The 230,686-nt window shown below is 52.9% G+C and carries 209 protein-coding genes, 12 pseudogenes, 1 CRISPR repeat array and 1 riboswitch (2 of these 223 running past the window's edge); of the genes and pseudogenes, 126 read left to right on the top strand and 95 right to left on the bottom strand.

Annotated elements, in window-relative coordinates:
- Positions 1-575, top strand: partial view of a glycosyltransferase family 25 protein gene (locus tag AC3RPL_RS17785; RefSeq protein WP_490741015.1) — the 3' portion only. 97 nt of this gene lie to the left of the window's left edge; only the last 575 of its 672 coding nucleotides appear in the window; its start codon lies off the left edge, out of view; it ends in the stop codon at positions 573-575.
- 111 nt (positions 576-686) lie between these two features.
- Here the strand turns inward: AC3RPL_RS17785 and hpxZ are convergent, their stop codons facing one another.
- Genes hpxZ through AC3RPL_RS17765 form a run of 4 tightly spaced genes read right to left on the bottom strand, consistent with a single transcriptional unit; the run spans position 687 to position 4,254 of the window.
- A complete protein-coding gene (gene hpxZ / locus AC3RPL_RS17780) occupies positions 687-1,070 on the bottom strand; it encodes an oxalurate catabolism protein HpxZ (RefSeq protein ID WP_490741014.1) in 384 nt (127 codons plus the stop codon).
- Between the two features lie 2 nt (positions 1,071-1,072).
- Positions 1,073-2,470: an AtzE family amidohydrolase gene (locus AC3RPL_RS17775; protein WP_490741013.1), complete on the bottom strand. Its 1,398-nt coding sequence runs from the start codon at positions 2,468-2,470 to the stop codon at positions 1,073-1,075.
- On the bottom strand, positions 2,467-2,655 hold the full coding sequence (hpxX, locus tag AC3RPL_RS17770; protein WP_034933917.1) for an oxalurate catabolism protein HpxX: 189 nt from the start codon (positions 2,653-2,655) through the stop codon (positions 2,467-2,469). Before hpxX ends, AC3RPL_RS17775 begins: the two co-directional genes overlap by 4 nt.
- 12 nt (positions 2,656-2,667) lie before the next feature.
- On the bottom strand, positions 2,668-4,254 hold the full coding sequence (locus AC3RPL_RS17765) for a gamma-glutamyltransferase family protein (protein WP_490741012.1): 1,587 nt from the start codon (positions 4,252-4,254) through the stop codon (positions 2,668-2,670).
- 208 nt (positions 4,255-4,462) lie between these two features.
- On the opposite strand from AC3RPL_RS17765, the gene hpxU reads away from it, so the two are divergent.
- From hpxU to uraH, 10 genes are all read left to right on the top strand, one after another.
- Entirely contained in the window at positions 4,463-5,302 is an 840-nt protein-coding gene (hpxU, locus tag AC3RPL_RS17760; RefSeq protein WP_490741011.1) for a MurR/RpiR family transcriptional regulator HpxU, read from the top strand.
- Entirely contained in the window at positions 5,302-5,436 is a 135-nt protein-coding gene (locus AC3RPL_RS17755; RefSeq protein WP_490741010.1) for a hypothetical protein, read from the top strand. Before hpxU ends, AC3RPL_RS17755 begins: the two co-directional genes overlap by 1 nt.
- 174 nt (positions 5,437-5,610) lie before the next feature.
- Positions 5,611-6,396 carry a transporter substrate-binding domain-containing protein gene (locus AC3RPL_RS17750; protein ID WP_034933913.1) on the top strand — a complete coding sequence of 262 codons (786 nt, stop codon included), beginning with the start codon at positions 5,611-5,613 and terminating at the stop codon, positions 6,394-6,396.
- A 9-nt stretch (positions 6,397-6,405) separates the two neighbouring features.
- Complete coding sequence (locus tag AC3RPL_RS17745) at positions 6,406-7,074, top strand: amino acid ABC transporter permease (protein ID WP_490741009.1); 669 nt, start codon at positions 6,406-6,408, stop codon at positions 7,072-7,074.
- A complete protein-coding gene (locus AC3RPL_RS17740; protein WP_490741008.1) occupies positions 7,071-7,727 on the top strand; it encodes an amino acid ABC transporter permease in 657 nt (218 codons plus the stop codon). Before AC3RPL_RS17745 ends, AC3RPL_RS17740 begins: the two co-directional genes overlap by 4 nt.
- Positions 7,708-8,445, top strand: a complete 738-nt coding sequence (locus AC3RPL_RS17735; RefSeq protein ID WP_034933907.1) for an amino acid ABC transporter ATP-binding protein — start codon at positions 7,708-7,710, stop codon at positions 8,443-8,445. Before AC3RPL_RS17740 ends, AC3RPL_RS17735 begins: the two co-directional genes overlap by 20 nt.
- Positions 8,446-8,597: 152 nt before the next feature.
- Positions 8,598-9,836: a pyridoxal-phosphate-dependent aminotransferase family protein gene (locus AC3RPL_RS17730; RefSeq protein WP_490741007.1), complete on the top strand. Its 1,239-nt coding sequence runs from the start codon at positions 8,598-8,600 to the stop codon at positions 9,834-9,836.
- A complete protein-coding gene (hpxK, locus tag AC3RPL_RS17725; protein WP_490741006.1) occupies positions 9,836-11,104 on the top strand; it encodes an allantoate amidohydrolase in 1,269 nt (422 codons plus the stop codon). Before AC3RPL_RS17730 ends, hpxK begins: the two co-directional genes overlap by 1 nt.
- A 62-nt stretch (positions 11,105-11,166) precedes the next feature.
- Positions 11,167-11,661: a 2-oxo-4-hydroxy-4-carboxy-5-ureidoimidazoline decarboxylase gene (uraD, locus tag AC3RPL_RS17720; protein ID WP_490741005.1), complete on the top strand. Its 495-nt coding sequence runs from the start codon at positions 11,167-11,169 to the stop codon at positions 11,659-11,661.
- Positions 11,658-11,993, top strand: coding sequence for a hydroxyisourate hydrolase (gene uraH, locus AC3RPL_RS17715; protein WP_490741004.1), 336 nt, complete (start codon positions 11,658-11,660; stop codon positions 11,991-11,993). The genes uraD and uraH overlap by 4 nt, the downstream gene beginning before the upstream one ends.
- A gap of 129 nt (positions 11,994-12,122) precedes the next feature.
- Here the strand turns inward: uraH and AC3RPL_RS17710 are convergent, their stop codons facing one another.
- From AC3RPL_RS17710 to AC3RPL_RS17665, 10 genes and pseudogenes are all read right to left on the bottom strand, one after another.
- Complete coding sequence (locus tag AC3RPL_RS17710; RefSeq protein ID WP_490741003.1) at positions 12,123-12,452, bottom strand: DMT family transporter; 330 nt, start codon at positions 12,450-12,452, stop codon at positions 12,123-12,125.
- A gap of 143 nt (positions 12,453-12,595) precedes the next feature.
- Positions 12,596-13,003, bottom strand: coding sequence for a DMT family transporter (locus AC3RPL_RS17705; RefSeq protein ID WP_490741002.1), 408 nt, complete (start codon positions 13,001-13,003; stop codon positions 12,596-12,598).
- A gap of 144 nt (positions 13,004-13,147) precedes the next feature.
- Entirely contained in the window at positions 13,148-13,828 is a 681-nt protein-coding gene (locus tag AC3RPL_RS17700) for a hypothetical protein (RefSeq protein WP_490741001.1), read from the bottom strand.
- A 12-nt stretch (positions 13,829-13,840) separates the two neighbouring features.
- Positions 13,841-14,464, bottom strand: coding sequence for a phosphate propanoyltransferase (locus tag AC3RPL_RS17695; RefSeq protein WP_490741000.1), 624 nt, complete (start codon positions 14,462-14,464; stop codon positions 13,841-13,843).
- 179 nt (positions 14,465-14,643) lie between these two features.
- Positions 14,644-14,979 (bottom strand): annotated as a pseudogene (locus AC3RPL_RS17690) (BMC domain-containing protein); the annotation flags it as partial.
- A gap of 12 nt (positions 14,980-14,991) precedes the next feature.
- Positions 14,992-15,938: pseudogene (gene cutD / locus AC3RPL_RS17685) on the bottom strand (choline TMA-lyase-activating enzyme).
- A 130-nt stretch (positions 15,939-16,068) separates the two neighbouring features.
- On the bottom strand, positions 16,069-19,458 hold the full coding sequence (gene cutC, locus AC3RPL_RS17680; RefSeq protein WP_490740999.1) for a choline trimethylamine-lyase: 3,390 nt from the start codon (positions 19,456-19,458) through the stop codon (positions 16,069-16,071).
- Between the two features lie 25 nt (positions 19,459-19,483).
- Positions 19,484-20,632 (bottom strand): 1-propanol dehydrogenase PduQ, encoded by a 1,149-nt coding sequence (locus AC3RPL_RS17675; RefSeq protein WP_490740998.1) that lies wholly within the window; start codon positions 20,630-20,632, stop codon positions 19,484-19,486.
- Between the two features lie 13 nt (positions 20,633-20,645).
- On the bottom strand, positions 20,646-20,903 hold the full coding sequence (locus tag AC3RPL_RS17670; protein ID WP_034933891.1) for a EutN/CcmL family microcompartment protein: 258 nt from the start codon (positions 20,901-20,903) through the stop codon (positions 20,646-20,648).
- 25 nt (positions 20,904-20,928) lie between these two features.
- Positions 20,929-22,260, bottom strand: a pseudogene (locus tag AC3RPL_RS17665) (aldehyde dehydrogenase family protein); the annotation flags it as partial.
- A gap of 161 nt (positions 22,261-22,421) precedes the next feature.
- Here AC3RPL_RS17665 and AC3RPL_RS17660 point away from each other — a divergent pair.
- From AC3RPL_RS17660 to AC3RPL_RS17645, 4 genes and pseudogenes are all read left to right on the top strand, one after another.
- Positions 22,422-23,651, top strand: coding sequence for a tyrosine-type recombinase/integrase (locus tag AC3RPL_RS17660; protein ID WP_490740997.1), 1,230 nt, complete (start codon positions 22,422-22,424; stop codon positions 23,649-23,651).
- On the top strand, positions 23,644-24,417 hold the full coding sequence (locus tag AC3RPL_RS17655; protein ID WP_490740996.1) for a hypothetical protein: 774 nt from the start codon (positions 23,644-23,646) through the stop codon (positions 24,415-24,417). Before AC3RPL_RS17660 ends, AC3RPL_RS17655 begins: the two co-directional genes overlap by 8 nt.
- A gap of 196 nt (positions 24,418-24,613) precedes the next feature.
- The gene (locus AC3RPL_RS17650; protein ID WP_490742080.1) at positions 24,614-24,883 is read left to right on the top strand and encodes a helix-turn-helix transcriptional regulator; all 270 of its coding nucleotides are present in this window, start codon (positions 24,614-24,616) and stop codon (positions 24,881-24,883) included.
- 27 nt (positions 24,884-24,910) lie between these two features.
- Positions 24,911-25,654, top strand: a pseudogene (locus AC3RPL_RS17645) (phage antirepressor KilAC domain-containing protein); the annotation flags it as partial.
- 330 nt (positions 25,655-25,984) lie between these two features.
- Here the strand turns inward: AC3RPL_RS17645 and AC3RPL_RS17640 are convergent.
- A complete protein-coding gene (locus AC3RPL_RS17640; protein WP_490740995.1) occupies positions 25,985-26,167 on the bottom strand; it encodes a DUF3950 domain-containing protein in 183 nt (60 codons plus the stop codon).
- Positions 26,168-26,312: 145 nt separating this feature from the next.
- On the opposite strand from AC3RPL_RS17640, the gene AC3RPL_RS17635 reads away from it, so the two are divergent.
- The 21 genes and pseudogenes from AC3RPL_RS17635 (at position 26,313) to hldE (ending at position 40,414) form a co-directional block, all read left to right on the top strand.
- Positions 26,313-26,516: a host cell division inhibitor Icd-like protein gene (locus tag AC3RPL_RS17635; protein WP_490738512.1), complete on the top strand. Its 204-nt coding sequence runs from the start codon at positions 26,313-26,315 to the stop codon at positions 26,514-26,516.
- Positions 26,509-26,721, top strand: a complete 213-nt coding sequence (locus tag AC3RPL_RS17630; protein WP_490738513.1) for a hypothetical protein — start codon at positions 26,509-26,511, stop codon at positions 26,719-26,721. The genes AC3RPL_RS17635 and AC3RPL_RS17630 overlap by 8 nt, the downstream gene beginning before the upstream one ends.
- Positions 26,714-27,022: a hypothetical protein gene (locus AC3RPL_RS17625; protein WP_490738514.1), complete on the top strand. Its 309-nt coding sequence runs from the start codon at positions 26,714-26,716 to the stop codon at positions 27,020-27,022. Before AC3RPL_RS17630 ends, AC3RPL_RS17625 begins: the two co-directional genes overlap by 8 nt.
- Complete coding sequence (locus tag AC3RPL_RS17620; RefSeq protein WP_490738515.1) at positions 27,019-27,387, top strand: hypothetical protein; 369 nt, start codon at positions 27,019-27,021, stop codon at positions 27,385-27,387. The genes AC3RPL_RS17625 and AC3RPL_RS17620 overlap by 4 nt, the downstream gene beginning before the upstream one ends.
- Positions 27,384-29,156 carry a DNA primase family protein gene (locus AC3RPL_RS17615; RefSeq protein ID WP_490738516.1) on the top strand — a complete coding sequence of 591 codons (1,773 nt, stop codon included), beginning with the start codon at positions 27,384-27,386 and terminating at the stop codon, positions 29,154-29,156. Before AC3RPL_RS17620 ends, AC3RPL_RS17615 begins: the two co-directional genes overlap by 4 nt.
- Before the next feature lie 379 nt (positions 29,157-29,535).
- On the top strand, positions 29,536-29,778 hold the full coding sequence (locus tag AC3RPL_RS17610) for a hypothetical protein (RefSeq protein WP_490738517.1): 243 nt from the start codon (positions 29,536-29,538) through the stop codon (positions 29,776-29,778).
- Positions 29,779-29,862: 84 nt separating this feature from the next.
- Positions 29,863-30,309 (top strand): STM2901 family protein, encoded by a 447-nt coding sequence (locus AC3RPL_RS17605; RefSeq protein ID WP_490738518.1) that lies wholly within the window; start codon positions 29,863-29,865, stop codon positions 30,307-30,309.
- On the top strand, positions 30,303-30,629 hold the full coding sequence (locus tag AC3RPL_RS17600; RefSeq protein WP_490738519.1) for a DUF1493 family protein: 327 nt from the start codon (positions 30,303-30,305) through the stop codon (positions 30,627-30,629). The genes AC3RPL_RS17605 and AC3RPL_RS17600 overlap by 7 nt, the downstream gene beginning before the upstream one ends.
- A 250-nt stretch (positions 30,630-30,879) precedes the next feature.
- A complete protein-coding gene (locus tag AC3RPL_RS17595; protein ID WP_490738520.1) occupies positions 30,880-32,052 on the top strand; it encodes a phage major capsid protein in 1,173 nt (390 codons plus the stop codon).
- A gap of 51 nt (positions 32,053-32,103) precedes the next feature.
- Positions 32,104-32,667: an HK97 family phage prohead protease gene (locus tag AC3RPL_RS17590; RefSeq protein WP_490738521.1), complete on the top strand. Its 564-nt coding sequence runs from the start codon at positions 32,104-32,106 to the stop codon at positions 32,665-32,667.
- A 1-nt stretch (position 32,668) separates the two neighbouring features.
- On the top strand, positions 32,669-33,883 hold the full coding sequence (locus tag AC3RPL_RS17585) for a phage portal protein (protein ID WP_490740994.1): 1,215 nt from the start codon (positions 32,669-32,671) through the stop codon (positions 33,881-33,883).
- Positions 33,880-34,215 (top strand): phage head closure protein, encoded by a 336-nt coding sequence (locus AC3RPL_RS17580; RefSeq protein WP_490738523.1) that lies wholly within the window; start codon positions 33,880-33,882, stop codon positions 34,213-34,215. Before AC3RPL_RS17585 ends, AC3RPL_RS17580 begins: the two co-directional genes overlap by 4 nt.
- Positions 34,212-34,514, top strand: coding sequence for a head-tail connector protein (locus tag AC3RPL_RS17575; RefSeq protein ID WP_490738524.1), 303 nt, complete (start codon positions 34,212-34,214; stop codon positions 34,512-34,514). The genes AC3RPL_RS17580 and AC3RPL_RS17575 overlap by 4 nt, the downstream gene beginning before the upstream one ends.
- Positions 34,514-34,951, top strand: coding sequence for an HNH endonuclease (locus AC3RPL_RS17570; RefSeq protein WP_490738525.1), 438 nt, complete (start codon positions 34,514-34,516; stop codon positions 34,949-34,951). The genes AC3RPL_RS17575 and AC3RPL_RS17570 overlap by 1 nt, the downstream gene beginning before the upstream one ends.
- A gap of 7 nt (positions 34,952-34,958) precedes the next feature.
- Positions 34,959-35,084, top strand: a complete 126-nt coding sequence (locus tag AC3RPL_RS17565) for a hypothetical protein (protein ID WP_490738526.1) — start codon at positions 34,959-34,961, stop codon at positions 35,082-35,084.
- A 175-nt stretch (positions 35,085-35,259) separates the two neighbouring features.
- The gene (locus AC3RPL_RS17560; RefSeq protein WP_490738527.1) at positions 35,260-35,616 is read left to right on the top strand and encodes a phage terminase small subunit P27 family; all 357 of its coding nucleotides are present in this window, start codon (positions 35,260-35,262) and stop codon (positions 35,614-35,616) included.
- Complete coding sequence (locus tag AC3RPL_RS17555) at positions 35,594-37,261, top strand: terminase large subunit (RefSeq protein ID WP_490738528.1); 1,668 nt, start codon at positions 35,594-35,596, stop codon at positions 37,259-37,261. Before AC3RPL_RS17560 ends, AC3RPL_RS17555 begins: the two co-directional genes overlap by 23 nt.
- Positions 37,262-37,270: 9 nt before the next feature.
- Complete coding sequence (locus AC3RPL_RS17550; RefSeq protein ID WP_490738529.1) at positions 37,271-37,465, top strand: hypothetical protein; 195 nt, start codon at positions 37,271-37,273, stop codon at positions 37,463-37,465.
- A gap of 65 nt (positions 37,466-37,530) precedes the next feature.
- Complete coding sequence (locus AC3RPL_RS17545) at positions 37,531-37,836, top strand: DUF1889 family protein (protein ID WP_490738530.1); 306 nt, start codon at positions 37,531-37,533, stop codon at positions 37,834-37,836.
- Between the two features lie 238 nt (positions 37,837-38,074).
- Positions 38,075-38,869: pseudogene (locus AC3RPL_RS17540) on the top strand ([protein-PII] uridylyltransferase family protein); the annotation flags it as partial.
- Between the two features lie 117 nt (positions 38,870-38,986).
- Positions 38,987-40,414 carry a bifunctional D-glycero-beta-D-manno-heptose-7-phosphate kinase/D-glycero-beta-D-manno-heptose 1-phosphate adenylyltransferase HldE gene (gene hldE, locus AC3RPL_RS17535; RefSeq protein WP_034936923.1) on the top strand — a complete coding sequence of 476 codons (1,428 nt, stop codon included), beginning with the start codon at positions 38,987-38,989 and terminating at the stop codon, positions 40,412-40,414.
- Between the two features lie 190 nt (positions 40,415-40,604).
- Here the strand turns inward: hldE and ubiK are convergent, their stop codons facing one another.
- Positions 40,605-40,889 carry a ubiquinone biosynthesis accessory factor UbiK gene (ubiK, locus tag AC3RPL_RS17530; RefSeq protein WP_490740993.1) on the bottom strand — a complete coding sequence of 95 codons (285 nt, stop codon included), beginning with the start codon at positions 40,887-40,889 and terminating at the stop codon, positions 40,605-40,607.
- A gap of 147 nt (positions 40,890-41,036) precedes the next feature.
- Positions 41,037-41,188, top strand: a riboswitch (FMN riboswitch).
- Between the two features lie 104 nt (positions 41,189-41,292).
- On the opposite strand from ubiK, the gene ribB reads away from it, so the two are divergent.
- Both ribB and ygiD read left to right on the top strand, forming a co-directional pair.
- Positions 41,293-41,949: a 3,4-dihydroxy-2-butanone-4-phosphate synthase gene (gene ribB / locus AC3RPL_RS17525; RefSeq protein WP_490740992.1), complete on the top strand. Its 657-nt coding sequence runs from the start codon at positions 41,293-41,295 to the stop codon at positions 41,947-41,949.
- 962 nt (positions 41,950-42,911) lie between these two features.
- On the top strand, positions 42,912-43,694 hold the full coding sequence (gene ygiD, locus AC3RPL_RS17520; RefSeq protein WP_490740991.1) for a 4,5-DOPA-extradiol-dioxygenase: 783 nt from the start codon (positions 42,912-42,914) through the stop codon (positions 43,692-43,694).
- 33 nt (positions 43,695-43,727) lie between these two features.
- Here ygiD and AC3RPL_RS17515 read toward each other — a convergent pair whose 3' ends face one another.
- From AC3RPL_RS17515 to tolC, 3 genes are all read right to left on the bottom strand, one after another.
- Complete coding sequence (locus tag AC3RPL_RS17515; protein ID WP_490740990.1) at positions 43,728-44,888, bottom strand: glutathionylspermidine synthase family protein; 1,161 nt, start codon at positions 44,886-44,888, stop codon at positions 43,728-43,730.
- Between the two features lie 6 nt (positions 44,889-44,894).
- A complete protein-coding gene (locus tag AC3RPL_RS17510) occupies positions 44,895-45,566 on the bottom strand; it encodes a DUF1190 family protein (RefSeq protein ID WP_261642273.1) in 672 nt (223 codons plus the stop codon).
- Between the two features lie 140 nt (positions 45,567-45,706).
- Positions 45,707-47,173: an outer membrane channel protein TolC gene (tolC, locus tag AC3RPL_RS17505; protein WP_490740989.1), complete on the bottom strand. Its 1,467-nt coding sequence runs from the start codon at positions 47,171-47,173 to the stop codon at positions 45,707-45,709.
- 216 nt (positions 47,174-47,389) lie between these two features.
- Between tolC and nudF the strand changes: the two genes are divergently transcribed.
- From nudF to parE, 5 genes are read left to right on the top strand one after another with little or no spacing between them, the layout of a single operon-like run.
- Entirely contained in the window at positions 47,390-48,025 is a 636-nt protein-coding gene (gene nudF / locus AC3RPL_RS17500) for an ADP-ribose diphosphatase (protein ID WP_034936932.1), read from the top strand.
- Positions 48,022-48,450, top strand: coding sequence for a DUF1249 family protein (locus AC3RPL_RS17495; protein ID WP_261642210.1), 429 nt, complete (start codon positions 48,022-48,024; stop codon positions 48,448-48,450). Before nudF ends, AC3RPL_RS17495 begins: the two co-directional genes overlap by 4 nt.
- Before the next feature lie 47 nt (positions 48,451-48,497).
- Positions 48,498-49,325 (top strand): 3',5'-cyclic-AMP phosphodiesterase, encoded by an 828-nt coding sequence (gene cpdA, locus AC3RPL_RS17490; RefSeq protein WP_034936935.1) that lies wholly within the window; start codon positions 48,498-48,500, stop codon positions 49,323-49,325.
- Between the two features lie 3 nt (positions 49,326-49,328).
- The gene (gene yqiA, locus AC3RPL_RS17485) at positions 49,329-49,910 is read left to right on the top strand and encodes an esterase YqiA (RefSeq protein ID WP_490740988.1); all 582 of its coding nucleotides are present in this window, start codon (positions 49,329-49,331) and stop codon (positions 49,908-49,910) included.
- Between the two features lie 54 nt (positions 49,911-49,964).
- A complete protein-coding gene (parE, locus tag AC3RPL_RS17480; RefSeq protein WP_034936938.1) occupies positions 49,965-51,860 on the top strand; it encodes a DNA topoisomerase IV subunit B in 1,896 nt (631 codons plus the stop codon).
- A 147-nt stretch (positions 51,861-52,007) separates the two neighbouring features.
- Here the strand turns inward: parE and AC3RPL_RS17475 are convergent, their stop codons facing one another.
- The gene (locus AC3RPL_RS17475) at positions 52,008-52,655 is read right to left on the bottom strand and encodes a TetR/AcrR family transcriptional regulator (protein WP_490740987.1); all 648 of its coding nucleotides are present in this window, start codon (positions 52,653-52,655) and stop codon (positions 52,008-52,010) included.
- A gap of 118 nt (positions 52,656-52,773) precedes the next feature.
- Between AC3RPL_RS17475 and AC3RPL_RS17470 the strand changes: the two genes are divergently transcribed.
- Together AC3RPL_RS17470 and AC3RPL_RS17465 are read left to right on the top strand one after the other, a co-directional pair.
- Complete coding sequence (locus AC3RPL_RS17470; RefSeq protein ID WP_490740986.1) at positions 52,774-53,427, top strand: O-methyltransferase; 654 nt, start codon at positions 52,774-52,776, stop codon at positions 53,425-53,427.
- A 236-nt stretch (positions 53,428-53,663) separates the two neighbouring features.
- A complete protein-coding gene (locus tag AC3RPL_RS17465; protein ID WP_490740985.1) occupies positions 53,664-55,133 on the top strand; it encodes a prolyl oligopeptidase family serine peptidase in 1,470 nt (489 codons plus the stop codon).
- Positions 55,134-55,163: 30 nt separating this feature from the next.
- Here the strand turns inward: AC3RPL_RS17465 and AC3RPL_RS17460 are convergent, their stop codons facing one another.
- Complete coding sequence (locus AC3RPL_RS17460) at positions 55,164-55,742, bottom strand: helix-turn-helix domain-containing protein (protein WP_490740984.1); 579 nt, start codon at positions 55,740-55,742, stop codon at positions 55,164-55,166.
- Positions 55,743-55,804: 62 nt separating this feature from the next.
- Between AC3RPL_RS17460 and AC3RPL_RS17455 the strand changes: the two are divergent.
- Positions 55,805-56,317: pseudogene (locus AC3RPL_RS17455) on the top strand (GNAT family N-acetyltransferase).
- Between the two features lie 61 nt (positions 56,318-56,378).
- On the opposite strand, the gene AC3RPL_RS17450 reads toward AC3RPL_RS17455, so the two are convergent.
- Together AC3RPL_RS17450 and AC3RPL_RS17445 are read right to left on the bottom strand one after the other, a co-directional pair.
- A complete protein-coding gene (locus tag AC3RPL_RS17450; RefSeq protein WP_490740983.1) occupies positions 56,379-57,308 on the bottom strand; it encodes a nucleoside hydrolase in 930 nt (309 codons plus the stop codon).
- 70 nt (positions 57,309-57,378) lie between these two features.
- A complete protein-coding gene (locus tag AC3RPL_RS17445; RefSeq protein WP_034936951.1) occupies positions 57,379-57,687 on the bottom strand; it encodes a putative quinol monooxygenase in 309 nt (102 codons plus the stop codon).
- Between the two features lie 840 nt (positions 57,688-58,527).
- Between AC3RPL_RS17445 and AC3RPL_RS17440 the strand changes: the two genes are divergently transcribed.
- From AC3RPL_RS17440 to ftsP, 10 genes are all read left to right on the top strand, one after another.
- Positions 58,528-59,307 (top strand): SDR family oxidoreductase, encoded by a 780-nt coding sequence (locus AC3RPL_RS17440; RefSeq protein ID WP_490740982.1) that lies wholly within the window; start codon positions 58,528-58,530, stop codon positions 59,305-59,307.
- Positions 59,308-59,459: 152 nt separating this feature from the next.
- Positions 59,460-60,275: a TauD/TfdA family dioxygenase gene (locus AC3RPL_RS17435; RefSeq protein ID WP_490740981.1), complete on the top strand. Its 816-nt coding sequence runs from the start codon at positions 59,460-59,462 to the stop codon at positions 60,273-60,275.
- 12 nt (positions 60,276-60,287) lie between these two features.
- Positions 60,288-61,322: a sulfotransferase family protein gene (locus AC3RPL_RS17430; protein WP_490740980.1), complete on the top strand. Its 1,035-nt coding sequence runs from the start codon at positions 60,288-60,290 to the stop codon at positions 61,320-61,322.
- Positions 61,306-62,553: a class-III pyridoxal-phosphate-dependent aminotransferase gene (locus tag AC3RPL_RS17425; RefSeq protein WP_490740979.1), complete on the top strand. Its 1,248-nt coding sequence runs from the start codon at positions 61,306-61,308 to the stop codon at positions 62,551-62,553. Before AC3RPL_RS17430 ends, AC3RPL_RS17425 begins: the two co-directional genes overlap by 17 nt.
- A gap of 49 nt (positions 62,554-62,602) precedes the next feature.
- Positions 62,603-63,256: a 2OG-Fe(II) oxygenase gene (locus AC3RPL_RS17420; RefSeq protein ID WP_490740978.1), complete on the top strand. Its 654-nt coding sequence runs from the start codon at positions 62,603-62,605 to the stop codon at positions 63,254-63,256.
- Positions 63,256-63,798 (top strand): P-loop nucleotide/nucleoside kinase family protein, encoded by a 543-nt coding sequence (locus tag AC3RPL_RS17415; protein ID WP_490740977.1) that lies wholly within the window; start codon positions 63,256-63,258, stop codon positions 63,796-63,798. Before AC3RPL_RS17420 ends, AC3RPL_RS17415 begins: the two co-directional genes overlap by 1 nt.
- A gap of 159 nt (positions 63,799-63,957) precedes the next feature.
- The gene (locus AC3RPL_RS17410; RefSeq protein WP_490742079.1) at positions 63,958-64,728 is read left to right on the top strand and encodes a transporter substrate-binding domain-containing protein; all 771 of its coding nucleotides are present in this window, start codon (positions 63,958-63,960) and stop codon (positions 64,726-64,728) included.
- A 148-nt stretch (positions 64,729-64,876) separates the two neighbouring features.
- Positions 64,877-67,150: a DNA topoisomerase IV subunit A gene (gene parC, locus AC3RPL_RS17405; protein ID WP_490740976.1), complete on the top strand. Its 2,274-nt coding sequence runs from the start codon at positions 64,877-64,879 to the stop codon at positions 67,148-67,150.
- Positions 67,151-67,251: 101 nt separating this feature from the next.
- Entirely contained in the window at positions 67,252-67,989 is a 738-nt protein-coding gene (locus AC3RPL_RS17400; RefSeq protein ID WP_490740975.1) for a 1-acylglycerol-3-phosphate O-acyltransferase, read from the top strand.
- A 93-nt stretch (positions 67,990-68,082) separates the two neighbouring features.
- Positions 68,083-69,498, top strand: coding sequence for a cell division protein FtsP (gene ftsP, locus AC3RPL_RS17395; protein WP_034936972.1), 1,416 nt, complete (start codon positions 68,083-68,085; stop codon positions 69,496-69,498).
- Between the two features lie 362 nt (positions 69,499-69,860).
- Here the strand turns inward: ftsP and AC3RPL_RS17390 are convergent, their stop codons facing one another.
- Positions 69,861-70,139, bottom strand: a complete 279-nt coding sequence (locus AC3RPL_RS17390) for a YdgH/BhsA/McbA family protein (protein ID WP_490740974.1) — start codon at positions 70,137-70,139, stop codon at positions 69,861-69,863.
- Positions 70,140-70,572: 433 nt separating this feature from the next.
- Complete coding sequence (gene dkgA / locus AC3RPL_RS17385) at positions 70,573-71,397, bottom strand: 2,5-didehydrogluconate reductase DkgA (protein WP_490740973.1); 825 nt, start codon at positions 71,395-71,397, stop codon at positions 70,573-70,575.
- A 234-nt stretch (positions 71,398-71,631) separates the two neighbouring features.
- Here dkgA and AC3RPL_RS17380 point away from each other — a divergent pair, with 234 nt between their 5' ends.
- The 4 genes from AC3RPL_RS17380 (at position 71,632) to AC3RPL_RS17365 (ending at position 75,222) form a co-directional block, all read left to right on the top strand.
- A complete protein-coding gene (locus tag AC3RPL_RS17380) occupies positions 71,632-72,537 on the top strand; it encodes an AraC family transcriptional regulator (protein WP_490742078.1) in 906 nt (301 codons plus the stop codon).
- A 444-nt stretch (positions 72,538-72,981) separates the two neighbouring features.
- Complete coding sequence (locus tag AC3RPL_RS17375) at positions 72,982-73,872, top strand: metallophosphoesterase family protein (protein ID WP_490740972.1); 891 nt, start codon at positions 72,982-72,984, stop codon at positions 73,870-73,872.
- 21 nt (positions 73,873-73,893) lie between these two features.
- The gene (locus AC3RPL_RS17370; protein ID WP_490740971.1) at positions 73,894-74,586 is read left to right on the top strand and encodes a ricin-type beta-trefoil lectin domain protein; all 693 of its coding nucleotides are present in this window, start codon (positions 73,894-73,896) and stop codon (positions 74,584-74,586) included.
- A gap of 3 nt (positions 74,587-74,589) precedes the next feature.
- On the top strand, positions 74,590-75,222 hold the full coding sequence (locus AC3RPL_RS17365; protein WP_490740970.1) for a ricin-type beta-trefoil lectin domain protein: 633 nt from the start codon (positions 74,590-74,592) through the stop codon (positions 75,220-75,222).
- A gap of 238 nt (positions 75,223-75,460) precedes the next feature.
- Here the strand turns inward: AC3RPL_RS17365 and AC3RPL_RS17360 are convergent, their stop codons facing one another.
- A complete protein-coding gene (locus AC3RPL_RS17360; protein WP_490740969.1) occupies positions 75,461-76,111 on the bottom strand; it encodes a DedA family protein in 651 nt (216 codons plus the stop codon).
- Between the two features lie 101 nt (positions 76,112-76,212).
- Positions 76,213-77,412: a cystathionine beta-lyase gene (gene metC / locus AC3RPL_RS17355; protein WP_490740968.1), complete on the bottom strand. Its 1,200-nt coding sequence runs from the start codon at positions 77,410-77,412 to the stop codon at positions 76,213-76,215.
- A 247-nt stretch (positions 77,413-77,659) separates the two neighbouring features.
- Here metC and exbB point away from each other — a divergent pair, with 247 nt between their 5' ends.
- From exbB to AC3RPL_RS17340, 3 genes are all read left to right on the top strand, one after another.
- Complete coding sequence (gene exbB, locus AC3RPL_RS17350; protein WP_490740967.1) at positions 77,660-78,394, top strand: tol-pal system-associated acyl-CoA thioesterase; 735 nt, start codon at positions 77,660-77,662, stop codon at positions 78,392-78,394.
- A 5-nt stretch (positions 78,395-78,399) separates the two neighbouring features.
- A complete protein-coding gene (gene exbD / locus AC3RPL_RS17345; protein WP_034936987.1) occupies positions 78,400-78,822 on the top strand; it encodes a TonB system transport protein ExbD in 423 nt (140 codons plus the stop codon).
- 399 nt (positions 78,823-79,221) lie between these two features.
- Positions 79,222-80,316, top strand: coding sequence for a mechanosensitive ion channel family protein (locus AC3RPL_RS17340; protein ID WP_490740966.1), 1,095 nt, complete (start codon positions 79,222-79,224; stop codon positions 80,314-80,316).
- A 118-nt stretch (positions 80,317-80,434) separates the two neighbouring features.
- Here AC3RPL_RS17340 and AC3RPL_RS17335 read toward each other — a convergent pair whose 3' ends face one another.
- A complete protein-coding gene (locus AC3RPL_RS17335) occupies positions 80,435-81,754 on the bottom strand; it encodes an MFS transporter (protein WP_034936990.1) in 1,320 nt (439 codons plus the stop codon).
- A 325-nt stretch (positions 81,755-82,079) separates the two neighbouring features.
- On the opposite strand from AC3RPL_RS17335, the gene AC3RPL_RS17330 reads away from it, so the two are divergent.
- From AC3RPL_RS17330 to AC3RPL_RS17320, 3 genes are all read left to right on the top strand, one after another.
- Positions 82,080-82,973, top strand: coding sequence for an SDR family oxidoreductase (locus AC3RPL_RS17330; RefSeq protein WP_367167010.1), 894 nt, complete (start codon positions 82,080-82,082; stop codon positions 82,971-82,973).
- Positions 82,974-83,472: 499 nt separating this feature from the next.
- Positions 83,473-85,542 (top strand): putative bifunctional diguanylate cyclase/phosphodiesterase, encoded by a 2,070-nt coding sequence (locus AC3RPL_RS17325; RefSeq protein WP_490740965.1) that lies wholly within the window; start codon positions 83,473-83,475, stop codon positions 85,540-85,542.
- Between the two features lie 90 nt (positions 85,543-85,632).
- Positions 85,633-87,051, top strand: coding sequence for an aminotransferase-like domain-containing protein (locus AC3RPL_RS17320; protein WP_490740964.1), 1,419 nt, complete (start codon positions 85,633-85,635; stop codon positions 87,049-87,051).
- A gap of 22 nt (positions 87,052-87,073) precedes the next feature.
- On the opposite strand, the gene AC3RPL_RS17315 is transcribed toward AC3RPL_RS17320, so the two are convergent.
- On the bottom strand, positions 87,074-87,556 hold the full coding sequence (locus AC3RPL_RS17315; protein WP_034936999.1) for a YlaC family protein: 483 nt from the start codon (positions 87,554-87,556) through the stop codon (positions 87,074-87,076).
- Positions 87,557-87,721: 165 nt separating this feature from the next.
- On the opposite strand from AC3RPL_RS17315, the gene AC3RPL_RS17310 reads away from it, so the two are divergent.
- On the top strand, positions 87,722-88,702 hold the full coding sequence (locus tag AC3RPL_RS17310; RefSeq protein ID WP_490740963.1) for a lysozyme inhibitor LprI family protein: 981 nt from the start codon (positions 87,722-87,724) through the stop codon (positions 88,700-88,702).
- Positions 88,703-88,812: 110 nt separating this feature from the next.
- Here AC3RPL_RS17310 and AC3RPL_RS17305 read toward each other — a convergent pair whose 3' ends face one another.
- Positions 88,813-89,469, bottom strand: coding sequence for an EscU/YscU/HrcU family type III secretion system export apparatus switch protein (locus tag AC3RPL_RS17305; RefSeq protein ID WP_490740962.1), 657 nt, complete (start codon positions 89,467-89,469; stop codon positions 88,813-88,815).
- Between the two features lie 568 nt (positions 89,470-90,037).
- Here AC3RPL_RS17305 and AC3RPL_RS17300 point away from each other — a divergent pair.
- On the top strand, positions 90,038-91,033 hold the full coding sequence (locus AC3RPL_RS17300; protein WP_490740961.1) for a sigma-54 interaction domain-containing protein: 996 nt from the start codon (positions 90,038-90,040) through the stop codon (positions 91,031-91,033).
- Positions 91,034-91,162: 129 nt separating this feature from the next.
- On the opposite strand, the gene AC3RPL_RS17295 is transcribed toward AC3RPL_RS17300, so the two are convergent.
- The 3 genes from AC3RPL_RS17295 to AC3RPL_RS17285 form a co-directional block, all read right to left on the bottom strand.
- Positions 91,163-91,426 (bottom strand): flagellar biosynthesis anti-sigma factor FlgM, encoded by a 264-nt coding sequence (locus AC3RPL_RS17295; protein ID WP_490740960.1) that lies wholly within the window; start codon positions 91,424-91,426, stop codon positions 91,163-91,165.
- 181 nt (positions 91,427-91,607) lie between these two features.
- The gene (locus AC3RPL_RS17290; RefSeq protein WP_490740959.1) at positions 91,608-92,006 is read right to left on the bottom strand and encodes a hypothetical protein; all 399 of its coding nucleotides are present in this window, start codon (positions 92,004-92,006) and stop codon (positions 91,608-91,610) included.
- Positions 91,957-92,982 (bottom strand): winged helix-turn-helix domain-containing protein, encoded by a 1,026-nt coding sequence (locus AC3RPL_RS17285; RefSeq protein WP_490740958.1) that lies wholly within the window; start codon positions 92,980-92,982, stop codon positions 91,957-91,959. The genes AC3RPL_RS17290 and AC3RPL_RS17285 overlap by 50 nt, the downstream gene beginning before the upstream one ends.
- A gap of 777 nt (positions 92,983-93,759) precedes the next feature.
- Here AC3RPL_RS17285 and AC3RPL_RS17280 point away from each other — a divergent pair.
- The 10 genes from AC3RPL_RS17280 (at position 93,760) to AC3RPL_RS17235 (ending at position 103,229) form a co-directional block, all read left to right on the top strand.
- Complete coding sequence (locus AC3RPL_RS17280) at positions 93,760-94,227, top strand: flagellar basal body-associated FliL family protein (protein WP_490740957.1); 468 nt, start codon at positions 93,760-93,762, stop codon at positions 94,225-94,227.
- Positions 94,228-94,241: 14 nt separating this feature from the next.
- The gene (locus AC3RPL_RS17275; RefSeq protein ID WP_490740956.1) at positions 94,242-94,925 is read left to right on the top strand and encodes a FliA/WhiG family RNA polymerase sigma factor; all 684 of its coding nucleotides are present in this window, start codon (positions 94,242-94,244) and stop codon (positions 94,923-94,925) included.
- Between the two features lie 437 nt (positions 94,926-95,362).
- Positions 95,363-95,950 (top strand): cupin domain-containing protein, encoded by a 588-nt coding sequence (locus tag AC3RPL_RS17270; RefSeq protein ID WP_490740955.1) that lies wholly within the window; start codon positions 95,363-95,365, stop codon positions 95,948-95,950.
- Positions 95,951-96,132: 182 nt separating this feature from the next.
- Complete coding sequence (locus AC3RPL_RS17265) at positions 96,133-97,569, top strand: circularly permuted type 2 ATP-grasp protein (RefSeq protein ID WP_490740954.1); 1,437 nt, start codon at positions 96,133-96,135, stop codon at positions 97,567-97,569.
- Complete coding sequence (locus AC3RPL_RS17260) at positions 97,563-98,492, top strand: alpha-E domain-containing protein (protein ID WP_261642151.1); 930 nt, start codon at positions 97,563-97,565, stop codon at positions 98,490-98,492. Before AC3RPL_RS17265 ends, AC3RPL_RS17260 begins: the two co-directional genes overlap by 7 nt.
- On the top strand, positions 98,489-99,289 hold the full coding sequence (locus AC3RPL_RS17255; protein WP_490740953.1) for a transglutaminase family protein: 801 nt from the start codon (positions 98,489-98,491) through the stop codon (positions 99,287-99,289). Before AC3RPL_RS17260 ends, AC3RPL_RS17255 begins: the two co-directional genes overlap by 4 nt.
- A gap of 161 nt (positions 99,290-99,450) precedes the next feature.
- Positions 99,451-100,161: a proteasome-type protease gene (locus AC3RPL_RS17250; RefSeq protein WP_034937017.1), complete on the top strand. Its 711-nt coding sequence runs from the start codon at positions 99,451-99,453 to the stop codon at positions 100,159-100,161.
- 49 nt (positions 100,162-100,210) lie between these two features.
- Entirely contained in the window at positions 100,211-100,543 is a 333-nt protein-coding gene (locus AC3RPL_RS17245) for a hypothetical protein (protein ID WP_490740952.1), read from the top strand.
- Between the two features lie 283 nt (positions 100,544-100,826).
- Positions 100,827-102,977, top strand: a complete 2,151-nt coding sequence (locus AC3RPL_RS17240) for a carbon starvation CstA family protein (RefSeq protein WP_490740951.1) — start codon at positions 100,827-100,829, stop codon at positions 102,975-102,977.
- A gap of 48 nt (positions 102,978-103,025) precedes the next feature.
- Positions 103,026-103,229, top strand: a complete 204-nt coding sequence (locus AC3RPL_RS17235; protein WP_034937023.1) for a YbdD/YjiX family protein — start codon at positions 103,026-103,028, stop codon at positions 103,227-103,229.
- A 57-nt stretch (positions 103,230-103,286) separates the two neighbouring features.
- Here AC3RPL_RS17235 and btsR read toward each other — a convergent pair whose 3' ends face one another.
- A complete protein-coding gene (gene btsR, locus AC3RPL_RS17230) occupies positions 103,287-104,006 on the bottom strand; it encodes a two-component system response regulator BtsR (RefSeq protein ID WP_490740950.1) in 720 nt (239 codons plus the stop codon).
- Positions 104,000-105,685: a LytS/YhcK type 5TM receptor domain-containing protein gene (locus AC3RPL_RS17225; RefSeq protein WP_490740949.1), complete on the bottom strand. Its 1,686-nt coding sequence runs from the start codon at positions 105,683-105,685 to the stop codon at positions 104,000-104,002. Before AC3RPL_RS17225 ends, btsR begins: the two co-directional genes overlap by 7 nt.
- A gap of 341 nt (positions 105,686-106,026) precedes the next feature.
- On the opposite strand from AC3RPL_RS17225, the gene AC3RPL_RS17220 reads away from it, so the two are divergent.
- The 4 genes and pseudogenes from AC3RPL_RS17220 to AC3RPL_RS17205 all read left to right on the top strand — a co-directional run bounded on the left by AC3RPL_RS17220 (position 106,027) and on the right by AC3RPL_RS17205 (position 110,368).
- The gene (locus AC3RPL_RS17220; protein WP_490740948.1) at positions 106,027-106,263 is read left to right on the top strand and encodes a hypothetical protein; all 237 of its coding nucleotides are present in this window, start codon (positions 106,027-106,029) and stop codon (positions 106,261-106,263) included.
- Between the two features lie 75 nt (positions 106,264-106,338).
- The gene (locus tag AC3RPL_RS17215; RefSeq protein ID WP_490740947.1) at positions 106,339-106,917 is read left to right on the top strand and encodes a helix-turn-helix transcriptional regulator; all 579 of its coding nucleotides are present in this window, start codon (positions 106,339-106,341) and stop codon (positions 106,915-106,917) included.
- An 83-nt stretch (positions 106,918-107,000) separates the two neighbouring features.
- Positions 107,001-108,752 (top strand): bifunctional ornithine lipid synthase OlsF, encoded by a 1,752-nt coding sequence (olsF, locus tag AC3RPL_RS17210; protein ID WP_490740946.1) that lies wholly within the window; start codon positions 107,001-107,003, stop codon positions 108,750-108,752.
- A gap of 340 nt (positions 108,753-109,092) precedes the next feature.
- A pseudogene (locus tag AC3RPL_RS17205) lies at positions 109,093-110,368 on the top strand (acid phosphatase).
- 32 nt (positions 110,369-110,400) lie between these two features.
- Here the strand turns inward: AC3RPL_RS17205 and abgT are convergent.
- The 3 genes from abgT to AC3RPL_RS17190 form a co-directional block, all read right to left on the bottom strand.
- Positions 110,401-111,927: a p-aminobenzoyl-glutamate transporter gene (abgT, locus tag AC3RPL_RS17200; RefSeq protein WP_490740945.1), complete on the bottom strand. Its 1,527-nt coding sequence runs from the start codon at positions 111,925-111,927 to the stop codon at positions 110,401-110,403.
- Between the two features lie 87 nt (positions 111,928-112,014).
- Positions 112,015-113,463, bottom strand: a complete 1,449-nt coding sequence (locus AC3RPL_RS17195; protein ID WP_490740944.1) for a M20 family metallopeptidase — start codon at positions 113,461-113,463, stop codon at positions 112,015-112,017.
- Positions 113,463-114,776: a M20 family metallo-hydrolase gene (locus AC3RPL_RS17190; RefSeq protein ID WP_490740943.1), complete on the bottom strand. Its 1,314-nt coding sequence runs from the start codon at positions 114,774-114,776 to the stop codon at positions 113,463-113,465. The genes AC3RPL_RS17195 and AC3RPL_RS17190 overlap by 1 nt, the downstream gene beginning before the upstream one ends.
- A gap of 128 nt (positions 114,777-114,904) precedes the next feature.
- On the opposite strand from AC3RPL_RS17190, the gene AC3RPL_RS17185 reads away from it, so the two are divergent.
- From AC3RPL_RS17185 to AC3RPL_RS17175, 3 genes are all read left to right on the top strand, one after another.
- Entirely contained in the window at positions 114,905-115,849 is a 945-nt protein-coding gene (locus AC3RPL_RS17185) for a LysR family transcriptional regulator (protein ID WP_367167027.1), read from the top strand.
- A gap of 106 nt (positions 115,850-115,955) precedes the next feature.
- Complete coding sequence (locus AC3RPL_RS17180) at positions 115,956-116,456, top strand: GNAT family N-acetyltransferase (RefSeq protein WP_034937040.1); 501 nt, start codon at positions 115,956-115,958, stop codon at positions 116,454-116,456.
- A gap of 848 nt (positions 116,457-117,304) precedes the next feature.
- Positions 117,305-117,475, top strand: a complete 171-nt coding sequence (locus AC3RPL_RS17175) for a hypothetical protein (protein WP_490740942.1) — start codon at positions 117,305-117,307, stop codon at positions 117,473-117,475.
- Between the two features lie 188 nt (positions 117,476-117,663).
- On the opposite strand, the gene ftnA is transcribed toward AC3RPL_RS17175, so the two are convergent.
- Together ftnA and AC3RPL_RS17165 are read right to left on the bottom strand one after the other, a co-directional pair.
- Positions 117,664-118,173, bottom strand: coding sequence for a non-heme ferritin (ftnA, locus tag AC3RPL_RS17170; protein ID WP_490740940.1), 510 nt, complete (start codon positions 118,171-118,173; stop codon positions 117,664-117,666).
- 519 nt (positions 118,174-118,692) lie between these two features.
- Positions 118,693-119,913 (bottom strand): MFS transporter, encoded by a 1,221-nt coding sequence (locus AC3RPL_RS17165; RefSeq protein WP_490740939.1) that lies wholly within the window; start codon positions 119,911-119,913, stop codon positions 118,693-118,695.
- 101 nt (positions 119,914-120,014) lie between these two features.
- Between AC3RPL_RS17165 and AC3RPL_RS17160 the strand changes: the two genes are divergently transcribed.
- Complete coding sequence (locus AC3RPL_RS17160; RefSeq protein WP_490740938.1) at positions 120,015-120,950, top strand: LysR family transcriptional regulator; 936 nt, start codon at positions 120,015-120,017, stop codon at positions 120,948-120,950.
- 151 nt (positions 120,951-121,101) lie between these two features.
- Here the strand turns inward: AC3RPL_RS17160 and AC3RPL_RS17155 are convergent, their stop codons facing one another.
- The 8 genes and pseudogenes from AC3RPL_RS17155 to AC3RPL_RS17120 all read right to left on the bottom strand — a co-directional run bounded on the left by AC3RPL_RS17155 (position 121,102) and on the right by AC3RPL_RS17120 (position 129,814).
- A complete protein-coding gene (locus tag AC3RPL_RS17155; RefSeq protein ID WP_490740937.1) occupies positions 121,102-122,781 on the bottom strand; it encodes a methyl-accepting chemotaxis protein in 1,680 nt (559 codons plus the stop codon).
- Between the two features lie 116 nt (positions 122,782-122,897).
- Positions 122,898-125,378 carry a pyrroloquinoline quinone biosynthesis protein PqqF gene (gene pqqF, locus AC3RPL_RS17150; RefSeq protein ID WP_490740936.1) on the bottom strand — a complete coding sequence of 827 codons (2,481 nt, stop codon included), beginning with the start codon at positions 125,376-125,378 and terminating at the stop codon, positions 122,898-122,900.
- Positions 125,375-126,508, bottom strand: a complete 1,134-nt coding sequence (pqqE, locus tag AC3RPL_RS17145) for a pyrroloquinoline quinone biosynthesis protein PqqE (protein WP_490740935.1) — start codon at positions 126,506-126,508, stop codon at positions 125,375-125,377. Before pqqE ends, pqqF begins: the two co-directional genes overlap by 4 nt.
- Entirely contained in the window at positions 126,495-126,779 is a 285-nt protein-coding gene (pqqD, locus tag AC3RPL_RS17140) for a pyrroloquinoline quinone biosynthesis peptide chaperone PqqD (RefSeq protein ID WP_490740934.1), read from the bottom strand. Before pqqD ends, pqqE begins: the two co-directional genes overlap by 14 nt.
- A complete protein-coding gene (gene pqqC / locus AC3RPL_RS17135; RefSeq protein WP_490742077.1) occupies positions 126,779-127,531 on the bottom strand; it encodes a pyrroloquinoline-quinone synthase PqqC in 753 nt (250 codons plus the stop codon). Before pqqC ends, pqqD begins: the two co-directional genes overlap by 1 nt.
- 25 nt (positions 127,532-127,556) lie before the next feature.
- Positions 127,557-128,468, bottom strand: a pseudogene (gene pqqB / locus AC3RPL_RS17130) (pyrroloquinoline quinone biosynthesis protein PqqB).
- Positions 128,469-128,520: 52 nt separating this feature from the next.
- Complete coding sequence (pqqA, locus tag AC3RPL_RS17125) at positions 128,521-128,595, bottom strand: pyrroloquinoline quinone precursor peptide PqqA (protein WP_071995007.1); 75 nt, start codon at positions 128,593-128,595, stop codon at positions 128,521-128,523.
- 172 nt (positions 128,596-128,767) lie between these two features.
- Complete coding sequence (locus AC3RPL_RS17120; protein ID WP_490740933.1) at positions 128,768-129,814, bottom strand: dipeptidase; 1,047 nt, start codon at positions 129,812-129,814, stop codon at positions 128,768-128,770.
- A 123-nt stretch (positions 129,815-129,937) separates the two neighbouring features.
- On the opposite strand from AC3RPL_RS17120, the gene yghX reads away from it, so the two are divergent.
- The 4 genes from yghX to AC3RPL_RS17100 all read left to right on the top strand — a co-directional run bounded on the left by yghX (position 129,938) and on the right by AC3RPL_RS17100 (position 134,404).
- Positions 129,938-130,825, top strand: a complete 888-nt coding sequence (yghX, locus tag AC3RPL_RS17115) for a YghX family hydrolase (protein ID WP_490740932.1) — start codon at positions 129,938-129,940, stop codon at positions 130,823-130,825.
- A 136-nt stretch (positions 130,826-130,961) separates the two neighbouring features.
- Positions 130,962-131,900, top strand: a complete 939-nt coding sequence (locus AC3RPL_RS17110) for an extracellular solute-binding protein (RefSeq protein ID WP_034937076.1) — start codon at positions 130,962-130,964, stop codon at positions 131,898-131,900.
- Entirely contained in the window at positions 131,872-132,663 is a 792-nt protein-coding gene (locus AC3RPL_RS17105; RefSeq protein WP_490740931.1) for a molybdate ABC transporter permease subunit, read from the top strand. Before AC3RPL_RS17110 ends, AC3RPL_RS17105 begins: the two co-directional genes overlap by 29 nt.
- 289 nt (positions 132,664-132,952) lie before the next feature.
- Positions 132,953-134,404, top strand: a complete 1,452-nt coding sequence (locus tag AC3RPL_RS17100; protein ID WP_490742076.1) for a methyl-accepting chemotaxis protein — start codon at positions 132,953-132,955, stop codon at positions 134,402-134,404.
- An 84-nt stretch (positions 134,405-134,488) separates the two neighbouring features.
- Here AC3RPL_RS17100 and AC3RPL_RS17095 read toward each other — a convergent pair whose 3' ends face one another.
- The 5 genes from AC3RPL_RS17095 to AC3RPL_RS17075 form a co-directional block, all read right to left on the bottom strand.
- Positions 134,489-135,343: an MBL fold metallo-hydrolase gene (locus tag AC3RPL_RS17095; RefSeq protein ID WP_490740930.1), complete on the bottom strand. Its 855-nt coding sequence runs from the start codon at positions 135,341-135,343 to the stop codon at positions 134,489-134,491.
- Positions 135,344-135,936: 593 nt separating this feature from the next.
- The gene (locus tag AC3RPL_RS17090; protein ID WP_490740929.1) at positions 135,937-136,284 is read right to left on the bottom strand and encodes a hypothetical protein; all 348 of its coding nucleotides are present in this window, start codon (positions 136,282-136,284) and stop codon (positions 135,937-135,939) included.
- Positions 136,248-136,442, bottom strand: coding sequence for a peptidoglycan recognition protein family protein (locus AC3RPL_RS17085; RefSeq protein WP_490740928.1), 195 nt, complete (start codon positions 136,440-136,442; stop codon positions 136,248-136,250). Before AC3RPL_RS17085 ends, AC3RPL_RS17090 begins: the two co-directional genes overlap by 37 nt.
- A 138-nt stretch (positions 136,443-136,580) precedes the next feature.
- On the bottom strand, positions 136,581-137,126 hold the full coding sequence (locus tag AC3RPL_RS17080; RefSeq protein WP_490740927.1) for an Hcp family type VI secretion system effector: 546 nt from the start codon (positions 137,124-137,126) through the stop codon (positions 136,581-136,583).
- 159 nt (positions 137,127-137,285) lie between these two features.
- Positions 137,286-137,567, bottom strand: coding sequence for an Rdx family protein (locus tag AC3RPL_RS17075; protein ID WP_034937088.1), 282 nt, complete (start codon positions 137,565-137,567; stop codon positions 137,286-137,288).
- Between the two features lie 254 nt (positions 137,568-137,821).
- Here AC3RPL_RS17075 and AC3RPL_RS17070 point away from each other — a divergent pair, with 254 nt between their 5' ends.
- From AC3RPL_RS17070 to AC3RPL_RS17050, 5 genes are all read left to right on the top strand, one after another.
- Complete coding sequence (locus tag AC3RPL_RS17070) at positions 137,822-140,212, top strand: TonB-dependent receptor domain-containing protein (protein WP_490740926.1); 2,391 nt, start codon at positions 137,822-137,824, stop codon at positions 140,210-140,212.
- Between the two features lie 61 nt (positions 140,213-140,273).
- On the top strand, positions 140,274-141,308 hold the full coding sequence (locus AC3RPL_RS17065; RefSeq protein ID WP_490740925.1) for a hemin-degrading factor: 1,035 nt from the start codon (positions 140,274-140,276) through the stop codon (positions 141,306-141,308).
- Positions 141,305-142,123 carry a heme/hemin ABC transporter substrate-binding protein gene (locus AC3RPL_RS17060; protein WP_261642081.1) on the top strand — a complete coding sequence of 273 codons (819 nt, stop codon included), beginning with the start codon at positions 141,305-141,307 and terminating at the stop codon, positions 142,121-142,123. Before AC3RPL_RS17065 ends, AC3RPL_RS17060 begins: the two co-directional genes overlap by 4 nt.
- Entirely contained in the window at positions 142,120-143,118 is a 999-nt protein-coding gene (locus tag AC3RPL_RS17055) for a FecCD family ABC transporter permease (protein WP_490740924.1), read from the top strand. Before AC3RPL_RS17060 ends, AC3RPL_RS17055 begins: the two co-directional genes overlap by 4 nt.
- Entirely contained in the window at positions 143,115-143,894 is a 780-nt protein-coding gene (locus AC3RPL_RS17050; RefSeq protein WP_490740923.1) for a heme ABC transporter ATP-binding protein, read from the top strand. Before AC3RPL_RS17055 ends, AC3RPL_RS17050 begins: the two co-directional genes overlap by 4 nt.
- A gap of 12 nt (positions 143,895-143,906) precedes the next feature.
- Here the strand turns inward: AC3RPL_RS17050 and mrdA are convergent, their stop codons facing one another.
- Together mrdA and AC3RPL_RS17040 are read right to left on the bottom strand one after the other, a co-directional pair.
- Positions 143,907-145,802, bottom strand: coding sequence for a penicillin-binding protein 2 (mrdA, locus tag AC3RPL_RS17045; protein WP_490740922.1), 1,896 nt, complete (start codon positions 145,800-145,802; stop codon positions 143,907-143,909).
- A 133-nt stretch (positions 145,803-145,935) separates the two neighbouring features.
- On the bottom strand, positions 145,936-146,829 hold the full coding sequence (locus AC3RPL_RS17040; protein ID WP_490740921.1) for a LysR family transcriptional regulator: 894 nt from the start codon (positions 146,827-146,829) through the stop codon (positions 145,936-145,938).
- Positions 146,830-146,926: 97 nt separating this feature from the next.
- Between AC3RPL_RS17040 and AC3RPL_RS17035 the strand changes: the two genes are divergently transcribed.
- From AC3RPL_RS17035 to AC3RPL_RS17025, 3 genes and pseudogenes are all read left to right on the top strand, one after another.
- Complete coding sequence (locus AC3RPL_RS17035; protein ID WP_490740920.1) at positions 146,927-147,427, top strand: lactoylglutathione lyase family protein; 501 nt, start codon at positions 146,927-146,929, stop codon at positions 147,425-147,427.
- Complete coding sequence (locus AC3RPL_RS17030) at positions 147,420-148,400, top strand: zinc-binding dehydrogenase (protein WP_490740918.1); 981 nt, start codon at positions 147,420-147,422, stop codon at positions 148,398-148,400. Before AC3RPL_RS17035 ends, AC3RPL_RS17030 begins: the two co-directional genes overlap by 8 nt.
- A 10-nt stretch (positions 148,401-148,410) precedes the next feature.
- A pseudogene (locus tag AC3RPL_RS17025) lies at positions 148,411-149,510 on the top strand (NADH:flavin oxidoreductase/NADH oxidase).
- Here the strand turns inward: AC3RPL_RS17025 and AC3RPL_RS17020 are convergent.
- The 10 genes and pseudogenes from AC3RPL_RS17020 to AC3RPL_RS16975 form a co-directional block, all read right to left on the bottom strand.
- Positions 149,492-149,989 (bottom strand): helix-turn-helix domain-containing protein, encoded by a 498-nt coding sequence (locus AC3RPL_RS17020; RefSeq protein WP_490740917.1) that lies wholly within the window; start codon positions 149,987-149,989, stop codon positions 149,492-149,494. The pseudogene AC3RPL_RS17025 and the gene AC3RPL_RS17020 sit on opposite strands and share 19 nt — an antisense overlap.
- Positions 149,990-150,181: 192 nt before the next feature.
- Positions 150,182-151,294, bottom strand: coding sequence for a fimbrial protein (locus tag AC3RPL_RS17015; RefSeq protein WP_490740916.1), 1,113 nt, complete (start codon positions 151,292-151,294; stop codon positions 150,182-150,184).
- A gap of 35 nt (positions 151,295-151,329) precedes the next feature.
- Complete coding sequence (locus tag AC3RPL_RS17010; RefSeq protein WP_490742075.1) at positions 151,330-153,375, bottom strand: fimbria/pilus outer membrane usher protein; 2,046 nt, start codon at positions 153,373-153,375, stop codon at positions 151,330-151,332.
- Positions 153,364-153,861, bottom strand: a pseudogene (locus AC3RPL_RS17005) (FimD/PapC N-terminal domain-containing protein); the annotation flags it as partial. The gene AC3RPL_RS17010 and the pseudogene AC3RPL_RS17005, both read right to left, overlap by 12 nt.
- Before the next feature lie 116 nt (positions 153,862-153,977).
- On the bottom strand, positions 153,978-154,676 hold the full coding sequence (locus tag AC3RPL_RS17000) for a fimbrial biogenesis chaperone (RefSeq protein WP_490740915.1): 699 nt from the start codon (positions 154,674-154,676) through the stop codon (positions 153,978-153,980).
- Positions 154,677-154,753: 77 nt separating this feature from the next.
- Positions 154,754-155,290 (bottom strand): fimbrial protein, encoded by a 537-nt coding sequence (locus AC3RPL_RS16995; protein WP_034937116.1) that lies wholly within the window; start codon positions 155,288-155,290, stop codon positions 154,754-154,756.
- Between the two features lie 100 nt (positions 155,291-155,390).
- Positions 155,391-155,798 (bottom strand): winged helix-turn-helix domain-containing protein, encoded by a 408-nt coding sequence (locus AC3RPL_RS16990; RefSeq protein WP_490740914.1) that lies wholly within the window; start codon positions 155,796-155,798, stop codon positions 155,391-155,393.
- A gap of 679 nt (positions 155,799-156,477) precedes the next feature.
- Positions 156,478-157,556, bottom strand: a pseudogene (locus tag AC3RPL_RS16985) (tartrate dehydrogenase).
- 154 nt (positions 157,557-157,710) lie between these two features.
- Positions 157,711-157,908 (bottom strand): hypothetical protein, encoded by a 198-nt coding sequence (locus AC3RPL_RS16980; RefSeq protein WP_052018781.1) that lies wholly within the window; start codon positions 157,906-157,908, stop codon positions 157,711-157,713.
- Positions 157,909-158,828: 920 nt separating this feature from the next.
- Positions 158,829-159,764 (bottom strand): LysR family transcriptional regulator, encoded by a 936-nt coding sequence (locus AC3RPL_RS16975; RefSeq protein ID WP_490740913.1) that lies wholly within the window; start codon positions 159,762-159,764, stop codon positions 158,829-158,831.
- A gap of 125 nt (positions 159,765-159,889) precedes the next feature.
- On the opposite strand from AC3RPL_RS16975, the gene AC3RPL_RS16970 reads away from it, so the two are divergent.
- Both AC3RPL_RS16970 and AC3RPL_RS16965 read left to right on the top strand, forming a co-directional pair.
- Positions 159,890-161,194, top strand: a complete 1,305-nt coding sequence (locus AC3RPL_RS16970) for an MFS transporter (RefSeq protein ID WP_490740912.1) — start codon at positions 159,890-159,892, stop codon at positions 161,192-161,194.
- Between the two features lie 15 nt (positions 161,195-161,209).
- The gene (locus tag AC3RPL_RS16965; RefSeq protein WP_490740911.1) at positions 161,210-162,298 is read left to right on the top strand and encodes a tartrate dehydrogenase; all 1,089 of its coding nucleotides are present in this window, start codon (positions 161,210-161,212) and stop codon (positions 162,296-162,298) included.
- Between the two features lie 96 nt (positions 162,299-162,394).
- On the opposite strand, the gene AC3RPL_RS16960 is transcribed toward AC3RPL_RS16965, so the two are convergent.
- The gene (locus tag AC3RPL_RS16960; RefSeq protein WP_490740910.1) at positions 162,395-163,411 is read right to left on the bottom strand and encodes a 2-oxoglutarate and iron-dependent oxygenase domain-containing protein; all 1,017 of its coding nucleotides are present in this window, start codon (positions 163,409-163,411) and stop codon (positions 162,395-162,397) included.
- Between the two features lie 1,150 nt (positions 163,412-164,561).
- Between AC3RPL_RS16960 and AC3RPL_RS16955 the strand changes: the two genes are divergently transcribed.
- Positions 164,562-165,617: an NAD(P)-dependent alcohol dehydrogenase gene (locus tag AC3RPL_RS16955; RefSeq protein WP_490740909.1), complete on the top strand. Its 1,056-nt coding sequence runs from the start codon at positions 164,562-164,564 to the stop codon at positions 165,615-165,617.
- 44 nt (positions 165,618-165,661) lie between these two features.
- Here the strand turns inward: AC3RPL_RS16955 and AC3RPL_RS16950 are convergent, their stop codons facing one another.
- Positions 165,662-166,555, bottom strand: a complete 894-nt coding sequence (locus AC3RPL_RS16950; RefSeq protein WP_367167052.1) for a LysR family transcriptional regulator — start codon at positions 166,553-166,555, stop codon at positions 165,662-165,664.
- A 281-nt stretch (positions 166,556-166,836) separates the two neighbouring features.
- Here AC3RPL_RS16950 and AC3RPL_RS16945 point away from each other — a divergent pair, with 281 nt between their 5' ends.
- From AC3RPL_RS16945 to AC3RPL_RS16930, 4 genes are all read left to right on the top strand, one after another.
- Positions 166,837-167,091, top strand: a complete 255-nt coding sequence (locus tag AC3RPL_RS16945) for a YdgH/BhsA/McbA-like domain containing protein (RefSeq protein ID WP_034937134.1) — start codon at positions 166,837-166,839, stop codon at positions 167,089-167,091.
- Positions 167,092-167,243: 152 nt separating this feature from the next.
- A complete protein-coding gene (locus AC3RPL_RS16940; protein ID WP_261642046.1) occupies positions 167,244-167,594 on the top strand; it encodes a helix-turn-helix domain-containing protein in 351 nt (116 codons plus the stop codon).
- 36 nt (positions 167,595-167,630) lie between these two features.
- A complete protein-coding gene (locus AC3RPL_RS16935) occupies positions 167,631-168,803 on the top strand; it encodes an efflux RND transporter periplasmic adaptor subunit (protein ID WP_490740908.1) in 1,173 nt (390 codons plus the stop codon).
- Positions 168,803-171,937, top strand: coding sequence for an efflux RND transporter permease subunit (locus AC3RPL_RS16930; RefSeq protein ID WP_490740907.1), 3,135 nt, complete (start codon positions 168,803-168,805; stop codon positions 171,935-171,937). Before AC3RPL_RS16935 ends, AC3RPL_RS16930 begins: the two co-directional genes overlap by 1 nt.
- Before the next feature lie 305 nt (positions 171,938-172,242).
- Here the strand turns inward: AC3RPL_RS16930 and AC3RPL_RS16925 are convergent, their stop codons facing one another.
- From AC3RPL_RS16925 to umuD, 3 genes and pseudogenes are all read right to left on the bottom strand, one after another.
- On the bottom strand, positions 172,243-173,616 hold the full coding sequence (locus AC3RPL_RS16925) for a glycoside hydrolase family 28 protein (RefSeq protein WP_490740906.1): 1,374 nt from the start codon (positions 173,614-173,616) through the stop codon (positions 172,243-172,245).
- Positions 173,617-173,828: 212 nt separating this feature from the next.
- Positions 173,829-175,091: pseudogene (gene umuC, locus AC3RPL_RS16920) on the bottom strand (translesion error-prone DNA polymerase V subunit UmuC).
- The gene (gene umuD / locus AC3RPL_RS16915) at positions 175,075-175,509 is read right to left on the bottom strand and encodes a translesion error-prone DNA polymerase V autoproteolytic subunit (RefSeq protein WP_490740905.1); all 435 of its coding nucleotides are present in this window, start codon (positions 175,507-175,509) and stop codon (positions 175,075-175,077) included. Before umuD ends, umuC begins: the two are co-directional and overlap by 17 nt.
- Before the next feature lie 298 nt (positions 175,510-175,807).
- Between umuD and acnB the strand changes: the two genes are divergently transcribed.
- Positions 175,808-178,405 (top strand): bifunctional aconitate hydratase 2/2-methylisocitrate dehydratase, encoded by a 2,598-nt coding sequence (acnB, locus tag AC3RPL_RS16910; protein WP_152542724.1) that lies wholly within the window; start codon positions 175,808-175,810, stop codon positions 178,403-178,405.
- A gap of 305 nt (positions 178,406-178,710) precedes the next feature.
- On the opposite strand, the gene AC3RPL_RS16905 is transcribed toward acnB, so the two are convergent.
- On the bottom strand, positions 178,711-178,989 hold the full coding sequence (locus AC3RPL_RS16905) for a hypothetical protein (protein ID WP_490740904.1): 279 nt from the start codon (positions 178,987-178,989) through the stop codon (positions 178,711-178,713).
- Between the two features lie 296 nt (positions 178,990-179,285).
- Here AC3RPL_RS16905 and AC3RPL_RS16900 point away from each other — a divergent pair, with 296 nt between their 5' ends.
- From AC3RPL_RS16900 to cas6f, 8 genes are all read left to right on the top strand, one after another.
- A complete protein-coding gene (locus AC3RPL_RS16900) occupies positions 179,286-180,428 on the top strand; it encodes a Fic family protein (protein ID WP_490740903.1) in 1,143 nt (380 codons plus the stop codon).
- Positions 180,429-180,745: 317 nt separating this feature from the next.
- Positions 180,746-181,234, top strand: coding sequence for a lysozyme inhibitor LprI family protein (locus tag AC3RPL_RS16895; RefSeq protein WP_490742074.1), 489 nt, complete (start codon positions 180,746-180,748; stop codon positions 181,232-181,234).
- A gap of 366 nt (positions 181,235-181,600) precedes the next feature.
- Entirely contained in the window at positions 181,601-182,581 is a 981-nt protein-coding gene (gene cas1f, locus AC3RPL_RS16890; RefSeq protein ID WP_490742073.1) for a type I-F CRISPR-associated endonuclease Cas1f, read from the top strand.
- Entirely contained in the window at positions 182,578-185,826 is a 3,249-nt protein-coding gene (gene cas3f, locus AC3RPL_RS16885) for a type I-F CRISPR-associated helicase Cas3f (RefSeq protein ID WP_490740902.1), read from the top strand. Before cas1f ends, cas3f begins: the two co-directional genes overlap by 4 nt.
- A 438-nt stretch (positions 185,827-186,264) precedes the next feature.
- The gene (gene csy1, locus AC3RPL_RS16880) at positions 186,265-187,611 is read left to right on the top strand and encodes a type I-F CRISPR-associated protein Csy1 (RefSeq protein WP_490740901.1); all 1,347 of its coding nucleotides are present in this window, start codon (positions 186,265-186,267) and stop codon (positions 187,609-187,611) included.
- Positions 187,608-188,558, top strand: coding sequence for a type I-F CRISPR-associated protein Csy2 (gene csy2, locus AC3RPL_RS16875; RefSeq protein WP_490740900.1), 951 nt, complete (start codon positions 187,608-187,610; stop codon positions 188,556-188,558). Before csy1 ends, csy2 begins: the two co-directional genes overlap by 4 nt.
- A 17-nt stretch (positions 188,559-188,575) precedes the next feature.
- On the top strand, positions 188,576-189,580 hold the full coding sequence (csy3, locus tag AC3RPL_RS16870; protein WP_490740899.1) for a type I-F CRISPR-associated protein Csy3: 1,005 nt from the start codon (positions 188,576-188,578) through the stop codon (positions 189,578-189,580).
- Between the two features lie 8 nt (positions 189,581-189,588).
- The gene (cas6f, locus tag AC3RPL_RS16865; RefSeq protein WP_490740898.1) at positions 189,589-190,143 is read left to right on the top strand and encodes a type I-F CRISPR-associated endoribonuclease Cas6/Csy4; all 555 of its coding nucleotides are present in this window, start codon (positions 189,589-189,591) and stop codon (positions 190,141-190,143) included.
- A 128-nt stretch (positions 190,144-190,271) separates the two neighbouring features.
- A CRISPR array of direct repeats spans positions 190,272-190,659; the repeat unit is 28 nt; unit sequence GTTCACTGCCGTACAGGCAGCTTAGAAA.
- Between the two features lie 226 nt (positions 190,660-190,885).
- Here the strand turns inward: cas6f and AC3RPL_RS16860 are convergent.
- Complete coding sequence (locus AC3RPL_RS16860; protein WP_490740897.1) at positions 190,886-191,401, bottom strand: hypothetical protein; 516 nt, start codon at positions 191,399-191,401, stop codon at positions 190,886-190,888.
- Between the two features lie 577 nt (positions 191,402-191,978).
- On the opposite strand from AC3RPL_RS16860, the gene yacL reads away from it, so the two are divergent.
- Complete coding sequence (gene yacL, locus AC3RPL_RS16855) at positions 191,979-192,341, top strand: protein YacL (protein ID WP_034937415.1); 363 nt, start codon at positions 191,979-191,981, stop codon at positions 192,339-192,341.
- Between the two features lie 489 nt (positions 192,342-192,830).
- Here yacL and AC3RPL_RS16850 read toward each other — a convergent pair whose 3' ends face one another.
- The 9 genes from AC3RPL_RS16850 to AC3RPL_RS16810 all read right to left on the bottom strand — a co-directional run bounded on the left by AC3RPL_RS16850 (position 192,831) and on the right by AC3RPL_RS16810 (position 202,775).
- Complete coding sequence (locus AC3RPL_RS16850; protein WP_490740896.1) at positions 192,831-194,123, bottom strand: glycoside hydrolase family 28 protein; 1,293 nt, start codon at positions 194,121-194,123, stop codon at positions 192,831-192,833.
- Positions 194,124-194,400: 277 nt separating this feature from the next.
- The gene (locus AC3RPL_RS16845) at positions 194,401-195,078 is read right to left on the bottom strand and encodes an SDR family NAD(P)-dependent oxidoreductase (RefSeq protein ID WP_490740895.1); all 678 of its coding nucleotides are present in this window, start codon (positions 195,076-195,078) and stop codon (positions 194,401-194,403) included.
- The gene (locus tag AC3RPL_RS16840) at positions 195,075-195,551 is read right to left on the bottom strand and encodes a NanQ anomerase/TabA/YiaL family protein (protein ID WP_490740894.1); all 477 of its coding nucleotides are present in this window, start codon (positions 195,549-195,551) and stop codon (positions 195,075-195,077) included. Before AC3RPL_RS16840 ends, AC3RPL_RS16845 begins: the two co-directional genes overlap by 4 nt.
- Positions 195,548-196,735, bottom strand: coding sequence for a sialidase family protein (locus tag AC3RPL_RS16835; RefSeq protein ID WP_490740893.1), 1,188 nt, complete (start codon positions 196,733-196,735; stop codon positions 195,548-195,550). Before AC3RPL_RS16835 ends, AC3RPL_RS16840 begins: the two co-directional genes overlap by 4 nt.
- Positions 196,735-198,150 (bottom strand): sodium:solute symporter family protein, encoded by a 1,416-nt coding sequence (locus AC3RPL_RS16830; RefSeq protein WP_490740892.1) that lies wholly within the window; start codon positions 198,148-198,150, stop codon positions 196,735-196,737. Before AC3RPL_RS16830 ends, AC3RPL_RS16835 begins: the two co-directional genes overlap by 1 nt.
- Before the next feature lie 180 nt (positions 198,151-198,330).
- Positions 198,331-199,650 (bottom strand): MFS transporter, encoded by a 1,320-nt coding sequence (locus tag AC3RPL_RS16825; RefSeq protein WP_490740891.1) that lies wholly within the window; start codon positions 199,648-199,650, stop codon positions 198,331-198,333.
- Positions 199,651-199,733: 83 nt separating this feature from the next.
- On the bottom strand, positions 199,734-200,684 hold the full coding sequence (locus AC3RPL_RS16820) for a phosphoglycerate dehydrogenase (protein WP_490740890.1): 951 nt from the start codon (positions 200,682-200,684) through the stop codon (positions 199,734-199,736).
- A gap of 41 nt (positions 200,685-200,725) precedes the next feature.
- Positions 200,726-201,610 carry a dihydrodipicolinate synthase family protein gene (locus AC3RPL_RS16815; RefSeq protein ID WP_490740889.1) on the bottom strand — a complete coding sequence of 295 codons (885 nt, stop codon included), beginning with the start codon at positions 201,608-201,610 and terminating at the stop codon, positions 200,726-200,728.
- Positions 201,611-201,626: 16 nt separating this feature from the next.
- Entirely contained in the window at positions 201,627-202,775 is a 1,149-nt protein-coding gene (locus AC3RPL_RS16810) for an iron-containing alcohol dehydrogenase (protein ID WP_490740888.1), read from the bottom strand.
- Between the two features lie 200 nt (positions 202,776-202,975).
- On the opposite strand from AC3RPL_RS16810, the gene dtnK reads away from it, so the two are divergent.
- Genes dtnK through AC3RPL_RS16795 form a run of 3 tightly spaced genes read left to right on the top strand, consistent with a single transcriptional unit; the run spans position 202,976 to position 206,033 of the window.
- Positions 202,976-204,289 (top strand): D-threonate kinase, encoded by a 1,314-nt coding sequence (gene dtnK / locus AC3RPL_RS16805; RefSeq protein ID WP_490740887.1) that lies wholly within the window; start codon positions 202,976-202,978, stop codon positions 204,287-204,289.
- Complete coding sequence (locus AC3RPL_RS16800) at positions 204,282-205,262, top strand: D-threonate 4-phosphate dehydrogenase (RefSeq protein ID WP_034937203.1); 981 nt, start codon at positions 204,282-204,284, stop codon at positions 205,260-205,262. Before dtnK ends, AC3RPL_RS16800 begins: the two co-directional genes overlap by 8 nt.
- 6 nt (positions 205,263-205,268) lie before the next feature.
- Positions 205,269-206,033 (top strand): DeoR/GlpR family DNA-binding transcription regulator, encoded by a 765-nt coding sequence (locus AC3RPL_RS16795; RefSeq protein ID WP_261643966.1) that lies wholly within the window; start codon positions 205,269-205,271, stop codon positions 206,031-206,033.
- Between the two features lie 45 nt (positions 206,034-206,078).
- Here the strand turns inward: AC3RPL_RS16795 and speD are convergent, their stop codons facing one another.
- The 3 genes from speD to AC3RPL_RS16780 form a co-directional block, all read right to left on the bottom strand.
- Positions 206,079-206,888, bottom strand: a complete 810-nt coding sequence (speD, locus tag AC3RPL_RS16790; protein WP_034937207.1) for an adenosylmethionine decarboxylase — start codon at positions 206,886-206,888, stop codon at positions 206,079-206,081.
- Between the two features lie 17 nt (positions 206,889-206,905).
- The gene (gene speE, locus AC3RPL_RS16785) at positions 206,906-207,763 is read right to left on the bottom strand and encodes a polyamine aminopropyltransferase (RefSeq protein ID WP_261643963.1); all 858 of its coding nucleotides are present in this window, start codon (positions 207,761-207,763) and stop codon (positions 206,906-206,908) included.
- A 108-nt stretch (positions 207,764-207,871) separates the two neighbouring features.
- A complete protein-coding gene (locus AC3RPL_RS16780; protein WP_490740886.1) occupies positions 207,872-208,219 on the bottom strand; it encodes a YacC family pilotin-like protein in 348 nt (115 codons plus the stop codon).
- A gap of 197 nt (positions 208,220-208,416) precedes the next feature.
- On the opposite strand from AC3RPL_RS16780, the gene cueO reads away from it, so the two are divergent.
- The 3 genes from cueO (at position 208,417) to AC3RPL_RS16765 (ending at position 211,620) form a co-directional block, all read left to right on the top strand.
- Positions 208,417-210,048, top strand: coding sequence for a multicopper oxidase CueO (cueO, locus tag AC3RPL_RS16775; protein WP_490740885.1), 1,632 nt, complete (start codon positions 208,417-208,419; stop codon positions 210,046-210,048).
- A gap of 419 nt (positions 210,049-210,467) precedes the next feature.
- Positions 210,468-210,923: an Ssp6 family T6SS pore-forming effector gene (locus tag AC3RPL_RS16770; protein WP_490740884.1), complete on the top strand. Its 456-nt coding sequence runs from the start codon at positions 210,468-210,470 to the stop codon at positions 210,921-210,923.
- Between the two features lie 475 nt (positions 210,924-211,398).
- Complete coding sequence (locus AC3RPL_RS16765) at positions 211,399-211,620, top strand: hypothetical protein (RefSeq protein WP_490740883.1); 222 nt, start codon at positions 211,399-211,401, stop codon at positions 211,618-211,620.
- Between the two features lie 412 nt (positions 211,621-212,032).
- Here AC3RPL_RS16765 and AC3RPL_RS16760 read toward each other — a convergent pair whose 3' ends face one another.
- Positions 212,033-216,007, bottom strand: a complete 3,975-nt coding sequence (locus AC3RPL_RS16760) for a S6 family peptidase (protein ID WP_490740882.1) — start codon at positions 216,005-216,007, stop codon at positions 212,033-212,035.
- Between the two features lie 804 nt (positions 216,008-216,811).
- Here AC3RPL_RS16760 and hpt point away from each other — a divergent pair.
- Entirely contained in the window at positions 216,812-217,348 is a 537-nt protein-coding gene (gene hpt, locus AC3RPL_RS16755) for a hypoxanthine phosphoribosyltransferase (protein ID WP_261643956.1), read from the top strand.
- Between the two features lie 95 nt (positions 217,349-217,443).
- Here hpt and can read toward each other — a convergent pair whose 3' ends face one another.
- Positions 217,444-218,094, bottom strand: coding sequence for a carbonate dehydratase (can, locus tag AC3RPL_RS16750; RefSeq protein WP_034937226.1), 651 nt, complete (start codon positions 218,092-218,094; stop codon positions 217,444-217,446).
- A gap of 106 nt (positions 218,095-218,200) precedes the next feature.
- Between can and AC3RPL_RS16745 the strand changes: the two genes are divergently transcribed.
- Positions 218,201-219,127, top strand: a complete 927-nt coding sequence (locus AC3RPL_RS16745) for an ABC transporter ATP-binding protein (protein WP_490740881.1) — start codon at positions 218,201-218,203, stop codon at positions 219,125-219,127.
- On the top strand, positions 219,124-219,894 hold the full coding sequence (locus AC3RPL_RS16740; protein ID WP_490740880.1) for an ABC transporter permease: 771 nt from the start codon (positions 219,124-219,126) through the stop codon (positions 219,892-219,894). Before AC3RPL_RS16745 ends, AC3RPL_RS16740 begins: the two co-directional genes overlap by 4 nt.
- A gap of 65 nt (positions 219,895-219,959) precedes the next feature.
- Here AC3RPL_RS16740 and panD read toward each other — a convergent pair whose 3' ends face one another.
- The 9 genes from panD to thpR form a co-directional block, all read right to left on the bottom strand.
- Positions 219,960-220,340, bottom strand: a complete 381-nt coding sequence (gene panD, locus AC3RPL_RS16735) for an aspartate 1-decarboxylase (RefSeq protein ID WP_490740879.1) — start codon at positions 220,338-220,340, stop codon at positions 219,960-219,962.
- A gap of 78 nt (positions 220,341-220,418) precedes the next feature.
- Complete coding sequence (gene panC / locus AC3RPL_RS16730) at positions 220,419-221,273, bottom strand: pantoate--beta-alanine ligase (protein WP_490740878.1); 855 nt, start codon at positions 221,271-221,273, stop codon at positions 220,419-220,421.
- Positions 221,274-221,288: 15 nt separating this feature from the next.
- Entirely contained in the window at positions 221,289-222,083 is a 795-nt protein-coding gene (gene panB, locus AC3RPL_RS16725) for a 3-methyl-2-oxobutanoate hydroxymethyltransferase (protein WP_490740877.1), read from the bottom strand.
- A gap of 60 nt (positions 222,084-222,143) precedes the next feature.
- Complete coding sequence (folK, locus tag AC3RPL_RS16720; protein WP_261643949.1) at positions 222,144-222,623, bottom strand: 2-amino-4-hydroxy-6-hydroxymethyldihydropteridine diphosphokinase; 480 nt, start codon at positions 222,621-222,623, stop codon at positions 222,144-222,146.
- Positions 222,620-224,035, bottom strand: coding sequence for a polynucleotide adenylyltransferase PcnB (gene pcnB, locus AC3RPL_RS16715; RefSeq protein ID WP_490742072.1), 1,416 nt, complete (start codon positions 224,033-224,035; stop codon positions 222,620-222,622). The genes folK and pcnB overlap by 4 nt, the downstream gene beginning before the upstream one ends.
- 82 nt (positions 224,036-224,117) lie before the next feature.
- A complete protein-coding gene (gene gluQRS / locus AC3RPL_RS16710) occupies positions 224,118-225,047 on the bottom strand; it encodes a tRNA glutamyl-Q(34) synthetase GluQRS (protein WP_490740876.1) in 930 nt (309 codons plus the stop codon).
- Positions 225,048-225,230: 183 nt separating this feature from the next.
- A complete protein-coding gene (gene dksA / locus AC3RPL_RS16705; RefSeq protein ID WP_034937242.1) occupies positions 225,231-225,686 on the bottom strand; it encodes an RNA polymerase-binding protein DksA in 456 nt (151 codons plus the stop codon).
- Between the two features lie 180 nt (positions 225,687-225,866).
- Positions 225,867-226,565: a DNA/RNA nuclease SfsA gene (gene sfsA / locus AC3RPL_RS16700; protein WP_490740875.1), complete on the bottom strand. Its 699-nt coding sequence runs from the start codon at positions 226,563-226,565 to the stop codon at positions 225,867-225,869.
- Positions 226,565-227,101 (bottom strand): RNA 2',3'-cyclic phosphodiesterase, encoded by a 537-nt coding sequence (thpR, locus tag AC3RPL_RS16695; RefSeq protein WP_490740874.1) that lies wholly within the window; start codon positions 227,099-227,101, stop codon positions 226,565-226,567. The genes sfsA and thpR overlap by 1 nt, the downstream gene beginning before the upstream one ends.
- Before the next feature lie 76 nt (positions 227,102-227,177).
- Here thpR and hrpB point away from each other — a divergent pair, with 76 nt between their 5' ends.
- Together hrpB and mrcB are read left to right on the top strand one after the other, a co-directional pair.
- Positions 227,178-229,619 (top strand): ATP-dependent helicase HrpB, encoded by a 2,442-nt coding sequence (gene hrpB / locus AC3RPL_RS16690; RefSeq protein WP_490740873.1) that lies wholly within the window; start codon positions 227,178-227,180, stop codon positions 229,617-229,619.
- 99 nt (positions 229,620-229,718) lie between these two features.
- Positions 229,719-230,686, top strand: partial view of a bifunctional glycosyl transferase/transpeptidase gene (mrcB, locus tag AC3RPL_RS16685; RefSeq protein ID WP_490740872.1) — the beginning only. The gene runs 1,549 nt beyond the window's last position; only the first 968 of its 2,517 coding nucleotides appear in the window; its start codon is at positions 229,719-229,721; its stop codon lies off the right edge, out of view.

The raw sequence follows: 230,686 nt of genomic DNA, 5'->3' as shown, positions 1-230,686 counted from the left end.
CTGTGGATGTTCCGCAGGATAAAATTATTCGCTTTGAAGCTATTGAAGAGAGGAATGGTGGCATCGGCTGTACCTTATCGCATGCCGCTGTGCTGGAAATGGCACAGCATGCTCGCTGGAGAAACGTGCTGGTTCTTGAAGATGATATGACGTTTTATCATGACGAGGAATCGTGCCGCAGACTGAATCAATTTTTTTTGAATTTGCAGGAAACCGAATGGGATGTTGCGCTCCTTTCTGCCAGCTATTTAATCATTCACCAGGTTCTGCCTGAATTTTACAGCGTTAAACACGCTCACCTGGCAAACAGTTATCTGGTTAATTATCACTATTACGCCCGACTTATGCACAATTTCTGGCAGTCTGCTGCAATGCAAAAAGCGGGAGTTCCCTATGGGGAATCGAGTCTGGATACGCACTGGATGGTGCTGATGGCTGTTGATCGCTGGTACGGTGTTTATCCCTGTACGGGTTATCAGCGGCCGGGAATGAGTGATATCGAACGCCGTTTTATCAACAGAATTGAGTATTTCAACCGCCATATTGATGACATAAGGAAGTATGGCTCCTGTTGAACAGCCTCTGTTATTCGGATTTCATTAAGCCGGGATTCGTCTGGCTGCTGTAATACCTGAACATTCCCGTCGTGCGACGGGAATATTTATCAGCCCGGTGGTGGCAAACGTTCAGCTCATCAGACTGACCTGTGCCGCGACGATCCGCCAGCCACAGGGTAATTTCACCCAGGTCTGCTGCTGGCGACCGATTCTGTCGCTGCCTTCACGAGTGAACTCAGTACTGCACACCGCATAATCATCGCCGAAGGTGGTGATCACCGTGTTGCGTAGCTGACGGTCCAGTCCCTGCGGCGATCGGGCGTTGCGAAAGTCGCGGATCTGAGCAATCCCGTAAAGATTTTCCCCGGCACCCAGCCGGACGGTGCGCTCATCATGCCAGAACAGCTCGTCCAGCACGGCGGTGTTATTACCGATCAGCGCCTCTTCATAGCGCCAGAAAGCAGCGGTGACTTCAGCGAGGATGGCCGGACGATCAATATGTTCAGTTTTCATCATCATGTTCTCAGATTAGCAGGCAGGGCCGCGACGATACCCATCTGTTCCAGGGCCCATGCCGCACGCAGACAGGCATTTTCCTGAAAGGGGGCCGCAATCAGTTGCAGGCCAATCGGCAGGCCGCTGGCGGTCAGAAGCGGCACGGTGGTGACCGCCAGCCCCAGGAAAGAGATCGGCTGAGTCAGCATCCCCATGCTGGCGCGGATTGGCAAATCTGTACCATTGATGTGCATGGTTTGCTGGCCGATAGTGGTGGCACTCGACGGCGTGGCCGGGGCAATCAGCACGTCGAACTGCTCAAACAGCGGCAGTACCTGCTGGCGGAAATAGTGACGAAAACGCTGCGCCTGGACATACCACGCGGAGGGCACCATTGCTCCGGCGAGCAAACGCTCACGCGAAAAAGGCTCGAAGCGTTCCGGGCTGTGACGCAGCGCGGGCAGATAGTGGTTGCCGCCTTCTGCGGCGGTGATGATAAAAGCAGCGCTGCGTGCCAGCTCAGCCTCTGGCAGGGTCACCTCATCTTCTGCCTTCAGCGCTTTAGCGACGGTTGCCACCGCCGCGCGGGCATCCTCCGTACACCAGCTGTGGAAATAGCCACCCAGCACGCCACACCGTAATCCGTCGAGCCCCTGCTCCAGCGTCGAAGCGACGGGTTGCAGGTCTTTTTCTGCCTGGAAACTGTCGCTGGGATCGGCTCCCTGGAGCGCGTCATACACCAGCGCGAGGTCATTCACCGAGCGGGCAAATGGCCCGATATGATCGAGGCTGGCGACAAAGGGATGACTGCCGCTGCGCGACAGGCGACCGAAGGTCGGTTTCAGGCCGAAAATCCCGCACAAAGAGGCAGGTACACGAATCGAACCGTTGGTATCGCTGCCAAGCGAGAAGTGCACCAGACCGGCGGCCACGGCGGCGGCGGAGCCACCGGACGATCCCCCGGCAACCCTGGTGAGATCGCGTGGATTGCGGGTGGCACCATAGTGACTGTTTTCAGTGGTGAAACCGTAAGCGTAGGCATCCATATTCAGCATCCCGCTGAGCAGCGCACCGGCCTGCGTCAGTTGCTGAACGGCAAAACTGTCTTCGTGCGCCGCCTGGCGATCCTGAAACAGACTGGCCCCGGCCAGCGTCGGATGTCCGGCGACGTCAAAAAGATTTTTGACCGCATAAGGGATAGCGGCCAGCGCGGGCAGCGGCTGCCCGGTTTTGCGCAGATAATCGACGCTATCCGCTTCCTGCAACATGCGTTGCTGACTGATATGCGTCCAGGCGTTAATCGCCGGATTGTGCTGTTCAATCTCTGCCAGCGTCTGCTGTGCTATCTCCCGCGCACTTAATTCGCCGGAAACCAGCGCGTGCTTCAGCCCGGCAATGGTAAAAGAGGCAAGATTCATGCTTTATATACCCCTGCCACTTCCAGCCGGTCATCAAGGGGGAAAGCCATCAGCGGGTCGGCCATCGCCGCAATACGGCTGAACTGGATCAACAGCTCTGCACGACGTTGATCGTCCAGCGGAACGTCAAGCACCTGCTCCATTTGTGCCAGATAGCTTGCCCAGTCGGGCGAACGTTGCATCATTTTTCTCTCCTGTTAAAAACCGCTGGCACTGCCGTTACTACGAGGGTCGGCAGCGCCTTCCAGCATACCGTTAGTGTGTCGGACAATGGCACCGTCATGACCGACGGCTTCACTGAAGTCAGGCAGTGCCTCAACCTCATGACCCAGCGCGCGCAGCTGTTGAAAGACGTCGGCTGAGAAACGACCTTCCAGTTTTAGCGACTCGGAAGATTGCCCCCAGGTGCGACCAAGCAGCCAGCGCGGTGCGCTGATGCTTTGTTGCAACGGCATCCCCAGCACCACATGGCGGATAAAAATGGCGGCCTGGGTTTGCGGCTGGCCGTCGCCGCCCATTGAACCGTAGACCAGAGTACGGCCATCGTGCAGCCGTGCGGCGGCGGGGTTGAGGGTATGGAACGGCTGCCTGCCCGGTGCCAGCGCCAGCAGATGCCGGGGATCGAGGCTGAAGGCCGCGCCGCGATTCTGCCAGGTGATGCCGGTATCCGGGATCACCACCCCGCTGCCAAATTCGTGATAGATGCTTTGAATAAATGACACCGCCAGCCCGCTGCTGTCCATCACCCCCATCCACACCGTATCACCAGGACCTTTGCCGCTTCCCCACGGGGCAGCTCGTTGATCGTCGATTCCGGCCGCCAGATCGGCCAGCAGGCCGGAATTTAACAACGACTGCATCTGTTCCGACATATGGCGTGGATCGGTGATGTAGCGATCGCGCAGGCCAAAGGCCAGTTTGGTGGCCTCAACAATGCGGTGAATCGTCTGGACTTCGTCGGCTTCTGCCATCTGCAACGCGTCGGTCATCCCCAGTATTGCCAGCGATACCAGGCCCTGGGTCGGGGGCGTCAGGTTGAAAATTTCACCATACTGATGGCGGATGCGCAGCGGCGTACGGCGCTGCGCCTGATGCTGATGAAGATCCTCAAGGGTTATCGGCATACCCAGCAGGGACATCTCTTTTGCCAGCTTGTCGGCCACGGTGCCACGGTAGAAGCTGTCCAGACCTTCTTCGCTGAGGATACTGAGGGTGTGAGCCAGCTGCGGCTGGGTGAAACGGCTGCCGGCAACCGGCAGTTCGCCATCCGGTAAAAAGGTGTCGGCAAAACCAGGCTGGCTGGCCAGCTCAGCATACTTGGCGCGGGTGGCATCGGCCTGCGACCGGGTGACCGGAATGCCGTCTGCGGCGTAACGAATGGCATCAGCCAGCAGGCGTGAAACCGGCAGGGAAGGACTGCCCCATTCCTGCGATATCGTTAAAGCTTCCGCCCAGCCGCTGACGGTGCCGGCGACGGTCAGCGCCGCCTGTGGGCCGCGGTGGGGGATAGCGGCTGCGCCCTGATAAAAAGCGATATTGGCCAGCGAACCCGCCGCACCGCTGGCATCGATGGCAATCGGCTCACCCTGAGGCGGCACAATCAGCCAGAAACCATCGCCACCCAGCCCGTTCATATGCGGATAAACCACCGCGACAGTGGCAGCAGCGGCGACCATTGCTTCAATCGCATTCCCGCCTTCACGCAGCACGGCCACCGCACTCTCACTGGCCAGATGATGAGGCGTCACGGCCATGCCAAGCGGGGCGATATTACTCTGGATCATTACATTCTCATTTTTTGGGTGACAGAACATAGTCAGAAGCAAGAGCTGTTCCAGTTTGCCGCTGGCCGGGCAAATGGGCGATAAATAATCGCGGCCAGCGGGCAACGCTGTTCTCTGTCGGCAGCGGGGAATGAAATAATTTTTTCAGCAGGCACGGTATTTGTATAGGCTATGTTCCCTGACACGAAAGTTACAAAGGTCATACGCCATGAAGCAGCTTGATGAACGTCTGAAAAGCCACTATCCACAACTCTCGCCCCAGGAGCAGCGGGTGGCAGACTTTGTTTTCGACCACTTCGACGATTTGATCAGCTACAACAGCGCAGAGCTGGCGAGGCTCAGCAACGTATCCAAGGCCACGGTGAGCCGTCTGTTCAAGCGCCTTGGCTATGAAAAATACAAAGACATGCGCGACGAGTTACGTACCCTGCGCCAGAGCGGCATGCCGCTGACAGATAACCGGGATGCGGTGCAGGGTAATACGCTGCTGGCGCGGCACTACAAGCAGGAAATGGCTAATCTCACCCAGTGGGTAAACAGTCTGGATGCCGGACAGTTTGGTGAAGTGGTGCAGCAGATGGCGGGGTGTCGGCGTATATTTATCATCGGCATGCGCAACTCCTGGCCGCTGGCGCTGCACTTACGTCAGCAGTTGCTTCAGGCCCGTGGCGGGGTAGTGCTGCTGCCGCAGCCCGGTCAGACGCTGTCAGAAGAGCTGGTGGATATGACTCCCGAAGATATGGTGGTGGTGATGGCCTATCGCCGCCGTCCACGCATTATCAAACCGCTATTGCAGCAGCTGCACAGCCGTGCCATTCCGACGCTGGTGATTTGCGAACCGCAAGCCCAGGCACTGATTGCCCTGACCCGCTGGCAGCTTTGCGCTCCGCTGGACAGCGTGTCTGCCTTTGACAGCTATGCCGCCGCTAACAGCCTGATCAATCTGCTGGCTAATGCGCTGTTGCATGAACTGCTCAGCGTGGGACGTCAGCGCATTCATCAGATAGCCGAGCTGTACCAGCACCTTGATGAGCTGGAACAGCGCTGATGGGGCGCCGTTTTGGTGCTTTGCTTTGTTTTGGTGCAAAAAAAATAACCCTCTCTGGCTTCAGCATGGCGTGGAATTTCCGCCGTGGTGAAAACCTCACTGCAATCGGTTGCGTTGCCGTCAGTCTGCTGTAAAACAGCTAAACATCTGGTTTTTTGTCTGTTTTCTCATTATCCCTGATACCGTCACCTTTCCTCGGTAATACGGCCAGAACTATTTTGTGGTGCGTATTCGTGGCTGGCACATTAGTTGCAAATGGCTTTATCAAGAATCTTTTGTTTCATGATCGCTTAACCGGGGAAAACAGAATGAAAAAAGTATTACTGGCAGTAGTGGGTGCAGCGCTGATGTTAACTCAGGTGACACATGCGGTAGCGGATCAGCTACAGGATATTGAAAAGCGTGGGGTTATTCGTATCGCCGTGCCGCAGGACTTTCCACCTTTTGGCTCTGTCGGAACGGATCTCCAACCGCAGGGCTACGACATTGACATGGCGAAGTACCTGGCGAAACAGATGAAACTTAAGTTGCAGCTGGTGCCGGTCACCAGTGCTAACCGCGTCCCCTACCTGCAAACTGACAAAGTGGATCTGGTGATTTCCAGCCTGGGTAAAAACCCGGAGCGTGAGAAAGTCATCGCCTTCAGCCGCGCCTATGCACCGTTCTTCCTTGGTGTGTTTGGTCCAAAAGATGCCCAACTGAAAGATGCCGCCGCCCTGAGTGGCAAATCCATTGGCGTGACGCGTGGCGCAGTGGAAGATATGGTGCTGACCAGCGTTGCGCCGAAAGATGCTGAGGTGAAACGTTATGAAGACAATAACACCACCCTGTCTGCGTACCTCTCCGGCCAGGTGCAGTATGTCGCTACCGGTAACCTGGTGGTGGCGGCTATCTCCCGCCAGAACGCGGATAAAGCGCCTGTTGCCAAATTTATGCTGAAGGATTCCCCGTGCTTTATTGGTCTGCGCAAAGATGAACCCGCGCTGAAAGCGAAAGTGGATGCACTGATTGAGCAGGCCATCAAAGATAAAACGCTGAATGGCCTGTCCGAACAGTGGTTGAAAGCGCCATTACCGGCCGATCTCGGCGCGTAAGGAGAGCTGATGACCGGACAACTCAACTTTCCTGCACTCTGGCCGTACTGGCCGGAGTTACTGGCCGGGCTGTGGGTGACCATTCAGCTGACCGTGCTGGCTACCCTCGGCGGTGTGTCGTTGGGGATTCTGGGTGCGGCCCTGCGCAGCGGCCGACCTTCGCTGGCGGGGCGTCTGTGGGGCTGCTACGTTGAGCTGATCCGCAACACGCCCTTTGTGGTGCAGCTGTTCTTTATTGTGTTTGGCCTGCCCAACCTGGGACTCAAACTGACCGCGGGTGAAGCAGCGCTGTTAGCGATGTTGATTAACCTCGGTGCGTACAGCACCGAGATCATCCGCGCCGGGATTCAGGTGACGCCAAAAGGCCAGTGGGAAGCCGGGCGCGTGCTTGGCCTGACCCGCAGCCAGACGTTTCTGCGCGTGGTGTTGCCCCCCTCGCTGCAACGTATTTATCCGGCGCTGGTCAGCCAGTGCATTATTGTGATGCTTGGCTCATCGGTGGTTTCGCAGGTCTCCTATGAAGAACTGACCTTTGCCGCCAACCTGATCAAGTCACGCACCTTTTTAAGCTTTGAAGTTTATCTGGTAACCACCTTTATCTACCTCGCGTTGTCGGTGGTGATGCGGCAACTGCTGCTGGCAGCCGGACGCAAATGGTTAGGAGGCGCGGCAGCATGACGACCTTTACCGACTGGGACATCCTGCGCAATCTGCTGCTGGCCGCACGCTGGACGCTGTTGCTGTCGCTGGCCGCTTTCTTTGGCGGTACCCTGGTGGCGATGCCGCTGGTGATGGTCCGGCTTACCCGGCGTCGCTGGCCGAACCGGCTGATCCGGGGTTACATCGAACTGTTTCAGGGAACGCCCCTGCTGATGCAGCTGTTCCTGGCCTTTTTTGGCGTGGCGCTGTTTGGCATTGATGTTTCTCCGTGGACCGCCGCGTCGCTGGCGCTGACGTTTTACACCAGTGCGTTTCTGGTGGACATCTGGTTCGGCAGCGTTAAAGCCCTGCCGAAAGGGCAGTGGGAAGCCTGCCGTTGCCTGGGGCTGAATTTTGGTCAGACCCTGTGGCGCATGGTGCTGCCACAGGCGTTGCGTATTGCCATCGCACCGACGGTGGGTTTTGCGGTGCAGGTGGTGAAAGGCACCGCGCTGGCGTCGATTATCGGCTTTGTCGAGCTGACCAAGGCGGGCACCATTCTCAATAACGTCACTTATCAACCTTTTAAAGTTTTCGGGCTGGTGGCGCTGGGCTACTTCCTGATCTGTTATCCGCTGTCCCGCTACAGCCAGTACCTGGAGAAGAAATTCAATGCCGCTCATCACCATTAATCAGGTGCAGAAATACTACGGTGACAACCACGTACTGAAGGGCGTGGATCTGGATATTGATATGGGTGAAGTGATCTCGATCATTGGCCGCAGCGGTTCTGGCAAAAGTACTCTGCTGCGCTGCATCAACGGTCTAGAGGGTTACCAGGAAGGCAGCATCAAACTGGGCGGTATGACCATTACCGACCGCGATTCCCAGGCGCGTGAAATCAGCCGCTCTGTGGGTATGGTGTTCCAGAACTTCAACCTGTTCCCCCATATGACCGCGCTGGAAAACGTCATGCTGGCACCACGGCGGGTGCTGAAAAAGAAAGAAGCAGAATGCCGTGCGCTGGCAAAACAGATGCTGGAAAAGGTCGGGCTGGGCGAGCGAATTGACTACTACCCCTCCAGCCTTTCCGGCGGTCAGCAGCAGCGCGTGGCGATTGCCAGGGCGCTGGCGATGTCTCCGAAGGTGTTGCTATGTGATGAGATCACCTCGGCGCTCGATCCGGAGCTGGTTGGCGAAGTGCTGAAAGTGCTGGAGCAGCTGGCGAAAGAAGGCATGACGCTGATCCTGGTTACCCATGAAATGAATTTCGCCCGTGAAGTGGGCGACCGCGTGGTGTTTATGCACCAGGGGCGGGTGTGGGAACAGGGCGACAGTAAAACGGTGTTCGCCAGCCCGCAAACCCCGGAGCTGAAACAGTTTATCTCGTCGGTGCGCGGTCTCGGCTGAGCGCATCAGATTATCAGGAGCCTGCCCCGCCAGCTGGGTCGTTACCCGTCCGGCCCGGCAGCGCTCATCATCTTCCCTGTTCCCTGCGGTCGGCTGGCGGGTTGCCAGCAATACTGCTTACCGGAACAGGTGCCAGGTAAAGGACAAAACAGATGGATTTAACAACATACCCTCAGATTAACCCGCCACAGCGTCTGCTGATGGGACCGGGACCGATCAATGCCGATCCGCGAGTCCTGCGTGCCATGTCCGCACAGCTAATCGGGCAGTACGATCCGGCGATGACCCATTACATGAATGAAGTGATGGAACTCTACCGTGGCGTGTTCCGCACCAAAAACCGCTGGACGCTGCTGATTGATGGCACCTCACGCGCGGGTATTGAAGCGATCCTGCTGTCGGCCATTCGTCCTGGCGACAAAGTGCTGGTGCCGGTGTTTGGCCGTTTTGGTCATTTGCTGTGTGAGATTGCCCGCCGTTGTCGCGCTGAAGTACACACTATCGAGGTGCCGTGGGGCGAAGTCTTTAGCCCGGATCGCATTGAAGATGCGATCAAAGCGGTTCGCCCGCGCCTGCTGTTGACGGTGCAGGGTGACACCTCAACCACCATGCTGCAACCGCTGGAAGAGTTGGGCGCAATCTGCAAAAAGTACGGAGTGCTTTTTTACAGCGATGCCACTGCGTCACTGGCCGGTAATCCGCTGGAAGTCGATGCCTGGGGGCTGGATGCCGTTTCCGCCGGGATGCAGAAATGCCTTGGCGGTCCCTCCGGTACTTCACCGATTACGCTCAGCCCGGAGATGGAAGCGGCGATCCGCAAGCGCAAATGCGTGGAAGAGGGGATCCGTACTGCGGCACACCAGGATGGTGATGACGAGATGATCTGGTCCAATTATTTCGACCTTGGGATGATCATGGACTACTGGGGACCGGAGCGTCTGAATCACCACACCGAAGCGACCTCAGCCCTGTTCGGCGCACGGGAATCTGCGCGTCTGATCCTGGAGGAAGGACTGGAGAACGGTATTGCCCGTCACAAACTGCACGGTGACGCGATGCTGAAAGGCATTCAGGGGATGGGATTAGACACCTTCGGCGACCTGCAACACAAAATGAACAACGTGCTGGGGGTGATGATCCCTGAGGGCATCAATGGCGATGCCGTACGTAAACTGATGCTGGACGATTTCGGCATTGAGATCGGCACGTCATTTGGTCCGCTGCACGGCAAAGTCTGGCGTATTGGCACCATGGGCTACAACGCTCGCAAAGACTGCGTGATGCAGACGCTGAGCGCGCTGGAGTCAGTGCTGAATTATCAGGGTTTCAAAACCACCCAGGGCGCGGCGATGCAGGCTGCCTGGGATCACTATGCACAGGGGAACGGCTGATGAGAAATGGCCTGATGAGCGCGGCACAGGCGGCGCAGGCTGCCGCCAGGGTGATGGATCGCTGCGACCAGCTGGCTGAAATCAGCGAAACGCCGGGGCAACTTACCCGCGTTTATCTCTCTGCTGAGCATCTGCGCGCTAACGCGCTGGTGGGGGAGTGGATGGTGGCGGCGGGGATGCGCGTCTGGCAGGATGCAGTCGGTAATATTTGCGGTCGTTATGAAGGTGTTGCGGCAGGGGCACCCGCGCTGCTGTTGGGTTCGCATCTGGATACGGTGCGCAACGCCGGGCGCTATGATGGCATGCTGGGGGTGCTGACCGCGATTGAAACCGTGCAGCAGTTGCACGATGAGGGTAAACGGCTGCCGCTGGCGGTGGAAATCGTTGGTTTTGGTGATGAAGAGGGCACCCGCTTTGGTATCACACTGCTCGGCAGTCGGGGTATCACCGGCAGCTGGCCGGAAAGCTGGGTAAACCACCCGGATGGCAACAGTATTACCGTGGCGGAAGCGATGGCCGATGTCGGTCTGGATGCGGCGAAGATTCAGCAGGCGGCGCGGGAGGCCAGCGAAATTGTCGCCTATCTTGAACTGCATATTGAACAGGGCCCCTGCCTGGAGCAGGAAAACCTGCCGTTAGGAGTGGTGACCGCCATTAACGGGGCACGCCGTCTGAACTGTCGCTTCAGCGGTGAGGCCGGGCACGCGGGCACCGTGCCAATGAGCCACCGTAAGGATGCGCTGGCCGCCGCCGCCGAATGGATGGTGTTTACCGAACAGACCACGACGCAACACGGGCCGCAGCTGGTGGCGACCGTTGGCACGCTACAGTGTCTGCCGGGCGCGGTGAATGTCATTCCCGGTGAGGTAGCGCTGACGCTGGATGTGCGTGGGCCGGAAGACCGTCCGCTGGCTGAACTGCTGTCGGCGCTGTTAACTCAGGCAGAGGCGATTGCATTGCGGCGTGGTCTGACGTTCAGCGCCGAAGAGTATTATCAGATCCCGGCAACCCGTTGTGATGATAAATTGCAGTCGGTGCTGAGCGCGGTGGTCGGTGAGGTACAGGGCCGCAGCCTGTCGCTACCCAGCGGCGCGGGGCATGATGCGATTGCCATCGCCGGGCGCTGGCCGGTGGGCATGTTGTTTGTACGCTGCGATCGCGGCATCAGCCACCACCCGGCAGAATCGGTGCGGGAGGATGACGTTGCCAGTGCTATCCGTGCTTATGCGCAGGCGGTACAAAATGTGGCGACCAGCTGGGCAGGGTAAGTTTATTTTTCGCAGACACAACGCATGCAACCTGTGCAGTGAAAAGGCTGAGGGAGAAACAGATGAAGCTGCAATACTTTAATCAGGCACAGGGGGCGGATGCCGCCGCGCTGATCGCCCACTGTGTGGCACTGAACGACTGGGTGAACGCGCTGGTGGCCGGGCGGCCCTATTCCTCAACGGCAGCGTTACTGCAACAAGGGGATGCGCTGTCACGGCTGTGGGATGAACGGGCGCTTGAGCTGGCGTTGTCGGCTCATCCGCGCATTGGTGAGCGGGCGCAGGGCGGCGGTAAAGAAGCGCAGCTGTCAGGCGGGGAACAGGCCGGGGTTAATGCGCAAGATCAACAGCTTAAAGAGGCGCTGCGGGCAGGAAATACCGCTTATGAACAGCGTTTCGGACGGGTATTTTTAATTCGTGCCAGAGGACGCAGTGGAGAGGAGATGCTGGCCGAGCTACACCGCCGTCTGAACAATGACCCACAGCAGGAACAGCAGGAGGCGCTGGATCAACTGCGCGAAATCACCCTGCTGCGTCTGAAGGAGACGTTTGAATGAGTACCATCACCACCCATATTCTTGATACCGCGCTGGGCAAACCGGCCAGTGGCGTTCATCTTGTGCTGGAGCAAAAGGGCGGTCAGGGCTGGTCAGCGGTTGCATCCGGATGTACGGATGACGATGGCCGCGTCAAAAATCTGACGCCGGAGCCGCTGACCGCCGGTCAGTACCGGCTGATTGCTGACATCGGCGACTATTTTGCCGCCAGCGGGCGCGATGCGCTGTATGTCAGCGCGCAGATAGACTTCAGGTTGCCGGAAACCGCCAGCCACTATCACCTGCCATTTCTCATCTCCCCCTGGTCATGGTCCACCTACCGGGGGAGCTGATTTTCCATCTTTGCTGACAACGCCGTCTGCTCACTGGCCGAACCTTTGTCGGCACCAGCACAGCTTCGCTGACAGCGAATCACCGGGTGGAGTTGTATTTGTAAAAGCCTGGCTCCACCAGCCAGCGGTTCACATGCCGGAGAACAGATTCATGCTCACCCCGCCTGAGATGATCAGCGCCATCGCGATTATCGCGGGAAGATCCGGTTTTTGTTTGTAAAGGATCATCGAGCAAAGGGTGACGCCGACGATACCAAAGCCACACCACAGTGAGTAAGCCACCCCCACCGGAATGGTTGCCATTGCTCTGGTCAGGGCAAAATAACAGAGCGAATAGGCACAGACCACCAGCAGGGAGGGAGCCAGCTTACTGAATCCACTGGTCTTTTTAATCATCGAGGTGCCAGTAATTTCTGAGGTAATTGAAAGCGCCAGCCATAAAAATCCAATATTAAACATAGAACTATCCTTTTTTTAGTTACGGCTTGTGCCGGGCCAGTCAGGCGCTGAGCCGTGCTCAGGTTCCTGTATTCTGGCTGCACGCTGAGGTTGCTGTGTGCTGTCCTGCCGCTCGCAACGCCTGTCAGGACAGACCGGGTCGTTTATTTATCCGCTGCACTCGGCGATGGGGTGGATTTGCTGCTCTCTTCCGTGTTCTCCTCGTTGCCCATTTTAGAGAACAGATTCATGATGATGATGCCGCTGGCAATCACCGCCATACCTGTGATGGCGGCGGTATCCGGGTGCTGGTCGTAGAACGCAATCCCCAGTGAAGAAACCACCAGAATGCCGGTGCCGGACCAGGTGGCATAAGCCAGACCGACCGGGATATCCTTCACCGCACGGGACAGTGAGTAGTAGCAGGTGCAGTAAAGAAGGATCAGCAGCGCCAGCAGCAGGAAGCGGGTGGTGCCTGTGCTGTTGCCAAACATCTTAAGGGTTGAGGTGGCAGAGGTTTCTGAAATAATTACCAGCAGCATCCACAGCCAACATTTTGTTTTTGAAGACATAGTCAAACTCCCTGACATTAATGATTAAAGTTATCCCCGACATACTTCAGGTTGCAGATACATTGGCTGCACGAGTGCACCCCGGTCACTTACCTGAGTCAGCTGCTGGGGATTTACTCGCTGGCCGCTTTCCTGCAACGCGAATTATTTTGGGTAAATATTTTTTTGATTTTTCAGGTAATCACTGGCGGCATCGGTAAGCCGGTTATCGCTGGCAGATACCTGTGCCGGGTTACTGACCACGTCGCTGACGGTCAGATAACGGCGCGAAGGGCTGAGCACGGGCGTGGCCTGGGTCCGGAGGTCAGCTTTCGCCAGCAGCTGGTTAATGGTGCACAGCTGCACGCCACATTCGGCCAGTCTGGAGAGTGTCTCGCGCATTTTTCTCGCCCAGGGAGAATCCGGCATCACCCCGCGTAGCTGGTTCAGTTCACTGTCGGGATCGCAGTGGTAGCGCAACGCCAGCACCGGAATGCCTGCAAGCAGGGCATCATACAGTCGCTTCGCCACCGGACTTTGCAAATTCCCGTTGACCAGCTCGGCAGCCAGTGGATAGTCAGCAAACGGCAGCACCAGCGCCCGGTAAGGCGCGTCAGGCAAGCGTTGTTGCCAGTGCTCAGCGGGCAGAACATGACCGATTGCCTGCCACCGTGCGGCGTCCGGAATGGCGTCGTCGAGGGCAAAATGCAGCGGCAATACACAGCCTGCCAGCCGCTGGCAAATCTCCTGTCGGTAACCTTCAGCTGCGGTGACCATCACCAGTAGCGGTGGCTGCAATCGCTGGATAATGCGTGTTGCCAGGCATTCAATCTGTTCCTCAGTCATGATGTCACTCCGTTAACCTGCCAGCATGACCCGATCGCCATTTTTCAGTCCAGCGGCATTGGCCTCTTCGGTGTCGATGTGAAACTCCAGTAAAAAATCATCGCGTACCCGCACGATTACCTGATCGAAGGTCAGCTGGCGTTCAGCACTCTGTGTTCGCACGCTGACCTGCTGCCCGTTGCTGACGTGCAGATGCTGTGCATCCTGTGGCGACATATGAATGTGCCGCCAGGCGCAGATGACCTGTGACCGCAGTTCAACATGCCCTTTGGGGCCAATCAGCAGCGCGCTGCCTGAGTGATCAAGCTGGCCTGACTCACGAACCGGTGCCTGAATACCGAGGGTGAAACAGTCGGCGCGGGAAATCTCCAGCTGGGAAATCGGCCGGGTCGGGCCAAGAACGCGCACGTTGCACAGTGAGCCTTTCGGACCTACCACGGTCACGCACTCCTGAGCGGCAAACTGTCCGGGTTGCCGCAGCGCTTTTAACGACGTCAGGCTGTGGTCTTTGCCGAACAGGGTTTCAACATCCTGTTGTGCCAGGTGGACGTGGCGGTTGGAGATGCCCACCGGGATGGCTGGTGCGTCCGCGCACAGCCGGGTGGCGATCCTCTCCCGTAGCAGATCGTCGATCATGCCTTTCTCCCTTTTTTGCTGTTGGTGTTATTTGCCGGTTTATTCAGCACGGCAGGCTGAGCAGAGGGGAACTGAGGGGCGGTGCTGCCGCTGTTTTCTGCGGGCTGGTCAATCCCGGCGACTTTAAACTGGTCGGCTGCATCGGCTGCATCGGCGGTTGGGGATGCTGTCGTCGTCCTGGCAGGCTCAGCTACCTTCGGTGTGGCGGGATTGGGCGGCGTGGCGCACCGGGTTTGCGTGGGCGCGGGCGATCCTTTCAACTGCCCGATGGCCTGAACCACCTTACTGTCGGGACGGGCGATAATTAGCGAGCTGACAGGCTGATGGCTGGCGGCTACGCCGCGCTCAACGGCGGTTTTTACCGCGCTGATTTCCCCTTCGAAACAGACACTCACCAGCCCCGATCCGACTTTGCGATAGCCTGTGCAGGTTACGCCAGCGGCTTTACAGGCAGCATCCACCGCCTGAACAGCGGCGATAAATCCCGTGGTTTCAATTATCCCTAAACTTTTCATCACCGGCTCCTGTTAATGGCGAACTAAGCGAATATCAAAATCAAACTGGGCGAAAAAGGTTTCTAATTTATTCAGTTCCTGAGGGCTGTAAGAAGGGTCGCCCGTTACCGGATAAGGCATATCCAGACGTTCATATTTTTTCCGGCCAAGCTGGTGGTACGGTAAAATATCAATGCGACTGATATTTCCGCGTTTCGCCAGTTTCTGCACATAATGAATGGCACCGGTAATGGCATCCCATGAATCGTTATAGCCACGAACCAACGGCATACGTACAATGACCTTAGCGCCACAATCCACCAGCCACTCCAGATTGCGACAAATACCTTCATTACTGATGCCAAATAAGGCTTTATGATACTCGCTGTTAATTTGCTTAATATCGAAAAGAAATGTATCGGTGACCGGTGCCAGCTTCTGATAATTAGCCAGCGAGGTGGTTCCCTGGGTTTCCACCGCAGTATTGATCATCTTTTTTTTACATTCACTGAATAAAGCGACGGCAAAGTCCGTCTGGAGGCTCATCTCTCCTCCTCCGATGGTGACGCCACCGCCGGAAGAGAGATAAAAATCATAGTCCTGCATAATGATATCCATCAGTTCACCGACGCTGACGTCTTTACCGATAATATCCAGCGCATGACGGGTACATATTTCTTCACAGCGGCGACAACCAGAACAATCTTTATTCCGATTGACGAAATGTTTCATTTCACCATTTTCTTCCGCCCGATAATGAATACCCGTCGGACAAACGTTAACGCAGTCTCCGCAGTTGATGCATTTATCCTGTGAAAACATCACCTGAAACTGGCTGATTAATCCTTCCGGATTGGCACACCACGGGCAGCGGATATTACAGCCTTTAAAAAAATCAGTGTGCGGATCCCTTCACCATCATAAATAGAATATTTCTGGATATTAAAAATCCTGCCCGTTAATTCCTGAGTCACGTTCACGTTACTCTCCTGAATAATGCCTGACATGCTCTCAGCCTGTTTTCAGGTTGCAGAAGGGTAAGGGTTTTCACCTTTATTCGATGAAAAACTGGGGGCATTTATTTCTGCAACCCGAAACAGATGGCAAATATCAGAATTTATCAATCATGGTGCGACTGATAATTTCATCCTGAACTTCCTTGCACAGCTCAACAAAATAGGCACTGTATCCGGCGACACGGACAATCAGATCCCGGTATTTTTCCGGTTCCTGCTGGGCTTTTTTCAATACTTCGTTATCGACGTAGCTGAACTGCATCTGACCATTACCCAGCACAGACGCGGTGCGCAGTAAGGTAATCAGTCCCTGGCGACCTTCCTGCGTGTCCAGTAGCCCCTTAAGAAATTTGAAGTTATGCACCATGCCGATATTCATGCTCTCCACGTTCATCTTGCTTACCGACTTGATGATGGCGGTGGGACCCTGTTTATCTGCTCCCTGGGTCGGGCTGATACCGTCAGACAGCGGCATCCATGCCAGACGCCCGTTCGGCGTGGCGTTGGTCAGCTCGCCAATTGGCGTATTGTTGGAAATAGACAGCGTGCCGTGGCTGAGGGTGGAATAGAGCATCCTGTACTGACGGCACTCTTTTTCCGTCCACTCAGTGATCTCCAGCGCATACTGATCGACGTCATCATCATCGTTACCGTATTTCGGCGCATTCAGGCAGTCACGGCGCAGTGCATCGTAGCCTTCAAAGTTAGCCAGCAGGGCATCGCGGATCTGTTCCAGGGTATATTTTTTCTCTTCCCAGACCAGCTTGCGCAGAGCGATGAGCGAATCAACATAGGTCGCCAGACCGGAGAAGATCAGTCCCGGACCGTGATTAATCATGGCTCCGCCAGCGGTGACATCCCGGCCGCTTTCCATACAGCCTTCCACTAACAGAGACATCAGCGGTTTCGGCGCGATATCACGATGCACACGCTGACTGATCACCGTGCCAATCGCTGACAGGCGAATGATATGGGATATCTGCTTTTTCACCGCCGCTTCAAAATCAGCAAAGGTATGAAAATCACGCAGGTCGCCGGTATCCAGCCCCTGCTGACTGTCAAACAGCACCATCCGGCCACGGTTAAGGACAAACTCAATGGCAATCGGCCACTGGGTATAACCCGTGGAGGTCCACTGATAGATGCGCCCCGATTTCTGCGGTTCGACGCAGCCCATCAGGCAGTAGTCGCGGGCATCTTCAAAATCAAAGCCTTTACGCAGCATCATCTTGATATGGGAATCATCGAAATGGCAGGCCGGGAAGCCCATACCCGCCTTCACCACATCAACAATTTTTTCCATGTACTCAAGGGGCGACTGGTTGTGGATCCGGCAGGCCAGCGAAGGTTGGTACACTTTGACAAAGCGCACCGCATCCATAATCAGATAAGTCAGGTCATTGCAGGCATCGCCGCCAGTGCGTTTTTGACCGCCAACGGTCAGATTGATAAATGGTTGATAGCCGGCGAAATATTTCGCCCCCATCTCACTGGACATCCACATCAGCTCGGCACATTTGATAATAAACGCCTGCATCATTTCCAGCGCGCCGTCATGAGTCAGCCGTCCTTCACGAATATCCGCTGCAAACAGCGGATAACAGTATTGATCGACGCGACCCAGCGACAGACCAGTCTGGTTCTCTTCCACTTCAAACAGGGATTCCACGGTCCAGATACTTTGCAGCGCTTCCTGGAATGTGCGGGGAGGATTGGCCGGAACGTTCTGGTTGACCTCAGCAATGGTTAACAGTTCGGCGCGGCGTTGCGGATCCTGCTCACGGGCTGCCAGCTCACGGGCGTGGGCGGCGATGCGCTGAGCGTAAGCGATCACCCCTTCGCAGGTTTCAATGGCTGCTTTGTAGAAGTAAATGCGGTCAATCTCGTCCGGGTTTTCCATGCTCAACTGCGCAAGCCGTGAGCGGGCATCGGCCATAATGCCGTTCATACCTTTGGTAAACAGCAGGACGTCATAGCCCGGACAGGTATCACCGCCGCCATTGATTTGATGATAGGAGAGATCGCTGACGAAGGTCTCCCCACTGAACGCCCAGACACCGGCTTCCCGATACTGCGCCTCGCAGATTTCATCCAGCGAACGGCCTTCCCAGAAGGGCACGATCTCTTCACGTATGGTTTTTTTGTCCTCTTCGCTGATCTCAAAAGGATCCTGTGGGCGGCTGCTCATGGTATCCAGTTCGTCGCGTACCCAACGCCAGGCAATATCCGGTGAGAATGCCCCGGCACGCGGCTTACCGCAGGGATGGCCGACAATCAGTTCATCATCCTGAATCAATATCGGCGCGGTTTCGCAGGCGCGACGGAAGGCTTTGGCGCGTAGCAGAATCACCGGCATGCCGGGGTTAGCTTTCACCACCTCGGTAAAAGCCAGCGCCCGATAAATCGAGACGCTGGGACGCACCTGCAAATAGGCGTTGCGCAGGCGTTGTACGCGAGAGGTCAACCCTTCCATCACCTTGATGCTGTCAGTGCTGGCAACCGGTGCCGGGGCGGCCTGACTGCCGTGATACAGCCGTACCTGTAGATTAAGCTGATTTAAATTGTGGTGTGCGCTGAGAAACAGTGCTGACAGAGGATTAACCGCTACGCTGGCATCATCGAGCGTGGCACCCTGAATCAGAGCATCGAACATCGGGTAGCCATCAACGGCACAGGGTGCACGCACTTCGCTCAGCTCTGCCAGCTTAAACCACAGGCATTCGACGATTTCAAAGGCCTGCTGCTCGGTTATCGTGCCGTTACTGATATCCTGCTGATAGAAAGGCAACAGGGCTTTATCGGCACCTTCCGGATTGACCGCATAGCTGCCGTTGTCCAGATGCAGCGCCAGTTGGAACAGGTAAAATGCCTGGCAGGCTTCTTTAAAGGTCTGTGCCGGTAACGCCGGAACCCGATTCAGAATCGCGGCACTGTCGAGCAGCTCGGCGCGACGCCAGTGATTGGCTTCGGCGGCGGCAAGCGTTTCGGCACTGACGGCCAGTTTTTGCGCGAGGTTCAGCAGGCCATCGCAGGCGTAAACGGCCGAGCGGCAGGCGTTAACTTCGTCCATTCCGCTGCGGCTGACGGCGCTGCCCAGCGTGCGGATCCGCTCTTCCAGTTGCCGTTTGACGGCATTTATCCCTTTGCCAATCACCAGCATATAGTCCGGTGAGTCAGGAGAGTCGTTAAGGCTCAGAAAGCGGAAGACGGAAGGGCGCTGAAGCGTACTGTCATCATGAAAGATTGCGCCGTGCAGTTTCCTGCTCTGATTACCGACAATCAGTTCATCCGTGTGGATGCTGACAGGCAGTTGGCGCATCAGGTCGCAGAAGCGACGGGCCGGTTTAACCGCCGTCGGAATACCGGCGATATCGCTTTCCAGTTGGTTGAGGGTACTGGCGTGCTCGCTGCACAGGGTGCTTTTTTGTGAGAGTAAACGCTCTGCCAGCACCCTGACGCGCGGTGTTAAGCTGTGGTGTGCCATGGTAAATGTCTCCAGTTTTAAACCTTTACGAAATGACCGTACCGGCCCATGCCCGGCGGTAAAGTGCGCTTAATGCCTGGGCATCCGGTGTTCTGGGATTGGCCGGTGTGCAGCTGTCATCCAGCGCCTGGCTGACCATCTCCGCCAGCCGGTGCTCGAAATCAGCTGCATCGATGCCGGTCTCCCTGATGCCTTCTGGCAGTGTCATCTCTGCTTTTAATGCCCGGATGGCGGCAAGCAGGCTGTTGACGCCCTGGCGTACCGTCGCTGCTGGCAGATCCAGCAGATGGGCCAGTCGGGCATATTTATGGGCGGCGGGGGTATCACAATTTCCCTGATAGTCGGCGTTCCAGGCGACCACCTCTGCCATCAGTAGCGCATTCGCCCGACCGTGCGGCACCCGAAATACCCCACCGAGGGCATGTGCCAGGCTGTGAGTGATGCCCAGAGAAGCATTGGTGAAAGCCATGCCAGCCATACAGGAGGCGTTATGCATTTTTTCCCTCGCCAGCAGGTTGTCGCCACTGCGCCAGCACGTTGGCAGATAGCGAAAGACCTGCTGTACGACCTTTTCTGCCAACGCATCAGAAAAATCACTGGCGTGGCGGGAAACGAAGGCTTCCAGTGCATGGCAAAGGACATCCATACCGGTGTCGGCGGTGATGGCAGGCGGTACTGAGCACACCAGTTCCGGATCGAGAATGGCGATATCCGGCAGCAGTGAGGGATCGACCAGTACCAGTTTTTCGGCGTGAGCTTTTACCACCGAGAAGGCGGTCACTTCAGACCCTGTGCCGCTGGTGGTGGGAATTGCTACGAGGCAGGGACGTTGCCGCCCTGCTTCAGGTTGGGTCTGGGCGAGGGAAAAAATCACGGCTTTGGCCGCATCAATCACCGAGCCGCCGCCCAGTGCGATAACCAGATCCGGATAGTGGGCATCCATCAGTTTCATCCCACGTACCACGGTGGCAATATCCGGATCGGGGATAACGTCATCCCACAGGGTAAAAGGGATGCCGCGTTGATTCAGGATGCGGGTGACCCGCGCTGCAAGGCCAAACCTGACCATCGCCTGGTCCGTGACCAACAGAGCCTGAGTTGCAGTCAACTCACCGAGCGCAGCGAGCGCACCCTGACCAAAACGAATGCCGGGTTTCAGCAAAAATTCATTCATCGAACACCTCTCCTTAGCGATCCCGACACACATTCTCGACAATGGCCACCACCGACATTGCCTTGTAGCGGTCTTTGTTCAGGGCGAAATAAGCTTCCGCCAGCACAATGTCGTTTATTCCCGCGCCAACGCAGTCGACAGCCACCCAGGTTTTGTTTTTTCTCAACTGCTGATCGTCATCTAGTTGGGTGATCAGCAGCAGGTTGCTGCCGCGTAGCTCAGCGCATTTCTGCGTGGCGACAACATGTCCGGTTACCTTTGCGAGAATCATCGTTATATCGCCTTATCTGCCTGCGTTATTGACCCAGGCGTTTCAGCACCTGACGGATAACCTGTTCGACATGCTGTTCACTGATCTCCGCTTCTGCTGTGGCAGGGACAGCCTGGCCGAAGCGATTGTCAGCCGCCGAGCTGGTCGGGGTGTTGAAGCGAACGTCATCAAGGATGCTGTGATGGGGATTATTTTCCGGGCTGACGGAGAGGCCGGACGGCGTTGGCGAACGGCTGCCCGGCACTCGCAGTTCATCAATAGTGCGAACGCCATAACCCACTTTGCGAATATTGAGCAGATTCATCGGTCCAACGTTATCAGAGCTGGAACCGCCGCCAACGGCCCCACAACCCAGGGTCAGAGCAGGCGAAATATTGGTGGTTGCCCCGATGCCGCCCAGTGCGGCAGGCGTGTTAACCAGAATGCGGTTAACCGGTTTTTCGAGAGCAAACTGGCGCACAACCTCTTCATTGCGGGTGTGGATCACCAGCGTATGGCCAAGCCCCTCATTGGTCAGCAGCGCCATGGCTCTCTGGCAGGCAGTTTTCCAGTCTTCTGCCACATACAGGCCTAGCACCGGGCAGAGTTTTTCTCGTGAATAAGGGTTGCGACGGGAGACATCGCTTTGCTCAGCGATCAGAACGCGGGTGGTGGTGGGAACGGTAAATCCTGCCATCTGGCTCAGGGTAAGGGCGGTTTTACCCACGACGTCAGGGTTGATGCTGCCGTTTGCCCGCAACAGTAATGCCGCCAGACTGGCTGCCTCACTTTCGTTCATAAAGTATGCGCCCTGAGCGGCCAGCTCACGCCGTACTTCCTCGCTGATACAGCGTTCCACGATAATAATCGACTGCTCAGACGCGCAGATCACCCCGTTATCGAATGTTTTACTGGTGAGGATATCTTTTACCGCTTGCGGAATATCGGCGCTGCGCTCAATAAACGCCGGGCCGTTGCCGGGGCCGCCGCTGATGGTCGGGGTGCCAGAAGCATAGGCTGCGCGCACCATCCCCTCACCGCCGGTGGCAAGGATTAATGAGACGTCTTTGCTGTGCATTAATTCTGAGGTCGCTTCCACCGTCAGTTCGGTAATGGCGTCGACGCAGCCTGCGGGCGCGCCCGCTGCTTCGGCGGCGCGCTTAACGATGTCAATGGCTTTCCAGCTACACTGACGGGCTCCGGGATGAGGAGAGAAGATGATGGCGTTGCCGGATTTCAACGCGATCAGGGTTTTATAAATCACCGTTGAGGTCGGATTAGTGGAGGGAACCAGCGCGCAAATCACGCCAAGAGGTACGCCCACGTCCATCACTTTATTAACCTGATCGTCATGAATGATGCCGACGATTTTCATTTCTGGTTTTAATGCTTTCTCATGCTTACCTAGTTTGTATGTTTATCAATAAGTTAACCTCAAAACCACACTGTATATTGTTCCAGTGTTTTTTGACGTTTGCGCAGTTATGCGGCAAACTGTGGGGTAATCGGTGGGGTAACGAAAACGGTTAAGAACTGAAGATGGCAACGTCAATCAATCGGCTCAGTGACAAAAAGTTACGTGCTTTACTTGGCGTACCAGCGGAGAGGCTTACAAAGATTTCTGACGGTGCCGGATTGATGGTGCGCGTCACGAAAGCGGGATCAATCACCTGGCTGTATAAATATCGCCTGGGTGGCCGTGAGACAGAGGCAAAACTGGCAACACTTGGCCGTTATCCCGATCTGAGTCTGGCAAAGGCGCGTGAAATGCGTGACCAGTGCCGCCAGTGGCTGGCAGAAGGGCGTGATCCGCAACGTATGCTAAAGCTTGACAGGCAAACCACGTTAAAGCCCGTCACGGTGAAAGATGCCATAGATTACTGGCTCACTCAGTATGTCGATGGGAATCTGGTTAATGATGTTCGATACCGCGAGCGATTTGATAATCACATCTTCCCCCACATTGGCGATATGGCACTCTCAGACTGCGAAACGCATCACTGGCTTACCTGCCTTGCCCGAACAAAGAAAACAGCCCCAAGCATTGCCGGAATGCTTCTACAGATGTCACAGCAGGCATTTAAATTTTGCCGTGTTCGCCGCTATGCGGTTAGTCACGTTCTGGACGGGTTAACAATGCAGGATATAGGCGTCAAAGTTAATCGCCGCAAGCGCGTTCTATCCAGTCGTGAATTGCGCGATCTACTTGCCGCCCTGAATACAGATTTCTTTGCGCCTTATTATCAAAATATCGTTTATTTGCTGCTGGTGTTTGGTGCCAGAACGGTAGAGCTGAGACTTTCAACACCCGGCGAATGGGATTTAAAAGACCGGCTCTGGACAGTGCCAGAGAACCACAGTAAAACCGGAGAGAAAATTATCAGGCCGATACCTGACAAACTGATGCCGTTGATTACCCAACTTCTGGAAGAAAATAAACGAAGTGGTTACCTGCTGGGCGAGCTGAAGAAAAACACCGCCGTTAGCCAGGTGGGAGCATACATAGCGCACAGGCTTGATCACGCTGAGCACTGGCGACTTCATGACTTGCGCCGCACCTTTTCAACCGGAATGAATGATTTAGGCATACCGCCACACATCGTTGAATTGCTTCTGGGGCACTCGCTGGGCGGGGTAATGGCCGTGTACAACCGTAGTCAATACCTGCCCGAAAAACTGGATGCACTGAATAAATGGGTTGAACGTCTCGATGTTCTGGCCGGTAATCACAGAAACGTAGTATTACTTAAGGCTGGTGGAGATGAATAACTATCCTGATTATGTTCACGATGAAATGATAAGATATTATGAGTCTGAACTTATTAATATTGGTGAATGTAAGGACATAGCGGGTAAGTTAATTTTTGATGAGCGAATGTCTTTCGTCTGGAGCGCACTTTCAAAAAGAGCCAATTCTAAGGAAATGCCATACTTTTTCTTTGCGAGTCTGACAGAGAAGATAGAATTGTTAAATAAAGGCCCTTGTGAATGGGATTTAATAACCCATAGAAACAAGATGGCTAAGCTAAAAAGGATTTCTGAACTTTCCAGGCTGCTCTCGTTGGAGATTGAGGGTACGCCAGTTGACATTTCAGTCACATCTTTCATGAATCATAGGGTTTTCGTTCGAAGTTTCCAAGATAAGTGGGAAGGCAATGATAGATTAAAAATGATGAATTTTACCCTTGAAAAATATTGCTCAGAAGGAAATGGCTTTTACTTTGATAAAACTGAAAACGATTTAGGAATTTCAAATGTATGGAGTTCTGTTGGAGTAAATGGGCCGCATGTAAGCTCTGTTCTTGATTCGTTGAGCAGAAAGGCCGCAGAATATAGCCCAGCATCGGTAATAAAAAGAAAAGGTGACAATCCCGAAAAGACTTATTTTGTCAGGTCTTTAAGTGATTTTTTCAAAGACTTTTTTGGTGAGTCTCTATATAACATCACAGCCGTTATAAGCAGCATTTTTCTCAACATTGAAATTGATATCGAGACAGTGGTCAGCATTACAAAGTCAGGTAAGCCATTGGCGTAAAACCATATGAAAACCCCTGTTTTATGCCAATGTTGCTTAATCGACATAAGAATCGCTTTTTGTGCCAATGATGTATAAATAGCGATTTATAGAGGTTTAGCGCAAATTACATAATCATTTTTGACACTGCACAATCTCCATAACACCAAAACGGAGAAGTAAACATGTCAAATAATGCACCTGCGCAAGCTCAACAATTTACCCCCCGACTCCTGAGCAACGCCGCACTATTCTCAATGAGTACGCTTTCAAATACGACAAGCGCATTCGTGAGGATGAGTGCGTGGAAATCACCAGCCTTTCCCGATCTACCCGCTGGAAGATGGAGCAGGAAGGCCGCTTTCCCGCACGCTGTCACTTTGGTCGAAATAGCTGTGCTTGGCTCCTTTCTGATGTTCTCTGGTGGGTACGTAATCCACCGGCAGTAAATAACGTCAACAACCCATACAGCCGCAAATCGGCTTAAGGGGGCACTATGCAGAATTTAAATCAATTGGTACCCATCCATCGTGGAAACATTGGCGGCGAGATTGCATCCCTCGCCAGCGCCAAAAAGCTGCATGCCTTTCTGGAGGTTGGCCGCGACTTCACTACATGGATTAAGGGACGCGTCAACCAATACGGATTTACAGCGGGTGTGGATTTCATAGTTGTGGAAAATTTGAGCTCCCCCGTTTCGGGGAGCGCAAAATATCGCCAACAGCTTGAACATGATTACCTGATCACCACAGATATGGGTAAAGAACTGGCAATGGTTGAGCGCAACGATAAGGGCAGAGAGGTTCGCCGGTATTTCATCAACTGCGAACGACAAGCGAAGGCCGCTGCTATTCCTCAGTCACTTCCCGAAGCATTGCGCCTCGCCGCTGATATGGCAGAGAAAGCCACGCGCCTTGAAATCCAGTTGCAGGAGACAGCACCAAAAGCTGATTTCGTTGACCGGTTCGTAAATGCCTCTGGAAGCATGGGATTCAGGGAAGCGGCAAAACTTCTGAACATCAAAGAGACTTTGTTGCGCCGCTTCCTGATTGATAAAGGGATCATGTATGCGCTGGCAGGAAAATTGACACCTTACGCCCATCACATCGAGTCCGGGCGCTTTACTGTCAAAACTGGCGAGAACATGACTAATGGGCATGCATTCATCCAAGCGAAATTTACGCCAAAAGGTATTCAGTGGATGGCTAAAAAACTTTTTGAGGCTGGGATGCTGGGAGGTCGAAATGCGGGAGCCTAATAAAACAAAGGCGACCTTGCAGGGTCGCCAGTGGAGCAGAACAGAATTAACTCAGGGCCAGGATAGCACACTGATCATTCTGGTCAATCCTGATATAGCTGCTAATTCGAGCGAAGTCCAAGCGCCAAAAATGGCGTTAGCCTGCCGGGAGGGATGCTCAGATGTGAGCAACGGTCAGCCGTTTGGCTCTGTGCCAACAAGCTTCTCACAGGTTGGGCGCAACAAATCATGTTCTTTACTCCCACACACTAAATGTGAGGAAGAACAGGATTTAAAGATAATAAGCGCGATTATTACTGCGGCTAACACCAAGACTATTTTTTTCATTACTTATCCCTTTGGTTCGATGCCTAAATTGCGGAGCTTGTCCCGGCAAGCCTCTTTAACCCAGGCGCTAAATTGTCCGGGGCCAGCTTCTGAATCAATTTGCTGTAAAAGTGAGTCTTCGAAGCGGATATTTTTCTTTGTGCTGCCTGAACGTTCGAAAGCAGATTTGGTAATTTTATCTTGCACTGGTACGTACCGGTATTATAGGATGAAACCCAATGGTACGTACCACGATGTTTTTGTGCAACCATTAAATACAGCGAAGCCCGGAAGTGTTACCAGCACTAACGGGCCTCTAACCACCACCGTTAGAACAAGTAACGAGGCAGCTATGAAAGATCATACCACACACCCGCAAGGGCGGCATTTCTACACCTGGCGCTTTCTGGCACTTAACCGTCACGATAAGAACGCCACACTGTGCCGCCTGTCCGTTGAGGCTCCCACAGAACGCGAAGCCCGCCGCATTCTGGCACCACACTTCATCCTCTCGCTGGCTGCACGTTTGCCGCTTCAGGAGGTGCACCATGTCTAATCGCACAGTAGCCCAAAACCATCACTACAAGCTGGCCTGCACCGCCATGCATCATATAAACGCCCTGCTGATAGCTGTAGAGCAGCACGGCATTGAAATGGATAGCGGGGATGTTCTTGCAGCAATTGGCGGTATTCAGGCTATTGCCATAAACGTGAGTAGATCACTGGAGAAGCTTGGAGATATGGAGGTGAAGCATGGCTGATATGCATGGTATGCAAAAGCTCATCAACACTTATTACAACATCACCAGTAATGATGCTAAAGATGTGCTGAGGTTGGCGGAAGAGGCTGAAGATACGCTTTGTTCTGGCATTGTTGCCATCGGTGATCTGATGCATCACGCCTCTGAAAATAGTGATTATGGCGAAAATTCAATGCGTTCTGACATGTTCAATATTGGCTTGTTACTGCGGTGCCTGGGTAATTTTCAGGCTGCTATTGGCACTACCATTGAGAACTGTAAGCACTCTATCAGCCAGGCCAAAAGGGAGAAGCGCCAATGATCAGCAATGTAAAATTTAATGAGCTGTCTGGTCGTGTTGATTCTTTGCTTCAGCGTGTGGATGAACTTGACTCAAAAATTAAATCGCTGGTGGCTACACAGGGTGGTGAAATTCCGCCTGGCATGTCCCCTGTATCAACACTTGCGGCTGAATATGGTATTTCGACGAAGAAAGCTGAGGAGCTGGCACAGAACACCGGCGTGATGATAGTTAAACACAAAGCTGGTGGCTATCTGGTCCACGATGAGAAGTTCAGGGAGGCGGCACGGCTTGTACTTAAAGCGGCCAAACGTAAATATGGTTCGGCGTACTGGTATCACCCACTGATTGGCAAATTCCAGATGAGCGGGGGGATACCGAAATGACAGATACCGCAATCACGCATGAAGAAATGTCTGATGCGCTGTTCACCTGCGTTTACAGCTGGATAAATGGTCACGTACTGGACAAAAAAGAAACGGTGGCCGCAGCAGCGCGGCACAAGGATAAATCCACGCCATACGGCGCACTGGCGCAACGCCTGAAGGGCTTTGTGGTTGGTGCCGGGGTTACCTATGAGGAACTGAGCGAAAACGGCCTGTTGATGACCGACAAAGCCGCGCAGAAGAAAAACCGTATAGAGCTGGTGGCCGATCTGATTGGCAATGACGGTGTTAAAGCTGTTCTGACCGATTCCAGTCGGATCAACCGGGTATTCCCACCTGAAAAACCGGAGAAGAAAAAGAAACGTGTGGCTGATGCGGCCACATCTTCTCTGGCGCATATGGGACCAAGCCAGCGAGGGGAGGTGTTACTTAGTCACTATGATGGCCTTCTGTCGCTTCATGATGATTCAAATACCGTTCATCACTACACCGGAATTCTGTGGCAACCGCTGAACGATAAGGAACTGACGCGGGAGATGGCCGCTATTTTCATTGAGGCAGATGTACCCTATTCGATGCCAACCGCGAGGAACGCCGTTGATACGATGAAGCTGAGTCTGCCACTTATGGGGATCACTGCCCGTAATCTGATTGGTTTTCGCAACGGGGTTTTTGATACCCGGTCTGGGGTTTTCAGGGAACACAACCGGGAAGACTGGCTGCTGATCGCCAGTGATGTGGATTTTGTGCCGCAGCAGGATGGCGAGACACTGGAGAGCCATGCCCCGGCGTTCTGGAAGTGGCTGACCTGGGCAACCGGAGGCAACAGCCGTAAAGCGGATCGTGTTCTGGCCGCACTTTATATGGTTATGGCCAACCGCTTTGACTGGCAGTTGTTTCTTGAGGTTACCGGGGCTGGTGGCAGTGGTAAGAGCGTCATGGCTGAGATTTGCACCATGCTTGCAGGCAAGGCCAATACCGTATCGGCCAGCATGAAAGCACTGGAGGAACCGAGGGAAAGAGCGCTTGTCGTGGGCTACTCATTAATCATTATGCCGGACATGACGCGCTATGCAGGTGACGGCGCAGGCATCAAGGCGATCACTGGCGGTGATAAGGTGGCTATCGATCCGAAACATAAAGCTCCCTATTCCACCCGTATCCCTGCGGTGATTCTGGCCGTAAACAATAACGCTATGACGTTCAGTGACCGTAGCGGCGGCATATCCCGGCGCAGGGTGATATTCAACTTCTCACAGGTGGTGCCTGAGAACGAGCGTGATCCGCTGCTGACGGAGAAAATAGAGTCAGAGCTTCCGGTTATCATTCGCCATATGCTCACCCGGTTTGCTGATCAGTCAGAGGCAAAGCGTTTACTGTTTGAGCAGCAGAAGTCCGAAGAAGCGCTGGCTATCAAGCGTGAGGGAGATTCCCTGGTGGACTTCTGCGGCTATCTGATGGCTATGGTTGAGTGCGAGGGAATGATTGTGGGCAATGCTGAAATGGTGCCGTTCAGTCCGAGGCGTTACCTCTACCACTCCTATCTGGCGTATATGTCCGCGCATGGCCTGGGCAAGCCTGTTTCCCTGACGCGCTTCGGTACGGATATGCCGGGGGCAATGTCTGAGTACGGCAAAGAGTACAAGCGTAAGCAGTGCACCAGAGGGGCCGATAAGGGCAGAACCATTTCCAATATTCTGCTGGGTGACGATGCTGACGGCTGGCTCCCTGCTGCCTCAGGACTCCCCGATACAGATGTAAAAAATTAAAATAACTGGTTTAAGTGTCTACCGTGTCTACTGATGAAAATAATCATCTATAAATCAGTTAATTAGTACGGTAGACAGTTGGTAGACACTAAGGGTTAAAGTGTCTACCGTGTCTACTTTTTGATTGTTTTATATACAAAAGGTAGAGAGTCGGTAGACAGTAGTAGACACTTAAAAGGTCAACTCCCTACCACTTAACCTACTGAATTAAATGTAAAATATCGCTGCGGTAGACAGGTAGACACTTAAACGCATAAATTTTATTTTTCTGTGTTTTATTTTTTGTTTAAGCACCGTCAAACGCTTCCTGAATGAGAGGGAATAACGTTTGTGAAAAACCTGTACCAGCAACAACTGGCCCTTTAACCGGAGTTTTAAAATGCCAAAAACGCTTAAAGAAATTCGTGACCATTATGATCACTACGGTATCACCGACATTCCGACAATGGACTTACCTCACTATCAGCAGGTGCTGGCTGATGGCGCTTTCTTCTGGATAGATCACCATGATTTTGTGAGAAGCACTTTTTCTGAGGAAATCTTCGCCACAAACCGTGAACAGCTTGATGCGCTGATAGCCCACCTTCAGAAGTACAGGGAAAAGATGCAGGGGCAGGGTTGAAGCCTTTGCCAAAAAAAGCATTTGACCTGTCCCAACTGTAACAAAGTGATCTAAGATAGGCTAAATCATTAGCAAGGAGCATGTATGGATACGGTTGAAGAACTTAACGGGACGTACTTCTATAACGGTATTCCCAACCTTTCTGCGGGAGAATTATTCTTCTGGGTATTTCTGGATAAAATTGATGAGCAATACGGCATACATGATTTAGTCGCTGTCAGCAGCATTATCCTTGGGTTACCCTTACTGAAAACTCGTGCTAAGCCGGGTGCGGCAACCAAAGGGACTTCGATAGCCTCTAAAATGTCCCGTCAGTATCTTGATATACATTTGCCATTCAGGCTTCCCACTATCACGAATAAAAGCATTAAACTTTTAAAACCCATGTATGTGAATAACCTGGGGGCATTTGTTGGAAGAACGGTGCCGGTAGTCGGCTGGCTACTACTCGCGAATGATTTCGCCCAAATCACATTTAAAACGATGACCACTTATAATCGTATAGTTCGAGATGGTGATAAAGTATGGTAACTGAAAATGAGGTCCTCACTTTTTTTCAGGATGAGTTGCCCATATTAGGCTTGCTTCCAACTAAAAGTAATGCTGTGGGAATGGATGATATTCTTCAGGAATACACGGAACAAGAAGATCTATTTCCTACTCTTGATAAGTTCGGGCATCATTTCGGTATTGATTTATCTGCAATGGATATGAACAAATATTATCCGTGGGTTACGCCCTGGTTCTTCCGCAAGTGGTTTACCAGTAAACCTCTTAAACAAGAAAAGAAACCGCTCACGGTCAGGATGTTTGCTGAATCAGCCGAAGCGGGGCGCTGGCTTTATGACTGAGCAGTTAGATAAATAATTTTGTAAATTATTCGTACCCATGTTTACCCGTGATTACCCCTGTCTCTGACGGGGGTTTTCTTTATATTTTTCATGTATATCTTGAAAAGTGGCACTCAGACGTGAGCCGCCACTGGCCGTTAAATCAAGCTGTAGCGAGTGCAGCCTGTGGGATGCAGAAAAAGATTTAGCGGCCTCCCTATTCCCGGACTGGTTTCACGTCTCAACATTTAACGTTACGAGAAACCACGACATGAAAAAATTGCTTGAACTCCGCCAGGAGAAAACCGCCCTCAAAACCCGGATGCGCTCCATCATGGATAAAGCCACTGAGGAAAAACGCAACCTGAACGCTGACGAGGGTAAACAGTTTGATGAACTCCGCGCCAGAGCAGAATCCCTTGATACTGATATTTCCCGCCTTGAAGCGTTGGCCGATGAAGAACGCAATCAGCCGGGTAAGCCAGTGGACGGTAAAAAAGTCTCTAACGACGAGCTGCGTCACTACATCCTGACAGGCGAAACCCGCGCCCTTTCCACTGCGGTTGGCTCCGATGGCGGCTATACCGTTATTCCCGATCTCGACAAAGAGATTATGCGCCAGCTGACCGATGATTCCGTGATGCGTCAGATCGCCACCGTGAAGACCACCAGCAGCAATGAATATAAAAAGATGGTATCCGTGGGCGGTGCAGTAGTGAATCACGGCGAAGAAGGTGTGGCCCGTACCGAAACCAGTACGCCAAAGCTGGAAGAAGTAAGCATTAAGCTGTTCCCGATCTATGCCTATCCGAAGACCACCCAGGAAATTCTGGACTTCAGCGATGTGGATATTCTGGGCTGGCTGTCATCTGAAATCAGCGACACCTTCACCGAAACCGAAGAAACCGACCTGCTGACCGGAGACGGGGCTAAAAAGTCCAAAGGCTTCCTGTCCTATCCCCGCGCGGCCACTGGCGACAAAACCCGCCCGTTCGGTACGCTGGAGAAAATGGAGACTGCCGGAGCCTCGCCCGTTGCTGACGAGCTGATCGACCTGTTGTTTAAGCTGAAGGCCAAATACCGCAAAAATGCCGTATGGGTGATGAACTCCAGTTCAGCCGCTGCCCTTCAAAAGCTGAAGAACGGTAACGGTGACTACATCTGGCGTGATCGTCTGACTGAGGGTTCCCCTGATCTGCTGCTGGGCCGTCCGGTTTACTACCTTGAAAACATGAGCGATGCAGCAGCAGGCGAACCGGTGCTGGCCGTGGGCGACTTCAGGCGCGGTTACTACATCGTGGATCACACTACCGGAGTGCGTACCCGCCCGGACAACATTACCGAACCGGGGTTCTACAAGGTGCACACCGATAAATACCTGGGCGGCGGGCTGGTGGACTCCAACGCCATCAAGGTACTGGAAATTCCGGGTTCAGGTTCCTGATCCGATGATTCAGGGGCTGCGGCCCCTTTCCTGCCTTCTGGAGTCTGACCCATGAAAAATAATGATTTTGAAATCCGCACCTCTGAACTGAGCGCCGCCGATAAAAAGCTGGTGGGCTATGCCGTCCGTTACAACAGCCTGTCAGAGGTTATCTGGGACGAGTTTGTAGAACAGTTCGCACCCGGTGCCTTTGCGGCCAGTCTCGCCAGCGGTACTGACTGCCGCGCACTGTACGAACATGATTATACCCAGCTGCTGGGGCGCACCACGTCCGGCACTCTGATCCTCACCGAAGACAATACCGGACTGCGCTTTGAGCTGACGCCACCCGATACTCAGCTGGGCCGCGATGTGCTTACGCTGGTGGAGCGTGGCGATATCTCCGGAATGTCCTTCGGCTTCAGAGCGCTCAATGAGGAATGGAACGTTGCCGCCTCGCCCTATGTCCGCACCGTGACCGCCGCCGAGCTGCGGGAGATCACCGTCACCAGTATGCCCGCCTACACAGAGAGCAGTGTGGAGATCGCCCGCCGTTCTCTCTTGTCACAGCATCCTTCGCTGGCTGGCCTGAGTCTGGACATGCGCCGCCGTCAGGCCGAACTGGCGGGGTTGTGATATGTGGCCTTTTCGCAGAAAAGACGAGCAGCGGAGCATGACCATTGATGAGTTTCTGGCGATGGCAGGGATTCCCAATACCGGTTCAGGCGAATACGTGTCTGCGGGTACAGCGGAGTCTCTGCCTGCGGTGATGAATGCCGTGGCGGTAATCAGTGAGGCCGTGGCAACAATGCCCTGCTATCTGTATAAAGTCCGTAATGATAAAGGCCGTGAAGCGCGTGAATGGCTGGACGGTCACCCGGTGGATCACCTGTTGAACGAAGCGCCCAACGACTGCCAGACCGCCTACCAGTTCAAACGTACCATGATGCGCCACTGCCTGCTGAACGGTAACGCCTACGCGGTGATCCAATGGGGCCGTGATGGACAACCGCAATCATTATATCCGTATGTACCCGGCGCAGTGGTGCCGGAGCGCATTGCCGAACATCGCTATAAATACACCATTACCGAACCCTACAGCGGCACGGTGCGCACCTATCTACAGGAAGAAATCCTGCATCTGCGTTATGCCACGGACGATGGATTTCTGGGCCGTTCGCCGATCACCATCTGCCGGGAAACGCTGGGTCTTGGTCTTGCCCAGCAGCGGCACGGGGCCAGCATCATGAAAGATGGCATGATGGCAGCGGGTATCGTCAAATCAAAGGACTGGCTGGATAGTGTGAAGGGCAAGCAGGCGCTGGACGCACTGGAGCGTTACAAAGGTGCGAAGAACGCCGGAAAAACACCCATCCTCGAAGGTGGCATGGAGTACGAACAGCTTGGCATGAGCAATCAGGATGCCGAATGGCTGGCCTCCCGACGCTTCACGATTGAAGACATTGCCCGCATGTTCAACGTGTCGCCAATCTTCCTTCAGGAATACGGCAACAGCACCTACAGCAATTTCAGTGAGGCCAGCCGTGCCTTTCTTACAATAACCATGCGTCCGTGGCTTGCCAACTTTGAGCAGCAGATTAAATCCTCCCTGCTGGTGGCCTCGCCCGTTCCCGGCATCCGGTATCAGATGGAATTCGACTCTGCCGATCTTCTCCGCGCCACACCTACCGATCGTTATGCCACCTATGAGAAAGGCATTAAGTCCGGCGTGATGTGTCCTAACGAAGCCCGCGAACGCGAAGGGATGCCCCCACGTGAAGGTGGTGACGAGTTCAGCCAGGCATGGAAACAGGAGTTCAGCGTGAAGAAGTCCGGGGAGGCTGAACAGTGAGAGCCGGAACCATGCGTCACCGCGTGACCATTCAGAATTTCAAGTCAAAGCGCCTGCCGTCCGGGCAGATTCAGCAGGTATGGACAGACACTGCCACCGTATGGGCCGAGGTGAAAGGCGTGAGCGGGCATGAGGTTATCGCCAGCGGTGCGGAAAAATCAGAGGTCACCTTTCGCATGTGGATACGCTACCGGGCCGATGTGACCAGCGCCAGCAGGATACTCTGGCAGCAGAAAGGCCAGACCAGACAGGGTTATGCCGTGGTGTCAGCCCTGCCGGATGAAAAGAACACGCGGCTTGAACTGTTATGCAAAGGAGGCGTTAAGCCATGAGTGAACTGATCACGCTGGCAGAGGCAAAGCTGCACTGCCGCATTGATGATGACTATGAAGACACGCTGATTGAGGCCTATATCACCGCCGCGCTTGAGGTCTGTCAGAAGCATATCGGCAAACGCTTTGACACCGAGCCGCCGCAGATTGCTTTCAATCCTGCCCTGAAGGTGGGCTGCATGATGTACGTCTCACAGCTGTATGAATACCGCACCACTATCAGTGAAGTGGAAACCAGCGAAGTATCGATGGCTATATCCGCGCTGTGGTCAGTCTATCGCGATGTGGGAGTGTACTGATGCCGTGGCAACCCTTACGCCGCTGTAGTGAGGCTGGCTGTAATGTCCGGGTGAAGTCAGGCAAATGCGATACCCATAAGCGGGCGGCATCCAGACAGCAGAACGCCAGACGAGACGGACGCCGTGAACGGGGATATACGCCTGAATGGGATAAGTATCGACTGGTCTTTCTGAAGGCTAACCCGTTATGTGTTCACTGCCTCCGTCTGAACATCTATACGGCTGCAACCATTGTTGATCACATCATCCCTATTGAAGGTGGCGATGATGTGCTGTTCTGGCCTGCCAGCAATCATCAGCCGCTATGTCATTCCTGTCACTCCCGCAAGACCACAACCACAGACCCGGTGACCAAGCAGCAGCGTAAGGCAGGTAAGTACCGTGAGCAGGAAGAAGCCGCACGTCACCGTAACGACTGGATGTATACCCATGACTGAGCAGGAGATGAGGCAGCTTGTGGCCGCACTGACCCGCAGCCGTGAGCAGTTCACCCGCAGACAGCACGCCAGCCCGCGCAGGCGAACGTCAGAGCGTGATCGTGATATTCGGGAGGCGATACGCAACCGCTGACCGTTCAGGAGTGAAATGATTGCAGATGCAACTATATCAATGAGAACGATTATCATCGGGAGGGTGGGGGTGTCCGGCATGACAACACCCTGACCCGGTGGCACCACCCGCTCCCTCAAATTTTTACGCGCGGCATTTTTTTTAACAGCAGAAAGTCACAGGGAAACAACAAATTATGGCAAGACCCCCAAAACCGCCCATCTATCTGGATGATATTGCGGTACAGCAGTGGAAGGCAAAGTCTAAGCAGCTGGCGGATCGTGGTGATCTGACGCCTGCCGACTGGAACAGCCTGGAATTGTATTGCGTCAACTACTCAATGTACCGGAAGGCTGTTGAAGATATTGCCCAGCGCGGGTTTTCTGTTGAGGGTTCCCGGGGTGCCACCACCAGTAATCCGGCCCTGAAGGCGAAATCAGATGCTGAAAAAATCATGATAAAAATGTCGGCACTGCTGGGCTTTGACCCGGTAAGCCGTAACCGGACACCTGTTAACGTGGAAAAGAAAGATGGACTGTCAGCCCTGGAATAAGTACGCCAGCGACATTAAAAGTGGTGTAATTCCGGCCTGTAAACGGGTTAAACAGGCAGTGGAACGGTATTTTTCAGACCTGAAAGACCCCCGTTATACATTTGACGTTGAGAATGTTGAGCGGTTTATAGCGTTTTCAGCCTTCTGTCCGCACGTCAAAGGCCCGCTGCGCGGCCAGCCGATTATGCTGGAACCGTGGCAGCAGTTCGCTTTTGCCTGCCTGCTGGGCTTCCGGGTGAAAGCAACCGGACGCCGGAAATACAAGAGCGCCTATATTCAGGTGCCGCGCAAGAACGCTAAATCCACCGTGGCCGCAATGCTGGCTAACTGGTTTCTGGTGATGGAGCACGGGCAGCAGGATATTTACACCGCCGCCGTGAGCCGGGATCAGGCCCGTATCGTGTTCGACGATGCCCGCCAGATGTGCCTGTTATCAAAGCCGCTGAAAAAACGCCTGACCATTCAGCAGCATAAAATGATTTACGCGAAGTCCAACAGCCTGCTCAGGCCACTGGCGGCCAAAGCAGCGACCATCGAAGGGACTAACCCCAGCCTGGCGATTGTGGACGAGTACCACCTGCACCCGGATAACGGCGTTTACTCCGCGCTTGAGCTGGGCATGGGCGCACGGCCCGAGGGTATTCTGTTCGCCATTACCACCGCAGGCAGCAACGTGGTATCAGCCTGTAAGCAGCATTACGATTACTGTTGCCAGATACTGGCCGGAGAGGAAACTAACGAATCACTGTTTGCCCTGATTTACGAGCTGGATGACGAAAGCGAGATAGACTCCCCGGCGTTGTGGATAAAGGCCAATCCCAATCTGGATATTTCCGTTGACGGTGCGGCGCTGGCTGACACCATCCAGAAGGCCAGAGGCATTCCCTCGCAGTGGGTTGAAATGCTTACAAAGCGTTTTAATATCTGGTGCCAGGGTGCCACGCCGTGGATGGGGTCCGGCGCATGGGACGCCTGCAAGGACGATTACAGCGAGTCTGACCTGGCCGGAATGGAGTGTTACGCCGGGCTTGACCTGTCATCTACCGGAGACATTACCAGCGTCTGCTATGCGTTCCCGTCTGACCGGAAAATCCGGCTGCTGACCCGCCACTACCTGCCAGAAGCGCAGCTGAACAACGTAGCCAATAAAAATCGCGCCATTTACCGCCAGTGGGCTAAATCGGGCTGGATACGCACCACGCCGGGTGACTGCATCGACTATGACCGCATCCGTGACGATATTCTGCGTGATGCTGAGGTGTTTGGAATAAAGCTGGTAGGCTTCGATACCTGGAACGCCACGCACTTACGCACCCAGCTACAGGGCGCGGGCCTCGACGTGGAGCCGTTCCCGCAGACCTATCTGAAGTTCAGCCCGGTAGCGAAGTCGCTGGAGGTGTTCGTAAACCGCAGGGTTATACGGCACAACGGCGATCCGGTTCTGGCCTGGGCGATTGGTAACGTGGTGATGGAGTCTGACGCCAACGCGAACATTAAGCCGAACAAAAAGAAATCGGCCAACAAGATAGACCCGGCGATAGCGGGATTAATGGCGTTCGGCACATGGCAGGCCGAGCATGAAGATTTCAGCTTTGATATGTCCGAGGCCCATAAGCAGCGCCTGGCAACTTTTACCGGGATTTGAGGATTATCCATGCCGCACAAAAACATTGCTGAAGCACTGGCCGGAGCCATGCGGGAGGATGGCTGCGAGCTGGACTGCACAGACCGCCTGATTATCCGGCAAACCCTCTACCGTGCACTGACCGCACAGCGCCGCAGGGCAGACCGTGAGCGTTCAGCCAGCAAAACTTATATCTGGCGTAAACCTTCACCACGAAGAAAGTAGGGATTTCTGTATGTTCTTTGTGCTAATTTATTAGACGTTTAGATTAATTACAGGAGGTTACCAGTATGAATCCGATACTGGAAAAGGCATTAGAACATTTAAACGTTATCAATAATTCATCGGCAGGAATGCTTGCTCATCCACTGGATGAGAGCAGAACAAAAGAAATGCTGAAATTCCTGAAAAGCGAAGGTGTTCCCTTTAACCATAGTGATATTTTAGAATGGGCGCGTTCGAAAGGATGGGCAGAGCGAAACTCGAAAGAACTTGCTGACCTTGCCGAAAGAACAGGGGCTGGTGGACGTGTGGTAATTAAATACCCTGGGCGGCTTGGTGATAAAATCACCTCAGAGTTACGAGCCATGAAGTAAGTTTTAGATCATATTAAACAGGTCGCTTTTGCGGCCTTTTTTATGTTCGAAGTTACCCGGCTACGGTATACACAGCAGCGATTTGTTCCCATGCTTTCAGCCCATTCAGCAACCATCCCTGATATAATCCCCTGCTTCAAAATGTTCTCATGCTTTTTCCTGCATCCGTTGCTGTGCGCCGTTCTGTGGGGTAATCCGTGGGGTAATATTTGTAATTATTTGATTCAATACAAATTAAAACCATTTAAATTCAACAGGATATTTAAAAATGCTCAGCTATCGACACAGTTCCGATCTCGATCTGGTGTTCCTGCACGACTGTCCTGATGAATCTTTCACCAGCGGTGAGCGCAGCATTGATGGCAGACAGTTTTATCTGCGTCTGGCTCAGCGGGTAATGCATCTGTTCAGCACCCGTACGTCGTCCGGCATTCTGTATGAAGTGGATGCCCGCCTGCGCCCTTCAGGTGCCGCCGGGATGCTGGTGAGCACCTTTGATGCTTTTGATGACTATCAGCGCAATGAGGCCTGGACATGGGAACATCAGGCGCTGGTGAGGGCGCGCATTGTCTTCGGTGGGGCCGTTCAGGCGCAGAAATTTAATCAGATCCGCCACGCTATTTTATCCCTGCCACGTGATGCCATGACGCTGAAAAAAGAAGTGCGGGAGATGAGAGAGAAAATGCGCACGCATCTCGGTAGTAAATATAAAGATCGCTGGGATATTAAAGCGGATCGCGGGGGGATCACCGATATCGAATTTATCACCCAGTATCTGGTCCTGCGTTACGCGCATCAGGACCCCAGGCTGACTCGCTGGTCTGATAACGTGCGGATCCTGACGCTAATGGCTGAAAATGGCCTAATCGATCAGGACGAGGCGCAGGCACTCACCTGTGCCTACGTTACCCTGCGCGATGAACTGCATCACCTTGCGCTGGAAGAACAGGCGGGACAGGTGTCGCCGGAGCGATTTGCTGCGGAAAAGGCGTTGGTCAATGCCAGCTGGCAGCGTTGGTTTGAGCAGGAGTGAAGCCGCAGTCCGATTGACCGGTCGCAACCCTGGATGTGAAGGCGAAATATCTGTACTACTCAGCTTGTGCTATCATCGCGCGCACTGTTTTTTGACTACTGGTCAGGAGTTTCTGGAATGAAAATTACGCTGCCCGATTTTAACCGTGCGGGAGTTCTTGTCGTTGGCGACGTGATGTTGGATCGCTACTGGTACGGCCCGACCAGCCGCATTTCCCCCGAAGCCCCTGTTCCGGTGGTGAAGGTGGATAACGTTGAGGAGCGTCCTGGCGGGGCGGCTAATGTGGCGATGAACATTGCCTCACTGGGAGCGCAATCGCGCCTGGTTGGCCTGACCGGCGTTGATGATGCTGCACGAGCGCTGAATCATACCCTGAGTGGTGTTAATGTTCAGTGTGATTTTGTTGCCGTCACCACCCATCCTACCATCACCAAGCTGCGCGTCCTGTCACGTAACCAGCAACTTATTCGCCTGGATTTCGAAGAGGGTTTCGAAGGCGTTGATGTCGGTCCTTTACACCAGCGTATTCGTCAGGCATTGCCACAGGCTGGTGCGTTAGTACTGTCCGACTATGCCAAAGGGGCGCTGGCCAGCGTGGAAACCATTATTCGCATCGCCCGCGAAGCAAATGTACCTGTGCTGGTTGATCCGAAAGGAACCGATTTTGAACGCTATCGTGGTGCGACGATCCTGACGCCGAATCTTTCTGAATTTGAAGCTGTGGTCGGTAAATGTAAGGATGACGCTGACCTCGTCGCTCGGGGTATGGCGCTGATGCAGCAGTTTGAGCTGTCGGCACTGCTGGTTACTCGCTCAGAAAATGGTATGACGCTGTTGCAACCCGGTCAGGAGCCATTCCATCTGCCCACCCAGGCGCAGGAAGTCTATGACGTGACCGGGGCGGGCGATACGGTAATTGGCGTCCTTGCCGCTGCGCTGGCCGCAGGTAATTCCCTGGAAGAGAGCTGTTTCCTGGCTAATGCTGCGGCGGGCGTGGTGGTAGGCAAACTCGGCACCTCCACGGTGTCGCCGGTTGAGCTGGAGAATGCGATTCGCGCCCGTCCGGAATCAGGCTTCGGCGTGATGAGCGAAGAGCAGTTGCAGGAAGCCGTGGCGCTGGCTCGCCGCCGCGGTGAGAAGGTGGTGATGACCAATGGCTGCTTCGATATCCTTCATGCCGGACACGTTTCCTATCTGGCAAATGCCCGCAAACTGGGGGATCGTTTGATTGTGGCGGTTAACAGCGATGACTCAACGAAGCGTCTGAAAGGCGAAAGCCGTCCGGTTAATCCACTCGTGAACAGAATGATTGTTCTCGGGGCGCTTGAGGCGGTGGACTGGGTGGTTGCGTTTGAAGAAGATACCCCCCAGCGGCTGATCGCGGAAATCCTTCCCGACCTGCTGGTTAAAGGTGGTGATTATAAACCAGAGGATATTGCAGGGAGTAAAGAGGTGTGGGCCAATGGTGGCGATGTGCGGGTGCTGAATTTTGAAGATGGCATCTCGACAACCAACATTATTAAAGCCATCAAATCGAAAGGGTAAATAAAGAGTTCCCGTTAAAGAAGTGGCTTTGGCAGCCTCTCAGCGGGAATAACTCCTGCTCTCAAAAGGCCTTGCTCGCTTTGACCTGCCTTCATTTATGTCAGGGCCGCTTCAGCAAATGCCCGGCAAAAACGTCCACAAAACGTGCTTTTCGGTGAGGTAAGGGGGGCCAAATCCCCCCTTATCATTTTCAGGCCGAAGGCTTGTCTTCAACTTTTGCCGCAGGTTCCGGTGTGTTGTTGCTCTCCAGTGCGGCAATGCGGCTTTCCAGCGCAGCTAATTTTTCACGCGTACGCAACAGAACCTGGGTCTGCACATCAAACTCTTCGCGATTAACCAGATCCAGCCGGGTCAACTGTGACTGCAAGGTCTGGCGGATTTTGCTTTCAACATCATCACCAAACTCGCGTATCCCTTTCGGCATAGCGTCATGAACCTGGCGGGCAAGTTGTTCAATTTTTTTCGGGTCAATCATGGTGGCTTCCTGGTAGCAGCAAAGTTTCTGTAATTGTAATGCCATAAGCCGAAAGGACAAACCTGAAAACGTCAAAGCAGAAAAATGGGCAACTTAATGCGGTTTTTGTTCGTTGCCCCAATTTTTTTTCAGCGCTATAGTGAACGGGCTTATTCTCAGGGCGGGGCGAAATTCCCCACCGGCGGTAAATCAGCTTCGGCTGAAAGCCCGCGAGCGCTTTGGACCTCCCGGTTCAAAGGTCAGCAGATCCGGTGTAATTCCGGGGCCGACGGTTACAGTCCGGATGGGAGAGAGTAACGATTCCAGTCGGCTTTATGTCGCCTCGCCGTTATTTTTTGTCTGCATGACACTCCTAAGATCGCCCTGATTCTGGTAACTCATACATTTAATAAGGTTTATTACCATGAATCAGTCGCTTTTATCAGAATTTGGCACGCCGGAACAGCGTGTGGAAAGTGCTATCGCGGCTCTGCGCGACGGCATCGGGGTGATGGTACTGGACGATGAAGATCGTGAAAACGAAGGAGATATGATCTTCGCCGCAGAAACCATCACCGTTGAGCAGATGGCACTGACTATCCGTCACGGTAGCGGCATTGTCTGCCTCTGCCTTACCGAGGAACGCCGTCAGCAACTTGAACTGCCCATGATGGTTGACAACAATACCAGTGCTTTTGGCACCGGGTTTACTGTGACGATTGAAGCGGCTACGGGTGTAACCACTGGCGTATCTGCTCAGGACCGTGTCACCACGATCCGGGCGGCCATTGCTGACAATGCCAAACCCGGTGATTTAAATCGCCCGGGCCATGTGTTTCCTCTGCGCGCTCAGAATGGCGGTGTACTGACCCGTGATGGTCACACTGAAGCGACCGTTGATCTGGTGACGCTGGCCGGTTTCAAACCTGCGGGTGTACTTTGTGAACTGACTAACGATGACGGCTCAATGGCTCATGCTCCGCAAGTTATCGCATTTGCAAAACAACACCACATGCCGGTAGTGACCATTGACGATTTGGTGGCTTATCGTCGCAGCCGTGAAACGCTCCAGGCCAGCTGATATTTCATCTCTTAATCGTTTATTCTGGCCTGGATAAAATCAGGCCAGAACTGCCATAATAGTTACTTCAGCGTTTTACTTTTCTGGATCAATGCCCGTAATGATTGCCATGAAATGGCAATGTGCAGAGGACGATCAAAAAAGAAATATTAATAATTTTTAGAATATATAATCGATTCATTATCTGCTGAATATCCCTGGCGCAATTTCAATAGTGTATTTGACGCTGTGATGTTGTCGCGTAAGTCATATAAAATCTGTGTGGGGAAAATTTTAGCTATTAGGCTGTTCATGAAACCGAAAAAATATCTTTCATTTAAGAGTCGATAAACATTTGTGATTCGAAAAAGCTTTTTTATCAAACATCAATGGACATCTCGTACTCTTGTGAGGAGTCGATTGACATTTGTGATTCAGAGCCGTTTTCCCGAGGCTCATCAGAAGTAACAGAGCCTGGATGATTTTCAAATCGAGCTGATGATAGAACGTTGATGCTGTGAGAGCTATTTTTTTGCGCTGAAAATGATATGACAATATTGAGGGATGGTATCGAACTATCCTTTACCTCATGTGAGTTTATAATGTCAGATTTATTACAACTGATGTTTTTAACTTTTCCTGTTTTAGTGGTCAGGTTACTGACAGAAGTTGTGTTAGCCAACTCGTTGTGACAGATACTATTAGTAACCTCAACTTTCAAATTATTATTTTTTGCTATGCACGGCATTTTTCACTTTCTAAAAAATTGATGTGTGAAAGAGTTTATATCATAAGAGACGCAGGATATTTTATATAAAGCGCTTAACTCAATGTCGGTCAGGTGGGATATCTGTTGCGTGTTTTTTTGCTCTTCAGAAAAATATTACTTCAAATTTGCTGATGATCTTCATCATCTTTCTCCGGTTTCATCGTGGTTAAAAGGGCGTAACATCACTGACATTAAGTCCTTTGGAGCAAACACGATGAGTCAGATAATCCCCGCTCTTTTTCTTGGCCACGGTAGTCCAATGAATGTGCTGGAAGAGAATATTTATACTAAAACCTGGCGTGAGTTAGGCAAAACGCTGCCGCGACCGAAAGCCATTCTGGCTATATCCGCTCACTGGTACACGCGGGGTACTGCTGTAACAGCGATGGAAAAACCACGCACAATTCATGATTTTGGTGGCTTTCCCCAGGCGTTGTTTGATACCCAGTATCCGGCACCCGGATCGCCTGCTCTGGCGGGTCAGGTGGCTGAAATACTGGCTCCGATCAATGTGGAAATGAATCAACAATGGGGATTCGATCATGGCTCATGGGGCGTATTGATCAAAATGTATCCTGAGGCCGATATTCCAATGGTGCAGTTGAGTGTTGATGCTACCCAACCCCCGGCCTTTCACTTCGAACTTGGCCGTAAACTTGCGGCACTTCGTAAGCAAGGGGTCATGATTGTCGCCAGCGGTAACGTGGTACATAACCTGCGCATGATTCGCTGGCAGGGCGAAGCTGAGCCTTACCCGTGGGCTTCCTCATTTGATGACTACGTCAGAGAAAATCTTAGCTGGGAAGGTCCTACAGAGCAGCATCCGCTGGTAAATTTCATGCAACACGATGGTGCTGCTTTATCTAATCCGACCCCGGAACATTACCTGCCGCTGTTGTATGTGCTGGGCGCCCGTCAGCCCGGAGAGACACTATCCATTCCGGTTGATGGTCTTGAGATGGCCTCGTTAAGTATGCTGTCAGTGCAGGTGGGATAATTACAGAGGGCGGTTTATTTACCACCCGAGCTGTTATTCAAGAAAGGTGTGCGGGTAAAAACGTGAAAGATCCTGAGTAATTAACTCTGTGTCTTCACGCAAGCCGATCCCAGCGGGTTGATCGTCAATCAGCCAGCTACCGATCAAGGTATAGCTGTCGCCAAACTTCGGTAGTGGATGAAACTGCTGGACGATCATGCCCTCTTCTCCGTAAGGGCCATCAACGCGGGCGATCTCCTGACCATGTTCCATAATACGAATATTCGCCCCTTCCCGTGAAAACAGCGGTTTCACGACGTACTTATCCATTGCCGGAACGCTATCCTCTGCGAAATACGCGGGCAGCAAATTCGGATGATTGGGAAACATTTTCCACAGCATGGGTAGCAGCGCTTTATTAGAAATTATGCTTTTCCAGGCGGGCTCCAGCCAGCGAACGCCTGCATCCTCCAACTTGGTAGAGAATACTTCACGCAGCATAAATTCCCAGGGGTAGAGTTTAAACAGATTGCTAATGACGCTGTCGTTGATGTCGCTGAACTGGCCTTTTTCACCGAGGCCAATCTCATCAATATAGAGAAACTCACTGGGCAGACCGGCCTCAGTGGCACAATCCTGTAAATACTGTACGGTGCCGCGATCTTCATCACTCTCACGGCAGCAGGCGAAATGCAGCCAGCTAAAACCATGCTGTTGGTGCAGCGTTGCGAAGCGATCAATCAGCTTTTCTTGCAGGCTGTTAAACTGGTCGCTACCTGCGGGAAGAAGTCCGGCATTGAGCTGATCCTCCAGCCACAGCCACTGGAAAAAAGCAGCTTCGTATAATGAGGTTGGGGTATCTGCATTGTTCTCCAACAGCCTGGCATCCCCATGCCCATCCCAGGCTAAATCCAGCCTGGAGTAGAGCGAGGGTTGACTGGTTTTCCATGAGGTGCGCACGAAATCCCATGTGTGTTTCGGAATGCGGAATTTGGTCAGCAGCTCTTCGCTGCTAACCACTTTATCCACCACCTGAAGACACATCTGATGCAGCTCACTGGTGACGTCTTCCAACTTTTCAATCTGTTGCAGGGTGAACTGGTAGTAAGCATCTTCACACCAGTAGGGCTCACCGTGCAGCGTATGGAAGCGGAAGCCGAATTCAGTTGCTTTTTCACGCCAGCCCGGACGTTCCGTGATAGCAAGACGTTTCATCAGTGATTAGCCCCCGACAGAGCGGCGGGTGCCGGAAGAGGTGGCGCTGCTGCGCTGCATCGTTGACTGCTTCGCGACGCTTTCGCCAAATCCACCCCGCGTCACGGTAGTGGTGGTTGCGGGTTTAGGTGCCATAGCGGTTTTAGGAACGGTGATAGTCCGACCCGGCGTGGCACTGCCAAAACTCTTACCGCTGGCATCAACAAATTTGCCATTGGCCGGACTACCCGGTGCGCGTGAGGTAAAGAGTGGTTGTTGGGCGAAACCTGCGCCGCCGCCCATCAGGCGTCCCATCATGTAACCTGCCATCAGCGGCATCCAGAAGCTGCCGCTTTGTTGTGATTCGGCATTGCTGGTGCCGATACCGGCCTGAGCAGGCGTTTGCTGGCACTGACCTTCGCCAAATTCCGCGACACAGTCTTCGCGAGTGGCATATTTAGGAGCAGTTTTTTCAGCTTCTTTTTTAGCGTTGTTGTACGCAGTCGTACACTGTTCACTCTTACCAGGATTGGCTTTGGAACAGTCGTCAGCATTCTGATACAGCGAGACGGTTTCATCTGACTGTTCACAACCGGCCAGCATAAATACCGCCGTTACTGCCAGCGCCACTGGCGTTAAATGGCGTGCGCTCCAGCTTTTACGAAAGGAGGCATGATTGATCTTTTTAGTCCGTTTCATCATCTTCTGTCCTGTGCCCAGAGGTAGCGCTCAGAATAGGGGAATAGCGGTGATAATTGAAGCGAGGGACGAAGGGATAAGGGGATCTTTACGTAGCTATACGTTCAATGATGAGCGGGCAGCGAACGCTGCCCGAATGATTAATGGCTGAAGGGATTGCGTTTACCGCCAGACTGCACAGCCGCCGCAGTGGAGGACGTTGGCGTGCTGCTCTGATTGTTATCCACTGCTGCAACCTGCTGGGGATTTTCAGGCGCTACGCTGTCAGGGGAAGTGGCAACTTCTTTACCCAGACGACCGTTGAGCGCCAGCAGATCCTGTTCATTTAATGTGCCCAGGGCAGATTTAATGTTCAGTTCGTTAATCATGTAGCTGTAACGCGCATTGGCGAGCTGTTGTTTTGCGCTGTAGAGCGTACTGGTGGCATCCAGTACGTCAACAATAGTACGGGTACCCACCTGGTAACCTGCTTCCATGGCATCAAGTGAACTCTGCGCTGAGATCACTGCCTGTTTGTAAGCGTTAATACTGCTGATAGAGGCGTTCACATTGTTGAAAGAGGAACGTACGGTCTGAATCGCAGTGCGGTGAGCGCTTTCCAGCTGCTCACTGGCAGAAACATAGGCATATTGCGCCTGTTTTACCTGGGATGTTACTGAACCACCAGCGTAAAGAGGCAGATTGAAGCTCAGTCCTACCTGATTACTGCCGGTGATGCTGTCCGTAGTAGAACTGCTCTGATTGGCGCGACTACCGCCATATTTACTGTTGGACAAGCCGGTTGAGGCAGTCAGGTCCAGCGTTGGCATGTGGCCGGTTTCTGCTGAGCGAATTTGCTCACGCGCCAGATCCTGATTCAGACGGGCGGATAACAGGCTCAGGTTGCGGCTTTCAGCCTCTTTCATCAGGGCATTCACCGGCTGAGGTTTTTCCAGTTTGAGACTGTCGACATTCAGTGAGGCCAGACTTAGATAGTCGTTACCTGTTACCTGCCGCAGCGTTTCAAGATTGTTGTCCAGGGTGTTGCGTGCGGTAACTTCACTGGCCAGTACGCTGTCGTACTGTGAGCGGGCATTCTGCACATCGGTGATGGCTACCAGGCCAACATTAAAACGTTGCGTCGTTTGATCTAACTGGCGGTAGATTGACTGTTTTTGCGCTTCGGTATAGGAAAGCGTATCGATGGCGTTCAGGACGTTGAAATAGGCGGTAGCGGTGTTCAGAATCAGTGTTTGCTGTGCGGTTTGATAAGTGACATCCTGAATACCGGCTGTTTTTTCCTGCAACGTTAATGCGCGCCATTTTGACATGTCAAAAATGGTTTGCGTCAGAGTCAGAGAGCCGCTGGTGGTGTTGGAGTGCAGTCCGCTGTTGTCGCGGTAACCATTATTGTAGGTATAATCTGCCCCGAGGCCTAATTGCGGTAAAAGTGGGCTACGCGCTTCATTAATTTTCTCAAAGGCCGCATCGCGATCGGCTGCTGAACTGCGAAGGTCGGGGTTAGACAGTCGAGCCTGCTGATAGACTTGCAGCAGATTTTCTGCCTGACTGGCGACGCTGAAGCCGCCCAGGCTCAGGCCGATAAGTAACGGGAGCAGTTTCTTCATTTGCATTCCTTGTTGTGCAGCAAAGCTACTCTGATAGCGCTGACGTAAGCCAAAAAATTACCGCCGATTCTAGCAGAGTAAACAAGAGAGATAAGTTGGCGGAAAGTGCCATGTTGCCATAATTTACTTAAATAATTCATTAAGAACTACACTCAGTGCGCGGCAGGGATGGCTTTTTCCTGTTTTTACCACTATCAGGCACAAAGGGAGAACCCGATGGAATCCGACAAAAAATATCCGGTGACTTTCACCAAAAACGATGTAGAAATTATTGCACGGGAGACGTTGTACCGTGGTTTTTTTTCACTCATTCGATATCATTTTCGCCACCGCTTGTTCAGTGGAGAAATGAGTGGTGAAGTAACAAGGGATGTTTTTGAGCGTGGTCATGCCGCTGCAATGCTGCCTTACGATCCGCAGCGCGATGAAGTGGTGTTGATTGAGCAAATCCGCATCCCGGCCTTTGACAGCAGCGCAACGCCCTGGCTGTTAGAATTAGTGGCCGGTATTATTGAGCCGGGAGAAACACCGGAAGATGTTGTCCGCCGTGAAGCGGAAGAAGAGGCAGGATTAACCCCGGGTCGTGTCAGGCCGGTGCTTAATTATCTGGCCAGTCCCGGCGGCACCAGCGAAAGACTGGCGATTCTGGTGGGGGAAGTGGATGCCAGCGTGGCGCAGGGAAACCACGGGCTGGAGGAAGAGAATGAGGATATTCTTGTTCATGTGGTCAGCCGTCAACAGGCATACCAATGGGTGGAAGAGGGGAAAATAGATAACGCGGCTTCTGTCATCGCTTTGCAATGGCTCGAACTGCACCATAAAAAACTTCAAGAAGAGTGGAAAAACGAATGATTAAGCGCTACGTGCCTGATTTTCCTGAGATGATGCGCATCTGCGAAACGAATTTCGCCCAGTTGCGTCGCCTGTTGCCTGGTGCAAAAGATGAACAGGCAACTGAGTCAGTGACTTATCAGGTCCACGGTGCCAGTTATACGCTGACCATCCTTGAGTCAACCCGCTACACCACTCTGGTTGAGATTAAGCAAATTGCGCCGGCGGTCAGTTACTGGAGCCTGCCTGCGATGACGGTCCGGCTTTACCATGATGCGAGGGTCGCGGAAGTGTGTTCCACACAGCAGATCTATCGCTTCAAAGCACGCTATGATTACCCGAACAAAAAGCTGCATCAGCGTGATGAAAAGCATCAGATAAACCAGTTTCTGGCCGACTGGTTGCGTTACTGTTTAACACATGGCGCGGTGGCTGTTCCGGTTTAGTAAGGCAACGGGACCTTCTGCGATAGCGTTAACTTTAAGGATTGTGATTGGATAGCCAGTTAAAACTTCCTGTTCAAAGCGGGGCCTGCATCAGGATTTTACAGATAACGGATCCCCATCTTTTTGCCGGTAAAAACGAAACGCTTTTAGGTGTGAACACCTGGGCCAGTTTTGATGCGGTGCTACAGGCTATCTCAGCCGGTCAGCAGCCGTATGATTTAATCGTTGCTACTGGCGATCTCGCTCAGGACCATACCGTAGAAGCCTATCAGCATTTTGCTGAGGGCGTTTCGCGTCTTGCTGCGCCCTGCGTCTGGTTACCGGGCAATCATGACTTTCAGCCCGCCATGTACAGCACGCTGGCAGAAACGAGCATTGCTGATGCAAAACATGTGCTGGCGGGCGATAACTGGCAAATAGTGTTGCTGGACAGTCAGGTATTTGGCGTACCCCACGGTGAACTCAGTGATTATCAGCTGGAGTGGCTGGATAAAACGCTGGCAATGGAACCCAACCGTCATACCCTGGTGTTACTGCATCATCATCCGCTGCCTTCCGGCTGTAACTGGCTCGATCAGCACAGTTTACGTAACTCAACGATGCTGGAAGCGGTGTTGCAACGCTATCCGCTGGCTGCCACCTTAGTGTGCGGACATATCCACCAGGAGTTAGACCTCAACTGGAATGGTCGTCGCCTGTTAGCCACCCCTTCAACCTGCGTCCAGTTCAAGCCACACTGCACCAATTTCACCATCGATTCTGAAGCGCCCGGCTGGCGCTGGCTGGAACTGTACGACAATGGTCGGGTGGAGACAGGAGTTGAACGCCTGCAAACCCGTGCTTTCAGTCCCGATCCCGATGCAGAGGGTTACTGAGCGATGGCCACACTCCTGTATCTGCACGGTTTTAACAGTTCTCCCAGCTCGGCTAAGGCCACACTGTTTCGTCAGTGGCTGACAGAGCATCATCCCGCTATCCGTTTACATGTCCCTCAGCTGCCATCATTCCCGGGGGAGGCTGCAATGATGTTGGAAAACATCATTATGTCCTCGGCAGGCGAGCCATTGGGGATTATCGGTTCTTCGCTGGGCGGATATTATGCAACCTGGCTGTCACAGTGTTTTATGTTGCCTGCGGTGGTGGTAAATCCTGCCGTACGGCCTTTTGAGCTGTTGGTGGATTATCTCGGGGAGAACGAGAACCTGTACACCGGTCAGCAATATGTGTTAGAGTCTCGCCACATTTACGATCTGAAAGTAATGCAGATTGACCCGCTGGAGTCCCCGGATTTAATCTGGCTGCTTCAGCAAACGGGTGATGAAGTTCTCGACTATCGACAGGCTCTGGCTTACTACGCCGCCTGCCGTCAGACAGTAGAAGAGGGCGGAAATCATGCTTATATCGGATTCGAACGCCATTTCTCTGCGATTATCGACTTCCTTGGTTTTGCAGGCCACTGAAGTGAGCCGCAGAGGGCTGGCTAACTCTTTTCAGCCACCAGTCAGACTTATACGATGACCCAATCCAGCTATAACGCTGATTCCATTGAGGTACTCAGCGGCCTTGAACCCGTCCGTCGCCGGCCGGGCATGTATACCGACACCTCACGTCCAAACCATTTAGGCCAGGAAGTGATCGACAACAGTGTCGATGAGGCGCTGGCAGGCCACGCCCGCCGTGTTGAGGTTATCCTTCATGCGGATCAGTCTCTGGAAGTCATTGACGACGGACGCGGTATGCCTGTTGACATCCATCCGGAAGAGGGCGTTCCCGCCGTGGAGTTAATCTTCTGTCGACTTCACGCTGGCGGTAAATTCTCCAGCAAAAACTACCAGTTCTCCGGTGGTCTGCATGGCGTGGGGATCTCGGTGGTTAACGCCCTGTCAAAAAGGGTGGAAGTGACGGTTCGTCGTAATGCTGAAGTCTACGAAATGGCATTTGAGAACGGCGATAAGGTAGAAGATTTACGGGTGACGGGAACCGTTGGCAAACGCAATACCGGCACACGGGTACGCTTCTGGCCGGATGAGTCGTTTTTCGACAGCCCGCGTTTTTCCGTTTCACGTTTAAGCCATTTATTAAAGGCGAAAGCGGTGCTCTGCCCTGGGGTGGAAATCGTTTTTAAAGATAACGTTAATAACAGCGAACAGAGCTGGTGTTATGCCGATGGTCTGACCGACTATCTCTGTGAAGCGGTCAACGGTTTACCCACTCTGCCGGAAAAACCCTTTGTCGGTGCATTTGCTGGTGATGTCGAGGCGGTCGACTGGGCGTTGTTATGGCTACCGGAAGGCGGTGAACTGCTGACGGAGAGCTACGTTAACCTTATCCCCACCATGCAGGGTGGCACGCACGTCAACGGGCTGCGTCAGGGATTACTGGATGCGATGCGTGAGTTCTGTGAATTCCGTAATATCCTGCCCCGTGGTGTGAAGCTGTCGGCAGAAGATATCTGGGATCGCTGTGCTTACGTGCTGTCAGTGAAAATGCAGGAGCCACAGTTTGCCGGGCAGACCAAAGAGCGTCTTTCGTCACGACAGTGCGCGGCCTTTGTTTCTGGGGTGGTTAAAGATGCCTTCAGCCTGTGGTTGAACCAGAACGTTCAGGCTGCAGAGATGCTGGCCGAACTGGCAATTTCAAGCGCTCAGCGCCGGATGCGTGCCGCTAAAAAGGTGGTGCGTAAGAAGCTGACCAGCGGGCCGGCATTGCCCGGCAAGCTGGCTGACTGTAGTGCTCAGGATCTGAACCGCACCGAACTGTTCCTGGTGGAAGGCGACTCGGCGGGCGGATCGGCTAAACAGGCGCGCGATCGTGAATACCAGGCGATCATGCCGCTTAAGGGTAAGATCCTGAACACCTGGGAAGTCTCCTCTGATGAAGTGCTGGCCTCGCAGGAGGTGCATGATATTTCGGTGGCGATCGGCATCGATCCCGACAGCGAGGACATGAGCCAGCTGCGCTACGGCAAAATTTGTATTCTGGCAGATGCCGATTCTGACGGTATGCACATCGCCACGCTGCTTTGCGCGCTGTTTGTCCGTCACTTCCGTTCGTTGGTAAAAAACGGCCATGTCTATGTTGCCATGCCGCCGCTGTTTCGTATCGATCTGGGGAAAGAGGTCTACTACGCTCTGGATGAAGAAGAAAAAGCAGGCATTCTGGAGCAACTGAAACGTAAAAAAGGGAAACCGAACGTACAGCGCTTCAAAGGTCTGGGCGAGATGAATCCACTGCAACTGCGTGAAACGACCCTGGACCCGAATACCCGCCGTCTGGTACAGCTCACCATCGATGATGATGAAATTGAGCAGACTATGGCGGTGATGGATATGCTGCTGGCGAAGAAGCGGGCCGAAGATCGCCGTAACTGGCTCCAGGAAAACGGCCATACTGCGGAAATCGAAGTCTGACAGCCGGGGGCAAACCCCGGTAAAAAAGCTTGTGACTGAACAAAGGCAGGGAAGCACCGATAAAGCGGTAAAAGCCCGGGTGAAAGATAAATGTCGCTATGTGATCAACGCCACCATGGCTAATGCATTGCACAGGACATTTATTTTTCAGTCATGCAGCCAACCCATTCCCCTGAGCGCGATTCGGATGCGTTGTTTTATATGCTCCGTAATCTCTTTTCTTTGTCCGGCAGTGTTCACGCGGCGGTGGGGCAGCAGCGCACCAAAAACGATGTCCATCAACATCCCGGCATAGACTTCCAGACAGCCCGGCTGCAAATTTTTCTCCCCGCCTGCACTCTGTAACCACGCCATTAACATTTCGCGGGAACGTACGGCCTTGTTTTCATAGAGATAGTCAGACAGTTCAGGAAAGAGAACAGATTCGCGCGTCATCAGTCGCAGAATCGCTTCACGTTCCTGATATTCCTCATCGCTGATATCAAGACGGAAAATACGAAACAGGCAGGTGTCTACTGAACACTGCTCCTGCTCAGGTCTGGGCAGATCCAACAGCAGATGACGATGCTCGCTGACAACTGCGGCAAACAGCGCCTGCTTATCACTGAATACTTCATACAGCGTTCTTTTCGACACTTTTGCCCGGCGGGCCACTTCCGCCGTACTGGTACTGGCAAAACCGAGTTCAATAAAAGCACGATATGCGTGGGCAATGATGCTTTTGCGCCGGCTGGCCGCGTCTTCAGTTCTTGGCCGCCCCCGACGTGAGGAAGGCTGATTACGCTGATTGTTCATATTTACTTACACGTTGTGGAGTGCTGCGTCTTTATATGGTACTTGATAAGTACCATAAATTGATACACCCTGTTAATCGACATCTGGTGAATATTAACGCGACTTCAGGAGAAACATCATGATATCCGAACGATTCGATCAGACTTCTCATGCCCTGCGTGATCCGAAGGTATTAAAGGTGATCCAAAGCATGAATGAACGCCGCAAGCGTCCGGATGCCGCGGCATTTGCCTCACCCGGCGCGCCCGACCCTGAACATTTTGCTGACTATGGCTTCTCCATTCATCCTGAACAGGGCGATCTTATCTATCTGTTGTGCCGCGCGATGAACGCCACCCGTGTGGTGGATTTTGCGACCTCCGTGGGGATGTCTACTATCTATTTTGCTGCCGCGATGCGCGATAACGGCGGTGGCGAGGTGATTGGTGCGGAACTGGTCGCGGAAAAAGTGAAAACGGCATACCGGAATCTTGCACAAGCCGGGCTGGATGAATTTGTCACTATCCGCGAGGGAGATGCGCGTGAAACGCTTAAAGATGTTGGTGGCCCGGTTGATTTTGTCCTTATCGATGGCTGGCCACTTGCAGAAGGACCGACGCTGGCAAGGCAGGTTATTGAAATTATGGCCCCTCAACTGCGTGTGGGCGGGTATGTGTTAAATGACAACGCCGAACCTGACTTCCTGGACTTTATCCGCAACCCGGCAAACGGTTTCATCTCCGTTACCCTGCCGATCAAACGCGGTACCGAGCTGGCGCTTAAAATCAGCTGAAACCGCAGAGCGGCAAAACATCTCTGTCAGGGCACAAAAATTCTCCCCTGCTGTCCGGTAACAGGACCGGTTAAAAGCTTTTATTATCAGCCGGATGGTTTCAGCGACCTGCCTGTGGTGCTGATGCAGTGGGGCAGGATGGCGCTGCTAAAGTCGTAGCCGGAGCCATCATCAGTCAGCTGAAAGTGATGTGGGCAACACCCGCATAAAACCCCAATCTGTTAAGGAAGATAATCATGCCTGATATGTCACGAAGATCATTTATGGTGGCCGGAACCGTGCTGGCCAGTGCCATTTCCACCACCGGGCTAAGCCGTGAAGCCCGCGCCGCAAACAAAAACGGATTTATGGCGGCGTCTGAAGCAGGAAACGGGCAAGGCGCTGGGGCGGCGAAAGGGCCAGGCATACAGCGAATTGTTGCCCTGTGTGAAGTCACTGGCGGTGGTGAAAAGGTTTACGGCATCGCGGTTGAATATGATGTGGATATTGACCCAGCGAGCCTGACGCTCACCAGCTATCAAACCGCAGTCGTTCCGGCTGCGGAAGGGTTCTTTGCCGGTATGCCTGATGAACCCGACAAAAATGCGGGCAACGCCGCCCCGCAGCCGCGAGCGGTGAGTGTTATCTATACCAACTCGGCACCCGCACTGTTATCGGGGCAGAGGAGCGTTACCGGAAGATATGTGATTGCGGAGTTCAGCCACGATCCCGACCTCAGTTTACCCACTCAAGACAGCGACATTGTCTGGTTGACCCAGGTAAAAAATGTTAACACGCTGAAGGGGCAGGTTTATGCGGCGACCAGCACCCGCTGGAGCAATGCCGGAGCGCATGGCAATAACGTCGCGATCCGGGGTGTTGATCGCTGGGAACAAAATCACTGGTGGTGGGATGACCAGCGCTCAGCCTGGCTGGAATACAGTATTTATTTGCCGCAGTCGTTCCTCCAACCGGGGGGCGAAAACAAAGCTTATCCTCTGCTACTGGCGATTACCCATTCCGGCACCAGTTATGATGGCACCTGTGCGCAGACGCTGACCGAGCAGTGTATCGCGGCTATCTGGAGTATGCCGGAAGAGCAGGAACAGCATGAATGCGTGGTGATCACCCCACGTTACGAACGCACCACCATGAATGATTACTGGGAACACACCAGCGATGTGGAGAACACCTGGCGACTGGTGCAGTCACTGTTAAGCAACAGCTGGGACTACGGTAATCCCAATCTGGCGGATCGCAGCGACAAAGTGCTGAAAATTGATGCTTCACGGGTTTACTGTACGGGATGGTCAATGGGGGCGATGACCTCGCTCTGGCTGATGGCGAAACACTCGGAAACCTTTGCCGCCGGACTGATTATTGCCGGTCAGCAGCGACCAAAAGACGTGGTGACCCTGGCAAAGCAGAAGTTGTTAATTATCACCGGGTCAGAGGATAACAAAGCCACGCCGTGGAATGAGAAATGTATCCCTGTCTGGCAGCAGGCGGGCGGTAAGATAACCCGGCCTGACGAGCAGCTCGATCCCGCATTGATTTTCCCGGTCGAGAATCAGCACAGACTCTCCGAACGCATTGAAGGCTACCTGGCAGAAGGCAGCAATATTACGTTTCTCACCTTTAAAGGTGTCGATCACATGGCCTCTGCCCGCAAGTTTTTTTATATTCACGCGGCACGCAACTGGTTATTCAAACAGAAGAAAAATTAAGCCGGATGCATTTTCCTGCCGAAGTGGTACTCAGGACGACTTCAGCACCACCACCGCATAGTGACAGGGCTGGGCGGTGGCATTCTGAAAAATGCAGTCGGTAGGGTCGCCCAGCTCCAGACAATCTCCTTTGTTCATCTCCAGCACCGTATCTCCTTCCTGAAAAGTGAGTGTGCCATCCAGCACCCAGATTAACTGGCGGCGGCCAAGATAGGAAATAGCGGGCATTGGCACCGTGACGCCGGCCGGTAGCGCCACACTGACCAGGTCAAGCGGGATTTTTCCCGGTGAGACGTGGCGTCGGATATAGCCGGTTTCAGGATCCTGCCAGACAGCCTGCTGCTGATAACGAATCAGCGTTCCACTCCTGGCTTCACTCAGGGCGATCAGCTGGGACATACTCATGTCAAAAGATCCGGCAAGCCTCGCCAGCAGCGTTGCCGTCGGGCTGCTTTCTCCCCGTTCAATTTTGTGGATCATGGCTCTGGAAACGCCGGAAAATCCGGCCAGATCGGTCAGCGACCAGCCACGGCTTTCTCTCTCAGTTTTAACCTTCTGACCGATACGTTGATTAATATCGTCTTCTTTACTGGACAATTCGTCTGACATAATGGATAACTACTATAGTGAATGATTATCTACTTTAGTGACAGCACAACGAGGTGTCCAGCATGAAGATACGTCAGGCGACAGAAGGTGATGCGGCAGCGATTACTGAGATTTACAACGAAGCGGTATTGCAGACAACCGCTGTCTGGAATGACTGCACGGTCGATGTCACCAACCGGATAAAATGGCTGAGTGACAGGCAAAACGCCGGATTTTCGGTACTGGTGGCGGTGGATTAGGCCAACAGCGTGCTGGGCTATGCCACTTACGGTGCCTGGCGTCCCTGGGATGGTTATCGCCATACCGTTGAAGATTCCATCTATGTTGACAAAAATGCCAGAGGTAAAGGCACTGGCGCTGCGCTGATGAAGGTGCTGATTCAACAGGCCACCCTGCAAGGGAAACATATTATGGTCGCCGGGATTGAATCCTCAAACGAAGCCTCGCTGGCCTTGCACCGAAAGTTTGGATTCACCGACGCCGGGCGGCTCAGTGAGGTGGGCTGTAAGTTTGGTCACTGGCTGGATCTGAACTTCCTTCAGCTGCGTCTGGACAGCAGAGCAAATCCCGACTGAGCCGGGCGGCTTTTACCGCAGGCCGCCAGACAGCGACCGGCCTGCGGTTTTGTTGTCCGAGCTATCGCCCACCCGCACCGAGAGCAGCAAGAAAGGCATGTTTAACCGCTTCTGCCTGAACCTCCAGACACAGCCTCTGCGCCGGACATTCAGCGAACGGATTGAAACGTGAGGCCAGCTGCGTTAGTTGCCGCACGGTCTGGCCGAAAGTAATGCCTTCGCAAACGACCCTGACCGGCGATTGCACCGTGGTAAACAGCGTCGGATGATTCAGCCAGGAAATAGTCAGGGTGTCGTGAAGCGCCATTCCGGCGAATCCCTCTTTTTGCAGGCTGTAGCGCAGATAGCCCTGAGAAATGGCCTCCAGCACCGGCAGATTAAGACTGCGGATATCCTCAGCACCGATCAGCACCTGATGGATGACATCCAGCGGCAGGATCACCACGGGCCAGGCGAAAGAGAAAACCTGGTCTGCGGCATGGGGATCTTTCCAGATATTAAATTCGCTATGTGGCGTCACATTACCCGCATGACCATGGGTGCCGAATGCGCCACCCATGATGACCACCTCTTTCACCAGCGGAATGATGTCCGGTGCCAGATTAGCTGCCACTGCCAGATTGGTCAGCGGCCCGATAGCCACCAGGGTAATTTCCCCTGGCTGCGCTCTTACTGTGTCGATAATGAATTCCACTGCGCTTTCTGCCCGGTCGTCGAAAGGATTCTCCAGCACATCGCCCAACCCGTCGCTGCCGTGGACTTTTGCCGCGCCGGTCACCTGAGAGAGCGCCAGCGGGCGCGAACAACCACGAAATACCGGCACATCCAGACCGATCTGCTGTGAAAACAGGCGGGCATTTTTCACCGCCTGACCCACCGCAACGTTGCCAAAAACGGTAGTGATCCCCAAAATATTTTGCGTTTTTGCCGCATAGGCCAGCGCGAAAGCGTCATCCACGCCGATATCAGTATCAAAAATTATCTTTCTCATTGCGTCCTCAAATCCAGCCAGCAGGCATTTCTCAGAACTAATCCGGACAAAACAGTTTGCCGCGATAAGGTTATTTCACCGGTTCCAGCACAAAAATTTTCACCTCCACCACATCGTCTTTAATCAGACTACGATGTTGCTCCATATGCTCGGCCTGCTGGTGTTGCTCCAGATGACGCAGGGAATCCCAGTGTTCCAGCATAAAAATTGAGTCAGGCGAGTGCTGCTTCCAGGGAACCTGGGCTTTGTGATCGATTAGCGGCAGATACCCTCCGCATCCCTCTTCCTGCAATACCGTGGGGATCAACTTTTCAATCGCCTGTAACACGGCAGTGCGACGGCCAGCTCTGACACAAATCTCGGCAATAACGGTAAGCATATTGATCCTTTTTGCGTTGATGAAAGTTCGTTTCAGGGGACTGGTGCCTGCGCGGGTGCGGTCACACCGCCATTTTCAGCGCACAGCATCCTGGTCTGCCTGGCTGGGATTGTCGCAGTCAATATAATATTTTGTGTCGAAGATAACCTTTTTGGGAAAAGAATTTTTCAGCAATGTAAAAGACATCACATTATCTGACAGACGACGTAATGTATCATAATCGTTTTATTTCGATCATTATGTTGACTAAGAATTCGTGAGCAATATATATATATTTGCCATGTATCACTTTTTGTTATGCTGGCGACGTCCGGTTTGAGAAGATATTCACGCGAGAAACTATATTCATCTGAAAGGATAAACCAGGACTTATCCTAAAAAAATTGCTGTGAAAAAATGGTGATAACTTATTAAGATGAAATATAACAGGCAGGCCCTGGAAGTTTGCACCTTAAATCTGAAAAAATAGCCATATACTGAATGGAGCACTAAACACGTCCCTCAAAACTGCCACTGTGCAGGATAAATAAAAACTGGATGAGATATTCAGCCTTTGGGCATGAAATGATATCAGTCATCGATATAGAAAAGTTCATATTATTACTTTCGCGTTCAATTTAGGAAGGGGTAATTTATGGTCAGAAAAAAATATATCCGGAACGCGTTAAAGTAAATTAATTGTCTGAGTGTCTTATTTTTAACAGAGATAAAATAACTTTGGAGCGGAAAGAATTTTCCAGCTACGCCGTTATCAGTAATCGCAGCCAGTCTGCACATATCATCAGTGATTGCTGGCAGAGAGTGAAGCAAAGCAGGCTTTAAGATTAAGGGAGAATGATTTTGGGCATACCACAACTCTTTGATCTGTCAGAGCGGACGGCATTAATCACCGGCGGTTCGCGTGGATTAGGATTACAAATTGCTGAAGCACTGGGATCGCAGGGGGCGCATGTCATCCTTTCTGCACGAAATGCTGATGAATTACGCACAGCGCAGTCGCACCTCGTTTCATTGGGCATCAGTGCCGACTGGATAGTTGCTGATAATACGCGGGATGTCGATATTGAACGCCTCGCAGAAGAAGCCATAGCCAAAAAAGGTCACGTCGATATTCTGGTGAATAATGCCGGTACGGCGTTTGGTACGCCGGCAGAAGATCATGCCATTGACGACTGGGATCGCGTGATGGATTTGAATATCCGTAGCCTGTTTTTATTAACTCGCAATATCGGCAAACACAGCATGATCCCCCGCCGCTACGGAAAAATCATTAATGTCTCCTCGCTGGCGGGGTTGCAGGGCAATCTGCCAGGCTGGTTGGAAGGCATTGCCTACAGCACCAGCAAAGGCGCGGTGGTAAATTTTACCCGCGCACTGGCCGGTGAGTGGGGCGAATTTAATATTACCGTTAATGCGCTTGCGCCTGGTTTTTTTCCTTCAACCATGACGCGTAATTTACTGAATAAGGTGGGTGTTGAAACGCTCGCACAAAAATCACCCTTGCGACGAATAGGTGATAACGAAGATTTAAAAGGCGCGGCGATTTTATTCTCCTCAGATGCCAGCAAATATATCACGGGCCAGACACTCGCCATTGATGGTGGCATCAGTGCGGTATAATTTCATTTTTATCACTTCCGCTGGCAGATAAACAGGCTTAACTGTCAAACAGGGATCGCGCCCGGTGACAGGGAGCGGCGATGATCTGAATGGTGATGAAGACACAATAATATTTTTCCAGACGATCGCGTTACCAGACAGAGGTTTCAACTATGAAGAGTTGCTTTGATGGATGGCAGCCATGCGTTATTAATATCGAAGATAAAGTTGCGGTAATTAAGCACCTTGAGAAATATCGATTTGCTGTTATTGAGAACGACTGGCAATATGACGATGCTGATTTTCGCTATATATCTGACCTTTATTTTTTGGGCGATATTTATCAGTCTGCATTTAACCGGGTGGAGCATGAAGAAGGGGTATTTTCTTCCGGGGTAAATCAGATTGGTGGACTGTCACGCGGCACGCATGTTGTGTTTAACAGTAGCGCACATCTTCCCCTGCACACTGATGGTTCTTATATCCCGATTGGCAGCATAAAAACGTCAATTCTTCTTTGTAAACAACACGCCTCCCAGGGGGGAGAAACGGTTCTGTTTGATAGCGTATCTGCATTTCAACAACTGCGGATTGATTATCCCGACCTGGCAAACATCTTACTTGAAGAGAATATATTCAGGCGACGTTCAACCGGAACACAATCGGGAAAGCAGTATTCTCATATCGGGCCGGTTTTTCGTTCCGATGAGAACGGTGGCTTTATTGGCGGATTTACCCTGGATATTACCGCCGACTGGGAATGGTCTTACAAAATAAATCCTCGCGTTGCTGATGCCGTTGACTATCTGTCACAGCTGGCAACAGAAGGAAGCCGTTATTTTCTGACATTTCCTCTCTGTCGTGGACAGGCCCTGATATTTCGTAATGACAAAATTTCACACGGACGTTGTGCCTTTACAGATGACCCGGCTTGTCCAAGAACATTGCTGCGAGGCATGTTTGTCGATGTACCGAAACTGAGCGCTTAATAAGGAAAGATGATGCACGAACCCACTTTGGCTGAACAGTGGAACAGCTGGCTTACCTGTCCCCCGGAACGACTTCAGGCGCAAATGCGTTCAGATTTAGAAAATATAACGGTAGCAGAAAAAACACGCGCGGCGATGCTGGCATTTGTTGATGAATATCGTCGCAAAGGCGAAAACTGGAGTTCGCAGGGGATCAGAGGAGACGAACTTAAAGCTCCGTTGCTGGAGCTGCAACAGGCCGCCCCGCACTATTTTTCGCTGTTCTGTGAAAAAATTGCCTTAGCGGAAAAATTCAAATGGGTTGGCGGCAGCGTGGGGGCAGAGGTGCTGGCTGCGCAAACCAGTTACAAGAAATTTGCTGTTGTATCGACGCCCAGAGCGGGTACGCATTTGATCCGCACGCTGCTGGGTTCTCATCCCAATATTGAAATGCACGGCGAAGCCTTCAATCGCTTTGGTCAGCACTTACTTCCTTACTCGGTAAGTGATACTCCTGTTGACACCATTATTCAGCGCCATCTTTTCCGGCCCTGGTTTGAATATGTTGAAGCGGTGGGATTTGTGCTTTTTCGCGATCTCGACACGCAGTGGGGAAAACATTCTGTCTGGCCTGATTTACAGGCGATCCCCGACCTGAAATTGATCATGTTGGAAAGAAAAAGTCTGTTGCAACAGTTCGTGTCGTTAAAGAAAAGCCTGCGCGATCAGATATGGTATTTCTCCAGGAACGACAGCCGGGCTGTTTCTGATGAAAAGATTGCAGTTTCTCTTGATGAGTTGCTGCCATTCATTGATGAAAATACAGAAAACCGCCTTAAATTCACCGAAGCTTTTCAGCATCATCAGATGCTGACCCTTTATTATGAAGATGTGGTTGCCGCCCCCGAAACCGCTGCCGGTGAAATATTGTCTTTCCTCGATGTTTCTGAACTCAGGCTTTGTGCCGGAACCGGCAGAAAAGAGAGCCGTCCCCTCAGTTCTGTCATCAGTAATTACCCTCAACTCATCACTACCCTGAAAGGGACAAAATATGAGCCATATTTATAGTCCACACTGGCCGCCTTATACGGTGCTTACCGAGAAAGATGAACGACCGCTTATCAGCCACGGACAGGGTATTTATTTATTCGCTGAGAATGGCGAGCGTTATCTTGACGGCATATCGGGTTGTTATAACCACTGCCTTGGGCACTCTCATCCTGAACTGATTGCCGTGCTGCAACAACAGATCGCCACGCTGATGCATGCCTGCAATATCTATTCAAATACCCAACTGCCCGGACAGCTTGCTGAGAAAATAGCGTCAAAGCTGACTGATACCGGTCTGCGCAACAGCTTCTTCGTGGGTAGCGGCAGCGAAGGGGTTGAGAGCGCATTAAAAATGGCCTGGCAATATCAGGTCAACTGCGGGCGAATGCAACGAACCAAAATCATGGCTATCGATGGCGCTTATCATGGCTGCACACTGGGTGCGATGATGGCGACAAGGCGGGCATTTATTAATGAGGGCATCTTACCCTCTTTGCTTGCTGACAATACGATAACCATGCCGCCACCGACGCAGCTGAAGGATCTTGAAGCCTGGCAAAATGTTTTTGAACAGCAGCAGGCCACCATCGCTGCGGTGATTATCGAGCCAATTATGGCGATGGAAGGTACACGCCTGCTGCCCGAAGGTTTTTTGCAACAACTCTCCGCACTGGCCAACAAATATGATATTCCGCTGATCTGCGATGAAGTCTATTGTGGTATTGGTCGCGCGGGCACGTTTTGTGAATCAATTTCGCAGGGCGCCCATCCTGACATTGTTATTTTCAGTAAATGCCTTGGCGGTGGCGTACCTGTTACTGCCGTGATTGCGACAGAAAAAATCGCTGACAGCTTTAAAGGACAGGCGCTGCCGTTTTTCCGTCATGGACATACGCAATCCGGTAATTTACTCGGCTGTCGCGCAGGACTGTTTATCCTCGACTATCTGGATAAACACCATCTTTATGATGCCGTGGTGGAAAAAGGAAACAGACTTTTACGGTTAATCCGCGATGCTCTGCCGCAAACAGATGGGCTGCTCAGCCTGCAAGGAAAAGGCCTGATGTTATCAATGACATTTGCATCGCCGATGCTTTGTGGACGCGCACAGGCGGTAATACGACAGCACGGAGTTATTGTGGGTGCTGCCGGCTGTTATTTAAAACTGGCACCGTCTTTTACCCTTTCGGATAAAGAGGCAGAGGAATTAGCGCAGCGTATTACCACGGCACTTGCTTCACTGCCATAAGTTATTTACCGCTGTCATTGTTATTTAAAAATGTTTATGGGAAAAAGCTATGTCTGAATACTTCAATCTTGAAAATATTATTCATGGACGCAGGCATGAATCGCCTTTCCCCTGGGGGGAATTAACGCAAATCTGGCATAACAGCACTACAGCGTTAACCCTGGCTGAGGAATTTCCGACCGAAGGATTTAATTATCGTGAACGTAATGGTGGCTATTTTTATCGCCGTACCCTTATTCCGCTTGGACAAGGTCATTTAACCGATCCGGTCACGCTGAGCAATGCCTGGCAGGGAATGTGTAATGAACTGCTGTCTGACGAATTTATTACCGCGTTATCCACATTTTGCCAGGCACCTCTGGCTGAATTCAAAATGGAAGCGGTCGCGTTTCGTGGTGGACGGGATACTCACTATCTGCCACACGTTGATGCTTCTCTGACCCGGGGATTTCGCATGATTATCTATTTCAATGACCATTGGCAGGAGAGCTGGGGCGGGGCATTTCAGATCCTCAACCCCGATAATCACGCGGAAGTCTGTTGTTCAGTGCTTCCTCTTGTTGGCAACGCCAGCGTCATTATTCGCGACGGATATTATGAAACCTGGCATCAGGTTGTGCCGTTAACAGGAGAATCGGTCAAAACACGCAATGCACTCAATGTCACCTGGTATGAACCCGGCACCATGAGCACCAGGCAGTGATGAAGAAGCTCATTTTTCTTTACGGTCCTCCGGCGGTGGGCAAACTCACCGTGGGTGGTTTGCTGGCAGCTCAAACGGCGGCAACGTTGTTCCATAATCATCTGACTTACGATCTGGCGCTGGCGCTACTGCCCCCGGACAGTGGCTTTGACCTCACAAAGCAATTTGCCTGCAAAATACGGCTGTATACTTTGTCGCTGCTTTTTGCTCAGCGTGATAACGATGTGATCACCACCTTCTGTTATGAAGGAAGTAAAGACGATGAATATATCGCCGCAATAAAGACGATTTGTGAGAAGCACCGCGTCACGCCCTGCTTCGTGCAGCTTTGCAGCGACGAAGCTCAGCTTCTGAACCGGGTGAAAAACAGCGATCGTGCCCGGTTTGGTAAGGTGAATACCCAGGATGCGCTGCAAAAGATTTTAAGCCATTATCACTACCGCGACCGTATTGAAGCCGCCTTTCACCTGCGCCTTTCCACGACCGACCTGACCGCTGAAGAAGTGGTCAGAACCTTAACCGACTGGCTTGACGCCCTGTAATTCTGTCAGCATGCCTGTGTCTGGTGCGCCTCAACCCGCGCGTGTTTAAGCGGAGCAGGGCGCAGAAAGCTATCTTTCTGCTGACAACATCTTTGCTATCTGTGCAGTAACAGGCGATAAACTCTGTTGCGTGATTTTCTGAAACAAGAGAGCAACAACATGATGAAAAGAGGGTTTATTCTACTGCTGCTGTTGGCAGCGGGAAGTGTCAGTGCGCAATCACATCTGGACCGTGTTCTGCAAAGTAAAGTGCTGACGGTTTGTACCACCGGGGATTACCGGCCATACAGCCTGCTGCGGCCAGACGGAGACTATGAGGGGCTTGATATCACCATGGCCCGCTCGCTGGCCAAAAGCCTGGATGCACAAATCAAATGGGTGCCCACCAGCTGGAAGACACTGATGCAGGATTTTCTGGCGAAGCAGTGTGATATTGCGGTCGGCGGGATCTCTGTCACCCTGAAACGCCAGCAGACGGCATGGTTTGCCAGTTCGCTGGGAAGCGACGGCAAAATTCCGCTGGTGCGCTGTGCCGATAAAGCGAAATACCAGACGGTCAGGCAGCTGAACCAGCCTGCTGTACGGCTGATTGAACCGGCGGGCGGCACTAACGAAGCCTTCGCCCATCAGGTACTGCCACAGGCAAATCTGACCCTGTACCACGATAACGTCACCATCTTTCAGCAACTGGTGGATAAAAAAGCCGACGTGATGATAACCGATGCCTCGGAAGCGCTTTACCAGCAGAAGCACTACCCGCAGCTTTGTGCCATTAACCCTCAGCAGCCGATGCAGTATGGCGAAAAAGCCTGGATGTTGCCGCGCGATGACATGAGCTGGAAGCTGTATGTCGATCAGTGGCTGCATCTCAGTATCGCCACCGGCGAATACCAGCAGACTGCGGGTGAATGGTTGGCTGACGCAAAATAGGCTTTTACGGCGGGAAACCTGGCTCCCGCCCTCATCCAACTTCCACCACGGTTACCTGTGACAGAACCTGTCCGGATAAGGTACTATCCTCGCCAAATCACCCCGATGTGTCATACCGATTGCGCCACGATGTGAGGAATCAACAGTAATGAGTGATCTGACGCAGGATGGTGCAGAGCGTCGTGCCCTGCATAAGTTTACCGAAGAGGCCTACCTCAACTATTCCATGTACGTCATCATGGATCGTGCGCTGCCCTATATTGGGGATGGTCTGAAACCTGTTCAGCGCCGTATCGTCTATGCGATGTCCGAACTGGGACTGAATAACAGCGCCAAATTTAAAAAATCGGCGCGTACCGTGGGTGACGTGCTGGGTAAATACCATCCGCACGGCGACAGCGCCTGCTATGAAGCGATGGTGCTGATGGCTCAACCCTTCTCCTACCGTTATCCGCTGGTGGACGGGCAGGGAAACTGGGGCGCGCCGGACGATCCGAAATCCTTCGCGGCGATGCGCTATACCGAATCGCGGCTGTCAAAGTATGCCGAACTGCTGCTCAGCGAGCTGACGCAGGGCACCGTTGATTTTATTCCAAATTTTGACGGGACGATGCAGGAGCCTTCGATCCTCCCTGCACGTCTGCCAAATATTCTGCTCAACGGCACCACCGGCATTGCGGTGGGAATGGCAACCGATATCCCACCGCATAACCTGCGTGAAGTGGCGCAGGCGGCGATTAAACTGATCGACTCGCCCAAGGCATCGCTGGATGAGCTGCTGGACATTGTGCAGGGGCCGGATTATCCCACCGAGGCGGAGATTATCACCCCTCGCAATGAGATCCGTAAAATCTATCAGAGCGGGCGTGGCTCGGTGCGAATGCGTGCCGTATGGAAAAAAGAAGACGGCGACGTGGTGATCACTGCGCTGCCGCATCAGGTTTCCGGTGCCCGGGTGCTGGAACAGATTGCCACACAGATGCGCAACAAAAAGCTGCCGATGGTGGAAGATCTGCGTGATGAGTCCAACCACGAAAACCCGACGCGGCTGGTCATTGTCCCGCGCTCTAACCGCGTGGATGTGGAACAGGTGATGAATCACCTGTTTGCCACGACCGATCTGGAAAAAAGCTACCGCATTAACCTCAATATGATCGGCCTGGATAATCGTCCGGCGGTGAAAAATCTGCTGGAAATTATCAGCGAATGGTTGGTTTTCCGCCGTGAAACTGTCCGTCGTCGCCTGAACTTCCGTCTGGAAAAGGTGCTGAAACGCCTGCACATTCTGGAAGGTTTGCTGATTGCGTTTCTTAACATTGATGAAGTTATTCATATCATCCGCACTGAGGATGAGCCGAAGCCGCAATTGATGGCGCGTTTCGGTATCAGCGAAACCCAGGCCGAAGCGATCCTTGAACTGAAATTACGTCATCTTGCCAGACTGGAAGAGATGAAAATTCGTGGTGAGCAGGATGAACTGGCGAAAGAGCGCGATAAATTGCAGGAGATCCTCGCCTCTGAACGCAAGATGAACACCCTGCTGAAGAAAGAAATTCAGGCCGACAGCGATACTTATGGGGATGCCCGCCGCTCGCCACTGCGCGAGCGTGAAGAAGCGAAAGCGATCAGCGAAAGCGAACTGGTGCCGTCCGAACCGGTGACCATTGTGCTGTCTCAAATGGGCTGGGTGCGCAGTGCCAGGGGCCATGATATTGACCCGGTCGGGCTGAGTTATAAGGCCGGAGACAATTACCGGGCTGCGGCGCGCGGTAAGAGTAACCAGCCGGTGGTCTTTATTGACTCTACCGGACGTAGCTATGCGTTAGACCCGGTCACTCTGCCGTCGGCGCGTGGTCAGGGTGAACCCCTGACCGGCAAACTCACGCCGCCACCGGGCGCGATAATGGAACAGGTATTGATGGAGGCTGACGATCAACGGCTGCTGATGGCCTCTGATGCGGGTTATGGCTTTGTCTGTACCTTTAACGATCTGGTTTCCCGTAACCGCGCCGGAAAAGCCCTGCTAAATCTGCCTGAAAATGCCAGAGTGATGACGCCACTGGCGATTCATCACGATGACGATCTGCTGCTGGCGATTACCGCTGCCGGAAGAATGCTGCTGTTCCCGGTGGCGGATTTGCCACAGCTGACCAAGGGCAAAGGCAACAAGATCGTCTCGGTTCCTTCGGCGCAGGCGGCGTCTGGTGAAGACAAGCTGAGCTGGCTGTTGCTGCTCTCGCCGCAAACGGCGATTACTCTGCATGTTGGTAAACGCAAACTTACTCTGCGCCCGGAAGATCTTCAGAAATTCCGTGCTGAGCGGGGGCGGCGGGGAACGCTACTGCCACGAGGACTGCAACGGATAGATCGTGTTGAGGTGGATATGCCGGCGCGTGAACAGACGGGCGACGGTGACGCATAACAGCCATCTGCTAACCCGGTGAAATGCGGTGGATTTCGCCAATTAAGGATATACTCTGGTCGGTGCCTGCTGACCAGGTATGACAGCAATAATGAGGATGTATGCTCTCCATTTTACGCTTCATCGTAGTAATTACTTATTCGGTACTGGTCTGTGTATTCGGCAGTATTTATTGTCTCCTCAGCCCACGCAACCCACGCCATGTGGCGACCTTTGGGCATATGTTTGGCCGCCTCTCCCGGGTCTTTGGCGTGAAAGTGGAGCTGCGCAAACCTGTCGGTGCGGAAAATTATCCAAACGCTATCTATATCGCCAATCATCAGAACAACTACGACATGATCACGGCCGCCAATATTGTGCAGCCGACCACCGTCACCGTGGGTAAGAAAAGCCTGTTGTGGATCCCATTTTTCGGGCAGCTCTACTGGCTGACGGGCAATCTGTTGATTGACCGTGATAACCGTGCCAGTGCGCATGGCACCATTGCTGAGCTGGTAAATCAGTTTAAAAAGAAAAAAATCTCATTCTGGATGTTCCCGGAAGGCACCCGCAGTCGGGGACGCGGCCTGTTGCCATTCAAGACCGGCGCGTTCCATGCGGCCGTCGCGGCGGGCGTACCGGTGATCCCGGTGGTGGTCAGTAACACCCACGATAAAATCAAACTGAACCGGCTGAAAAACGGTCTGGTAATTGTTGAGATGCTGCCACCGGTAGATACCTCGGCCTTTGCCGATCAGTCGGTGCGTAAGCTGGCAACCCATTGCCGCGAGCTGATGGCGCTCAAACTGGAAGAACTGAACGCAGAAGTGGCCAGGCGCGAAGCCGACGGGAAAATCTGATACTTTCCTGACCAGATACACAGCATTGATTAAAATCATAAAAATGGATAGCAGCGCTGCCTGCAGCGCTGCTTTTTGGAATTCGGAGTTTTTATGTCCCTCAGTCGTCGTCAGTTTATTAAGACATCCGGCGTTGCACTCTGTGCCAGCGCATTGCCTGTCCAGGTGCGCGCCGCAGGACCGGGCACTGCGCTGCCGGTTCCGCCGCTGGTGGAGTCTCGTCGCGGGCAACCGGTCTTTCTTACCCTGCAACGCAGCCACTGGTCTTTTACCGGTGGCAGTAAAGCTCAGGTATGGGGAATTAATGGCCTCTATCTTGGCCCGACGGTACGCGTGTGGAAGGGGGATGACGTAAAACTGATTTACAGTAACCGGTTGAACGAGCCGGTTGCCATGACCATCAGCGGGCTACAGGTTCCGGGCGCGCTGGCGGGAGGCGCACCGCGACTGATGTCGCCCGGTGTCGACTGGGCACCGGTAATGCCGGTGCGCCAGCCAGCGGCAACCTGCTGGTATCATGCTATGACGCCAAACCATATGGCAGAGCATATCTACAATGGGCTTGCTGGTATGTGGCTGGTGGAAGACGAGGTCAGCAAAGCGCTGCCGTTGCCTGCGCACTATGGCGTGGATGATTTTCCACTGATTATTCAGGACAAGCGTATCGATAACTTCGGTTCGCCGGAATATGATCCCCCCTCAAGCGGTGGCTTTGTAGGCGATACCCTGCTGGTCAACGGCGTACAAAATCCTTATGTTGACGTTTCGCGTGGCTGGGTCCGCCTGCGGTTGCTTAACGCCTCAAACTCCCGCCGTTACCTGTTGCAGATGAGTGACAGTCGGGCATTTAACGTGATTGCCAGCGATCAGGGTTTCCTGCCTGCTCCGGTATCGGTCCAGCAGCTGTCGCTGGCGCCCGGCGAACGTCGTGAAATTCTGGTGGATATGAGCCAGGGCAATGAAGTATCGATTACTGCGGGCAGGGCTGCTGGCGTGGTTGAACGACTGCGTGGACTGTTCCAGCCCTCTTCAATCCTCACCTCCACGCTGGTTTTGACGCTGCGTCCCACCGGCCTGCTGCCGCTGGTGACCGATAATTTGCCGATGCGGCTGCTGCCCGATCAGCTGATTGAAGGAGGAAGCGGTCGTACGCGGGAGTTTCGCCTGGGTGATTCAACACCGGGAATTAATGGGGCGCTGTGGGATATGGCTCGTATTGATACCCAGGCGCAGCAGGGGACCTTTGAACGCTGGATAATCTATGCCGACCTGCCGCAGTCCTTTCACGTTCAGGGAGTGATGTTCCTGATTAAGAACGTCAACGGTGCGCAGCCAATGCTGGAAGATCGCGGCTGGAAGGACACGGTCTGGGTGGATGGTAGCGTGGAGCTGTTAGTCTCCTTTACCCAACCCTCGTCCGATCATTTCCCGTTTGTCTACTACAGTCAGACGCTGGAGATGGCCGATCGTGGCAGCGCCGGGCAACTTCAGGTACAACCCGTCCAGTAATTCACGGTCTGCTCTCTGTTGATATTGTCATGATTGTACGACCGGCAAAGGTTACACCGCGCTTATAAAGATGAGTCTGATTTTTACAGAGCGGTCAAACCTGGAATATGAATATTTTTAATAAAATTCAGCGTGGTTTTAATTTAGTCTTCAGCGATGATTAAACTGCCTGAGGTTATTATTAACAGGCTGTAAAGAATATCTGCTGATTTTAATGTGATATTAATTTCCCTGAATAACTATTTGCTTTATTGTTAAGTGAAAAAAAAAGATGAATAACGGCCATATCATCAGTGGTATGGCCGGGAATGGTCACGCCTGGTGTCATATCATCGCCAGCTGGCTGATGATAAGCCGGGTAATTATTGTGCCGTTTTCTTTTCCAGAATAACCGCCGTTCCGCGCCAGTGGCTTGAATCACCCGGACGACCAAGCGAAGAGATATACATATACTCACCGCCTTTTTTATCCACCTCAGCTTTCAGCGCACCTACCGCTTTTGACTTGCCACCTCTGACGTTGGCGATGGAAACACGTTCTTTTTTAGTATAATTTTTGAGTTCATTTTTCGGTACAATTTGCGCTGCCAGAGCTGAAGCACTCAACATAGTAAGAACAATAAAAGAAATGATTTTTTTCATTGTAAGACCATCCGTAATTAAAGTTGATTAGTGGATATCTGCATTTTTATAACAGTATGCAAGTTTATCTGAAAATATCCATGTTTTCATTTATAAAATTATTCTGTAGTGCCATTATTATTTTAATAAATTCACATTATCTGATGTTATTTTTTTATTAATTTACAGCTATGCTGATGAGAATTATCCCTTTTCAGGGAATATTCTCTGAACAGGCGGGCGTGCCACTGATTAATGGGGTTTATCTCATTAACGTCGGGCATATTCCGAAGATGGCGACTTGTTTAATCAGGGTTTAGAATAGTTTGCGATAAATATTAATAACAGCATTATTGTTAACCAGCCGGGCTGCTGAAATTATTCCGGACCACTATTTTTTTAACAGACTGGTCCGGAATATCAGATTATTGCAAAGTGATTAAAATAATATGTATCAGTTCAGCTCGTCAGGATTTGGTCCCAGACGATGGCCTTTGTCCAGTGAAGCGATTTCGCTGACCTCGGGCTTTTCCAGGCGGAAGTCAAAGACCTGAAAGTTTTCCGCAATACGTGAGGGAGTGACCGATTTGGGGATCACCACCAGTCCGCTGTCCAGATGCCAGCGGATAACAATCTGGGCCGGGGTTTTTCCATATTTCCTCGCCAGCTTTTTGATGATTTCCTGATCAAACACGCCTTTGCCGCCTTGCGCCAGCGGGCTCCAGGATTCGGTCTGAATTTGATGCAGCGCATTCCAGGCATGCAGAGAGCGCTGTTGCAGCATCGGGTGCAGCTCGACCTGGTTGATTACCGGACTGACGCCGGTTTCCTCCATCAGACGCTTCAGGTGTGCCTCATGGAAATTACAGACGCCAATGCTTTTTGCCAGCCCCTGTTTTTGTAACTCAATCATCGCCTGCCATGCGCTGACAAAATGATCTTTCTGCGGGCAGGGCCAGTGCATCAGATAGAGATCCACGCTCTCCAGTTGCAGTTTCTTCAGGCTGGTTTCCAGCGCCTCAGGCACATTCTGCTGGTCATCGTTCCACAGTTTGGTGGTAATGAAAATATCGTCACGCGCCACCGCAGTTTCCTGTAGCGCCTGACCGATTCCTTCTTCGTTTTTATAGATTGCCGCGGTATCAATCGAACGATAGCCCACCTCCAGCGCTTTCAGCGCCGCCTGCCGGGCTTCATCAATACTGGCCTGCCACACGCCAAGACCGATTTGCGGCATCACAGTGCCATCGCGGAGTTTAATTACAGGTTGCTCTGTCATGATCTCTCCTTATGCAGCGAATAAAGCCGCCGGCGGGTGCCGACTTAACGATCCTAAGTTTAGTTGAGTTTAGCCGGTGGCCTGCGAAATCTTCTGGTCCTCCATCCTGTGGATGCGCCATGGGCAGCACAATGCCCATTCCTGCCCTGATCTTGCCTGTTTCTCCACGCTGCTGGAGTTATGTCTGAATATTCGCCATCATGAACCGGAAAAAATTCTGACTGAGAACAAATGATGGACAGGCATACCCTTTGTACCCGGCTGGCCCGGCAGGTTGTTAATCTGGTCACGGCGGGCACCCCTGCCACGGCATCAGTACCGGATATCCGGCTGATATACGCTAATCAGCCGGGGGGACGCACGCCGGTATTGTACAGCTCAGGGATAGTTATTTTGTTTCAGGGGCGAAAAACGGGCTATCTGGGCAGTCATATTTTCCATTATGACGCCACGGAATATCTGATGCTGACCGTGCCGCTGTCGGTGGAGTGCAAAACCTTTGCTACACCGGAAGAGCCGCTGGCCGGTATTTTGCTGAATGTCGACCCGGTTAAACTTCAGGATTTGCTGGTGGACATTGGCGACGACGACAGTTTTCAGCCACAGCCACAAACCCGTGGGATCCACTCATCGCCGCTGACTGAAGAGATGCTGTGCGCGGCCGAGCGCCTGTTAGATGTGCTTAGCAACCCGCGCGATGCCCGTGTTCTTGGACCGCAGATTGTCAGGGAGATCCTTTACCACGTTCTGTCAGGGCCTTGCGGTGGCGCACTGATGGCAATGGTCAGCCGTCAGACGCAGTTCAGTCAGATTGCCCGCGCCGTACGGCGTATCGAGCGTCATTACACGGATAATCTCAGTGTGGATCTGTTAGCCGCAGAGGTGAATATGAGCGTTTCGGCTTTTCATCATAATTTTAAGGCCGTCACCAGCACCTCGCCGTTGCAATACCTGAAAAGCTATCGACTGCATCAGGCGCGAATGCTGATGTTGCAGCAGGGACTGAAAGCCAGCGCGGCGGCTATGCGGGTGGGCTATGAAAGTGCTTCGCAGTTCTCGCGTGAGTTTAAACGCTACTTTGGCGTGACGCCGGGCGAAGAGATTGCCCGTGCACGCCAGGGGGGGATAAATAACAATTAACTTCTGACTTTTTATTAATCAATTCTTTTGTCTGATAACCACGTTATCGAAATCAGAGTATAAAAAATGTGGCGGTAAATTATCGTTTAGTCAGTCATTTTATCTGTGATTTTTTAAATATTTTTTCCAGATGCAGAGACAATCATTCAATCTTTATTGTTATTTTTTAAAAAAAACTTTTCTGGAACATTTTTTGAACTCTCATTTCTCTTTTTTTGAGTTTTTATTGCAAGTGGACTTTTATAAAAGCAATTGTGTAATTTTTACAGCTACCATTATTCTGATGAGTGTTGCATTTTTTGCTGAAGCTATTCTAATAACTGATGTTGATTATATATATTTTTTTTCTTTATTACTGTTGGTGAGTTAGCAGAATAAAAGGTATTCCTGAAATTTACATTCACTATGGAACGTTAGTAATTTCATTATTATGGGAGTTATGAAATGAAAAATATTAGCTTTGTAATAACATCAGACCCGCAGTATCCCTGGACACTGAATACAGATTTGGGCATATCAGAAAGTGACAGTGATAAAAAGGCTAATTCAGAAGCGCTTATCAGAGATCAATACACCAGTATTAACAATTATGTCAGTGATTCAAAATCCAGAGCTGTAGTGCTGGTAAATGGCGATCTCACCGCCTTTGGGCATGGTTCGGAGCGTTCAAAAATAGCCGAACTGCTAAATACCCTGAACTCTCCCTGGCGCTGGGGATTAGGGAATCATGATATTCAAAACAATTATCTCGATACTGCAAATAACGGTGCAGCAACAGATATGATGAGGATGTTCATTGAACACTATAATTCACTTACACTGGAAAATAAATCATGGGATGTAGCCATAGTCAATGGCTCTAACCATGTTGATTATACCGGAAGTTTTAACTATTCATGGGATGAAGGTGATTTTCATTTTATGCAGTTAAACAATTTCCCCGGCATGACCGGATACGATTTTAATAAGACTATCATCACCACCGATAAGCGAAAAGTCTATATGCGATGGGATAGTAATCTGACATGGATTAAGAAAAGTCTTGCAGGTGCAATTAACAGAGGGAAGTTTGTCATTATCAATGTTCATAAACCTGATCAGTGGCCAACTGAAGCATTAAATGCGATGAAGAACATTTTTTCTGAATATAAAAATCATATTAAGGCAATATTTTCAGGCCACTATCATGGCCGATGTGGCTACCAGGCAAATTATACCCAAACGATGGGAGGAAATATTCCTGTATTTCTGTCTGGCTCGGCTTCACGAAGAACATATTTGATTATGGAAACCGATCCGGCTGGATTAAATATTCATATTTATCTTGTCAGATAAAATAACTGGAAGGAAAGAGAAATGATTTACACTATTCCTCTGAGGAACAGTGTGGATAATATAGTCATAAAACCAGAAATAAATTTAAAGAAAGCAATGACAGCTGATTTGGGTAATAAAGCAGCACTATTTGACTCCTTTGAGCTTCCGGAGCAACTTTATACCATTACAAGAAATAGTATCGATAAAAATGCATTCACCATAAGAAAGAGTTTTAATGATGATGTTTTTTTATCGGATGAAAATAGCCTGTATTTTTCTGAAGGTTTCGATGGTGAAAGTAGTCTGTGGAAGTTGAATTATCAGCCCTTATTGCGTCATAATGTCATTACCAATAATATCGATGATAATAAGGCTGTTGATGTACCAGGCGGAGTCACTGCTAATGGTACTCATTTGATTATGTACAGCAAGCAAAATCTGGCTAATCAAAGGTTTTTATTTTCTGAATCCAGCCTCGGAGAACGCACATATATTGTTTCATCGTTAAGCTCCAGTAAGGTTATTTCCTCAGAGTCAAATAGTAGTGATGCGATTATTTACACTAAGGATTCAGGCGTGCGCCAGGCTTTTGTTTTGCTAAGATGTGATGATAAGGGGAAGAATGTATTTCAGATATTGAATATCTGGTCTGATAAGATCCTTGCATGGAATGCTACAAATGGAGTACAGGTTTTCTTCCATAAAAATGAATATAAGGATGAGCACTATTAGGTAATGCTCCCTCAGCGAGATGGAAGTTATCTTATTGCAAATTATAAAGATCAGAATTATTTTTTAGACGTAAGTAATGCCTCAACTGAAAATGGCACAAAATTACAGCTTCATACCAGAAATGGAAATAAAGCACAAAATTTTTTATTTGTTAAAAATCCAGAGTCATCTACCGTTGAACCTATAAATAGTACAAGAGCAGCTGTCATCATGCCCGTACTGTATATGTATGAAGGTGAATATGTTCTGAAAGCCTCAGCAGCCACTGGTAGTCTGATTGTCGCTCTTCGTGGTGCTTCTGAAAATTTAGAAAGTTTTAATTTTGTCAGGGCCAGAGGAAAAGGCCCTGGCGTTTATCAGATAAAAAGTAATACATGGCCAGCATCAGTCCTTGGCAGACATGATGATCAGGTTTATTTGATGCAAAATATTTATGCTGATACGCAATTCTGGAATTTACATTTTCATGATAATTTAAGTGGTTCGAAGGACTCTTATTTTATTTCAAACTTTGCATTCCCTAATGAGATATTAACAAGTATCGCAATATTGGGAAGTAGTGTACGCGGAGTCAGATTTGTGTCACGGGGAGAGAAAGTCAATTCTGAAGACCTTTTTATTGTCAGGTATATTTAAATTTCTTTTTTAATGGTGTGAATGGATTGATTGTGTATATGTGTTATCTCGATAAAATGGGTATGGTGGAAATATCATTTGAAGTGGTTAATAATAGTAATGTATTTTCATCTGAATTTTTTCAACTCAGGATCTACACCTTTTTTTCGAGGTATTTTAGCTAAGGAAATGGTTATTGGATTTAAAAAGGAAATAAACAAGCCTGGTTGGCCTGGTTATTTCCTTTACCGGAGTAGATCTATTTACGCCGTCTCAGCATCAGCATAATGCTACCGAATACGCCAGTGAACAGCAGCACCAGCGGCAGGATCATCAGGATAGTCATCACCTGATCTTCATGACGTTTAATAAACGGCACATGACTGATGGTATAGCCCAGCGTCACCAGAATACCGACCCACAGTAATCCGCTCAGCCAGTTAAAAAACTGAAAACGTGAGTTTTTCAGACCGGAAATTCCGGCCATGGTTGGCAGAAGCGTACGTACGAATGCCAGAAAACGCCCAATCAGCAACGCCATCAGGCCGTGGCGGTGAAACAAATTCCAGGCCCGCTGGTGGTAATGGACCGGCAGGTGCAGCAGCCAGCCTTTCACTATCGGCGTATTGCCCAGCCAGCGGCCCTGCAAATAACTTAACCAGTAGCCGAGACTGGCGGCGAGCGTCAGGATCGCAATGGTCGGGACAAAGCCCATCGCACCCCTGGCAATCATCGCGCCAGCCAGCAGTAACAGACTGTCTCCCGGCAGGAAAGCGGCAGGCAGAAGGCCATTTTCCAGCAGCAGCGTGACAAACATAATTCCATACACTATCCAGATGACTTCCGGACTGGCCAGGGTGGCAAAATCCTGTCGCCAGAGCGCCTGAACAATCTCGTGTAAAACAGCCATTTCGTATCCTGTTTACTGCGTTGAGCGGCTAATTGTACTCATATTCTGACCGTTGCGCGTTGACGCGATTAACGTTTTATTACGTATTTATCTGGCGTTTTTCAGGCCGGGCAGTCTGCGAGACGATCGAAACCCGCCGCCAGATCGGCAATCAGGTCGTCAACATTTTCCAGTCCGATATGCACCCGGACCAGCGTACCGTGAAAATCAACCCCGCCTGCCGGGCGGATAGCCGTCAGTTCCTCTGGTTGATTGGCAAGAATCAACGACTCAAACCCTCCCCAGGAATAGGCCATGCTGAAGTGCTCAAAATGATCCAGATAAGCGGCCAGCTGCTGGTCACTGAGGCGAGACTTCAGAACGAAAGAGAACAGTCCACTGCTGCCAGTGAAGTCCCGTTTCCAGAACCTGTGACCTTTACACTGCGCTAACGCCGGATGGTTGACCACCGCTACCTCGGGCCTTGTCGCCAGCCAGTTTGCCACCTGCAAACCGCTCTCCTGATGTTGGCGAAGTCGTACCGCCAGGGTTCTCAGCCCCCGGCTTGCCATATAGGCGGTATCGGCATCTACCATCTGTCCCATCAGATAAGAATTCTCCCGCAGCTGCGCCCAGCAGCGGGAGTTGGCGACAGCGGTACCGATCATCGCGTCAGAGTGGCCGATAAGATATTTTGTTCCCGCCTGAATCGAGATATCAATCCCCAGCGCCAGCGCCGGAAAAAGAATACCGGCCGCCCAGGTATTGTCGATAATCATCACCGCCTCAGGCGCTTTGCTGCGCACTGCGCTAACGATGGCGGGGATATCCTGGACTTCCATAGTGATGGAAGCAGGCGATTCGAGAAATACTACACGGGTGTTGGGTTGCACCAGCTCAGCAATTTCTGCGCCGCTACAGTGATCAAACCAGGTGGTGGAAACATTCATTTTGCTGAGGATCTTACTGCAAAAATCCTGCGTGGGCTCATACACTGAACCGGCCATCAGCACATTATTACCGGCGGAAACGAAGGCGAGAATGGCGTTTGCCACCGCCGCCGCACCACAGGGATAAAGTACACAGCCCGCGCCGCCTTCCAGCTCTGTCATCGCTTCCTGTAAGGAGAAATGGGTGAGCGTGCCGCGACGGCCATAGAACAGTTCACCCTCAGCGCGCCCTGAGGTGGCACGTTTCTTATCGGCCACGCTGTCAAATACCAGAGAGGAGGCGCGTTGTATAACGCTATTCACCGCTCCCTGGGTGTAGCGTTTACGCCGTCCGGCGGAAATCAATGCCGTTTCAATCTTTCTGCTGTTCATGCTGATACTCAGTTAATAAATGGTGATATGTCGCTAACGTTAACACGCCAGCGGAAGAGGGGAAATTGGCAGCCTGCTCAGTGACAAAGATTCAGCAAAAAATGACCCGGCGCTGCCCTGTCGGACGGTGAAAATGTAAAAAATGGCAACCTCTGGTCAAATAGTAATGATAACCACTATCAATTCGTTTTTGATTTGGTATGATCTGCGCTGGCTTTTTTTTCCCGTTTTTCCCTGGAGAGACAGCGTGACGAATGATTTGATGCAGACGGATCTTTCCGTCTGGGGCATGTATCAGCATGCAGACATCGTGGTGAAAGTGGTAATGATTGGTCTGCTGCTGGCGTCGGTTGTGACCTGGGCCATCTTCTTTCGCAAAAGTGCCGAACTGACTTCAGCTAAACGCCGTCTGAAGCGTGAGCAGCAGGCGCTGAACAACGTCCGTTCGCTGGAAGAAGCCGCTGACACAGCTGCCAGTTTCAGAGCCAACAGCCAGAGCAGCCAGTTGTTGAAAGAGGCGGAAAATGAGCTGCTGCTGTCGCAGGGCTCGGACGATAACGACGGTATCAAAGAGCGCACGGCTTTCCGCATGGAGCGTCGCGTGGCCTTTTTCAGCCGTCATGCCGGTCGTGGTAACGGTTTTCTGGCAACTATCGGTGCCATCGCCCCCTTTGTCGGACTCTTTGGCACCGTATGGGGCATCATGAACAGCTTTATCGGTATTGCCCAGACCCAGACCACCAATCTGGCGGTGGTTGCGCCGGGCATTGCAGAAGCGCTGCTGGCAACGGCCATCGGTCTGGTCGCCGCCATTCCTGCGGTGGTTATCTATAACGTCTTTGCCCGCATGATTGGCAGTTACAAAGCCATGTTGGGTGATGTGGCGGCCCAAATCATGCTGCTGCAAAGTCGCGATCTTGATCTCGCCGCCAGCAACGAAAGTCAGCGCCCACATCCCGCGCAGAAACTGCGGGTGGGGTAAGCATCATGGCTATGCGATTGAATGAAGATGTTGACAGCAACGGCGAAATGCACGAAATCAACGTGACGCCGTTTATCGATGTCATGCTGGTGCTGCTGATTATCTTTATGGTTGCGGCCCCGCTGGCTACGGTGGATGTCCGCGTTAATCTGCCTGCCTCAACCAGCGCCCCACAGCCGCGTCCGGAAAAGCCGGTTTATCTGTCGATCAAAGCCGATAAGCAGCTGTTCATTGGTAATGATGCTGTCACCGCCGCATCACTGGTGGAGAAGCTGAGTGCTGAAACCCAGGGTGATAAAAGCACCACCATTTTTTTCCAGGCTGATAAATCAGTTGATTATGAAACGCTGATGGGGGTTATGGATAAACTGCGTCAGGCGGGCTATCTGAAAATTGGTCTGGTGGGCATGGAAACCAGCGGCAAATAATTTGCTGAAAAACATGGCGGCCGACGCGCCTCTGTCGGCTGAATCACCGGCTCCATCCACCGTAAAGTCACAAAATCTCATCACACCCGCCTCTTCAGCCAGGCGGGTGTATCCGCTTATGTCCCACACGCTCTTCGCCCTGAAAACCCTGGCTGGTATCGCCCTTAAACCCTCTCCTGTGCAGAGGCCTGTCAGACGATGATTCAGGCACGTATTGCAGTGCTGAAGGCAGTAAACTCGTTGCGATACTTTACTTTTCTCCTGGCATCAACAACGCTTTTCCTTTGCAACGGCTGCTGTCGGTAATCACTGGCGGGCGCTTGCCGTCATAATTAAAGATGGTTTCAGTCACTTTTCAGGCCTGATGAAGATCGGGATGTTAATCAAAAGGAGGCAGAAATGCCCTGGCAGTTAAATGATTTTATCAATGCCACGCCATGGTTGCCTGCTCTGGTACTGGTTGTTTTTTCACTTGTTTTTGGATTCACCGCCCGCTTTATCATCCTCAAAATTATCCGCTACTGGCAAAAGCGGGACAGAAAGCTGTTTAAATCGCTGGAAAATAACCTGCATGGTTCGCTGTTTCTTTTTATTCCCCTGCTGATAATCAATACAGGAATTAATTATATTGCTATCAACGCAGATACAATGACATTCCTCTCCAGATTGCTGACGATATTTATTATTTTATCCTTTTGTTCAATTGCAATTCGGCTGACCAATGTTGCTCAGGATATGTTATTTCTGCGCTACGATATTACCCACGCCAATAATCTCCGGGCCAGAAAGATCCGCACGCAGATTATTTATGTGAAAAAAGTGGTCATCGTCATCCTGATTGTGCTGTGTGTATCACTGATTTTGCTGAATTTTGCCAGCGTGCGTAAATACGGCACCACCATTCTGACCGGAGCCGGCGTTGCCGGGATCATCATCGGTTTTGCCCTGCAAAAATCGCTGGTCAATTTGTTTGCCGGCATCCAGATAGCCTTTACCCAGCCAATCAAGATTGATGACGCGGTAGTGGTGGAAAACGAATGGGGCTGGATTGAGGAAATCAATCTCACTTATGTCGTGGTACGCATCTGGGACCTGCGTCGTCTGGTGCTGCCCATCACTTATTTTACCGAAAATCCTTTTCAGAACTGGACGCGCAACAGCGCCCAGATTTTAGGTTCGGTTTTTCTCTATGTTGATTACTCCATGCCGCTGCAACCCTTACGTGAGCATTTCGAAAAAATACTCAATGAGACAGCGCTGTGGGACAGGCAGACTCAGGTATTGCAGGTCAGTGATACCACCGATAAAACCATGACGGTCCGCCTGTTGATGACCGCGCAAAATTCACCCACCGCCTGGGATTTACGCTGCTATGTGCGCGAGAAGATGATTGAGTTTATTCAGCAAAATTATCCTCAAAGCCTGCCTAAATTCCGTGCCGCCTTAGAGGATAAGCCGCAAAACCCGACAGAGGGGGATACCGGAGATTCGTAGCGGCGTTGGGCTGAGGTGAAAAGGGGAAGTCCATAACGGACTTCCCCTGTGCCTGGGTCAGAGGGTGTCACCACCCTCAAGCTGTCGGCTTATCTGCCGGTCGCCATCCCTTAGCGCATTACATCTGCACCGCGGGTGCACTGGAATGCTTCGCCTGATACTGACGAACTAAGCGTTTAATAATCATGGTGCCTGCCAGACCGCACACTGCGGCAAAGGTCAGCCACACGCCCGGCATCGCTTTATCGCCGGTGGCGTGGATCAGGTAACTGGAAATGGCCGGTGTGAAGCCGCCGAACAGCGCTGTCGCCAGGCTGTAGGCCAGCGAGAACCCGGTGGCCCGGACCTCTGCTGGCATCACTTCTGCCAGATACACTACCATTGCGCCGTTATAGCTGGCATAGAGGAAAGAGAGCCACAGCTCGGCTGCCAGCAGGTGAGCAAAGGTCGGCGAGCCTACCAGCCAGTGCAGTACCGGCCATGCAGTGGCAATCATCAATACTGTAAACAGAATCAGCAGGGGACGACGTCCATAGCGGTCAGAGACCGAACCCATAATCGGCAGCCAGAAAAGGTTCGACAGGCCCACGCACAGGGTGACGAAAAAGCTCTGTTTATCGCTCATCATCAGCACCGTTTTGCCAAAGGTCGGCGTGAAGGCGGTGATCATATAAAACATCACCGTCGTGGTGACCACCATCAACATCCCTGCCAGCACCAGCGCCCAGTTACTGGCAACGGAACGCAGGATCTGTCCCATATTGGGATGCGACTTACGCTGGCTAAAGGCTTCGGTTTCCTCCAGCATGGTCCGGATCCAGAACAGGAACGGCACGATCATACAGCCGACAAAGAACGGAATACGCCAGCCCCAGTCGGTCACCTGATCCTTCGCCAGCAGATGGTTCAGGCCCAGCCCCAACAGGGCGGCAAAGATAACCGCAATTTGCTGGCTGCCGGATTGCCAGCTGACGAAAAAGCCTTTGCGATTTTTCGGTGCGATTTCCGCCAGATAGACCGAAACGCCACCCAGTTCCACACCAGCAGAAAAGCCCTGAAGCAGACGTCCAAGCAGGATAAGGATCGGCGCGGCGGCCCCCAGCGTCTGATAACCGGGCACCAGCGCAATGGTCAACGTGCCCAGCGCCATCAGACTCAGCGTCAGTAACAACCCTTTACGACGACCATGATGGTCGATATAGGAGCCAAGGATAATGGCCCCCAGCGGACGCATCAGAAACCCTGCACCGAAGGTCATCAGCGTCAGCATCAGCGAGGCAAAAGGGTCATCACCCGGGAAAAACGTTTTAGAAATGGCGGTAGCATAGTAACCAAACACCATAAAATCATACATTTCCAGAAAGTTGCCGCTGGTCACGTTGAAGATGGTTCTGGCATTGCCCTGAGGCTTTTTCGGAGGAGAAGTTAACGCAGTCATACAGCTTCCTTTATGTTTTTTTCCTTTCTAGCCTGAGCTGGCGGGATTTAATGTGACGAACTTCACCGTTAACAGAGTATGGTTTTTTACATTAGTAACAAAAAATTAACAGGATGGAGCGGCTGAGCGTAGCTGAGGCGGCTCGCATGTTGTCTGTGTTCTGCGGAGGATTACTTTTGTCCGCCGGTTTTTTCTTCTGTTTTCAGCCACCTGAACTTCATCACCGGCGTCATCTTTATATCCATATGTTTCCGGACTGGACGGGCTTTCACCGTCTGCCAGGCTTAGTGACAGGTGGCATTGATTCTTAAATTCAGGAGTACCTATGACTGACCAGTACAAAATGCAGAATCCTCTCAACCAGTACTACACCGACGATTATCCAAAGCAGCGCCAGAGCGCACCGGGGGTACAGGCCGAAATGCAGCCCGTTCCGGATTGCGGTGAAAAAACCTGGCGAGGCAGCCAGCGACTGGAAGGACGAAAAGCACTGGTCACCGGAGCGGACTCCGGTATTGGCCGGGCGGTGGCGATTGCCTACGCCAGAGAAGGGGCCGATGTGGCACTCTCTTACCTGGCTGACGAGCAGAAGGATGCGGAGGAGGTCGCCAGCCTGATCCGGGAGGCAGGGCGTAAGGCGATACTGTTGCCGGGCGATATCAGCGATGAAAGGTTCAGCGTCAGCCTGGTAGAGGACGCCCGTCAACAGCTGGGTGGCCTGGATATTCTGGCGCTGGTCGCCGGTAAGCAGGTTGCGGTGGAGGACATCGCTGAGCTGACCACCGAGCAGTTTCGTCAGACGTACGATACCAACGTCATGTCGCTGTTCTGGATAACCAAAGCGGCGATCCCTCATTTACCGGCAGGCAGCAGCATCATCACCACCTCATCCATTCAGGCTTATCAGCCCAGCCCGCACCTGTTGGATTATGCCTCGACCAAAGCCGCCATCCTGAACTACACCCGTGGACTGGCAAAACAGGTCGCGGAGAAAGGTATCCGGGTGAACTGTGTTGCACCCGGTCCCATCTGGACGCCACTTCAGATCGCCGGTGGGCAAACCCAGGATAAAATTCCGGAGTTTGGACAGCAAACGCCACTGAAACGTGCCGGGCAGCCAGCCGAGCTGGCCGGGGTTTACGTTTATCTGGCCTCGCAGGAATCCAGCTATGTCACCGCCGAGGTACACGGCGTCACCGGAGGTAACCATCTGGGCTGATTAACATCACCGCTGGCGCTCAGGCAGGCATCGCTGTGTGTCTGCCTGAGCAACTCAGGCCCCGTAGTTAAGCCACATCTTTCCTTCAGTTGCTCCTTCCCCATCGTAATTTTTCTGTCGCTGCCACTCAGACTGCGGGCTGCCATTAGCTGCAACAGTTCGGCGTAACCCGCTTTCGGATCTCAGCCGAAACACACCGTTTAGTGCTACGACCTGTGCGGGCAAAAATATCTAAGAATTATCCTGGCTGAGGCTGGGCAAAAAAAAGTGTGGATGGTAAGGTTTCCGGCAGAAAAAAACAGCCGGATAAGCCTGGTAAATCGTAAGGTAATAAACAGCTTACCGAAGCCTGTCGAGATAATTTGCCGCGACTGCTGACGATGTCGGTAAAGTTGACCGCGTGTTGTCCGATACCGTGATGATTACCGATCGGTTTACGATGCTTTTTATTTAACTATCAGGGTGCCAGCCAGCAGGCTTCAGTCCCAGAGATCGACATATGCTGATGAGTTCTTACGACCACTTGCTGGTTATTGTCTCTGTTTTTGTTGCCTGCCTGACCGCTTACACCGCGTTGGATATGGCCAGCAGGGTGACAACCTCGACCGGCAATGCCGCACGGGTGTGGCTGCTGGGCGGCGGTTTTGCTATGGGAATTGGCATCTGGTCGATGCATTTTATTGGTATGCTGGCGCTCAATATGGCGAGGGTAATCAGCTATGATCCGCGCCTGACCATAATCTCCGTCCTGGTTGCCATCGCGGCCTCGATCTATGCACTGTGGATTGTCTGCCATCCCAGCCTGCCGCCGTATCGCCTGCTGTTAGGCGCCCTGATTATGGGCGGCGGCGTGGTTGCCATGCACTACACCGGCATGGCGGCGCTGATGTTTGCCTCTGACATTACCTGGCGTTGGGGCTGGGTGCTGGTTTCTGTCGCGATCGCATTGGTCGCCTCCGCCACGGCGCTCTGGCTGACGTTTACCCTGCGCCAGGGAAAACGTTCCGGGGGAGTGCGCGCCGGGGCGTCTGCCATCATGGGAATCGCCATTGCCGGGATGCATTACAGCGGCATGGCGGCTGCCTGTTTCCCGCTGGAATCTCATGCCATGCAGATGAGTATCAACAGTCACTGGCTGGCTTTACTGGTGGTGGTGGTGACGCTCTCGGTTTTGGGTATCACGCTGGTGGTATCAACGCTGGATGCCCGCCTGCAAACGCGAACCTCGGTGCTGGCCTCTTCACTGGCTGAAGCCAACCGAGAGCTGGCTCAGTTTGCGTTGTATGACAGTCTGACCCGTCTGCCAAACCGTATCTTACTGGAAGATTGCCTCAGTCAGGCGCTGCGCAAAGCGCAACATGACGGCACCTCTTTTGCCCTGATGTATATGGATCTTGATGGCTTCAAGGCGATCAACGATGTCTTTGGTCATCAGGTTGGCGACAGCCTGCTGTTAGCCTTCACTGACAGAATACAGACGTTGCTTTCCGGCGAGCACACGCTGTCCCGCCTCGGTGGTGATGAGTTTGTGCTGCTGGCAGAGACGGACCAGCCTGAGTACGCGGCTGAGCTTGCCGCAACACTGGTGAAGGCGATGGAACGACCATTTGTCGTCTGTCGTTTTGAGCTGTCGGTAACGCTGAGCATCGGCATTGTCCTCTTTCCGGGGGATGGAGAGGATGGGCGGGAACTGATGTTTAATGCCGATGTGGCGATGTACCACACCAAAAATCATGGCCGCAACGGTTATCATTTTTTCCAGCCATCAATGAACAGCATTGCGCAAAGCCAGATACAGCTGATTAACGACCTGTGGCTGGCGCAGCAGCGCGGTGAGCTACGCCTGCACTATCAGCCAAAATTCTGCGCACCGCAGGGACCGATAGTCGGTTTTGAAGCGCTCATCCGCTGGCAGCATCCACAGCGTGGCCTGCTCTCCCCGGATATTTTTCTGCCGCTGGCGGAAAGAACCGGACTGATAGTCAGCATCGGTAACTGGGTGATCCACGAAGCCTGTCGCCAGTTACGTATCTGGCACCAACTGGGTAATCCGCAGTGGTCGGTGGCGGTTAACCTCTCGGCACTGCAATTTGAGCAGGCAGGTCTGGTGGAGACGGTGATTATTGCCCTGCGGGAGAACCAGATCGCGCCGGAGCTGCTGACGCTGGAAGTCACTGAAACCACGGCAATGCGCGATCCGGATCAGAGTGTCAGGATCCTGACGCAACTCACCGATCTTGGGGTGAAGGCCTCAATCGACGACTTTGGCACCGGGTATTCCAGCCTGTTATATCTGAAGCGTCTGCCTGCCAGTGAACTGAAAATTGACCGCGCTTTTGTTCGCGAACTGCAATCCCGTAATGAAGATGCCACCATTGTCAGCGCTATTGTGTCCCTGGCGCGCATGCTGAATCTGAAAGTGGTGGCTGAAGGCGTGGAAACCAGCGAGCAACAATCATTTCTGACCGGGCTGGGGTGTCACTCATTGCAGGGCTATCTGCTGGGACGGCCGGTTTCGCCAGAGAAAGTACCGGAACTGGCACACTACAGTGGCCTCCAGCCACTGTAAGTCACGCCGCTGTGAACCTCAGATGTTGGGTGAATTGTTATGGCATAGTTATAATAGTTGCCAGAACTTATCCACGAGCTGCTCACTGTTATGGCTAAATACCAACAATTAATCGATCGCCTCCGGCAACAGATTGCGGACGAAATCTGGCAGCCAGGGGAAAAACTCCCCTCGCTGCGTGAGCAGGTAGCGCAAAGCGGGTTGAGCCTGATGACGGTGTTGCATGCCTATCAGGTACTGGAAAGCCAGGGGTTTATTCAGTCCCGGCCTCAGTCCGGCTATTTTGTGGCTCCTCATGCTGAGTTTATCAGCCAGCCTGACAGCCATCAGAAAGTGCAGCTGGCGGAATCCGTGGACATTAATGGGTTTATCTTTGAGGTATTGCAGGCCTGTCGTGCGCCGGATATCCAGCCTTTCGGCTCTGCATTTCCCGATCCGGAACTGTTTCCGCAACGCCAGTTGATGCGATCGCTGACGGCGGTGTCGCATTCGCTGAAACCGGCGGATGCGCTGAACAATCTGCCGCCGGGCAACGAAGCGCTGCGCAAGACGCTGGCTCAGCGCTATGCCCTACAGGGTATCGCGGTTTCTCCGGATGAAATTGTGATCACTAATGGCGCGATGGAGGCGCTGAACCTGAGTATGCAGGCGGTCACCGAACCGGGTGACTGGGTGGCGATTGAAAACCCGTGTTTTTACGGCGCATTACAGGTGATCGAACGGCTGAAGCTGAAAGCCGTGGCCATCGCCACCCATCCGCAGCATGGCATCGACCTTGAGGAACTTGACGCCGCCCTGAGCCGCTGGCCGGTTAAAGCCTGCTGGCTGATGAGCAATCAGCAGAATCCGGTAGGCTGTACCCTGAGCAAAGAGAAAAAGCAGCAACTGGTGGCGCTGCTGGCGCAACATCAGGTGATGCTGATTGAAGACGATGTCTACAGCGAGCTCTGGTTTGGTCATGAAAAGCCGCTGCCAGCAAAGGCGTTTGACCGTCACGACGGTGTGCTGCACTGCTCCTCTTTTTCCAAAAATCTGGTGGCGGGTTTCCGGGTTGGCTGGGTGGCCGCAGGCCGACATGCGCAGCGTATTCAGCGTCTGCAACTGATGAGTACGCTGGCAACCAGCGCGCCTATGCAGCTGGCGCTGGCAAACTATCTCTCCACACGGAGTTATGACAGCCATCTGCGCCGCTTGCGACAGCAACTGGAACAGCGCAAAAACCAGGCGCGTCATGCCCTGAAGCGGCACCTGCCAGCCAGCGCACGTATTAACGATTCGCAGGGCGGCTATTTCCTGTGGGTTGAACTGCCGACAGAGATCAATACCACCGAGCTCTATTACCGCGCGCTCCGGCATAATATCAGCATTGCGCCTGGAAAAATGTTTTCTTCCGGGGAGCAGTATGCCAACTATTTTCGCTTTAATACGGCGTGGGAATGGGGTGAGCAACAGGACGCTGCGGTGGCAACGCTGGGCAGGCTGGTCAGGGAAATGATGGCGGGTAACTGACATCCCGCCGGGGGAGATTCTGTCACAGGCTGGAGGCGCGCTGCTGGCCCCATGTCAGGTGGTAAACATCGTAAAAATCTACCTCACCCTTCTGACGCAACAGTTTTTCGATGCCCTGTTTGACCTCAGCAGGCACCTCGCTGCTGGTGAGAATATCCTCAATGGCCTGCGGCGACAGCGTGCGCACGTAATACCATTCGCCGTTATAACAGACGCGTAAATCGAGCGTGTCGATATCTTCAAAGCGGTAGCGAGGATTGACATCCAACAGCATCAGGCCGCTCATCAGCAGGACAAACAAGGTTGCCCCCCAGAAGGCTGGCCAGCCGAGGAATTCAGTGGTGAAAATCAGTGCCACGGTCAGCGCATAGCAGATATACATCGATGCCCACAGGCCAGGGTGATTTTTCAGAAAGGAAAGGCTGAAGCGTGGTCGGTTATCACGCTGTTCCTGCCGATTCAGCATGTCAATTTCGCGTAGCAGAATTTCTTTAACGTTTCCCACGGTGACTCTCCTGAATAAACCGGGTCCAGTTAAACATAAAGTCGCTCTGTGCAGCAGTCACAGTCAGGGTAAATAAAACTATAACAGTCGTCCCGCGGGGAGGATTTTATGTCGCAAACAGACCATAATTGGCAACTTCCGGAAACTGACTATATGGCGGAATGAATGAAATCGCTTATCAATGCGCTACTGCTGATCGCCGCTTTTTGCTCTGTTTCACCCGCGACAGCCATTGAGTGTGCCAGAGCCTCGACCGTCGTTGAAAGCACCATTTGCCAGTCGCCATCACTGGTGTGGCTGGATTCGCTGTTAAATAACACCTGGCGCAACGTTATGCAGAGTAGCGATCCGCAAGGGGCCAATGCGGCGATGCGGCGATGGCGGGTTTCACGGGATGCCTGCACCAGCAGCAGCTGTCTGCGCTGGGCTTATCTTCAGGGGATCGGGCAGTTGTATCACGTGCCGGAGACCTTTGACTGGAGCGGGGAGTGGTGGAACACCACGGCGAGCAACGGTAACGGTGGGCGGCTGATCCTGGATAATGTTAATCAGTGGGCATTTGATTTTGACGCCAGAGTCTGGGGGGGCGCGTATACATCAACGCTGCGCGGTAATGTGAAGATGTTTTACGGCGTGGGCTTCGTCGATAACATCAGGTGGGGTGCCAGCTGTACGGTGGTCTTTATTCCGCAGCCAGACGGCAAAATCACCGTCAGCAGCGATAATGACAACAGCTGTAAACTGATTATGCCAAAGGGCGTGGCGATTGATGGGGTCTGGCAGCGAGCCACTCAGGATCCACGCTCGCCCGCCACCCTGTTTTCTGTCGGCATACTGCCGTCCAAAACGCTTGATGACCGCTTTCGTCAGCTGGCTGGTAAGGATTATCAGCAATATATCAGGGTGGCGAATAAGGTCACTTACGCCGTCGACCAGGACAATCTCCACGCCACGGTGCTCACCCTGGCGGTAAACGGTGACGCCAGCCGTCGGGCGGCGATCATTATGTACACGGCTGAGGGTAAAATCTGGGCTGCCCTGTTAACGCCGGAAAACGGCGGACAGATGCACTATCTCACCAGCGAACAGGATCAGAAGAGCCCGCCTGAAACCATTAATCGCTGGCGTGCACTGTTTCAGAGTTAGCCATCGGGGAGCGATTTATCCCGGGGGCTCAGCATGTCGGCCTGAGGGGAAATTCAACCACGTCAATCTGATGCTGCCCGGTTACGCGGCGGATATCCTGCGCCACATCATCAATCCCTATTGCTGACACGCATCTGCCTGAGAAAAAGAAACTGGCGCAACGAAACATCAGACAGGGCAAACAGCGCAATGACGATAATAAAACGCTGCATTATCTCTGCAAACTGTGCGAGGGCTACGGTAAGGGTCCCGCCGGGAAAAGAGTCTTTCAGATCCAGCAGCGGCAGTCGTTGTTGCAGGGTAAGACCGACCACCACCAACAGCACGCTGCACTTGAACACCATTTTCAGCACCTGAAAACGGTGTTCACGGTATCCGACACCCGCCAGCGGGCTGAGTTTCCTGCAACCGGGCGGGATATGTCTGGCGACAAAAATCCAGCAGGCGGCGATCAGGTCTGGCAGCCTGGCTGCCACCGGGACAGGCAGTAGCGACAGGGTTATTTTCAGCACGATCAGGATGTTAAGTCGCATAAACTGATGCAATGTTCCCTTCTCATTGATGTGTCCGGCCAGCTGTCGCATAGCCAGCAGTGAGCTGTGAATCAGATTGCGGTACCAGGGGAATAGAGTCGTCAGCACCAGCAACCCCGCAATCAGTCCGGCAGCCAGGCCTGTTTCGCGCGCGCGTGGGGTTTTGCCTTGCTCATGGTTTTTTTTCAGTTTACTGACTGTGGTTTTTTCACTCGACTTACCTTTCACGGACATCGGATTCACCTTAATGTTTTGCCGTTCCGACACTCTGTTTCGTCTGTCACTGATACTTTTTCTCACATTCAGATTAATGGCCATAAGCCGTCGGGCATCTGTACGTCACTATTATCAGAGCAGGCAATATGCGGTATCAGTTAATATTCCATACATCACGCCAGCAGTTATTTTTTTACTTCTGTCTGACATAGGTTGATATTTGTCTTTTTCTGAACGAAACCGGATTTTACTGCGGAAGTCATGTTGTCAATTAGACCGCTGTTTCAGCTGGTAAGCAATCCGTACAGGATTATTAATTTGTTATTAATGAATGCTGTAAATCGTGCTGCATATTTCTACTGATATGAAAAATAAGGGTTTATTTTTTAATATTCCATTAAAGTTCATAAGATTAATCCAGTGAGGGTATACTGATTTTCATCGTAAAAGAGAGTGGGATTTATTATTCCTCTTTACTTTTTCTTCGGTTAAATTAGTTATTTTTTATCTTATTCATGCTTTTTATTCTGGGTTCACACTTATAGGGTTGGATCAGTTAAAGCATTAATCTGTGAGATAAGTCAGAATGGAAATAAATCAAAACGCATCTGCCTGTGACAGATTTGAACTTATTGCGGCATCCATAGCTACCCAGGGTTTATTATCTCTGGCCCGCCGCCTGGCGAAAATTAATGTGCCGGTATTGATAACCGGCGAAACCGGGACGGGAAAAGAGTGTGTGGCAAAATATATTCATCGTCATGCTTTTCACCATGACTCACCCTATATTGGCGTCAACTGCGCGGCCATACCCGAGCATATGTTGGAAGCAATGCTATTTGGTCATGAAAAAGGCGCATTTACCGGCGCGGTCACCAGTCAGCCTGGTAAATTTGAACAGGCGAACGGAGGCACGCTGCTGCTGGATGAAGTAGGCGACATGCCGATGGCGCTTCAGGCGAAATTATTGCGGGTATTGCAGGAAAAAAAAGTGGAGCGGTTAGGCAGCCATCAGCCGGTTTCGCTGGATATCCGTCTGATTGCCGCCACCAATAAAGATCTGTCCACAGAAATTGCTGAAGGGCGCTTTCGTCAGGATCTGTTTTACCGTCTGGCGGTGGTTCCGCTACAGCTCACGCCACTGCGGGAGAGGAAGCAGGAAATTATGCCACTGATCGAGTTATTCATTGAAAAATATCGCAGTTTTTCCGGCAGAACTCCCCGTCTGACCCCCTCAGCATGCCAGACGTTGCTCTCTTACGACTGGCCGGGAAACATCCGCGAACTGGAAAATGCCGTGCAGCGCGGTCTGATCATGTGCGAAGGCGACGTGTTGGACAGCCATTGCTTCGGGTTGCCGCTGCCACCGGCTGTTCGCCCTGAACAGCCCGCGTACGCTGACGAAAATCTGATTAAGCGGCGCGGAAAAATGGCGGAGTTTCAGTACATCAACGATCTGTTAAAGCGTTATCACGGTAATAAATCCCGAACTGCGGCCTGCCTGGGGATAACGCCGCGCGCGCTGCGTTATCGACTTGCCAGTATGCGTGAGCAGGGTTTTGACCTGAATTTCAGCGCCTGAATCCCCTCGGCTTTTACAGCTTGACGGTGAACGAAAAACTGCAAGCGCTACTGGCCTTTTCATCTGTTGTTGGCTGATTTCTGGTGTTTGCGCCATCGCTTCTGCCCCGCTCTGTACCGATGAGCTGAGCTAACGGCGATAATACGCCATCATTGCCCTTGCCAGCAGAAGACTGTCCAGCGACAGCTCATGGTTATTGAGCGCGGCCTGCATGGCGTGAACCCTCTCGCTGTCCACCTCCGGTATGGCATCTGAGATCTGCCGGACCAGGCTGAGCTCTCTCCCTGATGTTGTGGCAAGGGAGGGAGAGGTGATGGTGCTTTCCACCGCACGCGCGGCGACAGCACTGACCGGACTACTGCGGTGAATTAAATTGCTGGTAGACATTTTCATCAATAAACTGCCTGTTGTTGGGTTTAAACGGCTCTTAAATATCATGGCGGCCGCACCCGTCGAAACTTAACACGCGGAAGAAAAATTTTACCGTCTCAGATTGCCGATGCCTGAGAGGGGAGATGCTGCGAGGCCGGTACGGCGGCACCGTGCCGAAGCGCTGTCTCCACCTTGCAGACGGTTAGTTATGCGTGATAATCAGCCCTGACGAGGTTACCGTTACTTTTCCTTCGGGATAGCGAAGAGTGTTGAACCGGATGTTCTGATGCTCAAGGTAGCCCAGCGTATCGGCGATCAACAGATCGCTGTTTTTGTCCGGAGACGACACCGATTTGTAGCTGTACATCACTCCCTGAGGCGTTGTTTTTATCAGGTTCATCAGCAGGGTAATCTGTAGCTGGTTGTCATCCGGACTGGTCAGTTTCATCACCACCGCATCTTTGCTGACAGCAAAACGGGGATTATACAATTCGCTGTTTTTAGAAAATAAATCGTAATAGCCCAGTTGCAGATGGTAGCGATTAACATTTTCACTGAACAGGCCTGCCTTTTGCAGACCCGGCGTGAACAGGTTGATCATCAGCGCCGCGCCGGTGATCGTTAACGTCAGGGCCATCAGACTGACTGAGACAGTTTGCCATTTCATTGATTTTTCGCTCTGTTTCCCGATAGATAAGAGTATTCAGCAAGGCAGTATTACTGCGAAACTGGCCGATATTCATCGCCAGCTGACGCCGATCGCAGGTGTTGCTTATCAGCAGCGTGTACTTAAGTGTGGTGCTGGTGGTGGAATAAAATACCTGCATCTTCATGTGCTGGTTGCTCAACACCTCGTTGAGGGCGGTAAGGGTGGGGCTGATAGGGCCGGAAATATCTTCGCCACTCATTTGCATATCATTGGCGCGGGTGAGGGCATAAATTCTTATCTGACTGTAAAGGCCCGTGTCCTGCTCGTTCAGCCGTTCACCGATTTTTTCGGGGCCAGTCAGTGACAGAAAAATCATTACCAGTAGCAGCACCACCACCTGCGCCAGGCACATCCCGCGCCAGAAACGCTGACGTTTTTCCTCGCGCTGTTGCGTCAGCCGCAAATTCTCCTTTTGCGATTCTTTCTGCCATTCCTCTCTGGCGTGCGGTATTGCGCTCAGCGCGTACGGGGTGGTCAGAGAGGCGTTAACGCCCTCTTGTTCTGCTGCGTGGCCCCTCTCCTCAGGGCTTTGCTGCTCATCCAGGCCAAACTCACAGAACTCTGCTTCAAGAATGTATCCTTTCCTGGGAATGGTTTTAATGATGCGCTGTTGTTTACCATCATCTTCCAGCGCCACACGCAGGGCGTGAATGGCATTGGGCAGACTGTTGTTGCCTATCACCCGGCGTTCCCATACCAGGTTGTTCAGTTCTTCACGGGTGAGGATCTGACCGGCGTTTTGTATCAGCACCAACAGCAGCCTGAACTGGTATTCACCCAGCCGACGTTGTTCACCCGTTTGCTGATGAATTAACGAGCTGGAGGCAATATCAATCAGCCAGTGATGGATAACGCAGTGTGAACTCATGGGATTAAAGACCGCCTTTCAGCAGGAAAATAACAGTGTGGTAATTTCTTCATCAGGCTTGTACGACTCTTTAATATTTGAGTGGTGTAAGTTACCACGGTTATCTTTAATATTCTTTTTTTTAATGGCTACTGACTTTTATGTTGATAAACTGGCCTGATATTTCAGCCATAATTGTAGCAGTAATATTTTATTGCTCTGAAGTCCCGGCGTATTCAGCTTTATACTGTTTTACATTTTTTACAGCCATCAATAATCAGAGGTATGTTCATTTTTTATCTGTTTAAAAATGGCGGATGACTTTTGCTCCACAGGTTAAAAATAATCATTGCTATCATTATTCTTATATCCATGCAGGCGGTATTGCTGCGATAGCCCCGTAAACTCAACCCGCTCTGGTTATCGTACCGTCCGGGTAAATCTGTGTACTGCACTTTGTGACAGTCGACGTCATCCTTATATTTTTAAGCATAAATATCCCGGCGCTTTTCTTCCTCTTTATGATCTTATATTTCCGCCTGGCGGAAGTGTTACTTCCTCCTCGGTAATTCCAACTATATGAATATTAAGATTTTTTAATACTGGCACGGCTGTTGCAATATTAATTGCGGTTCGTTTCGTTATCCAGCATATAAGGTCATTCCCCCTGATTATGTATACGAAACAACTTCAGGTGGCGTCAGAAAAGAGAGCGACAGCAGTCGCCTACATTTGAGGCCCTTTGCATCCTGAACACCAGGGGGCTGTAACGGCATAATACTGACAATGGTTTACATCATGACAATAAAATCTTTTTTCCTCATTTTGCTTCTGGTTGTGACCGGAGCAGTCGTCAACGCCGGTCTGGTGGTAATGGGTAACCACTATCTCCAGAGACCCGTCAAACCAGAGGCAAATTCACCTGTCGTCTCAACCCGTGCAGAACAGCATGGATGGCAATACGTTGAAGTAAAAAATCTGCGGGTGTCTCTGGACGATAAAGGCACAGGCAAACACGCTTTGTCACTCGATCTGGCTCTTAGCGCCTCAGACGATGTGCGTGCGCAGCAGACTGAAAATCTGTTGCCAGAAATCAAAGCGTTCACCCTCGATATATTCAACTCCCTCTCTCCGGATGAGGTGCGCAGCATGAACATGATGGAGCTGCGCCAGCTGATGATGGAGAGATATCAATCAGACTTCGATGCTATCAACGTGTTGATGCCTTTCACCGATCTTACTCTTTCAAAAATGGTCTTTATGTAATGGCGCATCAGGAAATGTTAAATAAGCTGTCGGCACTGACGCCAGCTGAAGAGAGCCATCACATACAGCAATGGCTACCTCTGGTAAGACGCATCGTCCGTCAACTGGCCCCGCAGGCTAACAGCATGATTGATCGGGAGGATATTGAACAGATTGCGCTAATGGGGTTGCTGGAGGCACTGCGACGCTATGGCGTACCTGACGAGCAATTTGCCAGCTATGCCGCTCAGCGTATTCGCGGTGCGGTACTGGACCAGTTCCGTCTGCACGACTGGCGACCACGCACTCTGCGGCAAAAAACGCACAAAACCAACGATGCCATTCGCGCTATGTCGCGTAGCCTGGGGCGAGAACCGACCCCGGAAGAAGTTTGTCAGCAGCTGGCGATGAGCAGTGACGATTATCAGCAATATCTGATGCTGGAGAGCGCCGGTACGATGGAGAGTTTTGATTTGCTGCTGTCAGGAGAAGGTAAAGACATAGCCCTGGAGGGGCGACGGCTGGAAGAGGAGATAGAAACGCAGCGTACCCTGGCGATGGCCATTGCATCGCTGGAAGATCGCGAAAAAATTATTCTCAATCTCTACTACAAACAGGATTTAAGTCTGAAAGAGATTGCGTTGGTTCTGGATCTGACCCAGGCCAGAGTGTGTCAGTTAAATAAGCGGATTGGCGACAAAATTAAGGCGTTTTTTTAACGTCTCCCGGCTGAAATCCGGGCGGCCATGTGCAGCGCAGCCGCCAGTGAACGGCGACTGCGCGGTGTGCCGAACCTCAACGGGAGAATGGCCATTTTTACGCTCATCATCCGGGTAACAGTGTTTAATCGATTGCTGGCCGTTTATCTGAAACCTGTCAGGGCCCTTGAGCCAGGCATTGTTTGGCTCTCCCGGTGGGACTCCTTCCCACCGGACTTTTTCAGCGCCCATTTCCGATGAAAATTGACGCTTATCCCGCCAACGGCGACGTCATACTTCTGAGCTGTACAGCGCAGCGGTGAATTTGACTTAAGCTCCATAAAATTAATGCGTTATGTGATCAAAAGCCGGGCCTGGTGATTGCAAGTTTTTGCGTAAGTGCCACACTTGATTAACAAACTGTTTTCACGTCTGCCACAGTCAACAGGAGACGCCGTATGTTGTCCTATGCTGGTAGTTTGCTCACCATGATGTCTTTCGCTGCCGGCACATTTTCTGCGGGGGCGTCAAACAATCCACAATATATGACCTTTCAGCCCGCCAATGGCGTACCGAATAATCCACTGCCGCTGATTATCTATCCGCAGGTGGTGCCGGAAGGCGAAGAGGACATCCCCAGCTATTTTGAAGATCTGTTTGCCCACCATCAGTGGCTGCCACGCTGGCGTTATCCGGTCTATCCTTATACCCATTACCATCCAAACGCGCACGAGCTGCTGGGGATTGCGGCGGGATGGGCGCAGATTCTGTTTGGTGGTGAAACCGGGCGGGCTGTCACTCTTCATGTCGGCGATGCGGTATTGATCCCGGCGGGCGTAGGGCATCAGCAGCTGGCTTCCAGCGAGGATTTCTTTGCGGTGGGAGCCTACCTGCGTGGCGTACAGCCGGAAACCCGTCGCGATGAACAGGAATTGCTGGCGCAGTCGGTTGCGCAGATTGCCCGCGTGCCAATGCCAAAGCATGACCCGATTACCGGTGGAGAAGGCGCGGTGACGGAGATCTGGCATCCATTGCAACAGCCATAACGCCTTTTGCACCGCGATGGTGCGGGATGCTTATCACCTCTCTATAGAGCACCCTGTTCCCGCTGATGACGGCGACAGGGCTTACCGTATCGCGGCTGCGTAACGCCACTTCTGACGCTGAGTACGTGCTGGCACGCTTTGTGCAAAATCTATTCGCGTCCATCGACATCAGAAGGGAAATCATGAATTCAGGCTATCAATCAGCGTCACAATTTTATGATGAAATGCTGCTGAGCGAAGGCCAGCATCGTCCACACTATCGCGATTACTGGCACTGGCTGAAACAGGCGGACCAGCAGGCTATCGCCCGCAAACGTGAAGAGGCTGAACTGCTCTTTCACCGTGTCGGCATCACTTTTAACGTCTATGGGCAGGACGGCGGGGCGGAACGTTTGATCCCATTCGACAGCGTGCCGCGCATTATCCCGGCCAGTGAATGGTCACGACTGGACAAAGGTATCCGCCAGCGGGTACAGGCGCTGAATGCATTCCTCTACGACATCTATCACCAGCAGCATATTCTGAAGGCAAATATCATCCCGGCGGAGCAGGTGCTGGTCAACGATCAGTATCAGCCCTGTATGCAGGGACTGAATCTGCATCGTGATATCTATGCCCATATCTGTGGGGTGGACATGGTGCGCAACAGCGACGGCGAGTATTACGTGCTGGAGGACAATCTGCGCACGCCATCCGGCGTTTCTTATATGCTGGAAAACCGCAAAATGATGATGCGGCTTTATCCGGAGCTGTTCGTGCAGCAGCGCATCGCGCCGGTAGAGCGTTATTCTTCGCACCTGTTGCAGACCCTGCGTGAGAGTTCGCCGGTGAACGATCCGGTGGTGGTGGTATTGACGCCGGGGCGTTTTAACAGTGCTTACTTTGAGCACAGCTTTCTGGCACAGCAGATGGGCGTGGAGCTGGTAGAGAGTGCCGATCTGTTTGTGAAGAGCGGGGCAGTAATGATGCGTACCACTGCCGGGCCTTGCAAAGTGGATGTGATTTACCGGCGGGTGGATGATGCATTCCTCGACCCGCTCGCATTCCGTGCGGATTCGATGCTGGGGGTGCCGGGGCTGCTGTCGGTTTATCGCGCCGGAAATGTGGTGCTGGCTAACGCTATCGGCACCGGGGTGGCGGACGATAAATCGATTTATCCTTATGTGCCCGACATGATTAAGTTTTATCTGGATGAGGACCCCATCCTGAATAATGTCCCCACCTGGCAATGTCGTCGCCCTGACGAACTCTCCTGGGTACTGGCTAACCTGCCAAAGCTGGTGGTGAAAGAGGTACACGGCGCTGGCGGATATGGCATGTTAATCGGGCCGGTTGCCAGCCAGAAAGAGCTGGAAACCTTCCGTAATCTGCTGCTTGCCAGACCACAAAATTATATTGCGCAGAATACGCTGGCGCTCTCCACCTGTCCGACGTTTGTTGACCAGGGGCTGGCTCCCCGCCATATCGATCTGCGTCCTTTTGCACTGAGCGGAGCGGAAATTCGCCTGGTGCCTGGGGGGCTGACCCGCGTGGCACTGACCGAAGGTTCACTGGTGGTGAACTCGTCGCAGGGCGGTGGCACCAAGGATACCTGGGTACTGGAGGATGACGCATGTTAAGTCGCACGGCCAGTGGCCTGTACTGGATGGCGCGCTATCTGGAGCGCGCGGAGAATATCGCCAGGGTGCTTGATGTCACCAACCGGCTGTCGCTGATGCAGGTGCGCAGCCGTTCAGATGAAGAACTGCGGGTACCGCTCAATCTGACCTCGACGACCGAACTGTTCTGGAAGCTGAATGACCGGCTGGCGATGCCTCAGCTGTTCTCTTTTTTTGTGCTTGATGACCGTAATCCCGGCAGTATTTTTTGCTGTTGGGAATCGGCCTGGAACAATGCCCATGCGGTGCGGGGCAGCCTCTCTTCGGAGGTGTGGGAAAGTATTAATTCCAGCTGGATCGAACTGCGTAAACTACGGCGAAAAGGCGTTAACAGCAGCGGCGCTGATGCTTTTTTTGACTGGGTGAAAGAGCGTTCGCACCTGTTTCGTGGCGCGATGTTCGGCACATTGATGCGCGGTGACGCCATGAGTTTTATTCGTCTTGGCACGCTGCTGGAGAGGGCGGACTGTACCGCAAGATTACTGGATGTGACGCGCTATCTCAGCGAGCAGGATGACGATTCCGTGCGGGAGTATTACCGCCTCGACACCCTGCTGCGCTCGGTGTCTGCCCGCGAAGCCTACCACACCATTTACCGACAGGAGCTGGCCAGCGACAGCGTCAACGAAATGCTGATCCTGCGTGAAGAAAGCCCGCGATCGCTGCGATCCTGCCTTGAAGAGATCGACAATCAACTTGATCTGATTGGCGGAAGTGGTGAAAACCAGCCTCGTTTACTGGTCACTGTTCTGCATGCGGAACTACGGTTTAACAGTTACGACAGGCTGGTCAGCGAAGGCCTACATCACTGGCTACAGAATTTCCTTGCCAGTCTGAATCAGATTGCCGGCAGTATTCAACAGACTTATCTGGAGGCCAAATGAAACTGGATATTGCTCATAAGACCTGCTTCAGCTATCAGAATCTGGTGAAACAAAGTACCCAGTATCTGCGTCTGACGCCGCAAAACTCCGTTCATCAGCAGATTCTGTCGTGGGATTTGCTGCTGCCCGCTCAGGCCGTCTGCACCACCGATACCTGGGGTAACGTCCTGCACGTCCTGACGCTGGATACGCCGCACCAGTCTATCGAAATTGAGGCGCGTGGCGTGGTGGAGATCCTCGATGAGGGCGATAGCGCAGCGGACCCGGACAACGCGATATCGCCGCTGGTATTTTTGCGTGTCACCCGGTTGACTCAGCCCGACCAGGCGATTCGTGAGTTTGCTCAGCGTTACTATCGTGCAGAAGCGCCGCTGGCCAGTCTTGAGCGCTTAATGGGGGAACTGTTGCTCAAAATGCCCTGGCAGCCGGGCAGTACGATGGTCACGGATACGGCGGCAAAAGTGTTTGCCGCTGGCACCGGGGTTTGTCAGGATCACAGCCACGTGTTTCTCGCCTGTTGCCGCAGCCTGAATATCCCGGCTCGCTATGTCAGTGGATATCTTTATACTGATGCCGTTGAACATGTGGCAACCCATGCCTGGGTTGAAGCCTGGGTGGATGGCAGCTGGCACAGTTTTGATATTACCAATAATACGCGCAGCACCCGACAGCATCTGAAACTGGCCGTCGGCGTCGATTACATGGATGCCTGCCCGGTCAGAGGGGTACGTTTAGGGGGCGGAAGTGAAGATATGCTGGCCGTGGCGGCGGTACAACTGCTCAATTCGCAACAGTAAGAGCTTTCAGCCAGGCGTGTGTTGTTGCCGCCTGTCTGAATACCGACAGCGCATCACCACCGGCTCTACGGGCAGTATCCCGGATGGGCAGCGTTGCCGCTTAGCAGAATGGCAGATAACACCGCCTGGCAGAACAGGCACTTAATTTAACCGGGCTAACTATGACTTACTGTGTGGCAATGCGTTTATCGTCAGGGATGATTTTTGTTTCTGACTCCCGTACCAACGCGGGGGTTGACCATATCTCGTCATTCCGCAAACTGCATGTTTTTCAGCAGGATGATGAGCGCACACTGGTGCTACAAAGCGCAGGCAACCTGGCGACCACCCAAAGCGCCCTCAGTCTGCTGCGACGAAGCTGCGAAGATGCTGAAAAACCCAATCTGATGAGCTGTACCAGCATGTATGATGTCGCGCTGTTGGTGGGGGAAACGCTGCGGGAAGTGATCAAACGAGACGGTGAGGAATTTGGCGGCACATTGATGCTTGGCGGCCAGATCAAAGGTGAGGAGCCGCGGCTGTTTCAGATCTATCCGCAGGGTAATTTCATTGAGGCCAGCACCGACACGCCCTATTTTCAAATTGGTGAGAGCAAGTACGGTAAGCCGATCATTGACCGGGTGCTACGCTTCGATACGCCATTGGATCAGGCCATGCAATGTGCACTGATCTCAATGGACTCCACGTTGGCCAGTAATATCTCCGTCGGGCTGCCGCTGGACGTGATGATGTATCACAGCAACAGTTTTAGTGCAGCCCAGCAGTATCATCTGACCGATAAGCATCCCTATTTCTCACAAATCCGTCAGCTGTGGAGCGCTGGTCTGCTCAGCGTTTTTGCCCGGTTGCCGCCACTCGAACTTGATGAATAACCTTCTGTAGGCTGCTGGCACGGTATCCCTCTCGTCCCGGCGACTTTTCATGGCGGTGATGGCAGAAGAGGGATCGTTTTCTGCTGATCGGGCCGGGCCACCGACAAAAAGATACCGGCAGGTCGCCGGTATCAAAAACAAATCCAATAATGAAAACACTACAGGTCCACTTAAGATACTAATTAAGAATAATTTTTCTTCAATGCGTTTAATCTTAAATATTTCTAATAGAAAATCGTCAGCAACGTTTTTCATCCGCCACGCACAATTTGAGTTAATACTGACCGCAATAAAGCTGCCACTTCAGGTATTCCTCTATCGTGAAAAAGAATTCGATCATCGCCTTACTGAAGTAACAGGGGGGTTACGCGTTTTTTATTAAGCTTTCACCGTTAATTACACCCAGGGATAATTAAATAAACCTGCTTTAATTCCGCTGCAATTTGCGCTCGATCACAATCTCCTGCACCTGAACCGCTGGCAGCGGCTCACTACCGCTTAATACGCAGATTTACCGCTCAGCGATTTATTTCCCCGACAATATTAAAAATTGGTCAACATGGCTGCTGCTCCGGATGGCCAGTTCTTCCCTGAACCATTCATTCAGCTGCCGACCGGACAGCATTGCAGTTTGTCTTTCACTCTGACATCAGGCATGACGCATCATGATCAAAAAAAGACTCAAACATCTTCCGTGGGCCATTCTCGGCATTATCGGCGCCTTTTGTCTGGCGACAGTTGCGTTGCGCCGGGGCGAGCACGTCAGCGCATTGTGGATTGTCGTGGCCTCGGTTTCGGTCTATCTGGTGGCTTATCGCTATTACAGCCTCTATATCGCACAAAAAGTGATGCGGCTGGATGCCACGCGCGCGACCCCGGCTGTGCTCAATAACGACGGGCTGAATTACGTCCCAACCAACAAATTTGTCCTGTTTGGACATCATTTTGCTGCCATTGCGGGGGCGGGGCCATTAGTGGGGCCGGTGCTGGCTGCGCAAATGGGCTATCTGCCCGGGGTGCTCTGGCTGCTGGCCGGGGTGGTAGTGGCCGGAGCGGTACAGGATTTTATGGTGCTGTTTATCTCTTCGCGTCGTAACGGTGCCTCGCTTGGCGAGATGGTAAAAGAAGAAATGGGGCCGGTGCCTGGCACTATCGCACTGTTCGGCTGCTTTATTATTATGATTATCATCCTTGCCGTACTGGCACTGATCGTGGTGAAAGCGCTGGCTGAAAGTCCCTGGGGCGTGTTTACCGTCTGTTCCACCGTTCCCATTGCGCTGTTTATGGGCATTTATATGCGCTTTATCCGGCCCGGTCGGGTGGGGGAAGTCTCGGTTATTGGCATCATTCTGCTGGTGGCATCCATCTGGTTTGGCGGCGTGATTGCGCACGATCCTTACTGGGGGCCGGCTCTCACCTTCAAAGATACCACCATCACCTTTACGCTGATTGGTTATGCATTTGTCTCTGCCCTGCTGCCGGTCTGGTTGATCCTGGCACCACGCGATTATCTGGCGACGTTCCTGAAAATTGGCGTGATTGTCGGACTGGCGCTGGGGATTGTTCTGCTTAACCCCGATCTGAAAATGCCAGCGCTGACGCAGTATATCGATGGCAGCGGTCCGCTATGGAAAGGCGCGCTGTTTCCGTTCCTGTTTATTACCATTGCCTGTGGCGCGGTTTCTGGTTTTCATGCGCTGATTGCCTCCGGTACGACACCTAAGCTACTGGCTTTTGAAACTGAAGCGCGCTTCATCGGCTACGGAGCGATGCTGATGGAGTCTTTTGTGGCGGTGATGGCGCTGGTGGCGGCCGCCATTATTGAACCGGGGCTCTATTTTGCGATGAACACGCCGCCAGCCGCTCTGGGGATAACCATGCCGAATCTGCATGAACTGGGGGGAAGCAATGCACCGGCGATCATGGCACAGTTGCATGACGTGACGGCGCATGCGGCGGCAACGGTCAGTGCCTGGGGTTTTGTTATTTCACCCGATCAAATTCTGCAAACCGCCAGAGACATTGGTGAGCCATCGGTTCTGAACCGTGCGGGCGGTGCGCCGACGCTGGCAGTGGGGATTGCGATGGTGTTTAACAAAATTCTGCCGGTAGCGGATATGGGGTTCTGGTATCACTTCGGGATCCTGTTTGAAGCGTTGTTTATCCTGACCGCGCTGGATGCCGGTACGCGGTCCGGTCGCTTTATGTTGCAGGATCTGCTGGGCAACTTTGTCCCTTTCCTGAAGAAAACCGATTCGCTGATCGCGGGGATCGTTGGCACCGCAGGATGCGTGGGATTGTGGGGATATTTGCTGTATCAGGGTGTGGTTGATCCACTGGGCGGAGTAAAAAGCCTGTGGCCGCTGTTTGGTATTTCCAATCAGATGCTGGCGGCGGTTGCGCTGGTGCTGGTGACGGTTATCCTGATCAAAATGAAGCGTACCCGCTATATCTGGGTCACGGTAATCCCGGCATGCTGGTTACTGATTTGTACCACCTGGGCGCTGGCCGTTAAGCTGTTCAGCAACAGGCCAGAGATGGAAGGCTTTTTCTATATGGCGTCGGAATATAAGACGCGGCTGCTGGCGGGTGGAGACGGGCTGAGCGCTCAGCAGATTGCTAATATGAATCACATTGTGATTAACAATTACACCAATGCAGCGCTGAGTATTCTGTTTCTGGTGGTGGTTTACAGCATTATTTTCTACGGCATTCGTGCTGCTATCCGTGCGGGCCGATCGCCACAGCGCACCGACAAAGAAACGCCCTATGTCGCCGTCCCGAAAGAAGGTGTGAAAGTTTCTTCCGGCCACTGAGCCCTCTTTCTGCCCCACAACGGTGGGGCCGATCACTCAGGAAAAATTATGTTATTTCATCCAGGTAACATGCGTAAATATGCTGTGCAGGCGGCCAGAATGCTGGTCGGCATCCCTGATTACGACACCTACGTTCAGCATATGCAGACCCACCATCCGGACCAACCGGTGATGAGTTACAAAGCGTTTTTTCGTGAACGACAGCAGGCTCGCTATGGCGGCAACGGCAAGGGCGGGATGCGGTGTTGCTGAATGCTGCGCATACCTGCGGCCGCCCCTGGAGAGGGCTGTCGCAGGGTATCCTGATATTCACAACCCAAGACTTTTCTTCAACGGTTTAAGATAGCGGCGACTTACCGGCACTGTCTGGCCGCTGCGTAACTGCAATTCGGCCTGGCCATTATCCTGTAAATGAATCTCCTTCAGCTGCGCCATATTGACCAGAAACTGCCGGTGGCAGCGCAGCAGCGGCGTACGGCTTTCCAGCGTGCGTAATGTCAGCTCGGTCAATCCCTCCTTGCCTTCATTGCTGGTGACCCAGACACCGCTGAGGCGACTGCTGACAAAAGCCACATCCTGCATCTGCAACAGATAAATACGACTCTGTCCGCTACAGGGGATAAATTGTAAAGGCTGCGGGTTTTCTGGCACCGGGGCAGGAGGGTATCGGTGCTGCTGTTGACGCAGACGGACCAGGGTTTTGCTCAGCCGTTCTGCGGCAACCGGTTTTAACAGGTAATCGAAAGCATGTTCTTCAAATGCCTTTATCGCGTACTCTTCAAATGCGGTGAGAAACACAATCGAGGGTCGATGGCCGTCATCTAACATGCTGACCATCTCCAGACCATTAATACGTGGCATCTGAATATCCAGAAACAGCACGTCGGGTTTCAGCCGGTTAACCGCGCCAATTGCCTCTATCGCATTTGCACATTCGCTGACGATGCTAATATCCTGCTCGGCTTGCAACATCAGGCGCAGGTTTTCTCTTGCCAGCGGTTCGTCATCAACAATCACGGCTCTCAGCATGTTTCCTCCAGCGGCAGTTGCAGGCTGATGCGGGTGAACTGGTCCTGCTGGCAATGGACACTGATGCCACAGGCGTCTCCGAACTGTGCCCGTAAACGTTTATCCACCAGGCTCATGCCCAGTCCGGATACCTCTTTTGCTGGCTGATAAAGTCCCGCATTATCTTCAATAGTCAGAATCAGACGATCCTTTTCCTGGTGCGCTTCGATCAAAATTTCTCCTTTGTCCGGCAGCTGCGATGTGCCGTGTTTTATGGCATTTTCAACAATCGGTTGCAGGCTGAAAGCAGGAAGCCGGTAGTGTGAAAGTGCGGACGGGATCTGCATCCTGACGGTAAGAAGTGACTGAAAGCGGGCTTTTTCAATTTGCAGATAGGCATTTACATGCTCAATTTCATCGGCCAGGGTAACAATTTGCGAGGGACGCTTAAGATTTTTACGAAAGAAGGTCGAAAGATCCTGCACCAGCTGCCCGGCCTGCTGCCGATCGCGGCGGATCACCGCCAGTAACGTATTCAACGCGTTAAATAAAAAATGGGGATTCACTTGGGCATGCAGCAGCTGAATTTCGGCCTGTGCCAGCAGGGCTTTTTGTTGCTCATATTTACCTGCAAGAATTTGTGCGGAAAGTAACTGAGCTATCCCTTCTCCCAACGTACGATTGATGGAGCTGAACAGACAGTTTCTGGCTTCATACAGTTTAATGGTGCCGATGACCCGCTGATTTTCACCACGCAGCGGGATAACCAACGTTGAACCCAGTTTGCAACCAGGATGAATCGAACAGCGGTAGGGGATCTCATGACCATCGGCATAGACAACCTGCCCACTCTCAATGGCGCGCAGGGTACAGGCAGATGAAATCTCTTTTCCGGGCAGATGATGATCATCACCTGTTCCGGTAAAAGCCAGTAACTTTTCCCGATCGGTGATGGCAACGGCGCCTGTTTTCAGCTCTGAATAGAGAACCTGCGCCACTTTCAGGCTGTTTTCTTCATTGAACCCCTGGCGAAGAATACCTTCAGTGGAAGCCGCAACCTTAAGCGCAACGGCAGAAAAAGCGGAAGTGTATTTTTCAAACATAGCCCGCTTATCCAGCAGGATTCGCATAAACATGGCAGCCCCCAGAGAGTTGGTCACGGTCATCGGCACAATAATGCTTTGTACCAGATGCAGTGCATCCTGAAATGGTCTGGCAATCATCAGGATGATCATCATCTGAACCAGTTCGGCTAACAGCGTCACTACCCCGGCGATCAGCGGACTTAATATTTTGTCGCTGCGCCCGGCTCGGATAAGCCAGCTGTGCATCAGGCCACCCAGTAGTCCCTCGGCAATAGTGGAAATCATGCAGCTGACCGCTGTCATGCCGCCGAGAGAAAAGCGGTGCAGCCCGCCTGTTAATCCCACCAGAGCGCCCACGACCGGCCCGCCCAGCAGTCCACCGATGACGGCGCCAATAGCTCGTGTATTCGCAAGTGAACCCTCGATATGCAGGCTCAGATAAGTACCCAGAATGCAAAAAACAGAGAAGGTGATATAGCAAAGCAGCTTATGCGGCAGGCGAACGGTAACCTGCATCAGAGGCGTGAACAGCCGGGTTTTACTCATTAACCAGGCAATAACCAGAAAAACACACATCTGTTGTAGCAGCAGTAATACCAGATCAACGTTATACATTTCCGTCGCCCCACTTTCCCGAAAGACGAAACATACGCTGAAACCGACGGAAATTGTGCAGACAGCGGCATTAAAATGTTAAATCGTGATCTCCCTCCCTTATCGCCTCCCTGATTATTGTCGAGGGTACAATTTTTCTGAAGATGCTACTCAAAAAATGACTAACCTGTTGCCTTGCAAAGATTTTTTGTCCGGTAACCCCGTCAATTCTGCTAACGTATTTTCCTGCTGGAAAGGGAATCTGATGTTGCCGTTGGCAATTATTCAGAAACAAAGGGCGGTAAATTTGATCTGTTGACACTCGTCAACAGATTGAGTAATGTACAGGAAAAGTAGAGATTATGAGCAGGAAGCATAAGAACAGGCAGATACAACAGGCCATTGAATTCGCGACAGATAATGGCTGGATACTGATCGCAGCCGGAAAATCGGCACACTGTTTTGCCAAACTCCGCTGTGGGGTTCCCGGTCATCAGGAGCACATGATGAGTATCTGGTCAACGCCGGGTAATCCGCTAAATCATGCAAAACAGATTGTCAGGAAGGTCTGCCAGTGTACGCCGGTAAAGACAAACTGAATTGCCGGGAAAAGTGACGAAACGACAGAAATCAACTGTCGTTGATAACAGGTGAGCCAGGGCTGGAGGATAAATATGATGCTATGGAATTTCACATTGGTACTGTCGGGAGTGACGTCATCGACACCAAAACTGGAAGATGCTTTGTTTGCGGCGGGTTGTGACGATGCATTGATCTGTTTTTACGGCACGGCGGTTTATCTGGAGTTCGACCGTGAAGCCGTCACACTGAACGCGGCAATCTCCAGTGCAATCCGCAATATCGAAGAAGCCGGAATCGGGGCGGTGGTCGGGTCTGTAGACTCCACCCTGGTCGGGCTGAGTGATATTGCTGAACTGACAAAACTTTCCCGCCAGGCTGTTGCGCTACTTAAAGATGGGGCGCGGGGTAAAGGAGACTTCCCCAATCCAATCCATCGGATTAAAGGGCAATCGCCGCTGTGGAGCTGGGCCGAAGTGGCGGAGTGGCTGGTGATGAGTGGCCGTATGGCAGCAGATAATCCGTTGGTGAGTAATGCTCGTGAACTGGAACAATGGAATCTGGCTTTACGTCTTCGGGCTTCAAAAGCCTCTTTGCAAGTTGATGAAAGAGTACAGTTTCTGGCCGGTTCACCCGCTGTGGCCGCCAACTTATGCCATCAGCAGCAGATGTAATCATCTCTATCCCGTAACCTGTCTGCCATGAAATCTTCATCCGGGCTGTTTAGTGTCGCGACAAAACGCCCGGAGAAATGCCTGTGTTTACAATCGAAGCTGTTTTAGATGATCTCTGCCCGCAGCGTCAGACACCGCAATGGCAAAAAAGACTTCTCAGAGTTTTGTTACGTGAAAGGGAATTTCAGCAATTTAATCAGCGTTACCGCCATCTTAAAGGGCTGGATATGGTGGAGCAGGTGCTGGAGTACCTCGATATCCGCTGTGAACTGAGTGAACGCGATCTGGAACAGATTCCGCTACACGGGCCGGTTGTTATTGTTGCTAACCATCCGTTAGGAACCCTGGATGGTCTGGCATTGTTACATGCCGTTTCACAAGTGCGGCGTGATGTGAAAATTGTCACCAACCGGCTGCTCAACTGTCTGCAATCACTCACCAGCCTGATGGTGCCGGTAGATAATATGGGCAACCGTACTAACCGCCAGCAGCTTGCAGCCATGCAGGATCAGCTTGAACACCACGGCGTACTGATTTTTTTCCCGGCGGGAGAGGTTTCCCGTCTGAGCGGCAAAGGGGTGAAGGACAGCAAATGGAGTCACGGCTTCGTTCGCCTGGCTGCCCGCTACCGCGCATCAGTGGTTCCCATTCACGTGAGTGGCAGCAACAGCATGTTGTTCTATCTGACTTCACTTATCTACCGGCCTTTGTCGATGCTGCTGCTGGTGCGGGAGATGTTCGGCAATCGTGGGGCACGGTTGAAGCTGAAAATTGGTGCGCGCATCCCTTATGCCAGCTGGCATGATGGTCATACGTCGGCTAAAGAGCTGGCCGCACGTTTTCGCCGTCATCTCTATCGTATGGCTCAAGGGAAATCGGCGTTGTTTCAGACTGAGCCAGCGATTGCCAGGGCGGAAGACCGGGCAGTGCTGAAAAAAGCACTGGCGAATTGTGAGGTGTTAGGAAAAACCAGTGACAATAAAATGATTTATCTCTGGCGGCGTAATGGCGAAGATGCTGTGCCGCTGTTGCGTGAACTGGGGCGACTGCGGGAAATCGCTTTTCGTGCGGTGGGCGAGGGCAGTGGGCGACGTCGTGATCTGGATGACTACGATGACGATTATTACCATCTGATTCTTTGGGATGAAGAGACGCTGGATATTGTTGGCGCGTATCGTTTTATGCCAACGGCTGAGCAACTGAAACTCAAAGGGCTGGAAGGGATCTACAGCCACAGCCTGTTTCATTATGGCGACCAGATGGAGCCTGTGCTGCAACAGGGTATCGAACTGGGCCGCAGTTTTATCCAGCCAGCATACTGGGGAAAACGGGGGCTGGATTATCTGTGGCTGGGCATCGGTGCCTGGCTGGCAAAGTATCCACAATACCGTTATCTGTTTGGCCCGGTATCCATCTCCGGCGGGATGCCGCTTGCGGCACGTGATCTTCTGATAGCGTTTTACCGCCTCTACTTCTCTCCGGCGCTGCCGATGGCCGTCTCCCGTCGCCCTTATCCGGCCTCACTGCCGGATGTACTGGCCCAGTTTACCGGCCAGGATTACCAGGAAGATTTACGACGCTTAAAGCGCCTGCTGAATAATCTGGGCACCGGAATACCTCCGCTTTGCAAACAGTATTCGGAGCTATGTGAAGCGGGAGGCGTGCAGTTTATTGATTTTGGTAGCGATCCTGATTTTAACCATTGTATTGATGGTCTGGTGATGGTTGATCTGACCAAACTGAAGGCCAGTCGTTATCAGCGTTACATTGGCGTACATCAACAGGCTTCAGCGCCAGAGGATGAAAAAGCGCCAGAAGAGGCGAGGCAGGATTAGTCACTGAAATGCAGCACGGCATGCTGCTCAGGGCCTGACACGCCAGGTATTGAGCAGAGGGGCAGCAATCTTAGCCTGACGGCAGCTGAGCGCTGGCGTAACCGATGCTGGACACGACGCATCACACCAGCGGCAGCCGCCAAAACGCCGGAGTAAATAGCGTCGTCATCCCTGGTCATACGGCGTTTAAAGCCTGTAAAATCAGAATAATATTCAGAAACTCCTTATTCAGTCACAATTCAGAATTTGCCATATTTTTGTCATCTTTTTTACTCAACATAACGTCAGTGTTTTAACACCCTCTTATTCGTTATCACCTCCTATTTAAAAAGGAAAAGCAATGCGCACCCGATATACTCTGCTGGCAGCGGCTCTGCTGGTCAGCCAGCTGGCCCAGGCGAAAATCTCCCCGATCTCAGAAGAGAGCCTTCGCGCCACCATTGACAGCACCACACCTGCCAGCAGTAACGCGCAGTTTCTGGAACTTAACCATGCCATTCAACAATCATTAATTGCTGCGTTGCAGAGTGACAGCGACAAGCTGACCCGCGAGCGCCTGAAAGATGCGGAGCAGAGCGACAAACAGGCCGATACTAAATGGCTGAAAGCGAGTGGCTATGACTTTGCGAAAAAAGAGAACCAGCAGGCGGGCATCGCATTGCTCAGCGCATTTCCTGCATTACCGAAAACGACCATTGCCGCCAGCCTGAAAACGGTGGAACAGGTTAACCTTAATGCCAGCCAGGGGCAGCGTACCCAGGCATTGATTGATGCTGAAGGGCAGGACCACCTCTACTTCCTTGCAGATGCACTGGGGCCAAAACTGGGCCAGGCATTTATTACCGCCTATAACAAAGGTGAGTTGGGCAAAGCCGCAGCGCTGATTAAAGCCAGTGAAGTCAGTACCAGCGCGGCGAAAAAACACTTTGATAATCCGCGTCCGTTTCTGATCCCTGGCAACAGCATTCACTTTGTGCCGGACACCGCAGTGGTGAAGGACAACGCGCCTTACAAAGCGACTGAAGGTTCTTATCCAAGCGGGCATACCAACCGCTTACACTGACGCACTGCTGCTGGGTGAGATGCTGCCGGAGCGTTTCGTGCCGCTGGTGGACCGCGCTGCCCGTTATGCTTATTCCCGCATGGTGCTGGGCGTGCACTACCCTATCGATCTGATGGGATCACGGATGGTGGCTCAGCGTAACGTGGCTCATTATCTGAATGATGCGAAATACCGTGCGTTGTTTGATGAAGCGAAGCAACAGCTGCGTGTCGCGCTGGAGAAAGAGTGTGGCACTTCGCTGGCGGAGTGCGCTAAACCTCAGGGCGCGGCGGATCCTTACAGTGCACCACAGATGAAAACTTTTTATCGCTACAGCATGACCTGGAATCTGCCGCAGGAGAAAGTGAAAGCCACGCCGGTAGTGGTGCCGGAAGGTGCAGAAGTCCTGCTGGAAGGACCGCTGCCGCAGTTGAGCGCCGCTCAGCGCCGTCATCTGATGGTTTCAACCGCGCTGGCCGGGGGATATCCGCTTTCCGGCAACACCCCGGAACAGAATTTCTGGCAGCGTCTTGATCTCTCCGCCGCCGCCAGTGCCGCGCATCACGGCGGCTGATCGCCACAGGGCGGAGGTCACTCCGCCTTTTTTCAGGGCATCTGCGGCCAGACGCCGGGACCAATCGGCAATCCCATCGCGTACCAGGCCAGTAGCAGTAGTATCCACACGCTGAAAAACACCAGCGGATAGGGAATGATCAGCATGTAATAGGTGCCCAGTTGGGCATCTTTCCGGTAGCGTTGCAAAAAGCCAAGAAACAGCGGCAGAAAGGGAGACATCGGTGCCAGCGGCAGCACGGCGGAGTCGGCGATGCGAAAGATCATCTGGGCGAAGGCCGGATGGAAGCCCAGCAGCATAAACATCGGTACAAAAATCGGTGCCAGAATCGACCAGATAGCGGAACCGCTGGCGATGAACATGCAAAGAAATGCCGAGAGAAACATCAGGCCAAGAAACGCCGGTGCGCCAGTCATCCCGGCACTTTCCAACAGATCGGTCAGCCCGACGGCCATAAACTTGCCCATGTTGCTCCAGTTGAAAAACGCCACGAATTGCGACAGTGGAAATACCATCACGATAAATCCGGCCATGCTTTTCATCGGCTCAATCAGCTGCTGCGGAATATCATCGGGTCGTTTGATCTGCCCGGTGACCACGCCATAGGTAATGCCCACCGCAAAGAAAAACAGAATGATCAGCGGCACAATCCCCTGAATAAATGGCGAGGGAATAATCGCTCCGGTCTGAGGATGGCGCAGCGGTGCCCCCTCCGGTACCACCAGCAGGGCGACCAGCGCGATAAAAATCAGCGCGGCCACGCCGCTCAGTTTCAGCCCCCGATTCTGCAATGGCGTCAGTTTTTCCAGCTTCTCATCACTGGCATGGCCCTGCCAGGCGGGCAGACGCGGCTCGATAAATTTGTCGGTCAGCAAGCCACCGGCCAGCGTCAGGACGATGACCGAACTGGCCATAAAAAACCAGTTATCCACCACGCTGACGTGAACCGTATCGCTGACGGCTTTGGCGGCTTCGCTACTGATGCCGGAAAGCAGCACATCGGTGGTGACAATCAGTAAATTGGCGGTGAAGCCGGATCCGACGCCCGCGATGGCGGCCAACAGTCCGGCCACCGGATGGCGGCCCACGGCAATAAACATCAGCGCCCCCAGTGGCGGCATGACCACCAGCGCTGCATCAGAAGAGATATGACTGAAAAAAGCAATAAACAGCACCATATAGCTGGCGTAACGGGCGCTGACGAACGAAGCCATCTTGTGCATCAGCGCCTGAAGCAGTCCCACTTTTTCCGCCAGTCCGGCACCAATCATCAGCGCGAGGATCGCCCCCAGCGGGGTAAAACTACTGAAATTCTTGATGATGTTGGGCAAAATCCATTGCAGTCCGGCGACACTGAGCAGATTTTTGACCTGGATAATCTCACCGTTGGCCGGATTTTTCACCGCAACATTGAGCCACGACAGCAATGCCGTGGCGATCATCAGTACCACTATTAACCAGACAAACAGCAAAAATGGGTTCGGCACCTTGTTGCCGATCCGCTCAATCCAGCTAAAAATCCTGCCTGGGTTTTTCCCTGCGGTCGTTGAATCACTCATGTTTTACCCTCTGGTCATTGTTATGTTGGCAATTTTTATAATTTTCGGGCCGGGTTCATGCCCGGCCTCGTTGTGTTGCAGGTGAACTTATGCCAGCGGTGAGGGACGTACACCGGCCGGGATGGGACACTGCCAGGCGTGCCCTTTACGGGTCTGGCGAAACTCTTCACGGGCGCTGGCAAGCAGACTGCTATCACTCAGTAATGCCAGCGCTGAGGCAGCCAGCGTTTTGGCTGCAAGAAACATGCCTTTGTGGGCGACAGAGGTGCGGCCCTGAGCCACCAGTTGCCAGGTGTGCAGTGGTGTACCCAGCGCGAAACAGGGTGTAAAGCACTGGGCGACGGGGACCACCCAACTGACATCACCCACGTCGGTGGAACCATACAGCACCTCATCTACCGGCGCATAAGGGGCCACCTCGTCCATCAACACCTTATCGCCCAGCCCCGCCACCCAGGCTTTCCCGGCCTGGCCTCCGGTGCGGGCGATATTCAGCTTCGCATTACGCAGGTCATCTTCGCTCAGCGTCTGGCGAATTTCCTGCGCAAACTGGCGCTCACTGGCGCTGTAATCCGGCAGGCCATAACCTTGCAGATAGCGATACATCACCTTTTCCAACGCGCGGTTCGGCAGGTAGCTGGAACAGGCCTTTTCAAAGCGGATGCTCAGGGTGGTGTCGGTCATTAGCGCGGCACCGCGAGCGATATTGCATACCCGCTGATAGATATCCTGCGTCTGTTCGGGCTGCGGAGCGCGAACCAGATACAGCACTTCGGCGTTGGCCTGCACCACATTTGGTGAACTGCCCCCGCTGTTGGTCACTGCATAGTGCAGGCGGGCCTCCGGCACTATATGCTCCCGCAGAAAGTTGGCTCCGGTGTTCATCAGCGTCACTGCGTCCAGTGCGCTGCGTCCCAGATGGGGTGAGTTGGCAGCGTGCGCCGCCACCCCTTTGAAATGAAAGGCGGCCTGAATATTGGCAAGCGTGGTGGTACTGAATATCCCGCTGAAACTTTCCGGATGCCAGGTGAATGCCGCATCCACATCGTTGAACAACCCTTCGCGCACCATAAAGGTTTTTCCGGAACCGCCTTCTTCTCCGGGGCAGCCGTAGAAGCGGACCGTGCCTGGCAGGCGCTGTTGCTCCAGCCAGGCTTTTACCGCAAAGGCGGCCGCCAGTGCAGCGGTGCCCAGCAGATTGTGACCACAGCCATGGCCGTTGCCATTCTCCACCAGTGGCTCCGCAGTGGCACAGGCGGCTTTCTGGCTCAGACCGGCCAGCGCGTCAAATTCGCCCAGCAGAGCAATCACCGGCTGGCCCTGACCATAGCTGGCGATAAAGGCCGTGGCGATGTCGCCCACGCCGCGCGCCACGCCAAAGCCTTCTTCCTCCAGCGCGTCGGCCAGCAGACCGGCGGAAAAGGTTTCGGCAAAACGGGTTTCGGGTCGGTCCCAGATAGCATCGCTCAGGGCGCTGAAGCGCGCCTGATGCTGGTCGATATATTCGGCGACAAAGGTGCTGAAATCATCGGCCATTATGCCTCCTGAAATTGCCGGATATTAAAGGCCAGCACCGCGAGGGTTTTGACCGCCACCGCCATTACCTGCTCATTAAAGTCGAACTTCTCGTTGTGGTGTCCGGCACTGAGTTCGGTGCCGAAGATGATATAAGACGCCTGGCCGCCACGTTCTTTCACCCGCTCCATCATATAGGTGGCGTCTTCGGAACCGGCTGGCTGCGCTTTGGTATCAACCAGAGAGGTCAGTTCGGCAACCTGAGCGGCCTGCTGACGGATGTAGTTGACCCAGGGCTGTGTCGGTTTGCTGCTGCGGGCTGCGCCCATCAGCGTCACTTCATGCTGCACGCCGTACATGGCCGCGGCACCGGCCAGCACCTGTAACGCCTGTTGAAAAATATGGTCGTTGATTTCGTTGGTTGCGCCACGGGTTTCCACCTTCATCATCGCCCGGTCTGCCACCACGTTGCGGCCGGTCCCCGCCTGAAGCACGCCAACGTTAATACGTGAACTGCCTGCACTGTGCTGCGGCAACGTATGCAGGGCCAGCGCCGCCTGAGCCGCGGCCAGCAGGGCGTTTTTCCCCTCTTCCGGCCGCGCCCCGGCATGTGAAGCCACCCCACGGAAGGTGACATCCAGCTTGGTCGTGGCGAGGAAGCTGTTACTGCCACAAACCAGCTCTCCGGCGGGCACCCCGGTACCGATGTGAATAGCGGTAAAAAAGTCCACATCATCCAGAACCCCCGCTGCCACCATCGATTTTGCGCCTCTGGTGCCTTCTTCCGCCGGTTGGAAAATCAGTTTGATGGTGCCGCACAGGCGAGATTCAAATTGCTTCAGCACCTGCGCGACGCCGATGCCAATTGTGGTATGACCGTCGTGACCGCAGGCATGCATCATGCCTTCATTGCAGGAGGCAAATCCTTCGGCAAAAGGCCGGTGTTCCGGTGCCTGCAACTCCACTACATCCAGCGCATCCATATCGACGCGAAACGCCATCACCGGGCCAGGGCGGCCGGTTTCCAGCGTGGCAACCAGGCCACAAAATCCCCCGGAAAAATGTGGCAGCCATTGCGACAGTGCGCCCTGTTCCAGCGCACGTTTTTCGTGCAGTGCCAGTATCTCCGGCGACGGCAGCCCCATACGGGCTTCGGCGTTTATTACCTCTTTGCCCAGTTGCAGCTGATAACCGAGCCGGTGCAGCTCTTCGGCCACCAGCGTGGCGGTACGGAACTCCAGCCAGCCTGATTCAGCATATTTATGCAAATCGCGTCGCCAGCTTTGCAGTCGCGGGGCAATTTCTTTAACAAAGTCAGTAACAGCCTGATCCATCTTTTTTTCCTCACCGTTACGGGATTAAAAATGTTGTTTTTTTCGACTGTACACACTGGCTCCAGGGGGCAGAAGATGACAATATCTTTGCTTTGATAAACATTGGTTATCACCAGTTTTGGGGATTTATGCCTGCCGCCATTAAGCTTCACCAGCTCAGAGCCTTTGTCGATGTGGCCCGTCATGGCAGCATTCGTGCCGCCAGTCGCGCCTCACGTCTGTCACAGCCCGCCCTGACTAAAGCCATTCAGGAACTGGAAGAGGTGCTTGGCGTACGGCTGTTTATCCGCCGTCGGCAGGGGGTGGTGCTGACGGAAATGGGTGATACCTTCTTTCAACATGCCAGCCTGATTCTGGAAGAGTTACGGGTGGCGCAGGAAGATATTCAGCAGCGGCTGGGGCTGGGGGGCGGCTCGGTAAACATTGGGGTGGGCGGTAGCGTGGCCCGCACGGTGATGCCACAGGTGATAACTCAGTTTCATCGCCAGTTCCCCAATGTGAAAGTGCGAATCGTTGAAGGGCAACTGGTGTCAATGATCCCTGAACTGCGCCAGGGCGAACTGGATTTCACTATCAATACCTATTATCAGAGCCATCTGGATAATGAACTGAGCTATGAAAAGCTGATGGAGCGCGAATATCGCGTGGTGGTGCGCAAGGGGCATCCGATGGAGCATGTCACCTCGCTTGCGGCGCTACAGCACTGTGACTGGACGATGCCTACACCGAAAGGCAGCTATTACCGGCTGCTGCACGATCTGTTCACTGATATGGGGATGACCCCGTCAATCAGCGTCACCTGTGAAACCTTTATGGCCTGTATCAGCCTGGTCACGCAGAGCGATTTTGTCAGTATTCTGTCGCAGGACGTGATTGCCGATCCCATTCACGGTAATCAGCTGGTGGCACTGAATTTGCAGGAAAAAATGCCGAAGGCCACCTTTTATCTGATTCAGCGTAAGGACAGTACGCTGACGCCGATGGGGGCGCACCTGGCCCGTCTGTTCCGTATGCACTGCCGTGGCGTTAAATTTCCCCTCAGCGAGGCAACGCTACGCGTGTCAGATGAATAAACATGCTGTTAAAGTGAAATATCTCAGAGCCACACTCATTCATTCGATTATCTATCAGGTGGGCGGCAGCGATGTTTGCCCGCCATCACCCGCAGGAGTCAGCCTTATGACAGCGCAGTCGGTTTCTCTGGTTCGGTATCAGCCAGTCTGGCAGTCCGGAGTGGTAGCATTAATCCTGCCGATCCAGAATCAGGAGTTTGGTATCACTATCTCTGCGGCTCAGCAGCCGGATCTCAGCGATATTGACGGTTTTTATCAGTCCGGCAACGGTGATTTCTGGTTGGCGGTGGCGGATGAGCAGGTGGTGGGATGTATTGGCCTGAAGGACATCGGTAATCAACAGGCTGCGCTACGCAAAATGTTTGTTGCCGAGGCCTGGCGGGGAAGGGAGAAAGGCATTGCCAGCGCCTTGCTGAGCCGTTTACTGGAACATGCTGCACGCCGGGAACTGCACGATATTTACCTGGGTACTACCAGTAAATTTCTGGCGGCACATCGTTTCTATGAGAAGAACGGTTTTCAGGAAGTCTCTCAGACTTCGTTACCCGATGCGTTCCCGGTAATGAAAGTGGATAGCAAATTTTACCGTCTTGCTCTGCGGCAGTAAAAATGGCATTGCGTGATTAAGATCCTGTCCCATCAGGGCTGGTTTACTCGCCATTTTGAACCTGGGCAGTGCTCGAAATCCTCACGTACTTCGTGTACGCTCCGGTTTCTGCGCGCTGTCCGTGTCCAGACTGGCTGCGACAATAACACCTGGTGGGCCAGTCTCTGAGGTGTTATTCCGGCCATCGCCAGGCCGGTATGGCACAGGATATCTGCCTTTTCGCTCAGACATTTGTCGTCAGCATCGTTCTTCCTGTCGGGATGCGTTATTCTTCGCCCGAGAGTTTTATTTATTTCCGTCTTTTCCATGCCCTACATTCCATCCTGAATAATAAATATCAGTGCGTTTTTTTGCGGTTATTATCGACAGGAAAAAGCGTCATTTTTTTTCAGTGTTTACCATTTTTTAATATTATCAGAACAGTAAGAGGCTTCTCTTTTAGCCTTGTTACCATCGCCAACATCCCAGAGATTAACGTTGAGTGAGGTTGGGGAAACGTTACATTTGATTTTAGTGCGTATTAATTCGCCAGCCACCACGCGATTTTTCCATTATCGTTGATCGGGAATTTTCAACAATAACTTCGCTGAAATTATCCTTTCTGAGGTGGCGATAATTTCTGGCGGGTCAAAGAACATTTACAGAAAACAGGCCAGCAAGGCATTACAGGCAATGAAAAAATTGCCAGGGGCTCCAGTGTCAGCCTTTATGACGCCTTACAGAGATTATAAGGAAAAGCGTAGTTTTCATTCTGTGGCATCGTGATGGCGTGTTCTTTTTTGAAAGATTCAGTCTGGAGAAATTGATACGCTTTGAATTCAATAACATTTGCAGGAGTAATTAAAATCATGGGTGTCTCAACTGAAAAAACAAGCCATGCACATGCTGTTGCATCTTTAAATACCGACCATTCATCACAAAGTAAGAAAGCGAATGCTACTAATTTAACCACAAAGGTTGATATGGTAGAAAATTTATGTGAGACATTTGCATTATCCCAGATTAAAAAATTAAGCTGAATATTTATCCATTTAAATAATTCGGGAAAAGCCCGGTGACTTACCTGTACCGCCCCCATAAAGTTGAATAGCACGCAACAAGAGTGGATCAGGCCCGTTGCCCATTATTTAACTGGAGTCAGCCCCTGAGCCTGGCTACTTACCGGGTGTATGCGGGATTGTTGGGCGGCGGCGGCCGCCCTTTATCATCAGCTCTGCGGATTGCTGGTGCTGCTCATTTTCATCAGGTCTTTATCAACAAAGAACAGGGCTTCACCGCTGTTGCCGACCAGCGCCAGTTTATCCAGCACGGATTTAAACAGCTTCTCTTCTTCATGCTGTTCAGCCACATACCATTGCAGGAAATTAAAGGTGGAGTAATCCTGTGTGGTGATCGCGGCATGTGCCAGCTCATTGATTTTGCTGGTGATCAGTTTTTCGTGATGGTAGGCCTGTTCCAGCACCTCATTCAGTGAATTAAAGGTCACTGGCGGCGCAGCGATGGTGCCCAGCACCGGCATGGATCCGGTATCGCTCAGGTAGTTAAACAGCCGCTGCATGTGCTGCATCTCTTCAGCGGAGTGTTCACGCATAAACGCAGCCGCACCTTCAAAACCTTTATCAGCACACCAGGCGCTCATTTGCAGATACAGATTGGCGGAAAAGAATTCCAGATTTAACTGGTCGTTCAGTTTGGCGGTCATTTCGCTGGTCAGCATAGCGGCTCCATATTTTTTTCGCGGTGAATTTTATTAACGGTATTATTGGGCGCATTATGCACGGCTGTCGCTAAAATAAAAACTCTTTAAGAACCTTTTTATGTCATTTTCGGGCGAATTAACGCAGTGAAAGATAAGTGATAATTATTCTCTCTGTTATTGGCAGACATTCCGTTTTTTAAATGTTTTTGATAACCATTCTTATTATTAATACGCAGCAATTTGAACCACTCAGAATGGTCTTTTTGCCGGATTTATAAAATGACTTCTGTTTAAAAATAATCAGCAGAAGTGCCGAAGGCAGAAAAAGCGATAATTTTATTCGTCGTTCGACATTATCCCTTGCGGAAAGGTGTTGCGGGCCGGGCATTTTCCGTTGATTGGTGTTGCCAGAGCCGCTGCAATCCCTTTCTGCCTGACCCGGCGATGTTCCCGGTCAGCGGGCGGTGCTGCTGCGGCTCGATTGATCGCCAGGTTTCTCTGTGCTGCTGGTCAGCAGACAGGGTTACCGCAGTCGGGTTATGACCCGGCCGCAGGCTGGCGGGCCACAGCTGGTGGGGTCCTGTCGCGCCAGCGCACCATCATGCTGCCCAGGCCGCTCAGCGTCAGCAGTGACACCACGCCTGTCCAGCCGGTTTTCTCCAGCATGATGCTGCCAGCAGCGGAGCCTGCCGCCATACCGATAAATACGCCGGTAAACATCAGCGCATTCAGCCTGCTGCGCGCAGCAGGCTCCAGACTGAAGATGATCGACTGGTGCGACACCAGCGTCGACTGCACACCAAAATCAAAGCCAATCGCCGAGAGGACAATTACCGCCAGCGCCCAGGGAGCAGGCAGCCACGGCAGCAGGAACATCAGTGCGAAGGAGAGGGTAGCGACCGTCGTGCCAATCAGGGTGACCCGCCGGGGACCACGACGATCGGCCAGTGTTCCGGCCAGCGGTGCCGCCAGTGCACCCGCAGCCCCTGCCAGGCCAAAGGATCCGGCTGTTGCACTGCCCAGCTGCCAGCTGTCATGCAGCATTACCGCCAGCGTCGACCAGAAGGCGCTGAACCCGACCGACAGCAGCGCCTGGGACAGCGTAGCGCGCCGCAACGCAGGATAGTGGCACCAGAGGTGACGCATGGAAGAGAGCAGCGCCGGATAACGCATCTGCGTAGCCGGAGGCATTGACGGCAGGCTGCGCCACAGCACCAGGGTGATGGCGGTAACCATCACCGCTGCGGCGATAAACATGCTGCGCCAGCCAAAATACGCGGCCACGAAGCCACTCAGCACGCGGGACAGCAGGATCCCCAGCAGCAGCCCGGTCATTACGCTGCCGACGGTTTTACCGCGCTGTGCGGCGGGAGAGAGCTGGGCAGAGGCCGGAACAATATCCTGTGCCACGGTGGCGGCAATCCCCACCGTAAGGCTGGCAAGCAGCAGCATACCGATCCCGCTGCTACTGGCACTGAATACCAGCGCGCAGGCCAGCAGCAGCCCTTTCAGAGCAATAATCTGTCGTCGGTCATGGCGATCGCCCAGCGGTGCCAGCAGCAGAATGCCAAGCGCATAACCCGCCTGCGTCAGCGTCGGCACCAGACCCACGGTGGAGACGGTGGCATGCAGCTCCCTGACCAGAATCCCCAGCATCGGCTGGCTGTAATAGATGGAGGCTACGCTGAAGCCTGCGCCGGTCGCCAGTATTACGACGGTGCGACGGGCAAGGGGGGCGTGTGGCGAAGGGGATATCATCTCCTCTCCTGATAACCTGATGAGATAAGGAGCACATTTTTAACGCCGGGCGGGGAAGCGTGGTAGTGGCCTGCCCGGTAATACTGTTATACGCTGAATGCATGAAAGAAATCCCTTTGTCAGGCACCGACCGTATAGAGTTGATGCAAACCTTTATCCGTATTGTTGAAGCGGGCAGCTTGTCTGCGGCGGCTGCCCGTTTGCAAACCACCCAACCCACCGTCAGCCGACGTTTACAGACCCTGGAGAAATTGCTGGGGCTGAAGCTGATACAGCGCACCACGCACGTGATGAAGTTAACCGATGACGGCCAACGCTGCTTTGCCCATGCTCAGACGCTGATTGAGAACTGGCGGGCCATAGAAGACGATCTTCGGGGGGTAACCGAAGAGCCGGTCGGGCTGTTACGGGTGCTGGTGCCACATGCATTTGGTCAGGATCAGATGATTGCGCCATTGCAGCGCTATTTGCAGAGCTATCCAAAAATGACCGTGGAGTGGATGCTCAGTGACCGGCGGCCAGACTTTATTGCTGAAGGGATAGATTGCGCGGTGCATATCGGGGCGATGACCGATTCCTCAGTGGTGGCGGTGCTGGTTGCAGAAGTGCCGCGCATTGTGGTGGCCGCGCCGGAATTATCTGCCGGGCATAACCCGGTGCATCATCCGCAAGCCTTGAAAAGCTATCCCTGGGTGGCGCTCAGCACTTTCTATCGCAATCAGATGGTGCTGCATAGCGACAACGGCACAACAGAGCAGATTGATATCCAGCCCCGATTGTTGACCGACAGTCTGTATGCCTTGCGCAACAGTGTGCTGCTGGGGATGGGCGTTGGGGTGGCGTCAAAATGGGCGGTAACGGAGGATATTGCCAGCGGGCGGCTGCTGCATCTTTGTCCCGCCTGGTATGCAGAGCCGCTGCCGGTTTTTCTGGTCTATCCCTGGGCGCGTTATTATCCTGCCAAACTGCGTCAGTTTCTGGCGCTGATGCGACAGGTGTTGCCGCTGATTGGCGGCACCCAGGCACCGACTCTCTGAGCAGGCTGGGTCGGCTAAAGGCCATACCCCTCATCAAATAACGTGGTCTTGCAGTTAAGGACAAGGCGTGGCTCTTGCAGCAGGGGAGAAAGAAAAACTAGCCTGATGTTCAGTCGGACGACTTATCAGGCTACCCGGTTTTATACTGTTTTCAGAAGGTTTCCCAGTTACCCTGGTCGCCTGGCAGTGCTTTGAGGGGGAGACTCAATGCGGGCACTGGGGTGGTTTGAATGGTGTTCTTTACCGGCGCACTGCTCTGGCTGCGGCCCTGGGCCTCGTCGGTTGTGTATGATCCCATTACCTGAGAAAGTTGGCCGGCCCGCTCTTCCAGCAGCGCAGAGGCTGCCGCAGACTCCTGCACTAACGCTGCGTTTTGCTGCGTAACGCGATCCATTTCGCTCACCGCCAGTCCAATTTGATCAATTCCCCGGCTTTGCTCATCGGAAGCGGAAGCAATCTCACCCATAATGTCGGTGACGCGCATCACCGCCGCGACAATATCGTTCATGGTTTTACCGGCGATGGAAACCTGCTGAGATCCGGCGTCCACGCAGCTGACCGAGGCTTCGATCAGGGTTTTAATCTCTTTCGCCGCCTGTGCACTGCGTTGCGCCAGATTACGCACTTCCCCTGCCACGACAGCAAATCCCCGACCCTGTTCCCCTGCGCGGGCGGCTTCCACCGCCGCGTTAAGCGCCAGGATATTGGTCTGGAAGGCAATACTGTCAATCACGCTGATAATGTCCGCTATTTTTTGTGAGCTGCCGGCAATCTCATTCATGGTTTTCACCACGCCATCCACCATCTGGCCACCTTTTCCGGCGGTTTCTGATGCGCTTTTTGCCAGCTGTGAAGCTTGGCGGGCATTCTCCGTGTTTTGTTTCACCGCGGCGGTCAGCTCCTCCATACTGGCTGCGGTCTGTTCCAGAGAGGCAGCCTGCTGTTCGGTTCTGGCTGAAAGATCGCTGTTACCCCGTGAAATCTCCCCGGCACCAGCATAGATGGCAATGGCGCTGTCGCGAACGTGGGTGACACTGGCTTTTAACGACTGCTGCATCACGATGAGACGTGTGGAGAGCGCGGCCATTTCACTCCGGCCCTCCACTGGCAGGCGACCGGAAAAGTCGCCATCAACAATCTGCTGAATGAAGACATCCACCAGCTTCAGCGGTGTTAACAGTACCGCTTTAATTACCATCCAGATGGTGAGTACCAGCAGTGCCAGCACTAGCACCACGCTACCCAGCGTCCACACCATGTGGCTGAAGCTTTGCTGATTCTGCTCCACACCGGTGGCCAGCAGCGCGTTATTTTGTGTGCGCCACTGGTTATAGTTTTCTTCCATCACTTCCTGCGCTTTCTGCGTGTCCAGATTACCGTAGGCTGCATAATTATTGGCCCGCAGATACTGAATTGACATGGTCAGGGTATCGAACAGTTGCTGATAGCTGCTGGCAACATGCGCTGTCAGCTCAGGGCTTTGTCCGGTAATGGCGGGTGCATTTTTGTAGGCGTCAAAATGTTGCTGTGCCACCTGTAGTGAGGTTGTCGCGTCAGACAGCAGTTTGGCTATTGCTGCCTGTGCTGGTGCGTCGCTCTGATTCTTCAGAAAGCGAATAGCGACACGGTTAATCGTTACCCTGGTCTTAATCAGGGCCTGCCAGCTGTCGCTGAGCTGCTCCTGTTGATGATTCAGTGAGTTGGCTTGAGTGAAATTATTTTTATCCTGGTTAATGGCTTTAAAAGAGAGGGCGCTGGAAATCAGCAGCAGCCCGCTTAACACCACCAGCATAAGGATAATGCTGGTAACGACCTTCATATTTTTAATCATGCTGTGCACTCTGTAATAGGGAAAAACCCGCTGAACAGGTTATCGGATCACCGTGACAGGAACTTTATGCTGGTCATCGCAGAATTTTTCACCAGCGGGAGCCATGCCGGATATCGTCAGCTTTGTGCGCCGGGCTGATTGTGCAGGTGCCACCAGCATTGGGGATCGTCGCTCAGGCTCAGGCAGGCCTGGCGGAGTGTAGCCAGGGTAATCTGCGGGTAAATATCCGGGGTCAGCGGCGGTAAATTTATCCGCTGATGTTGCCAGTGCCCGACACACTGCGCCGGACTGCCGGGAGGATGCGACGCAAGTGTGCGCTGCTGCGCGGCGATGCACGCCTCCAGCTCTGCGGCAGATAAGGTGGCGATGACGGCAATCATCTGCTGCACAAAGCTGACGATGTGCTGATAAAGCTCCCCGCAGGGGACAAGCGGCGATTGCAGGGCAAACAGCAGACCGGCGTGGCCTGCAAGATGCTGAAAGCGGCAGCTGACCACATAGCCGATATTCTTCTCCACGCGAAAGCGTTGGAAAAAACGTGGGCCATACAGGGTCGCCAGTAGCTGACAGGTGGCGATATTCAGTAAAGAGAGCTCAGCCAGCGGGCAGAAGACGATAACGGCGGCGTCATCACTGCGGGTCGCAACGGCGTAACAGGATTTATCCGGCAGCGCGGGTCGGTACTGACCGCAAGAGAAGTGCAGCGCGGCGGGGAAAGCGGATAACAACCGGGCAAGCGGCTGGCTGAGCTGTTGATCTTCCGCATACAGCGCCGCCTGCCAGTCGGTATCGCGCAGACTGCCCGGCAGTGGCAGGACCGGGCTGAACGCCGTGGCTGACGGGTGTAACAGCTGTTGCAGATGATGCAGCAGGCAGCGCACGGCGACGTCATCAAAATTTGCCTGCCTGCTGCGCTGATATGCGCGCTCAGCCTGCGCCATTACGGCTTCTGAAGGCGAATTCAGCGCGCTCAGCGCGCCAGCCAGCCCCGCCAGCATTAACTCTTTACCGGCGCTGAGTTGCAGCAGCCATAGTCCCTGCTGCTGTACAAAGCGCAGATCGCCGCCGCGATGACGACAGTTGGCCATCGCCGGTTGCAGGGCGGCCGTCATCACCGCTGCACACGCTTCGCTCAGCCACTGGCCGGGCCCTGGCGTGAGCAACAGCGTGGGTTGACCACGGCAAACGAAAATCTGTAACGGGGCCGACGTCGCAGGCAAAACCGGCAACGGCAGTGCGCTGTCAGGCTGGTGAAACCGCATCTTCGCTGCCGGACGTTGTTTGCCGCTGAGGGATAACGCAACGTCGTGCTCAGTGCGGGCGGGTTGTCGCAGTGAACCACAGGAGAGCGTAAACCCCTGGGCCACGCAGTGCGGCAAATCGTCCTGTGCGCTCAGCCACAGCCGGGTCATATTCTGCGCTGACAGCCGGGTAAGCAGTTTTCGCCACTGCGTTAACCGTGCTGTCAGACCTTCCGCTGAAGCGGCTTCGTCAGTCAGGCCTTCCGGCGGCGCAAAGCCAAATGCCAGTATTCGCAGCCGCTCAACGGGGGACTGCGCGGCAAAATCGCGCTGGGCCAGACGGGCATAATGCGCCAGCTGTGGCCCGGTCATGCTGGCGGCCTGTTTCAGCCACCGGCCGAATAGGGCTTCAGTTTCTGCGTTTTGCTGATGGCCGCCAGCATTGAGTTGAAAAGCTACGCTCAGCAGGGACTGATGTGGACTGCGGTAAGGCTCCAGCAGCTGAATATTGTCGCACTGTTCCCGTAATGCCTCTGCCAGGCTGTGTTCAGCTTTATCGTGCAGCAGCTCGCGCAGTATGGAAAACAGGCCGGGATCGACACCGCTAAGCGGAAAACTTAACAGCAGCGCCGTGTGATGACTGTGCAGGGCAAAGGTCCGCTCAGGACGCAGGCGGAGCAGCGGATCGCAGGGTGAGGGCATGACGGAGGGACTGGTCTGAAAAGCCCGCCCGACCTGTTGTGCCAGTGCGGTCAGCTCGGTTAACGGCTGGGGGCCCAGCAACCACAGGTGCAGGTTTGCCATATGAAACCAGCGCTGATGATAATCCTGTAATGCCTGGCGCAGCGCGCTGCTGTCGTGGCCAAAGTGGCTCAGCGAACCAACGTGAAAATTATGTATGGGATGCGGGAAGGCAAACGCCTGGCTGAGCGCGGCGTCCCGCAGCGTGGCGCTGTGGCTGCACAACATGCGGTATTCCGCATCAATAACCCTGGCTTCCTGCGCTGTCGCCTCATGGCTCAGCAGCGGGTTGACCAGCATATCCACCAGCCGCTCCAGCCCGTCGGCCAGGCTTTCGGCGGCGGATTCAAAGAACCAGGCGGTCTGATTTGCCAGGGTGGTGGCATTCAGCGAGGCACCCTGCGCGGCGGCCCAGGCCATCAGCCGCTGCTGATGCTGAAAATTCGCGCTACCGGCAAAGAGCACGTGCTCCAGCAGATGCGCCAGTCCCGGCCATGCCTGCGGTTCCTGATGGCTGCCCGCCGCCAGTTGGATCAGTGCGGCGGCCCGTGGCGCATCCGCATCGTGGATCACCGTCACCCGCAGCCCATTCTCCAGCCTCAGCTGCCTGCTCATACTTTGAAAATCAGCTGCGAGTTGACGCGGTTGCGAAACTGTAACTGGTCAATGCGCATGTTGCTGCATTCAGCCTGCCGCCGCGCGTCGAGGATCTTTTCGTGGTGCGGCGATTTGCTGCATACCGGGTCGGCATTGTCCGCATTGCCGGTCAGCATAAAGGCCTGGCAGCGGCAGCCGCCAAAATCCTGCTCTTTTTCCGAACAGGAGCGGCACGGCTCCGGCATCCAGTCGAAGCCGCGATATTTGTTGAAGCCGAACGATTCATACCAGATTTGCTGAAGACTGTGCTCCAGCACCGACGGGAACTGTACCGGCAGCTGACGGGCGCTGTGGCAGGGAAGCGCCATCCCTTCCGGCGTAACGCTTAAGAAAATCGCTCCCCAGCCGCCCATGCAGCCTTTAGGGCGTTCTTCGTAATAGTCGGGGGTGACAAACAGTAGGTTAGCCAGATTGCTGTCGGCGCTCATTTTTTCACGGTAGCGCTGGACGACCGCTTCCGCACTGGCAATCTGCTGGCGGGTTGGCAACAGTCCATCCCGGTTGAGTTGCGCCCAGCCGTAAAACTGGCAGGTAGCCAGCTCGACGTCATCGGCTTCCAGCTCAATCGCCAGATCGATAATCCGGTCGATCTGGTCGATATTGTGCCGGTGCAGCACAAAGTTCAGCACCATCGGATAGCCGTGCGCTTTGACTGCTTTTGCCATCGCCAGCTTCTGCTGGAAGGCTTTCTGCGATCCCGCCAGCGCGGCGTTCAGCGTCTCATCGCTGGCCTGAAAACTGATCTGAATATGATCCAGACCGGCATCGGCAAAGGCATCGATCTTCTTCTCCGTCAGGCCGATGCCGGAGGTGATCAGGTTGGTGTAAAAACCCAGATCGCGCGCGGCACGGATCAGTTCCGGCAGATCCTTACGCACCAGCGGTTCGCCGCCGGAAAAACCCAGCTGTACCGCGCCCATCTGCCGCGCCTGCCTGAAGACCTCAATCCACTGTTCGGTAGTCAGCTCCTGCTCTTCGCGGGCAAAATCCAGTGGGTTGGAGCAGTACGGGCACTGCAACGGGCAGCGGTAGGTCAGCTCTGCCAGCAGCCACAGCGGCGGATTGATTTGAGGTTTAAGCGGGTTCACGCAGGATTATCCACTTCTGTTCTACTGCCTGGCTGAGAAACTCTCTGACATCGTCGTCAACGCCACCCGCGTCCGGAAAAGCGGCATTGAGCACGGTAATCAGTTCTGCGATGCAACGCTTGCCATCCACCTGTTGCAGGATGGCGGCGGCGCTCTCATTGAGCTTTGCCATGCCTTCCGGATAGAGGATCACATAGCATTGCTGGGTGGGCTCCCATTGCAGACGGTAGCCCCGGCGAAAGGCGGCAATATGCCGATCGGTGATATTCATTACAGCAGTCTCTCATTGTGCCAGACCGGCTGGTCGGTGACGGTGTGATAAGGCGGACGGTTCAGCTCCCAGGCCATGCTCATGGCATCCAGCATGCTCCACAGGATATCCAGCTTGAACTGGAGAATTTGCAACATCCTTTGCTGTTTTTCCACCGTGGTGCACCAGGCTTTCGCCAGCGCCAGTCCGTGCTCGACATCGCGGTTAGCCTGGCTCAGACGGCTACGGAAATAGTGATAGCCTTCGGCTTCAATCCAGCCGTAATGCTTTGGCCAGCTGTCGAGGCGCGCCTGATGGATTTGCGGAGCAAACAGCTCGGTCAGTGAGCTACAGGCGGCTTTCTGCCAGACGGCCCGTCGGGCAAAGTTGACGTAGGCATCCACCGCAAAGCGTACGTCGGGCAGCACCCGCTCTTCCGACAGCAGTTGCTCACGCGGCAGCCCGACGGCCTCGCCCAGTCGTAGCCAGGCTTCAATACCGCCCTGACTGCTCTCCTGCCCGTCGTGATCGAGAATACGTTGCACCCATTTGCGACGGACCTGCGGGTCCGGGCAGTTGGCCATAATCGCCGCGTCTTTTATCGGGATGCTGGTCTGATAATAGAAGCGATTTGCCACCCAGCCCTGGATCTGCTCGCGGCTGGCCTGACCGTTGTGCATCGCGATGTGATAAGGGTGATGGATATGGTAATAAGCGCCGCGTGCCCGCAGCGCCTGCTCAAAGGCATCTGGCGTCATCGCTTCTGCCGGCATCGTGTCTGGCTTCATCTTCATCTCGTTACAGGTCAATTTGCATCCCGTCCCAGCTGACTTCAATGCCCGCTCTGGTCAACGCAAGGCGTTCGGCTGACTCTTCATCAAGGATTGGGTTGGTGTTGTTAATGTGGATCAGGATTTTGCGTTCTGCCGGCAGGGAGGCCAACAGGGCCAGCAGCCCGCCTTCTTCCGCCAGGGCCAGATGGCCCATATCCCGGCCGGTATTGCGTCCGACACCGCTGTTTGCCAGTTCGTTATCCTGCCACAGGGTGCCATCAATCAGCAGGCAGTCGGCCTTATGCAGCTACTCCAGCAACAGCGCGTCCGGCTCGCCGAGGCCCGGTGCATACAGCAGCGTTTTGCCGCTGCGGCTGTCGGCAATAAACAGCGCCACGTTGTGGCCGGGCAGCGGTCGGTCACGGTAAGGGGAGTAGGGCGGCGCATTGCTGAGCAGCGGGATGGCGGTGAAGGTCAGCGCCGGACAGACCGCCACTGAAAAAGGTTCACCGGGCGTAATGGCATGATGTACCAGGCCGCCGTTCCAGTGGCTGAGCATGGGAAAAACCGGGAAGCCGGTGCTCAGATCCTGATGCACTTCTGACGTGCACCAGACCTGATGTGGGCAACCTTCACGCAGGCTGAGCAGGCCGGTGGTGTGATCGATCTGGCTGTCGGTCAGGATTATCGAGCCAATCGCCGTGCCGCGCAGCACCCCCTGTTTGTTCAGCACCGGCGTGGCGGCAATCTGCTGAGCAATATCCGGAGAGGCGTTGCACAGCACAAAATCAACGCCGTTATCACTGATGGCGATGGATGACTGAGTGCGGGCTGAGGTTTTCAGGGTGCCGTTACGCAGGCCCTGGCAGTTTTTGCAATTGCAGTTCCACTGAGGGAAGCCACCGCCCGCAGCAGAACCGAGAACGTTAATCTGCATGTGTGAACCAGCAAAGAAAAAGGAAGATGCCCACCGAAGTGGGCACAGGGGATTAGCGGTTGGAGATGTACAGCGTGACTTCTAAGCCCAGACGTAAATCAACAAATTTTGGTTTAGTCCACTTCATGGTGCTCTCCTCATGGTGTTTATCAAAAAGCCGTCATAATGACGGAGGGTGATCGGTTTATCGGCAATTATCTTATATTTTCTGAAACGAATGTTGCGCCTGTGTCACATTGATATCAACCCTGTGTAAAGCAGGGATTAACCTCAAAAGCTTTCAAAATGTTCCAGGTGGTTCATTTTCCCCAGGTTTTCTTTAATACCCGCAGCCAGTTGCGCCAGCAGATTTTTTCAATCAGCTGGCTGGAATAGCCTGCCGAAGTCATCGCGGCAATCAGTCGGGGTAGCCCGGCGACATCGCCCAGTTGTTCAGGCACGCTGATGCCATCGAAATCGGATCCCAGCCCCACGCCCTCTTCACCCAGCCTGTTCAGCAGCCAGTCCAGGTGACGGATGATTTCGCTCAGTGGCGTACTGCCATCGCGTTTGCCATCGGCGCGCAAAAACGCGTTGCCAAAATTCACGCCGACAAAGCCATCGCTGGCGGCGATGGCGTCCAGCTGGCGGTCGGTCAGATTGCGCGGCTGGGGGCAAAGCGTATGCGCATTAGAATGGCTGGCAACCAGCGGCGCGCTGCTCAGTCGGGCGGTCTGCCAGAAGGCTTTCTCATTCATATGAGAGAGGTCAATCAGTAGCTTATGCTGATTGCAGAGCCGCAGCAGATTCAGACCGGCAGCCGTCAGCCCCTCGCCGCTGTCCGGTGAGCCGGGAAAAGCCCCGGTCACGCCGTGACCAAACACATTTTGCAGGTTCCATAATGGCCCGATGCTGCGCAGTCCGGCGGCGATCCAGCCTTCCAGCTGGCTGCATTCGGCATCCAGCGCTTCAGCGCCTTCAATGTGCAACACCATTGCCAGCACGCCGTCAGCGATGCACTTTTCTGTCTCCTCAGCGCTCTGACAGACACGGGCCTGGCCCTGCGAGCGCTCTGCCACCTGATGCAGCAAGGCAATCTGCGCGTCGGTGATGGCCAGCGGGCTGTGACTGCGTTCATCGTAAGCCGGGTTATGCTGCCTGACATAGTGTGCAGGCGGTACGAAAACGGCAAACAGCCCGCCGGCAAATCCCCCCTGGCGAATGCGGGCCATATCCAGATGTCCTTCCAGCGAGCGATGGAGAAAATCCCCCACCGCATCGTCGGACTGATGCAGCCACAGCCGGAGCAACAGATCGTTATGTCCGTCAAAGACGGGCGGTGAAGAAGCAGGCCGGGCTTGGGTCATAATGAATAATCTGGCGGTTGACTGAAAGTATATGCAATGTTAACGAAATGATATCTTAAAACCGCGCGTCTCTGCCCGGCCAAAATGTGCGGTTCAGCATAAACAACCTTAAGGAGCCAACCGATGTCCCGAATGACTGCGAAAGACTTCTCTCCTGAATTGCTGGAAATTTATGATTATTACGTTCATGGCAAAATCACCAAGCGTGAATTTTTATCGCTGGCCGGTAAGTTTGCCGTTGGCGGACTGACGGCGGCGGCGCTGCTCTCCTCGCTCAGCCCCAATTACGCGCTGGCGCAGCAGGTGGAATTTACCGATCCGGATATCCTGCCGGAGTACATTCATTATCCTTCACCGCAGGGCAATAAAAGCGTGCGTGGCTATCTGGTGCGCCCGGCAAAAGCCAGCGGTAAGCTGCCTGCGGTGGTGGTGGTGCACGAAAACCGCGGGCTGAATCCCTATATTGAAGATGTGGCGCGGCGGGTTGCGAAGGCCGGATTTATTGCGCTGGCACCGGACGGCCTCAGCGCGATGGGCGGTTATCCCGGCAACGATGAAAAGGGGCGCGAGCTGCAACAGCAGATCGATCCGACCCGATTAATGAACGACTTTTTCGCCGCGATTGAGTTTCTGATGCAGGATGCGCGGACCACTGGCAAAGTGGGTATCACCGGCTTTTGTTATGGCGGTGGCGTAGCCAATGCCGCTGCGGTGGCATACACGGAGCTGGCCTGCGCGGTGCCATTTTATGGTCGTCAGCCGGATGCGAAAGACGTGGCGCGTATCAAGGCTCCGCTGTTGCTGCACTATGCCGGGCTGGACACGCGCATCAATGAAGGCTGGCCCGCGTATGAGGCGGCGCTGAAAGCCAGTAACAAGGTGTATGAGGCGCATATCTATCCGGAAGTCAATCACGGCTTTCACAACGATTCGACGCCGCGCTACGATAAAGCCGCCGCCGACCTCGCCTGGCAGCGCACCCTCGGCTGGTTTAATAAGTATCTGGTTTAAGGACGAAAAAACACGCTGCCCGATCGCGCCAGCACTGACGCAACCTCCACGGTGAAGTTAACTGGCGTGCTTATTGACGTGGCCGGAGATTCGATTATCGTAATGTATCCAGTTATATAACGATGAGCGTTTAATCATGTCCGGATGTAAAGCTTTTACCCTTACCCGCCTGGCGGGTGCCGCCGCCGTTCTGCTGGCGCTTTCCAGCGCGGCGCAGGCGGCGGATGATTTCCGCGTCACTTATGCCGGGTCGATGGGTGTGGTGATGGACAAGGCGCTGGGACCGGCGTTTGCCAGGGAAAATAAGGTGAATTACCAGGGACAGGGGCAGGGCGCATATGGCATGGCAAATCTGCTGGCGTCGAAAAAGGTGGTGGCGGATGTGTTTGTTTCCGTGACGCCCGGACCGATTGCCGTGCTGCAAAAAGCCGGGCTGGTGGACCATGCGGTGCCGGTCGCCAGTACCAGTATGGTGATTGCCTGGAATCCGAAGGGCAAATACGCCGCGCAGTTCAACGCCATTCGTGACCACCAGCAGGGGGCGAAAGCGTGGTGGCAGGTGCTGCAAACGCCGTCGTTGCGTTTTGGTCGCACCGATCCTGCCACCGATCCGCAGGGGCAGAACATCATTTTCACCATGCTGCTGGCCAGTCGTTACTATCAGCAGCCGGATCTGGCGAACAAGGTGTTGGGTGATGTGCAGAATCCTCAGCAGGTGTTTGCGGAAGGTGGCCTGCTGACGCGTCTTGAAGCCGGACAGATTGATGCAGCTTCTGGCTATGAAAGCGCTACCCGCTCGGCACATCTGCCCTACATTACCCTGCCGGATGAAATCAACCTGAGCGATCCGTCGCTGGATAAAGAGTGGTACAGCCGGGTCAGTTTTGACATCACCGACGCCAAAGGCCAGAAAAAAACGCTGCATACCCAGCCGCTGGTGTTTTATGCCGCCGTGCTGAAAAACGCGCCACACCCTGAAATGGCACAGAAGTTTGTGCAGTTTATGCAGGGAAAAGAGGGGCAGACGTTGTTGCAGAACCATGGCTATGGCGCGCCGAAAGGCGGGGCGATGTAAGGTGCGATCGCTGTGGCTGGGGATACCGGCAGTGCTGCTGTTGGTCACGCCTTTTATCACCCTGCTGGCGATTACGCCGTGGTCCACTTTTCAGCTGGCGTGGGGTGACGGCCATGCCGTTGCCACCTCGCTGGCGATGAGTGCGGTTGCTGTTCCGCTGATTATTGCCGCTGGTCTGCCGCTGGCCCTGTGGCTGTCCAGAACCTCGTCGCGCTGGCGTGGGGCGGTGGAAGTGGCGGTGCTGGTGCCTCTGCTGACCCCGCCTCTGGCGATGGGGATCCTGCTGGTGTCGGTGTTTGGTCCCTATGGTTCGCTTGGCGAAGTGCTGGCTACGCTCGGTGTGTCGCTGAATAACAATGCCGGGGCCTTTATCATTGCGCAATTTTATGGCGGTTTACCGTGGTTTGTGGTTGCTGCCAGAGCCGCCTTTGAGCAGGTATCGGTCGATATTGAAGAGGCTGGACAGACGCTCGGGGCCACGGCGTGGCAGATTTTCTGGCGACTGACGCTGCCACAGGCGGCGAGGGGGCTGGCGGCCGCGCTGGCCCTGACCTGGGGCAGGGTGATCGGTGAGTTCGGTATCGTGCTGGTTTTCAGCTATTTTCCTCAGGGGATCCCGGTCAAACTGTTTATCAATTTGCAGAATGACGGCGTTGACGCGGTTTACTCGCTGTTATGGCTGCTGCTGCTGGTGACCCTGCCACTACCGTTGTGGTGCGTGATGCGAGCCGGACGGGAAACGTCCAAAATGGGCGATAGTTGAGCCTGCATCACAAATGTGTGACAGCAGGATGACAGTCAGTTGCCTGTATTCTAAAAGGCCATTAACTACGCTGAGTCAGGCTTAAGTCGTACTAAAATAGCGCCAAAAAATCATTTGCCCGACATTGTTCTTTTCCTCCGTGATATTTCCCCCAGCTTCTGCGCCCGTGGCCCGGGGGGCAGGTGACAAATCACATTGACGATGACAGTGAAGCGGTCCTAATCTGACGCTGAAGCCACGCCCCGCGCTTTGTGCGGAAAATGACGTGGATATAATCACCGGGGCTATCATGTTACTGACCAATCCAGACCAGGCAAAAATTCAGCCGGCGCAGCAGGTTTCTCTTGATCGAATCTGGCGTCAGGCCGATCTGTTAATGCTGTTTATTTGTTGGGGGCTGCTGCTTTTTGCGGGGGTGATCGGCTGGTTTAATGATGATGTAAAGCTGGCACTGATTACCGGTATCACGCTGACGCTCAGCGCAACCGTGGTCAGAGCTCTGCTGCCTGGTCGGTTGTTCACCCGCCTCTGGTTTGCCTTTGTGCTGATCGCCTATGCCGCATTGATTATTCAGTTGGGGAACGGTGATACGGAATACCATTTCTCGATTTTTGTGCTGCTCTCTGCGCTGCTGGCCTATCGCGATTATCGCCCGTTGCTGATGGGCGCGGCGACGGCTGCGGTTCACCATGTACTGTTTAATTATCTTCAGGAAAACGGGCTGTTTGATGTGGTGGTATTTATGCATCCTGGTTTTCATATGGTGGTGTTTCATGCGCTTTTTGTGGTGGCGCAGACGGCTATTCTGGTCGCCATTGCGTTGAATATGGCGGCCGATGCCCGCTCTGCCAGTGAGGTGGCGCATCTGGCATCGTGGATCACCCGCGAGCCGGGGAAACTGACGCTGGCACAGGATGAAGAGGCGACGGAAACGGCCTTTGGTAAAACCTTTAATAACACCCTGGGCACCATGGGTGACACCTTGTGTCAGGTGAGCGACGGCGTCAGCCAACTGCTCATCGCTTCCGAGAGTATTTTGCAGCGCAACGCCGCGCTCTCTACGCGCACCGATGAGCAGGCGGCAGCGTTAGCCACTGCCGCCAGCGCGATGGAAGAGATGAATTCGGCGGCGATGCTGGCCAGTGAAAAGGCGCAAAGGGCGCGTGAGCTGGCGGCGAGCACCAGTAAAGTGGCGCTGAAAGGCGGCGAAAAAATTGATGATGCGGTGGAGTCAATGGCGCAGATTGACGAAGAATCCCGCCGGATCAATGCCGCGCTTGAGCTGATCGACAGCATCGCTTTCCAGACCAATATTCTGTCGCTGAATGCGTCAGTAGAAGCAGCGAGTGCGGGTGTTCACGGCAAAGGTTTCGCGGTAGTCGCCTCTGAAGTGCGTACGCTGGCCGTGCGCTGTGAAGGTGCCGCAAAAGAAATTCATCAGTTGATTGGTACGTCGGTGGAGTGTACCCGCAGTGGTTCACAGCAGGTGACCCATGCCGGGCATACCATGCGCGAGATTATCGCCAGCATTGAAGGGTTGACGTTGCTGGTCAATGAGCTGTCTGAGATGAGCGAACAGCAGTGCAGCAGTATTACCCGGATGCGCGACAGCATCGCCAGTATTGACCGCAGCGTGCAGGATAACGTGGGACACGTCAGCGAAACGGTCCAGGTGGCTCAACAGCAACAACAACAGGCAGATGCGCTGAAACAGGCGATTGGCGTATTCCGGTTTGCCTGACGAAATGGGCAGGGGGAGCAGATGCTCCCCCGATATACTCCGCCTCAGATTTAACAGAGGGCGGATGCGCTGACCCGTCGGGTATCAGATAGCTGTCCAGCAGTAGCCGTCAGGCGACGTACTGACTCGTCCCACCGCGCTGTCGCTGAAATGCACGGTAAACAGGGTGGCATTGTGCTCAACGGCGTAGTCCAGTAATACCTTACGTGAGCGGCGTGCCGCATCTTTATCCTGGCAAAACACCGAAGAGAGTTCCGGGTTGGCTACCTGCATCTGATTATGCATAACGTCCCCGGTGAACAGCGCGATCTCTCCTGCGGAGGCAAATGCAATGCTCATATGACCGGCGCTGTGCCCCTGCGTTGGCAGATAGTGGATGCCCGGCAGGATTTCGCCACCGCTCGCCGCCACCGTCTGTACTTTCCCCACCTCAATCAATGGCTGTACGCTGTCGGCAAAAATCACCGTTCTTTCTGCCGCTGCCGGCGTCTGATACCAGTCAATTTCTTCCTGTGGGATAATCCATCGTGCATTGGGGAAAGTTGGCACCCACCCTGTGCCATCCCAGTGGGTGTTCCAGCCAACGTGGTCAATGTGCAGGTGGGTATGTAATACGTAGTCGATGTCTTGCGGCTCTAATCCGCTGGCAAGAAAATTCTCCATCCACGGGCTGTTCAACCGGTCAAACTGTGGGCTGAAGGGGCGTGATTTATTGTTACCCGTTGCGGTATCAATCAGAAAGCGCCCCTGTGGCGATTCGACCAGCCAGCTATGAACAGCGATATCCAGTGTGTTTTGCCGGGTCATTCCGGGGTAAGAGTGCGCAAGCTGTTGCTCTGTCACCTCCGGAAACAGGACTTCTGCGGGCAGGCTCAGTCTTTGTTCAATCAGTTTGCTGATGCGCAGTTCACCAACTTTCCAGCATTGCAGTTTGCTCATAGCGGTCCTTGTAAGTGGGAATAAGCCAGAATTCATCCAAAATTTATCATTGTTTATCAGTCAGGTCGCGGTTGTGAAGCCTGAGATTGAGCTGGTTCGTAGTACGCCAGTAAAGGCGTACTTTGAACTATAGCTGGATATTATTATCTGCTGTTGTCAGGGCTGAGGTTCATCACAACCCGGATCGGGTTCATCGCCCATAGCGTAACTGCACTGGAAGGGATCAAACCACGGGTTTTCTTTGTGGAAAAAAATAATATCTTTATTGTTGAACGTTCCATAGCCATAGCCATAGCCACTCGACTGTATGGTGAATTTTCCTGACTGACCACTTTTGAATGAGACTTTCCCTGTAACTATACAGGGTGAATATAGGTATGTTCTCGCCATCCACCAAATTCAAGACTCTGAGCCTGATTAAAATATTCTGCAAGTTGCTCAGGGGGGGCTGAATAATTTACATTCTTCCTGTTCGACTTTACTATGACCGATACAGGCGATCCCGGATTCATTGATTTCAATATCAGTCACGACATCTGAACAGGCGAACCTGGAAGAAAAAGTGAAAAAAAATATAAGCGCAATATTTTTACTCACCATTTCGCCGTGCTCGCTTCGGTAATATTTTTCCTGTCTATCTCAGGATGACGGTATATTTCAGCGCGAGCGACATGGAGTGTCTCTGTCAGTTCTGTGATTAGCCATTTGAGAGAAGAGTTTTGCCTGTCATTAACGGACTCGTAAACCTTGTCTTTTTTACCATCAACATTATAAGCCATGCTAACCATTTCAATGCCAATACTATCTCTGTTAGCTGGAAAACGACTGGGAAATATTTTTTTTCTCTCTGTTTCAGAGACTTTCTGATAATTTCTCCATGACCTTTCAAGCGCGGAGATAATTTTTAAGTCGCCAGGTGGGCATTTTTTTCCAGATAACACCGGGATTTCATTTGTCCCACATGCCAGGTAACTTTATATAACGAGGCGGTCTGATAAATTGTTCCATCTTTATCAATCAGAAAGTGTGCACCTGTGGCATGACTCTCCTGGTAACTGTTGAAGGTGCTGTCAGCAGTTGGCGAACTGGTCTGATGCACCACAATGCCGTTTATTTGATTAAGATCCTGCCGCTCAATGGTAGTGAATCTTTTCTTAACGATACGTTAAGCATCCGTCATGCCATTTTTATCAATAAATAACATGTTATCTCCTTCCTTAGCGTTATTTTTCCATCATCAAATTATTGCGTTGTCCTTGATGTTATATGCTGCCGAAACGGTGCCCACCACATTTCCCTGCGTATTTTGTAACAGATAATCCATTGTTACCCTGGAGAAAGACAGGGCTACCACTTCGCGCGGTACACGCATGGTATTGTAATAAAGAGGGTGCACGCCGGTGATAATAATCTCCTGAAGCGTGATGCGCAGATATTCCAGAGGAGAACCACCTGCTTTTCGCTGGGTAATAATCGCCTGGGAAACCGGTTTCCCGCTCAGGCAATATTGAGGAAGGGTGGGGCTGGATTTATCGATATAATGTTCAAAATGCAGATCGTAAATGGTTGCTTTCCCGGCACCGCCGCCGCTGCCCGAATGCATATTCGACGTCTGGCTTATCACCCATTTCCAGTTGAGTACCTCAATATCGCCGTTATGGCTGGCGTTCTCAGATTCACTCTCAACACCACTAAGTTTTATAAATATATATCCTGAGACATTATTCTTCCTTGTGCAGACCAGTGACTTTTTGCTGCGCAAACAGGCATTTGCGAAAGCCATTCCTTATTTTTTGCAACCGCATGATTTTTTTCAGTTTGCGCAAACGGGGTTGGCAGACAGTAAAACATTTTGCCCGCAGATCCACGGACTCACCTCACAAAAAAGCAACCATCAACCGGGGACAGAGCAGAAAAGTTAGCGGTTTCGCTTATGCACGCATCAGGCTTTATCAATATGCCCTAAATCACGCTCGGGAAAACAGACATTGCGTACCCGCTGTTTCAGTTCTTTCACTTCCGGAAAACCGCCGTCCGTTTTACGATCCCAGATTAACTCTCCGTCGATGGCGATTTGATAAATGCCGCCCGTGCCGGGGATCAGGGTAACGGCGGCCAGATCGGTGCTGAAGGTGTGCAGTAGTTCCTGTGCCATCCAGCCTGCGCGCAGCAGCCAGTTGCATTGGGAACAGTAGTGAATAGTGACGGTTGGTGCGTTTTTCATTGGGTTTTTCCTGAGGGCGACTAACAGCATTGTTTTATCCTGGCAACAGCCTGTCAACGTGCGTTCTTTTTTGAATTATGAATTAATTATGGAGGATGTTGATATGATGAATCAATATGATTATCATTCTCATTTGTTATTGGGTCAGGGATCGACATTTATAATGCGCAGCAAGCGCACGCTCTTTTTGCGAATGTTACGCCTGTGGCAGCAATGTATGAGTCGATACTAATAAAGAATAAAGGCTTATTAAAATGCGTAAACCTATTTCCTCAAGGGAAATTGTCCGGACGTCTGTCTTATTCAGTACGCTGGTCACCTCTGGCTACACCATCGGGGCAGAAAGCATCACCAACACTCAGGCTGTTACCACCTCTGGCAAACCGCTGACCGTTTCTTCTGAAAAAAAGGCCGATGAACCGGTCATGGTGGTGACGGCACCGTTGCCCAAAAAGGAAGCGGGCAGCAAAACCACCATCAGCGCAGAAGAGATGCAGCAAAAAGGAACTAATGATTTTGGTTCTGTTATGCGATATGAACCCCTGATCGGTGCAACCGGCACCAGCGGCGGTTCTTCAGCGGGTAAAAGTGGTTTCGACCGCAGCGGCTACACCGGCTACAACATTCGTGGTCTGGAGAGTAACCGTGTCGGACTTGATGTCGATGGCATTCCTCAGCCGGAAGCCACGGGTCGCAGCTATGTGGGGCGCGTGGGGGTGAATACCTTCGGTATCGGCCGCGATTACATCGACCCTTACATGTATGGTCAGGTGGATATTGAATCGGGTGCCACCTCGACATCGCGGGCCAATAACGCTATCGGCGGCGCCGTCTCCTTTATGCCTAAATCGCCAGATGATTATCTGTCGCCCAACAAACATAGCTATTTCGGTTATCAGTCTGATTACGACTCTTCCAACCGCAGCTGGCACAACGGTATTACCGCCGCCGCCGGGGATGAAACCCTGCGCGGGGTGTTTGTCTACAGCCGTCGCGATGGCCAGCAGACCCGCAACAACAGCGGCACCCTTGCGGCTTATCCGGCCAACTGGCACTCCAATGCGTTGATGGCCTCAGGTATCTGGCAGCCAAATGATGAACATAAGCTGACCGGAACGGTGGATTACTACGAAAAAACCAATCACAGCCATTACGATACCTGGGATTCGGCAGGCAGCACCATCTGGGGCACCGCACAGCAACAAAGTAATACCCGTCGCTGGGGTGTCAGTCTGAAAGATGAATGGACACCGGCCAATGCCTGGATTGACAGCCTGACATCGCGTGTTTACTACCAGCAGACGCAGGCCCACGACAACACCTGGATGCCTTCCAGCGCCACGGCGATGGAGCGGGTTTATTCCGATTATGAAGTGGACACCTATGGTTTCGGCACTCAGCTGGCAAAATCGCTGGGACGGCACGAACTGAGCGGCGGCTTGAACGGCAGCATCAGCGAGACTCGTCGCCCGTTCCGCCAGGAGCCAGCCCCCAGCCAGTACAGCGTGATTATGCAACCTGATGCTGACAGCCGCAGTTATACGCTTGGCGGTTTTGTACAGGATAAAATTCATTTCGACCTTGGTGGTCATGACTTCAGCATCGTGCCCGGTGTAAGGGTTGCCCATCAGACCACTAAACCGCAGAACCTCAGCAGCCTGACGACCGGCAGCAGCATGCTGACCGAATCTCAGTTGCAGACGCTGTACGGCAAAGAAAATTCCGATACGCAGGTGCTGCCTTCTCTGAGCTTTAATTACGATATCACGCCGCAGCTGATGACTTATCTGATGTACAAACGTGGCGCGCAGTTCCCGAACGCCAGCCAGCTGTATGGCTCGTGGAACCTGGGCTCCAGCTATGCCGGAAGACAGCAGTATGCGTTGATTGGTAATTCCGATCTGAAAACTGAAACCAGTAATAACGTCGAGTGGGGATTGAAAGGCCAGGCTGTTGAAGGGGTGACGCTGAGTGCGGCGATGTTCTACAACACCTATGAAAACTTTATTGCCTATACCCGTTATACGCGCTCTGCTAACCCTGGCATGTTCACCAATGTGCCATCAAATATCTACACTATCTATCAGGCTGAGAACCGCGATAAAGCCTATATCTATGGTGGACAGGTCAGCACTAAACTGAACTTTGGCACATGGTTTGAAGACGTAAACGGGCTGAGCGCCACCTTTGCGCTGGGTTACAACGAAGGGAAATCAAAATCCAGCTACTCCGGCGACCGCTATGTTGATCTCGACAGCGTGGCACCTGTAAAAGCTATCGTCGGCATGGCGTGGGATGATCCGGCGAAGCGTTACGGCGCGGCGGTGACTGCCACCTTTGTTAAAGGTAAACGCGCTACCGACACCAATCGCGAGAGCTACACGAACAGCGGCAGTGCGTTGACTGATTCCACCGCCGAATATATGCGTGTGCCGGGTTATGGCCTGGTGGATATGACCGCTTACTGGCAGGTGGCGAAGCACGTCAGAGTAAACGGCGGCATCTACAACCTGACGGATCGTAAATACTGGGATTACCTCAGCAGCCGTAACCTGACAGAAACCACCCGTCAGGATGCTTACGATAAAGCTCTGGCCGTCATGCCTGGCCGTACCTTCCAGTTGGGCATGAATATCGATTTCTGATAGCTACCCTGACCAATCACAGTTTGCCCTGCGTAACATTGCAGGGCTTTAAGGAGAGCAAATGGAAAAGAGCACACTTTTTCAGCGTTACCAGGCGTTGAAAGCAGAACAACCGAAGACGTACGCCCGCGATCTGGCCAGCCTGCTCAGCGTCAGTGAAGCGGAGTTGACGCACGCACGCACCCTGGATGATGCCGTCACCCTGCGGCCTGATTTCACCGCACTGTTACCGGCGCTGGCCGCAGTTGGCGAAACCAAATCGATCACCCGCAATGCCTGGGCGGTTCATGAACAGGTCGGGCGCTATGACAATCTGCACCTGGGTAACCACGGAGCGTTAATCCTTAATCCTCGCGCGCTGGATCTGCGTTTTTTTCCTGCCAAATGGAAAAGCGCCTTCGCGTTACATGAAAAAACGGCGCGAGGCGATCGCCACAGCATCCAGATTTTTGATGCCCAGGGTGATGCCGTACTGAAAATCTACACCACGCCGCAGAGTGATATGGCTGCCTGGCAGACGCTGATCGCCGGATTTACCGTAGAAAATGCCGCTGAACTGCATATCAGCAGCCCGGAGGTGGAGGCGTCTGACCCACAGCCTGACTGTGCTCTGGTAGAACAGGAATGGCGTGGGATGACTGACGTCCATCAGTTCTTTGGCCTGCTGAAACGACACAATATCAGCCGCCAGCAGGCTTTCCGGGCCGTTCCCGACGATCTGGCGCAGCAGGTGGATAACGGTGCGCTCAGCGAATTACTGGAGATGGCGCAGAAAGACGCGAATGAGATCATGATTTTCATTGGCAACCGGGGGTGTGTGCAGATCTTTACCGGCGTGGTGGAGAAGCTGATGCCGATGGACAACTGGCTGAATATTTTTAATCCGACCTTCACCCTGCATCTGATGGCTGACGCCATTGCGGAAAGCTGGGTAGTCCGCAAGCCTACCAAAGACGGCATAGTCACCAGCCTGGAGCTGTTTGCTGCCGACGGGACGCAGATTGCTCAGCTGAATGGTCAGCGTACGGAGGGAACGCCGGAGCAGACCCGCTGGCGTGAACAGATATCGCTACTGGGCGAGGGGGAAGTCGCATGAAAACCTGGCTGCTGGCGCTGCTGGCGCTGCCTTTTACCCTGCTGGCGCAGGAGCGGGTGGTGTCGATTGGCGGCGATTTGACAGAAATTATCTATGCGCTGGACGCCCAGCAGGATTTGGTGGGCCGTGACTCCACCAGCCTGCAACCTGCGGTGGTGACGAAACTGCCTGATGTGGGCTACATGCGTCAGCTGAACGCTGAAGGCATCCTGGCGATGAAACCAACCCTGGTTATCGTCAGCGCGCTGGCGAAGCCTTCCGTCGCCTTGCAGCAGGTTGAGCAGGCCGGAGTGAAAGTGGTCACCGTGACCGGTGAGCCTTCACTGAGCGCCATTAAGCAGAAAGTGAGCACCATTGCCGGTGCGCTGCACCGTGAGGAGCAGGGCAAGGCGCTGGAAGCGAAAATCAACGACCAGCTGGCTGGCGTAGCGGATAAGCCGCTGCCGGTTAAAGTGCTCTACATCCTCAATCATTCCGGGATGAAAGCCATGGCGGCCGGTACTGAAACCGCTGCTGATGGGGCTATTCGTAGCGCCGGACTACAAAACGCGATGGGCAATATCCCGCACTATCAGGCGTTGACGCAGGAAGGAATTGTTGCCAGCGCGCCTCAGCTGGTGGTGATTGGTGAGGACGGCCTGAAGGCGATGGGCGGTGAGGACAAAATCTGGCAATTGCCGGGTCTTGCGCTGACGCCCGCAGGCAAAAATCACAGTCTGCTGGTCGTAGATGAAATGGCGCTGCTGGGCTTTGGTGTGCAGACGCCGGGGGCCATCGTCAAGCTGCGTAAGGCTGCGGAAACCGTAGCGCAATGAAAAGAGTGAAGGTGCAGCGTCGTTTGCTGGTGATGTTGCTGATGCTGCTGGCGATGATGCTACTGGCGGCCAATACCGGTGCCATGCGTCTGTCGCTGGCAATGGTCTGGCAGGCACCTGCCGACAGCATGATCTGGAAAATCTGGTGGAACATTCGCCTGCCGCGCGTGCTTCTTGCCGTACTGGTGGGGGCGGCGCTGGCACTTTCCGGGGCCACCATGCAGGGGCTGTTTCGTAATCCGCTGGCTGACCCCGGTCTGTTGGGGATCAGCAGCGGTGCCTCGTTGATGCTGGCGTTTGCCGTAGTGATACCTGTTACGCTGCCTGCGGCACTGGCGCTGTGGTGGCCGATGCTGGCGGCATTTGTCGGAAGTCTGCTGGTGACGATGATGATTTTTATCCTCAGCCGTCATCGCAGCACCACGCTTCCGCGGCTGCTGCTGGCAGGCATAGCCATCAATGCCCTGAGCGGGGCGGCGGTGGGCGTTCTGTCATGGATCAGCAACGATCAGCAGCTGCGCCAGCTTTCGCTATGGGGAATGGGTTCGCTGGGACAGGCGCAGTGGCCGACGGTCGCGGCCTGTGCTGTTTTGATCCTGCCGACCATGCTGGCGACCCAGTGGCAGGCGCAGCGGCTCAATTTGCTGCAACTGGGTGATGAGGAAGCACATTATCTGGGGGTGGATGTGCGGCGCACGCAGCGTATCCTGCTGATCCTCAGTGCGCTGATGGTCGCGGCGGCGGTGGCGGTCAGCGGCGTGATTGCTTTTGTTGGTCTGGTCGTACCGCATCTGATCCGACTCTGCATGGGAGGTGACCACCGTTGGTTGTTACCCGGTGCGGTATTATTGGGGGCGATGCTGATGCTGGTGGCCGATACGCTGGCCAGAACCCTGGTGTCTCCGGCAGAAATGCCGGTCGGCCTGCTCACCAGCCTGCTGGGTGCGCCCTGGTTCTTATGGCTGATCCTTCGTCGTCAGGGGGGCCGCTTGTGAGCCAGCTTTTAAAGGCGATTGATGCCTCTTATCGTCTCGGTCAGCGTCTGTTGATTGACAGCGTGTCGCTGACCTTGCATCCGGGTGAGATGGTGGCGCTGATTGGGCCGAACGGTGCGGGAAAATCGACCCTGATGCGGTTACTGACCGGTTTTTTACCGCTCAGTGCAGGGCGCTGCTGTCTTGATGACCGGCCGATTGCCGAGTGGCACGGTGACCAGCTGGCCCGACGACGTGCGGTGATGCGTCAGCAAAGCCATATCGAGTTTGCCGTGCCGGTACGCGAGGTGGTGGCGATGGGGCGGGCGCCCTGGTCAGAAAAAACCGCCCGGGAGATTGTCGATCGGGTTATGGAACTGACGGGGTGTGAGCAGCTGGCGCAGCGTGACTATCGCTTCCTTTCCGGCGGCGAACAGCAGCGGGTGCAGCTGGCGCGCGCGCTGGTCCAGCTCTGGCATGATGACGGACCTCGGGGCTGGCTGTTTCTCGACGAGCCTACTTCGGCGCTGGATCTTTACCATCAACAACATGCGCTGCGGCTGCTGCATCAGCTGACCCGCCAGGGTGAACTGACGGTCTGCTGTGTGCTGCACGATCTCAATCTGGCCGCGCTGTGGTCCGATCGCATGCTGTTATTGCATCAGGGCCGTCTGGTTGCCAGCGGCACGCCTGCAGAGGTCATGACCGAGGCGACGCTGACCCGCTGGTATCAGGCTGACCTTCAGGTTCACCATCACAGTCAGGATGCGGTGCCACAAATTGTCCTGCGCCGTTAAGAACTCAAACCGTTACTGCGCACTGATGTTACTTCCGGGATCGGCGGTGGCTGACATCGGTGCCACATCTGGTGGCAGGAAAATGTGGTCCAGAATATTCCTTGCCAGCGGCGCGGCGGTGACGCCATTCACCCCGCCATTTTCGAGGATCAGAGCCATCGCCACCCTGGGTTTATCGAAAGGGGCGAAGACGGTATAAAAAATATGATCGCGCAGGCGCTGTGGGATCATTTTTGCGTTATAGATCTGATTCTGTTTCAGTCCAAACACCTGGGATGTTCCACTTTTTCCCGCGATGCCGTAAGGCGCGGTGTGAAAGTATTTATAGCCCGTCCCGTTTGGCGCATTTGCCATGCCAAACATTGCCCGGCGCACCAGTCCCCAGTATGGCGAGTTGGCGTCACCGATTTGCTGAACAGGAATGGTCTGTTTCCACGGCGTAACCTCTTTTCCCTGTTTTTCCTGATAGAGCAGATGCGGCTGGATCACCCGACCGTTGTTAATCAGCGTATCCAGCGCTTTGACCATCTGCACCGGTGTGGCAATCCAGTAACCCTGGCCGATGCCTACCGAGACGGTATCTCCCTGATACCAGCCCTTTTTATGTACTTTCTGCTTCCACTCGCGGCTGGGTAACAGGCCGTTATACTCCTCGTTGAGGTCGATACCCGTGGGCTTACCGTAGCCAAACTGGCTGAGCATGGTATGGATGCGATCAATGCCCAGCATAAAGGCCACCTGATAAAAGAAGGTGTCGGCAGATTCTTCAATGGCGCGGGTGACATCCAGCGTACCGTGACCGGTTTTTTTCCAGTCGCGATATTTCCGTGTGGTGCCGGGCAGAGTCCAGGTGGCCGGGCCAAAGAAGGTGGAAGAAGGCGTGATGACGTGAGTTAACAGCGCCGACATCGCCATATAAGGCTTGACGGTAGAAGCCGGAGGATACAATCCCTGGGTAACCCGATTAATAAGCGGCAGGTCTTTGTTTTCCAGCAATGCTTTATACGCTTTGTAACTGATGCCTTTTACAAAAGGATTGGGATCGTAGCTTGGGCTGGAAACCATCGCCAGTACGTCGCCATTTTGCGGATTTTCGATCAGCACGGCGGCACGCTGACCGACAATCTGGGTTTCCACATACTGTTGCAGATGCAGATCCAGCGTCAGCCACAGATCTTTTCCGGCCACCGGCGGCACCTCTTTCAACACGCGGATCACCCGACCGTGGTTATCTACCTCCACTTCCTGATAGCCGGTTTTACCGTGCAGCACCGATTCATAATAGCCTTCAATACCCTGCTTACCGATATTGTGGTCAGCGGCGTAGTTCTCACCAATACCGGCTTTATCCAGCCGCTTGTAGTCGTTGTCGTTAATTTTGGAAACGTAGCCGATAACGTGGGCCAGATCGGGGCCATAAGGATACTGGCGATCCTCATAGCTACTGATGGTGACGCCGGTAAATTTGTACTGATTGACGGAGAAGCGCGCCACCTCTTCGTCGGTCAGCTCGGTTTTCAACACCACCGGTTTGTAACGGCTGTTAGCATGCAGCGCGTGGGTGAAGGTATCAATATCGTCAGGCGTGAGGTCAACAATCGGCGTCAGTTGCGCCAGTAAGCTTTTCATGTCCTCGACTTTGTACGGCAGGATCTCAATGTCATACCAGGTGACGTTTTTCACCAGCGGAATACCGTTGCGATCAAAGATCATCCCACGGGTTGGCGCAATAGGGATCATCTTGATTTCATTCTGATTCGAACGCGTCTGGTAGTACTGATTCTGCTCGATTTGCAGGTGCCAGAGGTTGACGACCAGCGTGACGAAACCGGCCAGCACTAATCCAAAGGCCACCAATGCCCTGCGTACAAACAACTTTTCTTCTTCTGCAAAATCTCTGAATTTCATTACCGGGCAATCGCGTTATAGCCAGTTTTTCCGCCCAATGATAAAGATTGCGTAACAAATCACGACCAGAAAGATGCATTTGTGACGGTTAAAGTGTGACATTTATTGACGATGTTACAAATGGCCGCAATTTTTACTCTTTTTCCCGACCGGGCGATGGCTGAAAGTGTTGTTGCAGAAAGTTAATCGCCTCTGTGGCCCGGCGCGACAGCGGCCACTCGGCGCGGTGGATCAACCAGATGGTATCCACCACCGGCACATCACATTCCACCACGCGGATTGCCTGCTGCTGCGCAAAGGCCTGGCGGGCAAAGCGTGGCAGTACAGCGAAACCCAGCCCGCGGGCCACCGGTTCCAGAATCAGGCCTATTTGATTGATAAAACCACGCTGCGGCAGATTGCGAACGCCAGGATTGCCGGGAAAACGACGGCTGAGCAAACGGGTCGCCATCGCCATGCCATCCGGATGATCGATAAAGCCCAGGCGCGCCAGATCGTCCCAGCCGTTAACCTCTTCACCCTGTGGGATAACCAGCTCCAGCGGCTCTTCGGTAAAGGGTCTGGCGTGCAGCCGTCGGTCGTCCGGTTTCAGCGTCACCAGTCCCATTTCAAAACGGTTATGCAGCACCGCCTCGGTCACTTCCTGATCGGGAGCAAAGCGATGCCTTATGCACAATGCCGGATATTGCTGCTGGAGTGTCAGCAGCAGAGGGTACAGACGCAGTCCGATGCTGCCGGGGCTAATCAGCCCGATCTCGCCGCAGGTGATATCCGTTTCACTCATTCTCAGAATCAGGCGTTTCTCTGCTCTGTCCAGCTCCTGACAATAATCCAGCAGGGCCAGGCCGGACGGCGTCAGCGTCTGTGGACGTTTACTACGCAGGATTAGCAAACCAAGGTGCTGCTCAAGGTGGCGGATATGCTGGCTGATGGCGGCCTGCGTCATCCCCAGACGTTCGGCGGCGGCGGTAAAACTGCCGGTTTCAGTCAGTACGGTAAAAGAACGAAGCCATTGCGGATTTAACATAATGAAATTTTATAATCCTCATAACCATTACTCTGTTTTCATTATAGGGGGGTGGGCGTAGCCTGAATATCATTCTGTATAATGAGGAGTGAAAACCATGATCCCAGGCTATCCGCGCAGCTTTTCTCATATTGGTCTGTCAGTCACCGACCTTGATGCGGCGGTGAAATTTTACACTGAGGTAATGGGCTGGTATCTGATTATGCCGCCCACGGAAATCAGGGAGGATGACTCAGCGATTGGCGTGATGTGCAGTGATGTATTTGGTGCGGGCTGGGGTTCGTTCCGCATTGCCCACCTCTCCACCGGCGATCGTGTCGGGGTGGAAATTTTCCAGTTTCGCGATGCCCAGCGTCGTGAAGATAACTTTGAATACTGGAAATCGGGCGTCTTCCACTTCTGTGTGCAGGATCCGGATGTTGAGGGGTTGGCGGCAAAAATTGTGGCGGCGGGAGGCCTTCAGCGGATGCCCGTCCGTGAATACTTCCCCGGCGAGAAGCCGTATCGCATGGTGTACATGGAAGATCCTTTTGGCAATATCCTCGAAATTTACAGCCACAGCTATGAGCTGACCTATTCGGCAGGTGCCTATGAATAAGCCTGTATCATCCGTTCTGCCCGCCGCCTGGCAGGGCTGGGTATGGCAGGGAGGAGAGTCTGCACAGCATCTCCGGCAGACGACCATCAATGCAATGCCATTGCAGCCGGGTGAGGTGCTGGTGCAAAACGCGGCAATCGGTCTGAACCCGGTAGACTGGAAAGTTCTGGACAGCCAGACAGGGCTGGTGCCCGGCGTGGACGGTGCCGGAACCGTAGTGGCTGTCGGCCGTGGCGTGGCGCAAAGCTGGCTGGGAAAGCGGGTGGCCTATCACCAGAATCTGCGTGCTGCCGGTAGTTTTGCGGGATACACCCCTCTTGCAGCTGATGTACTGATGCAGCTGCCCGACGCTCTTGAGTTTGCTCAGGCCGCAGCATTTCCCTGTCCCGGACTGACCGCCTGGCAGGCGCTGGAAAAGCTGCCGACGCAGCCGGGTGCTGAGCTGTTAATCGCCGGTGCCGGAGGATCGGTCGGGCACTATCTGGTCCAGCTGGCGGTGGCAAGAGGTTTCCGGGTGACGGCAATGTGCAGCGAACGACACTGGTCACGTCTGAGTGAACTGGGCGCGCAGCGTTGCCTGACCAACCGCGAACAGATTGCCACTCCGGCTGACTCACCGCGCTATTTTGCGCTGATTGACTGTGTCGGCGCTGAGCATGCGCGGGCGCTGGCGGATTTGCTGAAAGCTAACGGCCATCTGGTCTGCATTCAGGGGCGTGTCGAAGTCTGGCCCTGCACTCCTTTTGGCCGGGCGCTGTCGATGCATGAGGTGGCGTTGGGTGCACTGCATCAACATGGCGATGCGTCAGACTGGCAAAAGCTGACCGCCAGCGGTGAGCAGCTGTTGCAACAAATCGCGTCGGGCACCCTGAAGCAGGAAACCCTGCTGCACTTCTCCTTTGCGCAGCTGCCGCAGCAGCTTGATGCTCTGAAACATCGTAACTTCAGCGGCAAACAAATCATTCTGTTATAACGAGGTAATTATGGCCGGACTTTTTACCCCTTTTACGTTAAAAAATATCAGGTTACGCAATCGTATTGCGGTGCCTCCGATGTGCCAGTACAGCGCGACAGACGGTGTCAGTAATGACTGGCACCGCGTGCACTACAGCAGCCTGGCCCGGGGTGGCGCAGGTCTGGTGATTGTGGAAGCAACAGCCGTATCGCCGGAAGGGCGGATTACCCCGGCCTGTCTGGGTATCTGGAATGATGCGCAGGCTGAAAAACTGGCAGAGATTGCGGCGACAATAAAAGCTGCCGGGGCAGTGCCGGGCATCCAGATTGCTCATGCTGGGCGTAAAGCCAGTGCCAACAAGCCGTGGGAAGGAGACGATCATATTGCTGAGAATGACCCACGCGGCTGGGCAACGCTCTCACCTTCCGCCATTCCTTTCGGTGCTAATTTGTCGAAGATCCCGCAGGAAATGACTGGGGCGGATATTGCCCGTATCCAGCAAGACTTTGCCCAGGCGGCCAGACGTGCCAGGGAGGCCGGTTTTGAATGGCTTGAGCTGCATTTTGCCCATGGCTATCTGGCTCAGAGTTTTTTCTCCGTCCATGCCAATCAGCGCGACGATGCCTGGGGCGGCAATCCGCAGGGCCGAAGCCGCTTTCTGCTGGAGACGCTGGCGGCGGTTCGTAAAGAGTGGCCTGACAGCCTGCCGCTGACGGCCCGCTTTGGGGTGATTGAATACGACGGGCGCGATGAAGAAACGCTGAATGAAGCCATCGACCTGACCAGACAGTTCCGCGCCGGTGGCCTGGATCTGCTCAGCGTCAGCGTCGGTTTCTCCACACCAGACGCGCAGATCCCGTGGGGCCGGTTTTCCTTGCTCCCGTGGCTGAGCGGGTCCGACGTGAAGCAGAAATTCCGGTGGCTTCTGCCTGGGGGATCGACTCCCCGTTGATTGCCAGTCAGACCATTGAGAAAGGAGAACTCGACCTGGTGATGGTGGGTCGCGCACATCTTTCCAATCCCAACTGGCCTTATCAGGCAGCGCTGACGCTGAACAAAGAGCGACCTTCCTGGGTTCTGCCTGCTCCTTATGCTCACTGGTTGGAACGTTACCGGATTAGTGAATAGTGTCTGACACCAGCGGGCAGAGGAACATGCCCTCTTGCTCGCTGAGCACAGGAGTGATTGAATCCGGCATACAAATTCAGTATCTGTCGGTAACAAATCAGTGACATATCATTGAGCCGGGTCATTCCCAGTTTGCGAAACGCATTTTGCTTATGGGAACTGATGGTTTTAGTGGAAAGATTCAGCTTACGAGAAATAAAGTCAGTCGAGTGCCCAACGGCCAGTTCGCGCAGTACGATATTCTCTTTTCGGGACAGGTGGTCGGTATGTGGCGGTTTGTCACTGGCAATCGATTTCAGCAGCGGTAGCAGTATTTTTACTGGACATTTTTTGGAAACTATCCAGTAAGGATAGAAATTACCCGGCTCGTTCTGTAAGGGTAAATCAACCACAAAAAGAAAATTTACGCCAAAATAGCAGGTGTTGTAGGCCAGGTTTTGTGATGGGGTCATTTGCATATAATGGATATCGACAATCACAATATCTTCTTGTCGAAAACCACAATAATAAAAAAGAAGTAATCCATTCGCGTAGCTATACGTCTTTAATTCGTTCTCTGTCGCGCTCAGAATTTCTCGCAGACCTGCGACAAAAAAACGATCATCAGAAATAATATATATACACATAATTCCCTCTATGTTTGATTATCCTTAACAACCTTTTGACATATTTCAGTAATAATAGATGGTAAATGTCACTGTGGCATCCGCTTTACCCGGCATGACCTGAGATGATGTCTGGATATAACGCGCCATCAGCGGTAGAGAAAACTGGGTGGCGCCGTCATCAGGCAGAAAAAATTGCCGGCTTTCAGCAAAATTTACCCATTGCGGTGAAGGATCGCTCTGCGTACCCCATGCTAACTGGATGCCTACCCCAGAAGCGCTGCCATTACCGCTTTTTACAGCTAAAATTCCCTTATAGCTGTCAATAATCGGGGTGTTAGGAGAAAGTGATAGCTTAATGCTGTTATTAATTTTATTCCCTTGCTGCAGGTTTCCCGATCCGCTGCTCATCGACATCATACCGTGAAATCGCGGACAGTCGGTCAGCTTTATCGAGGCATCCTGCCAGGGGCTGTAGCTGCCGGGTTGTTTAAAGGTTCCTGATATTTCATAGTTGCCCATCGGCACAATAATATCCGGCGTGGTGCAGGTCCTTGATACTATTTCAATAGCGCCGGAAAATCGCAGATTGCCCAGATTAATCGGAGAATGATCGGCAGAATATAAACTGTAGTTAACACCGGGTAAACTCTCGCCACCAATTCTGCCGGGTATAATAACCCCGGTTTTAATTAATACAACATCAAATTCAATTCCTTCATGGGGTATCCATCCCCGTTCGGAGAGATCATTCGTTTGTATTCCCGCTAATGGATAACTGAAAGGAACGGTGTATTGCGTATTACCATAAGCATAAATCGCCATGCCTATTCCGGGCACGTCGGTCTGATAAACCGTGCCCGGTGCAAAGCGACCATCTGACCAGTCTGACAGGCGGCGAGCTATGGTGAGTGCGCCGCGAATGGTCGGGTTTGCGGGGATGCCGTTTTCGCAACTGAGCGTGACAGAAGTTGCGGGACGGAAATGCTGATGATAAATAATGGTGCCGTTGCTGACATCCTGGCCGACCGTCAGGGCACTGCTTTGCAGCGGCAAAACCGTGGATTTGAGCGCGCTGTTACTGAGCTGACAGCTGGCTGCAAAGGAAGGGCAGGAGGCTGAGACCATCAGCAGAATGAAGGTGGTAACAGCGCCGGGCCCGCAGGTGATTTTCATCATTAAATTCCTTTTTGTTCCGCCGGTTAGCTTTCGGCTTATTCACGCGGGTTGTTTACCGGGAGCGCATCGGATGGTGCACCCGCGCACACAGTGTTAAAGCGTTGCAGGCGAGGATGTTTTTCCTTTTTAACGCGTTGTAGCTGATAGTCCACCGTACAGCGACCGTCCGCGCCCTCTGCCCATTTCACGGTCAGTTGCCCCTGCATGGTGTTGACCCGGACAAAAATTTGTCCAGCCTGTCCTACAGAGCCCAATGAATTTCCCTCTTCATCAATAACTTCTGCACCAAATCTTACCGGTTCCCCGTTGTAGAGTGCGTTGATTAACAGTGGATTGCCATAGCGGGTGTTGTATTTCACCGCGACAACGGCGCCGGACCAGGGGACAACCCGCTGGGTGGTGTTATCCAACTCAATGCTGCTGGACGCACCAACGGGATCGATGGTGACTTCATTCAACTGGTAAGGATTGAGATAAGGGACTGCAGCAAATCCGGCATGATCAACATAAACGCCAGGATAGGTGGAGACTCTGGCTCCCTCTGCGCCGCGTGCTTCAATCAATGCAAAGGTGTCAGAATTATAAGGCGTCAGAGTGACGCCACCTGCATGGGCCAGCATCGTGCCGCTGAGGCTGAAGGAGCCGCTTTTGTAGCCGCTACCCTGACTCCAGCTGCCGCTCATTGCCGTCAGACGGCTGTGATAGCTGCCGGTCACCGATCCGGAGGTGCCATTACCATTTTCACTGGTGGCGGAAATGCCGTAGCTGAACGGGTTGGCGTCGCCCAGCGTTCCCGTCAATGTGGCCTGTCTGGCATACCGTCCGTCACCATCGCGACTTAAATCGACACGGAGCTGTGAACTGGTGTGGCTGGCGCTTTTGGCGAGCGGAAGTGTGAAATTCAGCAGGTAATTATTCTCAGCGTCACCATCAGAAGAATACGTCCGGTTGGCGGTGATCCCCCAGGTAAGTGATTTAAATCTGTTGCTGTAGCCGAACTGAAATTGCCGGGTGTCATGCGGCTGGTTCCAGTAATTCTGTATCGAACCTGAGAAGGTCAGGTGACCAAAACCTGTCGGCAGAGACTGATCGAGCGTCAACGTTAGACGCTGGCGGGTTCGCCAGCTGGCAGAAGTCGATGTTCCACTTTTCAGCGACTGACGATTTTGCAGCGTAGCCAGCAGATCCTGATACCCCTGGGATGAGAATTGCCAGGCGGAAAGGGTAAGATTACTGCTGGTGGCATCCACCGTTTTGCTGTAGCTGAACTTGTAACTTTCTCCGCTACTTTTCTGGAGATTATTCCATTGCTTTTCGCTGTCGCGGGCATGAGTGATGTCCAGCGCGAAGGCACCCGCCGACGTTCCCAACGCAGCACCAAATTGTACAGCTGAGTAGCGTTCACTGAGCTGCAGGCCGCTCCAGCCGGTGAGGATATTGCTGAAACCGTATTGCCAGGTCGCCTCCCAGAATGGCGGATGGTCATGCAGATTACTGCTGCGTATCTTACCTGCGGTAAAGGAATAGCGGTGATTGCCAGGACGCAGTAACTGAGCAATAGAAGAGTAGGGAACCTGAAAGTTTTGCTCCGAACCGTCTGCTTCCCGCACGGTTACATACAGATCGCTGCCGTAACCAGCAGGATAAATATCGTTAATCAAAAATTCACCGGGTGGGACGGTGGTGTCATAGATTAACTGATTGTTTTGCCTCACCGTAACGCGAGCCGAAGTGCGGGCTATACCTCTGATTTCAGGAGCATAGCCGCGCAGTGAGTAGGGCAGCATGCGATCATCGCTGGCAATCTGCACGCCGCTGAACGGCAACGTATCGAAGATCAATCCAGGCGTGGAGGTCTGGCCTGCCAGTATGCGTCCCTGTATAAAAGGCAGATCACGTTGCAGCCAGGTGTTTACCGCGTTGTAACTGAAATCTTTATGTTCCTGCCAGTTGCCGTTACCATTATGCCGGAAATACCATTGACCCAGATTCAACCCGGCATTAAGTGTACCGTAAGCCGACTGCCAGACATTGCCCTGACTTTCACTGCGGTAACCCGTTATGTTGTAGCCCAGTGGCATCGCGGCAATACCGCTATCCCACTCTTCCCTGTCAACCGCACCTCGCGCTTTTTTAACTAACAATATTTGCGGCACGCTGATATCAAGACGCTGCTCATTGCTGTCATAGAGCACCTCGGCCTGCGGGAGTTTTTCGCGTAGATCAATACAGGATTCAGGATCACTTTCACGGATGCCGTGGTAGAAATCCTCGGGCAACTTCGCCTCAGCAAAGGGAATTTTTTTCAGTAACGACGCGTTAAAGCATGCATAAACTGAACCGTCCTAGCGGGAAATAAAACGAATATCATCCTTTCCTGATGCGGTATTATTAACATATACCGCAGTGCGGTATATTCCTGGCAGTACCGATGCGCTGCTGGCAAAACGGCTTAAATCAATAGCATTCTTGTCACTGACATACAGAAACGATGAATCAAATTCTACTTCCTGCTCTTGTGCGGATATATTTTCATCTGTCTCAGAGGCAAAGCCGGTTATATGCATCAGAGAAAAACAAAGCAGCAGGGCTTTTCTGTTGCACTGGCCACAGAAGGAGACTTTCATTGAAATCCTTTTCAGAAACATCCATGCCGTCAGTATTCATTAAATTAACGCGGGCGTTATTCCTGTAACTTTGCTTCAAAGCCTATCAGCGCGCCATAATCATTGATAAACTCTCCGGTAAGCGCATCGCCGGATTTACCTGTAAGAGCGAAGGTCTGGGACTGGAATGGCGCAATCATTTCACCTTCGACTTTTTTTCCATTCAACATAATATTGACCAGTGAAATATAATAAGGACCAGAATTACTGGCCATCAGCTGATTCCCACGCTGCTGCCATTTGACCATTTTGATTGCATCGTTGGCATCACCTGCCAGTTTATCTGGCCGATAGAAAAATTTGATACGCGTACGAAAGGCCATCTGTAAATGATTACTGTCGCTGAGTTGGGGATTTTTAGCCTGAATTTCCAGAATATTTAACCAGAATACTGATTCGCGATCTTCCGGCAGGCTGGAATCGGTCTGGCTTATTCTTAGTGTCTGACCTTTTCCGGCATCGACGCGGTTAAAAGGTGGAGAGAGAACAAAAGGGACATGGATATTTTCTGGTTTTGCTTTCATATCCCCATCATCAATCCAGCTCTGTATCAATAAAGGTCGTTTCCCCATATTAGTCATTTTTACGCTAATTTCCCGGGCGTTGCCGGGATAAATTACGCGCGTGCCATTGACCACGATACTGGCAAATAACACGGGGCTGTACAGGACGGCAATCATTGCCAGCAGCAACGCAGAAGAAAATAATTTTTTCATGCAGGATTCTTTATTCGGTAAAAAGTTTTTTTTAAATTAAAAAGCAGAGAGACGACGTCTCTCTGCTACAGATACTATTATTTATACATAATAGAGTAGGTTACATTACTGGTTACTGTGCCAGCACCTGCTGCGGAGTTAGCATAGTATTCAACCAGGTAAGGCAGGGTTAAACTTCCATCAACCATTTCACCATAGGTATTGTTGGTTTCCTGGCTGCTGTTACCCACAACAATAATTGACTGATTACCGGCATTGCGCAGCTGGAATGCGACTTTCTGATCGGTAGTGTCGTTCTGATCGATCAGGCGACCATTAGAGTCAACGGTATCGCCAGTTTCAAAGAAGGCGGCAGCAGTAGTCAGCACACCTTCACAACCACTCAGGCCAATAGTAAATTGGGTCTGACCGGCAGTCTGACCAGCAGATGCAAGCTGATTAATGCCCACAATTGGCAGTTCAACATCAGCACTGGCATCGCCACCATTGATGCTGCTGTTACAGGTTGTGGCCTGAAGCGTGCCGTTAAAAGTAATTGTACCTTCAGCAGCAGCATAAACATTAGCTGATGAACATGCAGCGAAAATAACTGCCGCAAGCGTTGCGTATTTCATATTAACTCCTTTTACTATTTCAGATGATTTTAGTGGCTCTTTTATTGCAAACTGAGCCACATACCCTTCCCGTAAATGGAAGGCATTTGTAGATTGATTGCTACAAATTCTTTTGGTCGTAATAATAAATAGTGGTGACTTTATTTTTGTTGACTCGATAGCCTCTTTCCGGGCCTGTTTCTATGCGGGTAATGAAATCTTCCGGTATTCCCAGAGAAGATAATTTATTACGCAGACATCGCATTACCTGCCACAGACGCTGAGTTGATGAACTCAGACCATATTTATCCCAGACGTTAAGTAAAATATCTTCATGTGGGATGACTTTGCCATCTGCATTTTCAAGGAGGTATATAAACAGTCGCATCATGGTTTTCCTCAACGTCACCACGGCCGGGTTTTTCTCCCGGTTAAGGTGGTTAATGTTGATAACACTGTTCTGCACGATGTTGACCTGAATATCCTTTTCAATCACATAGCCAAAAACCTTTTTACTATGTTGATCCATTGTGTTGCCTCCACGCATTGCCTCTATTTTAACCATCACGGAGATATATCAGGGGCGTCTTTGTATTCATGGATTCTGTTAAAAGTACTAATAAATTTTACCTTCTCTTATGAAATGACCTCAACCATATTAAAAAATGAGTCTATTCGATTAATAAAACTCAAATTAAGAGTAAAAAACTTAAATTGATATTTTTTTTGGATTTTTATTTCTTTTTCTGGCTTATATTTGGTTTTTAAATCTAATTTTCTCATGATGGCAATCATCAAAAGGATATTCTTTTTTATTGATTCAGACAGTATTAAACAGGGAATAACTGGAATTTTGTTTAAATTAAGTTAATGTGAAGTCGTGGTTTTAATTTTTTACTGATAATCTAATAATGATCTTTTATTCTAATTTTGTTCATTCTTAATATGTTAAGAAGTGGCGAATTTTTTATTTTTTAAATATGTTGATTAAATGTTATTTACGAAATTTTATTGTCCAGGTGTAATCTTAATTGTGATGGAAATTAACTTAATTAGGATGTGGCTGGCAGCTCTGAATGGCTTTTAATAGGAATGTTCTCATATTAAATTAAAATTAAATTTGTTTCGAGGTGAAGTGATAAATAATTGAACGGATATCTCAGAAATTAACGGTGGCAGGCTGGATGAATCCGTCTGCCACTCGGAGATTACAGCGCGTCAGCAATTGCGCTACCCAAATCCTTCGTGCGCCCGGTACCCTGCATATCGGGAGTTAAAAGATGTTTATTTCCGCTGTTCGCCAGAACCGACTCTATTGCCTTCAGCACGGCTTCTGCTGCCTCACTGTGGCCTAGATGGTCCAGCATCATCGCCCCACACCAAATCTGCCCTGTCGGGTTGGCAATGCCTTTTCCTGCGATATCCGGTGCGGAACCGTGCACAGGCTCAAATAAACTGGGATAGTTACGCTCGGGATTAATGTTGGCGGAGGGGCAATACCGATGGTGCCGGTACAGGCCGGCCCCAGGTCGGAAAGAATATCGCCGAACAGGTTACTCGCGACCACCACATCGAAGCGTTCCGGATGCAAAACGAAGTGCGCCGTTAAAATATCGATATGATATTTATCCACGCGGAGTTCAGGATAATGCTCAGCCATTGCCACTACCCGGCTGTCCCACCAGGGCATAGTGATAGCGATGCCATTCGACTTGGTGGCAGATGTCAGATGCTGTGCCGGTCTTTTTTTCGCCAGTTCAAAGGCATATTTCAGGATGCGGTCAACACCGGTCCGGGTCATTACCGTTTCCTGAATCACAATTTCCCGTTCGGTTCCTGGAAAAAGAGTTCCGCCGACGCTGGAATATTCTCCTTCGGTATTTTCTCTGACCACATAGAAGTCGATATCACCGGGCTGATGGTTTGCCAGCGGGGCTTTAACTCCGGCAAGCAGCCTGACCGGACGGAGGTTGACATACTGATCAAACTGACGGCGAAACTGGAGTAGCGAGCCCCAGAGCGAGACGTGATCAGGTACCGCATCCGGCCATCCTGTGGCACCAAAGTAGATAGCATCGAAAGATCTGAGGGTATCGAACCAGTCATCAGGTAACATTTTGCCGTGTTGCTGATAATATTCTGCACTGGCAAAGTCAAACCAGGTCCATTCGAACTGGATGTCAAAAAGCCGGGCGACGGCATCCATCACTTTCACACCTTCCGGCATCACTTCTTTACCTATCCCGTCACCGGGGATAACGGCAATTCTGTATCTCGCTACTGGCATTAGACACTCCTGAGTAAATGAATTTACGACATAAAAATTAATAGTCGGAAATCCAATTATGCGCTGTAAAAACTCTTAACATTCAGCGCTTTCCAGCAGGAATTGTCATTTTGTGTTGTTTTTGTCATCTTTGACAGCATGCTGTGTCAATGACTCATTCTGTTACCCGGCCAGACGGGCGGCGTTGTACCGGGGGGAGGGGATGAGAAAAACGGCCACCTTTTTCATGATGTGACAGGCAGCAGAAGTAGCATGCTTTCACGTTGTCACCAAAACGTACTCTGGCAACAGTCAGCGCCTGCAACGAATTATACAGACTGCCAATAAAAACCAGCGAATTACGGGCCGGCATTTTAATACACCCCGCCCGGTGGAGAAGGTGATAACCGGCCTGGTCGGTGTGTTGTGTAACATAATAGTATTCAGCTGGCATGTTATATGGTCCAATTGTTATTAGATTAAAATCTTGTTGAATGTGTTGGTGCTTTGTTGCCCGGTCATTATAAATCGATTAACTGGGCGATAATTATTTTACAGATTTAGCCCCTGCCGGGTTGGTAAGCCTCGTTTATATTTTCAACCTGACTGAAAGACATGAACTTATGATTCCCACCTGCTGATGCGACCAGGAGGGGCCTGATTGCGGTTGTAAAAAAATATTTTTCTCGCCTGAGAATTAGCTTTTTTTTCTAAAAAAAAGGAATAATTTTTTTTCACACAAAGGAAGGCCTGTCAGTCAACAGCGCGTTAAAAATCTCCTTATCAGAGATAAGATTAAAGCCGGTACTGATTTTTCTGATTATTCCGAATGATTATTTTTATGGATTGAACGGCAGGCAGATAATTCAGGGGGGAAAGTTGAATTTAGATAATCATTTTTCAGGTAAAATATTAAATATTTCGCATCGATAGAATGATGATGTGTGGTTATCTTTTTACTGAGAAAGATAAATTTTCTTATCAATACCTTTTTTCTGACTACAGAAAATCTCATTGATTGCGCCAGATTGCTGTTTTGTACTGGCCCTTAGTTAGTTAACACAGAGCAGCGGATTAGGTCGATCATCTTTTAAAGATTCAGACAGAAAAATAATATTCCAGGGATTTCCCTACAACGACACGGTGGCATTGGCAAAATAATCGGTATGCGGAAAACGGGGACAATTAACAATTTTTTAAATTACCTGTCAGTCGGAGACTGATTATGACCATCGGGTTCTCTGCTCATCGCGTGGATAAAGATTATCAGCAGCACCGCGCGAGTCCGTATGATTAGCGATCCTCCCGGCTGTCAGTTCCCAGAAGCCCGGCAACCCAGTGTGCTTTGTGCGCGGAGAAAAGCGTCAGCAAAGCGAGGACATTGCTGTCATTGCTACCCTTATGCCACACCATACTTAACGGCAATCCCCTGATTTCATTATTCATTATTAATTTTATATAGGTCACGCCTTCGGTATTCATATTGCAAAATGAGGCGGGCACGATTGCCAACCCCAGGCCTGCTGCCACAAAACTGAGAATGGTTTGTTTTTCTTCAGCGTATTGCACCACACGCGGTGTCAGCCCTGATGTTCTGAACAAATTCATGGTCAGATCGTGACTGTGTGGCCGGGCTCTTCTTTCCGGGACGATCATCGCTTCCTGCTTAAAATCCTCCACGCAGACGGAGGATCTTGATGACAAAGGATGCATTACGGGAACGGCCAGCACACAGGTTTCGCGGGTAATAAACTGTACGGACAGGCTACTGTCCAGGCTTTCCGGGGGACGAATAAAAATCATATCCAGCCAGCCTGATTTCAGTCGCGGAAGCAGGCTGGCGGTCTTATCTTCTGTCAGGTGAACGTCCGCTTCAGGATGCTCCTGCATAAACCGGTTTAACAATTGTGGCAGCAGGCCTCTTGCTGCACTGTCGATGGCGCCAATCCTCAGCACCCGGCGGCCACTCTTTTTGGTCTTTTTAAAACGTTCCGCCAGGGCGTCAAACTGAGCAATCACTTTTCCTGCTTCATCGAAAAATTCTGTCCCTGCCTCCGTCAGCGAAACATTGCGAGTCGAACGGTTAAGCAGGCGTACGCCAAGGTCATCTTCCAGCAGACGAATAAAGCGGCTTAGTGATGCAGGCATCATTTCCAGCTTTTGTGCCGCCTGACCAAAGTGCAGTTCTTCTGCCACTGCCATAAAGCAACGTAATTGATTTATATCCATATTTTTCGTTACCTCGGGATAATTTAAATAAATTATATAATCCACCTCTGATGATAAGTCCAGACCGAACTGCATAATGAAGCTTATTAAAAAAATACCCTGTACAACCTGCGGAGCACGTCAGAATGAATACTCACCTCGAAAAAAAGGTGATGCGTAAAGTTACTCTGCGCATTGTGCCTTTTATTATGTTGCTCTATTTCATCGCCTTTATAGATCGTGTGAATCTTGGTTTTGCCGCACTGACCATGAATAAAGATCTGGGACTATCACCGACTATATTTGGTGCGGGTGCGGGAATATTTTTTCTCGGCTATTTCTTATTTGAAGTACCCTCCAACCTTATTCTGCATAAGGTGGGTGCCCGCATCTGGATAGCGTGGGTGATGATTAGCTGGGGATTAGTTTCCGGTTGCATGGCACTGGTGCAGGGAGCAAACAGCTTTTATCTGCTGCGTTTTTTATTGGGCGTGGCAGAAGCAGGATTTTTCCCCGGCATTATTCTCTATCTCAGCTACTGGTTTCCGGCTGCGCGGCGGGCTCAGGTGACCGCTATTTTTATGGCGGCGGCTCCCTTATCGACGGCATTGGGTTCGCCGCTTTCGGCAGCGTTGTTGCAGATGCAGGGCGTGATGGGTTTTGCTGGCTGGCAGTGGATGTTCGTACTTGAGGCTGTACCGGCGGTGGTGTCAGGGTGCGTGGTGTTATTTTTTCTCACCGATCGCCCGGCAAAGGCGAAATGGCTGACACAACAGGAGCGGGACTGGTTACAGAACACCCTGGCGGATGAAACGCGTTCCCGCGCTGAGGCTGGCAGACACAGCACTGTCTGGCGTGGGCTGGCTGATCGTCGGGTGCTGGCGCTGGTCTATTTTGGTACTTCCGCAGGACTTTACACCCTCAGTATCTGGTCGCCACAAATCATTCACTCCTTCGGCGCATCGGCGCTGGCAACGGGGGTTCTCAACGCCTTTCCAGCTGTGCTCGGTGTGCTGGCAATGGTGTTCTGGGCGCGACATTCTGACCGTAGCGGTGAACGTAGCTGGCATGTTATTGCCGCCTGTCTGCTGGCAGCGGCAGGGCTGCTGCTGGCGGGAAATGTTCTTTCACTCACCGGCGTAATTATTGCGCTGACGCTGATTAATATCGGTATCAGCGCATCCAAGCCGCCGCTGTGGAGTATGCCTGGGCTGTTTCTTTCCGGTCCGGCAGCGGCAGCCGGAATTGCCGCTATTAATTCCATTGGCAATCTTGGTGGTTTTGTCGGGCCGGTGATTATTGGTGTTATTCGTCAACAAACCGGCTCATGGCATTGGGGACTTTATTTTGTCGCCGGATTACTGATGTTATCTGCACTGATTATTTTTCTGTTATCGCTGAAAAAGAAAAAGCCACAAACGACCTGTTTTTCTCATCCTGAAATACGCTAACGACTGGAGATTATTATGCGCCACTATGCAATTGCTGCTATTCCTGCGGATGGTATCGGCCCTGAAGTGATTTCATCCGGTATTGAGGTACTGCGTGCGCTGGAAAAGCAGGACCGCTCACTGAAATTCACTATTGAGAATTTTGACTGGGGTTCTGATTATTACAAAAAGTACGGCGTGATGATGCCGGAAGACGGTTTGCAAACGCTGAAGAAATTTGACGCGATCTATTTTGGCGCGGTGGGGGCACCTGACGTGCCGGATCATATTACTTTGTGGGGGCTGCGCTTACCCATCTGCCAGGGATTTGATCAATATGCCAATGTTCGTCCCACCCGGATCCTGCCGGGGATTACACCACCGCTGCGCAACTGCGGGCCGGGCTGCCTGGACTGGGTGATCGTGCGTGAGAATTCAGAAGGTGAATATTCCGGCAACGGTGGACGTGCGCACCGCGGTCTTCCGGAGGAAGTCGGCACTGAAGTAGCCATTTTTACCCGGGTGGGCGTGACGCGAATTATGCGTTATGCCTTCCGTCTGGCGCAGTCTCGTCCACGTAAGTTGTTGACGGTGGTTACCAAGTCTAATGCGCAACGACATGGCATGGTGATGTGGGATGAAATTGCGGCGGAAGTGGCGCAGGAATTTCCGGATGTGCAATGGGACAAGATGCTGGTGGATGCGATGACGCATCGCATGACCCTGCACCCGCAAAGTCTGGATACCATCGTTGCCACCAACCTGCATGCGGATATTCTCTCCGATCTGGCCGGTGCGCTGGCAGGTAGTCTGGGCGTGGCACCAACGGCGAATATTGACCCGGAACGCCGTTTTCCATCAATGTTTGAACCGATTCACGGTTCGGCATTTGATATCACCGGCAAAGGCATCGCTAACCCGGTTGCCAGTTTCTGGACGGCAGCGCAGATGCTGGAACATCTGGGAGAGCGTTACGCGGCGGCGCTGATCATGGCCGGTACAGAGGAGGCTTGCCGCAAAGGCATCATGACCCCGGATATTGGTGGTAAAGCTACCACCGCTGAGGTGACTCAGGCAGTGGTAGCCTTTATTACCGCCAAGGCTCAGGTCGCTGAGACTGCATAACCTTTCTGCACAAACGATGGCCGGTGGCGTGACTGACACCGGCCATATGCAGGTAGCACAGACTCTGCGCTTATACCCAGCCTGTTACCTTCAGAATCAGGAGAAAATTTTCTGGCGGTTCTCAGCAATAATCCGTTTCGTGGCCGGTCTTTCCGGATAGCACCGCATAAACATATTGGTGAAATGTTCGCCGTAAGTGATCGACGTGGGTTGGTTTTCCCCCATCAGCGGCCTTATCGCCTGACGGAAATTTGGCTCATGGAAATAAGCCAGCGCGAACCTCTCTCTTTCCGGGTGCAAAATGATTTTGTGAGGCGTGGAGATCAGATAATTACCGGTCAGGTACTGAAGTAAATCGCCAGGGAAAACGGTGACGACATCCGGCGTCAGCGGCATTCTGACCCAGTGGGGATCGTTCTGATATTCTCCGGCGGTACTCTGGCCCTCCAGCCAGTTTTTCTTTCTGACTTCCCTGCTGCCATCGGCGGCCAGAGGAGGACGGATATCCAGTCCATCGGCATCTTTCTGAATAGCAATAACCAGAAAACCATAATCGGTATGGGAACCAATGCCCCGGTCAGATTCAGTCACCGCCTGCTGAAAGCGCAACATTCTCATATGATGCCAGCCATCTTCGGTCAGTGATTTAAGTTGATTTAATTCTAATCCCAGTCCAAGTGCGGCCAGCTGTAATAGTTTATCGCCAATTCCACCCATCATATTCATATGTACGGAGACATTTTCTTTAAAACTATGATTGGGCCACGGAACCGGACCATGGCAGGGCCAGCCCGCTTCGACTCTCTGATCGGATAATGGCAGATCTTTACAGACGGTAAATATCTCCGAATAGTCTTCTTCACCTGCGGTTATTTCTTCTCTGCTGGCAATATAGCCACTGTATGAGATGTCATTAAGAAGGCTTTTTTTATTTTCCAGCGGTTCTTTAAAAAATTTTTTACTGCTGTTAATCGCGGCATCCGCCACCGAAGCCTGCTCCGGTGTGAGCTGAACTTCAAATATGCCATCACGACGCCACACGTCAATCATCTCTTTACCTAATTGACGATCAGATTCACTTCCAGAAACAATCGCTGGCAAGTTGAATTTCATTATTGTACTACTTAGTATCGGAAAATAAAAAAATCACATAACCAATGGCAACCTGAAATAAACAGGTTGAAAAGGAATGTTTAGTAAAACCAATAAGTGAATATCAGAATAACTTATGGTTGGGGGAATATATGATACGGCGGTATACCAATGCAATCGCTGTGGAATAATTTTTCATAGTCAGTGATGTGCGTCGGTTTTTTTTCTTTTGCCACATTCAGAATTGAGTGGGAAAAAAGTGTTTTCAGTTCCGTTATTTTTTCAGAGTGTTTTTTGTTGGTTATTTTATTTTTTATTTCACCTGATTTTTTATCAGCTCACGCCAGAGATTACGGCGTTTTCAGATGTTGGCGTTTATTGTAATCTACACTTTGTAACGTTATTTTTTAGATTTTTCTTATAATTTTTTCCTGCACAAGCACCGTCATTTTATGGCTGTAGCGGGGCGTTTTTTTTCATCCATCCGGGCTTAATGGTCTTTTTTGTCGGTTTTTTATACGGGAGTCTTTGCCGGTAATTGGCTTAATGATGAATAAATGAGATGTTTCTGACGGGGGAAAGTTAAAGATAGTCAGGTGAAAATTATATAACTGATTGTTTTTTGCGCGTCATGGTGTCTGTATCAGACAAAACAAATGGCGCGCTGGTTTCAGGTTTTTATCAGGATGCAGGCTGGCAACTCACTGCACAAACACCCTGTCACTTGATAAACGGTGTCACCGTCGGCAAAGAGGCAGCTGTGGCTCCGACACCCTTTTGTCCATCTCTGTATAACTTTTCAGGATATCTTTTCTACTGGCAGTAATAGCATTGATGAATCTGATTCACAGGCTCTTGCAATTATTACGCATAATTATCGCTGTTCTTTTTTTCATTTATTTTAGGGTTGAAGTGTAACGTTATCCCTTTGCCGGATAGTTGGTCTTTGTCGGAAAGATGGCCTGCTCAGAATAAATAAAATAATACCGGACCATTTATATGCATAATGCGGATTTTCTGGTGGTGAAGGAATTGCGGGAAAATACTTTTTTACTTGCCAGTAACTGACAGAAATAGTGTCCGTAATGCCTTTCTTTACCGCTCATGCTGAATGTTACTGGCATGAATAACAGATTTATCCCCGGTAATACACTGAGTTTCAGGAGAAAAAATGACTGTAAACGTAACGGGTTATGCGGCCTTTGCGGCCAAAGAAGATTTAGTTCCGCATCAGTTTGTACGTCGCGACCCGCGCGATAATGATGTGGTGATCGAAATTTTATACAGTGGTGTCTGCCACTCCGATATTCACAATGCGTATAACGACTGGGGCGGCGCAAAATATCCGATGGTGCCGGGTCACGAAATTATTGGCCGCGTCACGCAGGTGGGAAAAGCGGTGACAAAATTTGCGCCGGGTGACCATGTCGGCGTCGGTTGTATGGTGGACTCCTGCCAGCATTGCAGCGCCTGTGAGCAGGGGCTTGAGCAGTATTGCGAACAGGGCAATACCCTGACCTACAACGACGTTGACCCGCACGATGGCATGCCCACCTGGGGCGGCTATTCAAATAAAATCGTGGTGACGGAGAAGTTTGTCGTTAAAGTGCCGGACGGGCTGGATTTAAAAAGTTCGGCACCGCTGCTGTGTGCCGGGATCACCACCTGGTCTCCGCTGCGTCACTGGAACGTGGGACCGGGTAGCAAGGTCGCGGTGACAGGGCTGGGAGGGCTTGGTCATATGGCCCTTAAGCTGGCGATAGCGCTGGGGGCGGAGGTGACACTTTTCAGCCGTTCGCCCGGTAAAGAGGCGGATGCGCGTCTTCTGGGTGCTAAGCATATGGTGATTTCGACCGATGAGGCGCAGATGAAAGCGGTCGCTAACCAATTCGATTTGATCATCGATACTGTTCCATATGTGCATGATCTTCAGCCCTATATCCCTACCCTGGCGCTGAGCGGTACGCTGGTACTGGTCGGTTATCTGGGGCCTCTCGAACCGGTACTGAACAGCGCGCCGCTGGTGATGGGGCGCAGGGCGGTGGCAGGCTCAGTGATTGGCGGTATTGCCGAAACCCAGGAAATGCTGGATTTCTGCGGTGAGCACGGCATTACGTCTGATGTGGAGATGATCACCATGCAGGAGATCAATGATGCCTGGAAGCGGATGCTGAAAAGCGACGTGAAATACCGTTTTGTGATCGATATTGCCTCACTGCAAGCGTAAGCGTCCGTTCAGTTCATGGCAGTGATGTTCACTGCCATGAACGCTCAACCCCGGTATCTGACCGCCTCTATCAGCCTGGCAAAAGCGGTGGTGTGCTGTTTACGGCTGGGATAATAGAGATAATAACCGCTGAAGGGTTCGCACCAGTCTTCCAGTATGCTCGCCAGCTTTCCTTCTTCCGTCAGTTTGCGTACGGAATCCTCGGGCACATAAGCAATTCCCATCCCTGATAGTGCGGCATCAATTCGTGAAGCCAGATTGTTGAAGATCAGCTGTCCTTCCACCTTGACGCGGATTTCCTTGCCATCCTTGCTGAACTCCCAGTTATACAATCCGCCCAGGGTCGGCAGACGCATATTAATGCAATTGTGATGCTGCAACTCATAGGGGGTTGCAGGCGTGCCTCTGCGTGCCAGATAGTCTGGCGCGGCGACCACCGACATTTTCCAGTCCGGTCCGATCCTGACGGCAATCATATCTTTTTCCACCTGCTCACCCAGCCGTACCCCTGCATCAAAGCGCCCGCTGACAATATCCGTCAGGGTATTGTCTACGGATAACTCAATATTCACTTCCGGGTAGGCATCCAGAAAGGGTTTCAGCAGCGGCCACAGGGTGGAGTGCAACGCATGTTCGCCAGCCGTTATACGGATATTGCCCGAGGTCTTCCCCTGGTTTTCCGTCAGATTAAGCAGGGCTTTTTCGATGTCGGCAATCATCGGGCCTACGCTGCGGATAAGTTGTTCCCCCGCTTCCGTGGGAGCCACGCTGCGGGTGGTGCGGGTTAACAATCTGGTGTTCAGCCTCTCTTCCAGCCCGCGAATAGCATGACTGAGTGCTGACTGGGAGACGCCCAGCTTCGCTGCCGCGCGGGTGAAGCTCCTTTCATTTGCGACCATCACCAGATAGGTCAGGTCGTTAAAGTTTTCCTTCAGCATAGTGGGCTCCTGGCCTGGTCGTGTCGGGCGGTGCCCCGACATCAACAGAGAGGGAGAATATATGTAATTTTTTCACAATTTGACCAGTGAAAATCGGCTCAGGTGGCATAGAAATGCAATCTCAAACCGGCATTCTGGCTTTTTTTACCGCTTTTTTCTGATATTGATGATTTCGACTCATAAGCTTTATCAGTGATAGCATGCTAATAAAATGTAACTGCCAATGATACTCTTATTGCGCAGTTGGGTAGTTTTGTTTCTTAATATTCAGTGAGGCTTATATGAAAAATGTAACCGCAGTAATGATGGTGCTGACCAGTCTGTTGGCGGTAAATTCAGCTCTGGCCGCAGAGATGGATAATTCTATTGCCGGTAAGCAGAAAATCGGTGTGGTTTCTGCTGAGAATGCTTATTCCCTTGACGGTCTGACCAGCAAACTTTCGCATAAAGCCAGAGCGCAGGGTGCGACCGCCATTAAAGTGATCGCGGCCGGTGGGGATAATAAACTTCATGGTGTGGCTGAAATCTATAAGTAGTCCCTTTCTGAAGTCGAAATAGCTCTACACAGGATCTCTGCCAGATCTTCTGACCCGTGGCGATATATTACAGTGTAAAACTGTCCATCTTGCTTGTGATTTATTTCGTCCTTCTTCATCGCTAATTTCTCTCTGATTAAAAAGGGGTAAGAATGAACCGACAAAGAATGATCGTTCAGGACCTTATCGTCTGGATAAATGAAAATATCCGCAGCCCTTTGAAAATTGAAGATGTGGCTTTGCGCGCCGGTTATTCCAAATGGCACTTGCAACGCATGTTTTTTCGGGTAATGAATATCAGCCTTGGCCACTATATTCGTAATAAAAAGCTGGAGCTGGCAGCGCACGATTTGATTGACAGCAGCGCCACGGTTATTGATATCTCGGTTAAATATGGTTACGAGTCCCAGCAATCCTTTACCCGCTCTTTTGTCAGGAAATACCGTGTTCCTCCTGCGGCCTGGCGACGCTTAAATACTGATAACGTCAATTACCTGCTGTAATTTAACGCCTTCACCGGTTTCCGGGAGAAAATAATAATGCCCAAAAATGTGGCAATAAAGCCTCTGGCTTTGCTATGCGCGTTGGTTATTTCAACGTTAACCGGCTGTGATCAATCCTCAGGGCCGACGGCTCAGGCGCAGGATGCGCCCGAAGTGAAAGTGCTTACTCTTGTCAGCCAGAATTTACCGGTTATCACCGAGCTACCCGGACGCACTTCGGCGTTCCGGGTCGCGCAGGTGCGGCCTCAGGTATCCGGCATCATTTTAAAACGCGCCTTTACTGAGGGCAGCGATGTGGTTGCCGGCCAGACGCTCTACCAGATCGATCCGGCACCGTTCCGGGCCAGCTATGACAACGCCAGCGCGGCAGTATCTGAAGCGCAGGCCAGAGCGCAAATTGCCAGAGTCACGCTGAATCGCTACCGCTCACTGACCGGCAAGCAGTACGTCAGCCGACAGGACTTTGATCAGGCTCAGGCCACCGTTGCACAAACTCAGGCGGCAGTGGCGGTGGCTGAAGCCGCGCGGGAAACCGCCCGTATCAACCTGGGCTGGAGCACCATCACCGCGCCTGTCAGTGGGCGCATTGGCCGTTCTTCGGTCACCGAAGGCGCGCTGGTGCAGAGCGCACAATCTGATGCGCTGGCGACGGTGCAGCAGCTTGATCCGCTGTATGTCGACCTCACCCAGTCGGAACAGGCGTTTATGCATCTGCATCAGGAACTGGCCGCCGGACGTCTGCAACAACAAACGGACAAGGTGCGGGTCAGTGTGGTGACCGGCAACGGCGTACTTTTTCCCCATTCCGGCACGCTGGCATTTTCTGATGTCACTGTTGATCAAACCACCGGCTCAATCACGCTGCGTGCGGTGATACCCAATCCGGATCATCAGCTGTTGCCCGGCATGTTCGTGCGCGCACGCCTTGAAGAAGGCCGCGATCCCGGTGCGCTACTGATCCCCCAGCAGGCGGTAACGCGCACGCCGCGCGGCGATGCCAGCACGATGGTGGTGGACAGCGGCAACCGTGTATCCGTTCGTGCGATTCAGGTGTCACAGGCTGTCGGCGATAAATGGCGGGTGACCGCCGGGCTGCGGGCGGGTGAACGGGTGATTATCTCCGGTTTACAGCGCGCCCGGCCAGGCATGACGGTGAAAGCCGTCGCCGCTTCCGATTCATCCTCTCCGTCAACAGGAACCGCTGACTGATGTCCAGATTTTTTATCGATCGGCCCATTTTTGCCTGGGTACTGGCCATTATTGTGATGCTGGCCGGTGGGATTTCGATCCTTAAGCTGCCGGTTGAGCAATATCCCAATGTTGCCCCCACTGCTGTGCAAATCTGTGCCACCTATCCCGGTGCGGATGCCACCACTTTGCAAAACAGCGTGACCCAGGTGATTGAGCAGAACATGAGTGGGCTGGATGGCCTGATGTACATGTCCTCCACCAGTGATTCTTCCGGCACGCTGCAACTGACGCTGTCGTTTGAAAACGGCACTGATGCAGATATCGCCCAGGTGCAGGTGCAGAACAAATTGCAACTCGCCACGCCCCTGCTGCCGCAGGAGGTCCAGCAGCAGGGGATTACCGTGCGGAAATCCTCCAGCGTTTTTTTCCTCGTGCCCGGCTTTGTCGATGAAAGCGGCCGGATGAGTATGGAAGACATTGCTGATTATGTGGCGACCAACCTGAAAGATCCCATCAGCCGTATCAACGGGGTGGGTGACAGCACCCTGTTTGGTTCACAGTACGCCATGCGCATCTGGCTCGATCCCAATAAGCTGAATAACTACCAGCTGACCCCGGTGGATGTCATCAGCATGATCGAGACACAAAATGCCCAGGTGGCGGCGGGGCAGCTGGGCGGCGCGCCGCCGGTGGCGGGGCAGCAGCTTAACGCGTCGATTATTGCCCAGACCCGCCTGACCTCACCGGAGGCATTCGGCAATATTCTGTTGAAAGTCAACGGTGATGGCTCACAGGTACGGCTGCACGACGTGGCCCGTATTGAGCGTGGCGGTGAGAACTACAATTTTGTGGTGAAAATCAATGGAAAACCGGCATCGGCGCTGGGGATCCAGCTGGCGAGCGGGGCCAACGCGCTGGATACTGCCGCAGCGATTCGGGCAAAAATTGATGAGCTGAAGCCCTACTTTCCGCAAGGTCTGAAGGTGGTTTACCCCTATGACACCACGCCGTTTATCAGCATCTCGATTGATGAGGTGGTCAAGACGCTGTTTGAGGCCATCGTGCTGGTGTTCCTGGTCATGTATCTGTTTTTACAAAGTTTCCGGGCGACGCTGATCCCAACCATTGCGGTGCCGGTGGTGCTGCTTGGCACCTTTGGTATTCTCAGCGCCTTCGGCTACTCCATTAACACCCTGACCATGTTTGGCATGGTGCTGGCGATTGGGCTGCTGGTCGATGATGCCATTGTGGTGGTGGAAAACGTTGAGCGGGTGATGGCCGAAGAGGGGCTGAAGCCAAAAGCTGCCACCCGTAAGTCGATGGAACAGATACAGGGCGCGCTGGTGGGGATTGCGCTGGTACTTTCTGCGGTATTTGTGCCGATGGCATTCTTTGGCGGCAGTACCGGCGTTATCTATCGTCAGTTCTCGATTACCATCGTTTCCGCGATGGTGCTGTCGGTACTGGTCGCGTTGATCCTGACGCCTGCTCTTTGCGTGACCATTCTCAAACCGGTTAAGCCGGGAACACATCAGCAACCGCGCGGACTGTTTGGCTGGTTTAACCGCAAATTTGACCAGAGCGCCGGGCATTACACCCATTCGGTGGCCCGAATGCTCAACCGTAGCGGGCGCTATCTGCTGATTTATGGCGTGATTGTGGCGGCAATGGCGGTGCTGTTTCTGCGTCTGCCCACCTCATTCCTGCCTTCGGAAGACCAGGGGGTACTGGCTACCCAGGCGATTCTGCCTGCCGGAGCCACCCAGGCACGTACCCAGGCGGTGCTCGATCAGGTGACGGATCACTATCTGCATCAGGAGAAAAATAACGTTGAGAACGTGCTGACGGTTAACGGTTTTGGTTTTGCCGGACGCGGGCAGAATGTGGGGATAGCGTTTATCGGTCTGAAAGACTGGTCGCAGCGTGGCGGCAACGAGAACAGGGTTGATGCCATTGTCAGCCGTGCGGCACAGGCATTCAGTCGCATTATGGATGGCAACGTGGTGGCTTTTAACCTGCCGCCGATTATCGCGCTGGGCAATGCGACCGGCTTCGATTTCGAACTGACCGACCGGGCAAGCCTGGGGCACGGCCAGCTGATGGCGGCCCGCGACCAGCTGCTGGCTCTGGCGCGCCAGCATCCGGAGACGCTGGTGGCAGTTCGTGCAAACGGCATGGAGGACAGCCCGCAATATAAGCTGGATATCGATCAGGAAAAGGCCACGGCGCTGGGCGTGGATCTCTCCGACATTAACACCACACTGAGCAGCGCCTGGGGCGGCAGCTATATTAATGACTTTGTTGATCACGGTAGGGTAAAAAAAGTCTACGTGATGAGTGATGCGCCGTATCGCATGATGCCGGAGGATCTTAACAACTGGTATGTGCGGGCCGCTAACGGCAAGATGGTGCCCTTTGCCAGCTTCTCCACTGCGCAATGGGTACACGGCTCGCCGCGGCTGGAACGCTACAATGGCCTGTCATCGGTGGAAATTCTGGGGCAGCCTGCGCCTGGCAAAAGCTCTGGTGAAGCGATGGCGCTGATGCAGCAGCTGGCGCAGCAGTTGCCTTCTGGTATTGGTTATGACTGGACCGGCATGTCATATCAGGAGCGGATGAGCGGTGAGCAGGCGCCTGCGCTGTACGCCATTTCGCTGATTGTGGTGTTTCTCTGCCTGGCTGCGCTGTACGAAAGCTGGTCGATTCCCTTTTCGGTGATGCTGGTGGTGCCGCTTGGCGTATTTGGTGCGTTGGTGGCAACCCTGCTGCGTGGCCTGAATAACGATGTCTATTTTGTTGTCGGGCTGCTGACTACCATTGGCCTGTCGGCGAAGAACGCCATTCTGATTGTCGAGTTTGCCAAAGATCAGATTGAGCAGGAAGGGAAGGGCGTGGTGGAAGCCACGCTGACGGCAGCGCGTATGCGTCTGCGTCCGATTCTGATGACGTCACTGGCATTTATCCTTGGCGTGTTGCCACTGGCACTCAGCTCTGGTGCAGGTTCTGGTGCGCAGAACGCGGTCGGCACCGGGGTATTTGGTGGCATGGTGGCGGCGACCCTGCTGGCGATCTATTTTGTGCCGGTGTTTTTTGTGCTGGTGCGTAACCGTTTTGCCGGAAAACCCCGCGATGAAGAAGATGAGGATGAGTAACAGCCACATCGGCTTCGTGTAAGAGAAGGGGGCCATAATGGTGATTTCAGCCGTTGGCCCCTTACACAGGTAAATCCGTCAGGCGTTTTTCTGAGCTGCCTGTACGGCAGTGAACGCAATACCGCCCCGGTAACACAGCCCAAAGCTTTCTAAGCTGCCTGTGCGACAGTGAACGATTTCAGCACTTGCTGTACACGGCTATTTCTTTTCTAAGCTGCCTGCACGGCAGTGAACCAGAAGAGCCAGCTGTGGGCAGCACCTTTATCACCACCCTTAACCGCAGCCTGTCAGCGTGATTTTCTGCCTCAATGCTGCTTTGCATTACCACCCGTGGCATCTGACGCCGTTACGTCCTGACTCAGGGCTAACGCTGCCTGCGGGCCTTGCGCAACAATCGGTCCCTGTTCAACCCTGATCCGCACATGTTGTCCACTGCCGCTAACGTAGCGCGCCTGCACCCCCTGTTTTGCTGCAATATCGATATTTTTAAGCACCACATCCTGCACCTGCGATTCCGGCAGGCCGCTGAAAATCATCGCGTGGCTGGCACCGGTGGCGCTGAGATTCGAAATGTGGATACCACGAATTTTGGGCGTGGATGCGGTCACTGCTGCGTGCTCAATGGCACTGGTAAGCGTGTGGCCCGCCGCCCCGGACTGCCCGCTGTAGCTGCTGGTGACCAGAACAGGCGTCGCCACATCGGTCATGGTCAGATTATCGGCCGTCAGCGGTCCAATATAATTACCACGATCGCGTGCTGATTTTATGCGGATGCCGTTTTCGGTGTTAAGGAAGGTGACATTACTGATGGTGACCCGACCAATACCATTGGCGGTTTCGCTGCCAGCGGAGATACCGTGTCCGTCACGCATAACCGAATCCCTGATGGTGATGTCCTGCGCTGGCGCAGCCGTGCCAGGGATCAGCCCGGATTTGATGGCGATATTATCGTCGCCGGTATGAATATCCATATTTGACATCGTGATGTCGCGCGACGACACCACATCCACGCCGTCGGTATTGGGCGAGGTGACGGGATTGCTGATTTTTACCTGATGGATATCAATATGTTTACTGTTGCGGATGACAATGTTCCACATCGGTGAGTTGGTCAGATGTAGCTGTTCAATCCGGCCGCCGCTCACCGCGTTAAATTCAATAAACCACGGACGCGGTACACCGTTTGCCAGAGGGACGCCGGGAAAGCGATCGCGGAAGACGTGTAGATTACCGCTACGCACTTCCGCCCGAATCTGGAGAGCTTCAGGCCACCAGCTTTTTTCGCCATCGCCGTCGAGGGTGCCCCCGCCGTTAATCACCACGTTGCGGACGTTACTGGCAAAGATAAAGGCCTCATTACGCTGTGCCGGACGGCCAATAAACGCCGCTATGAACTTCCCTTCCTGATTGCTGGCCTTCAGCGTGGCGTCTTTGCTTATTTGCAGGGTGATATTGTTTTGTAACTGTAACGGTCCGCTCAGCCAGACGCCGGAAGAGAGGTAAACCGTGCCGCCACCGCGTTCGGCGCACTGTTGGATAGCCTGCTGAATAGCGCCGGTATTCAGCGTTTTGCCATCGGCCTTACCCGCAAATGTTTCCGGTAAACAGTGCGCAGCCTGCGCTACGCAAACGCACAGCATTCCACAACAGAATAACGTCAGCCGCGATTTGTTCATCATTCCTCTCTTTGCCTCCTCCTCTGAACAGACGTTGACTCCAGCACATCCACACGGGCAGCACTATTGTGCAAAAGCACGGATTTAGCACAGGGTGTTCAAAAATGTGCGCCAGATGGACAAAATGGCCGGGCGTCGTTTTTCACTCGCAGCGGTTTAAAATCTGTGGCAGATAGCGGTTCAGCAGCATTCCCCGGCGATCTCTCCGGCACTCGCTATTTAACCACCGGCAATTCGGCATAGCGCGTGGTGTAACCGGGTGACAGCATGTCGCGTTTCATTGCCCAGCTGTGCTCAGCGCCCTGTCCGGCAAACCATATCGTGCCCCGGCCTTTACGATTGATTTCATCGATGGTCTGCATCAACTCATGACTGTTGCGCCGGGGTTGATGTGCCTCAAAAAGATTGAGTTGCGCTACGCCCTCGCTGAAAAAATCACTCAGCATCACGCCTGCTTTCATATAGCGAAAACCCTCTTTCCAGATCCTGTCCAGTGAATTGATGGCGACACGTAGTATGTCACGCGTATCTTGAGAAGGGATTGCCAGCCGACCGCTGGCCTGCGGTGCGTAAAACGGTTCATTGTCGGCATGGGGGCTGGTACGCATAAATACGCTGATGACACAGCAAAACCGCTCCTCAGCCCGTAATTTTTCGGCGGCGCGCGCGGCGTAAGTGCAGACCGCCTGATGCATATCGTCATACCGGGTAATGCGATGCCCAAAAGAACGACTACAGATAATTTGTTGTTTGGCCGGGATCAGCTCATCAAATGCCAGACAGGATTCACCACGCAGCTCACGCGCCGTACGTTCAAGCACAACACTGAAGTTTTTACGAATCAACGAGGGACTGGTGCCCGCCAGTTGCAGGGCGGTTTCGATACCCAGTGTATGCAGCTGTTTACTGAGGCGGCGACCCACCCCCCAGACTTCCTCTACCGGTACTCTGGCCAGCAGTTTTTGCTGGTGTAGAGGGTCGGACAGATCGACAACCCCTCTGAATCCGGGCCACTTTTTTGCCGCATAATTAGCCAGTTTCGCCAGTGTCCTGGTGGGGGCCATCCCCACGCCGACCGTCAGTCCGGTGTTTTTCAGCACCTGGTTACGTAACTGATGCCCGAAGGCGGTCAGGGAAAGGCAATGGGAAAGGCCGGTGATATCAAGAAAGGCTTCATCGATAGAGTAAACCTCAACGGCGGGGGCTGCTTCGGTCAGGGTCAGCATCACACGATGACTGATATCGGCATACAGGGCTTAGTTCGAGCTGAAAACCGTCACCTGATGCTGGCGGAGCGCCTCTTTTATTTTGAAATAAGGGGCCGCCATCTTAATGCCCAGCGCTTTTGCTTCCGCCGAGCGCGAAATAATACAGCCATCGTTATTCGAGACGACCACTATCGGTTTGCCGCGCAGGTCCGGACGAAAAATAGTCTCGCAGGAGGCATAGAAATTATTAACATCAACAAGTGCGTACATGTTTATTAGATTTCAATGTGAAGGTGACCACGCCGAATATTTCCAGCTCTTCTTCATCCTGAAAAGTCATCGGAGAATAGTTGCTGTTGTGAGGAATAAGTTGCACGGATGGCCTGGTACGAAGCTCTTTGACAGTAAATTCTCCCGCTATCGCCGCCACCACAATGTCGCCATGTTCCGCTGACAAAGAGCGATCCACCACCAGCAGGTCGCCGTCGCTGATACCTGCGCCAAGCATCGAATCACCGCTGACTCTGACAAAGTAAGTCGCACCCGGATGCTTTACCACCAGGTTGTTCAGATCGAGAGCGTCCTCGACATAATCCTGTGCCGGACTGGGAAAACCACAGGGAACCCGTTCAAGATAAAGTGGTAAGTGCAGAGTCTGATGGATCAACGGACGGCTTATTACTGGCATGATTGACACTCCTTTAACTGTATTTATATACAGTATTACGCGCAACGTACTCGAGCAAGCCCCTTCGCCAGCCAAAATCTGAACGCGTTGATGTGGCGCGAAATTTAGTTTTCTCAGGAGTATCGCCGTGGCGACGACAAATAATGTTGCTTTTTTGTAAACAGATTAACACCAGCAGGAAATCCTGCTATGCTGGCCCACGCGGAACCGGGCGCTTTACCCTACAGAATGAGCAAATCACTTCGCGGTGAACCTGAGGGCGCCCGGTAGCCATTACAATGTGAGCGAGGAGAACGTCGTGCTAGAAGAATACCGTAAGCACGTTGCCGAGCGTGCAGCCGAAGGGATCGTTCCTAAACCGTTAGATGCTTCCCAAATGGCCGCGCTGGTTGAACTGCTGAAAAACCCGCCAGCGGGTGAAGAAGAATTCCTGTCCGATTTGCTGATTAACCGCGTCCCACCGGGTGTTGATGAAGCTGCCTACGTCAAAGCGGGCTTTCTGGCGGCGATCGCCAAAGGCGAAGCCAGCTCCCCTCTGGTTACCCCGGAAAAAGCCGTAGAGCTGCTGGGCACCATGCAGGGCGGTTACAATATCCATCCGCTGATTGACGCGCTGGACGATGAAAAACTGGCTCCGATTGCGGCCAAAGCGCTGTGCCACACGCTGCTGATGTTTGACAGCTTCTACGATGTGGAAGAAAAAGCCAAAGCTGGCAACCCGCATGCTCAGCAGGTTCTGCAATCCTGGGCTGACGCCGACTGGTATCTTTCCCGCCCGAAACTGGCCGAAAAAATTACCGTTACCGTTTTCAAAGTCACCGGCGAAACCAATACCGATGACCTCTCTCCCGCTCCTGATGCCTGGTCCCGCCCTGATATCCCATTGCATGCGCTGGCGATGCTGAAAATCGCCCGTGAAGGTATTGAGCCTGATGACGCTGGCAATATTGGCCCAATTAAGCAGATCGAAGCCTTGCAGGAAAAGGGATTCCCTCTGGCCTATGTCGGTGATGTGGTCGGTACTGGCTCCTCACGTAAATCTGCCACCAACTCGGTGCTGTGGTTTATGGGGGAAGACATCCCGTTCGTGCCGAACAAGAAAGGCGGCGGCGTGGTGCTGGGTGGGAAAATCGCGCCAATCTTCTTTAACACCATGGAAGATGCCGGGGCGCTGCCGATTGAAGTCGATGTCGATAAGCTGAATATGGGCGATGTGATTGACATTTTCCCGTACAAAGGTGAAGTGCTGAATCATGAAACCGGTGAAGTGCTGGCTAACTTTGAGCTGAAAACCGAAGTGCTGCTGGATGAAGTTCGTGCCGGTGGTCGTATTCCGTTGATCATCGGGCGCGGCCTGACCAGCAAAGCGCGTGAATCCCTTGGCCTGCCGCACAGTGACGTATTCCGCCAGGCGAAAGATGTTGCTGCAAGCAGCCGTGGCTACTCTCTGGCACAGAAAATGGTCGGCCGCGCCTGTGGGACTGACGGTATCCGCCCTGGCGCTTACTGTGAGCCGAAAATGACGTCTGTGGGATCTCAGGACACCACCGGCCCGATGACCCGTGATGAGCTGAAAGACCTCGCCTGCCTTGGCTTCTCCGCTGACCTGGTGATGCAGTCCTTCTGTCATACCGCAGCCTATCCCAAGCCGGTTGACGTCTCGACTCACCATACCCTGCCAGACTTTATTATGAACCGTGGCGGCGTCTCGCTGCGTCCGGGCGACGGCATTATCCACAGCTGGCTGAACCGTATGCTGCTGCCGGATACCGTGGGCACCGGCGGGGATTCCCATACCCGCTTCCCGATTGGCATCTCTTTCCCGGCAGGATCCGGGCTGGTGGCCTTTGCGGCGGCAACCGGCGTGATGCCGCTGGATATGCCGGAGTCGGTGCTGGTGCGCTTCAAAGGTAAAATGCAGCCGGGGATCACCCTGCGCGATCTGGTTCACGCCATTCCGCTGTATGCCATCAAACAGGGTCTGCTGACCGTTGAGAAGAAAGGTAAGAAAAATATCTTCTCTGGCCGCATCCTGGAAATTGAAGGTCTGCCGGATCTGAAAGTCGAGCAGGCATTTGAGCTTTCTGATGCGTCGGCTGAGCGCTCTGCGGCGGGTTGTACCATCAAGCTGGGCAAAGATCCGATTATTGAATATCTCAACTCCAACATTGTGCTACTGAAGTGGATGATCTCTGAAGGTTACGGCGATCGCCGTACGCTGGAGCGCCGTATTCAGGGCATGGAGAAATGGCTGGCCGAGCCTGAACTGCTGGAAGGCGATGCGGATGCGGAGTATGCCGCGGTGATCGATATCGATCTGGCGGAAATCAAAGAGCCGATTCTGTGCGCGCCGAACGATCCGGACGACGCCCGCGTATTGTCTGATGTGCAGGGCGAGAAGATCGATGAGGTCTTTATCGGTTCCTGTATGACTAACATCGGCCACTTCCGTGCGGCAGGTAAGTTGCTGGACAGCCATAAGGGCCAGTTGCCTACCCGTTTGTGGGTGGCACCACCGACCAAGATGGACGCGGCGCAGCTGACGGAAGAGGGCTACTACAGCGTCTTTGGTAAGAGCGGTGCGCGTATTGAGATCCCGGGTTGTTCACTCTGTATGGGCAACCAGGCGCGGGTGAAGGATGGAGCGACGGTGGTTTCCACCTCAACCCGTAACTTCCCGAATCGTCTGGGTAACGGTGCTAACGTTTACCTGGCCTCTGCTGAACTGGCTGCGGTCGCCTCTTTGCTGGGCAAGTTGCCCACGCCGGACGAATACCAGCAGTTTATGGATCAGGTTGATAAGACGGCGGTGGATACCTATCGTTATCTGAACTTCGACCAGCTGGCGCAGTATACCGAGAAAGCTGACGGCGTTATTTTCCAGACGGCGGTGTAAGAAGCCTGAGGGCAGCTTGCGCGCTCAGGTGATGCAAAAGCAGTCTGACGCAATCTGTGTTTTGAAAATCCGGGAATTATTTTTCCCGGATTTTTTTGTCTGTTTCCGGGGCGGAAGCTGATTTTATAAACGCTTCAGAGCTGCGTCGGTCATTGTCTGTTCAGCGATTATCGCATGTTGAAAAGAGAAAAATCGGGTGATGGAAACAACCCTTTTTTTACTGCAAATTTAACCGACTGATAAAAAATGGGATTTTTAAGGAGATGGAAAAGAGGGTATTTAAGCGATTGCGGTCAAATTTCTTTTTAAATCGGTGAGTTAAGCTTTATGCGCCACGCTTCACTGCCGCACAGGCAGCTTAGAAAGAACGTTTTTTCACCTCGCGCGGCATGACGCTGTTCACTGCCGCACAGGCAGCTTAGAAACTTTTCTGTAGTCGGGACGGCGCTTTTTAAACATTCACTACCATACAGGCAGTCAGAAATCCAGGTGAAACCAGACTGTAAATTCAATTTAATCAATAACATATTTCTCATAAACAGCGCCTTCGGGAATGCTCCACAAAAATTGCTTTGTTTTTGCAAGGGCCTTCCCGAAAAATCAGTGCTCAGGGGAAAGAGGGGTGTTATCTGTAGAATCAGGCTCAAACATAGTGGCGCTAAACACTCACTTAAAGCCAACGATAAAACACCCATACTGCATCATGCACACAAAACCCGATATCCCTCATTTTCAGCATCTTTCAAACTTATATTTGATATCCTGAAACAAGAATTTTGAGATAATAAAAAATTACCTTCTTTCTGATTTATTGATTATGTTAGTATTTTTATTGTATTTTTGAGATAACCTCATGCAAGAGTTGAGATAACTAAACATCATGGCTCAATTTAATCACTTCGAACTCTCGCTTCTGAATCCCAGTTTTGACTCCCTTCTGGTCGATGCGCTAACCGAACTGGAGTTACTCCGGCATCTGCGCCTGGAAACGGATGTTCACCCCATCCTGTTTGCGCAGTTAAAGACCGTTTTCCACATGCTGGAGAGTCTTGGTTCTGCAAGGATTGAGGGAAACCACACCACGCTTGCCGACTATGTTGAAAGCAAGGTTGAAGGAACGCAGAGTTCGACGGATCAGCTCAAAGAAATCAACAATATCGAAGCCGCGATGGAGTACATCGACGAATACCTGAGCGATGGCGATGAGATAACGGAGTATTTTATCCGCGAGTTGCACAGTCTGGCAGTAGTCGGGCTGCAACAGGAAGGCGACAGAACACCCGGTGCATATCGGCAACATAACGTCACCATCGCGCAGTCTGACCATTTACCGCCCGACCACATCCGCGTTCCTGATTATATGACGGAACTGACCGCCTTTATTAACCGTAGCGATAAGCCAAAGTATGATCTGATGAAGATTGCACTGGCACATCACCGCTTTGGCTGGATACATCCCTTTGGCAACGGTAATGGCAGAACGGTCAGATTGCTGACTTATGCATTGCTTATCAAGTATGGCTTTAATGTTCAGACCAGCGGCCGGGTACTCAATCCGACAGCGGTATTTTGTAACGATCGTGAGCGCTATTACGCCATGCTTTCGTTAGCCGATAAAGGAACAGAGCAGGGGCTGGAAGAATGGTGCTTATACGTGCTCTCGGGGATTTCATCCGAGCTGAAAAAAGTCGATCAGCTGACAAACCACGCATTCCTGAGCAAAAAGATCCTGTATCCGGCCATTGATTTCTCGTTGGAGAGGGGGCTGATAAATCCTCTGGAATCAAAGGTTCTGAAACGTGCTGTTGAATCAGGGACGATAAAAGCGGCCGATCTGCGCCCCGTTTTGCCCAATCTGAAATCTTCGCAGATATCTTATCAACTGAATAAGCTGAATGAACGGGGACTACTTCAGCCAATAGAAGAGGGCGCTCGTAGTTATACGGTGAAGTTTTCTAATTCGTATTTGATACGGGGGGTGATTAAAATATTGCGGGAAGAAGGATTTATTCCTGATTTATGATTTTAATGTTCTCTGTTGCGGTTTTTGGACAGATGCAGGAAAGATTATTTTACTGTTCTTAAAGGATAATTGCGCCCCGACTTGCAGGCGTGTTTGAGAAGGCAGCGTGGCGGTAACACACTTTATACTTATTTTCTCATCGATTGATAATATTGATATTTCTGACTGGATGGAAAAGAAGATATTTTAGCGATGGCGGTGTCGAATTTCTCTTCAAATCGGTGAGTTAAGCTTTGGGCGCTGCGGTTCACTGCTACGCAGGCAGCTTAGAAATGAATGTTTTAGTATTTCGGACCGCTATCTGGAGTTGTTTCTGAATTACAGGTTCTAAAAATAAGGAAATTGAAAAATGGTTAGATATTTTTTTTAATTGTATTTTTGGTGCGGCATTATCAACGTTCGCCATCAATGTTTATGCTGAATTAAATCCAGGTGGCATTGTAGAAAATAAAAAAGTTGCTGCATGTATATTAAAAAAAGATGACAGTGAATGCCTGAGTTTACTAAGTAAAATGACAGAAGAAAAATTAAATACAGCCTGTCAGGATAAATTAAAAGAGATTTCAAATTACGATTACAGCCAGTGGTGGATGGGAGAAAAAAGACAGAGAGAAGAGATGAAGGACGCTTTTATCCGCAGTCAGGAATTTTGGTTAAAGTATCGTCAGGACTACTGTAAAGCAGCCAGCGCCGGGGCTGAAGGCATCGACGGCTATAGCGCAATAGCGTTAAGCTGCCAGATTAACATGGCAATAAGGCGTACAGACGAAATCAGAATGGTCCATCCCGATCTTTCAGAGGGGTAAAATCCAGTTAATTCTTACTGCATTAATCATAATCGATAAATAGCAAACCCTTATCTAAAAAACGTACATGGTGTACGTTTTTGTAGCGTCAGGATCCAGTCCCGGTTTACGTACCGCAGAGGCGAGCTGATATCATACCCCTTACTGTTTCATCACTATATGGTAAAGCAGAATGATATAGCTGTAGCGCATATCATCATTCTTTATGAATGATATCAGCTATTCAGAAAAGTTTTTTCGACAGTTTTTCCTTATTCATGGTCAGATCGTCTTTGATTGCTGAAATGGAAGTCAGCTCGCAGATAAAATAATATGAGTATTCATACTATGATTCCTCAATAAGGAAGAACAGTACAAGGAAAAGTTATTTTGGAATCAATTAAACCCTCCGATCTGAAAACCATATTACATTCCAAACGAAGTAATATTTATTATTTGCAATGTTGCCGGGTGCTGGTTAATGGCGGGCGCGTTGAATATGTCACAGAAGAGGGAAAACAGTCGCTTTACTGGAATATTCCCATCGCTAACACCACGGTAATTATGCTGGGGACGGGAACCTCGGTCACTCAGGCAGCAATGCGTGAATTTGCCAGAGCAGGAGTGCTGGTGGGGTTTTGCGGGGGTGGCGGCACGCCTTTATATGCAGCAAATGAAGCAGAAACCACCGTTTCCTGGCTGACATCACAAAGTGAATATCGTCCTACAGAATATCTGCAACAGTGGGTGAGTTTTTGGTTTGACGATAGCAGCCGTCTTGAGGCGGCGAAATGTTTTCAGCGAACACGTATCAGTCAGATTCGCCAGCACTGGTCTGCCGATATCATCAGAAGAGAAGGCAGGTTCTCCTGTGAACCGCAGAAACTAGCCATACTGCTGGATCGATTTGAAAAGAGTTTATCGCAAAGCCAGAACTCGCAGGATTTGCTGGCGCAGGAAGCAGTAATGACCAAAGCTCTTTATAAACTGGCCGCGCAGACGGTTAATTATGGTGATTTCACGCGAGCAAAACGCGGTGGCGGGGTGGACGCTGCCAATCGTTTTCTCGATCACGGCAACTATCTGGCTTACGGGCTGGCAGCCGTGGCATGTTGGGTAACTGGCTTACCCCACGGGCTGGCGGTATTACATGGTAAAACGCGACGTGGCGGACTGGTTTTTGATGTGGCGGATCTGATTAAAGACGCCCTGATTTTACCGCAGGCTTTTATTGCTGCCATGTCCGGAGAAGATGAGCAGGAATTTCGGCAACGCTGCATTCGTGGTCTGCAAAAGGCGGAGGCGCTTGAGGTGATGATTGAAACAGTGCAAAACAGTGCAGCAATGCTCAGTAAGGCGGGTAAATGAATATTCTACTGGTTTCACAATGTCATAAGCGGGCACTGACAGAAACAAGGCGTATCCTCGATCAGTTTGCGGAACGTAAGGGGGACAGAACCTGGCAGACAGCTATCACCCTTGAAGGCCTGAATACCTTACGAAAGCTGTTAAAGAAAACGGCACGGCGTAACACGGCGGTAGCCTGCCACTGGATCAAATCCAGCAATCAAACGGAGCTGGTATGGATTGTCGGCAATCTGCGTCGGTTTAATCCTCAGGGAGCGGTTCCCACTGACACCACAGAACGCGATATTCTGAAAAATCACAGTGAAAATCAGTGGTACTGTGGTGAAAGTATCAGCCTGCTGGCGGCACTGGCGGGCCTGTTTCATGATTTTGGCAAGGCTAACCAACTGTTCCAGGACACACTTAAGGGAGAAGGAAAACGTTTTCAGCCCTGGCGGCATGAATGGATATCGCTGCGCCTGTTCTGTGCATGGGTGGCTAACAAAACAGACCCGCAATGGTTAACCGCGCTCAGCCAGGTGACGGAGGAGGATGAGCAACAAATATGGCAAAACCTCTGCCAGGATCCCTATCCTCCTTATCAGAATCCCTTCATTAATTTACCGCCAGTCGCCACCACCGTTGCGTGGTTGATCCTCTCTCATCACCGCCTGCCCGCCTGCTCTGCGGATACAGACTATCCGCCAGATATCACACGGATGTCAGACTGGCTGACCGGACAGCTGACGGCAGAGTGGAACTCGACGAACCACCTGCAAAACTGGACAAAAGAGGAGCTGGCCGCCGTCTGGCGTTTTCCGCATGGCACCCCTTTGCGCAGCGCAGTCTGGCGTGAAAAGGCGAAAAAATTTGCTGGTCGTGCGCTGAAATTACCTTCACTAAGCCGCTTTGGGGGGCTGGATCACCGGTTCAGCAGCCATATGGCGCGTCTGGTTCTGATGCTGGCCGACCATCACTACTCCGCATTGCCCGCCACGACAGGTTGGCAGGCACCTGACTGTAAAATCTGGGCCAACACCTGTAAGCAGACAAAGGCGTTAAAGCAACAGCTTGACGAGCATAATATTGGAGTGAGCCAGAATGCTCTGCTGCTGGGCCGCTGTCTGCCGCAGTTGCGCACGACTTTACCGGCCATTACCCGACACAAAGGATTTAAACAACGCAGCAAAGAAGAGCGCTTTCGCTGGCAGGACAAAGCTTTCGAACTGGCAACATCGCTAGGTGAAAGGACAAAGGTACAGGGATTTTTCGGCATCAATATGGCTTCCACTGGCTGTGGTAAAACTTTTGCTAATGCGCGCATCATGTATGCGCTGGCGGATGAAAAACAGGGATGCCGTTTTTCCGTTGCGCTTGGCCTGCGTACCCTGACATTACAAACGGGTGAGGCGCTCATAGAAAAACTACATCTACAGGATGACGATCTGGCGGTGCTGATTGGTTCGCAGCCGGTACGACAGCTGCATGATTTCTGGAATAAAAAACTCGCCATATCCTCTGATGACAGCCATGACGCTGAAGAGGCGATCTTCGCAGAACATCAGTACGTCCGTTACGATGGCGCGCTTGATGATGGACGCTTAAGCCAGTGGTTGCGCCGCTCCCCTGAACTGCATCAATTGATCAGTGCGCCGGTGTTGGTGAGTACTATCGATCATCTTATTGGGGCGACGGAAGGGATTCGTGGCGGTAAGCAGATTGCGCCGATGCTGCGCTTGTTAACTGCCGATCTGGTACTGGATGAGCCTGACGATTTTGATAACAACGACCTGCCAGCGCTATGTCGCCTGGTGAACTGGGCAGGTCTGCTTGGCTGCCGTGTGCTGCTCTCTTCCGCTACTCTGCCGCCTGCTCTGGTGCAGGCGCTGTTCAGCGCTTACCGTGCGGGGCGAGCGGATTATCAGTGTGCCTGCGGTGAGCCAGACCTGCCGGTGAGTATTTGCTGTGCCTGGTTTGATGAATATGATTGCGCGCATCATGATATTACGGCGATCAAAAACTTTGTTCAGCATCACGATGATTTTGTCAAAAAGCGGGTGGGTAAATTACAGGACGCTGAGGTTCTGCGACGGGGTGAACTGCTGGCGGTCAATCCGCCCACGCCCCGTGAAAAAGACGTGCTGGACAGTATGGCCGCAGAACTGCTAAAAGCGATGCACAGTCTGCATACCCGTCATCATCAACGCCACAAATCAGGAAAAACGCTGTCGGTCGGGCTGATCCGCATGGCAAATATCGACCCACTGGTGGCGGTCGCCAGGCGTTTACTGCAAACGGCGGCCCCGGAAGATTTTCGCCTGCACTATTGTGTTTATCACAGCCAGCACCCGCTGGCGATGCGCTCGCAGATTGAACGACGTCTGGATGCCACGCTGACTCGCTACGATGAACAGGCTATCTGGCAGACTTCGGAGGTCGGTCATATCTTTGACACTCCCGAAAAACATCACCTGTTTGTGGTGCTGGCCTCACCGGTAGCGGAAGTAGGGCGCGATCATGATTATGACTGGGCGATTGCGGAACCCAGCTCGGTTCGCTCACTGATCCAGCTTGCCGGGCGTATTCAGCGCCATCGCCGGAAAGAGTGCCAGTCTGCCAATCTCCTGATTCTGCAAAAAAATCGCAAAGCGCTTAAAAATGTTGAACTGGCTTACTGTCGGCCAGGATTTGAATCTGTCCGATTTCCACTGCGCAGCCACGATCTCAACGAGATCCTTCAGCCATACCAGTATGAGGTGATGAACGCCATTCCCCGTATGCAGCGGCGTGATGATGAGCAGCCTGAAACCAATCTTGCCGCACTTGAGCACACTGCCTTACAGGCCATGCTGATAAAACCTGAGCGGCCGGGGTATTACTACGCCGCACAGTGGTGGCGGGAACAGGCAACCTGGAGTGGTGAGCAGCAACGGATTACGCCGTTCCGGCGCTCGGCACCTGAAGAGTTGTACTGCCTGTGGATGGAAGATGAAAGCGATTCGCCGTTATTTAAGTTTCCCGATGTTGTTCCCGGCCAGTGGAAAGCCAGCGCGGATTTTCAGCCCTGTGAACTCCGTTTTGCCAGCGGCGTCAGTCCGTGGATAGCCGTTGATTATCTGCCGGTATATCAGCAGCTGGCGGATGAGTTACATATGGAGCTGCGGCAGGTTAGCCAGCGGTTTGGCGAAATCAACCTGGCTGAAAAGCGAGGTGATGAGCGGTGGCTTTATCATCCGTTGCTTGGCGTGTTTGGCGCACTCGACTGAGTGCGCCGCTGCCTGTGCGGCAGTTAAAGGATGACAAAACATCATCATTATTTTCTAAGCTATCTGAACGATAGTTTGTGAATCTTACAAACAAAGAGGCTGGACTACCAGGCCACTAATCAATGAGCCAGTTATTTTCAATTTTGCATAATAAATCACCTTGCATGAAATACAGCGATGAGTAGAATGATTCATAAGATTTTTTAATAAATAAAAATCATGATTATGGTTAGTAGTCATGAGGTGATATCGCCGACCGGTGATGCATTTGTCTGTTATTACAATAAGTATTTTATTTTAAAAAATCTGACCTGAGTCAGGTGGTGCTGAACGATGAATCAGATGCAGCCATAAAGCAGCAATATTTTTCAATGTTTTCGATAACGATTAACAAAAACAAATTATAGCTGATTGAAATATAGGGTTAAGGAGCCAACCATGCCGGATGAAGGATTCACATTATTAATTACCAGTTATGTAAAGGCTCGCAGACAGCCGCTGCTGGAAGCATTCGATAAAGAGGCAGAAAAGAAGCTGACAAATCTGACTGATGCTCAACAGATTGCGTTGGTCAGACAGGAAACGGCCAGCCAGCGGCGTGAACTTGAGCAACGTTACGAAATTAAAAGCTGGCTGACCGATGCGGCCAGTCGGGCTGAACAGATCAACCTGGTCACCCATGCGCTGAAATTTACCCACAGTGATGCCAGAGGAAGCAGTCGGTTCGATGCGTCCGCCAGAGAAGACGATTCCACTTACCTTTCCACCGCCACATTGCACAAACCGGCGATTGATGCCGTAGGCAATGCGGCTGCTCTGGACGTCGCCAGATTATTGCAAACTGAATATCAGGGCGAATCGTTAATTGAAACGCTCCGTCGTGGAGATTATTCCCCACTGGCACCGCTGGCAGAAACGGAAGGGCAGCTGATGCAGTGGGTGAATGGTTTTATGCAGGCACTGACGGATAAGCAGCCCGGCTCACACAAGCTGGCAAAACAGCTCTATTTCCCGGTGGGCGAAAATGACTATCATCTGCTGGGGCCGCTGTTTTCTTCTTCGTTAGCACATGCGCTGCATCAGCGGATTGCCGATGCACGTTTCAGGGATAAAGCCAAAGAGATTAACGCGGCTTTCAAAGCGAAACGCTGGCATGCAGAGCCGCGTGTCATCTACCTCAATATGGCGTCGCAAAACCCAGGCGGCTCCAAACCGCAGAACATTTCTTATCTCAACAGCGTACGCAGAGGACGCAACTGGCTGCTCTCATGTGCCCCACCTTGCTGGCAAAATCAGCCCAGGCCACCCACAAAGCACAAATCAATCTTCAATCATTACAGTGAATTCAGTCAGATGGCTCGTTCCACTATCTGGCAACTGCGCGAATTCTTACTGAGAGTGAAAGATGCACCCAATAACCGGGAAATACGCCATCGCCGACTGGCATACACCGATGAAATTATCGATATCCTCTTCAGCTATGCCGCCGGAGTAGAGAATATGGGCGTGGAGCACGGTTGGAGCGCGGACGACGCGTGTCAGTTGAAACGTTCACAGCAGCTGTGGCTGGATGTCGGACGGGCAAAAGAGGACAGCCAGTTTCGGGCAGAACGTGAAAGCAATGAATGGCAAAGAGAAATCGCCATTGATTTTGGCGTCTGGCTCAACCGGCAGTTAAAACATGATGAACTGAAAGTGTCAGAGGTGGAACGACGCGAATGGTCGTCCCTGTTTAAGCAGCGGCTGGGCGAATTTGAACAGGCTGTCAGGGAGGAATCACAATGAGAACGCTGATCCTGTTACGGCATCTTCGTGTGGAAAATGCCAATGCTGTCGCCGGGCTGACGTGGGGTTTTCCTGCCATCTCCCATTTTCTGGGGTATACCCATGCGCTTTCACGCAGGTTGCAGCAGAGTCACGGACTCACGCTGGATAATTGTGCGGTGATCTGCCATCAGCACCAGCTACATGCGTACTCTTCCGGGCGTGATTTCTTTTTCTCTCTGACACGAAACCCGCTCACCAGAGAAGCAAAAACAGCGGCCTTTAACGAAGAAGGACGCATGCATATGACGGTTTCTTTATTAATTGAATGTCAGGGGACGATTGCCAATGGCCGGGATGGTGCAAAAGCGCTGGAAGCTCATCTTCAGACGCTGTGTGTCAGCCAGCGTCTGGCCGGGGGAACCATCATCAGCATGAGCCAGGCCCGCGTAATGCCCTGGCCGGTTGAGCAGAGTGCACTCCGGCGCGTGTTGTATCCTCTGTTACCCGGTTTTGCCTTAGTGGATCGTTCCGCATATCTTGCAGAGCATTATCAGGCACTGAAGCAGGAAAATCCCCAGGTGGAAATGATCGATGCCTGGCTCGATTTTGCTGCGCTTAAAATGTCAGCTTCAGCGCCCGATCGGGAGAGCAATACCTCAGAGGAAACGTCAGCCCGGTGGCGCTACGTCCCTCGTCCCCAGCCCGGCTGGCTGGTGCCCATCCAGACGGGGTGGAAGTCGGTATCGCCGCTCTTTCCTGCGGGCGAAGTGGAGAAGTCCCGCGATCCCACCCTACCTTTCTGCTTTGTTGAAGCCATTTACGGCACAGGTGAGTGGCGAAGTTTACATCGTATTACTGACCTCGAAACGCTGCTGTGGCGCTATGACTATCATGATGGCCTCTATCGCTGCTGCTCCGTATCGTCTGCTCCCGATGACACTTACGAATTCATTGATGAAGAATAACGCAAAGGAATAAAAGAATGGCTAAATCAACGATTAAAACCGCTTCCGTGCTGGCTTTTGAACGCAAGTTATCCAATTCAGACGCGATGATGTACGCCTGTGACTGGCAGCAACCAGAACGGTGTCAGGCGATCGAAATAAAGGAAAAGGCGGTACGTGGCACGATTTCAAATCGTCTCAAAAATGCCTCGGCCAGCGATCCGGGAAAACTGGATGCCGAGATTCAGAAGGCTAATCTGCAACGGGTGGATGTTGCGGCCCTGCCTTTTAACTGCGACACGCTTAAAGTCAGCTTTTCCCTGCGCGTACTGGGTAACCTTGCGCTGCCTTCTGTCTGCAACGATCAACACTATCAGGCAGAACTGGCGGGTATCATCAACGGATATATCAGTGAGCATGGATTGTCCGTGCTGGCCAGCCGCTATGCTGAAAATCTGGCGAATGCCCGTTTCCTGTGGCGCAACCGGGTTGGCGCGGATGACATCAAAGTTTGCGTCACGGGTAAAAGCCAACGCTGGGAATTTAACAGTGACCAGCTGAGCCTGCGTGAATTCAGCCAGCCTGCGGGAAATCTGGCAGAGCTGGCACAGGAAATTGAACAGGGACTGGCGGGAGATGGTTTCACTTTTTTCAGCATTGATGCTTTTGTGCGTCTGGGAAAAGGGCAGGAGATCTTTCCTTCTCAGGAGCTGGTGCTGGACAGCAACAGTAAAAAAAGCAAAGTGCTGTACCAGGTTGGCGGCTGTGCCGCGCTGCATTCACAGAAAGTCGGCAACGCATTGCGCACTATTGATAGCTGGTATCCGTCCGCCACCGAGCTGGAGCTGGGACCGATTGCGGTAGAGCCTTATGGTTCAGTGACCAGTCGGGGCAGGGCGTATCGCCAGCCAAAGGATAAAATGGATTTTTACACGCTGCTTGATGGTTGGGTGACCAAAGGGATCAAGCCAGAAACGGAGCAGCAGCATTATGTAATGGCCGTTCTGATCCGCGGTGGTGTCTTTGGTGAAAAAAGTGAATAGGGGTGGCTATGGATCATTATATTGAAATCCGTATTCTTCCCGATCCTGAGTTCAGCCCGGAGATGCTGATGACAGCGCTGTTTGCCAAACTGCATCGTGTGCTGGGTAGCGTTGGACAGGGGCGGATTGGCGTGAGCTTTCCGGCTGCAAAAAATACCCCTGGCGACAGAGTACGAGTGCATGGTTGTCTGGCTGCGTTGTCCGAACTGGAAGCGGTTTCCTGGCGCAAGGGGTTAAGTGACCATATTGATTACAGCGGTATTTTGCCGGTGCCGGAAACAACGCAGTACCGTACCGTCAGCCGGGTGCAGTGCAAGAGCAGTGCGGAGAGGCTGCGGCGGCGCTCGGTGAAGAAAGGCTGGCTGAGCGTAGATGAGGCAAAAATGCGCATTCCCGATGCGCATGAGCAGCGTTTATCACTGCCTTTTATTCGCCTGAAAAGTCTGTCGAGTAGCCAACAGTTTCTGTTGTTTATTAAACAGGGGCCGCTGGTGGCCGAGGCCGTTCCCGGCAGGTTCAGTGCCTATGGACTGAGCGGACAGGCAACCGTTCCCTGGTTCTGACCCTTTTTTTCACACTGTTTTTAACTTGTTGATATCTAAGGTCAGGGCAGGGTAAGTGAAAAAAGGGTTTTCAGGGAGATTGCTCTTTTTTTCTCTTAAAAACGTAAGGTTATATTTAACTGCTAACAGTTCACTGCCGTACAGGCAGCTTAGAAAATCGAGAGTGAAACCGTGCTGATTGTGCGGAAGTTCACTGCCGTACAGGCAGCTTAGAAAGCCATGCGTAAATCTCAGAGTCTGAGCGTGCCGTTCACTGCCGTACAGGCAGCTTAGAAATAACAGGCATATTTCGGCGTTGGCCCGCGTCCGTTCACTGCCGTACAGGCAGCTTAGAAAAGCACGGCCAGCACTACCAGCGTAGGGCTGATGTTCACTGCCGTACAGGCAGCTTAGAAAGCAGGAGGCATCCCACCTTTCGGCACTGACTTGTTCACTGCCGAGCAGGCAGCTTAGAAAATGTTCATCAAAAAATAATCCCGGTCACCGTTGTTCACTGCTGCACAGACAGCTAAGAAACGGCCCTGAATATAAACACTGAACGTCAATTTCACCGTCCCACAGCCCTGACAAGGAAGGAAATGACTCTTCCGACTATCCGCCAGGCTGGTTGTCTGGGGCTTCCATGCCCGTCTGTAATCATCCTCAGCATGACCATCAAGCCGCGCTGTCAGATAAAAATATTTGTCACTCAATAAATTTTAATCACTGGCTGAACGCGTCTGCGGGATAAGCAAGTTAATAATCACTCACAGGTAGCGTGATAACGTTTTCCGCCCGGATTAGTAAATGAGAAAGCGTGGCAGGTCTTCAGGCGTTTATTGAGATCGGTGGATTTATAAATGTAGACCGTGACATGTTGCTTCCCATGGAAGGGATCATAACCACCCGTATGCCACAGGCTGCTTTTCAGATAAAGATTGGTGTTGCCAATGGTGGGATCGCTCGCCCCATTGGTAATGCTTTGATCCGCTGACTGACTTAATGTCTGCTGGATGGTGGTATTTTCTCCATCGGTGGATTTGGTGTCACGCTGTGCCTGGGTAATGGCTTTCCAGCTGCTACAGCTGTCGTTGCTACAGACGTATACCGCTGCCTGCGCCTGGCTGAAGAATGCGCCAGCTCCCATAATGGCTGCCAGAGAAAGCAGGCAGGATCTGAGTGTTTTCGCCAACACCCCTTGAGGAAAACGGTTCAATCCAACTCCCTTTATGCCGGAATCGGCCAAATCAATCGTTACTGACTGCTGAGAATTATGCATAGGTTAATTCCTCTGTATTGTTATGGCATGGGTAAGAGTCATGATTAACTATAATCAGTTTTTATAAGTAGCCATAAAAAAACAGAAAAATAAAAATAAATATATGTTTTAAAAGTATTTAAATCTGGAAACTAGTTGAGGTGATGGTAATAAAAGGGTGGCGCGGCTTACAGATGAATTGATGAGAAAATTTGAATTTTACCCATGCCTGATTCGAGCTTACGGCAAGCAGATTTCAGGGTAATCCATCGCTGTGATTACCCGGTTTACGCCCGGCAGGAGGTAGCATCAATGTCGTTGTTTGATGGCTGCTGGCCTGAGCAGGTTTATCTTTCTCCGATAAAGAGAAGATAACATCTGACCGTGCAGGATTAACCGGTGAGAGCATGAGCATACTGCGATGAGAATTATAAATTAGTAACGGCTTACTGCTTTCGACTTCCTTCCAAAAGTCGGGGCCGTTTAGCGCTGTTTTTCCTGTGCGGTGCTGCGATAATGCTGTCCATCTCACAGAGAGCGCCAATCCCCGAAGGGAAAATACGCGCGAAACAGCGAAATCAGTTCAGAGGACAGCAGCATGGAATACGAATTTTTACGTGACCTTACCGGTAAGGTGAAGGTGCGCATGTCGATGGGACATGAAGCCGTCGGGCACTGGTTTAACGAAGAAGTGGAAGATAATCTCACGCTGCTTGATGAGGTTGAAAACGCCGTAGCGGAGATAAAAGGCACTGAGCGCCAGTGGCAACGGGTGGGCCGCGAATATACGCTGTGGATGGATGAGGAAGAGGTGATCATTCGTGCAAACCTGCTCAGTCTTGAGGGGGACGAAATGGAAGAAGGGATGCGCTATTACGACGAAGAAAGCCTGTGCTTTTGCGGCGTGGAAGATTTTCTTGCGGTGATTGCTGCCTGGCGCGCTTTTTTACAGGAACGCTGAGGATCCCTGGCGGCGGGCCGTGGTGCAGAGCAGGCTCGCCAATCAGCAGGAAAAGCATCCTGTGAACCGTGGCGAGCTGGCTTCACTCTTTATTGCCAACAGGTTTTTCGTCCCTGCCCGAACACAGAAATACTATGTAATCAGGGCCAGGTAAATTTTAGTTACTGAAGAAAAAACAGCCGCGTTAAGTCTGACTGTGTCAGAGTGACAGCAAGAAAAGTTGTGGATTTTGCCGGTGATGAATTCTGGTAATCTGCGGACTTAATCTGCCACTAAAATTCGGTAGATTTTTTCCCTGTTGAATTGGCCTTATAAAACAGTAATTTAGTTTTAGAGTGTTCCCCGCGCGAGCGGGGATAAACCGAAATGGACGACGTGGTGATACACCGTGAGCGCGTATTCACCAACTGCGATAAACCGCGAAGTTAAATCATGCAGCCAGTGACGGAGGGTGGGGGTATCGATAACCGGATATCACCCTCTACACCACTAACGATGATAGATGTCATTTTCCGCCAGAGTAATCGCGGGCGCATCCACACTGACCTGGTTAAACATCAAATCTTTTACCCCGGCAATTTTGCCAAACTCCTGCGCCTGCACGCTGATATGGCTGAAATGCAGCGTGGTAATCGGCTGCTCCACTGCGCCCTCAATAAAAAAGGCGCGGGAAAATCCGTCAGCCCTGGTCAGTCGGCTGATGACATGGGAGACCAGAATATTTTCTACCTTTGTCAGACCTGCCAGACCTTCCACCCCTTGACTGAGTTTGCGCCAGTGAGAGGGCTGTTCTATTCCGGCAGATTGCTGGCTGTAGCTGTACTGCGGAAACCAGTTCAGTTGCAGCATAAAGGGATAGCAGACATCCTCCATCGTCAGATGACGGACAATAATGTTTTTTATCCAGCCGCCGCGATTGCGAGCTGACTTAATACGAAAGCCGACGCCGGTGCCTGAAAAACGATTGTGCTCAATAATGATGTTTTCGATTCCGCCAGAAGTTTCGCTGCCGAGCGTAATCCCGGAACCTTTCAGCAATTGACAGTCGCGGATGGTGATATCGCGGGCCGTCCGCGCCAGCTGTTGTGCCTCTGCGCCCCGACCGGATTTGATGCAGATATTGTCATCGTTACAGGACACGCTACAGCCCTGCACGCGAACCTGCTCGCTGGAATCAATATCAATGCCATCCGTGCTGGGCCCGGCGGAATTCTCAACCCGCAGTCCCTGCAACACCACCTGTTTTGCATAGCAGACGTGAATATTCCAGAAGCCGGACTCGCGGGAGGTAAAGCTGTCCAGCGCCACGGAATGGCTCTGATAAACCACCACATTGCGGGGACGCTGACAGTCGTAATCCACAACCCAACGCAGGTCCTGCTGGTTGTATTCCGCCAGCATCCCGCCATTTTCATCCTCTCCCCAGAATTTGTGCCACCAGATGGCACCCTGACCATCCACGGTGCCGGGACCGCTGAGCGTCACATTCTGGCACTGATTAATGTTGATGATCCCGGCTGGCCACGTCATATCGATTCCGGCCACGCGGGTGGCGATCGGGGGATAATCTTCCAGTTGCTGGCTACCCAGCAGTACCGCGTTTTCAGCCAGTTTAAGTGTCAGATGACTCTTCAGGAAAAGCGAGCCGGTAAGAAAACGGCCTGCGGGGATCAGTACCGTATCGCCTGCCGAGGCCCGATCGATGGCAGCCTGTATCGCCCGGGTGGAAAGGGAAGAAGCATCAGGCACTGCACCAAAATCGGATATGTTTAAAATCGCCATAAGTTCTGCCTTAGGTGTATGAACCACAAAAGATAACCGCCACAAAAGTATCATCCACTGGCAGGCGATAAATTGTTCAGGATCAGAGGTTAGCAACGCTTAAAGACCAGGGGGATAAAAACCCAAAGTGAATACATTTCAGGGAACAGGCAGATAGCGAGCAGCAAAGGAGAAGTGAATCTGCTGCCATTTTCAAAGGTCGGAAAGATAAAGGCGCACCGTACCGATTTTTTGTACGCCTCAATGGCCCGGAAAGCTCACGGCATCTTAACCGACGTTACAGCGAGGCACCGCCACAGATTACCATCTCCTGGCCGGTGATGGCATCGGCGGCGGGGGAGAGCAGAAAGCTGACCAGCCCGGCGACCTCTTCCGGCTGAATATAGCGCCCGATGGGCGGCAGCGTTGGTGGTGAGCTTTCCCGGCCAGGCATACTCAGCATTGGCGTGGCGGTTGCACCGGGCGCGACGATATTGACGGTAATGCCACGCGGTGCCAGCTCTGCTGCCCAGCTCCTGACCATGCCTTTCATCGCCGATTTGGTGCTGACGTACTGGCTACGTCCTGCTGCGCCGCGCGAGGTCCGACTGCCGATCAGAATAATGCGCCCACCGCCCGGTAGCTGTGCCACCAGCTGATTAGCCAGCACCTCTGCCACGGCAATATGCAACTGCCACAGCTGTTGACTGATTGCGGCATCAAGTTCGCCGAGAGGTGCCGTCTTCATCATCCCCGCTGCATGGACCACCGCATCGACCGGCGACAGCGTTGCCAGCAGCTGTTTTAATGCATCGGTATTCAGCAGATCAACCGGCCGCGAGCAAAAACGGGGATGACTGAGCGTGACGGGAGTGCGACTCAGCCCGGTGACCGTCCAGCCTTCGTCGAGCAGTCTGGCGACGATGGCGGCCCCAATGCCGGAGCTGGCCCCGGTGACCAGGGCGTGACGGCTCATAAGGGCGTCTCCAGCAGGGTCAGGGGGATTTTAAATACCGCTTTCCGCACCGGAGCCGGTTGACCGCTGGCGCACAGCGCCTGATGCGCCTCGCCGGGATAGAACGTCACGAAATCCCCGGCGGTAAGCCGCAGCGAATGCGGCAGCTGCGGTTGGGCAACGATAAACAGATCAGGTTTCTTTTCTTCTGCCTGCTGCTGACGGGCGTCGGCACAGGAAAAATTAACCGTCTCGCTGCCGTCCAGCACGATCTGGATATCCAGATACTGACGATGAAACTCGGTATGGCGCGTCTCAGCGGCGGCGGTTTGCGCCATGCTGATGGTGTAAAACCAGTCTTCACCCTCTGGCTGAAAGCGGCCATCATCCTGCGCCTGCAACGCTGCCAGGCTGTGTTCAGGTCTGGCAAGCAGCGCGTGCAGCAAAGGGGGCAGGGTTGCCAGCGACAGACGGTTCAGATTGCCGGTGATCATTGCGTTTCTCCTGAAGCGGTAACCCACTCTTCGTGAAGACAAACGTATTTAATCGCCTGACGAAAATAAGTGTACGCGACATGCAGCTCACCATTAACGCCCTGTTTAATGCTGGGATAGGAGAACTCGCGGTTCAGCTTTTGCTGCGAATTATTGGTCATACAGTAGCCATCCCCCTCATCAAGATTGCGCTGCCACGGCCAGCTGTTACCGCCATCTTTCGAAATGGCCAGCGTCATCGGCGCGCGTGGTGCCCCCCAGAAGGCGGTTTTGCCGCTGTGGGCGACCGGTTCCGCAGTGGCAACGTCGTCTTCGTCTTCAATTTCATCATACAGTGACAGACGCCGCTCGCTGGCACCTTCGGCGCTCATGGCGTTGAAGACCAGCGCCAGTGAGCCGTCAGCAAGCGTGGTGACCTGAATAGAAGAATTGTTATTCGGCAGTTCGGTGGGCTGCGGTGCAGACCAGCTTTCACCATTATCGTATGAACGGCTGAGCCAGATATGGTCAGCCCAGCGGCTGCGGAACAGCGCCAGCAGCGAGCCATCGTTCAGCAGAGTGACATTCATATGCACACAACCGGTGCTCTCCGGCACCGCCACATCGCGCCAGGTTTTTCCCTGGTCTGAGGAAATTTTCACCGCGCTGGTATCGTCATTCCCTAGCCATTTTTCACCGGGACGGGTGGTGCAGTAAAACACCGGCAGCAGCCAGTTACCATTTGGCAGCACGACTACCGGCTGGCGGATAAAAGTACCGGGCCTGTCCAGCAGCGTGGCTATCGGCCCCCAGCTGTGACCAAAGTCAGCCGACTGACGATAGCGAACGATGGCGGTGTCCTGATTGCCCGATTTCTGGGCGGTGTACATCAGCCACAGAATGTTATCCGGTGCCAGAAACAGTACGGGGTTCTGCTCTGAACGGCTGTCGTCCTCCGACAGTTTTTGTGGTTCGCTCCAGCGCTGGCTGCCTTTTGCCAGACGCGAACACCAGATGGAGATATCGGCAATGCCTTCCTGGGTGCCGCCAAACCAGCAGCAGAGCAGATCGCCATCCGGCAGCGGCAGCAGGTTGGCTGCATGGTTCTGCGGGCAGGGGGAGGGTAGCATCGCGACCTGTAACTGGCTGTCACCGGCCGGGTGTACCAGGCCATCACGCTCGACGGTTACGTTATCCATCATCATTACGCTCCACTTTTTTGCAAATTGTTGTTGGCTTTCTTACTTTTTTCCCGACCGGGTATCAGGTGGTCAATCGCCATAATCACCGCCGGGGTAATCAGGGCGATATACATATTGTTGATGCCAAAAGGGTCGCCCAGCAGGAACCACACCGAGGTGGCCACACAGGCACCAATCAGTCCCCAGTTTGCACCACGGGCGCTTTTAAACATCGGCAGATAGAAGGCGATAATCGCGACCACGGAAATTGACAGGCGAATAGCGCGGGTAAAGAAGGAGAGTTTCAGCACTTCCGGCACGAACAGCACGAAGATCAGCGGTGCGAAACCAATCACCAGCGACAGCAGGCGGGTCATTTTGAACTCCCGCTCCGGGGTGGGATTACGGTAAGGGACGTAGAAATCTTTGACGATCAACGAGGCGATGGCCAGTGCCACGGTGCCGACGCTGACAAAAATCGAGGCCACCAGCGAGGTGGTGACAATCCCGGCCAGCCATGGACTCATATCCTGTAAAAACACCGGCAGAGCATAGAGGCTTTTAATGTCAGGATGTAGATATTTTGCCGCCACGCCAATCACCGCAATGGCAATGCCGATGGGCAGGCAGAAGAAAAAGGCGACCCAGGTGGCGCGGCGGGCGGCAGCCGGGCTTTTGGTTGAGGAGATCGCCTGGATGACAAACTGGGTACAGAAAATCGACCCGATGGTCCCAATTAACCAGGCGACAATGGTGCTGGCACCAACGTGGCCGTCCCAGGTCCAGTAGAAGTCCGGCATCTTCTGCACCATCGGCGTAATCCCCCCGGTCATTTTCAGCGCCACGCCGAGGATTATCAGAATACCAATGTATTTCAACGCACTGTGCAGCATAGTCACCCACGCCATGCCTTTCATGCCGCCAAAGGCAAAGTAGAAGGTGCTGACTACAGCGGTGATAAAGGCGGCCACCGGCAGGTTAACTTTCAGCACGGTAGAGATGGCGGCTGCGCCGCTGACGTAATTCCCCACGTTCACCAGCAGCAGGGCATAAATCATAATCAGCGAAATGATGTTTTTGGTGGTACTGCCGTACTTCTCCGCCACCGCGCCGGAGATGGTGATTTTGCCGGTATTGTAGATGCGTTTTACCAGCAGCAGCCCGAAAATCGGGAAGCCAATCGCCGCGCCAATCACCGACCATGAGGCGGCAAAGCCATCTTCAAACGCGGCCTGCGCGGTGCCAATGGTGGACTTGGCACCGATATATTCAGACATCAGCATAATGCCGACGATAAAGGCCGGCATCGCCCGTGAACCTTCCATAAAATCGCCGGAGCTCTTACTGCGTAAACGGTAAGTCAGCCAGGTGGTGAACAGAATGTAGGCCACCACCATCCCGATGATGATCATCGTGCCTGAGGAGGAAAACTCTTTCATCGTAATGCCTCACTATCGGTCAGGGCGCGCCGACCTTGTGGTTCTGTCCGCGCCTTGCAGGGTTAAGGTAAAGTGAAACGGAACCACAGGCAGGGCGGGACAGCCCGCCGGCCAGCAGCGTTAACGGTGATACAGGGTTAAAGGTGTGCGGGCAGCCAGCCTGTGTCTGCCCTTGTTTTGCTACGCGCGGCCCATCGATACCTGCCGCGCCTTTAATGTGTCTTCGCTGGAGATGGGTTCTACTTTCCCCATTAAAAACAGATAATTAAGGATGCCAATCACTACCAGTCCGGCAGAGAAAATCAGTGCCCAGTTGAAGGAGCCGGTCGCGGCAACGATGGCTCCGGTAACGATGGGCCCGATTGCGCCGCCCAGATTGGAGACGGTGTTTTGCAGCCCGGCGACCACGGAGACGCTGTTTTTCGGGGCCACGTCGCCTGGCAGCGCCCATACCTGCGATGCGGCCACGGTGGTTCCTGACTTCGCCACGCAGAGCAGGAATACGGTCATTGCCACTGAGTCGGTAAAAGGTGCAAAGCCAATGCACAGCGCCATCAGCAGACCGACAGTCAGAAACAGTTTGCGGGTGGCAGTCAGCGACAAGACTTTGCGGTGCACCATACGGTCTGATGCCCAGCCTGCGGCGACTTCAATCACCATGCCGCACAGCAGCGGCAGGGCGGCAATCATCCCCATCTTGATAAAATCCATACCTTTCTCTTTCACCAGGTAAGTGGGTAGCCAGGTGATAAAGAAATAGGAGGTGTAATTGATGGTGAAAAAGCCGATACACATTGCCTGTATGTTGCGGTAGCGCAGCAGTTTGTACCATTTCATCGGCAGGACGCCTTTTTCACCGTGCCTGCGCGCCTGACCTTCGCGGATCAGGCTGACTTCCTGTTTGCTGATACGTTGATGATCTTCCGGGTTTTCAGCGTAAATCAGATACCAGGCGATGACCCATAACAGCCCGACGCCGCCGATAATCAGAAAGGTCAGCCGCCAGTCGAACATGTAGATCATCCAGACGATCAGCGGCATTGCCACCGCGCCACCAAATTTTGAGGCGCTGTCGAACAGGCCGGAAACGGTGGCGCGTTCTTTATCCGGAAACCAACGGGCGGTGATACCGGCGTTACTGGGATAGGCGGCGGCCTCACCGACGCCGAGCGCGAGGCGCAGCGCCAGAAGCGATTTAAACCCGGTTGCCAGCCCCATTGCTGAGGTGGCGATGGACCACCAGGCTACCGCGAGGCCCAGCCCTTTTTTCTGACCGAAACGGTCGGCAAACCAACCCGCCGGGATCTGTAGCAGGGAATAGGACCAGAAGAATGCCGCCATGATAAAGCCCATCATTTCCGGGCTGAGTTTCAGTTCATCAATCAGATGCGGCGCGGCCGCTGACAGTACGGTGCGGTCGATATAATTGATGGCAATCGCCAGCCACATCAGACCTGCAATCCACCAGCGGATGCGGGTGTTTCCAGCATGAGTATTCATCGTCAGACCCCGGTAAGCGTTGTTCCAGGCTGGATCACCGTCCAGCTCTCTTTATCGGGGCGGCAACGACGCCCCGGCCCTGATTACAGTGCATTCATCACGTTGACCGGCTGTTGCTGTGCTCTGACACACTGCACAATCTGCTGCACACAGCGATCGCCGATGGCACTGATTGCCCCATCGGTGTAGCCGGCAATATGTGGCGTGGGAATAAAGTTATTCAGCGAGAACAGCGGATGTGTGGTCAGCGGTTCGTGGTCAAAAACGTCTGCGGCGGCACCGGCGATCATCCGGTCGTTCAGCGCATTAAACAGGTCGCTTTCATTGACCACGCCGCCACGCGACACGTTGATCAGAAAGGCAGATTTTTTCATCTGTGCGATCCTTGCCGCATCGAACAGATCCCGCGTTTGTTCAGTCAGGGGCGTGTGCAGGGTAATAAAGTCGCTTTGCGCCGTCAGTTGAGCCAGCGAGACAAACTCAATGTTGTGCGCGGCAGCAAATTGCGTATCCGGATAAAAATCAAAGGCCAGTACGCGCATACTGAAACCACTGGCTCGCAGCGCCACCTGCTTGCCGATATTGCCGAGGCCGACAATCCCCAGCGTTTTGCCATACACATCGGTGGCGAAAAGGCGCGGCCACTCTCCGGCACGGGTGGCGATACAGGCCTGCGTCACCTGGCGGGCAGCATTGAGGATTAGCGCGAAGGCAAAGTCGGCCACCGCATGTTTGTTCGCATCCGGCACGTTGGTGACATAAATTCCACGGGATTTGCAGGCCGTCAGATCGATGTTATCAACCCCCACACCGTGTTTGCAGACGATGGCCAGCCGGGGAGCCTTCGCCAGTAACGCGGCATTCACCTCGGTGAAGGCGACAATCATCGCCACGGTATCGGTCAGATGCGGCTCCAGTGCGCTCAGCGGGGCGTCGGCAGGCAGCATCACCAGCTCGAACCCCTGTTGTTGTAAGGCTTCGATTGGCTGGCTGTCGTATCTGGCGAATGAAGGAGAGGTACAAATCACTTTCATTTTACGTATCCCGTGATGGCGCCAGACAGCGCCACCACCAATTAGTGAGTGTATTGATTAACGATCTGGCGGATGCGCTGCTCCTGCTCCGTGCTGAAGCGCACGGCATAGCGGCTTTCACCCACCTCATGGCCCATCAGCGCCACCGCTTTTTTCACCGCTGCGGGCGAGAAGCCGACGCTGTAGAGATCGGTTCTCAGACCGGTGACGTTTTCCTGCGCCCGGCGCGAACCGTCGATATCACCCGCGTGGAACCGCGCCCAGATGGCGTTGATCTCGTTGGGTGCAACGTTAGCCAGCCCGGAAATACAGGCGGAGCAGCCGTCCACAAATCCCTGATGAATCAGTGAATCCGGACCGTTCAGCACGTCAAAGTTGTCGAGGCCTTCGGCGGCGCGGAGGAACCCGCTCAGGCTGTCATAACTGCCCGCGCTGTCCTTAATGCCGACGATATTGGGGTGGGCGGCCAGTTCACGCACCGTCTCAGGTTGCAGCGTGTTGCCGGTACGCGCCGGAATGTTGTAGAGAAACAGCGGCACGGTCAGCGCATCGGCGACCTCATGGTAATGGGCGATCAGTTCCTGCTGACTGAGCGGCACAAACCACGGCGTGATAGCAGAAACCGCGTCCACCCCGGTGGCGGCCACCTGCTTACCGAGACGAAGTGTTTCACGGGTGGAAATCTCACCGATGTGTGCAACAACCGGGGCGCGACCCGCAACTTCCTCGACGCAGGTTCTGGCGACGGCCAGCTTTTCTTCACTGTTCAGCACAAAGAACTCACCGTTGGTGCCGCCGCAGAAAATACCGTTACCCGCCGCCAGCTGGCGCTGAATCTGCTTACGCATGGCGGCGTCGTGGTAGTCGCCTTCGGCGGTAAAAGGGGTCACGATGGCGGTCAGTACGCCGGATATTTTTTTACTCATAGTGTCCTCGTAATCGTTAAGCGTGTAGCGCCGGAAACAGCGTCAGATAGACTTCGCGAACATCGTCGGCGCTGACCGGGGCGGGTACGTTTTTCATCAGGCGCTGGACGCCAAGTGCGGCATCAACCAGGCCGGGAAGGTGGTCCGCGCCGATACCCAGTTCGTCCAGGCTGGCCGGAAGGTGCAGGCGTTTAACCAGTGCGGTGAAATAATCCACCAGCGCGTGGGACTGCTGTTCTTCACTCAGGCTGAGATCGGCCTCTGGCAGCAGCTGATAAGCCTGGGCAAATTTGCTGACCGCCGCCGGACGCACAAACCGCATACAGGGTGCCAGCAGGATGGCATTCGCCACGCCGTGTGGAATGTGATATTTGCCGCCAAGCGGATAGGACATGGCGTGCACCAGATGCGTTCCGGCATGGGCAATAGCGGCACCGCCGTAATACGATGCCCACAGCATATCCAGCCTGGCCGCCAGATTACCCGGTTCCGCTACCGTTTTTTCCAGACTGTTAAACAGCTTTTGCAGCCCCATCAGCGCATAGTTATCGCTGACCGGATTGGCGACGGTGGCGGTGAAGCACTCAATCAGATGGCACAACGCATCAATACCGGTAGAAGAGGCAATATGGGCGGGCATACTGGTGGTCAGCTCCGGTGCCAGCACCACATAGTCAGGCAACATCACCGGCGAGATAATCCCTACCTTGGTTTCCTTTTCAGGGATGGCGAGAATGGCATTGGGTGTGGCTTCAGAGCCGGTTCCTGCGGTGGTGGGAATAAGCAGCGAAGCGGTTCGGCGCTGGGGTTTCTCGCCCTCCAGCAAGGCATCCAGCGTCGGCGGGTTCTCCACGCAGAGCACCGACAGCAGTTTGGCCACGTCCAGTACGCTGCCGCCACCCACGCCGATCACCAGATCGATACCCTGCGTATCCAATGCACTGACGATCGCCGCCACATCATGCTGGCTCGGTTCCGGAGGCACCGTATCAACCCGGCTCAGCGTGGCAACCCTGTCGCTCAGCTGGTCAGTCAGCGCCCTTACTGCCGGGATGCCGACGATGTTTTTATCTGTCACCAGCAGGACGTGTTGTACATCCTGCAACAGCCAGCCAATGTCATGAAGAGTCTGATAGCCACTGATTACGGTGCTGTTGATATTCATTTGCCATACCTTTATCTGCCTGCGAAGCAGAATTGATTGTATTTGCTCATTTCTCCGCAATGCCTTGCGGTCCATGCTTAATTTTATAGGGTAAATTGATTTCGATTAATTTGAATTTGCTCACATATAATCAATTATGATTGAATATAATCATTACCAGCAGGGGAGATGGCTTCCCGTGATAAATGGCAGGAGATGCGATGACGCCCTTGCAGTGGAAAGAGCCGGTACTGGCGGTGGCGGATGATTTCACCGGGGCAAATGATGCCGGAAGCGCCATGGCGGGGGCCGGTGCGCGAGTTAACGTGCTGTTCAACGCATCGGCGGAGACAGACGGGCTGGAAGCGGATGTCTGGGTGATTAATACCGACAGCCGCGCCTGCACTGCCGACGAGGCGGCCCAACGCACCCGGCAGGCGGTGGCACGGCAGGCAGAGCTGGCGCGCAACGGCTGGATCTTCAAGAAAATTGACTCCACGCTGCGCGGTAATCCCGGTGCGGAAGTCGAGGCCGCGCTGCTGGCCAGTACAGCCCCAGCGGCGCTGGTGGTGCCGGCGGTGCCCAAACTGGGTCGCATCACCCGGCAGGGGGTGTGCTATATCGACGGTCACCGGTTGACCGAAACGGAATACGCCAGCGATCCGCAAACCCCGGTCAGCGAGGCCTGCGTGCTGGCACGATTACAGCAGCAGAGCGCGTTAAAAGGTGGCCTGCTGCCGCTGGAGGTGGTGCGCCAGCCAGACCTGACGGCGCATCTTGCGGCGGCGATAGCAGACGGTCAGCGGCTGATTGTTCTTGATGCCGAGCAGCCGTCAGATTTGCAGCACATTGTTCAGGCGGCGGCGGCACTCGCGGTGCGACCACTGCTGGTCGGCGCGGCCGGGCTGAGCGATGCGCTGAGCGCACACCTGGCCGGAGAGGGGCAGAGGGCTGCTCTACGCCCTGCGCCGGTCAGTGTCAGGCCAGCGGCGCTGGCCGTGACCGGCTCTATGAGTGAGTTGGGCAGCCGACAAATTGCCCGCCTGCAACAGCACTTTTCGCTGTGTCTGATTGATATCAGCGTCCGGCAGATTTTGAGCGCCAGCACCGATGAGGGGCTCTGGCGACAGCAGGCGGTCACGGCGCTGCAACGCGGTCAGCACTGTGTTATCCGCACCTGCCAGCAGGCCAGCCAGCGGCATGATATCGCGGCGCTCTGTCAGCAATATGGCCTGAGCCGTCGTCAACTGGGCGAGCAGATTTGTACTTTTCTTGCCGGACTGACCCGCGCGGTACTGGCAGAGGTTCAGCCTGCCGGGCTGTATCTTTCCGGCGGTGATGTGGCGATTGCGGTGGCCAGCGGGCTGGGCGCAAACGGTTTTTGCGTTGCCGGCCAGGTGGCGGACTGCGTTCCCTGGGGACAACTGCTAAACGGTAAAAACGACCTGCTGGTGCTGACGAAGGCTGGCGGTTTTGGTGATGACAACACCCTGGTAGAAGTTTTTCGTTTTATTGAGGAGAAGGCGGGTGAGTAAAATTATTGCGGTTACCATGGGCGATCCGGCGGGTATTGGCCCGGAAATTATCATCAAATCTCTGGCGGAAGGAGAGCTGTCAGGTGCAACGGCGGTGGTAGTAGGGTGTGCCAGTACGCTGCGGCGGGTGCTCGGTATGGGCATTACGCCCCAGGCGGAAATACGCGTGCTGAACCGCGTGGCGGAGGCCCGTTTTGCGCCGGGGATCATTAACGTGATTGACGAACCGCTGGCCGAACCGCAGGCGCTGAAGCCCGGTGTGGTGCAGGTTGCGGCGGGCGATCTGGCTTTCCGCTGTGTGAAAAGAGCCACGGAGCTGGCGATGGCGGGCGAGGTTCATGCTATCGCCACCGCGCCACTGAACAAAGAGGCGCTGCACGCCGCCGGACATCTCTACCCCGGCCATACCGAACTGCTGGCGAAACTCACCGACAGCAAAGATTATGCGATGGTGCTTTACACCGACCGACTGAAGGTGATCCATGTCACCACGCACATTGCGCTGCGTAAGTTCCTGGACACACTGAACGGCGAGCGGGTGGAAACGGTCACCGCGATGGCAGATACCTTCCTCAGGCGCGTGGGCTATACAAATCCGCGTATTGCGGTGGCCGGGGTGAATCCACATGCCGGTGAAAATGGCCTGTTTGGCGATGAGGAGATCAAAATCGTCGGGCCGTCCGTTGAGAAGATGAAAGCGCAGGGGCTGAATGTCACCGGACCCTGCCCGCCGGATACGGTTTTCCTGCAATGCTATGAAGGCCAGTACGACATAGTGGTGGCGATGTATCACGATCAGGGACACATTCCGCTGAAGCTACTGGGCTTCTACGATGGGGTAAATATCACTGCCGGGCTGCCGTTTATTCGTACTTCTGCCGACCACGGCACGGCGTTTGATATTGCCTGGACAGGTAAAGCGAAGTCTGAGAGCATGGCGATTTCCATTCAGCTAGCGATGCAGCTCGCATAGGGATATATGAAGGGACAAAGTCGCCTCGACCAGATTATGGACTTTCTGAAAAGTCATAATCTGGTCACCGTCGATCAGCTGGTGGCTGCCATTGAAGCGTCACCGGCCACTATCCGGCGGGATTTAATCAAACTCGATCTTGAAGGCGTGATCAGCCGTTCGCATGGCGGGGTAACGCTTAACCGTTTTATTCCTGCTCAGCCCACCACGCTTGAGAAAATGCAGCGCAATCTGGTTGAAAAGCAGGCGATTGCCCGTGCGGCGGCAAGCATGGTCAGTTCAGGCGATGCGGTGGTGCTGGATGCCGGAACCACGATGATGGAACTGGCGCGTCAGCTGACGCATCTACCGCTGCGGGTGATCACCGCCGATCTGCATATCGCGCTGTTCCTTTCTGAATTCAAGCAGATTGAAGTGACGATTATCGGTGGGCGTATTGATGATTCCAGCCAGTCCTGCGTGGGCGAGCACGGTCGCAGGCTGTTACGCAATCTCTATCCTGACGTGGCCTTTGTCAGCTGCAATTCCTGGAGTCTGGAGAGGGGGATAACCACGCCGACGGAAGAAAAAGCCGGGCTGAAAGAGGATCTGCTGGTCAATGCCCGTCGCCGGGTGCTGCTGGCCGACAGCAGTAAATATGGCTCATGGTCGCTGTTTTGTGCCACGCCGCTGCAAAATCTTACGGATATCGTTACCGACTGCCATCTGGCAGAAGAGGTACAGAGCCAGCTGAGCGATCAACCATTCAACTTGCGGCTTACTCAGTCCTGAGAGCAAAAAAAGGGCGATCCGCAGACCGCCCTCTGGGGTAGCATGTTAAGGTGCCTTTGCCCCGACTGACGGGATATTGCGCCCGTAATAGATTTCACGCATCTCTTTCCACAGCAGGTCGGTGATTCTTTTATGTTCCTGCTGGCTCAACTCTTCAGGTCGGGTGTTGAACAGATAGTGTTTCAGATCGAACTCTTTAAGCAGCATCTTGGTGTGAAAGATGTTCTCCTGATAAACGTTCACATCCACCATGTCGTACATCGACTTCATGTCTTCCGACATAAAATTCTGAATCGAATTGATTTGATGATCGATATAGTGCTTCACGCCGTTCACATCGCGGGTAAAGCCACGCACCCGGTAATCGATGGTGACGATGTCGGATTCCAGCTGGTGGATCAGGTAGTTCAGCGCCTTCAGCGGTGAGATAACCCCACAGGTGGAGACTTCAATATCGGCGCGAAAGGTGCAAAGGCCGCCTTCAGGATGGCTTTCCGGGTAGGTATGAACACAAATATGGCTTTTATCCAGGTGCGCTACCACCGAGTTGGGCAGCGGGCCGGGGTGTTCTGAGGTGTCGATGTCTTTCGGATCAACCGGTTCTTCACTGACCAGAATGGTAACGCTGGCCCCCTGTGGCTCATAATCCTGTCGGGCAATATTCAGCACGTTTGCGCCAATGATCGAGCAGGTTTCGCTGAGGATCTCCGTCAGGCGGTTGGCATTGTATTGCTCATCAATGTACGCAATATATCCGTCACGTTCCGCATCGGAACTGGCATAACAGATATCGTAGATACAAAAACTCAGGCTTTTTGTCAGGTTGTTGAAGCCATGTAGTTTAAGCTTTTGCAATTTTGTTCACCCCCTAGTCAGTCAGCCAGTGCATTTAACAGATATTGCGGCAGGGAAAAACTGCCAGTATGGATAGCCGGATTGTAATAACGGCAGCTCAGGCCGGTTGCAGCATAACGGGCCTGTAATGTTGCGCTATCCAGCTGGCGGAGCGAAGAATTGTCGCTGGCCCAGGCAAAGGTCATGATGCCGCCGTAGTAAGTCGGGATTGCAGCCTGGTAAAAACTGACATCGCGGAAGTAGTGACTCAGTTTGCGATGGCTGTTAACTGCTTCATCCTGTTGCAGGAAACACACGCCATTCTGCGCCACGAAAATGCCATTTTCATTAAGGCAGCGGTGGCATCCCTGATAAAACGCCGAGGTGAAGAGGCTTTCACCCGGTCCAACAGGATCGGTGCAGTCAGAGATAATCACATCAAACTTGTCGCTACAGGTGCGGACAAAGTTAACACCATCGTCAATCACCAGATTAAGGCGGGGATCCTGATAAGCACCTGCGCTGTGGTTGGGGAGATATTGCTGACAGAACGTCACCACGCCTGCGTCAATTTCCACCATCGTTATCTGTTTAACCGTTTTATGGCGGCTGACTTCACGTAGCATGGCACCGTCGCCGCCGCCGATGATCAACACCCGTTCAGGGTTGCCGTGCGCCAGCAGCGGGACGTGGGTCATCATCTCGTGATAGATAAACTCGTCGCGCTCGGTAGTTTGCACCACGCCATCCAGCGCCATAACACGGCCCAGCGCGGCATTTTCAAAAATGATCAGATCCTGATGGTCGGTTTGCTCACGGTACAGCACGTTGTCGACAGAGAAATACTGCCCGAAACCGGTATGAAGCGTTTCATACCACCTGTCCTTTTCAGCCATGATGAGGCTCTCCTGAGGAAAATAGCCACGAAAAATGGGGCAGTATAATAGCTAACTCTGACCGTGGTTGCACGGTCAAATTATCACCTGACGGGCATTGTTGCGGGATTATTTAACGTAAGCGAGCAGACTGAGGGAGTCACGGGCCAGGGATTTGCATTTCATATCGTTAGGAATGGCGATACCACTGAGATCTTTATAACTGTCTTCGCCCAACGATTTCATGTTGTAGCTGCTGTAATTACTCAAATCCCAGCGATTCTGCTGCGCGAGAAACAGCAGCGCCCGGCGGATCTGATCGTCCGGCAGATTGCGATAGCCGCAGTCATTCTTCAGATAGACAAATACAGCGGTCAGATCCGCCAGATCTTCCGCTTCCGATTCGCTAAGCGCAAAACTTGCCGACGAGAAGCCAAACAGACCCAGTAACAACAGAGCCTTGATGCTTTTCTTCATAATTGTTCTCAACCAGTTGTAATAGCCAGACGTTAACACAGTTATTGCCGGGCTTCAGACAATTTTGCCAGGGAAATGGCTGTAATGGGGTATTTTCTTCAAAGGCTGTGGCAAAACATCAGCCAGGCTTGACCTTACCGCTGGGGGAAGGGTTATGCTGCGGCTTCTGAAAGATTGCCGGTTTAAGGAAAAATGCGATGCAACGCCTTGATTTTATTAAGTTAAGTACTGCGATGGCTGCGGCCAGTGTGCTGCCATTGTGGAGCCGTTCACTGATGGCGGAAACGACGCGTTCCAGTCTGCCTGTGCCCACCCTGTTAACCGCAGACCCGCGAGGATTAATCAACATCACTGCACAGCAGGGGCAGAGCCAGTGGATGGGCAAACCGGTTGTCAGCTGGGGCTATAACGGTGCGCTGTTGGGACCGGCAATTGCTTTGGAGCGGCATAAACCCGTAACGGTAAATCTGCATAACAGATTGCCGGAAGCGACCACCGTCCACTGGCACGGGCTGGCTGTTCCCGGCGAGGTGGATGGGGGGCCTCATGCGCTGATTGCGCCCGGTGAGTTTCGCAGTGTCAGTTTTACGCCGGATCAACCTGCGGCTACCTGCTGGTTTCATCCACATCAACATGGTCGTACCGGCTATCAGGTCGCTCAGGGACTGGCCGGGTTGGTGGTGGTAAAAGATGAGGAGAGTGAAAAGCTGCTGTTGCCGAAGATTTGGGGCGTGGATGATATCCCGGTCATTTTGCAGGACAAGCGGCTGAGCGAGGATGGCAGTAGGATTGACTATCAGCTTGACGAAATGAGCGCGGCGGTGGGCTGGTTCGGTAAAACCATGCTGACCAACGGGGCGATTTATCCGGTACATGCCGTGCCGCGTGGCTGGTTGCGGTTACGGTTACTGAATGGTTGTAACGCCCGTTCGCTGAACCTGACTGCCAGCGACGGCCGACCGCTGTATGTGATTGGCAGTGATGGCGGGCTGCTGGCTGAACCGGTGAAACTGAATGAACTGCCGATGCTGCCCGGAGAGCGATTTGAAGTACTGATCGATACCCATGATGGAAAAACCTTTGATCTACAAACGCTACCGGTGCAGCAGATGGGAATGACGCTGGCACCTTTTGATCAACCGTTGCCGGTGCTGACCATCCAGCCGCTACAGATTTTTGCCAGTGGTACGCTGCCGGATAAGCTGGTGGCGGTGCCTGCCATAGCCTCGCATGACGATGTCAGCACACGTCTGTTGAAACTGACCATGGACCCTGAGCTGGACAGGCGCGGCATGCTGGCGCTGATGGAAAAGTATGGTCATGCCGCGATGGCCGATATGAGTGGCGACGCCGATGATAACGGCGATGGGGAATCGTCTGCGATGTCGGGTGGTGAAAAAGGGCACGGTTCAATGGCAGGCATGGAGCACGATTCAATGCCGGGAATGGAACATGATAAGCCATCTGCCAGCGCATATGATTTCCATAACGGTAACAAAATCAATGGCGTTGCTTTTGATATGGACCGGCCATCATTTGATGTAAAACAGGGTGTTGTGGAGAAGTGGATCATTTCCGGCGAGGGTGATCAGATGCTGCATCCTTTCCATATTCACGGCACGCAGTTTCGTATTATTTCGGAAAATGGCAAACCGCCAGCGCCACATCGTCGTGGCTGGAAAGATATGGTGCGGGTTGAAGGGGGGCGCAGCGAAGTGCTGGTGAGTTTCAATCACCCTGCCGGTCAGGATCAGGCTTACATGGCCCACTGCCATCTGCTGGAACATGAAGATACGGGCATGATGCTTGGTTTTACGGTGAGTGGTTAACGGGTTTGTGGGGCTGGGTGCATTTGCATGTTTGTCAGCAAGGCCGGCAAGGGGTGATGAATTTTCCATGACCGGACGTTCGGTAGTCGGCAGGCTGAACCGGCTGAAAATTCGGGTAGATTTTTCGCTGCTCTGATTGTGTTTATAAAACAATAGCTTAATTTTAGAGTGTTCCCCGCGCGAGCGGGGATAAACCGGTGGGAATTAGCCAGCATGACGCAAACAGGGCGTGTTCCCCGCGTGAGCGGGGATAAACCGGGTGCGGGATATATTTGCCGGCCAACTCAGTGCTGACACGGGCTGTTGAGGTATCAAGTTGTGCCGGAAATTTCTGCGAAATGCTGCATTGAATATTCAATGGCACGATCAGTGAGCTACAATGCCAGCTGCTGTGAAAATGGATTAATTTATAAGGGAATATGACGATTAGTGCAGAAAAGCTTGCCGATGAAATGGTTGATGCCATCCACCTTGACAGTAATTTCTTTCGTGGTTTTCTTAAGGGGTTTGTAACACTCCCGTTAGATTTTTACTATTTGGGTAGGGATTACACAGATACAGACAACAGGACGGTCAATTCCTTTGACAAGGAACGCATGGTAAGAATGATTAAGAATGGCTTGGCATCAAAGCAAAATATTGAAAAAATTCTTCGCCTCTTCCTGGACAATTTTTTTCGTCATGTGGATGCAACGAAAGTAAGAGAGCTTTCTGCAAAGAGGGCGGGCGGTTTTTTGGGAAAAATGGCTTTCAATCAGATAGCCACCGGCAATATGGGCTATGTTTTCTCATCCAGATTGATACCACGAATTGTTACTGGTGCTACAGTTGGCGGCATTCTCTCGATTGGTGCTGCAATGCCTCGTTCAGTTTAAGTTTCCAGAGATCTTCAGCGCCGAAATCATAATGCTTACAACACGCTCAGGCGATTGGGTGATCTCGATCTTCTGTACTTTATGGTTGCAGATAAAACCAGACCTTTTGAGGATGCTGCCGCGCTGTGGTTTACTGATCGCAACAAATTTCACCAGACCTGCTGTTATTTTTTCGAGAAAGTATAAATATGAAAACCTTTTTACTGGCCGTACTTTCACGCCTTATACAGGGTATTGGAATTGGTATATGCGGACTGTCATTAATTTACATGGGCTGGTTCGTGTTTTTTTTCGTACAGTCATTACAGATATTACCTGGCAGGGTTTATGGTCCAGGGGCTAATACTGGGTTACTATGTTTTCAAATTTGCTGTGCGAAAAATCTATGATGAAAGCCCTGATGACTGGTAGTTATTATTATAAATAAAAACGTTGGCTAAAGGGTTTTATCCAGCCATTAGCAAAGGAATTGAAAATGAACTGTGTAAAATCCTCGCTAAACCAGTTGAGTAGGTTTGTTGGCTGGGGAATGTATCATCTTGTTGAAGCGACTATCACCGGGTTGTGCTCAATTGCTGCATTACTGTCCCTTTTTATGTTTGAAAGTGGTTGGTTGAAAGTCACCGGATTCGTGGGATCTTTTGTTCCTGGTTATGTGATCTCACATGTTCCTGGCAGGCTGCGGGGTGAACGGTAAGTCGCAAAAGACAGTTTGAACAAGAAAGCCCTGGCGACAGGGCTTGATTGTCGGAGTGTGGTCCCTGAGAGGATATCTTTGTTAAAATATGTAATACTATCATAATTTTAACATAAAATTCAGGCCACTTACACGGCCTGTTGAACTAGTCGGAATGTGTTCCCCGCGTGAGCGGGGGATAAGCCGGCATTTTTCGTCATAGAATTTGAACAAGTTGCGTGTTCCCCGCGAGAGCGGGGATAAACCGGACGGGTATGTGGTAAGTACGGTTGTGCGCGCGTGTTCCCCGCACAAACATGGCAAAGCCAGACGTCGTGCAGGGCGGGATATTTCTCCGGTGGGAGTCCGCGCGAAAATAAAGCTTATTGCGGATCTCCCCCCTGGCATTAAATAAACCCTGCCAGCCGCAAAATCAGAAAGAGTAGGTCAGTCCAGCCAGACCGCTGTAATCGGTCCTGAAGTTACCGGCAAAGCTGGTTTTGCCCTGTACAACAACCGACAGATTCTTGCCCGGTTTACCTTCAATACCTGCATGAAGCCGGTATCGGTTATCGGACAGGGCATCATATTGCCGGTGCGAGTGGCTGTCAGATAAATTCAGCGTTGAACCCGCCCGGGCGGGTGCATACTGATATTCTATCCCCGCGCTCAGCACCAGATGGGGAATGCCGGACCACAGTCCACGTTTTTTCAGCTCGACGCCACTGGTCATCTGCCACGGCGTGGAGGAACTGAGCGCAATGTCTGCATTTTCTCCCCTCAGACTGTAGCCGGAAAGATAAGCACCACTCAGGCCAATGTAGGGCGAAACTGAAAGGCTGTTCTGCCATGCAGTAAATTCATATCCGCTTTTGATACTGGCTGCGATGATGTGAGAGGACGGGGAGGCCTCGTTGATGCCCGGCAGCGGGTCGAAACTGAACTCTTGTTTGAGCCAGGTGTAGCGACTGGCGCTGTCGATAAACCAGCCGACCGGTGAAGACCAGGAATAGCTGATGCTCACACCGGACATATAATGAGTCGCCCGACCATTACCTTTGGTTTTTCCCCGGCTGTGACTGGCGCTGATACCCACTGTTTGTTGATTAAATACCGTATCCCAGCCCAGGCTGAGCGTCTGCTGGGTCAGCGTGAAGTCCTGCCAGCTACCCTGATGATGCTCCAGTGTGGCCCATTCACCACTTTTTTCCGGCAGGTCTCGCAACAGCGAGGAACGCTGATGCATAGTGCTGAACATTTCGTTTAACAGATACTGACGAGAGGCCATCAGGCCGCGAGTTTTGTCAATAAGCGGCTGATTATCGTTAATTGTGAACCAGTCCTGTGGCGAAAATCCGCCCTGTTCCGGAGGCGCAGAAGCGGTGTTGTCCCCGGCGGCTGCATCATCTGTCGCTGGTGTGTTGTCCGTATCGGATGCGCTGCCATCATCTGCTGCTGGTGCGCTGTCCTTATCAGATGCGCTGTCATCATCTGCCGCTGGTGCGCTGTCCTTATCAGATGCGCTGTCATCATCTGCCGCTGGTGTGTTGTCCTTATCAGATGCGCTGTCATCATCTGCCGCTGGTGTGTTGTCCGTATCGGATGCGCTGTCATCATCTGCTGCTGGTGTGTTGTCCGTATCGGATGCGCTGTCATCATCTGCCGCTGGCGTATTGTCCGTATCAGATGCGCTGTCATCTTCTGGAGGGACGGGGATGGGATCACTGTTATGCTGCAATACCCACAATACCCGCCCATCATTTTCCTGTACCTGATAGTTTGGCGAATACAGGCTGAAGCCCAAAGCGATATCCGGCAGGGTGAAGTAGCTGTGTGAGGTGCCTGCCGGGGCATCCACCATCACCAGATCTTTCAGCAGGGAAACCGGTTGGGACGCATCCAGCATCAAAGAAACATCAAGAATGTTACTGGCACCGGTTGCGGCACGCCTGATGGTCAGTTTGTCGTTTTCTGCCGTGGAGGGCATGACCCCCAGACTGAGAGTCATGTCGCTAGCGTTCAATGTATCCACTTCAAGGTGTTTTGCTGACCATTTTCCGCTGGAAAGCAGGGATAACCGCGAGCCGCTGAGGGCATTCAGGGTGGTGACCGAACTGCTGCCGGTTAATCGCCAGTAAGCCGCTGGATCGAGCGTCAGCACGGTGGTGCCTGATGAGGTGATACGCCCCTGATAATCGACTTTCCCCAGATACAGGCTGGCGTTGTCGGCCAGAGAAACATCGCCGGTGACCGCACTGTATGACAGCGCTGACTGCTCCTGACGGGTGCGAGTGGGCTGACTACAGTTTACGCTGTCAGTGTTAATCACCGCGTAACAGCGCCAGATTTTATCCTGTTGCACTTCACTGTTGTTATAGCCAAACATCAGCTTTGATGATTCGCCTGCGACGACATCGGCAGTGACGTCCGCATACTCTCCTACCTGAAATGTAGCTCCACTGTTGACCACCACCTGATGAGCTTTAAACAAAGAGGTGGACCAGTCGTCATCCACCACCACGCCACCTGCATGGGCCACGGGTTGCCCGGAGAGGATCACCGTGCCCTGCGAGACATTCAGGCTGCCGTTAAGATTAAAGCCCCCGCTCAGTGTCATCTTCGACGAGTCACCTTGCTGGTTGACGGTAACGTTCAGCTCACCGTTGATTTTATCGCCGTCTCTCTCACCCAAAAAACCTCTGAATACATCATTATTCAGCTGAGAAAGCCGGTAGTTGACAGCCTCAGAAGCATCCGTGCCGAGCCAGGTCCAGGTGGCTGTACTGGACTGACTGGTTGGAAAGTAGCCGTAAGAGGTGGAGTTTAACTGAAAGTATTCAGTCTGTTTTGAGTAAGGATTACTGTACTGATAGAGGCTACCGATGGTGCCTTTGCCCGAGGAACTCCATTTATTAAAGGGAACGTCCTCGCTGGAATAGCCTGTCAGCGTCAGCGTGGCGGCGGATTGAGCATGGTGATTAACCAGCGTGGCACCACTGTCGGTATGGTTGATTTTTTTAAAGCGCAGTGCGTTGCCATTCAGATCCAGCGTGCCGCCGCGATAACCAAAGCGAATGTTCTCACTGCTCACCTGGTCTGCGTCGGCCAGTATCACTGTCGGACGGCCGCTGACCAGCGTCACCGATGAAAAGGCTTGTTTCTGTCCTGCGCTGTCAGTCTGCTGATCGAGAATGACCGTTCCCGCGCCGGTATTGAGGCTGCCTGCATTAACTCCCGTGGCATTGATATGCAACGTGCCTTCACCAATTTTATGCAGCGCATCCCCGGCCAGGCCATTCACCTGCCACAGCACTTCCTTTCCGGCATCGACCTCGACACCACCACCAACCCAGGTTGCATCCGCGCCCTCAGCTGAAGTCAGCGTATAGTCAGCGGAAAACTGGAGTTTCCCGGCACCGAGATTGACCGCATCCTGCAAGGCGATTACGCCCCCATCGCCATTAAACCGAAGATCCTTGCTGGCATCGAGTTCATCGTTGCTTGCTTCTGAGGGGGCAAGATGCCTGTATTTTTCGTCCAGCCCCTGCCATGACCAGCTGGTATTGCCCTGGCTGACGGTGCTTTCTCCCCAGTAAAGTGTGCCATCTTTACTGCTGTCGGTGACGTCCGCAGAAGTATGCGATGCCTGTGTTGATGCCACAAAATCCTGCGGAATATAGACCGCCACCGCACGCCTCTGATAGACGCCTTTATCCTGATCGTAACCACGGTGCACCGCGACCAGTTTCCATTGTCCCTCGACCTCGTCCCAGGCAAAGACGGGACTACCGCTGTCTCCACCTTCGGTCCCTATGGAAAGAGGCGTGGTAAATGCATCATCAGGGCCGAGATTGTAATATTTCAGGTAGGTATTTGAGGAAAGGTTGCGCACACTCTCTGTGCTGATGGTTCCACCCGTTTTCCATTTGTAAGCGGCTGCGAGAGAAACACGCTCTGTCCCTTCTTCATTTACCTGTGTCTGGGCGCCCGCGCCGACGCGGGTATACCACGTGTAACGAGATTTATAATTGCTGAGGAAATCTGATTTGCCGACGGTGGCAACAGGTGCGGCGTCTGTCACCACCTTATTAAGCCGTGGAATATGAAAATCGAGGCTGCTGTGATTATTACGATTTATAAGCTTATAAGTCTCTGCGTAACGGGCTCCATTACCAAACGTCACGTTTTTATAACCACCATTGTGCTTAACGCTGACAATATAAGAGGGAGAAATTAACGTTGAATATCCTGCTGAGACAACAGAGCCAAAATCTGGCATGGAAAAATTTAAATAATCAGAGAATGAATCATCTTTTTTATAAACTGGAATTGAGCTTGCGTTGACCGTGTATTTACCGAGGTTTTCAGCAAAGTCACGATACTCCTGAACGTCAACATCTGGCAGCATTATGCCTGCGGCGGAAGTCATAGAAATAAAAAAAGAACAGTAGTATATAAAATGTTTGTTTTTCAATGTTGTTATCCTTAACATTCATTTGAAATAAAAATATTGATGTTATTATTTTTTTCTGTGCTGTGAATTTTATAAATACAACAAAGAGGCGAGGTGGTATGTTGATGAAATGTTTGTAAACCATCATCCTGGCATCTGAGCAGTATTCTGTTTATAAAATAAACGTTGTTCTGGCTCTCCCCTGTTGGTTATGGTGTGCTGTTGAGGTTAATAATAATCCGGCATTACCCGGTATATGGATAAGCATAATAATTCCGGTAATGTTTGGAATTTAATCGTAATTGAAATGAATTGCAATCCTCTACAGGTGTTGACCGTTTAATTTATTTTCGCAAACGGTAGTAATAAATTATTTTGCCGGGTTTTAGTGATTTTTTTACAACAGAGATATAAATAATCCCGGTTGTCATCTTAATGTGGATTGTATTATCAGCGCAGCCAAAAATTAAAAATCAATGGCACACTCCTCCAATATAAATTAATCCAAATAAAATGATGTCAGGATCTGTTGCGTTATACAGTCAGGCCGCTCAACGGCACACTGGCATCCATCCGTCATTCGAAAATGAGCACGATTTTGCTCCCGTCCCTGATATACTCCCCCGCTGCAAAAGGCCTCCCTGTCATCACAGGTGCTGATTCTCTGGCAGGAGTGAGTGCAAAAATCGGGGTGAGAATCGCTGATTTTCAGCAAGGTCTGGATTTTTAACTTAATAAAATCATCGAGATATGTGATTTATGAAACATACCGTAGATATCATGATTTCTGAAGAAGCGATCGCCACACGTATCGCTGAAATGGGCCGGCAGATCACCGAACACTATCGCCATAGCGGCAGTGATATGGTGCTGGTTGGTCTGCTACGCGGTTCTTTTATGTTTATGGCCGATCTTTGCCGCAAAATTGAGGTGCCGCACGAAGTCGATTTTATGACCGCCTCCAGCTATGGCAGCGGCATGTCCAGTACAAGGGATGTTAAAATTCTCAAAGATCTGGATGAGGATATTCGCGGTAAGGATGTGCTGATCGTTGAAGATATCATCGATTCCGGCAATACGCTGAGCAAGGTCAGTGAGATCCTGCGTCTGCGCCAGCCAAAATCACTGGCCATTTGCACGCTGCTGGATAAACCCGATCGCCGCGAAGTCGAGGTCGCGGTTGAGTATGTCGGCTTTACCATTCCGGATGAATTTGTGGTGGGATATGGTATTGATTATGCTCAACGTTATCGTAATTTGCCCTACGTGGGTAAAGTGGTGATGTTGGAAGAGTAGTTTTTTATCTTTCAGAAAACCCTGCCACCGCACAATCGATTAAGGCCGGAATTTCCGGCCTGTTATATCATACCCGCCCTGTTAATCGCCTGTGTTTACAGGTCATTTCGCAGGTTAGCAATACCGTGACGGTAGCGTTGCTCAAGGATTTCACGGTTAGTGGCGGCGACTTCCAGATCGCGCAGATGACCGTCCTGGATACCGTAAACCCAACCGTGAATGGTCACTTTCTGACCGCGCTTCCATGCTGACTGCATGATGGTGGAGTGGCCCAGGTTGTACACCTGCTCAATAACGTTGATCTCGCACAATTTATCAAAGCGTTTTTCCGGCGGCAGGTCACCCAGCAGGGAGCTATGCTTGTACCACAGGTCGCGAATGTGCAGCAGCCAGTTGTTGATCAGGCCCAGCTCGGGGTTTTCCACCGCCGCCTGCACGCCGCCACAGCCGTAGTGACCACAGATAATGATGTGTTCCACTTCCAGCACTTCAACGGCGTACTGCACGACTGACAGGCAGTTTAAATCGGTGTGAATAACCAGATTGGCCACATTGCGGTGAACAAAAAGTTCGCCCGGCTCCAGGCCGGTCAGACGTTCAGCGGGAACCCGGCTGTCAGAGCAGCCAATCCACAGAAAACGGGGTTTTTGCGCCAGCGAGAGACGCTCAAAAAAGCCCGGATCTTCTTCTTTCAGCAGCTTGGACCACTCGCGGTTATTACTAATCAGGGTATCAATATCTTTCATTTTTACTCGACCAGGACTTTACATGCGTTGCTGTAATATAGGTCAACGAAACGTGATTTAAAACGGTAAATAAAAAAACCACTCAGAACAGGGCACTCTTTAACCTATGACTTATGCACTGGAACTTGAAAAACTGACCAAAACCTATGCGGGCGGCGTTCAGGCCCTCAAGGGGATTGATCTTAATGTGGAAGCCGGTGACTTCTATGCACCGCTTGGGCCTAACGGCGCGGGTAAATCCACCACCATTGGCATTATCAGCTCGCTGGTGAACAAAACCGCCGGTAAGGTTCGCGTCTTTGGCTATGACTTACAGCAGGATGTGGTCAACGCCAAGCGCCAGCTGGGGCTGGTCCCGCAGGAATTCAACTTCAACCAGTTTGAAACTGTCCTGCAAATTGTGGTCAGCCAGGCCGGATATTACGGCGTGGAAAAGAAAGATGCCCTGAGCCGGGCGGAAAAATATCTGCGGCAACTCGACCTGTGGGATAAGCGCAATGAACGGGCGCGGATGCTCTCCGGCGGCATGAAACGCCGGCTGATGATTGCCCGTGCGCTGATGCATGAACCTAAATTGCTGATCCTCGATGAACCGACTGCGGGCGTGGATATCGAACTGCGCCGCTCAATGTGGACGTTTTTGCAGGATCTGAATGCAAGAGGCACCACCATTATCCTGACCACTCACTATCTGGAAGAGGCTGAGATGCTGTGCCGTCATATCGGCATTATCCAGCGCGGTGAACTGGTAGAAAACACCACGATGAAAGGCCTGCTGGCGAAGCTGAAATCGGAAACGTTCATTCTCGATCTGGCAGCAAAAAGTCCGTTGCCCCAACTCGAAGGCTTTCAGTACCGGCTGGTGGATACCTCGACGCTGGAGGTGGAAGTGCTGCGCGAACAGGGACTGAACAGCGTGTTCAGCCAGCTGAGTCAGCAGGGGGTACAGGTGTTGAGCATGCGGAACAAAGCGAACCGCCTTGAGGAGCTGTTTGTCGACCTTGTGAATGGTCGCAGAGGAGAGAGAGCATGACACATTTGTACTGGGTTGCCCTGAAGAGCATCTGGGAAAAAGAGATCACCCGATTTGCCCGCATCTGGATCCAGACGCTGGTGCCGCCGGTGATCACCATGACGCTCTATTTTATTATCTTCGGCAATTTGATTGGCGCGCGCATTGGTGACATGCACGGTTTCAGCTACATGCAGTTTATCGTGCCGGGGCTGATTATGATGGCGGTGATCACCAACGCCTATGCCAATGTGGCATCCTCTTTCTTCAGCGCTAAATTCCAGCGCAATATTGAGGAGCTGCTGGTAGCGCCCGTGCCAACTCATGTGATCATCGCCAGCTATGTGGGCGGCGGCGTGGCGCGTGGCGTTTGCGTCGGGGTGCTGGTAACCGCCGTCTCGCTGTTCTTCGTCCCGTTACAGGTGCATTCGTGGCTGATGGTGGCGGTCACACTGCTGCTGACCGCGATCCTGTTTTCGCTGGCTGGCCTGCTGAATGCTGTATTTGCCCGCACCTTTGATGATATCAGTCTGATCCCAACATTTGTGCTGACGCCGCTGACCTATCTGGGAGGAGTATTCTACTCCCTTACCCTGCTGCCGCCGTTCTGGCAGGTGGTATCAAAGCTTAACCCCATCGTCTACATGATTAGCGGTTTCCGCTATGGCTTTTTGGGGATTGCTGACGTGCCGCTGGCCTTTACCCTCGCGGTTTTACTGGCCTTTATTCTGGGATTCTACATCCTGGTCTGGGCATTGATTGAGCGCGGCAGGGGGCTGCGCACCTGAGGCAGAAAAAAGGGCCGGTTATCCGGCCCTGAGTTTTCAGACAAGCGGCTGAGCTGAACGTCGCATCAGGCAACCTGAACCGGTACGGCTTTAGCCAGCCGTTTCATCAGATTATCACCTTCGAAATAGGCCACTTTCGGCTGCCACTGTCGCGCCTGTTCATCAGGCATCTCAACATAGGAGCAGATGATCAAAATATCGCCTTCACAGGCGCAACGTGCAGCCGCCCCGTTGACGGAGATAATTTTCGATCCCCGCTCTGCCGCGATGGCGTAGGTGGAAAAACGCTGACCGTTGGTCACGTTATAAATATCGACAGCTTCGTATTGCAGGATGCCGGAAGCGTCAAGAAAATCCTGGTCAATGGCACAGGAGCCTTCGTAATTAAGATCTGCCTGGGTCACTTTGACCCGATGCAGTTTGCCCTGCAACATAGTACGGTTCATAACCTTTTACCTTTCGCCGATAATCAAAAAAGAACGCCAGACAGCCTGATGGACGGGGCCACAAGGCCCTGCGGATAATCAGGCGAGGAGATCAACCTGCTGGTTATCAATCAGCCGTGCCGTGCCCAGCCATGCCGCCATCAGGATCACCGCCCGCTTACTGTCAACGGTCAGGGGTTGCAGGGTGTCAGCGTCACAGATGGCCAGCCCGTCGGCGCGCAAACCTTTGATCGCCAGCGCGGCTTCAGCATCGCTGAGCATCTGCTCAATGTGTCGTTCCCCGTTGGACAACTGGTCCGCGAGGCTGTTCATCACTTTACTCAGTTCAGGGGCGATTTTACGCTCATCGGCGCTGAGATAACCGTTACGTGAACTGAGCGCCAGGCCATCTCTGGCCCGGACGGTTGGCACACCAGTAATCTCGATATCGTACCCCATATCCGCAACCATCCTGCGGATCAGTGCCAGCTGCTGATAGTCCTTCTCACCAAAGCAGGCCAGGTCCGGCTGTACCAGGTTAAACAGTTTGCTGACGATGGTGGAAACGCCACGAAAATGTCCGGGACGGCTGGCACCTTCCAGTAATGTGGAGAGCGCGGGAACTTCAACGAAGGTCTGCTCACTCAGCCCGGCGGGATAGATATCGGCGGGAGCGGGAGCAAATACCAGGTCCACCTTGCGACGATTGAGCTTTTCACAATCTTGCTGGAGGGTGCGTGGATAGCTGGCGAGATCGTCGGCGCGGTCAAACTGCATGGGATTGACAAAAATCGAGACGATAACAATGTCGGCCTGTTCGCGTGCCACATCGACCAGCGTCATATGCCCATCGTGCAGATTACCCATTGTAGGAACCAGCGCGATACGTTTACCATCCTGCCGCCAGCGCCGGATCTCGCGGCGCAGCATCGGCAGTGTTTCAATAATCAGCACGATGTTTCTCCTGGATTAAGAAAAGCTGTGTTCTTCGTCGGGATAAGTGCCCGCTTCGACTTCTGCAACATACTGTCTGACGGCGGCGCGCAGATCGCCAGCCTCGCTAAGGAAATTTTTGGCGAATTTTGGAATATGTCCACCGGTAATGCCAAAAGCATCATGCATCACCAGAATCTGCCCATCGGTCATATTCCCTGCACCGATACCGATAACCGGAATGCTCAGCGCAGTGGTGATCCGCGCTGCCAGCGCCACGGGCACGCACTCCAGCACCACCATTTGCGCGCCGGCGGCTTCCAGCGCCAGGGCGTCGTTCAGCAGCGTTTCTGCCGCTGCGCTTTCGCGGCCCTGTACTTTGTAGCCACCAAAAATATTAACGGATTGCGGCGTCAGACCAAGATGGCCACATACCGGCACGGCACGTTCGGTTAACTGCCTGACGGTGTCAGCCAGCCACTGCCCGCCTTCAAGTTTGACCATATTGGCGCCGGCGCGCATCAGCTGAGCGGCGCTGTCGAAGGTCTGTTCCGCTGTGGCATAGGTCATAAACGGCAGGTCGGCGAGCAGCAGGGCATGGGGCGCACCACGGCGCACTGCCTGGGTGTGATAAACAATGTCCGCCAGCGTAACGGGCAGGGTGGAATCATGGCCCTGCATCACCATCCCCAGCGAGTCGCCCACCAGCAATACCTGGATGCCTTCATCGGCAAACAGGCGGGCGAAGCTGTAGTCGTAGGCGGTCATGGAGGCAAATTTGCGTCCGCTCTTTTTCCACTGGCGAAGGGTAGATACCGTCGTCGGTTTCATCGCAACCTCTCAAGATGTTTTCTGGAGGGCGTATCTTAAAGGATGAAACGGGGGTTTGCACTACCAGGGCTGAATGGCGCTGCTGTCCAGTCCGGCGAGAATATCTGCCGCGCGGGTGCCGTCAGGGAAAGTAATATCCGGCGCAATTTCCACCAGCGGGACCAGCATAAAGGCGCGGTTGTGCATATCGTAATGCGGGACGATCAGCCTTGGTGTGTTCAGGGTGAGCGATCCGAACAGCATAATATCGAGGTCCAGCGTGCGAGGTCCAAAGCGGTGTTCCTTGCGCACACGTCCCTGCTCCAGCTCAATACGCTGAGTATGGTCCAGCAGGGCTTCCGGCGTCAGTTCGCTGTCCAGCGCCACCGCCGCATTGAGATAATCGGGTTGATCGGCGGGTCCGTAAGGGGGCGTGCGCCAGAAAGAGGAAGTGGTGATCAGCCGCGTTTGCGGCAGAGCGGCCAGCGCATCCAGTGCTGCCTGCACCTGATGCAGCGGGTCGGCAAGATTACTGCCTAATGCCAGCCAGACGCGGTTCATGCGTTGTGGTTACCCTCACGGCGCGAATCAGAAATACGCTTACGTGGACGGCGGGTGCGGCGACGAGGCACCGGATCGTCCCCCAGCGTGTTGAGCATGGTTTTTTGCTGGGGCGGCGCCGCCACCTGGAACTCTCCCCACCAGGCGGAAAGACGTAACAGCTCCTGATTGTTTTCCACTTTCGCACGCAGTGCCAGCAAGTCATAAGCGGCACGGAACTTGGGATGCTCCATCAGTTTCCAGGCACGTCTGCCGTGGCGGCGTGGCAGGCGCAGTTGCAGCTGCCAGATATCCCGAACCAGGATGGTAATGCGCTTCGGGATCGCCAGTGAACGACAGGCCTCATCCAGCAGGTCATTCATCGCCAGAGCAAAGGCATCGTAGTAAGCAAGGCCGCTCTCCTGCGCAATTTTCTGTGCCGCTTCCAGCTGGGGATACCAGAACATGGCGGAGAATAGAAAGGCCGGGTTCACGCGCATCTGATTGTGAATGCGGTTGTCGGTATTTTTCAGCACCTGAACGATCATCCGCTCCATGTTACTGTCACCCGCTTCAGTAAAGTAACGGGTAAGGACAGGAAACAGCGGCTGAAACAGCTGATATTCGCGCAGTTGCAGATAAGTATTGTGACCAAAACCGGTCTGCAACAGTTTCAGCGTCTCCTCGAACAGGCGCGCTGGCGGAATATCATTTAACAGCGTGGCGAGACGGGGAATGGGCTCAGCCGTGCCTGGTGCGATGGACATATCCAGTCTGGCGGCGAAACGAATAACCCGCAGCATCCTGACCGGATCTTCGCGGTAGCGGGTTTCCGGATCGCCAATCAGGCGGATAATACCCTGTTGCAGATCGCTGATGCCGCCCACGTAGTCGCGCACGGTAAAGTCGGCAACGCTGTAATAGAGGCTGTTGATAGTGAGGTCGCGGCGTTGGGCATCGTCTTCAATGGAGCCAAAAATATTTTCGCGCAGCAGCATTCCGTTCTGACCGCGCTGGGAATTGTTGCGATCTTCATTAACCTGCTGTGCTTCGTGATGTCCGCGGAAAGTGGCGACCTCAATAATTTCCGGGCCAAACATGACGTGCGCCAGACGGAAGCGGCGTCCCACCAGCCGACAGTTGCGGAACAGCTTGCGCATTTGTTCCGGCGTAGCATTGGTGGTGACATCAAAATCTTTCGGTTTTTTTCCCAGCAGTAAGTCACGAACGCCACCGCCGACCAGGTAGGCTTCATAACCGGCTTTGTTCAGGCGGTACAGCACCTTGAGGGCATTTTCACTGATATCTTTACGCGAGATGGTATGACCGTCGCGAGGAATAACGGCCATCTGATGCGCTTCAACCGTTTCGGCAGGCGTTTTGTCTTCGCGACTCAGAACTTTTCGGCAAAAATTAGCAACGCGGGTAAAAATAGGACACCTCGATAGTGACAATTAAAGCTGGGCAATAAAAACAGCGGCTAATCATAGCTCAGCGCGGCCCGTTTGAGAATGCTCATCTGTTATCCTCATTCTGTTTCCGTTCATCGCCTGAAACAGAAGAAATAACCTTGTGTTGATAAAGCACATCTTCGCGAGGAAGGGCGGCGATGCTCCAGCATTGCACTGCCTGCTTAAGCAGCGCTTCGACGGAAAGATCTGTCCACTCTCTGCTGACGGGCTGGCCGAGAAATTGCAACGCCTCAACCAGCGTGGGACGCGGATCCCCGGCGGGTAACGCTGGCGCGTGATTCTGCTTTGACAGCTTAATGCCGTCACGATTTACAGCCAGCGGCAGATGCAGATAGCCGGGAACGGACCAGCCACACTGTTGAAAAAGTGCTATCTGTCTCACCGTAGGCAGGATCAGATCCGCCCCTCTGACCACTTCCGTCACGCCCTGGAAGTGGTCGTCCACCACCACCGCCAGATTGTAGGCAAACAGCCCGTCACGTCGATGAATAATAAAATCTTCGCCCGCCAGACCGGCATCAGCAACGATGTTACCCCGTACAGCATCGTTAAAGCGGTCGACGGGATTTTCGTTTCGCAATCTTATTGCCGCGTTTTGCGCGTCGCGATGCCGGGTACGACAGTAACCGTCATAAATGCCGCCACATTGCTGGATACGACGGCGTGTACAGGTGCAGTAATAGCTGTGCTGCTGCTGTTGCAGCCAGGCGAGGACTTCCCGATAGGCCTGGTGGCGCTGCGACTGCCACAACACCGCGCCATCCCACAACAGGCCGTAATGTTCAAGTTGCTGAAGAATACCCGCAGCGGCACCAGGAATCTCACGGGGAGGATCGATATTTTCGATACGCACCAGCCATTGTCCAAGCTGTGCACGTGCCTGTAAGTAACTCCCTAATGCGGCAACGAGGGAGCCGAAATGCAAAACGCCTGAAGGGGAGGGGGCAAAACGCCCGATATAAGAAGAAAACATCAATAACCTGTTAAGTCAGGCTGATTTACTGACAATGCCAGACCAGTCTGCGTTCGAAATTCTTGCCCGGTGCGGATGGCGATATGTGCCATGACGGCGACGCCCGATAATAAAGGATGTAAGTGGGAAGAAGGGCGGTCAGGCCAGCAATAAAGCTGCCTCACCGCACCCTCTTTAAAGCGGTTAACCGGCCATCTGTTTCTCGCGGATTTCCGCCAGAGTTTTACAGTCGATGCAAAGATCGGCGGTAGGACGTGCTTCAAGGCGACGGATACCGATTTCAACACCACAGGATTCACAGTAGCCAAAATCGTCGTCTTCTACTTTCTTCAGCGTCTTTTCGATCTTTTTAATCAGTTTGCGTTCACGGTCCCTGTTACGCAGTTCAAGACTGAATTCCTCTTCCTGTGCCGCACGGTCAACCGGATCAGGGAAGTTGGCAGCTTCATCCTGCATATGAGAAACCGTTCGGTCAACTTCATCGCGAAGCTGATTACGCCAGGCTTCCAGGATTTTCTTGAAATGCTCCAGCTGGGCTTCATTCATGTACTCTTCGCCCGGCTTCTCCTGGTAAGGCTCCACCCCAGCGATGGCGAGAATACTCAGGGACGAGGTTTTACGGGTTTGCCCTTCTTGCATGTTGTTTCTCCTGGATAACACGCACTATCGATCCCCACAGGGGATAAAAACAGGTCGCTATAAATAGCAGAAGCGATCAAGGTTGGCAATTATTCCTGAACATCCCTTGACAAGCCTGTGAGGAAAAGCATATCGGCACAGTACTGAGATCATTTTGATATCAGCAAATTGCGTCAAACTTTACAACTTCACAGCCAGTGCCTTTTTTAGCGAGAGTCCTTCAGGTGATAACTGTGCTTTATAGCAAAGCACTTCAACCCCACTTCGCTGCGCCTGTGCCAGTAGTTCTGCATAGTGCGCATCGATATGACGCGCCGGGGTAACGTCCTCAATCCCCGAGTGCAAAACGGCAAAAAACAGAACCGCACGTTGATCATATTCAGCCATTCTGCCGAGTTCCCGCAGATGCTTCTGACCCCGCACGGTTACCGCATCCGGAAAATAGCCTTTGCCATTCTGGCAAAGCGTTACGGATTTGACTTCAATATAGCAGTTGGTGCGGCCCTCTGCCTGCAACAAAAAATCAATGCGGCTTTCGCCATATTTCACCTCAGCACGCAGCTGGCTGTAACCGGATAATTCCGGGATGATCTGCTGGTTCAGTGCCTCTTTGACCAGGCTGTTGGCGCGCAGGGTATTGACGCAAATCCACTCTCCCTGCTGCGTCTCTGTCAGCTCCCAACTGTGCGGATATTTTCGCGTCAGACTGTCAGAGGTGGAGTACCAGACCGTATCTCCCGGCGTGGCGCAGCCGGTCATCGCACCGGTATTGGCGCAGTGCAATGTCAGTTTTTCACCCTCAGGCGTGATGACATCGGCAAGAAAACGTTTGTAACGTAAAACCAGCGTGGCTGGTCGCAAAGGTGGATCGAAAATCATCACTCTTCCTGTTGCAGCGCCCAGTCAGCCACCTGCTTATAGCGGGTACGGCCACGGGAATAAATGGATTCAAATAAGGCAAAACGCTCAACGCGAAACGACCACTGAAAATTGCGCGGCGGTAAGTCCACCGGCCTGACCGCGTTGCGTAGCAGCGTGATATGGGGATGAAAAGGTTGTGGACTTTGATAGCAGCCGCAGCGGGCAGCCTGCGAACGCAGCATTTCAGCCAGTTGCAGCAGGCCGCGTGGCGCGCGTTTGGGTCCCAGCCACACTAAACCGACGCCCGGCCAGTGCCCGGCATCATCCAGCGTAAGGGTGAAACCGGGTTGCCTGATCCTGGCGGCCTGCTGTTGCAGCACGATGGATTTCTCGCTGCTGACCTCGCCAGGCCAGGCCAGCGTCAGCGTCAGTCTGGCGGCTTCTGATGGACGACCCGCTTCAGCGGCAAAGTTGTCTGCCCGCCACTTTACAATGCTTTGCCCAACCTCTTGCGGCAGGCTGATGCCAAAAAACAGCCTTTTCTGCTCACTCATGGCGCTCTCCGGTATTCCTGATGGAGGAATGCTACAATGCCCGTCAAATTCAGGCCATGACGTTATGGAGCAAAGCGTGAGTTCATTACCGGTCAGTGAGATTTTACCTGAGCTGATACAGCACCTGCGCACCTCGTCGCAGGTGCTGTTAGTGGCCCCCACTGGCGCGGGCAAATCCACCTGGCTGCCATTACAGCTACTGCGGGATGCGGGGCTAAACGGTAAAATTTTGCTGCTGGAACCGCGGCGGCTGGCGGCACGTAATGTGGCGGAGCGGCTGGCTGAACAGCTGGGCGAGCAGCCAGGCGAAACCATCGGCTACCGTATGCGCGCAGAAAGTCGCAGCGGGCCAGCAACCCGTCTGGAGGTGGTCACCGAAGGGATTCTGACCCGCATGTTGCAACAGGATCCGATGCTGGAAGGCGTGGCGCTGGTGATGCTGGATGAGTTCCACGAGCGCAGTCTGCAAGCCGATCTGGCGCTGGCGCTGTTGCTGGACGTTCAGCAAGGGCTGCGTGACGATCTGAAAGTGTTGTTAATGTCTGCTACCCTGGATAATCAGCGTTTACAGACGCTGCTGCCTGACGCGCCGGTGGTCCGCTCTGAGGGCCGTTCTTTTGCCGTTGAACGACGTTACACCTCACTCTCTTCCGGCGTTCGTTTCGAACAGGCGGTTGCCCGCCAGGTCAGCCAGTTACTGCATGAGGAGCCGGGCTCATTGCTGCTGTTTCTGCCTGGCGTAATCGAAATCCAGCGGGTACAAACCGAGCTGGACGGCCTGGTTGCCGCCGATACCGACCTCTGCCCTCTGTACGGTGCGTTGCCGCTGGCGGCGCAGCGTAAAGCGATTCTTGCCTCTCCGCCTGGCCGACGGAAAGTGGTGCTGGCGACCAATATTGCGGAAACCAGCCTGACTATCGAGGGCATCCGGCTGGTGGTGGACAGCGCACTGGAGCGCGTCGCGCTGTTTGATCCCCTTAGCGGGCTGACGCGCCTGCAAACGCAGCGCATCAGCCAGGCCTCGATGACGCAGCGTGCCGGGCGAGCCGGACGCCTTGAAGCGGGCCTGTGTCTGCATCTGATTGCCAGGGAGCAGGCGGAGCGCGCGGCCAGTCACGCCGACGCAGAGATCCTTAACAGCTGTCTGGCGGCGCTGTGGCTGGATCTGTTGCAGTGGGGCTGTCACGACGTCAACCAACTGAACTGGCTGGATATTCCTCCGGAGCGCCACCTCCAGCAGGCGCAGCAGCTGTTAATGCAACTGGGTGCCACCGATGCCAGCGGCAAACTGACCAGCAAAGGCATGCGTATGGCATCGCTGGGCAGTGAACCGCGTTACGCTGCCATGCTGGCCGATGCGGCTGACGATAACGACCAGGCAGGCACGGCGGCATTACTGGTGGCGATGCTGGAGGAACCCGCGCGCGGCAGCGTCGATCTACGCGACAGTTTTCACCGTCGACAGAATAACTGGCAACAGCGGGCGAGGCAGTTATTGCGGCGTCTTAAGGTGAGGGATGGCGAGGTTGACAGCAGCCTGATTGCGCCGTTGCTGGCCGGGGCTTTTGCCGATCGTATCGCCCGGCGTCGTGGCGCAGAAGGGCGCTATCAACTGGCTAATGGCACCGGGGCCAGCCTTGACAGCGATGAGGCGATGACCCGTTACGAATGGCTGATCGCGCCTGTTCTGTTGCAGGGGAACAGCCAGCCGGATGCCCGTATTTTGCAGGCGATGCCGCTGGATATTGATGCCCTGATTCGCCAGCGCCCTGAGCTGGTGACCCACCACACCGAGGTGGAGTGGGATGACGCCCGGGGAACGCTCCGTGCCTGGCGTCGCCAGCAGATTGGTAAGCTGGTGCTCGCTTCACAGCCATTAAGCCAGCCAGATGAAGAGGAGCTGCATCCGGCGATGCTGCGCTGGGTGCGGCTGCGGGGATTATCGGTACTGAACTGGACGCCGCAGGCAGAGCAGTTGCGCCTGCGTATGCTCTGTGCGGCACAATGGTTGCCGGAGGAGAGCTGGCCTGACGCCAGAGAAGCGGATTTGCTGGCCTCACTGGAAAGCTGGTTGTTGCCGGCGATGAGCGGCGTGCGTGACGCCAGAGGGCTGAAGCAGATTGATGTGGCGGGGGCTTTATTACAATTGCTCACATGGCCGCGCCGCCAGCAACTGGATACTCTGCTGCCAACTCATTACACTGTGCCCACCGGAAACCGGGTGCCGATCCGTTATGATGAAGAGAAGCCGCCCGCGCTGACCGTGCGTTTGCAGGAGATGTTTGGCGAAGCGCAGAATCCCACCGTGGCCGATGGACGGATAGCGCTGGTGCTGGAACTGCTCTCCCGGGCACAGCGACCTTTGCAGATTACCCGCGACCTCGCCGCATTCTGGCAGGGAGCCTGGCGTGAGGTGCAGAAGGAAATGAAAGGACGCTATCCCAAACATCTCTGGCCGGACGATCCGGCAACGGCACAGCCCACGCGCCGCAGCAAAAAGTTTTCTGCGCCCTCCTGAGCGCAACCCTGATTTCGGAAGGTTCCCGTTCCGGATTAAATTGAGTAGGAACAAAGTGGTCGGCCATCGTAAATGGTCGCTTGCGGAGAAAAGAGAAGAATGTCTGACGGTCGCGAACCTATTGGGCGCAAAGGTAAACAGCCCAACCCTCCACGTAAGGTGGCGGGTCGGCGTGAGCGCAGGGACGATGACGATGATCATTTTCAGGATGATGGCTATGACCATGAGGAGAAAAAGCCAGTGCCACGTAAAGGAAAAGGGCGCTCACCGCGCAGGAAAAGAGGCTGGTTGGGTTTATTTATCAAGCTGTTGCTGATCTTTATTGTGGTAATGATCGCGTATGGATTTTACCTCGATGCCCAGATCCGCAGCCGTATTGATGGCAAAGTCTGGCAACTTCCTGCGGCCGTCTATGGCCGGATGGTGAATCTTGAGCCAGGGATGTCATACAGCAAAAGCGAAATGGTGGCGCTGCTGGAGGGAACCCAGTATCGCCAGGTGACCCGCATGACACGTCCCGGCGAATTCACCGTGCAGGGTAACAGCATTGAGATGCTGCGCCGGCCGTTTGATTTCCCTGACAGTAAAGAAGGACAAATCCGCGCCCGGTTGAGCTTCAGTGGCGACACCCTGAGTGAGATCAAAAATCTCGACAGCGGACGCGACTTTGGCTTCTTCCGTCTGGACCCGCGTCTGATCACCATGTTGCAGTCGCCTAATGGCGAGCAGCGCCTGTTTGTCCCCCGCAGTGGTTTCCCTGACCTGCTGGTGGATACGCTGGTGGCGACCGAAGACCGGCACTTCTATCAGCACGATGGCATCAGCTTTTTTTCCATTGGCCGCGCTTTTCTGGCGAATATTACCGCCGGTCGGGCGGTGCAGGGTGGCAGTACGCTGACTCAGCAGCTGGTGAAAAACCTGTTCCTGACCAATGAGCGTTCGCTGTGGCGTAAGGCTAATGAAGCCTACATGGCGCTGATTATGGATGCCCGCTACAGCAAAGATCGCATCCTTGAGCTGTATCTTAACGAGGTCTATCTGGGCCAGGCAGGTAACGATCAGATCCG

Source organism: Erwinia papayae (assembly GCF_058241465.1).
The sequence above is the reverse complement of the archived record's forward strand: the minus strand, read 5'-3'. Positions and strand labels throughout refer to the sequence as shown.

What these genes read in the sequence shown, in the direction of transcription:
- AC3RPL_RS16960 (WP_490740910.1), bottom strand. Translation starts at nt 163,411, where the DNA reads ATGAAATTCAACTTGCCAGCGATTGTTTCTGGAAGTGAATCTGATCGT.
- AC3RPL_RS17595 (WP_490738520.1), top strand. Translation starts at nt 30,880, where the DNA reads ATGAAAAAATTGCTTGAACTCCGCCAGGAGAAAACCGCCCTCAAAACC.
- can (WP_034937226.1), bottom strand. Translation starts at nt 218,094, where the DNA reads ATGAAAGATATTGATACCCTGATTAGTAATAACCGCGAGTGGTCCAAG.
- AC3RPL_RS17450 (WP_490740983.1), bottom strand. Translation starts at nt 57,308, where the DNA reads ATGAGAAAGATAATTTTTGATACTGATATCGGCGTGGATGACGCTTTC.
- csy1 (WP_490740901.1), top strand. Translation starts at nt 186,265, where the DNA reads ATGCCGGATGAAGGATTCACATTATTAATTACCAGTTATGTAAAGGCT.
- hpxZ (WP_490741014.1), bottom strand. Translation starts at nt 1,070, where the DNA reads ATGAAAACTGAACATATTGATCGTCCGGCCATCCTCGCTGAAGTCACC.
- AC3RPL_RS17700 (WP_490741001.1), bottom strand. Translation starts at nt 13,828, where the DNA reads ATGACTGAGGAACAGATTGAATGCCTGGCAACACGCATTATCCAGCGA.
- AC3RPL_RS17605 (WP_490738518.1), top strand. Translation starts at nt 29,863, where the DNA reads ATGGATACGGTTGAAGAACTTAACGGGACGTACTTCTATAACGGTATT.
- AC3RPL_RS16970 (WP_490740912.1), top strand. Translation starts at nt 159,890, where the DNA reads ATGAATACTCACCTCGAAAAAAAGGTGATGCGTAAAGTTACTCTGCGC.
- AC3RPL_RS17030 (WP_490740918.1), top strand. Translation starts at nt 147,420, where the DNA reads ATGAATAAGCCTGTATCATCCGTTCTGCCCGCCGCCTGGCAGGGCTGG.
- folK (WP_261643949.1), bottom strand. Translation starts at nt 222,623, where the DNA reads ATGAACCGCGTCTGGCTGGCATTAGGCAGTAATCTTGCCGACCCGCTG.
- panD (WP_490740879.1), bottom strand. Translation starts at nt 220,340, where the DNA reads ATGAACCGTACTATGTTGCAGGGCAAACTGCATCGGGTCAAAGTGACC.
- AC3RPL_RS17420 (WP_490740978.1), top strand. Translation starts at nt 62,603, where the DNA reads ATGTCTGAATACTTCAATCTTGAAAATATTATTCATGGACGCAGGCAT.
- AC3RPL_RS17565 (WP_490738526.1), top strand. Translation starts at nt 34,959, where the DNA reads ATGAGGCAGCTTGTGGCCGCACTGACCCGCAGCCGTGAGCAGTTCACC.
- AC3RPL_RS17270 (WP_490740955.1), top strand. Translation starts at nt 95,363, where the DNA reads ATGTTGTCCTATGCTGGTAGTTTGCTCACCATGATGTCTTTCGCTGCC.
- AC3RPL_RS17670 (WP_034933891.1), bottom strand. Translation starts at nt 20,903, where the DNA reads ATGATTCTCGCAAAGGTAACCGGACATGTTGTCGCCACGCAGAAATGC.
- AC3RPL_RS17695 (WP_490741000.1), bottom strand. Translation starts at nt 14,464, where the DNA reads ATGATCGACGATCTGCTACGGGAGAGGATCGCCACCCGGCTGTGCGCG.
- sfsA (WP_490740875.1), bottom strand. Translation starts at nt 226,565, where the DNA reads ATGATTTTCGATCCACCTTTGCGACCAGCCACGCTGGTTTTACGTTAC.
- AC3RPL_RS16955 (WP_490740909.1), top strand. Translation starts at nt 164,562, where the DNA reads ATGACTGTAAACGTAACGGGTTATGCGGCCTTTGCGGCCAAAGAAGAT.
- AC3RPL_RS17320 (WP_490740964.1), top strand. Translation starts at nt 85,633, where the DNA reads ATGGCTAAATACCAACAATTAATCGATCGCCTCCGGCAACAGATTGCG.
- AC3RPL_RS17245 (WP_490740952.1), top strand. Translation starts at nt 100,211, where the DNA reads ATGGCGGTGATGGCAGAAGAGGGATCGTTTTCTGCTGATCGGGCCGGG.
- AC3RPL_RS17060 (WP_261642081.1), top strand. Translation starts at nt 141,305, where the DNA reads ATGAAAACCTGGCTGCTGGCGCTGCTGGCGCTGCCTTTTACCCTGCTG.
- AC3RPL_RS17015 (WP_490740916.1), bottom strand. Translation starts at nt 151,294, where the DNA reads ATGATGAAAATCACCTGCGGGCCCGGCGCTGTTACCACCTTCATTCTG.
- AC3RPL_RS17375 (WP_490740972.1), top strand. Translation starts at nt 72,982, where the DNA reads ATGAAAAATATTAGCTTTGTAATAACATCAGACCCGCAGTATCCCTGG.
- cas6f (WP_490740898.1), top strand. Translation starts at nt 189,589, where the DNA reads ATGGATCATTATATTGAAATCCGTATTCTTCCCGATCCTGAGTTCAGC.
- ubiK (WP_490740993.1), bottom strand. Translation starts at nt 40,889, where the DNA reads ATGATTGACCCGAAAAAAATTGAACAACTTGCCCGCCAGGTTCATGAC.
- AC3RPL_RS17735 (WP_034933907.1), top strand. Translation starts at nt 7,708, where the DNA reads ATGCCGCTCATCACCATTAATCAGGTGCAGAAATACTACGGTGACAAC.
- AC3RPL_RS17260 (WP_261642151.1), top strand. Translation starts at nt 97,563, where the DNA reads ATGTTAAGTCGCACGGCCAGTGGCCTGTACTGGATGGCGCGCTATCTG.
- AC3RPL_RS17390 (WP_490740974.1), bottom strand. Translation starts at nt 70,139, where the DNA reads ATGAAAAAAATCATTTCTTTTATTGTTCTTACTATGTTGAGTGCTTCA.
- AC3RPL_RS17285 (WP_490740958.1), bottom strand. Translation starts at nt 92,982, where the DNA reads ATGAGTTCACACTGCGTTATCCATCACTGGCTGATTGATATTGCCTCC.
- AC3RPL_RS17630 (WP_490738513.1), top strand. Translation starts at nt 26,509, where the DNA reads ATGTCTAATCGCACAGTAGCCCAAAACCATCACTACAAGCTGGCCTGC.
- ygiD (WP_490740991.1), top strand. Translation starts at nt 42,912, where the DNA reads ATGAGTCAGATAATCCCCGCTCTTTTTCTTGGCCACGGTAGTCCAATG.
- AC3RPL_RS17585 (WP_490740994.1), top strand. Translation starts at nt 32,669, where the DNA reads ATGTGGCCTTTTCGCAGAAAAGACGAGCAGCGGAGCATGACCATTGAT.
- pqqD (WP_490740934.1), bottom strand. Translation starts at nt 126,779, where the DNA reads ATGAATATCACCGATCGGCATATTGCCGCCTTTCGCCGGGGCTACCGT.
- yghX (WP_490740932.1), top strand. Translation starts at nt 129,938, where the DNA reads ATGTCCCGAATGACTGCGAAAGACTTCTCTCCTGAATTGCTGGAAATT.
- AC3RPL_RS16810 (WP_490740888.1), bottom strand. Translation starts at nt 202,775, where the DNA reads ATGAATATCAACAGCACCGTAATCAGTGGCTATCAGACTCTTCATGAC.
- AC3RPL_RS17425 (WP_490740979.1), top strand. Translation starts at nt 61,306, where the DNA reads ATGAGCCATATTTATAGTCCACACTGGCCGCCTTATACGGTGCTTACC.
- yqiA (WP_490740988.1), top strand. Translation starts at nt 49,329, where the DNA reads ATGGCCACACTCCTGTATCTGCACGGTTTTAACAGTTCTCCCAGCTCG.
- AC3RPL_RS16850 (WP_490740896.1), bottom strand. Translation starts at nt 194,123, where the DNA reads ATGGCGATTTTAAACATATCCGATTTTGGTGCAGTGCCTGATGCTTCT.
- yacL (WP_034937415.1), top strand. Translation starts at nt 191,979, where the DNA reads ATGGAATACGAATTTTTACGTGACCTTACCGGTAAGGTGAAGGTGCGC.
- AC3RPL_RS17335 (WP_034936990.1), bottom strand. Translation starts at nt 81,754, where the DNA reads ATGACTGCGTTAACTTCTCCTCCGAAAAAGCCTCAGGGCAATGCCAGA.
- AC3RPL_RS17175 (WP_490740942.1), top strand. Translation starts at nt 117,305, where the DNA reads ATGGGTGTCTCAACTGAAAAAACAAGCCATGCACATGCTGTTGCATCT.
- AC3RPL_RS17600 (WP_490738519.1), top strand. Translation starts at nt 30,303, where the DNA reads ATGGTAACTGAAAATGAGGTCCTCACTTTTTTTCAGGATGAGTTGCCC.
- csy2 (WP_490740900.1), top strand. Translation starts at nt 187,608, where the DNA reads ATGAGAACGCTGATCCTGTTACGGCATCTTCGTGTGGAAAATGCCAAT.
- AC3RPL_RS17435 (WP_490740981.1), top strand. Translation starts at nt 59,460, where the DNA reads ATGAAGAGTTGCTTTGATGGATGGCAGCCATGCGTTATTAATATCGAA.
- AC3RPL_RS17470 (WP_490740986.1), top strand. Translation starts at nt 52,774, where the DNA reads ATGATATCCGAACGATTCGATCAGACTTCTCATGCCCTGCGTGATCCG.
- AC3RPL_RS16995 (WP_034937116.1), bottom strand. Translation starts at nt 155,290, where the DNA reads ATGAAATACGCAACGCTTGCGGCAGTTATTTTCGCTGCATGTTCATCA.
- tolC (WP_490740989.1), bottom strand. Translation starts at nt 47,173, where the DNA reads ATGAAGAAACTGCTCCCGTTACTTATCGGCCTGAGCCTGGGCGGCTTC.
- AC3RPL_RS17415 (WP_490740977.1), top strand. Translation starts at nt 63,256, where the DNA reads ATGAAGAAGCTCATTTTTCTTTACGGTCCTCCGGCGGTGGGCAAACTC.
- AC3RPL_RS17340 (WP_490740966.1), top strand. Translation starts at nt 79,222, where the DNA reads ATGCCCTGGCAGTTAAATGATTTTATCAATGCCACGCCATGGTTGCCT.
- AC3RPL_RS17280 (WP_490740957.1), top strand. Translation starts at nt 93,760, where the DNA reads ATGACAATAAAATCTTTTTTCCTCATTTTGCTTCTGGTTGTGACCGGA.
- uraH (WP_490741004.1), top strand. Translation starts at nt 11,658, where the DNA reads ATGAGTACCATCACCACCCATATTCTTGATACCGCGCTGGGCAAACCG.
- AC3RPL_RS16965 (WP_490740911.1), top strand. Translation starts at nt 161,210, where the DNA reads ATGCGCCACTATGCAATTGCTGCTATTCCTGCGGATGGTATCGGCCCT.
- uraD (WP_490741005.1), top strand. Translation starts at nt 11,167, where the DNA reads ATGAAGCTGCAATACTTTAATCAGGCACAGGGGGCGGATGCCGCCGCG.
- AC3RPL_RS16845 (WP_490740895.1), bottom strand. Translation starts at nt 195,078, where the DNA reads ATGAGCCGTCACGCCCTGGTCACCGGGGCCAGCTCCGGCATTGGGGCC.
- AC3RPL_RS17035 (WP_490740920.1), top strand. Translation starts at nt 146,927, where the DNA reads ATGATCCCAGGCTATCCGCGCAGCTTTTCTCATATTGGTCTGTCAGTC.
- AC3RPL_RS17325 (WP_490740965.1), top strand. Translation starts at nt 83,473, where the DNA reads ATGCTGATGAGTTCTTACGACCACTTGCTGGTTATTGTCTCTGTTTTT.
- AC3RPL_RS17160 (WP_490740938.1), top strand. Translation starts at nt 120,015, where the DNA reads ATGAAAGAAATCCCTTTGTCAGGCACCGACCGTATAGAGTTGATGCAA.
- AC3RPL_RS17550 (WP_490738529.1), top strand. Translation starts at nt 37,271, where the DNA reads ATGCCGCACAAAAACATTGCTGAAGCACTGGCCGGAGCCATGCGGGAG.
- AC3RPL_RS17775 (WP_490741013.1), bottom strand. Translation starts at nt 2,470, where the DNA reads ATGAATCTTGCCTCTTTTACCATTGCCGGGCTGAAGCACGCGCTGGTT.
- AC3RPL_RS17555 (WP_490738528.1), top strand. Translation starts at nt 35,594, where the DNA reads ATGGACTGTCAGCCCTGGAATAAGTACGCCAGCGACATTAAAAGTGGT.
- AC3RPL_RS16950 (WP_367167052.1), bottom strand. Translation starts at nt 166,555, where the DNA reads ATGCTGAAGGAAAACTTTAACGACCTGACCTATCTGGTGATGGTCGCA.
- AC3RPL_RS17705 (WP_490741002.1), bottom strand. Translation starts at nt 13,003, where the DNA reads ATGTCTTCAAAAACAAAATGTTGGCTGTGGATGCTGCTGGTAATTATT.
- AC3RPL_RS17110 (WP_034937076.1), top strand. Translation starts at nt 130,962, where the DNA reads ATGTCCGGATGTAAAGCTTTTACCCTTACCCGCCTGGCGGGTGCCGCC.
- exbD (WP_034936987.1), top strand. Translation starts at nt 78,400, where the DNA reads ATGGCTATGCGATTGAATGAAGATGTTGACAGCAACGGCGAAATGCAC.
- AC3RPL_RS17055 (WP_490740924.1), top strand. Translation starts at nt 142,120, where the DNA reads ATGAAAAGAGTGAAGGTGCAGCGTCGTTTGCTGGTGATGTTGCTGATG.
- AC3RPL_RS17570 (WP_490738525.1), top strand. Translation starts at nt 34,514, where the DNA reads ATGCCGTGGCAACCCTTACGCCGCTGTAGTGAGGCTGGCTGTAATGTC.
- AC3RPL_RS17610 (WP_490738517.1), top strand. Translation starts at nt 29,536, where the DNA reads ATGCCAAAAACGCTTAAAGAAATTCGTGACCATTATGATCACTACGGT.
- AC3RPL_RS17190 (WP_490740943.1), bottom strand. Translation starts at nt 114,776, where the DNA reads ATGGATCAGGCTGTTACTGACTTTGTTAAAGAAATTGCCCCGCGACTG.
- AC3RPL_RS17070 (WP_490740926.1), top strand. Translation starts at nt 137,822, where the DNA reads ATGCGTAAACCTATTTCCTCAAGGGAAATTGTCCGGACGTCTGTCTTA.
- AC3RPL_RS17305 (WP_490740962.1), bottom strand. Translation starts at nt 89,469, where the DNA reads ATGTCCGTGAAAGGTAAGTCGAGTGAAAAAACCACAGTCAGTAAACTG.
- panB (WP_490740877.1), bottom strand. Translation starts at nt 222,083, where the DNA reads ATGAAACCGACGACGGTATCTACCCTTCGCCAGTGGAAAAAGAGCGGA.
- AC3RPL_RS17510 (WP_261642273.1), bottom strand. Translation starts at nt 45,566, where the DNA reads ATGAAACGGACTAAAAAGATCAATCATGCCTCCTTTCGTAAAAGCTGG.
- AC3RPL_RS17275 (WP_490740956.1), top strand. Translation starts at nt 94,242, where the DNA reads ATGTTAAATAAGCTGTCGGCACTGACGCCAGCTGAAGAGAGCCATCAC.
- AC3RPL_RS16980 (WP_052018781.1), bottom strand. Translation starts at nt 157,908, where the DNA reads ATGCCGGCCCGTAATTCGCTGGTTTTTATTGGCAGTCTGTATAATTCG.
- AC3RPL_RS16760 (WP_490740882.1), bottom strand. Translation starts at nt 216,007, where the DNA reads ATGCTGCCAGATGTTGACGTTCAGGAGTATCGTGACTTTGCTGAAAAC.
- AC3RPL_RS17225 (WP_490740949.1), bottom strand. Translation starts at nt 105,685, where the DNA reads ATGTATAACGTTGATCTGGTATTACTGCTGCTACAACAGATGTGTGTT.
- AC3RPL_RS17750 (WP_034933913.1), top strand. Translation starts at nt 5,611, where the DNA reads ATGAAAAAAGTATTACTGGCAGTAGTGGGTGCAGCGCTGATGTTAACT.
- AC3RPL_RS17215 (WP_490740947.1), top strand. Translation starts at nt 106,339, where the DNA reads ATGATGCTATGGAATTTCACATTGGTACTGTCGGGAGTGACGTCATCG.
- pqqF (WP_490740936.1), bottom strand. Translation starts at nt 125,378, where the DNA reads ATGAGCAGGCAGCTGAGGCTGGAGAATGGGCTGCGGGTGACGGTGATC.
- AC3RPL_RS17105 (WP_490740931.1), top strand. Translation starts at nt 131,872, where the DNA reads ATGGCGCGCCGAAAGGCGGGGCGATGTAAGGTGCGATCGCTGTGGCTG.
- AC3RPL_RS16825 (WP_490740891.1), bottom strand. Translation starts at nt 199,650, where the DNA reads ATGAATACTCATGCTGGAAACACCCGCATCCGCTGGTGGATTGCAGGT.
- AC3RPL_RS17360 (WP_490740969.1), bottom strand. Translation starts at nt 76,111, where the DNA reads ATGGCTGTTTTACACGAGATTGTTCAGGCGCTCTGGCGACAGGATTTT.
- AC3RPL_RS17380 (WP_490742078.1), top strand. Translation starts at nt 71,632, where the DNA reads ATGGACAGGCATACCCTTTGTACCCGGCTGGCCCGGCAGGTTGTTAAT.
- AC3RPL_RS17165 (WP_490740939.1), bottom strand. Translation starts at nt 119,913, where the DNA reads ATGATATCCCCTTCGCCACACGCCCCCCTTGCCCGTCGCACCGTCGTA.
- cutC (WP_490740999.1), bottom strand. Translation starts at nt 19,458, where the DNA reads ATGGCACACCACAGCTTAACACCGCGCGTCAGGGTGCTGGCAGAGCGT.
- AC3RPL_RS17120 (WP_490740933.1), bottom strand. Translation starts at nt 129,814, where the DNA reads ATGACCCAAGCCCGGCCTGCTTCTTCACCGCCCGTCTTTGACGGACAT.
- AC3RPL_RS17195 (WP_490740944.1), bottom strand. Translation starts at nt 113,463, where the DNA reads ATGGCCGATGATTTCAGCACCTTTGTCGCCGAATATATCGACCAGCAT.
- AC3RPL_RS17575 (WP_490738524.1), top strand. Translation starts at nt 34,212, where the DNA reads ATGAGTGAACTGATCACGCTGGCAGAGGCAAAGCTGCACTGCCGCATT.
- AC3RPL_RS17620 (WP_490738515.1), top strand. Translation starts at nt 27,019, where the DNA reads ATGATCAGCAATGTAAAATTTAATGAGCTGTCTGGTCGTGTTGATTCT.
- AC3RPL_RS16945 (WP_034937134.1), top strand. Translation starts at nt 166,837, where the DNA reads ATGAAAAATGTAACCGCAGTAATGATGGTGCTGACCAGTCTGTTGGCG.
- AC3RPL_RS17465 (WP_490740985.1), top strand. Translation starts at nt 53,664, where the DNA reads ATGCCTGATATGTCACGAAGATCATTTATGGTGGCCGGAACCGTGCTG.
- AC3RPL_RS16765 (WP_490740883.1), top strand. Translation starts at nt 211,399, where the DNA reads ATGAACTGTGTAAAATCCTCGCTAAACCAGTTGAGTAGGTTTGTTGGC.
- cueO (WP_490740885.1), top strand. Translation starts at nt 208,417, where the DNA reads ATGCAACGCCTTGATTTTATTAAGTTAAGTACTGCGATGGCTGCGGCC.
- hpxU (WP_490741011.1), top strand. Translation starts at nt 4,463, where the DNA reads ATGAAGCAGCTTGATGAACGTCTGAAAAGCCACTATCCACAACTCTCG.
- AC3RPL_RS17265 (WP_490740954.1), top strand. Translation starts at nt 96,133, where the DNA reads ATGAATTCAGGCTATCAATCAGCGTCACAATTTTATGATGAAATGCTG.
- AC3RPL_RS17095 (WP_490740930.1), bottom strand. Translation starts at nt 135,343, where the DNA reads ATGAGCAAACTGCAATGCTGGAAAGTTGGTGAACTGCGCATCAGCAAA.
- AC3RPL_RS17290 (WP_490740959.1), bottom strand. Translation starts at nt 92,006, where the DNA reads ATGATCAACCTGTTCACGCCGGGTCTGCAAAAGGCAGGCCTGTTCAGT.
- hpxX (WP_034933917.1), bottom strand. Translation starts at nt 2,655, where the DNA reads ATGATGCAACGTTCGCCCGACTGGGCAAGCTATCTGGCACAAATGGAG.
- AC3RPL_RS17235 (WP_034937023.1), top strand. Translation starts at nt 103,026, where the DNA reads ATGTTATTTCATCCAGGTAACATGCGTAAATATGCTGTGCAGGCGGCC.
- AC3RPL_RS16940 (WP_261642046.1), top strand. Translation starts at nt 167,244, where the DNA reads ATGAACCGACAAAGAATGATCGTTCAGGACCTTATCGTCTGGATAAAT.
- ftsP (WP_034936972.1), top strand. Translation starts at nt 68,083, where the DNA reads ATGTCCCTCAGTCGTCGTCAGTTTATTAAGACATCCGGCGTTGCACTC.
- AC3RPL_RS17660 (WP_490740997.1), top strand. Translation starts at nt 22,422, where the DNA reads ATGGCAACGTCAATCAATCGGCTCAGTGACAAAAAGTTACGTGCTTTA.
- AC3RPL_RS17075 (WP_034937088.1), bottom strand. Translation starts at nt 137,567, where the DNA reads ATGAAAAACGCACCAACCGTCACTATTCACTACTGTTCCCAATGCAAC.
- AC3RPL_RS16900 (WP_490740903.1), top strand. Translation starts at nt 179,286, where the DNA reads ATGGCTCAATTTAATCACTTCGAACTCTCGCTTCTGAATCCCAGTTTT.
- AC3RPL_RS16835 (WP_490740893.1), bottom strand. Translation starts at nt 196,735, where the DNA reads ATGATGATGGATAACGTAACCGTCGAGCGTGATGGCCTGGTACACCCG.
- pqqC (WP_490742077.1), bottom strand. Translation starts at nt 127,531, where the DNA reads ATGCCGGCAGAAGCGATGACGCCAGATGCCTTTGAGCAGGCGCTGCGG.
- ribB (WP_490740992.1), top strand. Translation starts at nt 41,293, where the DNA reads ATGAATCAGTCGCTTTTATCAGAATTTGGCACGCCGGAACAGCGTGTG.
- AC3RPL_RS17430 (WP_490740980.1), top strand. Translation starts at nt 60,288, where the DNA reads ATGCACGAACCCACTTTGGCTGAACAGTGGAACAGCTGGCTTACCTGT.
- AC3RPL_RS17675 (WP_490740998.1), bottom strand. Translation starts at nt 20,632, where the DNA reads ATGAATGAATTTTTGCTGAAACCCGGCATTCGTTTTGGTCAGGGTGCG.
- parC (WP_490740976.1), top strand. Translation starts at nt 64,877, where the DNA reads ATGAGTGATCTGACGCAGGATGGTGCAGAGCGTCGTGCCCTGCATAAG.
- AC3RPL_RS17710 (WP_490741003.1), bottom strand. Translation starts at nt 12,452, where the DNA reads ATGTTTAATATTGGATTTTTATGGCTGGCGCTTTCAATTACCTCAGAA.
- dkgA (WP_490740973.1), bottom strand. Translation starts at nt 71,397, where the DNA reads ATGACAGAGCAACCTGTAATTAAACTCCGCGATGGCACTGTGATGCCG.
- AC3RPL_RS17040 (WP_490740921.1), bottom strand. Translation starts at nt 146,829, where the DNA reads ATGTTAAATCCGCAATGGCTTCGTTCTTTTACCGTACTGACTGAAACC.
- AC3RPL_RS17740 (WP_490741008.1), top strand. Translation starts at nt 7,071, where the DNA reads ATGACGACCTTTACCGACTGGGACATCCTGCGCAATCTGCTGCTGGCC.
- AC3RPL_RS16740 (WP_490740880.1), top strand. Translation starts at nt 219,124, where the DNA reads ATGACACATTTGTACTGGGTTGCCCTGAAGAGCATCTGGGAAAAAGAG.
- AC3RPL_RS16770 (WP_490740884.1), top strand. Translation starts at nt 210,468, where the DNA reads ATGACGATTAGTGCAGAAAAGCTTGCCGATGAAATGGTTGATGCCATC.
- umuD (WP_490740905.1), bottom strand. Translation starts at nt 175,509, where the DNA reads ATGCCAGTAATAAGCCGTCCGTTGATCCATCAGACTCTGCACTTACCA.
- nudF (WP_034936932.1), top strand. Translation starts at nt 47,390, where the DNA reads ATGGAATCCGACAAAAAATATCCGGTGACTTTCACCAAAAACGATGTA.
- AC3RPL_RS16795 (WP_261643966.1), top strand. Translation starts at nt 205,269, where the DNA reads ATGAAGGGACAAAGTCGCCTCGACCAGATTATGGACTTTCTGAAAAGT.
- AC3RPL_RS17365 (WP_490740970.1), top strand. Translation starts at nt 74,590, where the DNA reads ATGCTCCCTCAGCGAGATGGAAGTTATCTTATTGCAAATTATAAAGAT.
- AC3RPL_RS16815 (WP_490740889.1), bottom strand. Translation starts at nt 201,610, where the DNA reads ATGAGTAAAAAAATATCCGGCGTACTGACCGCCATCGTGACCCCTTTT.
- AC3RPL_RS16935 (WP_490740908.1), top strand. Translation starts at nt 167,631, where the DNA reads ATGCCCAAAAATGTGGCAATAAAGCCTCTGGCTTTGCTATGCGCGTTG.
- hpt (WP_261643956.1), top strand. Translation starts at nt 216,812, where the DNA reads ATGAAACATACCGTAGATATCATGATTTCTGAAGAAGCGATCGCCACA.
- AC3RPL_RS17475 (WP_490740987.1), bottom strand. Translation starts at nt 52,655, where the DNA reads ATGAACAATCAGCGTAATCAGCCTTCCTCACGTCGGGGGCGGCCAAGA.
- parE (WP_034936938.1), top strand. Translation starts at nt 49,965, where the DNA reads ATGACCCAATCCAGCTATAACGCTGATTCCATTGAGGTACTCAGCGGC.
- AC3RPL_RS16925 (WP_490740906.1), bottom strand. Translation starts at nt 173,616, where the DNA reads ATGATGAACAAATCGCGGCTGACGTTATTCTGTTGTGGAATGCTGTGC.
- AC3RPL_RS17155 (WP_490740937.1), bottom strand. Translation starts at nt 122,781, where the DNA reads ATGATTAAAAATATGAAGGTCGTTACCAGCATTATCCTTATGCTGGTG.
- AC3RPL_RS17180 (WP_034937040.1), top strand. Translation starts at nt 115,956, where the DNA reads ATGACAGCGCAGTCGGTTTCTCTGGTTCGGTATCAGCCAGTCTGGCAG.
- AC3RPL_RS17515 (WP_490740990.1), bottom strand. Translation starts at nt 44,888, where the DNA reads ATGAAACGTCTTGCTATCACGGAACGTCCGGGCTGGCGTGAAAAAGCA.
- AC3RPL_RS17310 (WP_490740963.1), top strand. Translation starts at nt 87,722, where the DNA reads ATGAAATCGCTTATCAATGCGCTACTGCTGATCGCCGCTTTTTGCTCT.
- mrdA (WP_490740922.1), bottom strand. Translation starts at nt 145,802, where the DNA reads ATGAAATTCAGAGATTTTGCAGAAGAAGAAAAGTTGTTTGTACGCAGG.
- AC3RPL_RS17755 (WP_490741010.1), top strand. Translation starts at nt 5,302, where the DNA reads ATGGGGCGCCGTTTTGGTGCTTTGCTTTGTTTTGGTGCAAAAAAAATA.
- AC3RPL_RS17100 (WP_490742076.1), top strand. Translation starts at nt 132,953, where the DNA reads ATGTTACTGACCAATCCAGACCAGGCAAAAATTCAGCCGGCGCAGCAG.
- gluQRS (WP_490740876.1), bottom strand. Translation starts at nt 225,047, where the DNA reads ATGTTTTCTTCTTATATCGGGCGTTTTGCCCCCTCCCCTTCAGGCGTT.
- AC3RPL_RS16830 (WP_490740892.1), bottom strand. Translation starts at nt 198,150, where the DNA reads ATGAAAGAGTTTTCCTCCTCAGGCACGATGATCATCATCGGGATGGTG.
- AC3RPL_RS17010 (WP_490742075.1), bottom strand. Translation starts at nt 153,375, where the DNA reads ATGCCACTGGGCTACAACATAACGGGTTACCGCAGTGAAAGTCAGGGC.
- AC3RPL_RS17655 (WP_490740996.1), top strand. Translation starts at nt 23,644, where the DNA reads ATGAATAACTATCCTGATTATGTTCACGATGAAATGATAAGATATTAT.
- ftnA (WP_490740940.1), bottom strand. Translation starts at nt 118,173, where the DNA reads ATGCTGACCAGCGAAATGACCGCCAAACTGAACGACCAGTTAAATCTG.
- metC (WP_490740968.1), bottom strand. Translation starts at nt 77,412, where the DNA reads ATGAACAGCAGAAAGATTGAAACGGCATTGATTTCCGCCGGACGGCGT.
- AC3RPL_RS17220 (WP_490740948.1), top strand. Translation starts at nt 106,027, where the DNA reads ATGAGCAGGAAGCATAAGAACAGGCAGATACAACAGGCCATTGAATTC.
- AC3RPL_RS17255 (WP_490740953.1), top strand. Translation starts at nt 98,489, where the DNA reads ATGAAACTGGATATTGCTCATAAGACCTGCTTCAGCTATCAGAATCTG.
- AC3RPL_RS17000 (WP_490740915.1), bottom strand. Translation starts at nt 154,676, where the DNA reads ATGAAAAAATTATTTTCTTCTGCGTTGCTGCTGGCAATGATTGCCGTC.
- AC3RPL_RS17080 (WP_490740927.1), bottom strand. Translation starts at nt 137,126, where the DNA reads ATGGCTTTCGCAAATGCCTGTTTGCGCAGCAAAAAGTCACTGGTCTGC.
- speE (WP_261643963.1), bottom strand. Translation starts at nt 207,763, where the DNA reads ATGGCTGAAAAGGACAGGTGGTATGAAACGCTTCATACCGGTTTCGGG.
- AC3RPL_RS17745 (WP_490741009.1), top strand. Translation starts at nt 6,406, where the DNA reads ATGACCGGACAACTCAACTTTCCTGCACTCTGGCCGTACTGGCCGGAG.
- AC3RPL_RS17560 (WP_490738527.1), top strand. Translation starts at nt 35,260, where the DNA reads ATGGCAAGACCCCCAAAACCGCCCATCTATCTGGATGATATTGCGGTA.
- AC3RPL_RS17370 (WP_490740971.1), top strand. Translation starts at nt 73,894, where the DNA reads ATGATTTACACTATTCCTCTGAGGAACAGTGTGGATAATATAGTCATA.
- AC3RPL_RS17625 (WP_490738514.1), top strand. Translation starts at nt 26,714, where the DNA reads ATGGCTGATATGCATGGTATGCAAAAGCTCATCAACACTTATTACAAC.
- AC3RPL_RS16840 (WP_490740894.1), bottom strand. Translation starts at nt 195,551, where the DNA reads ATGATCACCGGCAATCTGAACCGTCTGTCGCTGGCAACCCTGCCCCCT.
- AC3RPL_RS17185 (WP_367167027.1), top strand. Translation starts at nt 114,905, where the DNA reads ATGCCTGCCGCCATTAAGCTTCACCAGCTCAGAGCCTTTGTCGATGTG.
- AC3RPL_RS16780 (WP_490740886.1), bottom strand. Translation starts at nt 208,219, where the DNA reads ATGAAGAAAAGCATCAAGGCTCTGTTGTTACTGGGTCTGTTTGGCTTC.
- hpxK (WP_490741006.1), top strand. Translation starts at nt 9,836, where the DNA reads ATGAGAAATGGCCTGATGAGCGCGGCACAGGCGGCGCAGGCTGCCGCC.
- AC3RPL_RS16975 (WP_490740913.1), bottom strand. Translation starts at nt 159,764, where the DNA reads ATGGATATAAATCAATTACGTTGCTTTATGGCAGTGGCAGAAGAACTG.
- csy3 (WP_490740899.1), top strand. Translation starts at nt 188,576, where the DNA reads ATGGCTAAATCAACGATTAAAACCGCTTCCGTGCTGGCTTTTGAACGC.
- AC3RPL_RS17330 (WP_367167010.1), top strand. Translation starts at nt 82,080, where the DNA reads ATGACTGACCAGTACAAAATGCAGAATCCTCTCAACCAGTACTACACC.
- AC3RPL_RS17495 (WP_261642210.1), top strand. Translation starts at nt 48,022, where the DNA reads ATGATTAAGCGCTACGTGCCTGATTTTCCTGAGATGATGCGCATCTGC.
- AC3RPL_RS16820 (WP_490740890.1), bottom strand. Translation starts at nt 200,684, where the DNA reads ATGAAAGTGATTTGTACCTCTCCTTCATTCGCCAGATACGACAGCCAG.
- AC3RPL_RS17300 (WP_490740961.1), top strand. Translation starts at nt 90,038, where the DNA reads ATGGAAATAAATCAAAACGCATCTGCCTGTGACAGATTTGAACTTATT.
- AC3RPL_RS17410 (WP_490742079.1), top strand. Translation starts at nt 63,958, where the DNA reads ATGATGAAAAGAGGGTTTATTCTACTGCTGCTGTTGGCAGCGGGAAGT.
- AC3RPL_RS16990 (WP_490740914.1), bottom strand. Translation starts at nt 155,798, where the DNA reads ATGGATCAACATAGTAAAAAGGTTTTTGGCTATGTGATTGAAAAGGAT.
- AC3RPL_RS17635 (WP_490738512.1), top strand. Translation starts at nt 26,313, where the DNA reads ATGAAAGATCATACCACACACCCGCAAGGGCGGCATTTCTACACCTGG.
- AC3RPL_RS16745 (WP_490740881.1), top strand. Translation starts at nt 218,201, where the DNA reads ATGACTTATGCACTGGAACTTGAAAAACTGACCAAAACCTATGCGGGC.
- AC3RPL_RS17240 (WP_490740951.1), top strand. Translation starts at nt 100,827, where the DNA reads ATGATCAAAAAAAGACTCAAACATCTTCCGTGGGCCATTCTCGGCATT.
- thpR (WP_490740874.1), bottom strand. Translation starts at nt 227,101, where the DNA reads ATGAGTGAGCAGAAAAGGCTGTTTTTTGGCATCAGCCTGCCGCAAGAG.
- abgT (WP_490740945.1), bottom strand. Translation starts at nt 111,927, where the DNA reads ATGAGTGATTCAACGACCGCAGGGAAAAACCCAGGCAGGATTTTTAGC.
- AC3RPL_RS17545 (WP_490738530.1), top strand. Translation starts at nt 37,531, where the DNA reads ATGAATCCGATACTGGAAAAGGCATTAGAACATTTAAACGTTATCAAT.
- AC3RPL_RS17730 (WP_490741007.1), top strand. Translation starts at nt 8,598, where the DNA reads ATGGATTTAACAACATACCCTCAGATTAACCCGCCACAGCGTCTGCTG.
- AC3RPL_RS17250 (WP_034937017.1), top strand. Translation starts at nt 99,451, where the DNA reads ATGACTTACTGTGTGGCAATGCGTTTATCGTCAGGGATGATTTTTGTT.
- hldE (WP_034936923.1), top strand. Translation starts at nt 38,987, where the DNA reads ATGAAAATTACGCTGCCCGATTTTAACCGTGCGGGAGTTCTTGTCGTT.
- AC3RPL_RS17765 (WP_490741012.1), bottom strand. Translation starts at nt 4,254, where the DNA reads ATGATCCAGAGTAATATCGCCCCGCTTGGCATGGCCGTGACGCCTCAT.
- AC3RPL_RS17445 (WP_034936951.1), bottom strand. Translation starts at nt 57,687, where the DNA reads ATGCTTACCGTTATTGCCGAGATTTGTGTCAGAGCTGGCCGTCGCACT.
- dksA (WP_034937242.1), bottom strand. Translation starts at nt 225,686, where the DNA reads ATGCAAGAAGGGCAAACCCGTAAAACCTCGTCCCTGAGTATTCTCGCC.
- AC3RPL_RS17590 (WP_490738521.1), top strand. Translation starts at nt 32,104, where the DNA reads ATGAAAAATAATGATTTTGAAATCCGCACCTCTGAACTGAGCGCCGCC.
- AC3RPL_RS17400 (WP_490740975.1), top strand. Translation starts at nt 67,252, where the DNA reads ATGCTCTCCATTTTACGCTTCATCGTAGTAATTACTTATTCGGTACTG.
- dtnK (WP_490740887.1), top strand. Translation starts at nt 202,976, where the DNA reads ATGACGCCCTTGCAGTGGAAAGAGCCGGTACTGGCGGTGGCGGATGAT.
- cas3f (WP_490740902.1), top strand. Translation starts at nt 182,578, where the DNA reads ATGAATATTCTACTGGTTTCACAATGTCATAAGCGGGCACTGACAGAA.
- AC3RPL_RS17295 (WP_490740960.1), bottom strand. Translation starts at nt 91,426, where the DNA reads ATGAAAATGTCTACCAGCAATTTAATTCACCGCAGTAGTCCGGTCAGT.
- AC3RPL_RS17065 (WP_490740925.1), top strand. Translation starts at nt 140,274, where the DNA reads ATGGAAAAGAGCACACTTTTTCAGCGTTACCAGGCGTTGAAAGCAGAA.
- AC3RPL_RS17460 (WP_490740984.1), bottom strand. Translation starts at nt 55,742, where the DNA reads ATGTCAGACGAATTGTCCAGTAAAGAAGACGATATTAATCAACGTATC.
- AC3RPL_RS17615 (WP_490738516.1), top strand. Translation starts at nt 27,384, where the DNA reads ATGACAGATACCGCAATCACGCATGAAGAAATGTCTGATGCGCTGTTC.
- btsR (WP_490740950.1), bottom strand. Translation starts at nt 104,006, where the DNA reads ATGCTGAGAGCCGTGATTGTTGATGACGAACCGCTGGCAAGAGAAAAC.
- AC3RPL_RS16860 (WP_490740897.1), bottom strand. Translation starts at nt 191,401, where the DNA reads ATGCATAATTCTCAGCAGTCAGTAACGATTGATTTGGCCGATTCCGGC.
- AC3RPL_RS16930 (WP_490740907.1), top strand. Translation starts at nt 168,803, where the DNA reads ATGTCCAGATTTTTTATCGATCGGCCCATTTTTGCCTGGGTACTGGCC.